The organism is Pararhizobium sp. IMCC21322, assembly GCF_030758295.1.
In the GTDB taxonomy this organism is placed as follows: Bacteria; Pseudomonadota; Alphaproteobacteria; order Rhizobiales.
Window position 1 is genome coordinate 4263779 of sequence record NZ_CP132335.1, and the last position, 230686, is coordinate 4494464.

Annotated in this window: 233 protein-coding genes, 1 tRNA gene and 2 pseudogenes (2 of these 236 cut by a window edge); 112 read left to right on the forward strand and 124 right to left on the reverse strand. The window is 52.8% G+C overall.

The features are described from left to right. A protein-coding gene (locus RAL91_RS20205; protein ID WP_306258053.1) for a GGDEF domain-containing protein crosses the window boundary here: on the forward strand, positions 1-184 show its final stretch. 911 nt of this gene lie to the left of the window's left edge; 184 of the gene's 1095 nt are visible here — the last part of the coding sequence; its start codon lies beyond the left edge, outside the window; the stop codon is at positions 182-184. Positions 185-395: 211 nt separating this feature from the next. On the opposite strand, the gene RAL91_RS20210 is transcribed toward RAL91_RS20205, so the two are convergent. The 3 genes from RAL91_RS20210 to RAL91_RS20220 form a co-directional block, all read right to left on the reverse strand. Further along, the gene (locus tag RAL91_RS20210) at positions 396-719 is read right to left on the reverse strand and encodes a hypothetical protein (RefSeq protein ID WP_306258054.1); all 324 of its coding nucleotides are present in this window, start codon (positions 717-719) and stop codon (positions 396-398) included. Positions 720-833: 114 nt separating this feature from the next. Continuing rightward, on the reverse strand, positions 834-1394 hold the full coding sequence (locus tag RAL91_RS20215) for a hypothetical protein (RefSeq protein WP_306258055.1): 561 nt from the start codon (positions 1392-1394) through the stop codon (positions 834-836). Positions 1395-1628: 234 nt separating this feature from the next. After that, positions 1629-2417, reverse strand: coding sequence for an outer membrane protein (locus RAL91_RS20220; protein WP_306258056.1), 789 nt, complete (start codon positions 2415-2417; stop codon positions 1629-1631). A gap of 206 nt (positions 2418-2623) precedes the next feature. Between RAL91_RS20220 and RAL91_RS20225 the strand changes: the two genes are divergently transcribed. Both RAL91_RS20225 and RAL91_RS20230 read left to right on the forward strand, forming a co-directional pair. Next, complete coding sequence (locus RAL91_RS20225; RefSeq protein ID WP_306258057.1) at positions 2624-3505, forward strand: DMT family transporter; 882 nt, start codon at positions 2624-2626, stop codon at positions 3503-3505. A 91-nt stretch (positions 3506-3596) separates the two neighbouring features. Then, complete coding sequence (locus RAL91_RS20230; RefSeq protein WP_306258058.1) at positions 3597-4568, forward strand: formylglycine-generating enzyme family protein; 972 nt, start codon at positions 3597-3599, stop codon at positions 4566-4568. Here the strand turns inward: RAL91_RS20230 and glmM are convergent. Both glmM and RAL91_RS20240 read right to left on the reverse strand, forming a co-directional pair. Continuing rightward, positions 4565-5911 (reverse strand): phosphoglucosamine mutase, encoded by a 1347-nt coding sequence (glmM, locus tag RAL91_RS20235; protein ID WP_306258059.1) that lies wholly within the window; start codon positions 5909-5911, stop codon positions 4565-4567. The genes RAL91_RS20230 and glmM overlap by 4 nt on opposite strands. Positions 5912-6068: 157 nt before the next feature. Continuing rightward, positions 6069-7013: a nucleoside hydrolase gene (locus RAL91_RS20240; RefSeq protein WP_306258060.1), complete on the reverse strand. Its 945-nt coding sequence runs from the start codon at positions 7011-7013 to the stop codon at positions 6069-6071. Positions 7014-7157: 144 nt separating this feature from the next. Between RAL91_RS20240 and RAL91_RS25145 the strand changes: the two genes are divergently transcribed. Beyond that, a complete protein-coding gene (locus RAL91_RS25145) occupies positions 7158-7430 on the forward strand; it encodes a hypothetical protein (protein WP_371932558.1) in 273 nt (90 codons plus the stop codon). A 151-nt stretch (positions 7431-7581) separates the two neighbouring features. Beyond that, positions 7582-7743: a hypothetical protein gene (locus tag RAL91_RS20245; protein ID WP_306258061.1), complete on the forward strand. Its 162-nt coding sequence runs from the start codon at positions 7582-7584 to the stop codon at positions 7741-7743. 161 nt (positions 7744-7904) lie between these two features. Here the strand turns inward: RAL91_RS20245 and RAL91_RS20250 are convergent, their stop codons facing one another. The 13 genes from RAL91_RS20250 to RAL91_RS20310 all read right to left on the reverse strand — a co-directional run bounded on the left by RAL91_RS20250 (position 7905) and on the right by RAL91_RS20310 (position 20634). Next, complete coding sequence (locus RAL91_RS20250; RefSeq protein WP_306258062.1) at positions 7905-8627, reverse strand: outer membrane protein; 723 nt, start codon at positions 8625-8627, stop codon at positions 7905-7907. A 660-nt stretch (positions 8628-9287) separates the two neighbouring features. Beyond that, positions 9288-11213: an ATP-dependent zinc metalloprotease FtsH gene (gene ftsH, locus RAL91_RS20255; RefSeq protein ID WP_306258063.1), complete on the reverse strand. Its 1926-nt coding sequence runs from the start codon at positions 11211-11213 to the stop codon at positions 9288-9290. 188 nt (positions 11214-11401) lie between these two features. Next, the gene (gene tilS, locus RAL91_RS20260) at positions 11402-12661 is read right to left on the reverse strand and encodes a tRNA lysidine(34) synthetase TilS (protein WP_306258064.1); all 1260 of its coding nucleotides are present in this window, start codon (positions 12659-12661) and stop codon (positions 11402-11404) included. Next, on the reverse strand, positions 12652-13473 hold the full coding sequence (gene ybgF / locus RAL91_RS20265) for a tol-pal system protein YbgF (RefSeq protein ID WP_306258065.1): 822 nt from the start codon (positions 13471-13473) through the stop codon (positions 12652-12654). The genes tilS and ybgF overlap by 10 nt, the downstream gene beginning before the upstream one ends. A 141-nt stretch (positions 13474-13614) precedes the next feature. Continuing rightward, positions 13615-14139 carry a peptidoglycan-associated lipoprotein Pal gene (pal, locus tag RAL91_RS20270; protein ID WP_306258066.1) on the reverse strand — a complete coding sequence of 175 codons (525 nt, stop codon included), beginning with the start codon at positions 14137-14139 and terminating at the stop codon, positions 13615-13617. Between the two features lie 236 nt (positions 14140-14375). Further along, positions 14376-15728, reverse strand: coding sequence for a Tol-Pal system beta propeller repeat protein TolB (tolB, locus tag RAL91_RS20275; RefSeq protein WP_371932444.1), 1353 nt, complete (start codon positions 15726-15728; stop codon positions 14376-14378). A gap of 5 nt (positions 15729-15733) precedes the next feature. Beyond that, positions 15734-16636 carry a cell envelope biogenesis protein TolA gene (locus RAL91_RS20280; protein ID WP_306258067.1) on the reverse strand — a complete coding sequence of 301 codons (903 nt, stop codon included), beginning with the start codon at positions 16634-16636 and terminating at the stop codon, positions 15734-15736. Positions 16637-16654: 18 nt separating this feature from the next. Then, positions 16655-17110, reverse strand: coding sequence for a protein TolR (gene tolR / locus RAL91_RS20285; RefSeq protein ID WP_306258068.1), 456 nt, complete (start codon positions 17108-17110; stop codon positions 16655-16657). A gap of 3 nt (positions 17111-17113) precedes the next feature. Continuing rightward, on the reverse strand, positions 17114-17818 hold the full coding sequence (gene tolQ / locus RAL91_RS20290) for a protein TolQ (RefSeq protein ID WP_306263026.1): 705 nt from the start codon (positions 17816-17818) through the stop codon (positions 17114-17116). 251 nt (positions 17819-18069) lie between these two features. Further along, positions 18070-18513, reverse strand: coding sequence for a YbgC/FadM family acyl-CoA thioesterase (locus RAL91_RS20295; RefSeq protein WP_306258069.1), 444 nt, complete (start codon positions 18511-18513; stop codon positions 18070-18072). Between the two features lie 5 nt (positions 18514-18518). Next, the gene (gene ruvB / locus RAL91_RS20300) at positions 18519-19571 is read right to left on the reverse strand and encodes a Holliday junction branch migration DNA helicase RuvB (protein ID WP_306258070.1); all 1053 of its coding nucleotides are present in this window, start codon (positions 19569-19571) and stop codon (positions 18519-18521) included. 76 nt (positions 19572-19647) lie between these two features. Beyond that, positions 19648-20268 carry a Holliday junction branch migration protein RuvA gene (gene ruvA, locus RAL91_RS20305; RefSeq protein ID WP_306258071.1) on the reverse strand — a complete coding sequence of 207 codons (621 nt, stop codon included), beginning with the start codon at positions 20266-20268 and terminating at the stop codon, positions 19648-19650. A 93-nt stretch (positions 20269-20361) separates the two neighbouring features. Then, positions 20362-20634 carry a DUF1192 domain-containing protein gene (locus RAL91_RS20310; protein WP_306258072.1) on the reverse strand — a complete coding sequence of 91 codons (273 nt, stop codon included), beginning with the start codon at positions 20632-20634 and terminating at the stop codon, positions 20362-20364. On the opposite strand from RAL91_RS20310, the gene RAL91_RS20315 reads away from it, so the two are divergent. The 5 genes from RAL91_RS20315 (at position 20628) to RAL91_RS20335 (ending at position 23765) form a co-directional block, all read left to right on the forward strand. Next, positions 20628-21632: an NAD(P)H-quinone oxidoreductase gene (locus tag RAL91_RS20315; protein ID WP_306258073.1), complete on the forward strand. Its 1005-nt coding sequence runs from the start codon at positions 20628-20630 to the stop codon at positions 21630-21632. The two genes, RAL91_RS20310 and RAL91_RS20315, sit on opposite strands and share 7 nt — an antisense overlap. A 326-nt stretch (positions 21633-21958) precedes the next feature. Continuing rightward, positions 21959-22366 carry a universal stress protein gene (locus tag RAL91_RS20320; protein ID WP_306258074.1) on the forward strand — a complete coding sequence of 136 codons (408 nt, stop codon included), beginning with the start codon at positions 21959-21961 and terminating at the stop codon, positions 22364-22366. Positions 22367-22886: 520 nt separating this feature from the next. Further along, positions 22887-23213 carry a hypothetical protein gene (locus RAL91_RS20325; protein WP_306258075.1) on the forward strand — a complete coding sequence of 109 codons (327 nt, stop codon included), beginning with the start codon at positions 22887-22889 and terminating at the stop codon, positions 23211-23213. A gap of 144 nt (positions 23214-23357) precedes the next feature. Then, positions 23358-23603, forward strand: a complete 246-nt coding sequence (locus tag RAL91_RS20330) for a hypothetical protein (protein ID WP_306258076.1) — start codon at positions 23358-23360, stop codon at positions 23601-23603. Positions 23604-23624: 21 nt separating this feature from the next. Continuing rightward, a complete protein-coding gene (locus RAL91_RS20335; RefSeq protein WP_371932559.1) occupies positions 23625-23765 on the forward strand; it encodes a universal stress protein in 141 nt (46 codons plus the stop codon). Positions 23766-23933: 168 nt separating this feature from the next. Here RAL91_RS20335 and RAL91_RS20340 read toward each other — a convergent pair whose 3' ends face one another. Continuing rightward, positions 23934-24389, reverse strand: coding sequence for an SRPBCC domain-containing protein (locus RAL91_RS20340; RefSeq protein ID WP_306258077.1), 456 nt, complete (start codon positions 24387-24389; stop codon positions 23934-23936). Beyond that, entirely contained in the window at positions 24382-24705 is a 324-nt protein-coding gene (locus RAL91_RS20345) for a metalloregulator ArsR/SmtB family transcription factor (protein WP_306258078.1), read from the reverse strand. The genes RAL91_RS20340 and RAL91_RS20345 overlap by 8 nt, the downstream gene beginning before the upstream one ends. A gap of 438 nt (positions 24706-25143) precedes the next feature. Here RAL91_RS20345 and RAL91_RS20350 point away from each other — a divergent pair, with 438 nt between their 5' ends. Continuing rightward, positions 25144-25893, forward strand: coding sequence for a DUF1013 domain-containing protein (locus tag RAL91_RS20350; RefSeq protein ID WP_306258079.1), 750 nt, complete (start codon positions 25144-25146; stop codon positions 25891-25893). A gap of 64 nt (positions 25894-25957) precedes the next feature. Here the strand turns inward: RAL91_RS20350 and parA are convergent, their stop codons facing one another. The 3 genes from parA to RAL91_RS20365 all read right to left on the reverse strand — a co-directional run bounded on the left by parA (position 25958) and on the right by RAL91_RS20365 (position 29482). Then, the gene (gene parA, locus RAL91_RS20355) at positions 25958-26605 is read right to left on the reverse strand and encodes a ParA family partition ATPase (protein ID WP_306258080.1); all 648 of its coding nucleotides are present in this window, start codon (positions 26603-26605) and stop codon (positions 25958-25960) included. 100 nt (positions 26606-26705) lie between these two features. After that, on the reverse strand, positions 26706-27494 hold the full coding sequence (locus RAL91_RS20360) for an SDR family NAD(P)-dependent oxidoreductase (protein WP_306258081.1): 789 nt from the start codon (positions 27492-27494) through the stop codon (positions 26706-26708). Positions 27495-27586: 92 nt separating this feature from the next. After that, the gene (locus RAL91_RS20365) at positions 27587-29482 is read right to left on the reverse strand and encodes a propionyl-CoA synthetase (protein ID WP_306258082.1); all 1896 of its coding nucleotides are present in this window, start codon (positions 29480-29482) and stop codon (positions 27587-27589) included. A 552-nt stretch (positions 29483-30034) separates the two neighbouring features. Here RAL91_RS20365 and RAL91_RS20370 point away from each other — a divergent pair. From RAL91_RS20370 to RAL91_RS20385, 4 genes are all read left to right on the forward strand, one after another. After that, positions 30035-30790 (forward strand): sulfite exporter TauE/SafE family protein, encoded by a 756-nt coding sequence (locus RAL91_RS20370; RefSeq protein WP_306258083.1) that lies wholly within the window; start codon positions 30035-30037, stop codon positions 30788-30790. A 243-nt stretch (positions 30791-31033) separates the two neighbouring features. Further along, the gene (locus tag RAL91_RS20375) at positions 31034-32977 is read left to right on the forward strand and encodes a flagellin (protein WP_306258084.1); all 1944 of its coding nucleotides are present in this window, start codon (positions 31034-31036) and stop codon (positions 32975-32977) included. A 99-nt stretch (positions 32978-33076) separates the two neighbouring features. Beyond that, positions 33077-33502, forward strand: a complete 426-nt coding sequence (gene flbT / locus RAL91_RS20380) for a flagellar biosynthesis repressor FlbT (protein WP_306258085.1) — start codon at positions 33077-33079, stop codon at positions 33500-33502. A gap of 10 nt (positions 33503-33512) precedes the next feature. Then, complete coding sequence (locus RAL91_RS20385) at positions 33513-33812, forward strand: flagellar biosynthesis regulator FlaF (RefSeq protein WP_306258086.1); 300 nt, start codon at positions 33513-33515, stop codon at positions 33810-33812. Positions 33813-33939: 127 nt separating this feature from the next. Here the strand turns inward: RAL91_RS20385 and RAL91_RS20390 are convergent, their stop codons facing one another. The 4 genes from RAL91_RS20390 to RAL91_RS20405 form a co-directional block, all read right to left on the reverse strand. After that, on the reverse strand, positions 33940-35439 hold the full coding sequence (locus RAL91_RS20390) for a flagellin (RefSeq protein ID WP_306258087.1): 1500 nt from the start codon (positions 35437-35439) through the stop codon (positions 33940-33942). 1 nt (position 35440) lies between these two features. After that, on the reverse strand, positions 35441-37309 hold the full coding sequence (gene flgK / locus RAL91_RS20395) for a flagellar hook-associated protein FlgK (protein WP_306258088.1): 1869 nt from the start codon (positions 37307-37309) through the stop codon (positions 35441-35443). A gap of 54 nt (positions 37310-37363) precedes the next feature. Beyond that, complete coding sequence (locus RAL91_RS20400; RefSeq protein WP_306258089.1) at positions 37364-39364, reverse strand: flagellar hook-basal body complex protein; 2001 nt, start codon at positions 39362-39364, stop codon at positions 37364-37366. A gap of 203 nt (positions 39365-39567) precedes the next feature. Beyond that, a complete protein-coding gene (locus tag RAL91_RS20405; RefSeq protein WP_306258090.1) occupies positions 39568-40848 on the reverse strand; it encodes an FAD-binding oxidoreductase in 1281 nt (426 codons plus the stop codon). Between the two features lie 97 nt (positions 40849-40945). Here RAL91_RS20405 and RAL91_RS20410 point away from each other — a divergent pair, with 97 nt between their 5' ends. From RAL91_RS20410 to RAL91_RS20435, 6 genes are all read left to right on the forward strand, one after another. Beyond that, complete coding sequence (locus RAL91_RS20410) at positions 40946-42268, forward strand: hypothetical protein (RefSeq protein WP_306258091.1); 1323 nt, start codon at positions 40946-40948, stop codon at positions 42266-42268. 3 nt (positions 42269-42271) lie between these two features. Further along, positions 42272-43111: an ATP-dependent Clp protease proteolytic subunit gene (locus RAL91_RS20415; protein WP_306258092.1), complete on the forward strand. Its 840-nt coding sequence runs from the start codon at positions 42272-42274 to the stop codon at positions 43109-43111. Positions 43112-43177: 66 nt separating this feature from the next. Continuing rightward, the gene (locus RAL91_RS20420) at positions 43178-43696 is read left to right on the forward strand and encodes a histidine phosphatase family protein (RefSeq protein WP_306258093.1); all 519 of its coding nucleotides are present in this window, start codon (positions 43178-43180) and stop codon (positions 43694-43696) included. 80 nt (positions 43697-43776) lie between these two features. After that, a complete protein-coding gene (locus RAL91_RS20425; RefSeq protein ID WP_306258094.1) occupies positions 43777-45231 on the forward strand; it encodes a YcjX family protein in 1455 nt (484 codons plus the stop codon). Next, complete coding sequence (locus tag RAL91_RS20430) at positions 45228-46229, forward strand: YcjF family protein (protein WP_306258095.1); 1002 nt, start codon at positions 45228-45230, stop codon at positions 46227-46229. The genes RAL91_RS20425 and RAL91_RS20430 overlap by 4 nt, the downstream gene beginning before the upstream one ends. A gap of 20 nt (positions 46230-46249) precedes the next feature. Then, positions 46250-47095, forward strand: a complete 846-nt coding sequence (locus RAL91_RS20435; RefSeq protein WP_306258096.1) for an acyl-ACP thioesterase — start codon at positions 46250-46252, stop codon at positions 47093-47095. 14 nt (positions 47096-47109) lie between these two features. Here the strand turns inward: RAL91_RS20435 and RAL91_RS20440 are convergent, their stop codons facing one another. Continuing rightward, on the reverse strand, positions 47110-48339 hold the full coding sequence (locus tag RAL91_RS20440; RefSeq protein ID WP_306258097.1) for a multidrug effflux MFS transporter: 1230 nt from the start codon (positions 48337-48339) through the stop codon (positions 47110-47112). A gap of 9 nt (positions 48340-48348) precedes the next feature. Then, the gene (locus tag RAL91_RS20445; protein ID WP_306258098.1) at positions 48349-48891 is read right to left on the reverse strand and encodes a hypothetical protein; all 543 of its coding nucleotides are present in this window, start codon (positions 48889-48891) and stop codon (positions 48349-48351) included. 168 nt (positions 48892-49059) lie between these two features. On the opposite strand from RAL91_RS20445, the gene RAL91_RS20450 reads away from it, so the two are divergent. From RAL91_RS20450 to RAL91_RS20460, 3 genes are read left to right on the forward strand one after another with little or no spacing between them, the layout of a single operon-like run. Next, a complete protein-coding gene (locus RAL91_RS20450; RefSeq protein ID WP_306258099.1) occupies positions 49060-49608 on the forward strand; it encodes a helix-turn-helix domain-containing protein in 549 nt (182 codons plus the stop codon). Between the two features lie 6 nt (positions 49609-49614). Continuing rightward, complete coding sequence (locus tag RAL91_RS20455) at positions 49615-50154, forward strand: GNAT family N-acetyltransferase (RefSeq protein ID WP_306258100.1); 540 nt, start codon at positions 49615-49617, stop codon at positions 50152-50154. A 14-nt stretch (positions 50155-50168) separates the two neighbouring features. Further along, positions 50169-51374, forward strand: coding sequence for a winged helix-turn-helix domain-containing protein (locus RAL91_RS20460; RefSeq protein ID WP_306258101.1), 1206 nt, complete (start codon positions 50169-50171; stop codon positions 51372-51374). A gap of 68 nt (positions 51375-51442) precedes the next feature. On the opposite strand, the gene RAL91_RS20465 is transcribed toward RAL91_RS20460, so the two are convergent. The 5 genes from RAL91_RS20465 to RAL91_RS20485 all read right to left on the reverse strand — a co-directional run bounded on the left by RAL91_RS20465 (position 51443) and on the right by RAL91_RS20485 (position 56691). Further along, entirely contained in the window at positions 51443-52843 is a 1401-nt protein-coding gene (locus tag RAL91_RS20465) for an NAD(P)(+) transhydrogenase (Re/Si-specific) subunit beta (protein ID WP_306258102.1), read from the reverse strand. Positions 52844-52855: 12 nt separating this feature from the next. Then, positions 52856-53320: a proton-translocating transhydrogenase family protein gene (locus tag RAL91_RS20470; protein WP_306258103.1), complete on the reverse strand. Its 465-nt coding sequence runs from the start codon at positions 53318-53320 to the stop codon at positions 52856-52858. Positions 53321-53338: 18 nt separating this feature from the next. Beyond that, positions 53339-54475, reverse strand: coding sequence for a Re/Si-specific NAD(P)(+) transhydrogenase subunit alpha (locus RAL91_RS20475; RefSeq protein ID WP_306258104.1), 1137 nt, complete (start codon positions 54473-54475; stop codon positions 53339-53341). 87 nt (positions 54476-54562) lie between these two features. Then, entirely contained in the window at positions 54563-54697 is a 135-nt protein-coding gene (locus tag RAL91_RS20480; protein WP_306258105.1) for an aa3-type cytochrome c oxidase subunit IV, read from the reverse strand. A 155-nt stretch (positions 54698-54852) separates the two neighbouring features. Continuing rightward, a complete protein-coding gene (locus RAL91_RS20485) occupies positions 54853-56691 on the reverse strand; it encodes a M3 family oligoendopeptidase (protein ID WP_306263027.1) in 1839 nt (612 codons plus the stop codon). 169 nt (positions 56692-56860) lie between these two features. Here RAL91_RS20485 and RAL91_RS20490 point away from each other — a divergent pair, with 169 nt between their 5' ends. The 3 genes from RAL91_RS20490 to RAL91_RS20500 all read left to right on the forward strand — a co-directional run bounded on the left by RAL91_RS20490 (position 56861) and on the right by RAL91_RS20500 (position 62666). Then, positions 56861-58303, forward strand: a complete 1443-nt coding sequence (locus RAL91_RS20490; protein ID WP_306258106.1) for a response regulator — start codon at positions 56861-56863, stop codon at positions 58301-58303. A gap of 155 nt (positions 58304-58458) precedes the next feature. Continuing rightward, on the forward strand, positions 58459-60267 hold the full coding sequence (locus RAL91_RS20495; protein ID WP_306258107.1) for a murein L,D-transpeptidase: 1809 nt from the start codon (positions 58459-58461) through the stop codon (positions 60265-60267). A gap of 353 nt (positions 60268-60620) precedes the next feature. Further along, positions 60621-62666 (forward strand): DUF882 domain-containing protein, encoded by a 2046-nt coding sequence (locus RAL91_RS20500; RefSeq protein ID WP_306258108.1) that lies wholly within the window; start codon positions 60621-60623, stop codon positions 62664-62666. A gap of 84 nt (positions 62667-62750) precedes the next feature. Here RAL91_RS20500 and RAL91_RS20505 read toward each other — a convergent pair whose 3' ends face one another. The 3 genes from RAL91_RS20505 to RAL91_RS20515 all read right to left on the reverse strand — a co-directional run bounded on the left by RAL91_RS20505 (position 62751) and on the right by RAL91_RS20515 (position 64269). Then, positions 62751-63029 (reverse strand): DUF2312 domain-containing protein, encoded by a 279-nt coding sequence (locus RAL91_RS20505; protein WP_306258109.1) that lies wholly within the window; start codon positions 63027-63029, stop codon positions 62751-62753. Positions 63030-63099: 70 nt separating this feature from the next. Next, the gene (locus RAL91_RS20510; protein WP_306258110.1) at positions 63100-63426 is read right to left on the reverse strand and encodes a DUF1244 domain-containing protein; all 327 of its coding nucleotides are present in this window, start codon (positions 63424-63426) and stop codon (positions 63100-63102) included. A gap of 18 nt (positions 63427-63444) precedes the next feature. Then, positions 63445-64269 carry an N-formylglutamate amidohydrolase gene (locus RAL91_RS20515; protein WP_306258111.1) on the reverse strand — a complete coding sequence of 275 codons (825 nt, stop codon included), beginning with the start codon at positions 64267-64269 and terminating at the stop codon, positions 63445-63447. A 561-nt stretch (positions 64270-64830) separates the two neighbouring features. Here RAL91_RS20515 and RAL91_RS20520 point away from each other — a divergent pair. Together RAL91_RS20520 and pyk are read left to right on the forward strand one after the other, a co-directional pair. Further along, on the forward strand, positions 64831-65298 hold the full coding sequence (locus tag RAL91_RS20520; protein ID WP_371932445.1) for a DUF1036 domain-containing protein: 468 nt from the start codon (positions 64831-64833) through the stop codon (positions 65296-65298). Continuing rightward, a complete protein-coding gene (pyk, locus tag RAL91_RS20525; protein WP_306258112.1) occupies positions 65295-66731 on the forward strand; it encodes a pyruvate kinase in 1437 nt (478 codons plus the stop codon). Before RAL91_RS20520 ends, pyk begins: the two co-directional genes overlap by 4 nt. A gap of 15 nt (positions 66732-66746) precedes the next feature. Here pyk and RAL91_RS20530 read toward each other — a convergent pair whose 3' ends face one another. Next, positions 66747-67607 carry an alpha/beta fold hydrolase gene (locus RAL91_RS20530; RefSeq protein WP_306258113.1) on the reverse strand — a complete coding sequence of 287 codons (861 nt, stop codon included), beginning with the start codon at positions 67605-67607 and terminating at the stop codon, positions 66747-66749. Between the two features lie 245 nt (positions 67608-67852). Here RAL91_RS20530 and RAL91_RS20535 point away from each other — a divergent pair, with 245 nt between their 5' ends. Beyond that, on the forward strand, positions 67853-68227 hold the full coding sequence (locus RAL91_RS20535; protein ID WP_306258114.1) for a SnoaL-like domain-containing protein: 375 nt from the start codon (positions 67853-67855) through the stop codon (positions 68225-68227). Positions 68228-68296: 69 nt separating this feature from the next. Here RAL91_RS20535 and RAL91_RS20540 read toward each other — a convergent pair whose 3' ends face one another. From RAL91_RS20540 to cpdR, 4 genes are all read right to left on the reverse strand, one after another. Further along, entirely contained in the window at positions 68297-68851 is a 555-nt protein-coding gene (locus RAL91_RS20540; RefSeq protein ID WP_306258115.1) for a tetratricopeptide repeat protein, read from the reverse strand. A gap of 191 nt (positions 68852-69042) precedes the next feature. After that, the gene (gene ykgO / locus RAL91_RS20545; RefSeq protein WP_306258116.1) at positions 69043-69168 is read right to left on the reverse strand and encodes a type B 50S ribosomal protein L36; all 126 of its coding nucleotides are present in this window, start codon (positions 69166-69168) and stop codon (positions 69043-69045) included. A gap of 66 nt (positions 69169-69234) precedes the next feature. Beyond that, positions 69235-69309 (reverse strand) — tRNA-Val (locus RAL91_RS20550). A gap of 107 nt (positions 69310-69416) precedes the next feature. Beyond that, entirely contained in the window at positions 69417-69776 is a 360-nt protein-coding gene (gene cpdR, locus RAL91_RS20555) for a cell cycle two-component system response regulator CpdR (protein WP_306258117.1), read from the reverse strand. A 344-nt stretch (positions 69777-70120) separates the two neighbouring features. On the opposite strand from cpdR, the gene RAL91_RS20560 reads away from it, so the two are divergent. Together RAL91_RS20560 and hisN are read left to right on the forward strand one after the other, a co-directional pair. Then, positions 70121-71101 carry an N-formylglutamate amidohydrolase gene (locus tag RAL91_RS20560; protein ID WP_306258118.1) on the forward strand — a complete coding sequence of 327 codons (981 nt, stop codon included), beginning with the start codon at positions 70121-70123 and terminating at the stop codon, positions 71099-71101. Between the two features lie 349 nt (positions 71102-71450). Beyond that, positions 71451-72290: a histidinol-phosphatase gene (gene hisN / locus RAL91_RS20565; RefSeq protein ID WP_306258119.1), complete on the forward strand. Its 840-nt coding sequence runs from the start codon at positions 71451-71453 to the stop codon at positions 72288-72290. Positions 72291-72306: 16 nt separating this feature from the next. On the opposite strand, the gene RAL91_RS20570 is transcribed toward hisN, so the two are convergent. Together RAL91_RS20570 and RAL91_RS20575 are read right to left on the reverse strand one after the other, a co-directional pair. Beyond that, entirely contained in the window at positions 72307-73317 is a 1011-nt protein-coding gene (locus RAL91_RS20570; RefSeq protein WP_306258120.1) for an alpha/beta fold hydrolase, read from the reverse strand. A 340-nt stretch (positions 73318-73657) separates the two neighbouring features. Next, a complete protein-coding gene (locus RAL91_RS20575) occupies positions 73658-74008 on the reverse strand; it encodes a hypothetical protein (RefSeq protein WP_306258121.1) in 351 nt (116 codons plus the stop codon). Between the two features lie 349 nt (positions 74009-74357). Between RAL91_RS20575 and RAL91_RS20580 the strand changes: the two genes are divergently transcribed. After that, entirely contained in the window at positions 74358-74822 is a 465-nt protein-coding gene (locus tag RAL91_RS20580; protein ID WP_306258122.1) for an Hsp20 family protein, read from the forward strand. Between the two features lie 58 nt (positions 74823-74880). Here RAL91_RS20580 and RAL91_RS20585 read toward each other — a convergent pair whose 3' ends face one another. The 3 genes from RAL91_RS20585 to RAL91_RS20595 form a co-directional block, all read right to left on the reverse strand. Next, the gene (locus RAL91_RS20585; protein WP_306263030.1) at positions 74881-76125 is read right to left on the reverse strand and encodes an ATP-binding protein; all 1245 of its coding nucleotides are present in this window, start codon (positions 76123-76125) and stop codon (positions 74881-74883) included. Between the two features lie 185 nt (positions 76126-76310). Continuing rightward, positions 76311-77054 (reverse strand): response regulator, encoded by a 744-nt coding sequence (locus tag RAL91_RS20590; RefSeq protein ID WP_371932446.1) that lies wholly within the window; start codon positions 77052-77054, stop codon positions 76311-76313. Positions 77055-77138: 84 nt separating this feature from the next. Then, complete coding sequence (locus tag RAL91_RS20595; protein ID WP_306258123.1) at positions 77139-77657, reverse strand: MarR family winged helix-turn-helix transcriptional regulator; 519 nt, start codon at positions 77655-77657, stop codon at positions 77139-77141. 280 nt (positions 77658-77937) lie between these two features. Here RAL91_RS20595 and RAL91_RS20600 point away from each other — a divergent pair, with 280 nt between their 5' ends. Beyond that, a complete protein-coding gene (locus RAL91_RS20600) occupies positions 77938-78837 on the forward strand; it encodes a branched-chain amino acid aminotransferase (protein WP_306258124.1) in 900 nt (299 codons plus the stop codon). Positions 78838-78924: 87 nt separating this feature from the next. Here RAL91_RS20600 and RAL91_RS20605 read toward each other — a convergent pair whose 3' ends face one another. The 6 genes from RAL91_RS20605 to RAL91_RS20630 form a co-directional block, all read right to left on the reverse strand. Further along, on the reverse strand, positions 78925-79140 hold the full coding sequence (locus RAL91_RS20605) for a cold-shock protein (protein ID WP_306258125.1): 216 nt from the start codon (positions 79138-79140) through the stop codon (positions 78925-78927). Between the two features lie 317 nt (positions 79141-79457). Further along, positions 79458-79937 (reverse strand): DM13 domain-containing protein, encoded by a 480-nt coding sequence (locus tag RAL91_RS20610; RefSeq protein ID WP_306258126.1) that lies wholly within the window; start codon positions 79935-79937, stop codon positions 79458-79460. Between the two features lie 143 nt (positions 79938-80080). Next, positions 80081-80569, reverse strand: coding sequence for a hypothetical protein (locus RAL91_RS20615; protein ID WP_306258127.1), 489 nt, complete (start codon positions 80567-80569; stop codon positions 80081-80083). 306 nt (positions 80570-80875) lie between these two features. Next, positions 80876-81733, reverse strand: a complete 858-nt coding sequence (locus RAL91_RS20620) for a flagellar motor protein MotB (protein ID WP_306258128.1) — start codon at positions 81731-81733, stop codon at positions 80876-80878. Beyond that, complete coding sequence (locus RAL91_RS20625) at positions 81734-82507, reverse strand: motility protein A (protein WP_306258129.1); 774 nt, start codon at positions 82505-82507, stop codon at positions 81734-81736. A 92-nt stretch (positions 82508-82599) separates the two neighbouring features. Further along, positions 82600-83595 carry an SIS domain-containing protein gene (locus tag RAL91_RS20630; protein ID WP_306258130.1) on the reverse strand — a complete coding sequence of 332 codons (996 nt, stop codon included), beginning with the start codon at positions 83593-83595 and terminating at the stop codon, positions 82600-82602. A gap of 150 nt (positions 83596-83745) precedes the next feature. Here RAL91_RS20630 and RAL91_RS20635 point away from each other — a divergent pair, with 150 nt between their 5' ends. Continuing rightward, complete coding sequence (locus tag RAL91_RS20635; RefSeq protein ID WP_306258131.1) at positions 83746-84972, forward strand: outer membrane beta-barrel protein; 1227 nt, start codon at positions 83746-83748, stop codon at positions 84970-84972. 10 nt (positions 84973-84982) lie between these two features. Here the strand turns inward: RAL91_RS20635 and galU are convergent, their stop codons facing one another. Then, positions 84983-85870, reverse strand: a complete 888-nt coding sequence (gene galU / locus RAL91_RS20640; protein ID WP_306258132.1) for a UTP--glucose-1-phosphate uridylyltransferase GalU — start codon at positions 85868-85870, stop codon at positions 84983-84985. A gap of 150 nt (positions 85871-86020) precedes the next feature. On the opposite strand from galU, the gene RAL91_RS20645 reads away from it, so the two are divergent. Then, complete coding sequence (locus tag RAL91_RS20645) at positions 86021-87232, forward strand: lytic murein transglycosylase (RefSeq protein WP_306258133.1); 1212 nt, start codon at positions 86021-86023, stop codon at positions 87230-87232. Between the two features lie 163 nt (positions 87233-87395). Next, positions 87396-88607, forward strand: a complete 1212-nt coding sequence (locus RAL91_RS20650; protein WP_306258134.1) for a DUF459 domain-containing protein — start codon at positions 87396-87398, stop codon at positions 88605-88607. Positions 88608-88646: 39 nt separating this feature from the next. On the opposite strand, the gene RAL91_RS20655 is transcribed toward RAL91_RS20650, so the two are convergent. Then, positions 88647-90077, reverse strand: a complete 1431-nt coding sequence (locus RAL91_RS20655; RefSeq protein ID WP_306258135.1) for a glutamate synthase subunit beta — start codon at positions 90075-90077, stop codon at positions 88647-88649. A gap of 130 nt (positions 90078-90207) precedes the next feature. Next, positions 90208-94950, reverse strand: a complete 4743-nt coding sequence (gene gltB, locus RAL91_RS20660) for a glutamate synthase large subunit (protein ID WP_306258136.1) — start codon at positions 94948-94950, stop codon at positions 90208-90210. 676 nt (positions 94951-95626) lie between these two features. On the opposite strand from gltB, the gene RAL91_RS20665 reads away from it, so the two are divergent. From RAL91_RS20665 to RAL91_RS20685, 5 genes are all read left to right on the forward strand, one after another. Further along, positions 95627-95932: a DUF2282 domain-containing protein gene (locus RAL91_RS20665; protein ID WP_306258137.1), complete on the forward strand. Its 306-nt coding sequence runs from the start codon at positions 95627-95629 to the stop codon at positions 95930-95932. Positions 95933-96019: 87 nt separating this feature from the next. Continuing rightward, complete coding sequence (locus tag RAL91_RS20670) at positions 96020-96916, forward strand: DUF692 domain-containing protein (RefSeq protein WP_306258138.1); 897 nt, start codon at positions 96020-96022, stop codon at positions 96914-96916. Continuing rightward, a complete protein-coding gene (locus RAL91_RS20675; RefSeq protein ID WP_306258139.1) occupies positions 96909-97673 on the forward strand; it encodes a DUF2063 domain-containing protein in 765 nt (254 codons plus the stop codon). Before RAL91_RS20670 ends, RAL91_RS20675 begins: the two co-directional genes overlap by 8 nt. Positions 97674-97686: 13 nt before the next feature. Then, positions 97687-98253: a DoxX family protein gene (locus tag RAL91_RS20680; RefSeq protein ID WP_306258140.1), complete on the forward strand. Its 567-nt coding sequence runs from the start codon at positions 97687-97689 to the stop codon at positions 98251-98253. A 21-nt stretch (positions 98254-98274) separates the two neighbouring features. Then, a complete protein-coding gene (locus RAL91_RS20685; protein ID WP_306258141.1) occupies positions 98275-99351 on the forward strand; it encodes a low specificity L-threonine aldolase in 1077 nt (358 codons plus the stop codon). 5 nt (positions 99352-99356) lie between these two features. Here the strand turns inward: RAL91_RS20685 and RAL91_RS20690 are convergent, their stop codons facing one another. From RAL91_RS20690 to RAL91_RS20705, 4 genes are all read right to left on the reverse strand, one after another. Continuing rightward, a complete protein-coding gene (locus tag RAL91_RS20690; RefSeq protein WP_306258142.1) occupies positions 99357-99704 on the reverse strand; it encodes a tRNA-binding protein in 348 nt (115 codons plus the stop codon). 44 nt (positions 99705-99748) lie between these two features. After that, entirely contained in the window at positions 99749-100597 is an 849-nt protein-coding gene (gene proC, locus RAL91_RS20695; protein WP_306258143.1) for a pyrroline-5-carboxylate reductase, read from the reverse strand. Between the two features lie 6 nt (positions 100598-100603). Continuing rightward, positions 100604-101104 (reverse strand): YbjN domain-containing protein, encoded by a 501-nt coding sequence (locus tag RAL91_RS20700; RefSeq protein ID WP_306258144.1) that lies wholly within the window; start codon positions 101102-101104, stop codon positions 100604-100606. A gap of 168 nt (positions 101105-101272) precedes the next feature. Then, positions 101273-101578 carry an accessory factor UbiK family protein gene (locus RAL91_RS20705; RefSeq protein ID WP_306258145.1) on the reverse strand — a complete coding sequence of 102 codons (306 nt, stop codon included), beginning with the start codon at positions 101576-101578 and terminating at the stop codon, positions 101273-101275. 159 nt (positions 101579-101737) lie between these two features. Between RAL91_RS20705 and lgt the strand changes: the two genes are divergently transcribed. The 10 genes from lgt (at position 101738) to RAL91_RS20755 (ending at position 110672) form a co-directional block, all read left to right on the forward strand. Then, positions 101738-102529, forward strand: a complete 792-nt coding sequence (lgt, locus tag RAL91_RS20710) for a prolipoprotein diacylglyceryl transferase (RefSeq protein ID WP_306263033.1) — start codon at positions 101738-101740, stop codon at positions 102527-102529. Positions 102530-102541: 12 nt separating this feature from the next. After that, positions 102542-103621, forward strand: coding sequence for a class I SAM-dependent methyltransferase (locus RAL91_RS20715; RefSeq protein ID WP_306258146.1), 1080 nt, complete (start codon positions 102542-102544; stop codon positions 103619-103621). Between the two features lie 31 nt (positions 103622-103652). After that, positions 103653-104441: a peptidoglycan editing factor PgeF gene (pgeF, locus tag RAL91_RS20720; protein WP_306258147.1), complete on the forward strand. Its 789-nt coding sequence runs from the start codon at positions 103653-103655 to the stop codon at positions 104439-104441. Positions 104442-104459: 18 nt separating this feature from the next. After that, positions 104460-105617: a Xaa-Pro peptidase family protein gene (locus tag RAL91_RS20725; RefSeq protein ID WP_306258148.1), complete on the forward strand. Its 1158-nt coding sequence runs from the start codon at positions 104460-104462 to the stop codon at positions 105615-105617. A gap of 55 nt (positions 105618-105672) precedes the next feature. Further along, entirely contained in the window at positions 105673-106233 is a 561-nt protein-coding gene (locus RAL91_RS20730; RefSeq protein ID WP_306258149.1) for a hypothetical protein, read from the forward strand. Positions 106234-106423: 190 nt separating this feature from the next. Next, complete coding sequence (locus tag RAL91_RS20735; protein WP_306258150.1) at positions 106424-107356, forward strand: ribose-phosphate pyrophosphokinase; 933 nt, start codon at positions 106424-106426, stop codon at positions 107354-107356. Positions 107357-107533: 177 nt separating this feature from the next. Beyond that, a complete protein-coding gene (locus tag RAL91_RS20740) occupies positions 107534-108187 on the forward strand; it encodes a 50S ribosomal protein L25/general stress protein Ctc (protein WP_306258151.1) in 654 nt (217 codons plus the stop codon). 26 nt (positions 108188-108213) lie between these two features. Continuing rightward, on the forward strand, positions 108214-108924 hold the full coding sequence (gene pth / locus RAL91_RS20745) for an aminoacyl-tRNA hydrolase (RefSeq protein ID WP_306258152.1): 711 nt from the start codon (positions 108214-108216) through the stop codon (positions 108922-108924). A gap of 4 nt (positions 108925-108928) precedes the next feature. After that, positions 108929-110026 (forward strand): redox-regulated ATPase YchF, encoded by a 1098-nt coding sequence (gene ychF / locus RAL91_RS20750; RefSeq protein WP_306258153.1) that lies wholly within the window; start codon positions 108929-108931, stop codon positions 110024-110026. 10 nt (positions 110027-110036) lie between these two features. Next, on the forward strand, positions 110037-110672 hold the full coding sequence (locus RAL91_RS20755) for a 5'-methylthioadenosine/S-adenosylhomocysteine nucleosidase (RefSeq protein WP_306258154.1): 636 nt from the start codon (positions 110037-110039) through the stop codon (positions 110670-110672). 6 nt (positions 110673-110678) lie between these two features. On the opposite strand, the gene RAL91_RS20760 is transcribed toward RAL91_RS20755, so the two are convergent. The 5 genes from RAL91_RS20760 to ggt form a co-directional block, all read right to left on the reverse strand. After that, positions 110679-111230 carry an adenine phosphoribosyltransferase gene (locus tag RAL91_RS20760; RefSeq protein WP_306258155.1) on the reverse strand — a complete coding sequence of 184 codons (552 nt, stop codon included), beginning with the start codon at positions 111228-111230 and terminating at the stop codon, positions 110679-110681. 94 nt (positions 111231-111324) lie between these two features. Continuing rightward, positions 111325-112167 (reverse strand): cytochrome c1, encoded by an 843-nt coding sequence (locus tag RAL91_RS20765; RefSeq protein WP_306258156.1) that lies wholly within the window; start codon positions 112165-112167, stop codon positions 111325-111327. Between the two features lie 34 nt (positions 112168-112201). After that, on the reverse strand, positions 112202-113488 hold the full coding sequence (locus RAL91_RS20770; protein ID WP_306258157.1) for a cytochrome b/b6: 1287 nt from the start codon (positions 113486-113488) through the stop codon (positions 112202-112204). A gap of 39 nt (positions 113489-113527) precedes the next feature. Beyond that, a complete protein-coding gene (gene petA / locus RAL91_RS20775; protein WP_306258158.1) occupies positions 113528-114076 on the reverse strand; it encodes a ubiquinol-cytochrome c reductase iron-sulfur subunit in 549 nt (182 codons plus the stop codon). 292 nt (positions 114077-114368) lie between these two features. Beyond that, positions 114369-115949 (reverse strand): gamma-glutamyltransferase, encoded by a 1581-nt coding sequence (ggt, locus tag RAL91_RS20780; RefSeq protein ID WP_306258159.1) that lies wholly within the window; start codon positions 115947-115949, stop codon positions 114369-114371. A 126-nt stretch (positions 115950-116075) separates the two neighbouring features. Here ggt and RAL91_RS20785 point away from each other — a divergent pair, with 126 nt between their 5' ends. Further along, positions 116076-116507 carry a heme-binding protein gene (locus tag RAL91_RS20785; RefSeq protein ID WP_306258160.1) on the forward strand — a complete coding sequence of 144 codons (432 nt, stop codon included), beginning with the start codon at positions 116076-116078 and terminating at the stop codon, positions 116505-116507. A gap of 85 nt (positions 116508-116592) precedes the next feature. Here RAL91_RS20785 and RAL91_RS20790 read toward each other — a convergent pair whose 3' ends face one another. From RAL91_RS20790 to phaR, 3 genes are all read right to left on the reverse strand, one after another. Continuing rightward, the gene (locus RAL91_RS20790) at positions 116593-116982 is read right to left on the reverse strand and encodes a hypothetical protein (RefSeq protein WP_306263035.1); all 390 of its coding nucleotides are present in this window, start codon (positions 116980-116982) and stop codon (positions 116593-116595) included. Positions 116983-117175: 193 nt separating this feature from the next. Then, entirely contained in the window at positions 117176-117361 is a 186-nt protein-coding gene (gene rpmF, locus RAL91_RS20795) for a 50S ribosomal protein L32 (RefSeq protein WP_306258161.1), read from the reverse strand. A gap of 246 nt (positions 117362-117607) precedes the next feature. Next, the gene (phaR, locus tag RAL91_RS20800; RefSeq protein WP_306258162.1) at positions 117608-118207 is read right to left on the reverse strand and encodes a polyhydroxyalkanoate synthesis repressor PhaR; all 600 of its coding nucleotides are present in this window, start codon (positions 118205-118207) and stop codon (positions 117608-117610) included. A gap of 373 nt (positions 118208-118580) precedes the next feature. Here phaR and RAL91_RS20805 point away from each other — a divergent pair, with 373 nt between their 5' ends. Then, the gene (locus RAL91_RS20805; RefSeq protein ID WP_306258163.1) at positions 118581-119765 is read left to right on the forward strand and encodes an acetyl-CoA C-acetyltransferase; all 1185 of its coding nucleotides are present in this window, start codon (positions 118581-118583) and stop codon (positions 119763-119765) included. Positions 119766-119861: 96 nt separating this feature from the next. Next, positions 119862-120587: a beta-ketoacyl-ACP reductase gene (locus tag RAL91_RS20810; protein ID WP_306258164.1), complete on the forward strand. Its 726-nt coding sequence runs from the start codon at positions 119862-119864 to the stop codon at positions 120585-120587. Between the two features lie 109 nt (positions 120588-120696). Here RAL91_RS20810 and RAL91_RS20815 read toward each other — a convergent pair whose 3' ends face one another. Then, a complete protein-coding gene (locus RAL91_RS20815) occupies positions 120697-122172 on the reverse strand; it encodes a diguanylate cyclase (protein ID WP_306258165.1) in 1476 nt (491 codons plus the stop codon). 136 nt (positions 122173-122308) lie between these two features. Here RAL91_RS20815 and RAL91_RS20820 point away from each other — a divergent pair. Continuing rightward, positions 122309-122455, forward strand: a pseudogene (locus RAL91_RS20820) (SDR family oxidoreductase); the annotation flags it as partial. Between the two features lie 105 nt (positions 122456-122560). Here the strand turns inward: RAL91_RS20820 and RAL91_RS20825 are convergent. The 4 genes from RAL91_RS20825 to RAL91_RS20840 form a co-directional block, all read right to left on the reverse strand. Beyond that, positions 122561-123145, reverse strand: a complete 585-nt coding sequence (locus RAL91_RS20825; protein WP_306258166.1) for a hypothetical protein — start codon at positions 123143-123145, stop codon at positions 122561-122563. Positions 123146-123321: 176 nt separating this feature from the next. After that, positions 123322-124098 carry an ATP-binding cassette domain-containing protein gene (locus RAL91_RS20830; RefSeq protein ID WP_306258167.1) on the reverse strand — a complete coding sequence of 259 codons (777 nt, stop codon included), beginning with the start codon at positions 124096-124098 and terminating at the stop codon, positions 123322-123324. Then, positions 124095-125207 carry an ABC transporter permease gene (locus RAL91_RS20835; RefSeq protein ID WP_306258168.1) on the reverse strand — a complete coding sequence of 371 codons (1113 nt, stop codon included), beginning with the start codon at positions 125205-125207 and terminating at the stop codon, positions 124095-124097. Before RAL91_RS20835 ends, RAL91_RS20830 begins: the two co-directional genes overlap by 4 nt. 68 nt (positions 125208-125275) lie before the next feature. After that, positions 125276-126307 (reverse strand): sugar ABC transporter substrate-binding protein, encoded by a 1032-nt coding sequence (locus tag RAL91_RS20840; protein ID WP_306258169.1) that lies wholly within the window; start codon positions 126305-126307, stop codon positions 125276-125278. Between the two features lie 171 nt (positions 126308-126478). On the opposite strand from RAL91_RS20840, the gene RAL91_RS20845 reads away from it, so the two are divergent. Further along, positions 126479-127678 carry an ROK family transcriptional regulator gene (locus RAL91_RS20845; RefSeq protein WP_306258170.1) on the forward strand — a complete coding sequence of 400 codons (1200 nt, stop codon included), beginning with the start codon at positions 126479-126481 and terminating at the stop codon, positions 127676-127678. A gap of 18 nt (positions 127679-127696) precedes the next feature. Here RAL91_RS20845 and RAL91_RS20850 read toward each other — a convergent pair whose 3' ends face one another. Together RAL91_RS20850 and RAL91_RS20855 are read right to left on the reverse strand one after the other, a co-directional pair. Further along, positions 127697-128272, reverse strand: coding sequence for a hypothetical protein (locus RAL91_RS20850; RefSeq protein WP_306258171.1), 576 nt, complete (start codon positions 128270-128272; stop codon positions 127697-127699). Between the two features lie 270 nt (positions 128273-128542). After that, positions 128543-129772, reverse strand: a complete 1230-nt coding sequence (locus tag RAL91_RS20855) for an OmpA family protein (protein ID WP_306258172.1) — start codon at positions 129770-129772, stop codon at positions 128543-128545. Between the two features lie 568 nt (positions 129773-130340). Between RAL91_RS20855 and RAL91_RS20860 the strand changes: the two genes are divergently transcribed. Further along, positions 130341-131747, forward strand: coding sequence for a DUF3179 domain-containing (seleno)protein (locus RAL91_RS20860; protein ID WP_306258173.1), 1407 nt, complete (start codon positions 130341-130343; stop codon positions 131745-131747). Between the two features lie 314 nt (positions 131748-132061). Here RAL91_RS20860 and RAL91_RS20865 read toward each other — a convergent pair whose 3' ends face one another. Genes RAL91_RS20865 through RAL91_RS20875 form a run of 3 tightly spaced genes read right to left on the reverse strand, consistent with a single transcriptional unit; the run spans position 132062 to position 134845 of the window. Continuing rightward, positions 132062-133060 (reverse strand): LacI family DNA-binding transcriptional regulator, encoded by a 999-nt coding sequence (locus RAL91_RS20865; protein WP_306258174.1) that lies wholly within the window; start codon positions 133058-133060, stop codon positions 132062-132064. Between the two features lie 41 nt (positions 133061-133101). Beyond that, positions 133102-134091, reverse strand: a complete 990-nt coding sequence (locus tag RAL91_RS20870; protein ID WP_306258175.1) for an ABC transporter permease — start codon at positions 134089-134091, stop codon at positions 133102-133104. A 13-nt stretch (positions 134092-134104) separates the two neighbouring features. After that, complete coding sequence (locus tag RAL91_RS20875) at positions 134105-134845, reverse strand: ATP-binding cassette domain-containing protein (protein ID WP_306258176.1); 741 nt, start codon at positions 134843-134845, stop codon at positions 134105-134107. Positions 134846-135017: 172 nt separating this feature from the next. Here RAL91_RS20875 and RAL91_RS20880 point away from each other — a divergent pair, with 172 nt between their 5' ends. From RAL91_RS20880 to RAL91_RS20925, 10 genes are all read left to right on the forward strand, one after another. Continuing rightward, positions 135018-135998 carry an NAD(P)-dependent oxidoreductase gene (locus tag RAL91_RS20880; RefSeq protein WP_306258177.1) on the forward strand — a complete coding sequence of 327 codons (981 nt, stop codon included), beginning with the start codon at positions 135018-135020 and terminating at the stop codon, positions 135996-135998. A gap of 41 nt (positions 135999-136039) precedes the next feature. Continuing rightward, positions 136040-137032: a substrate-binding domain-containing protein gene (locus tag RAL91_RS20885; protein ID WP_306258178.1), complete on the forward strand. Its 993-nt coding sequence runs from the start codon at positions 136040-136042 to the stop codon at positions 137030-137032. 153 nt (positions 137033-137185) lie between these two features. Next, the gene (locus tag RAL91_RS20890) at positions 137186-138133 is read left to right on the forward strand and encodes a sugar-binding protein (RefSeq protein WP_306258179.1); all 948 of its coding nucleotides are present in this window, start codon (positions 137186-137188) and stop codon (positions 138131-138133) included. Between the two features lie 86 nt (positions 138134-138219). Further along, positions 138220-139725, forward strand: coding sequence for a sugar ABC transporter ATP-binding protein (locus tag RAL91_RS20895; protein WP_306258180.1), 1506 nt, complete (start codon positions 138220-138222; stop codon positions 139723-139725). A 12-nt stretch (positions 139726-139737) separates the two neighbouring features. Further along, positions 139738-140739 carry an ABC transporter permease gene (locus RAL91_RS20900; RefSeq protein WP_306258181.1) on the forward strand — a complete coding sequence of 334 codons (1002 nt, stop codon included), beginning with the start codon at positions 139738-139740 and terminating at the stop codon, positions 140737-140739. A gap of 475 nt (positions 140740-141214) precedes the next feature. After that, complete coding sequence (locus RAL91_RS20905; protein ID WP_306258182.1) at positions 141215-141895, forward strand: GntR family transcriptional regulator; 681 nt, start codon at positions 141215-141217, stop codon at positions 141893-141895. Further along, the gene (locus RAL91_RS20910) at positions 141892-143373 is read left to right on the forward strand and encodes a sulfatase-like hydrolase/transferase (protein WP_306258183.1); all 1482 of its coding nucleotides are present in this window, start codon (positions 141892-141894) and stop codon (positions 143371-143373) included. The genes RAL91_RS20905 and RAL91_RS20910 overlap by 4 nt, the downstream gene beginning before the upstream one ends. A 38-nt stretch (positions 143374-143411) precedes the next feature. Then, the gene (locus RAL91_RS20915) at positions 143412-144374 is read left to right on the forward strand and encodes a tripartite tricarboxylate transporter substrate binding protein (protein WP_306258184.1); all 963 of its coding nucleotides are present in this window, start codon (positions 143412-143414) and stop codon (positions 144372-144374) included. 79 nt (positions 144375-144453) lie between these two features. Continuing rightward, positions 144454-145893: a tripartite tricarboxylate transporter permease gene (locus RAL91_RS20920; RefSeq protein WP_306258185.1), complete on the forward strand. Its 1440-nt coding sequence runs from the start codon at positions 144454-144456 to the stop codon at positions 145891-145893. Positions 145894-145903: 10 nt separating this feature from the next. Continuing rightward, positions 145904-146344 (forward strand): tripartite tricarboxylate transporter TctB family protein, encoded by a 441-nt coding sequence (locus RAL91_RS20925; protein WP_306258186.1) that lies wholly within the window; start codon positions 145904-145906, stop codon positions 146342-146344. Positions 146345-146366: 22 nt separating this feature from the next. Here the strand turns inward: RAL91_RS20925 and hemF are convergent, their stop codons facing one another. Both hemF and RAL91_RS20935 read right to left on the reverse strand, forming a co-directional pair. Continuing rightward, positions 146367-147305 carry an oxygen-dependent coproporphyrinogen oxidase gene (gene hemF, locus RAL91_RS20930; protein WP_371932560.1) on the reverse strand — a complete coding sequence of 313 codons (939 nt, stop codon included), beginning with the start codon at positions 147303-147305 and terminating at the stop codon, positions 146367-146369. Positions 147306-147361: 56 nt separating this feature from the next. Further along, positions 147362-147817, reverse strand: coding sequence for a tRNA (cytidine(34)-2'-O)-methyltransferase (locus RAL91_RS20935; protein ID WP_306258188.1), 456 nt, complete (start codon positions 147815-147817; stop codon positions 147362-147364). 77 nt (positions 147818-147894) lie between these two features. On the opposite strand from RAL91_RS20935, the gene RAL91_RS20940 reads away from it, so the two are divergent. Then, entirely contained in the window at positions 147895-149796 is a 1902-nt protein-coding gene (locus RAL91_RS20940) for an ABC transporter ATP-binding protein (protein ID WP_306258189.1), read from the forward strand. Positions 149797-149817: 21 nt separating this feature from the next. Here RAL91_RS20940 and RAL91_RS20945 read toward each other — a convergent pair whose 3' ends face one another. The 3 genes from RAL91_RS20945 to RAL91_RS20955 all read right to left on the reverse strand — a co-directional run bounded on the left by RAL91_RS20945 (position 149818) and on the right by RAL91_RS20955 (position 152303). Beyond that, positions 149818-150315, reverse strand: a complete 498-nt coding sequence (locus tag RAL91_RS20945; RefSeq protein WP_306258190.1) for an SRPBCC domain-containing protein — start codon at positions 150313-150315, stop codon at positions 149818-149820. After that, the gene (locus RAL91_RS20950; RefSeq protein WP_306258191.1) at positions 150308-150679 is read right to left on the reverse strand and encodes a helix-turn-helix transcriptional regulator; all 372 of its coding nucleotides are present in this window, start codon (positions 150677-150679) and stop codon (positions 150308-150310) included. The genes RAL91_RS20945 and RAL91_RS20950 overlap by 8 nt, the downstream gene beginning before the upstream one ends. 79 nt (positions 150680-150758) lie before the next feature. Beyond that, positions 150759-152303: an acetolactate synthase large subunit gene (locus RAL91_RS20955; protein ID WP_306258192.1), complete on the reverse strand. Its 1545-nt coding sequence runs from the start codon at positions 152301-152303 to the stop codon at positions 150759-150761. Between the two features lie 112 nt (positions 152304-152415). On the opposite strand from RAL91_RS20955, the gene RAL91_RS20960 reads away from it, so the two are divergent. From RAL91_RS20960 to RAL91_RS20975, 4 genes are all read left to right on the forward strand, one after another. Further along, positions 152416-153300, forward strand: a complete 885-nt coding sequence (locus RAL91_RS20960) for a 23S rRNA (adenine(2030)-N(6))-methyltransferase RlmJ (protein WP_306258193.1) — start codon at positions 152416-152418, stop codon at positions 153298-153300. A 106-nt stretch (positions 153301-153406) separates the two neighbouring features. Next, positions 153407-153910, forward strand: coding sequence for a hypothetical protein (locus RAL91_RS20965; RefSeq protein WP_306258194.1), 504 nt, complete (start codon positions 153407-153409; stop codon positions 153908-153910). Positions 153911-153921: 11 nt separating this feature from the next. Then, positions 153922-154596, forward strand: coding sequence for a ribonuclease (locus RAL91_RS20970; RefSeq protein WP_306258195.1), 675 nt, complete (start codon positions 153922-153924; stop codon positions 154594-154596). A 76-nt stretch (positions 154597-154672) separates the two neighbouring features. Beyond that, on the forward strand, positions 154673-155452 hold the full coding sequence (locus RAL91_RS20975; RefSeq protein ID WP_306258196.1) for a hypothetical protein: 780 nt from the start codon (positions 154673-154675) through the stop codon (positions 155450-155452). Between the two features lie 556 nt (positions 155453-156008). On the opposite strand, the gene RAL91_RS20980 is transcribed toward RAL91_RS20975, so the two are convergent. Further along, positions 156009-156620, reverse strand: a complete 612-nt coding sequence (locus RAL91_RS20980; RefSeq protein WP_306258197.1) for a hypothetical protein — start codon at positions 156618-156620, stop codon at positions 156009-156011. Positions 156621-156831: 211 nt separating this feature from the next. Here RAL91_RS20980 and RAL91_RS20985 point away from each other — a divergent pair, with 211 nt between their 5' ends. The 3 genes from RAL91_RS20985 (at position 156832) to RAL91_RS20995 (ending at position 161623) form a co-directional block, all read left to right on the forward strand. After that, on the forward strand, positions 156832-157443 hold the full coding sequence (locus RAL91_RS20985) for a glutathione S-transferase family protein (RefSeq protein ID WP_306258198.1): 612 nt from the start codon (positions 156832-156834) through the stop codon (positions 157441-157443). Positions 157444-157967: 524 nt separating this feature from the next. Then, the gene (locus RAL91_RS20990) at positions 157968-159716 is read left to right on the forward strand and encodes an ABC transporter ATP-binding protein (RefSeq protein WP_306263037.1); all 1749 of its coding nucleotides are present in this window, start codon (positions 157968-157970) and stop codon (positions 159714-159716) included. After that, positions 159713-161623, forward strand: coding sequence for an ABC transporter ATP-binding protein (locus tag RAL91_RS20995; protein ID WP_371932447.1), 1911 nt, complete (start codon positions 159713-159715; stop codon positions 161621-161623). The genes RAL91_RS20990 and RAL91_RS20995 overlap by 4 nt, the downstream gene beginning before the upstream one ends. A gap of 91 nt (positions 161624-161714) precedes the next feature. Here RAL91_RS20995 and RAL91_RS21000 read toward each other — a convergent pair whose 3' ends face one another. Together RAL91_RS21000 and RAL91_RS21005 are read right to left on the reverse strand one after the other, a co-directional pair. Continuing rightward, positions 161715-161930 (reverse strand): DUF2805 domain-containing protein, encoded by a 216-nt coding sequence (locus tag RAL91_RS21000; protein WP_306258199.1) that lies wholly within the window; start codon positions 161928-161930, stop codon positions 161715-161717. A 40-nt stretch (positions 161931-161970) separates the two neighbouring features. Then, complete coding sequence (locus tag RAL91_RS21005; protein WP_306258200.1) at positions 161971-162444, reverse strand: CIA30 family protein; 474 nt, start codon at positions 162442-162444, stop codon at positions 161971-161973. Positions 162445-162663: 219 nt separating this feature from the next. Here RAL91_RS21005 and RAL91_RS21010 point away from each other — a divergent pair, with 219 nt between their 5' ends. From RAL91_RS21010 to RAL91_RS21035, 6 genes are all read left to right on the forward strand, one after another. After that, positions 162664-164232: a winged helix-turn-helix domain-containing protein gene (locus RAL91_RS21010; RefSeq protein WP_306263041.1), complete on the forward strand. Its 1569-nt coding sequence runs from the start codon at positions 162664-162666 to the stop codon at positions 164230-164232. Positions 164233-164357: 125 nt separating this feature from the next. Then, positions 164358-164534 (forward strand): hypothetical protein, encoded by a 177-nt coding sequence (locus tag RAL91_RS21015; RefSeq protein WP_306258201.1) that lies wholly within the window; start codon positions 164358-164360, stop codon positions 164532-164534. Positions 164535-164616: 82 nt separating this feature from the next. After that, entirely contained in the window at positions 164617-165375 is a 759-nt protein-coding gene (locus RAL91_RS21020; protein ID WP_306258202.1) for a gamma-glutamylcyclotransferase, read from the forward strand. Next, on the forward strand, positions 165372-166436 hold the full coding sequence (locus tag RAL91_RS21025) for a dipeptidase (protein ID WP_306258203.1): 1065 nt from the start codon (positions 165372-165374) through the stop codon (positions 166434-166436). Before RAL91_RS21020 ends, RAL91_RS21025 begins: the two co-directional genes overlap by 4 nt. After that, positions 166437-166955, forward strand: coding sequence for a GNAT family N-acetyltransferase (locus RAL91_RS21030; RefSeq protein WP_306258204.1), 519 nt, complete (start codon positions 166437-166439; stop codon positions 166953-166955). It abuts the gene before it with no gap. Between the two features lie 83 nt (positions 166956-167038). Beyond that, positions 167039-167653 carry a glutathione S-transferase gene (locus RAL91_RS21035; RefSeq protein WP_306258205.1) on the forward strand — a complete coding sequence of 205 codons (615 nt, stop codon included), beginning with the start codon at positions 167039-167041 and terminating at the stop codon, positions 167651-167653. Between the two features lie 227 nt (positions 167654-167880). On the opposite strand, the gene RAL91_RS21040 is transcribed toward RAL91_RS21035, so the two are convergent. Both RAL91_RS21040 and RAL91_RS21045 read right to left on the reverse strand, forming a co-directional pair. Beyond that, on the reverse strand, positions 167881-168519 hold the full coding sequence (locus RAL91_RS21040) for an outer membrane protein (RefSeq protein WP_306258206.1): 639 nt from the start codon (positions 168517-168519) through the stop codon (positions 167881-167883). A 203-nt stretch (positions 168520-168722) separates the two neighbouring features. Continuing rightward, on the reverse strand, positions 168723-169397 hold the full coding sequence (locus RAL91_RS21045; RefSeq protein ID WP_306258207.1) for an outer membrane protein: 675 nt from the start codon (positions 169395-169397) through the stop codon (positions 168723-168725). A gap of 360 nt (positions 169398-169757) precedes the next feature. Between RAL91_RS21045 and RAL91_RS21050 the strand changes: the two genes are divergently transcribed. Genes RAL91_RS21050 through uvrC form a run of 3 tightly spaced genes read left to right on the forward strand, consistent with a single transcriptional unit; the run spans position 169758 to position 173468 of the window. Then, positions 169758-170717, forward strand: coding sequence for a calcium/sodium antiporter (locus tag RAL91_RS21050; protein WP_306258208.1), 960 nt, complete (start codon positions 169758-169760; stop codon positions 170715-170717). A 28-nt stretch (positions 170718-170745) separates the two neighbouring features. Next, positions 170746-171501: an SDR family oxidoreductase gene (locus RAL91_RS21055; protein WP_306258209.1), complete on the forward strand. Its 756-nt coding sequence runs from the start codon at positions 170746-170748 to the stop codon at positions 171499-171501. Further along, entirely contained in the window at positions 171498-173468 is a 1971-nt protein-coding gene (gene uvrC, locus RAL91_RS21060) for an excinuclease ABC subunit UvrC (RefSeq protein ID WP_306258210.1), read from the forward strand. The genes RAL91_RS21055 and uvrC overlap by 4 nt, the downstream gene beginning before the upstream one ends. Before the next feature lie 16 nt (positions 173469-173484). Here uvrC and RAL91_RS21065 read toward each other — a convergent pair whose 3' ends face one another. Continuing rightward, positions 173485-173817, reverse strand: coding sequence for a hypothetical protein (locus RAL91_RS21065; RefSeq protein ID WP_306258211.1), 333 nt, complete (start codon positions 173815-173817; stop codon positions 173485-173487). Between the two features lie 89 nt (positions 173818-173906). Here RAL91_RS21065 and RAL91_RS21070 point away from each other — a divergent pair. After that, positions 173907-174667 (forward strand): IS5 family transposase gene (locus tag RAL91_RS21070; RefSeq protein WP_306258212.1). Its coding sequence is split into 2 segments (ribosomal slippage): positions 173907-174222 and positions 174222-174667, totalling 762 coding nucleotides; the frame shifts between segments, so codons are not numbered across the junction. Here RAL91_RS21070 and RAL91_RS21075 read toward each other — a convergent pair. The 3 genes from RAL91_RS21075 to RAL91_RS21085 all read right to left on the reverse strand — a co-directional run bounded on the left by RAL91_RS21075 (position 174657) and on the right by RAL91_RS21085 (position 177583). Then, on the reverse strand, positions 174657-175148 hold the full coding sequence (locus tag RAL91_RS21075; RefSeq protein ID WP_306258213.1) for a hypothetical protein: 492 nt from the start codon (positions 175146-175148) through the stop codon (positions 174657-174659). The two genes, RAL91_RS21070 and RAL91_RS21075, sit on opposite strands and share 11 nt — an antisense overlap. Positions 175149-175155: 7 nt before the next feature. After that, a complete protein-coding gene (locus tag RAL91_RS21080) occupies positions 175156-176019 on the reverse strand; it encodes a DUF488 family protein (protein ID WP_306258214.1) in 864 nt (287 codons plus the stop codon). A 184-nt stretch (positions 176020-176203) separates the two neighbouring features. Next, positions 176204-177583 carry an MATE family efflux transporter gene (locus RAL91_RS21085; protein ID WP_306258215.1) on the reverse strand — a complete coding sequence of 460 codons (1380 nt, stop codon included), beginning with the start codon at positions 177581-177583 and terminating at the stop codon, positions 176204-176206. Positions 177584-177789: 206 nt separating this feature from the next. Between RAL91_RS21085 and pgsA the strand changes: the two genes are divergently transcribed. From pgsA to RAL91_RS21100, 3 genes are read left to right on the forward strand one after another with little or no spacing between them, the layout of a single operon-like run. Next, positions 177790-178398, forward strand: coding sequence for a CDP-diacylglycerol--glycerol-3-phosphate 3-phosphatidyltransferase (pgsA, locus tag RAL91_RS21090; RefSeq protein ID WP_306258216.1), 609 nt, complete (start codon positions 177790-177792; stop codon positions 178396-178398). 15 nt (positions 178399-178413) lie between these two features. Continuing rightward, positions 178414-178668: a molybdopterin converting factor subunit 1 gene (gene moaD, locus RAL91_RS21095; RefSeq protein ID WP_306258217.1), complete on the forward strand. Its 255-nt coding sequence runs from the start codon at positions 178414-178416 to the stop codon at positions 178666-178668. A 3-nt stretch (positions 178669-178671) separates the two neighbouring features. Next, positions 178672-179157 carry a molybdenum cofactor biosynthesis protein MoaE gene (locus RAL91_RS21100; RefSeq protein ID WP_306258218.1) on the forward strand — a complete coding sequence of 162 codons (486 nt, stop codon included), beginning with the start codon at positions 178672-178674 and terminating at the stop codon, positions 179155-179157. A gap of 32 nt (positions 179158-179189) precedes the next feature. On the opposite strand, the gene RAL91_RS21105 is transcribed toward RAL91_RS21100, so the two are convergent. The 5 genes from RAL91_RS21105 to RAL91_RS21125 all read right to left on the reverse strand — a co-directional run bounded on the left by RAL91_RS21105 (position 179190) and on the right by RAL91_RS21125 (position 182715). Beyond that, positions 179190-180068 (reverse strand): tetratricopeptide repeat protein, encoded by an 879-nt coding sequence (locus tag RAL91_RS21105; protein WP_306258219.1) that lies wholly within the window; start codon positions 180066-180068, stop codon positions 179190-179192. Between the two features lie 175 nt (positions 180069-180243). Further along, entirely contained in the window at positions 180244-180468 is a 225-nt protein-coding gene (gene rpsU, locus RAL91_RS21110) for a 30S ribosomal protein S21 (protein WP_306258220.1), read from the reverse strand. A gap of 251 nt (positions 180469-180719) precedes the next feature. Then, positions 180720-181805, reverse strand: a complete 1086-nt coding sequence (locus RAL91_RS21115; protein WP_306258221.1) for a 5-(carboxyamino)imidazole ribonucleotide synthase — start codon at positions 181803-181805, stop codon at positions 180720-180722. A gap of 21 nt (positions 181806-181826) precedes the next feature. Continuing rightward, positions 181827-182291, reverse strand: coding sequence for a 5-(carboxyamino)imidazole ribonucleotide mutase (purE, locus tag RAL91_RS21120; RefSeq protein ID WP_306263043.1), 465 nt, complete (start codon positions 182289-182291; stop codon positions 181827-181829). Between the two features lie 196 nt (positions 182292-182487). Next, positions 182488-182715: a YdcH family protein gene (locus RAL91_RS21125; protein WP_306258222.1), complete on the reverse strand. Its 228-nt coding sequence runs from the start codon at positions 182713-182715 to the stop codon at positions 182488-182490. A 195-nt stretch (positions 182716-182910) separates the two neighbouring features. Here RAL91_RS21125 and RAL91_RS21130 point away from each other — a divergent pair, with 195 nt between their 5' ends. Continuing rightward, a complete protein-coding gene (locus RAL91_RS21130) occupies positions 182911-183090 on the forward strand; it encodes a YdcH family protein (RefSeq protein ID WP_306258223.1) in 180 nt (59 codons plus the stop codon). A 143-nt stretch (positions 183091-183233) separates the two neighbouring features. Here RAL91_RS21130 and gloB read toward each other — a convergent pair whose 3' ends face one another. Beyond that, on the reverse strand, positions 183234-184004 hold the full coding sequence (gene gloB / locus RAL91_RS21135; protein ID WP_306258224.1) for a hydroxyacylglutathione hydrolase: 771 nt from the start codon (positions 184002-184004) through the stop codon (positions 183234-183236). Between the two features lie 52 nt (positions 184005-184056). On the opposite strand from gloB, the gene RAL91_RS21140 reads away from it, so the two are divergent. Continuing rightward, positions 184057-184863 (forward strand): class I SAM-dependent methyltransferase, encoded by an 807-nt coding sequence (locus RAL91_RS21140; protein ID WP_306258225.1) that lies wholly within the window; start codon positions 184057-184059, stop codon positions 184861-184863. Here RAL91_RS21140 and RAL91_RS21145 read toward each other — a convergent pair. Further along, a complete protein-coding gene (locus RAL91_RS21145) occupies positions 184814-185293 on the reverse strand; it encodes a pyridoxamine 5'-phosphate oxidase family protein (RefSeq protein ID WP_306258226.1) in 480 nt (159 codons plus the stop codon). The two genes, RAL91_RS21140 and RAL91_RS21145, sit on opposite strands and share 50 nt — an antisense overlap. Positions 185294-185478: 185 nt before the next feature. Between RAL91_RS21145 and RAL91_RS21150 the strand changes: the two genes are divergently transcribed. Both RAL91_RS21150 and RAL91_RS21155 read left to right on the forward strand, forming a co-directional pair. Next, the gene (locus tag RAL91_RS21150) at positions 185479-186714 is read left to right on the forward strand and encodes a putative DNA modification/repair radical SAM protein (protein WP_306258227.1); all 1236 of its coding nucleotides are present in this window, start codon (positions 185479-185481) and stop codon (positions 186712-186714) included. A gap of 35 nt (positions 186715-186749) precedes the next feature. After that, positions 186750-188210, forward strand: coding sequence for a UdgX family uracil-DNA binding protein (locus RAL91_RS21155; RefSeq protein WP_371932561.1), 1461 nt, complete (start codon positions 186750-186752; stop codon positions 188208-188210). 5 nt (positions 188211-188215) lie between these two features. Here the strand turns inward: RAL91_RS21155 and RAL91_RS21160 are convergent, their stop codons facing one another. Beyond that, on the reverse strand, positions 188216-189199 hold the full coding sequence (locus RAL91_RS21160; protein WP_306258229.1) for a phosphatase domain-containing protein: 984 nt from the start codon (positions 189197-189199) through the stop codon (positions 188216-188218). 334 nt (positions 189200-189533) lie between these two features. Continuing rightward, on the reverse strand, positions 189534-189743 hold the full coding sequence (locus RAL91_RS21165; RefSeq protein WP_306258230.1) for a cold-shock protein: 210 nt from the start codon (positions 189741-189743) through the stop codon (positions 189534-189536). A 605-nt stretch (positions 189744-190348) separates the two neighbouring features. On the opposite strand from RAL91_RS21165, the gene RAL91_RS21170 reads away from it, so the two are divergent. After that, the gene (locus tag RAL91_RS21170; protein WP_306258231.1) at positions 190349-191278 is read left to right on the forward strand and encodes a glutaminase; all 930 of its coding nucleotides are present in this window, start codon (positions 190349-190351) and stop codon (positions 191276-191278) included. Positions 191279-191388: 110 nt separating this feature from the next. On the opposite strand, the gene RAL91_RS21175 is transcribed toward RAL91_RS21170, so the two are convergent. Continuing rightward, positions 191389-192462, reverse strand: coding sequence for a putative zinc-binding metallopeptidase (locus RAL91_RS21175; protein WP_306258232.1), 1074 nt, complete (start codon positions 192460-192462; stop codon positions 191389-191391). Between the two features lie 547 nt (positions 192463-193009). Between RAL91_RS21175 and RAL91_RS21180 the strand changes: the two genes are divergently transcribed. From RAL91_RS21180 to RAL91_RS21210, 7 genes are all read left to right on the forward strand, one after another. Further along, positions 193010-193993 carry a sugar phosphate isomerase/epimerase family protein gene (locus RAL91_RS21180; protein WP_306258233.1) on the forward strand — a complete coding sequence of 328 codons (984 nt, stop codon included), beginning with the start codon at positions 193010-193012 and terminating at the stop codon, positions 193991-193993. A 58-nt stretch (positions 193994-194051) separates the two neighbouring features. After that, positions 194052-195098, forward strand: coding sequence for a substrate-binding domain-containing protein (locus RAL91_RS21185; protein ID WP_306258234.1), 1047 nt, complete (start codon positions 194052-194054; stop codon positions 195096-195098). An 86-nt stretch (positions 195099-195184) separates the two neighbouring features. Beyond that, complete coding sequence (locus RAL91_RS21190; RefSeq protein ID WP_306258235.1) at positions 195185-196696, forward strand: sugar ABC transporter ATP-binding protein; 1512 nt, start codon at positions 195185-195187, stop codon at positions 196694-196696. Between the two features lie 31 nt (positions 196697-196727). Further along, positions 196728-197705, forward strand: a complete 978-nt coding sequence (locus RAL91_RS21195) for an ABC transporter permease (protein WP_306258236.1) — start codon at positions 196728-196730, stop codon at positions 197703-197705. A 5-nt stretch (positions 197706-197710) separates the two neighbouring features. Next, entirely contained in the window at positions 197711-198571 is an 861-nt protein-coding gene (locus RAL91_RS21200; protein WP_306258237.1) for a MurR/RpiR family transcriptional regulator, read from the forward strand. Positions 198572-198579: 8 nt separating this feature from the next. Beyond that, complete coding sequence (locus tag RAL91_RS21205; protein ID WP_306258238.1) at positions 198580-199452, forward strand: ribokinase; 873 nt, start codon at positions 198580-198582, stop codon at positions 199450-199452. Positions 199453-199606: 154 nt separating this feature from the next. Then, positions 199607-199927 (forward strand): hypothetical protein, encoded by a 321-nt coding sequence (locus RAL91_RS21210; RefSeq protein WP_306258239.1) that lies wholly within the window; start codon positions 199607-199609, stop codon positions 199925-199927. Here RAL91_RS21210 and RAL91_RS21215 read toward each other — a convergent pair. Both RAL91_RS21215 and RAL91_RS21220 read right to left on the reverse strand, forming a co-directional pair. Further along, entirely contained in the window at positions 199911-200660 is a 750-nt protein-coding gene (locus RAL91_RS21215) for a sulfotransferase family 2 domain-containing protein (RefSeq protein WP_306258240.1), read from the reverse strand. The two genes, RAL91_RS21210 and RAL91_RS21215, sit on opposite strands and share 17 nt — an antisense overlap. Before the next feature lie 77 nt (positions 200661-200737). Beyond that, positions 200738-201694: a glycosyltransferase family 92 protein gene (locus RAL91_RS21220; RefSeq protein WP_306258241.1), complete on the reverse strand. Its 957-nt coding sequence runs from the start codon at positions 201692-201694 to the stop codon at positions 200738-200740. Between the two features lie 195 nt (positions 201695-201889). On the opposite strand from RAL91_RS21220, the gene RAL91_RS21225 reads away from it, so the two are divergent. After that, positions 201890-202645, forward strand: a complete 756-nt coding sequence (locus RAL91_RS21225; RefSeq protein ID WP_306258242.1) for an FkbM family methyltransferase — start codon at positions 201890-201892, stop codon at positions 202643-202645. A 26-nt stretch (positions 202646-202671) separates the two neighbouring features. Here RAL91_RS21225 and metW read toward each other — a convergent pair whose 3' ends face one another. Together metW and RAL91_RS21235 are read right to left on the reverse strand one after the other, a co-directional pair. Continuing rightward, positions 202672-203331 carry a methionine biosynthesis protein MetW gene (gene metW, locus RAL91_RS21230; protein WP_371932448.1) on the reverse strand — a complete coding sequence of 220 codons (660 nt, stop codon included), beginning with the start codon at positions 203329-203331 and terminating at the stop codon, positions 202672-202674. Further along, complete coding sequence (locus RAL91_RS21235) at positions 203328-204515, reverse strand: homoserine O-acetyltransferase (RefSeq protein ID WP_306258243.1); 1188 nt, start codon at positions 204513-204515, stop codon at positions 203328-203330. The genes metW and RAL91_RS21235 overlap by 4 nt, the downstream gene beginning before the upstream one ends. Before the next feature lie 170 nt (positions 204516-204685). On the opposite strand from RAL91_RS21235, the gene hisC reads away from it, so the two are divergent. Together hisC and RAL91_RS21245 are read left to right on the forward strand one after the other, a co-directional pair. Further along, positions 204686-205801 (forward strand): histidinol-phosphate transaminase, encoded by a 1116-nt coding sequence (gene hisC / locus RAL91_RS21240; RefSeq protein ID WP_306258244.1) that lies wholly within the window; start codon positions 204686-204688, stop codon positions 205799-205801. A gap of 12 nt (positions 205802-205813) precedes the next feature. After that, a complete protein-coding gene (locus RAL91_RS21245; RefSeq protein WP_306258245.1) occupies positions 205814-206791 on the forward strand; it encodes a prephenate/arogenate dehydrogenase family protein in 978 nt (325 codons plus the stop codon). On the opposite strand, the gene RAL91_RS21250 is transcribed toward RAL91_RS21245, so the two are convergent. Continuing rightward, positions 206783-207841, reverse strand: coding sequence for a DUF2125 domain-containing protein (locus RAL91_RS21250; RefSeq protein ID WP_306258246.1), 1059 nt, complete (start codon positions 207839-207841; stop codon positions 206783-206785). The two genes, RAL91_RS21245 and RAL91_RS21250, sit on opposite strands and share 9 nt — an antisense overlap. A gap of 141 nt (positions 207842-207982) precedes the next feature. On the opposite strand from RAL91_RS21250, the gene RAL91_RS21255 reads away from it, so the two are divergent. Further along, positions 207983-208513 (forward strand): gamma-glutamylcyclotransferase, encoded by a 531-nt coding sequence (locus RAL91_RS21255; RefSeq protein ID WP_306258247.1) that lies wholly within the window; start codon positions 207983-207985, stop codon positions 208511-208513. A 15-nt stretch (positions 208514-208528) separates the two neighbouring features. Here the strand turns inward: RAL91_RS21255 and RAL91_RS21260 are convergent, their stop codons facing one another. From RAL91_RS21260 to ftsE, 4 genes are all read right to left on the reverse strand, one after another. Continuing rightward, a complete protein-coding gene (locus RAL91_RS21260; protein ID WP_306258248.1) occupies positions 208529-208834 on the reverse strand; it encodes a hypothetical protein in 306 nt (101 codons plus the stop codon). A 138-nt stretch (positions 208835-208972) separates the two neighbouring features. After that, positions 208973-209716 (reverse strand): 1-acyl-sn-glycerol-3-phosphate acyltransferase, encoded by a 744-nt coding sequence (locus RAL91_RS21265; protein WP_306258249.1) that lies wholly within the window; start codon positions 209714-209716, stop codon positions 208973-208975. An 18-nt stretch (positions 209717-209734) separates the two neighbouring features. Next, on the reverse strand, positions 209735-210760 hold the full coding sequence (locus RAL91_RS21270) for an ABC transporter permease (protein WP_306258250.1): 1026 nt from the start codon (positions 210758-210760) through the stop codon (positions 209735-209737). Then, a complete protein-coding gene (gene ftsE / locus RAL91_RS21275; RefSeq protein ID WP_306258251.1) occupies positions 210753-211412 on the reverse strand; it encodes a cell division ATP-binding protein FtsE in 660 nt (219 codons plus the stop codon). Before ftsE ends, RAL91_RS21270 begins: the two co-directional genes overlap by 8 nt. Positions 211413-211624: 212 nt before the next feature. Here ftsE and RAL91_RS25150 point away from each other — a divergent pair. The 4 genes and pseudogenes from RAL91_RS25150 to RAL91_RS21290 form a co-directional block, all read left to right on the forward strand. Next, positions 211625-211723: pseudogene (locus RAL91_RS25150) on the forward strand (zinc-ribbon domain-containing protein); the annotation flags it as partial. A gap of 33 nt (positions 211724-211756) precedes the next feature. Then, positions 211757-212605, forward strand: a complete 849-nt coding sequence (locus RAL91_RS21280; RefSeq protein WP_306258252.1) for a hypothetical protein — start codon at positions 211757-211759, stop codon at positions 212603-212605. 11 nt (positions 212606-212616) lie between these two features. Further along, the gene (hpt, locus tag RAL91_RS21285; RefSeq protein ID WP_306258253.1) at positions 212617-213159 is read left to right on the forward strand and encodes a hypoxanthine phosphoribosyltransferase; all 543 of its coding nucleotides are present in this window, start codon (positions 212617-212619) and stop codon (positions 213157-213159) included. 70 nt (positions 213160-213229) lie between these two features. Beyond that, positions 213230-213607, forward strand: coding sequence for a response regulator (locus RAL91_RS21290; protein WP_306258254.1), 378 nt, complete (start codon positions 213230-213232; stop codon positions 213605-213607). Positions 213608-213642: 35 nt separating this feature from the next. Here RAL91_RS21290 and RAL91_RS21295 read toward each other — a convergent pair whose 3' ends face one another. The 4 genes from RAL91_RS21295 to argH all read right to left on the reverse strand — a co-directional run bounded on the left by RAL91_RS21295 (position 213643) and on the right by argH (position 219509). Then, entirely contained in the window at positions 213643-216234 is a 2592-nt protein-coding gene (locus RAL91_RS21295) for a TIGR02302 family protein (protein ID WP_306258255.1), read from the reverse strand. A gap of 244 nt (positions 216235-216478) precedes the next feature. Next, positions 216479-217747 (reverse strand): diaminopimelate decarboxylase, encoded by a 1269-nt coding sequence (lysA, locus tag RAL91_RS21300; RefSeq protein WP_306258256.1) that lies wholly within the window; start codon positions 217745-217747, stop codon positions 216479-216481. A 51-nt stretch (positions 217748-217798) separates the two neighbouring features. Further along, a complete protein-coding gene (locus RAL91_RS21305) occupies positions 217799-218002 on the reverse strand; it encodes a lipoprotein (RefSeq protein ID WP_306258257.1) in 204 nt (67 codons plus the stop codon). Between the two features lie 136 nt (positions 218003-218138). Beyond that, a complete protein-coding gene (gene argH / locus RAL91_RS21310; protein WP_306263047.1) occupies positions 218139-219509 on the reverse strand; it encodes an argininosuccinate lyase in 1371 nt (456 codons plus the stop codon). Positions 219510-219680: 171 nt separating this feature from the next. On the opposite strand from argH, the gene RAL91_RS21315 reads away from it, so the two are divergent. Next, on the forward strand, positions 219681-220343 hold the full coding sequence (locus RAL91_RS21315; protein WP_306258258.1) for a TlpA disulfide reductase family protein: 663 nt from the start codon (positions 219681-219683) through the stop codon (positions 220341-220343). Positions 220344-220567: 224 nt separating this feature from the next. Next, positions 220568-221452 carry a PAS domain-containing protein gene (locus RAL91_RS21320; RefSeq protein WP_306258259.1) on the forward strand — a complete coding sequence of 295 codons (885 nt, stop codon included), beginning with the start codon at positions 220568-220570 and terminating at the stop codon, positions 221450-221452. A gap of 19 nt (positions 221453-221471) precedes the next feature. Here the strand turns inward: RAL91_RS21320 and RAL91_RS21325 are convergent, their stop codons facing one another. The 3 genes from RAL91_RS21325 to RAL91_RS21335 are packed head-to-tail and all read right to left on the reverse strand — an operon-like array spanning position 221472 to position 224599. Further along, positions 221472-222182: an ATP-binding cassette domain-containing protein gene (locus tag RAL91_RS21325; RefSeq protein ID WP_306258260.1), complete on the reverse strand. Its 711-nt coding sequence runs from the start codon at positions 222180-222182 to the stop codon at positions 221472-221474. A gap of 9 nt (positions 222183-222191) precedes the next feature. Then, positions 222192-223367, reverse strand: coding sequence for an ABC transporter permease DevC (gene devC / locus RAL91_RS21330; protein ID WP_306258261.1), 1176 nt, complete (start codon positions 223365-223367; stop codon positions 222192-222194). Then, positions 223364-224599 carry an efflux RND transporter periplasmic adaptor subunit gene (locus RAL91_RS21335; RefSeq protein ID WP_306258262.1) on the reverse strand — a complete coding sequence of 412 codons (1236 nt, stop codon included), beginning with the start codon at positions 224597-224599 and terminating at the stop codon, positions 223364-223366. Before RAL91_RS21335 ends, devC begins: the two co-directional genes overlap by 4 nt. Before the next feature lie 140 nt (positions 224600-224739). Between RAL91_RS21335 and RAL91_RS21340 the strand changes: the two genes are divergently transcribed. After that, on the forward strand, positions 224740-225366 hold the full coding sequence (locus RAL91_RS21340) for a TetR/AcrR family transcriptional regulator (protein ID WP_306258263.1): 627 nt from the start codon (positions 224740-224742) through the stop codon (positions 225364-225366). Between the two features lie 65 nt (positions 225367-225431). On the opposite strand, the gene RAL91_RS21345 is transcribed toward RAL91_RS21340, so the two are convergent. The 6 genes from RAL91_RS21345 to RAL91_RS21370 form a co-directional block, all read right to left on the reverse strand. After that, entirely contained in the window at positions 225432-225635 is a 204-nt protein-coding gene (locus tag RAL91_RS21345) for a hypothetical protein (protein WP_306258264.1), read from the reverse strand. Between the two features lie 35 nt (positions 225636-225670). Beyond that, on the reverse strand, positions 225671-227215 hold the full coding sequence (locus RAL91_RS21350) for a class I adenylate-forming enzyme family protein (protein WP_306258265.1): 1545 nt from the start codon (positions 227213-227215) through the stop codon (positions 225671-225673). 94 nt (positions 227216-227309) lie between these two features. Continuing rightward, positions 227310-228188, reverse strand: coding sequence for a 3-hydroxybutyryl-CoA dehydrogenase (locus tag RAL91_RS21355; protein WP_306258266.1), 879 nt, complete (start codon positions 228186-228188; stop codon positions 227310-227312). A gap of 159 nt (positions 228189-228347) precedes the next feature. After that, positions 228348-229289, reverse strand: coding sequence for an electron transfer flavoprotein subunit alpha/FixB family protein (locus RAL91_RS21360; RefSeq protein ID WP_306258267.1), 942 nt, complete (start codon positions 229287-229289; stop codon positions 228348-228350). 14 nt (positions 229290-229303) lie between these two features. Next, on the reverse strand, positions 229304-230053 hold the full coding sequence (locus RAL91_RS21365; protein WP_306258268.1) for an electron transfer flavoprotein subunit beta/FixA family protein: 750 nt from the start codon (positions 230051-230053) through the stop codon (positions 229304-229306). A gap of 110 nt (positions 230054-230163) precedes the next feature. After that, a protein-coding gene (locus RAL91_RS21370; protein WP_306258269.1) for a rhomboid family intramembrane serine protease crosses the window boundary here: on the reverse strand, positions 230164-230686 show its 3' portion. It continues 176 nt past the right edge of the window; 523 of the gene's 699 nt are visible here — the last part of the coding sequence; the start codon falls outside the window, past its right edge; the stop codon is at positions 230164-230166.

The window sequence follows — 230686 nt, forward strand, 5'->3', positions numbered from 1 at the left end:
ACAATCAATCGACGTCTCAGGCAGGACAATCTCTTTCACGACAAGTGCAGGTGCAGTCGAGTTTGCTCCGTCCCAGGTTGGGTTCGAAGATGCATTTATAGCGGCTGACAACGCGCTGTACCAAGCAAAGAAGCAGGGTCGAGATCGACTGGTGTTCGATACACTGGCCAAGAAAGTTGCTTAGCAAGCCTTCATTTGGCTGTAATAAAGCTCACAGCCTGCCGACGGCATCAACTCTTTACGTCAGATGCCGACACGCAATGATGAACGGCAATTTCAGTCTGTTTTCCACCGCCACACCCGTGGCAGCGAACTCAAAACGCGATCATGCATAGATCAGAAAAACCGACGAGCCGTTCAAACGGCTCGTCGGAAAATAGACAATAATCCATATATCAATTCGCCGTCTGGCAGCCCTTCAATGAATTGTCGATGGCGAGACAGAAGCAGCCCGCCAAGCGTTCTGTGTACTCGATATGCGAGTTGTCCGGATTGCTCATGCATTCGTCGATTTCATCACCGGACCCACCTGCCTGCGACATGAATTTTTTATCATGCTTCTGAGAGCGCACAATTCGCTGCAGTTTTAGCGGGATTTTTGTCGATTCCATTTTCACGGATTTAGCAAGCAATGGTGCTGGTGATACCGATGTCAGCACGATGGCCAGCACGGCAACCAATGGAACAGTTGCACATATTTTTAATGATGGGGTTTTCATGGTCTCGTTTCCTCTCAATTGTTCTTGAATGTCTGCGTTTTGGTAGAGCGGGCTTCAAATTGGACCACCTCCCCCGTTATACGATTGGGGAAGTGAACCAAATTGGAAGGCGACCTATTTGCAGGCTTTGGCGGTTGCTGTGCAGTTCCAAAGGTCTTTTGCGCCTTTGCTGCAGGAGAATTTGGGGTTTTGGGCTTTGCCCCAATGAGCAAATGACTGGCCGTAGGTAGAGGCGGCCTTCAAACCCCAGCGATAGGTCGCAGATTCCTGAGCTTTGCTCTTCTTGAAGTAGAACATACCCTTGGCGGATAATTTGCCTTCGCAGACTTTTACCTCTTTTGCAGGCTTGGCAGATGCGCGGCAGCGCCAGGCTTCGGCATTTGGTTTTCCGGGTACATCAACCCAGCTACATTTCATTGTTTTCTGTTTGGCTTTGCCCCAATGAGCCCATGAGCTGCCATGCTCTTCAGCAGCGGCCAGTCCCCAGCGATAAACGGCGGAGTCTTTAGCCTTGTCCTTGTTTTTATAATATTTGGAATAGCCATTCACCAATGGCTTGGTCATTGTCTTTGCCTCGGCGCTATCGGCGGTAAAGGTCGACATTGCGGCGACGGTACAGATCGTAAGAACAGCGGCCTGCACAGATGTGGTAAGTGATTTGATTGAAGTGGTCATGGTCTTGGTCCTTTCTGTTGGTTGCAGAAACATCATTAGTTGCGTTTGCTTGAAGAAGTTCTGAACCATTCGTTCAGACTGTATTCATTTTCAGGTTGAGTAAAGCGCACCCAGAGGATGCAGGGCCAATTTCCAAAAAACCGCGTCGAAAAACAAAAAACCCGCAGCAGTGCCAATCAGCACCATTGCGGGTTTGAAGGTTTGCGAAGCACGCGGCTTCGCAATTCGTTTTGTTTAGTTGAAGGTGTAGCGTCCACCCAGGCGGAACTCATGAAAATCTACATCTTCGTAGGTCACTTTTCCAGTCAGGCCTGGTGTATCAGACTCGCCACCTTCCACATCACCTACCCACAGATAGCGGTAGTTGGCGTCAATTGCGAAGTTCTGGGAAACTTCATATGTCACACCAGCCATGGCCGCTGCTGCAAAGTTCCAGGCACCATCAGCTTGGAAGCTCGAGAAAGATGTCCCGCCAACGTTCAGACCATATTGCCGTCCCACATCAATATAGGCAAGGCCAATACCACCGCCGATATACGGCGTGAAGGATGAGCTGTTTTCCCAATCAAAGTAAATATTGGCAAGCAATGTGTACATGGAGCCGGAGCCATATTCGTCGTTCAAATCCACGCCAGCGGCACAAATGGGGGCCGCGCCCTGACATTCCGTATTACCTTCAAAGTCCCACGTAGCACGATAATCCAGCGTCAAATCTGCACGGAAAAAGTGGTTGAATTTGTAACCGACACCTACGCCAATAAGCCACGTATCGCTGAAGTCTTCGTTCAGGAACTCCTGATAGCCTGCCGATCCATTGTAGCTGACCTCGTAATCGCGGGTGGCAACATAACCAATGTCGCCGCGCAAATACCAGGCCCCTGCCTTGTCATAAGTCGGTTCTTCATACACATATGTTGGCAGGTCAGCAGCAAATGCTGGACCTGCAAGAATGGTCGCAAGCGCGGTTACCGCGCCTAAAGCCCTAACAACCCTGTTGCCTGTCATAATCATGTCAATACTCACTTTAGAAATCCAATACGCAGGTTCTATCTTGATTAAAACCTGATGTAATATTGAATTGTTAAGGTTAAAAACTAATTAAATTCATAATTTTATGTGTTAATTTTACGTTTACTTAAGGTTAACAAATAGTAAAAGCGAAAATTGAAATGCAAGAACAATCGGTTACTGCTCTACTAGATAGAACAGCCAGACATTGGTACATTCTGGTGATTCTCGTTACCCTTTGGGGCACCTCGTTTGCTTCCAGTAAGATCGCCGTTGAAACCATTCCACCGGTCTGGGTAACCGCTTTGCGCATTGCCATCGGTGCGGGTCTGATGTTGATTTATCTGATCGTGCGGCGGGAACGTCTCAGCAGACGGCCACATGATTGGCTGTGGTTTCTCTGGCTTGCCTTGTTGGGAACAGTTATCCCATTTCTGTTGATCTCCTGGGGCGTCCAGTACGTCCCGTCCAGCGTTGCTGGAATCCTGATGGCCACCGTGCCATTGGCCGTCATTATATTGGCGCAAACGCTGTTACCAGACGAACCCCTGACACGGCGCAAAATGGCCGGTTTTCTGATCGGCTTTATCGGTGTGGTCTTTCTGGTTGGCATAGGTGGCACCAAATCTTTGCAAAATGGGCCGCTCCAATTATGGGCTCTGTTGGGCATTACCACGGCAGCCTTGTGCTACGCCCTGAATGGAACAACGGCGCGCCTGATGCCGGTTATGAGCAGCGCCTCCAAAACGGCTGGTGTGCTGCTCGCCGGCACATTGGTCGCCGTACCCTTGGCGATGATTGTGTCGCCAGATGGATTGAACCAAGCCAGCATGGCCAGCCTTTGGGCGGTGCTGGCGCTTGGTATCTTCCCCACGGCCCTGGCAACCATATTATTGTTCGTCATACTGCAGGAAGCGGGCGCGTCCTTTGTCGCCCTGTCAAACTACCTTGTGCCAGTCTTTGCAGTTATGGTTGGCGTCGCTCTATTGGATGAAGTTCTGCAATGGAGCGACTGGGTTGGACTGTTCCTGGTGCTTTGTGGAATCTTTATCACGGAACGTTTCAAAAGCAGGAAAGTCAAAGTGGCACCATCCTCCACTTGATTTATGACACTTAAAGAAATTTTACCGGGGTCAGCCATTGGCGTTTCGTTGGGTTTCTCATATTGTCGCCGCATCACAAAACGGATCTCAAATGACCGATTATCAGAAACAGGATCAGCAAAGCTCCAGTTGCTGCACCCCTTCAAACGGAACCTCCACTGAGCCTGAAAAACAATTGGGATCAGCCGTCAGCAGTATCGACCAGTCAGTTGGCGCGATTTCCATTCCAGGTGGCTCCAGCCTTTTAGGGACAAACCGGCCAGAAGTGCAGAATGACGGCGAAGAACCGCTCAGAAAATCAAAACTCACCCCCTTCAGGGTAGCCGTGACAGCGGTCACCAATCAGGATTTTGAAAAATTTGTGTCAGAGACAGGCCATGTCACCGAAGCAGAACAATTCGGCTGGTCGTTTGTTTTCTGGGCACAGGTTCCAGACAGTATCGGCGCAACGCAAGGGGTCGCCGGGGTCGAATGGTGGCGGCGTGTTGACGGCGCAAACTGGCGCGAGGTGAACGGGCCAGGCACCGCTGCAACGGCGTGGCACCCTGACCATCCGGTGGTGCATGTGTCCTGGAATGATGCGCGCGCCTATGCAGCCTGGGCAGGTGGCCGCTTGCCAACGGAAGCTGAGTGGGAGCATGCCGCACGCGGCGGCCTTGGCGATGTGCGCTTCCCCTGGGGCGACAAGGAACCAAATGAGATAGACTATTTCCCTTGCAACGTCTGGCAGGGGAAATTTCCGGATACCAATATGGAACTGGATGGTTACGCCACCACCGCCCCGGCAAAATCCTTCGAGCCGAATGGTTACGGGCTTTACAATATGGTCGGAAATGTCTGGGAATGGACATCCGAGCCGATGAGCATCAAATCGTTGAAAAAACAGGCCCGCATCAAAATGGCGGGCATGAAGGGATATAAATTGTCCAAAGGTGGTTCATTCCTGTGCCACCCCAGCTATTGCTACCGCTACCGGATCGCCGCCCGCTCCGGCACATCGCCCGATAGTACGACAACCCATATCGGTTTCCGGGTGGTTTGGCCGGAAACAAATAGCGATTAAGCAGCAGGCCGCCCGATGAGATCCACAAGATCATCCACAAGCTTGTTGACCTGCACAGGATCGTCGGATTCAGCCATGACACGGATAACCGGCTCTGTGCCTGAAGGCCTGATCAGCAGACGCCCGCTATTACCCAGCATCGCCTCTGCATCCAGAATTGCCCCTTTGACATCTGGTCTGTCCAAAGGGGACTTTCCGGAGAAACGAACATTTTTGAGCAATTGGGGCACAGGCTCAAACCGGTTGCAGACGTCACTAACCGGTTTCCCCTCCTGCTTCACAACAGCCAGAATCTGCAAGGCTGCAATCAGCCCGTCACCGGTCGTCGTGTAGTCAGACAGCACAAGATGGCCTGATTGTTCACCGCCAACATTATAGCCATGAGCACGCATGTGTTCGACCACATAGCGGTCACCAACATTCGTGCGCGCCAATGTCAGATCCTGATCTGCCAAAAATCGCTCGAGGCCAAGATTGGACATGACAGTCGCCACAATACCAGGAGCTGACAGGCGATCCTGCTGCTTCCAGGATTGCGCTACGACAGCCATCAACTGGTCACCGTCAATAATAGTGCCCTTTTCATCCACCATCAGAACGCGGTCAGCATCACCATCAAGGGCAATGCCCACATCAGCGCGGACTTCACGCACCTTGTCGACCAGTTGTTGCGGCGCAGTTGAGCCACAGCCCCGATTGATGTTGAACCCATCGGGCTCCACACCAATGCGCACCACGTCAGCGCCCAACTCCCACAACGCCTCAGGTGCTGCCTTGTAGGCCGCTCCATTCGCGCCATCGACAACAATACGCAGGCCTTCCAGCGTCATGCTGCGTGGCAGGGTTCGCTTTGCGGTTTCAATATAGCGATCCAGAACACCATCCACGCGTTTGGCGCGGCCAAGTGCATCTGGTTTTGCAAGATTTCCGGACAAGTCTGCATCAAGCAGAGCTTCAATTTCCTGCTCTTTTTCATCAGAAAGCTTATAGCCGTCGGGTCCAAACAGCTTGATACCATTGTCATGATAAGGGTTGTGACTGGCAGAAATCATAACCCCGATATCTGCACGCAGGGACCGTGTCAGCAGGGCCACGGCCGGTGTTGGCACCGGACCGGTCAAAAACACATCCATACCAACCGATGTAAAGCCGGCCACCAACGCGGTTTCGATCATGTAACCGGACAATCGCGTATCCTTGCCGATAACAACCCGGTGCCGATGATTGCCTCTCATAAAGGTTAGTCCGGCAGCCATGCCGGTCTTCATGGCGATGTCAGGCGTCATCGGAAATTGATTTGACTTGCCACGAATTCCATCCGTGCCAAAATAACGTCGGCCCATGCTCTTGTTCCCCACATTCATGTCAGGTCTGGTGTTTTAAACCGATTGCCTCAAGAAAGATTAAACAGGCTGTGCCTGATCGACACCAGCTGCCGGACAATACTGGTTTAAAGCGAAAGTTGGGAGACACAATTCATTGCAGATCAATACGCTCGCATCAAAGCAAGGCTATGCGTTCCAGCAATAATTTATAAAACGCGTTTGCATCTACGTCGCGCACATAGGTGACATTCGGTTCATTGCCAGAAACCCGCCACCAGTCCGCAACCGTCATTCCCAAAGTAAGCTGTGACTCTGTCTCCACCTCGACATTGATAAAGCGAGAGCTGTAGATGTCCGGTTGCAGAAGATAGGCAATCACGTTGGGATCATGCAGAGGACCCCCGTCCGTGCCATATTTATCTTCATCAAAACGTTCAAAAAACTCCAACCATCCGGCACAAGCATCACCAACACGACTGCCCAGTGCACGAAACGCTGCAATCCGCGCCTGACTGGTGAGGGCCTGATGCGTGCAATCCAGCGGAAACATGGTGATCGGAATGCCACTTTCAAAAACAATTTTTGCGGCGTCCGGATCAACAAAAATGTTGAACTCCGCTGCTGGCGTAATGTTACCACCCGCAAAAAAACCTCCGCCCATCATAACAATTTCTTGAATGCGAGGGGCAATACGCGGCTCTTTTTGCAACGCCAGCGCCAAATTGGTCAGAGGACCAAGCATACACAAGGTAACGCTGTTCTCAGGTCGGTTCAGCACGGTTTCAATCAGAAAATCCACGCCGTGCTGGCTCTGCAGTTCCATGCTCGGTTCTGGAAGAACAGCCCCATCCAGTCCGGTCGATCCGTGGACATGCTCTGCGGTGACCAAAGCTCTTTTCAATGGCCGGTTGGCACCCGCATATACAGGAACATCTGTCCGGCCAGCCAATTCACAGACGACGCGAATGTTACGGGTGGTCAGATCAAGTGGCACATTCCCGGCAACGCCAATGAAACCCAAAACATCCAGCTCCGGGCTGGCAAGCGCAAGTAAGATGGCCAGAGCATCATCCTGCCCCGGATCAGTATCAACAATGACGGAACGTGCTGGTGATGTCATGATGCCTCTCGTACAATTTCCTGCGCCCAACATGCCGGTTTTTCGGCGACCGAACAGACGCTATGCCAGGGTCGGCCTATCAATAACACTTTGCATGGACATATGAAATCAGGCTGCTGACCCTATGAAACCATTGCTGCCTTCATCTTTCCCGAATTCGAACTTCTGGACCTGTTTGGCCCACTGGAAATTTTTGGCATGCACGAAAAACAATTCCGGATCAAACTCATAGCCGAAACCGCAGGTCCGATTGCCAGCCAACAAGGCCCCCGGTCCGTGGTCGACACGGTCATATCGGACAACCCCCCTTTTGATATCCTACTCATTCCCGGCGAACCGGAACACGGACGCAGGTCAATAACGACCTTCTCCTGCAATGGTTGCGAACAGCTGCCGACAGATCGGAGCTTGTCTTAAGTGTGCACCGGCAGCTTACTTCTTGCACGATCCGGGTGTCTGGACGGCAAGCGTGCAACCAGCAACAAGGCAGCCTCTCAAATGGGTCTAGAGCCAGGGACCCAATGTCCTGTGGCAGAGGCAAGCCAGATGGGTAGAAGATGATCGTTTCATGACCTCATCCGGTGTTTCCGCTTGGATCGATATGAGCCTTGCTGTCATTGAAAAAATACATGGAAAAAAGCGGGCACAAAGAGTGGCCGGGTGGGCTGAATATGACTGGCATCAAAACCCGGAATGGGACCCGTTTGCAGGCCTGAACGGGCTGGTCTGAGCAAACCGCATACCAGAACCTGAACCCAGTTCATGGATGGAACTGACGCGAGGCCTTGGATAAACAAAAACCCGGCACGAAGGCCGGGTTTTTCGGGTTCAGACCCGTATTGCTTAAAAAGACGCTTTCAAGCTCACCAAATCTGGTGATGCAAGATAGTGTCAGCCGCCAAATTTGACCTTCACCGCAGCTTCAATGCTGTGAGTACCGAATGAGTCAATGGAAACAGGATCGGGTGCTTCATCCGCATAATCAGTTGATGCGATATGCAGATAGCGATATCTGGCACCCAGCGACACAGTATCAGTCAAGCTGTAATCAAGCCCCACAAAGGCCTGGCCTGCAAATGCCCAATCATTGTCATGGAGATTATTTGGTAAAGCGGGTATTGTAATGTCCAAATCAACGCGCGCCGCACCTGCGCCAACACCGACATAGGGACGCCAGCGATCATATTGCTGTCCGACGATCACATTGCCCATAAGGGTCAGAACACTTGCATCACCACTTGTAGGAGCTGTTACGCCCCCCGGCGCCGGCCCGGCGACAGAAATTGAGTCAACATCCATTTCAAAATAGCTTACTTCAGCCTCAATGCCTATCATGCTGTTGAAATCATAGCCAAGGGCTCCACCAAAGCGATAACCATCTTCAACATCAACACTAATATTGCGCGTGGAAGGTGCTGCGGGAAACACAATCTCGCCGTCCACATCACCCGGCATCACGTAGCCAGCATGAAGACTGGCGTAAAATCCAGCAGGCGGAAGCGGAGCTGGCTCGATTGGCTCAACATATACTGTCTGAGGTAAATCAGCAGCCAGTGCCAATCCGCCAGACAACAGAAGCGCCGACCCTACAAAACCCATTTTTCTGAAAAACATTATTGCCATTCCTTGTTCAATACTTATTTCCGCGAATTTGCTGTCCTGAGACTGCTAAAACTGAAATTTTGCGCTTTTGATTTTGGCGCATTCGGAGGCATCCGATAACGACATCTTCGATTCATAGTTGCATAATTCAACTACACCATCAAATGCTATAGTGCTCTGAGATTCCAATAAATTTTAAGTGTGTTCATTGTGCAACTGTTCATATTCGGGAAAATAAAACCACCGGATGAGTAACCAGAATTGAGTTGCGTTCCGAAAACCCAGAATCGAAGGAAAGCAGAACAAGAAAAAAGCATGTTTCCCCATAACTACCCAGTATTAAACCCTTGCAAACAAAAGATTTTCCGCCTTGGCAGCGCACTGACGAACATCTGATGTCAACTGAAAGTTTGGCGAATAGCAAGAGGGCTAAAATTCAACCTTTAATTGAATTTGGAAATATGATTTCTTTCAGGATTTAAGAACAATGGCGCTGGAAATCGTCAGGCATTCGAGCCGTTGCGATGACGTGCTATTCAACAATTCCCCCATCCCGCGGGGCTTGTGCTTAGAAAAGGGCGATTCCGGATGCCAATGTATCGCGGCAACACCATGCAAAAAGCCCGGCACAGGGCCGGGCTTTTAGATAATTGCTTGAAATTCAGACAGCCATCAGGATGGCTGTGGCTCCATGCCGGGATCTGGCTCCGACGGTTTGGGTTTGGGAGCACCAGCACTTGGCACTGCCGAGCCACGCGGCGTTGATGGTGTATCATCATCCTCACGCACCGGTGGATTGCCCTTCAGCAACTCGGTGATCTCATCGCCACTGAGTGTTTCATACTCCAGCAATCCCTGAGCAAGAGCTTCCAGATCGTGCTTCTTATCAGTCAGGATTTGCTCAGCTTCCTGAAACCCTTCATCGACAATCCGGCGCACTTCCGCATCGATGATCTGAGCTGTGTCTTCAGAAACATTCTGCGTCCGGGCAACCGAATGGCCCAGGAACACTTCTTCCTGATTGTCGCCATAGGCGACTTTGCCAAGCTTGTCCGAGAAACCCCAGCGGGTCACCATGGCGCGTGCAAGACGCGTAGCCTGCTCAATGTCAGAGGACGCACCAGAGGTAACATTCTCCGCACCAAAGACCTGCTCTTCCGCAACCCGTCCGCCCATCATGATCGCCATACGGCTGGTCATCTGGGTAAGGCTCATGGAAATCTGGTCGCGTTCTGGCAATTGCATCACCATACCCAGCGCACGTCCACGTGGGATGATTGTCGCCTTGTGAACCGGATCTGTTTTAGCAACATTGATCGCCACAATAGCGTGACCAGCTTCATGATAGGCCGTCAGCTTTTTCTCGTCCTCGGTCATGACCAATGTGCGCCGCTCTGCGCCCATCATCACCTTATCCTTGGCATCTTCAAACTCTGACATGGTGACAATCCGTTTGGAGCGCCGGGCCGCCAGCAAGGCAGCCTCATTGACCAAATTCATCAAATCCGCACCGGAGAAGCCGGGCGTACCACGAGCAACCACCTTCAGATTGACATCAGGCGCCAGAGGCACATTGCGTGAGTGAACTTTGAGGATTTTTTCACGACCCGTAACATCGGGATTTGGGACAACCACTTCGCGGTCAAAACGACCCGGGCGCAGCAACGCAGGATCCAGAACATCAGGACGGTTGGTTGCAGCTATGATGATGACACCTTCATTAGGCGCAAAACCATCCATCTCGACCAGCAACTGGTTCAATGTCTGCTCACGTTCATCATTACCACCGCCAAGACCGGCACCACGATGCCGCCCGACCGCGTCAATCTCATCGATGAAGATGATACAGGGCGCGCTTTTCTTGGCCTGCTCGAACATATCACGCACACGGCTTGCACCAACGCCCACGAACATTTCCACAAAGTCAGAACCGGAAATCGTAAAGAACGGGACCGCGGCTTCACCGGCTACAGAACGTGCCAGAAGGGTTTTACCGGTACCTGGAGGTCCAACCAGCAAGACGCCACGTGGAATACGCCCGCCCAAGCGCTGGAATTTCTGTGGGTCGCGCAAAAACTCGACAATCTCTTCCAGATCTTCCTTGGCTTCATCAACACCAGCCACATCGTCAAAAGTCACCCGGCCATGCTCTTCCGTCAGAAGCTTGGCCTTAGACTTGCCAAAGCCCATGGCACCACCGCGACCACCGCCCTGCATCTGGCGCATGAAGAAAATCCATACACCCAGAATAAGGATCATCGGCAGCCAGGAGATCAGCAGTCCGATAAGACTGAAGCCCTCGGAACTTGGTGGCTCGACGGTTACGGCAACACCGCGCTCTGTCAGCTTGTCGACAAAGTCGGTATTATCGGGCGCGCGGGAGACGAAGCGGCCATTGTTGTTGTAAACACCAGTGATATCAGTGCCGGCAATCGTAACGCTACGAACCGTGCCCTGTTCTACTTCACTGATAAACTGCGAATAGGGGATCGAGTCACCGCGACTGGTCTCACCTGGATTCTGAAACAGGTTAAACAGCGCGATCAGCAAAAGGCCGATAATGATCCAAAGCGCAAAATTGCGGAAATTTCCGTTCATTCTATGTCCTTAAAGGTCGCCTCGGCCCAACGACGGACCCCAAAACGCGCGACTGAAATTGTGTATGCCATCAAAATAGGGAGATGGAGGGCATATGCCAAGGCGCATTCCGGCAAGAAATAAGCTTTCTTGCAAAAAGGTGAACGCAAAATCAGGCAAAACGATGCTGTTGCGGCGGATTCAGCGGTTTATCGGACCAGCAGTCCTTCAAAAGATTTAAAGACCGGCTCGTCAAAACTTGCGACCGGACCGTCAAGAACACGCGGTCGGAAGATAATTTTGTGAGGGAACGTCTCCGGCTGGACGATAGGACTGCCTGGAATAGGCCCGCCGATAGCTGGCCTGATCTCGCCCGCACTTGGTGCTTCAATTCCCAGTTGAACGATAAAACGCCCATCCCATGGAACCGACTGTCCAGCCTCCACCGATGTGACCGGCAAGTCCCGCTGAGCCCGTGAGATCGTCCAAATCTCGCTTTTCCCCGGGGACAGGACGCATCGCCCGGTTGAGAAGGCCTTTCTGTCTCCGTCGTCTGCAATAAGTCTTCTGACCGCTTCTTTTGCCTGGGAAAAATCGACCATATAGGCGTCGCCACCGACAAAGCGAACCAGCTCACGCAGTGTTTCAACGGCAATTATGTGCGGGATTGGCCGCAGCACATCTGCATGCAAATGCACATCTGCATCAACGCGTTTGCAACCGGCATCAATGACAGTGGCAATGTGCCGCGCCATAACAGCCCGCCAACGCCCCATCAGTGAAGCATATGCGGCAACTCTTTCCGTCTTGAAGTCACCCAAATCCAAACATTGCAGTTTTTGTCGTGCGCGTGGGCGCTCAAACTGCATATTCTCATTGGTCGGATCATCAATCCATTGAATGCCGGAGCGGCGAAGCACTGTGCGCAATTGATCACGGCGAAGCGATAAAAAGGGGCGCAGCACACGCAAGCCGGGATACCGCGTTTCAGGCGCAATGCCCGCATGCCCCCGCAAGCCACCACGCCGCACACGCATCAAAAGCGTCTCAGCCACATCATCCAATGTGTGTCCAAGCAATAATTGTCGCACGCCGCGTGTCCTGCACGCTGACAGTAGCAAATCGCGGCGCATCACGCGGGCACGTTCAGCAACAGCCGACGAAGGTTTTGCTCCGCTCCAGGTCAATACGGCATGGTGGACATCGTGGCGATTGCAAAAGTCAGCCACAAATACGGCGTCGCCGGCCGAGCCACTGCGCAAACCATGATCCACCGTCAGAACATGCAAAGGGGCTGTCAGCGCATCACGCAGACGCAAGTGCAGAACACTTGCGAGCAACGCCATACTGTCCCCGCCCCCGGACACCGCAATGGCGACCGGCGAACGCCAGTCTACCGATTTCAAATGTGGTAAAAACGGCGAAAATTCAGAGGAGAGCCTGGTGGGAGAATTATCCGTTAAATGCATTTCGCAGATTTGCGTTCATCACGCACACGCTGCTTGACCGGCGACGAAGCGGCCGGATATTTGCGCACAAGTTCGGCATAGGTTGCACAGGCAGCTTCTGTTTCGCCGAGTTCATACAACGACAGGCCAAGCTTCAGCAGACTGTCAGGCGCTTTCGCACTTTGCGGAAACTTGGAATAGGATTCCAGAAACTCATTGGCAGCATCACGATATGCGCCTCTGACGAAAAGGCTTTCTCCAAGCCAGAAACGAGCATCACTCACCAATGGATCAGTTGGATGTTCGCTCAAAAACTGCCGCAAGGACCCTTCAGCCGTCTGATAGTCACCCCGCAGGATATGACCATAGGCCAATTCATATTCAGCGCGTGGAGATGCGCCGGGAACCGACGCTGCAAGAGGCGCAGAGGACGGTGCTATCGGGTCTACGCCCAAACCGCCACTGGCACCAATAAGGGCTGATAAATCCAGTGGCCCGCCTTCGCCATTGACCACCGCTCCGCCGGACAATGTGCCAAGATTTGCCGGTGGAGCGCCAAGGCCGTTATTTGCAGGCACGGGCTGAGCTGCCGATCCCAAAGGTGCTGAGCCAAGCGGTGCAGATGGTTGGCCGCCACCATTATTCTGTCCACCATTATTCTGTAAAGCGAAACTCAGCCGTTCGATTTGACCGGTGAGGTCACGAATCTGCGCCTCCAGACGATCAACCCGCATGGTCAGTTCAGCGGCTTCCCTGGACGACTGCGCATGCGCAGGCAAAGCCAGCAACAGCGTTGCGAGAATGACAATCAGAAAATTCTTGACCAGCAGCATTTTAAAAGTCCCGGTTTCGGCAATTCACAACCATTATTTCGCCTTTTAACTGCGACGAAAATAAGACGATGCAAATCCGAATTGCAGATGCAAAAAAGGCCCGAACCACGGTTCGGACCTTTGTTTCCAGTAAGGCGTCAACTAGCTGCCAGCGCCTTTCAGCGTCGTAACAGCGCGGCGGTTCTGAGACCAGCAGGAGATATCGTTACAAACAGCAACCGGTCGTTCCTTACCGTAGGAGATTGTGCTCATACGGCCAGCATTGATACCGCGTGCAATAAGGTAGGCACGTGCAGCAGACGCACGACGTGCACCAAGAGCAATATTGTACTCACGGGTGCCGCGCTCATCCGCGTGGCCTTCAATGACAAAGTTGTATTTTGGATATCTGGCCAGCCATTGTGCTTGCAAATCAAGAGTTGATTTCGCGCGGGCGGTCAAATCAGTGCTGTCCGTTTCGAAGAAGACACGATCCCCAACATTCACGGCAAAGTCCTGAGCTGAACCAGGTTTTGCGTTGGCCCCACCAGACGCGTTCACATCATACTTGTTGCCGCCGGCACAGCCAGCCACAGTAAGGCCCAGCAGCAGGACTGCAAGGATTTTTACAGCGCCACCGACAGGGAAAATTCTTGCCAATGGACGAAGGACTTGTTGTGCAAACATGTCCGGTAACTCCTAAATTCAAATTCTTATGATGGCTCAAGGCGATTCATCCGCCTGAGCCTCTGATTCCGCCCGCACACTGTCTTCAATCAGATTGCGACTGAATTACGGACAAATTGAACATTTCTATTAAAAGCCAATCTATTCCATCCATGGTTAAATCAGTGTTCGCAAGCATGGTAAACCAACGGTTAATTTAATGACACTGCCCTTTTGTTTTTGCGACGCGCTTTCCATCAGTTCAGCAGCGGAGACCAGGCCGGGTCCGACGCAAAATTCGGTGTTAAGACCTGCCGCTCATTATACCCTGTCAAATCAATAGACCACAATTGCGGACCAGAATTTCCACCCTGGGGTTCCCGGAAAAACATAAGGACGCGGCCGTTAGGTGCCCATGTCGGCCCCTCATTGTGAAAGCCGGATGTCAAAGTGCGCTCACCTGAACCGTCTGTGCTCATGACACCGATCAGAAACTGGCCTTGAGAGCGTTTTGTAAATGCAATCAAATCTCCACGTGGCGACCAGACAGGCGTGGAATAGGATCCTTCGCCAAAGCTGATACGCGTGGCTTCACCGCCATTGCCGCCCATGACATAAAGCTGTTGTGAGCCACCGCGGTCAGATTCAAACACAATGCGCGACCCGTCCGGCGAAAATGAAGGGGATGTGTCAATGGAAGCGGAATTCGTCAGGCGGGTGGTCCGTTTGGACCGTAAATCCATTGTGTAGATGTTTGCATTGCCATCCTGTTGCAGGCTCATCACAACCCGTTGCCCATCAGGCGAGAATCTGGGTGCGAAGGTCATGCCGGGAAAATTACCAACCACTTCGCGCTGCCCGGTATCAATGTTCAACAGGAACACCTGTGGCTTGCCAGTGGCGTAGGACATGTAGGTGATTTCCTGACGGCTTGGGCTGAAACGCGGGGTTAGCACCAGATCACCACCACTGGTCAGATACTGCACGGACGCGCCATCCTGATCCATGATTGCCAGGCGTTTGGTGCGATTGTCCTTGGGACCGGTCTCATCAACAAACACAACGCGCGTGTCAAAATAGCCCTTTTCTCCGGTCAGCCGTTCATAAATTGCATCTGCAATAATATGCGCAACCCGCCGCCAGTTATCTGGTTGGGTGAAGAAACGCTGTCCGGCGATCTGTTTGCCGCCAAACACGTCCCACAAACGGAATTCAGCCCGAATACGACCATCCGCTTCCTGGACAATACGTCCCACCGCCAATGCCTGTGCGCTCAGCACCCGCCAGTCTGGAAAGCGTGGCATGGCATCTGGATTGGCATTTTGATCGATATAGGTTGCAGGATCGATGGCCCGAAACAGGGCAGACCGTTCCAGATCATTGATGATCACCTGCGTCACATCCTGGCTCAGCTGGTCCACCTGCCCGGTGCTGCCAATAAAACTGGGTATAGCAATCGGCAATGCCTGAATGTTTCCCCTGGTAATATCCAACTGCAATTGCGCAGATGCCGAGGTTGGCACAAATCCGGCCAGCACAAATGCCAGCACTAATGTGGCATTACGCAGCATGGACACCCAGTGGCTGGTAGCTCTGTTCAAATGGCGCATACACATCATCCCTGAAACATTTTTGAAGGGTCGAAATTAAACTCGATCACACTCCAAGTGTCGTATTTTTCCTGTGGCATATAAGAATATGGTGCACAGGCCTGCACGGCTCGCAATGCGCGCTCCGAGGCAATCTGAAATGAAACTCCCGCGCCGGAATTCAAGACCCTTGGAGGCCCTGCAATGGTGCCGTCAATATTGAGAACCATTTCGACGCGTACTGCAATACTTTCTGCAGCCTCCATACCCGCTTGCAAGCTCCAGCACTGTTCCAACTGACGACGCAGAAAATCAATTTCATTCTGGCTGAGCTGATTCGAATTGTCACCATTTTGAACGCCCAATTGCTGCTGCTCGGGTTGCGGCGCCGCACCCTGCGGTTTCTGCTGGTTTAAAAGCGCAGCGATTTTGTCGCTGTTGAAATCTTCCTGCGTTGGCGTTTCCGGTCGCGCAGGCAGCGTTGGCCGCGCGCGGGGTGGCGGCGCCTTTGAGAAATCAAGCTTTGGCTCAGGCGCAACCTCCGGCTCCTTCGCCTCTTCAGGCTCAGGGGGTGCAGGCTCGGGTTCAACCGGGTCCGGAATTGGCTCTGGGGGCGGTGGCTCCGGCGCTGGCGGCGGCGGCGTTGCCTCAACAACTTTTGGGGCCGGCTCTTCCCGGGGTTCTTCAACCGGGGTTTCGGTCTCAACGGGTGTCGGCGGTGTTGGTTCAGGCTCGGGCGGCGGCGGGGTATCCGGCTCAGCCTTCAAATCCCCGACCCGCTTTTGCGACAATTCTTCAAATGGAACAATTTCAATCGGCAGCGCATCTATTTCGGGTGCTTCCAGACGTGCAGGCTCTGGCAGAGCAAGCACGCCCCACGTCATGATGGCCATATGGGCAACGCTGGAAAGGATTAAACCGGTCTTCATCAGAGTTTGTAAACAATCCTAATTGTTGGATGACCGGTCAGTTGTGACCAGCCCAAGCCGGGTAAACCCAGCCGCGCTGATGGTTCCCATCAGCTGCATAATTGTTCCGTAATCTGTGTTGCGATCACCACGCACATAAATGCGTTCTTCATACCCATTTTCAGCAATAGCAGTCAGTTTCGGAACCACCTCATCAATGGGGATTTCCGTTTCCTGCAAAAACACAACGCCGTCCGCATTGATGGAAATGCTGATGGGCTCTGTATCACCGCTCAATTGCCGTGCTGAAGTTTCCGGCAGATCAATTGGCACACCAACGGTCAAAAGAGGTGCTGCCACCATGAAGATGATCAGCAGGACCAGCATCACATCGACCATTGGCGTCACATTGATCTCGCTCATGGGTGGCTGATGCCCGCGTCCGCCTCTGCGTCGCCCACCAGATCGTCTGCCACTGCCAACATTCACTGCCATGGATCAGGCCCTTTCATCCATCTGGCGTGAAAGAATGGCTGAAAACTCATCAGCGAACCCTTCAAGCCGTGTGGTCAAACGACCCAACTGACTGCTGAATTTATTATAGGCAATAACAGCTGGAATGGCTGCCAGCAGGCCAAGCGCGGTTGCCAGCAAAGCCTCGGCAATGCCGGGAGCAACAACAGCGAGATTGGTTGTCTGGGCAGCCGCAATAGCCTGGAAACTGGTCATGATGCCCCATACTGTTCCAAACAGGCCGATAAAAGGACCTGCCGAGCCAACAGTCGCCAATATCAAAAGGCGCCGTTCCCAGCGTTCGACCTGCTGAGAAATGGCCACATCCATGACTTTATCAAGGCGCATCTGCAGCCCGCCCACAGACCGTGCGCCACCTTCATAAGTTCGTTTCCACTCACGCATCGCAGTGACAAACAGGGCGGCGGACCCGGTGTTGTTGCGCTGCGACAAACTGCGATACAGCTCTTCCAGCGACTGGCCGGACCAGAACACCTGTTCAAAGCGGTCCATCTGCGCTTTGGCGCGTCGATAAAGAATGGATTTGTCAATCACAATGGCCCAGCACCACACAGATGCCAGCACCAATCCAATCATGACAGTTTTCACAATCAGATGCGCTTGCAGAAACAGGGACCAGAGCGAAATATTTGCTCCCCCATTCAGCGCTGCCTGGCCGAGATCTTCCATAATTATGTATTCCTTCAATGCGTGCTCAAGAAGCCGTTTCAGCCATGCAGACAGATGCAGTTTCTGCATCGGATATGCATAGCCAGCGTGTGTCTTCAAAAACTATGTCAATATAAGGGCGTCAACACCGCCAGAACCCTTGAATTATCCAATTGGAACGCGGCAGAATCCCGCATCCGTTCCAAAGCGATTAAGACTTTATCATGGTTAATTTATCGTAAGTACGCTCAGTTAAACTGAAATGCACCCGATCAGCTGGATTTGGAAATATCTCGGAAGAGGGTCTGCATATCAGCGGGCAGACGCTGTGGCTTGCCATCCTTGATGAGAGCAACGGTGACTGTTGCAATTACAAGAGGTATGCTCTGGCGCTGAACCACCTGCTCAAAAACCAGCCGAACACCGGAGCTTTGGATAAGTTTCGTTCTGACACTCAACAGATCATCAATCCCGGCGCCAGCCAAAAACCGGATATCCATATGTGCTACGCCAAAAGCCATGCCCTTGTCGGAAAGAACCGCATGGCTGAGTTTCAGGCAGCGCAGGAAATCGCTGCGACCCCGTTCCATGAATTTCAGATAGGCCGCGTGATACACCACGCCTGAAAAGTCTGTGTCCTCAAAATAAATCCGCACCGGGCGCTCATGCACTCCGTCTGAAAGCCTGCCATCAATTGGATAATGACCTTCAGCCACGCGCTCTACGAATCCTCTTCAAACAGGCTGGCCTGTTGTTCTCTGAAACTCTTTGGCGCAGCCATGCCCATATGATTGAAGGCCCTGGGTGTCAGCATACGCCCGCGCGGCGTGCGCTGAATATACCCCTGTTGAATAAGATAGGGCTCAATGATCTCCTCAATGGCATCACGCGGCTCTGACAGGGAAGCGGCAATAGTCTCGATACCTACAGGGCCACCGCCAAAGTTCTGCGCGATCGTCCCGATGTAGCGCCGATCCAGCGCATCCATTCCCGCTGCATCCACTTCCAACTGCAGCAATGCTGCATCTGCCACCTGCCGGGTAATCTCGCCACCCGATTGCACGATTGCAAAATCCCGCACCCGGCGCAGCAGACGTCCGGCAATCCGGGGTGTTCCTCGGGAACGACGTGCAATTTCCTCAGCGCCATCTTTTGAAATACCAACCTGCATCAACCTTGCACCGCGCGTGACGATGTATTCCAGCTCTTCATTTGTGTAGAAATTGAGCCGGATCGGAATGCCAAACCGATCACGTAACGGTGTGGTCAACAAACCAATCCGTGTTGTCGCAGCCACCAGTGTAAAGCGCGCCAGATCAATGCGAACCGACCGTGCCGCCGGCCCTTCCCCGATGATCAGATCAAGCTGAAAATCCTCCATTGCCGGATACAGGATTTCCTCAACAGCCGGGCTGAGGCGATGAATTTCGTCAATAAACAAGACATCGCGCTCTTCCAGATTGGTCAAAAGCGCGGCCAGATCACCCGCTTTGGTAATCACCGGGCCAGATGTGGCCCGGAAATTCACCCCCAATTCCTTGGAGACAATCTGCGCAAGAGTTGTTTTGCCCAAACCCGGAGGGCCTACAAACAAAACATGGTCCAATGGCTCGTTGCGGGTTTTTGCAGCTTCAATGAAGACCTGCATGTTCGAGCGCGCTTGCGCCTGCCCCACGAAATCCGTCAGTCTTTGCGGACGCAATGTGGAATCCGCATCGTCAACGCCTTGCGTATCGGGTGCTACTACTCGGTCGGATGAAGTGGAATCGCTCATAATCTGCTTTTAGAGCACATTTTCTCAATGTTGAACCATTTGATGGTCAAGGGTCTGGGTGGTCTGAAATCTGGCCCTAGCCGCCACTGAGTTCCTTCAGTCCAAGACGTATCAGGGTCTGAGCGTCCGGCGCCTCCCCATCACGTGCAATAATGCGTGCCAATGCGCCGCTTGCCTGAGCCTGCGCATAGCCAAGATTGACCAGCGCGGAAACGGCATCAGCCACCGGAGCAGACGCAACGCCAGATCCCAAATCGCCCTGCAGGCTTAATTCTGCAGACACGGCACCGGTCAGCGCCGGCGATTTGTCTTTCAACTCCGTGACAATGCGCTGTGCAACCTTTGGACCCACTCCTGGCGCTCGGGACACCATGGCCTTGTCCTGAAGGGCAATGGCTGAGGCAAGATCGCTGGAACTCAATGTGCTCAAGATTGCCAGAGCAACTTTGGCACCCACGCCCTGCACAGTCATCAACAGCCGGAACCATTCGCGCTCCGCGCCACTGGCAAACCCGAACAACTTGATTTCCGTCTCGCGCACATGGGTCTCAATAGACAACACCGCCGCCTCCCCGACTTGCGGCAGCGCCTGCAAGGTGGTTGTCGAGGCATGAACCTGATAGCCGACACCGTGAACATCGACGATGACCCAGTCATCGCCATAGGAATCAATTGTGCCTTTTAGTTTGCCGATCATAAGACTTCCCGGATTTGGCGTTGTGACGCCTGTTATGAGGCAATCTGTGATTCGGAGCAACGCAGGCACAAGGACCAGCTCAAAAGAGACGTTTCAGGATTTAAAAAATGCTTCTGCGGCAGCGATAGAACCGCTTTTGCCTTCAATGGCCGCTTCCATTCGGGAGATTTCCTCCCTCAACATCAAAATACCCTCTTGCAGTTCTTCAACAGAGAGATCAGACAAATCTGCTCCAATTGCATGGGCGGATGTTTCAATCTTGCGACCTTCTTCATCATAACGCGGCACATCATTCTCCTGCTTGACCAAGCCAGTATCGCTTTGACACTGTACCACAATGTAAAATGCGGAGTTTTCAAATGTCATCCCCCCTTCCCGATTCAATGCAGGTCATCGCCATTCAAGAACCCGGTGGCCCGGACGTTCTGAAACTACAGGAACGCCGGATTGCCGTTCCCTATGAAGGTGAAGTGCTGATCAAGGTCTCGGCTGCCGGGGTCAATCGACCGGATATCCTTCAACGCCAGGGTGCTTACCCACCACCCAAAGGCGCATCTGATCTGCCCGGACTGGAAGTTGCCGGAACCATCGTCAAGCTGGGCCGCAACACCAGCCGCTATAAAATTGGTGACACCGTATGCGCGCTTTGCCCCGGCGGCGGTTATGCGCAATATGCTGCGGTTCCCGAGGGCCATGCCCTGCCAATCCCGGATGGTCTGGATTTCACGCAGGCCGCAGCCCTGCCTGAAACCTTCTTCACTGTGTGGACAAATGTCTTCCAGCGCGGTGCTTTGCAAAGTGGCGAGACGCTGCTCATCCACGGTGGCAGTTCCGGGATCGGGACGACGGCCATTCAAATTGCAAAAGCGCGTGGTGCAATTGTAATCGCAACCGCAGGCTCAGATGAAAAATGTGCAGCCTGTAAATCCCTGGGCGCAGATCACACCATCAACTATCAAACCACTGATTACGTCGATGCTGTCAAAGACATCACCGGCGGCGCAGGAGCCAATGTCATTTTGGACATGGTGGGCGGTGACTATATTGAACGCAATTACAGGGCAGCAGCCATTGAAGGCCGCATCATCCAGATCGCCTTCCTGAACGGAGCTATAGCCGAGGTGGACTTTACGCGGCTGATGATCAAACGCTTGACCCACACCGGCTCAACCCTGCGTCCCCAATCCGTGGCAGCAAAGGCCAAAATTGCACAGGAACTGGAGGCCGAAATCTGGCCGCTCATTGCCAACGGCACAATAGCGCCCAGGATCGATAAGGTTTTCAGGTTTGAAAATGCTGCCGAAGCCCACACCTATATGGAAACGGGCACCCATATCGGCAAAATTGTCCTGACATTAGATTGAGATGTTTAAGCAAAACAATTGCCAGGCCACAAGACTGGGGGCAGGCCCCGTTAAATTGACATGCGCCGAACGGCAGGATTGCGAACAATTTGATCCTATGCCTGCTCTTAAATCCGGCGTAGTCGGTTCAAGATTTGATAAATGGACATTATCGACACGCGAAGTTCGACATTCAGACGAATGCCACATATTGGTTAAATGGAGACCATCCCATTCTCGGACCGGGGTCTACAAGCACGCTATTCTAACTGTGGGTTGGCGGTTTTGATTCAGGTCAACGCGCGTGACAGCGGGAAGATTATTGTGAATCAAAATGGAGATTGAAAATGTATAAAAATATTCTTGTTCCCATCGCCTTGGACCATGAACGTGACACCGAATCTGCACTTGATCTGGCCCACAAACTCTTGGAAAATGGCGGCAAGATCACAGCCTTGCATGTATTGGAGCATGTCGCCGGATATACCCAACAATATCTGCCCAAGGATCAACTCGCAAAACGGCACATCGAAGCTGAAGCCAATTTGGTCAAAGAGATAGAAGGTCAGAAGCAAATTGAGCCAGTCGTGATCACCGGGCATTCAGGCCGCTCGATTGTTGATTATGCAGAAAGTAACGGGGTGGATTGCATCATCATCGCTTCGCATCGGCCAGGCTTGCAGGACTATTTCCTCGGATCGACAGCCGCACGGGTCGTTCGTCACGCCCACTGCGCTGTGCACGTGATCAGATAGGCGGGTTTCGACGCTCAGCTAAGCGCTCGAAGTTGCCGATTGCTGCTGAATAAATTGATGACCGCCATGCGGACGAGCTGCCGTCTTCAATCTGGATAATTGTCTGGCCCGCGACCATCAATCCTTATGAAATCAGAGGAAAGATGAAGCTGTCGCACCTTTTTTACGGCCCGTTGTTTCAGTCGTGCACACCAATAATACGTCTTTGTCGAGATAGGTATCGGCTGATTTCGATGAAAAAGTCCGTCTTGAAGTAGTCGGTATCAGCTGATTCCAGCCCTTCGCCCTCTTAAATAATAAGTATCCGTCCTGCCTCACCTGACGGCGGTTGATATCGGAAACTGGCGAACAGAAGAACAGGGGATGATACAATCTGAACGCTGCGTGAATGTCCCGTTCAGATTTCATCAATCATGTATGAACCAGGGTCTGGACTCAATTGTTATTTTGAGGGTCAATAAACGACATCAGGAGAAGTAACGATCATTCGCAATCCACACCAAGGAAAGGAACTGGGAATATGAAACATTTAGTTCAAGGTATTGCCATAGCGGTCGCCGCACTCATGCTCTCGTCCACTGTTGGCTTCACTCAGTCATCGAAAGTTGAAAAGAGAGACAATATCAGCATCGAAGCCGTTAAGCGGGTGGATGTTCGAGGACCAAAGCAATTCAAAAGAGTGCTTTCAGGCCGGGTAAAAGGTGAAGGCGGCGGTATCGTCGAATGTCAGCCGATCAACAGTAAGTGGTGCAACGTCGGCTTTACGAAATTCTGTGCGGAAAGTAATGGAATTGGCTCGTCCGATCCCGACGGCGGTCTTATCTGCACATATCCGGGTGCTGACTAGAGTCCGAACTCTGAAAGGCTTTTACAAATTGTCCAAAAGGTTTGTTTTCATCACTGGATGCTGAGACTGCAATTAGCGAGTTGTCCTTGCATTCAATTGAGAAGCTGATCCAGCGTGAAATGCGTCTCGAAGTTGGTGAACCCCATGTTGGGAGAAGAAATCAGACTGTCCCGGAAAAGCTCATTGATTGGGGAACAACTTAAAGCCACCGGTGTTGAGCCGACTTTTCGCAAAATTGGTCGAGCCATGAATGTTTCACCGAGTACTGAACTACGATGGTTCGAACCGGAGGAAGTCGAGCGAGAGGTGGATTTTTGGGCCGGGCATTTTGATGAGGACGGGTCGTTCAAAGGTTTGACCGGCAAAGATAATCTGTTGCGGACAAACTAACTTGTGCAACGCCCGGGCAAGATGGTTGAATATGCAGAAAGTAACGGGGTGGATTGCATTATCATCGCTTCGCATCGGCCGGGCTTGCAGGACTATTTCCTCGGATCGACAGCCGCACGGGTCGTTCGTCACGCCCACTGCGCTGTGCACGTGATCAGATAGGCGGGTTCTAGCGCTTCCTCTAACGGCTCGAGGTTGCCGTTAGCTGCTGAATGGACTGATGGCCGCAATGCGGACGAAGTGAGCTTTCGCTGCGTTCTCACCAATGGCCGCAATGAACACATTCCGACTTCACAATTTGTTGGAACGGACTAACGGCAGACCAATCTGTCAGGATTGATCTGAACTGGAAGCAAGTGCGGCGAGGTTATCGAGCGCCGCAGACCAACCATTGCTGTAATCTTTGAAAAGATCCGGCCCAGCGAGGCTGGCGATTTGCAAAGTGACACGCAGAGCGCTGCCTGTTTCATTCTTCGATATTTCGTGGCTGCAAAGCGAGATCGACATGGTCTGCCCCCCGACGACAAGTGTTTCCGTGAAAGACAAGAACTCCGGTGTGACCACGTGGAAAAGACCAACAGTGTTGAACTCAGGTGCTTCTTTCGGACCGCAGCGGGTTTTTTCATGACCTCCGGCGCGGCAATCATACTCGTCAATGATTACTACGCTGTCGTCATTTGGTGCGCTCCACTTCTGTCGTGTGTCACGGTTGGTTATCACGTAGAACAGACGGTCAGGGGAACAGGCGATGTCGCGTTCTAGAATCAGGGTTTCAAAGTCAGCCATCATTACTTTCCTTCTCAAGATGTTCGGCAAGAGCGGATAGGCGATCAAGTCGACCTTTCCAGATATTGCGCTGCCGGTTCAGCCAATCTTCGGCCGCCGCAATCGGAGCGGCTTCTATATGGACCGTGCGGACGCGGCCGATCTTTTTGGAACGGATTATCCCCGCGGATTCTAGCTTGCCCAAATGCTTCAGGAAGGAGGGCATAGCCATGTCATGAGGCGCGTGCAGTTCCGACACCGGGGCAGGGCCAGTGATAAGGCGTTCGATCACAGCGCGCCGGGTCGGGTCGGCAAGGGCGGAAAAGACGTTATTCAAATTGTTATCCATATGGCTAAGTAATCGGCCCCGCCAGGCACGTCAAGAAAAAAAGGTAGCCGATCGGATAAGTATTTTGGAGGTAACACCTCCATACCAACGATTTGTTGGAGGGCAGCTTAGGCAACGGTGAGATTGAGTAACGGCAGCTTTGCACGCTTCTTACTAGTTCAGGCACCGCGCAGCACCCGTCACTGTGGGCTCCAAACAGTTATTCAAAGTTTTGGATTTAATGGGCCGTGAACCTCGGGCCTGACCCTAATACATAAAATCCGGTCGATTGGCAGTCACACATTGCGCCAACAGCGAAAGCGCCGTATATAGGGTCAAATTCCCATCAACACATTTGTTCGGTGCGGCGCTCCAGCTTAAGAAAAATGGCTGGCGGCAGACGGAGGATTTTGTCTGCTGTACCGTACAGGAATGCGAGGATAAGACATGGCCGCTACTCTTTTGATGCCCAAGGCAACTGCCGTCTGGCTGGTTGACAATACTGGACTGTCATTTGACCAGATTTCCGCTTTCTGCAAATTGCATCCGCTGGAAGTCAAATCCATCGCTGATGGCGAGTTCGCGCAAGGCATCAAGGGCCTCGACCCTATTCAGACCGGTCAGCTGACCCGTGAGGAAATTGACAAAGCGCAGAACGATCCCGCCTATCGCCTCACCCTCTCACCGCCAAAAGTGCGGGTTCCGGAAACCAAGCGCCGTGCCCCGCGCTATACACCTGTCTCACGTCGTCAGGATCGGCCAAATGCCATTTTGTGGCTGGTACGCAATCATCCGGAGTTGAAGGATTCCCAGATCATTCGCCTTGTCGGCACCACCAAACCGACCATTGCAGCCATTCGCGAACGCACCCATTGGAATTCGGCTAATCTGACACCGATGGATCCGGTGACACTTGGTCTTGCCAGCCAGATTAATCTGGATATGGAAGTTACCAAATCCGCCAAGGATGCACCTGCCAAACCGGCTGAAGATGAAGGCGTTACCTTACTGTCGCCGGAAGAGACCACATCTTTGGATGCTTTGGAGCGCGCAAGTGCGGCCCTGTTTGGCGGCGCTGAAATGCCAAGCAAATCCGATATGGAAAATGAAGAAGAACTTGACGCGGATGCTGTTTTTGCAAAATTGAAAAATTTGAAAAGCGACGACACCAGCGATGATACGGAAGTTCAGGAATAATCACTTCGCCTCATCAACTGGTCGCTTGCTTTATGCAAAAGGCAAGCGACCAGACTGAAAAAATCTACGCTTTCAAAGCCTTTTGAATTTCCTTGAAAAGAGTTTGCACTTCCTCAATTGCAAGCTTGTTTCCGCCCTGTTCAAGCACCGAACTGCCCTGCCCCATGGCCGAGGCGTAGGCTGTGCGATTTCCCAACGTAGCCTTGGCCACTGTCGGTCCGTATTTCTGCAGGGCTTCCAGAACTTCGCCCGTCAGTTTTGCCCGGGGTGGCACGCGGTTCAGAACCACCAGCGCAGGCACATCCTCTTTTGCCGCCAGATCCAGTGTCAGCTGCGTTGCCCACAAATCAACCGGTGAGGGCTGCATGGGTATCAGCACAAGATTGGCAGCTTCTATGGCCGGTTGCGCCTCCCGATCAGATTTCGGCGGCGTATCTGCAAATACAAAATCATGATCACGGGCCATGGCGCGGGCCTCACGACGTGCCCCCCAACCACTTGCGGTTCGAAAACTGAAGCCGGCGGCTTCTTCACCCAGGAATTCTTCACGGGCTTCAAACCATTCCCCCAAACTGCCCTGGGGGTCCACATCCAGCAAAGCAACGGATGCACCTTTTTTGGACAGCAGGGCCGCAGCAGCCATGTGGGCTGTCAATGTGGTTTTTCCTGACCCACCCTTTTGCTGAGCTATGGTAATAATGGTTCCGGTCATGGCGACAGCCTTTTCAAAAATGAACAGGTATCATGACATATTGCACTGCACAATCGCAAGTGATCTAAACAACGGGCCTCTTCGCGCGCTGCAAAAACCGTCAAGTTTCCCCGACAGGTACCGTATAATTCAACGCGAGACGCCCGCCATCAGCATAAATCGTCTGTCCAGTGATGTAGCTGGCATCATCCGATGCCAGAAATGCGGCAATGGAAGCAATCTCGGACGCTTCGCCAATACGCCCCATCGGCGTACGTGACAGAATTCGATTCTTGGCTTCCGGGTCATTATTTACCGCAGCCAGAATATCTGTGTTGATGGAACCGGGTCCAATCGCGTTAACGCGAATGCCCCGGCTTGCCAGCGAAAGTGCCATAACCTTGGTCAATTGCTGAACACCACCTTTTGAGATGGAGTACGGCACCTGAGTTGGAATTGCGACCTGTGCATTGATGCTGGACATGTTGATGATTGATCCGGGCGCTCGTCCCTCTTCAATCTGATCCACCATTTGCCGTGCAGCGGCCTGGCCACACAGAAATGCGCCCTTCAGATTGACCTGCATGACCCGGTCAAAATCCTCCTCGGAGATATCCAGAAAATCATCACTGTGAATAATACCTGCATTGTTGATCAGAACATCCAGCGAGTTGAAGCTGTCGAGCGTGGCGGCCATCAGGTTGCGAACTGAAAGCCGGTCCCCCACATCGCAATGGACAAAACGCACATCACCCGATTCCTTAAGAGACTTTTCGGCTTTATTGCCCGCTTTCTCATCCACATCAGCAATAATGACTTGCGCTCCCTGTTCCAGAAAGCGACGCGCGCATGCAAGGCCAATACCCTTAGCACCACCCGTTACGACGGCGGTCTTGTCATCCAATGTCATGAAAAATCCATTGCTTGTGTCACTGACCCGACCATGCCGTTTTCAGCCATCAAGTTCAAGCACAAGGAAGACGCAGCCAAAGGTCTTTTGCTTCAGCCAGCTTCCAGCACGGCGGCAATCTCGTCCAGAATGGCAGGATCATCAATTGTTGCTGGCACGGGATAAGGTTCCTTATTGGCAATTTTCTGCATGGTCGCCCGCAAAATCTTGCCGGATCGTGTTTTTGGCAGACGCAAGACAGTCGCGACACGCTTGAATGCGGCAACAGGTCCAATGGTTTCACGCACCAGTTTGATGACTTCCGCCTCGATTGTTGCATCGGCGCGGTCAACACCGGAATTGAGGATCAGAAATCCCATAGGAAGCTGACCTTTCACCGCGTCATTCACGCCCACAACAGCGCATTCGGCAACATCTGGATGATTGGCAATTGCCTCCTCAATGGCGCCGGTGGAAAGGCGGTGGCCAGCTACATTAATGATGTCATCGGTACGGGACATGATGAACAGATAGCCGTCATCATCGATATATCCGGCATCGCCGGTTTTGTAGAAGCCCGGAAACTCTGCAAGATAGGCTTCTTTAAATCGCTCATCATCTTTCCACAATGTGGGCAGGCACGATGGCGGCAATGGCAATTTCACAACAATATTGCCCAATGTTCCCGCTGCCGCAGCATGCCCTTCATCATCAAGCACCTGAACATCATAACCGGGCATGGGGACCGAGGGAGATCCCTTCTTGATGGGCAATGTGCCCAATCCAACCGGATTTCCAGCAATTGCCCAACCGGTTTCGGTCTGCCACCAATGGTCAATCACCGGCACCCCAAGTCGATCCTCGGCCCAGGAAATTGTATCGGGATCAGCACGTTCTCCAGCCAGGAACAGCGTTCGCAGACTGGAAATATCGTAATTTTCCAGATACTTGCCTTTTGGGTCTTCTTTCTTGATAGCGCGAAAGGCTGTGGGCGCTGTGAACAACGCCGCGACCTTATGCTCTTCAATGATCCGCCAGAACGTACCCGGGTCCGGCGTTCCAACGGGTTTGCCTTCAAACAGAAGCGTGGTGCAGCCCCGAAGCAATGGCGCATAGACAATATAGGAGTGGCCAACCACCCAGCCCACATCAGATGCTGCCCAGAAAACATCTCCCGGTTCCATGTCATAGACGGCAGACATCGACCAATTCAAGGCAACCATGTGGCCGCCAACATCACGCACCACACCTTTGGGCTGACCGGTCGTGCCTGATGTGTAGAGAATGTAAAGCGGGTCTGTTGCCTTCAGGGGTACACAGTCACTCGTCCGACCCTGCGCTTTTGCTTCTGAGAGTTCTTTTCCATAGTCGAAATCCCGCCCGTCAATCATCGTGGCAGACGCCTGTTCTCGTTGAACGATAAGGCACGCACCTGGCTTGTGAACGGCAATCTCGATCGCTTCATCCAGCAACGGCTTGTATTCGACAATCCGGTTGGGCTCGATACCGCAGGAAGCGCTGATGATTAGTTTGGGCCGGCAGGCATTGATACGTTTTGCCAGCTCATTGGCGGCAAACCCGCCAAACACAACAGAATGGACAGCGCCGATGCGGGCGCAAGCCAGCATTGCAACCACGGCTTCGGGAACCATCGGCATGTAAATGACCACTCGGTCGCCAGCGCTCACACCGTGGCTGAGCAAAATTGCGCCGAGTGCCGAGACGTCCTGCTTCAATTCAGCAAAGGAAATGCTGCGTTTTGTCCCGGTAACCGCGCTGTCATAGATGATGGCTGCCTGCCCGGGCCGGTCTCGATCAGCATGCCGGTCGACACAATTGTAGCATGTGTTCCCTACGGCATCGGGAAACCAGCGACCATAAACCCCGAGATCGGCATCGAAAGCCCTGCTTGGTGGCGTCGACCAGTCAATCTCTCTGGAAGCCTGCATCCAGAATGATTCAGGATCATTTTTCCAGCTGTCATAAATATCAAAATAACGGCTCGTCACAGGCAACACCCTCCCCGGTATCCGCACGTGATTGTTTTATGAACCCTAAGAGAGCCTATGACATCTGTCTACTGAACCTTGGTGGTAAAGCCAGCGTTTTGGCAGGTCTCCGGAAAGACAAAATGAGCGTTGATCTGCGCATAATTAATGAACACGCATCAACAACGTCGAAAATAACAGATGAACTGAAAAGCTCAGAGCACAAATTTAAAATCAATATTTCATTATAAATTTCAATATGATAAATAAATTAACTTGAATTAAATTAATAATTCAATTTCAAGCCTGATTTAGACATTTAACTTGATTTCCATTAATGATCATTGTCGCCAACACCGAGCAGTCAAATGCCAACCCTCTGCGCAGATATGGCTACACAGAAAACGGCCCGCGTCCAAAACAGCCGACTGAAAACCCTCAATACGGATCACGCCACAAGATTGAGGGCATACAGGTGCTTCTGCTACCATGGCGGGAGAAAAAATCGATATTTTGGCTGCTTTGGAGACAAAAAGACTTGCGCAGCATTGAGTGTAAAGGCATTTAGGGCGCATGATTACAGACCCATACTTCTATCTGGCCGCAATCCCTGCAGTTTTGTTCGTTGGAATTTCAAAAGGCGGTCTTGGGGCGATTGCCCTGTTTGGCGTGCCAATTATGGCCTTGGTTATTTCGCCGGTTCAGGCAGCTGCCATCATGCTTCCTATACTTCTTATAATGGATGTTGTGGCAATCAAATCCTATTGGGGTGTGTTTGACCGGCAGATGTTGAAAGACATGCTTCCGGCCGGAACCGCTGGAATTGCGTTTGGATGGGCGACTGCAGTTTATGTGGATGATGTCATGCTCAGGCTTCTGCTGGGCATCATGACACTGCTGTTTACGTTGAAGCACTTTTTCTGGAGAGACACCGGTCCAGCCAAGCCAAGGAATGCGGTCAAGGCCGCAGCAGCCGGGTTTGGAGCGGGATATACAAGCTTCGTCAGCCACGCCGGGGCGCCGCCATATCAACTCTATTCACTGCCATTGAAAATGGACCGGCGTATATTTGCAGGCACTTCGGTGATTTTCTTTGCCGCCATGAATGCCATCAAGATGATCCCCTATTTTGCACTCGGGCAGTTGGATACAACAAACCTCACGACATCAGCCGTTCTGATGCCGCTGGCCTTTGTCTCAACGCTTATTGGCATCTGGCTGGTCAAAATTGTCAGCCAGACTGCTTTCTACCGCATTATGTACAGTGCCCTCTTTCTGGTATCCCTGAAACTGATCTGGGATGGCCTGGTGGGATATCACCTTGTCTAGAGTCTGAACCCGGTTGGGAGACTGATTTGTGTTTAGACCCCGGGAATTAGACCCCTGGAAAAAGCACCACTTATTGTAACCTTCATGCCTTTTAAACGTTATGGTAGCAAAGCGTTAAACATCCCACCAGAACTGCGACTTAATTAAGGTGCGTTAACCGGTCGTTAGAACCTTTCTTGGCAATTTGCATCAGCGCCCCAGAAGCGGGCTGCGAGTTTTTAGTTCCAAGAAAGGACAACTACCATGGGTTCCGATATTACACTTTCCAAAGCCGTCCGCGGCAATCTGCTTTCCCTGCAGAGCACTTCCGATTTGCTTACGAAGACACAGGAGCGCCTCTCTACCGGCCTCAAAGTGAATTCAGCTTTGGATAATCCAACCAACTTTTTCACAGCTTCTTCATTGAACAGCCGCGCGAGCGATTTGAGCCGCCTGCTGGACTCTGTTGGCAACGCCACACAGACATTGGAAGCTGCCGACAATGGCATCTCCGCCATCACCGACCTTGTTGAAGCCGCTCAGGCGACAGCCCGTCAGGCCCTGCAGACATCTTCAGGCATCACAGGTGGTACAACGACCATCGCATCCGCAACCGGTACAGGCGCAGCAATCGGAGCTGACACAGCCGCAGCGCTCGAAGGATCGGCAACAAACGACCTTGCTGGAACAACTTCCGCCGCTGTTCTGGAAGGTGGCGCACTGACTGGAACCGACGCTGCTTCCACCCTTGGCGCAGCAGCTGACAGCTTCGAGCTTTCGATTGGTGGCGACACATATACATTCGATCTGTTTGACAGTGGCACTGCCGCTTATGCAGGGGCCAATGTCGGCATCGACATTGCAGCCGGTGAGACAATTGCTGATGCGATTACCGCTATCAATGGTGCTCTGGCAGCTGATGGCAATAGCGCTGCCATCAACGGCTCCGGCAATTTTGAAATCACTGCAGGCGATACCGCTGATACAATCACAATTGATCCGAACACCAATTCGACAGCAGGGTTCCTGACTGCGCTGGGTGTTTCATCAGGCGGGACAGCGGCTCCAACAACTGATTTATCAGCTTCACAGATCGCAGCTGATGGTGATTCATTTGAGTTGTCCGTTGGATCCAACACATATTCATTCGATTTCTTTGACAGTGGTACAGCTGCCTATGCCGGCGCCAATATCGGCATCGACATTGCAGCCGGTGAAGAAATCGCCGATGTCATTGCTGCCATTGATTCTGCTCTTTCTGCTGACGGCAACGGCGCTTCCATCAACGGCTCTGGAAACCTGGAAGTCACTGCAGGTGCAACTGGCGAAACCGTCACAATCGATCCGAATGCGACCTCCACAGCTGGCGTGTTGACTTCACTTGGTCTGACGTCCGGTGATACTGCTGATACAACAAATGCTGATCTTGCAGCATTGGCTGGTAGCGACCTGACAGCTGATGTAGGTAGTGCAAGCTTCTCCTACAGCTTCACAGCAGCCAGCACCAAAGCGGATCTGGATGCACAATTGGCAACCTTCGCCACTGACAACGCTGAAGTGGCCGTTGCATCAACAGACGCAAGTGGTAACCTGACAATCACTGCCGCAGAGGAAACAGACAGCGTTACTCTTGGCGGTACGGCTCTGACCAGCTTCGGTACAAACCTCACGACAACAGCAATCGACCCAGTAACAACTGGCGGTACGAACCGTCGTGAAGACCTGGAAACCGATTTCAATGAGCTTCTGGTCCAGATTGACGAATTGAAAAATGATGCTGGTTTCAACGGCAAGAACCTGCTTGATGGTGATGATCTGAAAGTGACCTTCAACGAAGATGGTAGCAGTTCACTGACCATCGGCGGCGTAGACTTTGACAGTGCGGGCCTTGGGTTGAGTTCAGTAACTGCCGGTGACTTTGATACAGATGCAAACATTGAGGCAACTCTTGCTACGCTGGATACGGCAACCTCAACTTTGCGGTCGCAGGCATCAAAATTCGGTTCCAACCTGTCCGTTGTGGAAACTCGTGAGAGCTTCACCAAGGAAACAATCAACACTCTGGAAACAGGTGCTGCCAACCTGACACTTGCTGATCTCAACGAAGAAGGCGCGAACCTGCTGTCGCTCCAGACACGTCAGTCCTTGTCTTCCACAGCACTCTCTCTGGCTTCTCAGGCCGATCAGAACGTGCTGCGGTTGCTCTAAGCTCCGTCAAAAAATTGAATTAAGAAGGCAGGTGCCCTGGCACCTGCCTTTTTTATTAGCTGACGGTTCTGCTATAACCCAATGTGAAAGGATTAATCCATGTCACTGCGCGTTGAACTGAAGCCAAATGAAAAAATGATCGTCGGCCAAACCGTCATTACGAATGGCGATCAACGAACGAAGCTGACAATTGACGGAAACACGCCAATACTTCGCGCAAAGGACATATTGCTGCCCGAGCAGGCCGATACGCCTGCCAAATGCGTCGCACTGGTTGTTCAAACGATGTACCTGTCAGACACTCCGGAACAGCATCACTCTGATTATTTCAAATTAATCAATGAGATAGTCGCAGCTGCCCCCAGCACCATCGTTCATATTGAGGCAATAAATAACCTGATATTAACCAATGAATTGTACAAAGCATTGAGAGCGACAAAGGCTCTGATAGCATATGAAGGGGAGTTGCTAGCACATGCAACAGGCGGCGCAAATTTATCAGAAGACACAACAGACAACAACTAGCCCACGGCAGTTGGAAGCTCGGCTTTTACTGAAGGCCGCTCACCGGCTGGAAGACGTCAACAAAGATGAAGCGCTGGACCGTGACGCAATGCGCGACGCCCTTGCTTACAACAAGAAAATCTGGACGTTGTTTGTAACTGCCGTCACAGAAGAAGACAGTCCCTTGCCGACAAACATTCGCGAAAACATTGCCAATCTCGGCATCTTTGTTTTCAAACAAACCCGCATGGCTGAAGGCCGTATGGACAAGAGCGTTCTGGGCTCCCTGATTTCGATCAATCGCGAAATTGCTGGCGGTCTGCGCGGCTAAGCCCCAAAATGCGTCAGCAGAGTTTTTCTGCTGACGACGACAATCTGAAATGACCAGTATTTCAGCGCATTTGGATCAGACAAACACAGCGTCTGAACCACTGAAAATCACCCCGACAAGACAAATTTTAGATGTAATTCACCAGCGACATGTCGAACAGGATCGACGTAGCGCGATAACTTGCTTCCAGTCGGGTCTGCAAAGTCAGAAGGTTGACTGAAACTTCATTCAGATCGGCACTTTCGATGCCGTCGACCAACGTCTTCAGCGTTCCGGTTTTCACATTATGGCGCGTATTTGCGTTATTGGCGGCACTGCGTGCTGCACTCAACTCGCCGGCAATCTGCTCCAGTTTCTGGACACCTGCAGGATAAGAAATATTCTGCAGTGTTTTATCGGCAAGAAGACCGTAACGTATCTCGTCATTCTGGTTGTCTTCGGTGAACGTACTGCTGGAGAAAACAGCAAGATTTTGCACCAGAACCCGAAAGGCTTCCTCATTTGCACGCGCGCCATAGGAAACGGTCAGATTGTCATCAATTCGGGCCGTGGCCGTACTGCGCGCGGAATCCGTACTGTTATCACCCGTGTACCAGAACACCGTATCGCTCTCGGTGCCATCTCGCAGACCGGTTGCGCTGTCAAAAGGTGGGCCGTCAATCCTCTGTGGCACGCCGCCGCCATCATAGTCAAAAAAATCTGCGCCTGCCGCCATGGCAGATGCTGCGCGCACATCAACGGCAGTCAGTTGCTCAAGCGTATCAGTCAGAGCCGCCGCAAGGTTTGAAGCCGTAGCATCCGGTGTTGCACCAATTTCGAAGGCATTGTCGCTGCCTTGTCCGGCTGCGGCGGCAACCAGTTCAATATTTTGTGTCGTGCCGTCGGGCAATGTGACACTCACTGACAGCGTTTCACCCGCTATCGGTTGCCCGGTAAACTCCACATCAAATGTCGCAGGCGCAGCAGTGGGTCCGGTCAGCACCGTGTTTGTCAAACCGTTGGAAACGCCTTCAATTTTCACGCCGAAGGGGTGCACACCGTCTTCGGCCATTTGAACTTGCGTCGTTGAGGGTTGAGTGACATCAACCCGTCCGGTTCCCGAAGCACCTGTGTCCGCCAACAGCCGTTCATCGCGATGCTGTACAAAGCCGGCGCGGTTGCCTTCACCATCCATGACGGCATTGACTGTCTCGACCGGCTTATTGGAAACATCCTGACCCGCGAACAGATAACGGCCTCCCGCCTCAGAATTCAGCATAGAGAGCGTTTCGCCCAGGAGATTGTGCGATGTGACCTGGCCTTGTGACCTGCCGTCACCAAGCAGTTGGTAGATATTGGGGTCCATACTGCCGCGCGCTTCAGTTGCCACGCCATCCATACGCGTCAGCACCTGATCGGAAATACTCAGCCGCAGTTCAATCAGCGTAATGCTGGACTGATAGGATTCCAGTCGGGACACGTCACTGCGAAAGGCAATTGAAAGGCTGCGTTCACTGCCAATACCCGCATAGGTCTCTGACTTTCGCCCGGTCGCAAGCTGTTGCTCAAGACCCGACATGGACTGGCGCAATTGCACAAGATCGCGAACGATTGAAGTAGAGCGGGAACCGACAAGAGCATCAACCATTCTATATCCTTATGATGGTTTCAAGCAGTTCCTGGACCACCTGCATAACCCGTGCATTGGCGGCATAGGCTGTCTGTAGCTCAACCAGACGGGCCATCTCTCGGTCAATCGAAACCTCGGTGCTCTCTGAAAAGCGATTTTGCAGAATATCGATGACATTGCTTTGGCTGTTCGCGCTGTTTGCCGCCTGCTCTGCCTCTGCACCGCGCACCGATATGATCTGCGATACAAGATCGTCGACAGTGCCGGAGAAAGGTGCTGATACTGTACCAATACCGCTTTCCGACGCGTAGGAGTTAACTGTTCCGGTCAGGGCATCGAACAAAAACAACGGCCGGGCGGAATCGCCATCCAGAGTTTCCGGGCTGGTCTCATAAATCACAAGACGGGAATTATCTTCAATCAGATTGCTGTTCACTGCGATCCGGCTTGAGAAGCCCTGAAGCTGAGAGGTTCCATCCTGAGAGTTGGAAAATGATGTGCCCCCGACATCAACAAAAAACGGCAGCGCCACGCCTTCACCAGTCAGCGAAGTTGAGGTGATCTGCGCATCAAAGCTGACAATTTCAACAGCGTTGACGACACCATCATCCAGAATTCGAATCGTATCACCACCTTCATCAGACACCTGAAAGCTGCCGCCCAGCGCTGATTGAATTTGGGAAATCACCGAACTCGTGCCACCAGAAAAATCGATACCGATAACGGTATCATCTGATCGTCCGGTCACACTGTCAGACAGCGGCAGGGACTCCGGGTCATCAACACGCACAAAACTGATCGTGCTCTCTTGACCGCTCGACACATTTGAAACGGTGAAGCTTATGGGATTGCCAGCCTGCAGACCGGTCAGATTCAGATCAAACCCATCCTGCGTGCCTGAAGTAACCGCAGTTCCTTCTTCGGTTCGGTTGCCAAGCGCTGATGCCATGGCCGCGGCGAACTGATCCAACTGCCCCTGCGCCTCCACCAGAATGTCATCTCTGAGATCGCGTGCAGCCGCAACGGAGCCATTGCGCAGCAAGCCTGGCTGCAGCAGGTCCACCTTCGAACCGCTGGTAGTCACCAGATTGATGGTTCCAACGCTTCTGTCGTCAGACTTGAAATCATAGGCCGTTTCCGTGGTGACCTGACCACGGCTGTCAAATTCAAGAACAGCGGCTGTACCATCGAACAATGAGGCACCGCCGGCGGTGCTGATGCGAACACCTCCCTTGTTATCCTTGGAAATCTGCACGTCCAGATACTGGGCCAGTTGATCAACATAGATATCGCGTTGATCTTCAAGATCAGCAGTCCCGCTGGAACTGCTGGAATTGGCCAGGATCCGGTCATTGAGGCGTTGTATGTTCTGAAGCGCCGCGTTCATTTCTCTGACGCTGTCACGCAGGAACGTTTCGTTTTCCTGCCGCATGGTTTGAACGTCGTCACTCAGGGAGTTCAGCTGACCTGCAAGCACCTGACCGGATGTAATCGCCTCTGAACGGGTGGCATAACTCTCCGGTGTGGTCGCCAAGCCTTCCAGCGCACTTGTAAAACTGCTGAAAAGGACATCCAGCCCATTGGTGCCACCAGGTGTGCCGAACAATTCATCAAGGCGTGACTGATAGGAATCAATCCGTTCAGCATAACGGCCGCTGGCACTTTCGGTGCGGAGTTGCGTTTGAATGGCTTCGTCAAGCGAGCGCTGAATGCGGGTCGAGTCAAGACCAATGACCCGGCCATCTTCCACCAGCGAAGTCTGATCAATCGTTTTTGCTGTGTATCCGGGCGTGTCAGCATTCGCGATATTCGTCGCGGTCAACTGAAGCCCGCGCTGATTTGCGTTCAGTCCGGACAGTGCCATGGATAGCGCGGATGTCAGGCCCATTTCAGTGCCTCCTGAAGCAGATCACAGACAAGGGATCAGAACCCTGCCCCATATTTATCGGACCATGTTGAGTGCTTCTTGCAGCATTTCATCTGCGGTAGAAACAATCCGGGAATTGGCGGAATAGGCTTGCTGCGTCACAATGAGTTTGGAAAACTCGTCCGCAATGTCTGTGTTGGAGTTTTCAATTGATTGTCCGACAATCGCACCGGTGGAATCCAGAATGGCCTGACCGGATTCCGAGGTGGCCTCAAAGGCACCGCCATCAAGTCGCAACAGACCATTGTCCGCATTGAAGGACACCAGCGGGATATCCACGATATTCAGGCTCAGACCATTGGAGTAGTTGGCAACGATGGTTCCACCATCGGCCACCTGAACCCCGACAAGCTCGCCGGATGCCAATCCATCCTGAGAAAAATCATTGACCTGAACATTGCCATTCGGATCATCATATTGGGTCAGGCCACCTGACCCGTGAATGAGATTGATGTCACCAAGGTTTGCGCCGTCCACCACAATTCCGCTAAGCGTAATCTGGCTGACAACCGGATCAAGCGTTCCATCGCTACCAAATGTATAGGTCTGTCCGATGTTACGCCACATGGTGTCGGTCCCGACTGCATCAGGATTTTCCAGATAGAACATATTCCAGGTGTCGGTCCCGCCATTGTCGTCACTGTCAACCTTGGCCCAGCGAAACTGGATATTCACCGGGGACCCGTTTTCATCATACACTGTGATCGCGCCACCGCTGACCGAGCTGCTGATGAAAGCTGTGTTGTCATTGGCAACAACCACACCTGCTGCAGGCAGATAATCACCTGCCGTGATGCCAAAAACATCCTCGTCAACAGTTCCGGCAACAGTCAGACTGGCCGTTGCAGAGGTCGCCTCAATCGAGATGTCGCCTGTGCTTGCATTCACACTCGCTGTCACACCAGCCAGACCAGCAAGAGCGGTGTTCAATTCCGCCAGTGTGGAAATTTCACCGACTCCGGTGCCAAATGTGATGGTCTGAGCACCGCCAGAGGCCACATCAACAGTTAATGTTTCACCCTGAGCAACGGCCCCTTGTGAGATCAGGTTTGTGGCTCCTGTGGTTCCGCTGATGAGACCGAGTTCCGTCAAAAGAGAGGTCGTTGATCCGGAGTCGACATCAATATTCGTATCCGCATCAGCGGATTCCAGTATCAATTCATTGGAGGTGCCAAGGCTGGCGCTTATGCCGGTCGTACCTGTTTCCAGATTGATGGCAGCAAGGGTCGCGGTTGCATCATCCGCTGCATTTATGGTTATGCTGGTCCCGTTCAGTATCAGCGTCCCACCTGCAGAAGACAGACCGGACAGATCCGTCGTTCCGGAATCAGTTGCAATTGCATCCACAGCCAGCGTTGCGCCAGTGCCTGTAATCGTTGCCGAAGCTGTTGACGAGGCTATGGGATTTGCAGAAAAGTTGATCGGATTCAACAATTCGCTGTTTGCTTCATCCGGATCTGCATTGGCTGTCAGAGGATAGCTTGCAAGATTGGCCCGATAATCAATTTCCTGGGTCGCCTGCGCTGGCAGAAAATCATTCGAGAGCTGAATGAGGTCAGGTACGCTGCCAACCGGATTTCCCGTTGTCGGATCCAGTTCCAGCCCTTTCAGGTAATAGCCCGACCCGTTGACCAGATAGCCTTCAGCATCGATCGTAAAGTCGCCACGCCGAGTGTAAACATCGGTGCCGGAGAAGATCGCGCGGTTATCACTGGTGCTGACTTTTTCCTGCACGATAAAATAACCATCCCCGGAAACCGCCATATGGGTGTTGATAGAGGAGGATGAAATATCCCCCTGCACCGTTGCCGTGGAGCGCGAGAACATGGAGACCGAACCGGCGGTTTGATACTGGGCGCTGTTTGAGCCGCCCGTCACCAGATCGGAAAATGTGGTGTCCTGGCGTTTAAACGCCGTTGTCTGCGAATTCGCGATATTCCCCGAAATATTTTCCAGTGCGAATGACTGCGCCCGCAATCCGCTTACCGCAGTATTCAATGCCCCAAAAATACCCATGACAGTTCCTCTACTTTACACCAATCTACGACAGCCAGGCAGGCAGCCGATGCTCAATTCTGTGTTTCAAGTGTCGTGCCAGATTTTTAACTGTTTAATTTCAGATACTTAGATAGAATTAAACAAAACTAGGAAAAAATCACCCTGCAGATTTTGCACGCAGCCCTGCAGTTTTTGCCGCATTTGAGGCTGCTAAATAGCAATTATCGGCCACTTTTTTCCTGCCAGCGATCTTTCAACTGCATACCCCAATACACCAGTTGCGTGCCTGCACGCCCAAAGGCGCCGCCACTCCAACGCGCGCCAAAGGGCTGAAACATTCGCCAGCGATCATCACCCTGTAATAGTGCATCCGCGACAATGTCTGCGCCCATTGCCGTTGTGCTCAACCCATACCCTCCAAAAGCGGTGCAGGACCAAAGGCCGGGTTCCAATTCGCCAATAATTGGCATTTTGTGAACCGCATACCCCATCAGGCCGGACCAGGCATGACGGATGCGAAGATCGTGTAGCTGCGGGTAAATCTCTACAATCTGTCGTTTGAGCAAGTTTGCCAAAAAGCGTGGCTCCGATCTTTGGGTGGTAATGCGGCCGCCCCACAAAAGTTGATCCCCCTCAACCCTGCGATAATAATCACCGGCAAGCCGCGTATCAGCAATCGCGCCGCGAAACCGGATCGCATCGTCAAGCGAAGATCCCAGACCATCCGTGCTGACGACATAAGTTGCAATCGGCAGAACCGCACCTGCGAGCGGACGATAGAGTTGACCAAGATAAGCAGACCCCGTCAGAACAACATTGCGGGCTTTCACCCTGCCCTGCGCTGTTGCTATCTGCCAACTGGCCCCCTGCTTTTGCAAACTGACGGCAGGTGTTCTTTCATACAAACTCACCAATCCAGTTGCCAGAACCTGCTCTTTCAAACCTTGCACATATGCCAGCGGATCAATCGTGAAGGTGTGTGGATCATGGATCGCATGGTGGTAGGTGTTGCTGCTTAACTGTGCAGCCAAAGCGTCCGGCGACAATATTTTCAAGCGTTGATCGTGAACCGCATTCATATGATGAACAATACGCTGAAGCGCGCCGGGAGCATTGTAGCGCAACAGTTTAAGCTGCCCGTCTCCCTGAATCACGCCGCCCATAGCGGTTGCGCGCAGTCGAACAAATTCAGCACCCTTGACCGTTTCTGCAAACAGGGTTTTGGCAGTGTCGACGCCGAGATTCTTTTCAAGCAACTCGACCGACTGCGCAAATCCGGGTGAAACAAAACCACCATTGCGTCCGGACGCGCCAAACCCAACCTGCTCTGCCTCTAAAAGCACACAGCTTCGTCCCTGCTCCGCCAGCCTCAGGGCCAGTGTCAGCCCGGCCAGACCACCACCAACAATACAGATATCTGCATCCACTGCACCTGACAGAAAAGGCTGGGATTCCGGTTTTGGCTGCAGCCGTTCAGAATAGTAAGTTTGCGGATAAGACATGAAATTAGCCAAGATGCACAAAATTTAAGGACAACTCGCCACGATTTAGGCTTAATCTCAAGAGCGAATGATTTTGAACGGGATAAATGAGGCAAAAATGGCGAAAGCTCTGCGCAATGGCGTGTCCGCACTGGAAGCCACGACCAAGGTAACCTTGGCCATTCTGGCGCTGGCCAGTGGCATCTACACCTATCTGGGTGTTCGGGGCTTGTTGGACGGCACCGCCAATCTGGTGTTTTTCGGCGCTGTCATCTATTCCGTCGCCGTCTCCGTGGGGATTTACGCGTTCTGGTCTTATCTGATCCGGTTTGCCCCCCATTTGCGCTCGGCATCCGGCCGCGGTCTTCTGTTCATGGCAATCGGCCTTGGTAGTGTCATGATTATTGCCATGTCGTCCTGGTTGAATGCAGCAGCATTGGCTGGCAGCGCCGCATTGGAGCAGCACCTGGCCGTTACCATTGAAGATTACCAGCAGGATCTCAGCGAAGCCCACAACAATGCACTGGCGGCCCAAAGCCTGCTGCCAGATATTCAACTGGCCGCTGACCGTTTCCAGCGACTGTCCCGCGAAGAGGAAGCATCAGGCGCACTGACAGGCACATCCGGTTCGGGCACCGTGGTTCAGTTACTGCGGCAAATGTCCACCCAATTGGATGGACTGGCGCGAGAAGTGGAAGCCTCCCGCACGCAGGTCAAACAATTGTTTGAAGAGGGCGGCGAACAGCTTAACCGCATGCGGCGACTGGTATCAGCCTCCGGCCCAATTGCGCCGCGCAGCGATGCCTTTTCCGAAGAAGCTGTCACGCTGACAGGCGTTATTTCAGCTCTGCAGGAAACCTCCATCGCGCCTTCTGTAAAACGTGCGGCAGATGATCTGACCCGCAGCTTCATCGCCCCGGTGGCCGACGGCAGCACCCAGGATTTGGCGTCGCGCCAGAACGCCATGGTTGAGCGCGTCCGTGATGCCGTCGGAGGACAAGGCGAGGCATTGTCTGAAGCAGCCAATGAAATCCTCAGCCGCGAAGAGGTTAAGCCGAAACGCTTTGTGCCCATATCCGCGCCTGAAGCTGTGCTGCGCTACGCCAATGATTTTTTGCCCAGCTGGGCCGGTGCAATTTCCATCGATCTTATGCCAGCAGTGCTGATTTTCATTCTTTGTATCGTCCATGCCGCCATCCGCCGCGAAGAAGACCCGGACGCGTTTGAAAACACCATGACAGCCGCAGATATGGTGCAGGCACTTTCACTCTTTGATCGTTTGCAGGACCATCGCCGCGACCGCTACCGCACTGAGTTTGACCGTGGTCGCAGCAAAGACGAACCGGACCGGACAGACCCAGTGCCCGATGAGATGCATCCCGACGACCCAAAAATTGCACAAATAAAGCCCGTCGATGAGCGTGAACCAAGGCGGCGCTGATACATGAGTTCCGTAGAGATTGACCCGCTCGAAGAAGAGCACGTCAAGACACTGTCCGACCACTTTCAGGACGCGATGCTCTGGCTTGTCTTTCTGGCCATGATTTCCATTGCTGGCTACGTGCTGATGCTCGACTACCGTCATCTGCAATATGAAGACCGTCTGGCTGGCATCGAAGATACCGGCGAGCCGGTGCCCATGAGACCGGTCAGCCCGAGCGATCAGATACGGCCCTATGTGCCAAGTTCACGGCCTGTTGGCCCGGGTCGTGGCGCACCTGATCTTACCCCCTTCGACATTGAAACGGACTTGCAGGAAAAAAGCGCCATGGTCTTCAAGACCGATGGAAAAGGCGCTCTGTTGGGCTTTGGCACCATTACACAGGGCACCGCCGAAGTATTTGAACGCGCCCTTTTGGCACGGGAAGAAGATATCACGGAAATCGTCTTGCATTCCCCTGGTGGTTCCGTACAGGACGCCCTGACAATGGCCCAGCTCATTCGCGACAGCGACATGAACACGCGGATTGTTGCCAATGGTTATTGCGCCAGTTCCTGCCCGCTCGTGTTTGCAGGCGGTGTGGAGCGCGAAGTTCACGCATCAGCCTGGGTTGGTGTCCACCAGGTTTACACACCGCCGAGCAGCTTCGGCAGCATACAGCAGGGCATGGACCAGGCCCAACGCATCAGTGCCCAATGCCAGCAGGCACTAGTGGATTACGGCGTCGACCCCGCACTCTGGATCAAAGCCATGGAAACCCCCAAGGACCAGCTTTACGTCCTGACTGTGGAAGAGCTGGAGGAACTTAAACTGGCTACCAAGGTCGAGGTACCGGAAGCGTAATTTCCCGTCCGACACTCTAATACGCCACTTCATGGAACTGTCGTTTGTACCGCGCTATAAGATTATATGACCCGTTTGATTCTCTTGCGCCATGCAAAATCGTCTTGGAGTGATCCGGCATTGCCAGATCATGACCGGCCTTTGAACGCACGTGGCCGACAGGCCGCAAAGCAAATGGCAGACGCGCTGGTCAGTCGAAACTATCTCCCCGACACCATTATTTGTTCGACAGCGTTGCGAGCGCGCAGGACACTTGCGCCCCTGTTGTACCTTTTGGATGGCACCGTGCAATTGACCATCACCCGAGCTTTGTATGACGCTCAGGCTGAGCATTACCCTGAAATCATTGCGGCCGCGGCGCGCAAAGCAGGCACACCCAAAACCATGCTGCTTATCGGGCATAATTTTGCAATTCAGGATGCAGCTTTGGTTTTTGCCAATGGCGACGACACGAAGAGCTTCAAGGCCCTGAAAAACAAGTTTCCCTCCGGCGCCGCAGCTGTTCTGGAATTTGAAACAAATCTGACCGAAGTCAGCGCCAATAGCGCTCGGCTGGTTGATTATCTGCGCCCACGCGATCTTTAGAAAACAACTTTTTGCAACTGCTCCTTTGTGTGCCTACATGCGTTAAGTTGAGGGCTCATGCCCGCACAGGAGAATCAAGCTTGAGCCTTTTGGATATTCTCGACGAAGCTGCCCGCGCAACGCGCGATCAGGCTGAGACGCTGAAGAATGACTACACAACACCCACAGTGCGTGTGGGTGTCACCGGCCTGTCCCGCGCCGGAAAGACAGTCTTCATCACAGCATTACTGCACAATCTGCTGGAGGGCGGGCGGCTGGCATTGTTCGATGCTCAGGCGCGTGGCCGTATTGCCAGCGCCTCATTGCGCCCGCAACCGGATGATGGCGTTCCAACCTTTGACTACCGCGCTCATGTGCGCGATCTGGTCAGCAAACGCCAATGGCCAAGTTCCACCCGTCAGATCAGCGAAATACGGCTCACCCTCAGCTTTGAATCCGAAAGCGTGTGGACCCGCATCTTCAAGGCAAGCCAGATCCATCTTGATATTGTTGATTATCCCGGCGAATGGCTGCTCGATCTGACTTTGATCGACAAGGATTTTGCCACATGGTCTGAATCCGCGCTGCGCCTTGCGCAAAAGCCGGACAGGCAGGATTTGGCGCAAGATTGGTTGGGGTTTCTCAAGACGCTCACAAAGGAGCCGGAAGACGCTGAAATCAGCGCGCAGGCCGGCGCAAAGCATTTCACCAAATATCTGGCTGACTGCCGGTCAGAAGACCGTGCCCTATCCATGCTGCCACCCGGTCGCTTTCTGATGCCGGGCGATATGGCTGGCTCTCCGGCCCTGACATTCTGTCCCTTGCCACCCGAGATACAAATCGATGCACCGCAGCTCTATGCGCTGCTGGAGCGTCGCTATGAGGCTTACAAAAGCCTTGTCGTCAAACCGTTCTTCAAAGAACATTTTGCCAAACTGGATCGCCAGATTGTGCTGGTGGATGTTCTGAATGCGCTCAATGCCGGGCCGGATTCCATTCATGATCTGGAAGAAACCCTGGCAGATGTCCTCAGTGCTTTCCGGCCGGGACGCAATTCATGGCTGGCAGGGATTCTGGGCAAGAAAATCGACAGGGTTCTCTTCGCGGCCACCAAGGCAGACCATCTGCATCACAGCGATCATGACCGCTTGGAAGCCATCCTTGACCATCTGCTACAGGACGCCGCCAAGCGGGTAAAATTCTCCGGTGCGGATACCGAAACCATAGCCATTTCCGCCGTTCGGGCAACACGTGAGGCGCATCTGGAGATCGAAGGCGATCGTGTACCAGCCATACTGGGAACACCCCTTGCCGGAGAAACAGCCCATGGCGAAACCTATGACGGAACTCAGGAAATCGCTCTGTTTCCCGGTGATCTGCCCAACGACCCAAAGATGATCTATGCCGAGCGCACCAGCAAGGATGAAGACCCGCTGCGCTATCTGCGCTTCAAACCGCCCAAACTGGAAGAAACCGCTGAGGGTATAAGCCTCTCCTTGCCCCATATCCGGCTCGACCGGGCGTTGGAATTTCTGCTGGGAGACAAGCTGGCATGACCCAAAACCCAACAAAACCACGCCGGCCAAGTGCCCAATTGCTTAGCGATGCCCGCCTTGTGGACGCCCCGGACCCATTACCCGTCATCACGGAACCTGAAATCCCGCAGCCAACAGCAAAACCGCCGCGGCGCAGATTTTCTTTCGCGCGGCTTTTTTGGGCCAGTTTCACCGGCCTTGCCGGTCTGGCATTCGGGCTGTGGCTGGATAGCCTGATCGTCGATCTGTTTGCCCGATCCGAATGGCTTGGTTACAGCGCTCTGGCCCTGACGCTTTTGCTATGCCTTGCGTTGCTGGCCATGGCTATCCGCGAACTCAGCGCTCTGGCACGCCTGAAATCAGTTCATCTCTTACAGGCACGCGCTTCCAGAGTTTTTGCAGGCAATGATCTGCAATCAGCCCGATCTTTGGTCAAGGATGTCCTGACCCTTTATGAGGGTCGTCCAGAAACCGCACAAGCCCGAACCCAGCTCAATGCCCAGCTTGGCAATGTTATGGATGGGCGAGATTTGCTGGGCCTTGCGGAGCGCGATTTGCTGAGCGGCATGGACGCAAAGGCCAATGCAATCCTTCTCAACTCAGCCAAGCGCACCAGCATCGTCACCGCTATCAGCCCGCGCGCACTAATAGATGTGCTGTTTGTCGTCGTTGAAAATATGCGGTTGATCCGCCGCTTGTCCCAGCTTTATGGGGGACGTCCGGGGTTTTTCAGCTCCTGGCGTTTGACCCGTGAGGTCATCGGACATCTGGCACTCACCGGAGGGATTTCAGCTGGCGACAGTATGATCCAGGATGCATTGGGCCATGGACTTGCAGCCAAAGTATCAGCCCGTCTTGGTGAGGGCGTGATCAATGGCATGCTGACAGCGCGCGTTGGCCGTGCCGCCATGGCGGTCTGCCGTCCTCTGCCGTTCCTCACCAGCAAACCACCCAGCCTGAAAAGCATCGTTGGTGAATTGACAAAAGGCGCGACCGACAAACAAAGTGAAAGCGAATAAATCACCCTGGGAATCGGCTCATGCGCCATGTCACGCTGCTAACATCGGTCAATACCTGGGAGTGCGATGAGAACGCGCATATGAATGTGCAGTTCTATTTCGCAAAATTCGATGATGCCAATCGCATCTTCTGCGCAAAGTTCCCACTATCCTCCCTGACCAGAGACAATCGTCTGACACGACATGTGCGCTATCATCGTGAAGCGGGCGCGGCGGCCATGATAGAAATTTGCTCTGCCCTTGTCATGCATGAAGGGCGGCCTGCTGGCATATGCCACTTCATGAACAACGCTGCAGACAAAGCGCTCATGGCAACCGCACTGGATACCTATCAGCCGGACGCCTTGGAGCAGATTTCAGCAAGTCCGGACATACCGCTCACCAATTGGTCCGAAATCAGCGAAGCTCATCCGCGTGGACTGAATGTATCACCAGCCACCCAATCAGCAACGGGACACCACAAGACACCCACCTATAGCGGCATACTGCATCCACGAGACTTTGCTGCTGATGGCACCCTGCTGGACCGGGCTTACATTTCCTGCTTCACCGATGGCGCGCCTCACAGCTGGTCGGCTGGCGGCATTACCCCAGCCTTTCTCAACAGCAACAATTTTGGCCGGGTTGCTGTGGAACTGAAGCTAACCTATGGCGCAAACGCCCAGCCCGGCGCTATCGTCGACATGACAACTGCATTTCAAAATGTCGGCAAAACCACTTTCACGGTTCGCCATACGCTCACCAGCGATGGCAAAATTATTGCCTATGGTGATTTGGTCAGTCTGATGATGGACCTTGAATTGCGCAAAGCCGTTGCACTTCCGGTGGAGGCTGACCGGATGAGACAATTGGCAACCATACAATAAGCCTTACTCCCGTGTCAGACAGGCTCTGAATGGCCGCTTCTGGCAAGAAGAACGAGAATGATCCCGGCTGTTCCTGCAAGCAGAAAAGCACCTGCCAAAGGATACACTGTCAGATCGTAAAACCGCCCAAAAGTCACAGCAATCACCACAGCAACCAAGCTGGATAGCGATGACACAAGTGAGGTTCCCAGACCGGCAACACGACCAAGAGATTGCATGGCCATAGAGTTGAGGTTGTTGAAAAGCGCCGAAAAGCAGAACAACAGCGCTCCAACGAATATCATGAACCAAACGAAGGGTGGTTGCCCGTCATACAGGAGGCACATAACCAGCAGAGCGGCACCCAGAACACTCATGCCGCTCAGCGCGACAAGCGACAAACGCTCCATGCCAAAACGCATCACCAATTGGCTATTGGAAAACGAGGCGATACCAACGCCAAGAGCCAGCGTCGCGAAATAGAGGGGAAATTTCGTGCCGACCCCATATATGTCCTGAAATATGGATTGCGCAATACTCAGATAAAGCAGTAATCCGCCAAAGGCCAAACCAATGGCGAGGATATATGCCATGACCTTGCGACTGTTGACCACGAGCCATGTGTTGGGCACCAATGTGCCAAAGGACAACGGAATTCGATGTGCAACAACCAGCGTTTCTTCCTGGCGCAGCATCAGCCAGACAGAAACAATCAGACCCATAAGCAGATAGGCAAAGAAGATCGCCCGCCAGCTGGCCACCGAAATGATGAATTGGCCGGCAGCAGGTGCCAACATCGGAACAAGAATGAACGCCATGTAGATATAGGAGATCATGCGCGCCATCGCGTCGCCTGAAAACTTGTCGCGGATAAGCGCCCTTGAGCCGATTTTGGGGCCCGAGACCCCAATTCCCTGAATGACACGTCCCAGCAACATCATTTCAATAGACTGGGCTGTCATGGCCAGAATTGACCCAGCACAGAATATGGCCAAACCCAATAGAATGGCTTTTCGGCGGCCAATCGCGTCTGACAATGGGCCAAACAGAAACTCGCCAAACACCATGCCAAACACAAACAGGGTAATGACCAATTGTGTGTTTCTTGGATCAGCGACATTCAGCTCAACACCAATGACGCCCAATGCGGGCAACATGCCATCGATCGCAGCAGCGGTCAGCGACGTGATTAACGAGAATAGGGCAACGAATTCAACGGTGCTAAGTGGTTTTCGCGAGCCGGCCTGACCAGTACTGACTGTCATCAAAAGCGCCTATTTGTCGTGCAGCGGCGGTGCAAAGCGCTGCACAGCGCGGACAAACTCGTGCCTTTCGCCGAGGGTACGATGCGGCCAGATACGGTAACCCTTCAACTTGCCGAAAGGGGCTGGTTGATTCTTGAACAGCATGGCCCAGGGGTGCACGCCAACCTGTTTTGCGACCTCATCTACCAGCCCGACACCCAGAAACGGCATCGCCGTCTGAGCCTCGATCTTGTACCACAGCATGGCATCCCAGGGTATGATCTGACGCGAGATGCGTCGGTCATAAACACCGTGCTGGTTCACAATCAAAACAGGGTTTTTATCGAAAACATGCAAAGCAAGGACGGCACCAACGGCGACAAAAGCAATCAGCAAAAACCAGTCAATCCCGCTACCAACACCTGATATAAGCGCCAACGCTTCCAGAAGTATGACCAGGCAGGTTGCAGCCAGCCAGATGCCCATGACCTTGCGGTTCAAATAAGCACTAAATTCCCCAGCGGAGGCCGAACCGGCCTCAACACTGTCAGCTTCCGGCCCTTCTGTGTCCATTTGATACGCTCTTTAACTCATCATGTTGCAACAACCGATCTTGTCGCGTCTGGCGCGCAAACAATCAAGCAAAAGATGAAGCTGCACACGAAGCACATCACAAACCGTAGAACTTGCATTGTTTCATATTTGGGATAAATTCTCATAAATGAAAACCAGTGAAACGCCATGAATGCGGGTGAAAACCTTGCCGCGCGGCTGAAAGGACTGCGCCTCAAACAGGGGTGGTCACTGGATCAACTGTCCGAGCAGTGCAAGCTGAGCCGAGCCACCCTGTCTCGCATTGAAAACGGTGACGTCAGTCCAACAGCTCAGGCGCTTGGCAGATTATGCGCAACCTACAGAATTACACTGTCTCGCTTGATGCTGATGGTCGAAACCAACGATACCCCTTTATTGCGCCGGGAAGACCAACCTGTTTGGGAGGATAAGAAAACCGGCTTTGTCCGCCGCTCAATCTCGCCGCCTTCTGACAGTCTGATGTGCGAAGTGCTGGAATGCACCCTCGCCCCCGGTGCAGAAATAACCTATCCGCAACCACCAAAAGCTGGAATGGAACATCACCTCGTGCTGCTGAGCGGTGAGTTGTTACTTGAAGTGGAAGGCACCAGCTATGAATTGGTGCCGGGGGATTGCCTGCGATACCGGCTGTCTGGCTACAGCACATTTAAAGCCCATAAATCCAGGGGCGCCAGATACCACTTCATCATTCTGTAAAGAGCCATGCACAAAACAGACCTCACCACTCGATGCCTGGATCTGCAACAATTCGATCAAGCAGTGCCGATACTGACAGACCTGCTGCACTGCTGTGTCCATCAGGGAGCCAGCATCGGCTTTGTGTTACCCTTCAGCATTCAGGACGGTGAAGCGTTCTGGCAGCAGCGTGTGCGGCCATCCCTTGCAACAAACCGCCGGGTGGTCATCGTCGCGGAAGTAGATGGAAAAATTGCCGGGTCGGTCCAGTTGGATTGCGACCTGATGCCCAACCAGAAGCACAGAGCGGACGTTTCCAAACTGCTGGTCCACCCATCATGCAGGCGTCAGGGAATTGCTCGAACTCTGATGGCGGAATTGGAGCGACAAGCTCTGAAACGCCAGCTCACCCTTCTGGTGCTCGACACAAGAACATGTGATGCCGCGCAAGCTCTCTACGCCTCAATAGGGTTTGAAGTTGCCGGAACTGTACCCGGATTTGCATTAGACCCATTTTCCAGGAAATTCGATGCCACAACCTATATGTTCAAAAAGCTAAGGACCTGATTCTGGAAAGTCAAATGGCATCAAAACCACCACTTCGAATCCACAACCGCGACGCACGCCGCCTTTGGCTGGCAGCGCAGGGGCTGGCGACACCGCCAACAGGGCCATTGGATACGATGGACATCATCCGCAAGCTTGGCTTTGTCCAACTGGACACGATCCGCGTTGTCTCACGCGCGCATCATCATATCATCTGGAACCGCAACCAGCATTATCGCGAACCTATGCTCAACAAACTGATGGCGCAGCACCGTCAATTGTTTGAACATTTCACCCATGACGCCTCCGTTCTGCCCATTGAGTTTTATCCCATGTGGCAGCGCCAGTTCCGCCGCATGAAACAGCGCTACGACCGTGCTGGATATTTCACCTCCATGCCGAATGAAGAGGGTCGCGAAGCCATCAAACGCCGCATTGCCCAGGAAGGCCCGCTCTCCACCCACGCCTTCGACACGAAAGTTAAAGGCCCAAAGGAAATGTGGGCCCGACCTCCGCACAAACTGGCACTGGACTACATGTGGTTCTGCGGCGAGCTGACCACTTCACACCGCGAGAATTTCAAGAAGTTCTACGATCTGGCCCACAATGTCATCCCGGTGGATTTGCACAGTCAGGACCATGGTGACGAAGCACAGATCGACTGGCTCTGCGATGCCGCTCTTCAACGCATCGGCTTTGGCACGCTGGGTGAAATCCAAAGGTTCTGGGGAGCAACCGACGCCAGCGAAGTGAAGGACTGGGCCAACCGAAACAGTGCAAACCTGATTGAGGTGGAACTGCAGGCAGCTGATGGCAGCTGGAGCACGGCAATTGCGCCACCGGATATCGAAACGCGTCTTGCCAATACACCGCCCCCAACCTCACGCTTGCGCATTCTCAATCCGTTTGACCCGGTCATTCGAGATCGAAACCGCCTCAAACGTCTTTTTGGCTTTGACTACCGCATTGAGATTTTCGTTCCCGCTGCCAAGCGACAATGGGGATATTATGTATTTCCGATTTTGGAAGGTGACCGGTTGGTCGGGCGCATTGAGGCCAAAGCTGACCGGGCGAAGGGACATTTGAATGTTCTGAATCTATGGTCAGAACCCAAAGTCAAATGGACCAACGCGCGTGCCGAAAAATTAGCCGCCGAACTGGACCGCTTTGCAAGGTTTGTGTCTTTGCAGGAAATCAACTGGCATTGCGGCACTCAACCAGAATATTGGCAACCGGAATAGATGTGTCAGCGGCGCAGCAATCGAATTTGGAGCCGGGGTGACAGAAACACCACCCCGGCTCCAAAAAATCAATCGAGGGTTTTGACGATGTTCTCAACCATCTTCTTGGCGTCAGACAACAGCATCATCGTGTTGTCCTTGTAGAACAACGTATTGTCGATGCCAGCATAACCGGACCCAAGCGAACGCTTGATGAAGAGGCAGGTGCCAGCCTTATCCACATCAAGGATCGGCATTCCATAAATGGGCGATGTCTTATCATCGCGTGCCGCTGGATTGGTCACATCATTCGCCCCGATCACAAACGCCACATCGGCCTGCGCAAATTCGGAATTGATGTCATCCAGTTCAAACACGTCATCATATGGCACATTGGCTTCAGCCAGCAGCACATTCATGTGCCCCGGCATACGGCCAGCCACCGGATGAATGGCGTATTTCACTTCCACGCCTTCTGCCTTCAGCTTGTCACCCATTTCCCGCAAAGCATGCTGCGCCTGGGCAACAGCCATGCCGTAGCCTGGCACGATAATGACCTTGGAAGCATTTTTCATGATGAAGGCTGCATCCTCGGCAGACCCCTGCTTCACCGTCCGCTCAATCCCATCATCACCGGTGGGAACCGCAGCAGCATCGCCGCCAAAGCCACCAAGGATCACAGAGATAAAGGAGCGGTTCATACCCTTACACATGATGTAGGACAGGATTGCACCGGAAGAACCAACCAAAGCCCCAACAATAATCAAAGCCAGATTGCCAAGGGTAAAGCCGATACCGGCAGCAGCCCAACCTGAGTAGGAGTTCAGCATGGACACCACGACGGGCATATCCGCGCCGCCGATAGGTACGATGATCAGGCCACCCAGTATGAGGGCCAGCAGAACAATCATCCAGAAGACGAAATGGCTTTCAGTGCCAATCAGGATCATCAGAAGGATGACGATACCGGCAGCAAGCGCAATATTGATCGCATGACGCCCAGGCAGAATGATCGGCGTGCCGCTCATGCGGCCATCCAGTTTCAAAAACGCTATAACCGAGCCTGTAAACGTGATCGCACCAATGGCGACACCAATGCTCATTTCAATAAGGGCAGCGGCCGGAATTTCACCAACAGCACCAATGCCAAAGGCAGTCGGTGCATAAAGCGCAGCAGCAGCCACAAACACGGCGGCAAGACCAACCAGTGAGTGAAACGCTGCCACAAGCTGCGGCATGGCCGTCATCGGTATGCGTTTTGCAATGACGGCTCCAATGCCACCACCGATACCAATGCCAAGTACGGTCAGAACAATACTGCCAACCGACGTGCCTGACAGAAACAGTGTGGTGATTATGGCAATTGCCATACCAATCATGCCGAAACGGTTACCCTGTCGGGCTGTTTCAGGGTTGGAAAGACCACGCAGCGCCAGAATAAACAGAACGGCTGCGACGAGATAAAGAAGTGCGGAAAAACTTGCTGACATGTGTTCGGGCCCCTACCGCTGCTTCTTTTTGTACATCGCCAGCATGCGCTGGGTCACAAGAAAGCCGCCAAATATGTTAACGCTGGCCAAAATCAGCCCGATGAATCCGAATGTCCGTGCGACACCGCCACTATCACCGGAGGTGAGATCCACCCCAACGGCCAACAATGCACCAACAACGATCACCGATGAAATCGCATTGGTGACCGACATCAGCGGCGTGTGCAAAGCCGGTGTCACCGACCAGACGACATAATAGCCTACGAAGATCGCAAGCACGAAGACCGCCAGACGAAACACGAAGGGATCAACCGCCCCACCTGTTGCGCTATGGACGGCAGCACCGACCGCGTCACCAGCCTGTTCCAGCGCGGAAAGGGCTGCCTGCGCGGCCCTGTCTGCTTCATTTGCAGCAGACCGTGCAGCTTCTGCTGCTGCCTTAGCCTGTTCTGCCAGTTGTTCAACATTCGTTGCCATATCAGACCTCGCTCAAGCTCAGGCTTTTTCAGAGAAATTTGGATGAACGACAGCGCCATCGCGTGTCAGTAGTGTGGCTGTCACCAGTTCGTCTTCCCAATCGACAGCAAGCTCACCGCTTTCCTTGTCCATCATGGTTTCCAGAAACGACGCCAGATTTTTTGCGTAAAGCTCGGAGGCAGTTGCAGCGATGCGCCCGGGCACGTTTTTGTGGCCGACAATTTTCTTGCCCCCAACATCTACCGTTGCACCGGCTTTGGAACCTTCAACATTACCGCCGCGCTCAACCGCCAAATCAACCAGAACCGAACCGGGCCGCATGGCCGAAATCATCGCTTTGGTAATGAGGCGGGGCGCAGGACGCCCTGGAATAAGGGCCGTTGTAATCACGATATCCTGTTTGGCCATATGTGCTGTCACAAGCTCGGCTTGCTGCTTTTTGTAATCGTCAGACATTTCCTTGGCATAACCGCCAGCAGTTTCAGCCTGCTTGAACTCGTCATTCTCGACCGCAACAAATTTGCCGCCGAGCGATTCAACCTGTTCTTTGGCAGCCGGGCGTACATCCGTTGCCGACACAACAGCCCCAAGCCGCCGCGCCGTCGCAATGGCCTGAAGGCCGGCAACCCCGGCACCCATGACAAACACACGCGCAGCTGGGATGGTTCCTGCCGCCGTCATCATCATGGGCAGGGCCCGATCAAATTCTGAGGCTGCATCAATGACAGCCTGATACCCTGCCAAATTTGCCTGAGATGACAATACATCCATCACCTGCGCCCGTGTGATACGGGGCATCAGCTCCATGGAGAATGCTGAAACACCGGCTTTCGCCATGGCGTCCAGATCCGACTTGTCGCCATAAGGCTCAAGCATCCCAATCAGAAGCGCCCCCTTGGGTACGCTCTTTAGTTGCGTAGCATTGGGGCGGCGTACACACAGCACCACATCGCTGCCTTTCAGCGTCGCAGGCGCAGTCTTGCCGATAGTGGCACCAGCTTCAACGAATAAAGCATCGGGAACACGTGAACCTTCACCTGCTCCTGCTTGCACCATCACACTGGCACCGCGATCAACAAAGCGTTTTATCATGGCAGGAGAGACGGCAACACGGGCTTCATCAGCGCTGGCTTCGCTCAACACGGCAATTTTCATGGATTGTACCCCCTCATCGAAGCGTTTCCACTTCTCGTATCATTCGAAGCGCACTGGCTTCCGGTCCGGCTGGTTGCCACACCTTAATTACAGCAGAAAAATAGCCATCAGGATCAGGATCACGCTAACCGCAATCGTGCCGTATTTGCTCATCGCAAGAAACAGCTCATACGTGCTTTCATGCTCTGGATAGTCCATGGCGTTTTCTGTTTCGTCGGACATTCAAAGCCCCCTGTTATTATTTGTGTGTTCGTCTGAAAGACACCTGACACTTCGGCAATGCAGGCAATTTTGTGACCAGTGTTACAACACGGCTTTCGCCACCGCAATGGCACCTTTCACCTGATTGGTGCTGCTAAGGCGTTTTATGCACTTGTTCAGCTATCAGCTTCAAGGTCTTCCAGTTCAATAATCAATCCTTCAATCACTGACACACCTTTTTGCCAGAAGGCGGGATCGCTGGCGTCCAAACCAAATGGTTTCAACAATTCGCTGTGATGCTTGGTGCCACCGGCACGCAACATATCAAAATACGTTTCCTGGAAACCGTCAGCGCCATTCTGGTAAACCGCGTAAAGCGAATTCACCAGACAATCGCCAAAGGCATAGGCATATACATAAAATGGTGAATGGATGAAATGGGGGATGTAAGTCCAATAGGTTTCATACCCTTCCCCAATCCGGATGGCAGGCCCAAGACTGTCTGCCTGAACACTCATCCAGATGTCGCATAATTGGTCAGATGTCAGTTCGCCATCCTTGCGCGCCAAATGCACTTTGCGCTCAAAGGAGTAAAATGCGATCTGCCGAACCACCGTGTTGAGCATGTCCTCAACTTTGCCGGCCAGCAGAATTTTGCGTTCCGATTTGGTTTCGGTCCGCTCCAGCAAAGACCGGAAAGTCAACATTTCACCAAACACACTGGCTGTTTCCGCCAACGTCAACGGCGTCGGAGCCATCAGCGCCCCCTGCTCTGCCGCAAGCACTTGATGTACGCCGTGACCAAGCTCATGAGCCAATGTCATGACATCGCGGGTTTTACCCTGATAGTTCAACAACACATAAGGATGCGCGCTTGGCACTGTGGGATGTGCAAAGGCACCGGGTGCCTTACCTGGACGGGTCGGCGCGTCAATCCAGTTTTTGTCAAAAAAGTCCTGAGCAATATCAGACATTTTCGGTGAAAACCCTGAATAGGCATCAAGCACAATCTTACGCGCATCCGCCCAGATGATCGGGTCCGCAGTACTGTCCGGCAGAGGTGCATTGCGGTCCCAGTGATCCAGCACATCGGTGCCAAACCATTTGGCTTTCAAAGCGTAATAGCGGTGAGACAGGCGTGGATATGCCGCCTGAACAGTATCGACCAGCGCATCCACAACTTCGCGCTCAACCCTGTTCGCCAGATGCCGACTGTCGGCGACATCTTCAAACCCGCGCCACCGATCAGAAATTTCCTTGTCTTTGGCCAGCGTGTTGGTAATCAGCGTAAAGGTTCGGATGTTTTCCTTGAACGTTGCAGCCAGAGCTTCTGACGCTGCTTTTCGCACCGCGCCATCACGATCCACTAGCTTGTTGAGGGTTGGCTCCAGTGGCAGGGAATCGCCTTCTACATCAAAACGCAGCCCTGCCATTGTCTCATCAAACAGTCGGTTCCAGGCGCCGCGTCCCGTGATGGATTTTTCGTGGAACAACTCTTCCACGCGGTCTTCAAGCTGATAGGGCTTGTCTTTACGCAAATCTTCCAGCCATGGCAGGTAATGAGCCACAGCGGGCGCAGCCAGCAGGGCTGCAAAGTCTGTCTCGTCAATCTTGTTCAGCTCAAGCCCGAAAAACAGCAATTGCGTGCTGGCATTGGTAATTTTTTCCTGGATGTCACCATAAAATTTGGCGCGCTTCGGGTCTGTGGTATCCCCGGCATAGATCAATCCGGCGAACGAGATGATCCGGCCCAACAGGTCTTCAATTTTCTCAAATTCAACAAGACAGGAAGCCAGTGCTTCAGGGTTTGATTTCGCAAGCTCTGCCAGTTTGCTTTTGTAGGTTTCTGAAAAGACCCGGCATATTGAGTCTGCTTTTTCAAGATCGGCCGCAAGGTCATCGCCTTCCATACCACTGTAAAGATCAAGGAGATTCCATTCAGGCAGATCACCGAGTGCCTCACCAGACCCGTGATCATTTTTTGCATCGAATAAAATGTGATGGGTTGGAGCCATAGCTGCGCAAATCCTGATCATTGGAAGTCCTGTCGAAGAGCTGAAAAACTACTGATAGAAGGCTTTCCCATTATCGATCAAGGTCTGTTTCAGAACCACCGCTGGTTTTTATAGCTAACACCTTGTTAACGCCTGCCAACACAAAGTTGCAAAACATGGGGACCGGCGCGTGATTCGCGCACAAATTAGAAAGTTTCAGACCAGCGTGCTTGTTCTAGTTGTCGATAGTGATGCCGATACGCGGACCGGATTATCTCAATCCATTCGCAATCTGGGACATAATTGCCAGGCCGTTGCGTCAGCTGCGTCTGTTCGGTCCCACCTGCAAAGTAGTTTTCCAGACCTCGTGTTGATGGATCTGCTGTTGCCCGACAGCGATGCGCGACAATTGATCCAATTAATCAGACAGGGCGCGCCACACGCCCGGATTGTTGTCATGGTTCGTCCCGGATCAGACGCATCAATTCGCGAAGCCCTCTCCTGGGGTGCCAGTGATTTCCTTGAAAAGCCGGTTCATGAATTGCGCTTGGCCTGCCTTCTCGGTCATCTGCAATCGGGCATGATCCAGACAGCAACCAACGCGCAGAACGCAGCTTGCCTGCCAAATGTGTTTTTCAACGATGACACCGCCGCGTATCAGATCGCCAAAAGCCGCTTCCAAAAAGCATCGGATATGCACATACCGCTCTTGATTGAAGGCGGTCCGGGCACGGGGAAAACCACGCTCGCCCGTCATTTTTCAAGCATCAATGCCCCAGCCCGGACAGTGCTTCAATGGAATGCTGCAACAGACGATTTTGAAGCATTCCGGCAAAGCCTGGCGCTGCAACATGACGCTGGCCCTGGCAGGACACATATTCTTCTGTTCAAGCATGTAGAAGCCGCCAGCTTGATCACTCAAAGAATTGTGGCCGACTATATCAGATCCTCTGCCCATACCATCATCGCAACCACGCGCGGTCGACTTTTGGATCATGCCAAGAACGGATTCGTCGATGCAACATTATATAATGTCCTGAGCCCTCTCCCCATTTGGCTTGCACCCTTGCAGCAACGATCCAGGGCTTATGATGATCTGAGCCGGCAGTCTTTGGCACAGGCAAATGCGTGTTTCGGCTCCAGTATTCAAAAGCTTCAATACACATCGATCCCGGATCACACGGCTCGATTCGCCGATAATATTTCCGGCCTGAAGCGCGCCGTTTTCAAAGCAGTCGCAGACCATACATCACCAATCTCTCCGGCCATCATACAAGCTCCCAATACTGATAATTATGGCATTTCAATCAAACTGGGCAAAGCTGAAACAGTCGACCAACAAGCAGACGGGCAGCAGAACTTTGCCATGGTTCCGCTATTGGACAACAAAGGGAAGTTGCGCACATTGAAAGCTTTGGAACAGGACGCTCTGTTGTTTGCTTACAAACATCAGAATGCGCGCGTTGGAAAAATTGCGAAAGCTTTGAAACTTGGGCGTACGACATTGTATCGAAAGTTACTGGAAATGGGCCTGGTCAATGGAACCGGCGCACAGAATCTGGAAGAAAACAAAATTATTATTCAACCGAATCAACTCCTTGAAGTTGAGAGCGCCGAGAAATATGCGGCATAAAATCGCGCTTAGCGGGATGAAAATGTCACATCGTTCAAAAATGGAACCGTTTGCGGCAAGCATTCGTTGGATATTAACCGTTCCTCTGCTACATCATGAGCATAGAAAATACAGTTAAGTTACGAGTAATGTTGCAAAATCGGAGATCAATCCCCGTGAAATACGCTGAAAAATCAAATTGGTCCGACACCATCCGCAAACGATGCCTGCTGTCGGCAGTCGTGCTGCCTGCGCTGTTGGTGTCGTCTTTTGCCGTCGCACAAACGGCGTCTGAAGATGAAAAAGTCGAGTTGGCTTCCGTCGATGCATCTGTTGTGCCACAGACTGACGAAGCTGCGGCCGCAAGAGAGACTTCAGCACCGACCTTGGACGTGGCACCGCCAGTCATGGATGAGGCGACAAAAGCGCGTGCAGAAGCGGTTACGTCATTTGCGAAATCCTCCAGCGACAAGCTTGATGCAGCAGACCGTGCCGGCATCGCTGCGCTGTATGAAGATCGAGGTTACAAATCAATCTGGATGGTTGACGGTGCTTTGAAACCGACAGCAAAAGCGCTCATCGCCGAAATCAGCCAGGCTGATAAAATCGGTCTTGCTCCGGATGATTACACGCTGCCTGAGGCTGGCATCGGCGTAGATCTGGTACTTCCTGATGCGGATGTCTTCAACGCAGAACTTCAGATGAGCCTAGCCGCAGTGCGCTATGTCCGTCATCTTGCTTCAGGGCGTCTGGAACCACTCTCGGTCAGCGCATCCCTGGATATCAAGCCGGAACGCCCGGACCCCAAATCAGTCCTCGCGGATTTGAGCATTGCCGATGATCCGCTTGCCAAGGCGAACGATTATCATCCTAAGCATCCGGCCTATCGCGCATTGTTGAAAGAATTAGTGGCTTTGGACGGCAAAAAGGTTGAAAAACCAATTTTGATCGACGCTGGCAAGATGCTGCGCCCTGGAACGCAGGACCCGCGCATACCTCAGTTGCGTGCGCGCCTGAAAGTTGATCTGCCGAAAGCAGAGCCTGTTGATACCGACATCGCATCCGTTGAAACGCCTGCAGAAACTCCCGCAGAGATCGATGAGACGCTTTACGACGAAATTCTGGTTGCAGCTGTCAAAGAGTTTCAGAAAAACAACCGGCTGACGCAGGACGGTATTGTCGGACCATCGACGTTGAGGATGCTCAACGGGGATAGCAATATTGATCGCAAGTCCCAGTTGATCGTGAATCTGGAACGCTGGCGCTGGGCACCCAAAAATCTTGGTGACTTCCATATCATCGCTAACATCCCGGAATATCGGGTCTATGTGAAAAAAGATGGCGCAGTCACGCACACCACGCGCGTTGTGGTCGGTAAGTCCAAACACAAAACGGTTGCATTCTCTGATGAGATGGAAACTTTTGTGGTCAACCCGTCCTGGGGCGTTCCACAATCCATCATCAAGAACGAAATGTTACCGTCTGCACGGTCCAATCCGGGGTATTTCTCACGCAAAGGCTATCAGGTCTTCGCGAAAATCCGTGGACGCACCCGCCAGGTTGATCCGAATCGGGTCAATTGGAGGCGTGTAAGTGCTTCGCAAATCTCGGTGCGCCAGCCGCCAGGGGCACAAAATGCACTTGGGCGGATCAAGTTCCTGTTCCCGAACAAGCACGCGATCTACATGCACGACACGCCATCCAAAAGCCTGTTCCAGCGTGATGCACGAGCGTTCAGCCATGGGTGCGTACGCATTCACAATCCAATGGAATTTGCGGACGCTATTCTGGAGCAGCAGAAAGACTGGAATTCAACCCGCATCAAAAAACTGGTCGGCGGTCGTGAAGCAACCGTGAAGTTGGATAAGCATATCCCGGTTCACCTGGTTTACTTCACCTCGATTTTGAAGGAAGACGGCACAATCGGTTATGTATCAGATGTTTATGGCCACGACAGCAAAATGGCTAAAATTCTGAAACTCTGATCCGGTCATTTCTGGGTTTTTTTCGAAGCCGTCCCGCCACAAGCAGCGGGGCGGCTTTTTTGCGACACAATTTGGCGACATCAATCTCCGAACGAAATTTTCAGATGGGATCAGATGAGATTCAAAAAAAATTAACCCATTTTCGCAAGATCATCTTAACCTAGACTAGTTAAACTTTTAATCGTGACTGCTTGATCGCTCGGCCGGACTTCTCTAAAAGAGGTTGGGGTAACGGGCAAAGTGACGGGTACAGTGCGCTGACGCCACAAAGTAAACCTTTTGTATTCAAATCGGGGGATGGCCCAACGCGGCCAGCTAGCTGGATAAGTGCGCGAGTTTTTCGGAAATTGAAAATGAACTTAAATCCGCGCACATTGCCGCGGAAGGTTACAGCAATTCTGACAGCGTTCATGATGCTGCTCTCCATGGCGCTGCCAGCGCAGGCCGCTGAAGAGCGCCGCCTGAAGTTCTACTTTACCCACACCAAAGAGCGCATCGACATTGTCTACAAGCGCAATGGCCGCTACGTTCCGTCAGCACTCAAGAAAATCAATCGTTTCTTGCGCGACTGGCGTCAAAATAAATCAACCAAAATGGATCCGCGCCTTCTGGATCTGTTGTGGTCCGTCTATGTTCAGATGGATACCAGAGAACCCATCCATGTGGTTTCAGCCTACCGGAATCCTAAAACCAACACGATGTTGCGCAGCCGCAGTCGCGGTGTTGCCAAGAATAGCCAGCACACCCTAGGCAAAGCCATGGATTTCTTTATACCCGGTGTGAAGTTGGCCGAACTGCGCGCGGCAGGCCTGCGCATGGAAGTCGGCGGTGTGGGGTACTATCCACGGTCCGGCTCACCTTTTGTGCACATGGATACCGGCAATGTGCGCCATTGGCCGCGCATGACAGATTCACAATTGGCGAAGATTTTTCCGCGTGGTGACACAACGCAAATTCCAAGCAGCGGTAAAAAGCAGAAGCGGCATTCAGAAGCTTTGGCACGTCAAAAACGTATTGCAGCCGCAGAAATCTCTCCACCCAACAATCGTCGTGGCGGCATCTTTGCCCGGGTCTTTAACCGCAATAAGGAACCGGCAACCATCCCCACGACCGGACAGTCTTTGTCCAGCGGCGACAGCTCAACCACAGTTGCAAGCGCCCCTGTCCTCAATGTTGTTCCACGCGTGAAGCCAGGTGGTGTGCCCACTGAACTTTTGCCAGTTGCAGACAGCGCGATCCAACTCGCTCTTGCTGCAGCGCCAGCACCGCGCGCCATGCCATCCGAATTGGTGGCACAGCGTGAACTTGCACAGAAGCAAGCCGAATTCACCGTTGCAGAATTGCGCAATAACACCAGCACACCAGCTGGCAATCAACGTTCTGTCGAGAACGCCTGGGCACAAGTTGGCGACAGTAAATCAACAGACGTATCCCAGATTGTGGCCGCCCGGACAACGAATGAGGCTGCGCAATCTGCTGGCGCGCCGGAAGTTGCGAGCGCAGTCATGGCCGCGCTTAGCACAACGAGGAGGCAGACAGGGCCCGCCCCAAGCGATACCAGTGCATTGGATGGGCCGGAAGGAACATCTGCCGCTGCCAGCATAGCCGCCGCGATTCTGGCGCCGGAAGGCGGTATTCCCGGACGAAACCGGAACGATAGCTTTAATGGTGGTGTGGTAACTGCCTATGCGCCATCTGCACCCACTCCAAATTCAAGGCCGGTCTTCAATGCCGCGCTTGGGTTTGGTAATGATCAGATAAATGATCAGATCGACGAGCGCGTACTGAAGAGACCAACAGTGACAGCGGCAGAAGAGCTTCCACCGGCGCGGGCTTTGCTAAGTCCGGAGAATACTCAGAACGCTCTGAGTTCTGAGCAGGAACGCGCCCAGGCATTCTTGAAAATGACCGAGGAAGAGCAGTCATCTGACGCAACACCGGAACAGGCTCCGATTGAAGACAGAATCGCGGAAGCGCTGAGCATACCGGGTATTCCGCCACGCATTCGGCCGGAGAACGAGCAATTGGCGGCCCTCACAGAGCGCACGACACCTGCAGACACAAACCCGGCCAGATCAGCCAGTACAGCCAGAACAACCGGTCGGGCCTCGCTCAGTGGTCACGTTCCTGCCAGCGCAACCCAGCCATCAAATTCAGGACTTGAATTTCATGGCGGAGAACCAGCAGTTCTTGCCAGCATGACCACGCCGGACACAACAAGATCAGAAACGTTCGTTCGCCTTTCCATGCCAAATCCATATGCCATGCAAGGTGTCTTCCAGATGCCGCTCAGCGTTGTGGATAATGGGTTCTCATCCAGCAACACATCACTGAGAACCGACAAGTTCTCAGGCCGCGCCATCGTGGCTACAAAAGTAGCGCAACTGGCACAACGCTGAGAACTGTCGGGCTGAGACCCGTCAGGGCTGAAAACCCATCAAATAAGTGTAAACTTTCAATCGGATTGAAGACGCAGTCTGAGATCAGTCTGCTGTTGGCTCAATCGCCATACCAAGCGCATGCAGATACAAATCAAGCATGGCTTCCTGCTCGGCACGCTCTTCACGGTCCTGCTTGCGCAACCGCACAACCTGCCGAAGTGTCTTGACATCAAATCCGTTGCCTTTGGCTTCGCCATAGACTTCCTTGATATCGTCGGCAATCGTCTTCTTTTCTTCCTCCAGCCGCTCAATGCGTTCGATAATCGAACGCAACTGATCTCTGGCAATGCTTGTGGTCGCGCTGGAAACGTCGTCGCTCATGAAGTGTCTTCCTAAAGAATGTTGAATGTTGGAGTTTGCAGTCTATTTGCTGCCAGATGCTGTCCGGTGATCAATGATCAGGTTTGGAGGCGTCGAAGCTGGCTTTCTGTTCGGGGGTTGCCTCGGTCTGGTAGCGGGACCGCCACTCCTCATAAGGCATTCCATAAATTATTTCACGGCTTTGTTCCTTTGAAAGGGCAATTTCCTGCTCTTCAGCCGCGTCACGATACCAGTTGGACAGGCAATTGCGGCAAAAGCCGGACAAATTCATCATGTCGATGTTTTGAACATCAGTGCGGTTGCGAAGATGGGAAACCAGCCGACGAAACGCTGCGGCCTCAAGAGCTTCGCGCGTGTCTTCCGGCACCAGTTCATCCGCATTCGGTTTCGAATTCATTCTATCCTCCATAGCTGATCAGCGTTTGTGGGGTGGGAGCACATCGCAAATGCCCTCTTCGGTCAAAAGGCGTTCAAGGATCGGAGCCAACCGGGCCGCCCAGTGTTCAACGCCAGCGGGTTCAGTTACCAGATCCTGCCGCACTTCAAGGAGACCATGGCTGATGCCCCGACTGGTGCCATGACGATGCATTGTGTCTCCGGTCAATCCAACGGTATAGGGTTCATTTTCTCCGACAATCAGATCACTATCTTCTTTGAGCGCTGCAATAAGCGGCTCGGCGACACGGTTGTCACGATCCCAGAGAACACCAGCATGCCATGGTCGCACGAAGCCGCGCCAGACCGGTGTAAAACTGTGTAGCGAGATTAGCATGGGGGACTGCCCGCTTGCCATCATGTGCTCGATCGAAGCTGAAATAGCGTTGTGATAAGGTCGATGATAACGGCTTAAACGGCGTTCCTTTTCCGCATGATCCGCATATCGGTTACCAGGCACGATTGCGCCATCGGACAGTCGCATCAAAACCGTTGGGTCATCTTCTCCCCGATTGGGGTCAATCAGAAGCCGCGAGAAAGTCGACAGAATGGCTGGTACCCCCAGAATGCCAGCCAACTGGCGCGTCAACGCTTCCATGCCAATGTCATAAGCAATATGGCGCGCCAATTCCGAATCAGACAGTCCAAGATTGTCATAATGAGGTGGCACGAAGTTTCTCGCGTGATCACAAAGCAGAAGGAGCCCACCGGTCCAATTGCCCTCGACAATGTCAAACGCCACCTGCTCTCCATCCGGCAAATCAGGAACTCTCTGGAAATTTGTTGCAGCTTCTGAGGGGCTCATGAGTATCTTGGATGTCTCTGTCTGGGGATTTCAGCGAATGAAATGAAACATAGTGCGCTCGTGCCTACGATACCATAGCCATGTAATTGCAATTCGACATTCCCACACTCAGAAGAAAATGCCTTGCGTGGCTGTAACGGATCAATGTCTTACGGATGTCATATGAACTCCTCCAACCAGGAATTGTAGAACGGTACAGCAAATTAACTGATTCGAATTTGAAACGTGCGGTCGCACTTCAAAAACACCCTGTTGATTTCTCTAGAAACACGTTTATAAGCCACTGTAGTTGCGCAAAAATAGTGCTATTTCAGAAGCGTTTGATTGACAAAACGCCCACGATTGCGCAAAACATTTATTAACGATTTTTTTTCGGTTCGCCGATAAACTCGCGTACACTCAGGTTTGATGCGTTCTTTCACCATGGGCAGAAAAAGCAAAACACAGACAATTCGACCTTCTGTCGCATCCACCGGCAGATCGTGTTCTAACGCAAGGCGCATCTTGGGTTTGTCATTTTTAACAAGACCACTTTCGACAATAAGCAGACCACTATGTGCGTTGAGCGCGGCTTCGGCAATTGCCTTGAAAGCTGCAGCCTTCGTTGCCACGACAGTCTCTCTCTATGGCGGCCTCAGCATGGTCAGTGGAGATCAGGCGCTTGCTGATCTGCGCATTTGCAACAAGAGTGAAAGCCGTGTGGGGATTTCCATTGGCTATCGCAGTGACCGCGGTTGGACTACAGAGGGCTGGTGGAATCTGGAACCGACCTCCTGCGAAGTTATTTTGCCTGGTGATCTGAAGTCACAATACTACTATATGTTCGCGGTAGACTACGACGAAGGTGGTGAATGGGCAGGAAGTGCCTATATGTGCACTGCTGATAAAATCTACACTATTCATGGCATTAAAGATTGCTTGGCCCGTGGTTTTCAACGTACGGGCTTTTTTGAAATCGATACAGGCACACAGACCAGTTGGACTGTCCAATTGACTGAGCCGACACAACGAGGAACCGGTGGTAAATGAGGCGTAATCGCAAAGTAAAAATTCTTGCCACCCTAGGTCCAGCCTCCTCCAACTCCGAAATGATCAAAAAGCTCCATACGGCTGGAGCTGATAGTTTTCGTATCAACATGAGCCATGCCCCGCATGATCACATGCGTGATTTGGTGAAGGCGATACGTGGAGTGGAAGCGGACGTCGGGCGACCCATTGCTATTCTGGTTGACCTGCAGGGGCCAAAATTGCGTGTCGGTACCTTTGAAAATGATGCTGTTACATTGACTGAAGGACAGAGCTTTACTCTGGACAGCGATCCGACACCTGGAAATGAAAACCGCGTTCAGCTGCCGCATCCCGAAATTCTGGAAGCCCTTAAGCCCGGCCATGCAATTTTGCTGGATGACGGACGCTTGCGGCTGGAAACCATTTCGGTCGATGGCAAAAGCGCTGTAACCAAGGTCATCTCCGGAACAAAATTGTCGAACAAAAAGGGTGTCAGCCTGCCTGATACGCTGATTGCGTCCAGTGCTTTGACACCGAAAGACAGATTAGATCTGGATGCCGCCCTCAAAGAAGATATTGACTGGATTGCCCTGTCCTTTGTTCAGCGTCCGGAAGATATTGCTGAAGTGCGCAAAATTGCACGCGGCAAGGTTGGCATCATGGCCAAGATTGAAAAGCCGCAGGCACTGGAACACATCGCTGAAATCATTGAATTGTCTGACGCCATCATGGTGGCGCGCGGAGATCTGGGTGTTGAACTCCCAGTTCAGAAAGTGCCGGGCATTCAAAAGCAACTCATCCGTGCCGGTCGCCGCGCTGGCAAGCCAGTAGTCGTCGCAACGCAAATGCTGGAATCCATGATTACAGCGCCCGTTCCGACACGCGCAGAAGTCTCTGATGTAGCAACAGCCGTCTTTGAGGGTGCCGACGCCGTCATGCTGTCCGCAGAATCAGCTGCCGGTGATTATCCGGTCGAAGCTGTTGCCACCATGGACAGTATTGCTGAAGAAGTAGAGCGGGATCCGAACTACGCCAAGATATTATACGCCCAGCGTACCGAGCCGCAGCCAACTGGTTCCGATGCCATTTCCGCCGCAGCGCGCCAGATTGCAGAAACTCTCGATCTCTCAGTCATTGTCTGTTTCACATCATCAGGTGCCACTGGCATCCGGGCATCAAGAGAACGGCCTGAGACACCCATTATAGCCTTGTCACCGATCAAGGAGACTGCGCGCAGGCTGGCGATCGTCTGGGGTCTTCATTGCGTCGTCAGCGATGATGTGAAGGATGAAGACAATATGGTCGACAGGGCCTGTCAGATTGCACATGAAGAAGGTTTTGCCAAGCCGGGTGAACGGCTCATTATTTCCGCGGGCGTTCCTTTTGGAACTCCCGGCGCCACCAATTTATTGCGCATTGCCTTTGTTGGAAGCGATGGCGTGAGCGGCCTCTAAGACGCCTTCTATCTTTCATTCACTTGCCCCAGTTAGTCCGCCCGCAAAGGCCTGTATGGCCGCCACAGTCTCGCTGTTGCGACTGTGGTGCGGCATATGTCCGCAATTCTCAAATTCAATGAGTTTCGCATCCGGCAAATCCCGCATCAGGCCATGCGCATGCAAATGCGGCCACACCACATCATCCTGTGTACCAGTGATAATGAGTGCTGATGCGGCAATGGCCGCATAATCCCTGGACATTGCCTGAACGTGTTGATGCAGGTCGACAATATCGGCAGCATTCGCCAGAAACTGATATGGTCGTAGAGACAATTCCGCCCCCACAGTTTCAGGATAATCCGGCGGCATCCTGTCTGGCGCAAAAACGGCTGCGGCAGCGCAATTTATCCGAGGCGGGCCCACAAAGGTTGCAACACACCATGCAAACACACGGCCAATAATCGGCAAATTCGCAGCTTTGTAATACCAAAGCACTCCGCCGGGCCAAGGATGGGTCGCCGGTGCCAAAAACACCAGCCCTTTTACCATTTCTCCATGCTGCAAACCCATCGCCGCCGCCACGGCACCACCCAATGAGTGCCCAACCACTATGGCATTGTCGACGTGCAGCCTCGACAACAGTTTCGCTATGAGATCCGCCTGTCTGCGCGGATCAGACTGCAGGGCCAAATGACGGGTGCTGTAACCATGTCCGGGACGGTCCACAAAAATCAGACGACGCGTGCCACCTAACGGTTTCTCAAATGCCAGAACCGCGTCTTGCAGATTGCTGCTGGCGCCATGAATGAACACCAATGGTGGTCTGTCTGCAGGAGCAGCGCGCTGCGTAGCTGCCGTGTCATAATAATGCAGCGTGACATCATCGACACCCATGAGATTGCCGATGGGCGGATGTCTCTGGCTGTAGATGTGCGCTTTATAGCGCGCTACTCCAAAGACTAGAACAAGCGCTAAGACACATAAAATCGTCAGCCAGAAAATCATGCTGACAGTATGCTGTCATTAGGAACGGGCATTGTTGCATCCTGGCTGAAGGCCACCTGATCAGAAGCTTAAGGCGCGGCTTCCGATTTTACCATGCTCAATGATGCCACACGGACACACACTGGAGAAAACCTATGTCTCGGGAAAAACTGAAAGAAATTGCGGACCAGCTGGTCGAAAACTGCCGCACCGGAAATGAAAAACAAGGCTTGTCGGACCTCTACGATCCAGATGCAATATCTGTTGAGGCTATTGTCGGCCCTGGCGCTTCAAGCCGCGAAACCGTCGGTGTGGAAGCCATTCAAGGCAAACATGACTGGTGGGCCAATACATTCGAGGTCCATTCCGGCGATGCGGAAGGCCCGTTTTTCCATGGTGATGATCGGTTTTCTGTCATATTCAACTTCGAAGTCACGAACCGGGAAACATCAGAACGCACCGCTATGAAAGAAGTAGCGATTTACACCGTTTCCAACGGCAAAATTATCCGCGAAGAATTTTACTACTAAGCACCTGCAGAACGTCAGAAAAGAAGCCGTGTTTCGGCGATCAGATCTCAAATCTTCGTCGAGGCACGGTTAAATTGGCTGGCCCAGAGCGCTGCGTTCCAGCGATTCAAGTTCCAACCGGACCTCTTCCTGAAATGGGTTCAGTTCCAGAGCGCGTTTCAAAGCCGCATAGGCGCGCTTGTCTTCGCCCAAATCTTCGAGCATCAGACCAAGACCGGTCAAGGCACCAAAATGCCTTGGTTCCAATGTCAGGGTAACGGCGATATCAGCCAAAGACGGCCCGTATTCATTCTTTAGAAAATACACGGTTGCGCGGCGGTTCCAGGCTTCAGCAAAATCCGGCTCCAGCGCGATAAGTTGATCCAGAACATCCAGCGCCAATGGAAAATTTTCATCGGCAATCGCATCATCGGCACGGGTCAACAGCAATCGGGCAGTCTCGCCACGCGCTCCGCGCCACAGATTGTCTATCTGAGCTGCAACACGTTTTGCTTCCATTTCACTTTCGGAAGACTGAAGTTCTGTGAATAACCGATCCAGTCGGTCGGACAGCGGAACTTCTTCTGCAAATGAAGAAGCACTGAATGCTAACAGCAGCGCACCAGACATCAATACAACTAACATTGCAGCCACCATACCGGCAAGCCGAGCGCTACGTAGAATATTTCCAAAACACAACATGAGGAAAGTCTAGCGCTGTAATCCGAAAATGCAAATGACAAAAGAATAATATATCAACACAAAAAGGCCCGTGAATATCTTCACGTGCCTCAATCCGCATTCATAAGTGCCAAGCCGCTGCCAGGCACGTTGAATCAGCCCTGACGAGCCTTAAAGCGGCGTTTAACCTTGTTGATCACATAAACCCGGCCCTTACGGCGCACGAGAACATTGTCGCGGTCGCGGGATTTAAGGGAACGCAGTGAATTCTTGATTTTCATCTGTTTACTCTAAGAGTTCGAAATTAAGTTCTGTTTCGCATCAAAATCCGGTCTACCGTGAAACAATGGTGGGCACGACTGGGATTGAACCAGTGACCCCTACAATGTCAATGTAGTGCTCTACCGCTGAGCTACGCGCCCCGCTGTTTCACAATCGTCACAGATCTGACGTGAGAAGATGAAGCGATATACAAAAGCCAGCCCTCGGGCGCAAGGCCTGATCGCAGGAAAAACGCACCATAAGCAGCTTATGCGGCCAAAAGGCGGTCCACTTCACCCACCAGATCGCGCAGATGAAACGGTTTGGACAAAACCTTGGCATTTTTAGGCGCATTGGAATCAGGATTAAGTGCAACGGCTGCAAAACCGGTAATGAACATGACTTTCAGGTCCGGGTCGAGTTCTGTCGCCTTTCTGGCCAGTTCAATACCGTCCATTTCGGGCATGACAATATCTGTCAGAAGCACGGTAAAGGGCTCCTCACGCATGCGCTCGTAAGCGCTTTTTCCATTGTCAAAATCAACAACGGTATGGCCGGCCGTCTGCAGTGCCTTTGTCAGGAAGCGGCGCATATCATCATCATCTTCAGCCAGCAAAATGTGGGCCATATACTTGTCTTCCTTTTTGCCGGACTGCACCGGTCTTTGCTCATTACCAATCGTGTGACCGATGCTCATCCAATGAAAGCGTGACGATCACCAGACAGCGCTCTGATGCCATATATCAGATGTAGCACAAGCTTACTGGGCCAAAAAACCTAGGATATGGTAAATGTTTGAATCAAAATTTTTCCATCGTCTGAACAGAAAAGTGGCATAAATACGGATTTTTGGAACCCAAAAGCTGCCCCAACTGCCACTGTTTCCACGCAGAGACGTCATGGATCAGGCACTGGCAGCAGCCCAGAGGCTATGATTGGACGAAACAAAAAATTCCTGCCACCATGGTAGCAATGACAGAGCAAGCAGACCCACAAACTGAACCCGGCGAAACAGAAAACGTGACTGTTTTGTCGGCGCACGATTCGTTCAATGATTTTGCGACCACGCCCTCATTCGAGGTTCTGGGTGAAGAAAACCAGACCAAACCGATAATCTTTAACTCCCCCCACAGTGGCGCGATATATCCAAAGCGTTTCCTTAACCTGTCGAGACTGGACCCGCATACCATACGAGCCTCCGAGGACATGGACGTCCACGAGCTTTTCAAGGCCGTGCCGGAGCTGGGTGCTGTCTTGCAGCAGGCAAATTTCCCCCGTGCCTATCTGGATGTCAATCGTGAGCCGTATGAGCTGGATGCGCGCATGTTCTTCGCGCCTTTGCCCCCTTATGCAAATACCGGGTCCATACGCGTCAGCGGCGGCCTGGGAACCATTGCGCGGATCGTTGCTGAGAACCGCGACATCTATATCAGTAAACTGGATCCGGGAGACGCTCTTGCCCGCATCGAGCTGATATACCGACCCTATCATGACAGTCTGCGACATTTGCTGGCGCGCTCCCACGCAAGGTTTGGCCACGCCCTTTTGATCGACTGCCACTCAATGCCCTCGCAACAGAACGGCAAAGTCGACGACGGTGACGCAGACAAGCGCCCTGACATGATTTTAGGGGATCGGTATGGGACAAGTTGTCGAGGCGACCTGATTGATTATGCGGTGGCATTGCTCAGGCAAGCTGGTTTCACTGTTGCCAAGAATCGCCCTTATGCAGGCGGATTTATCACCGAGCATTATGGCCGACCTCAGCGTGGTCTGAATGCGTTCCAGATAGAGATTAACCGCCGACTTTATATGGACGAAGTAACATTGCAGCGCCACACAGGCTTTAGCGATCTGCAAAAAGCCCTTGGCCTGTTTGCACAGACATTGATGGAGCACCCCTGCTTTAAGTCCAGCGATGCCGGGCTTGCCAAACCACTGGCAGCAGAGTAACCGCCAGTTTTTTGCCCCCAACAAAATCACAAAAAAAAGCCGCAGCAAGAAGCTGCGGCCTTAAGTCTAGGGAGGAAACGCCCACGAGGGGCGGAAGCAACACTCGGGAGGAGTGAATGTTGCTATGCAGCGAAGATGTGGTTGCGACGCACAAAAGTCAAGGTTGGAACGCAGATTTTTACATGACACACTCGTGTTTTATCGACAAAAATCATAGTTTGAGACGTTCAAGTGAAAGATCTGAATTTCAATCAGTAAAAATTAATGTTTTTTGTCAACAACTTAAGCGCGATGGCCAACAGCTACACGCACGATTTCACCAAGGATATGCAGGAGACGCATAACAGCCATGCACAATGAGTTTTCCACACAGGATGGCGTTCCCCAAATCATTCGGGAAATGGCAGACGTCGCAGCAGCAGAAACACTGCCGCATTTTCGTCAACCACTAGAAGTCGAAAACAAGTTGGAGAATGCCTCGGAAGGCGATTCAGGCGCTTTTGATCCAGTTACAATTGCAGATAAAAATGCTGAAGCAGCGCTCAGAAGGCTGATCAATCAGCGATTTCCTGACCATGGAATTTTAGGCGAGGAATATGGCGCAGAGAACATTCAGGCGGAATTTGTCTGGGTCCTGGACCCGATTGATGGCACCAGACTATTCGTGTCAGGCCTCCCCCTTTGGGGCACGCTCATAGCTTTGTGCCATAATGGCGAGCCAATCCTTGGTGCCATGATACAACCGGTTTTGGGAGAAATTTTTGTCGGTGCAGGCGGTCATGCCTGGCTTGCAGACATGAAATCGAAAGCCGCGCCGAAAGTATTGGCCACCAGGCAACATAAAACACTGGGCCAAGCGACCTTGTTTACCACAGACCCAGCACTTTTGATCGGCACCGAACGCACTCGTTATGACCAACTGGAACAAAAATGCCAATTATATCGCTATGGAGCCGACTGTTATGGCTATGCGATGGTCGCATCGGGGTTTGCTGATCTCGATGTAGAGGCCGGACTTCAAATCTACGATATTGCAGCTCTCATTCCGATCATTGAAGCTGCAGGCGGCAAGGTCACGACTTGGCAGGGTAATCCTGTTCGGGGGCTGGAAAAACAGGAGCGGCTGCAGGTACTGGCAACGGCGAATGAAGCGTTACACGCCCAAGCACTTGCGATACTCGACAGATAACGAAAAGACGAAGTGTCTAAATCTCAGTTCCGGGAATAAAGGCGTCGAACGCTGCCCAGAACTGATCTCGAAACGAATCCCGTTCCTGCATGATTTCATGGCGCGCACCGGGCACGACAATATGCCAGATCGAACGCATGGAATGCGCCAGTTTCTCAATGGCAGCCAAAGACACGACGTCATCATTTCCCGATGCAATCATCAGCACAGGCGTGCGGTTGTTAAACCCGAATTCAGGGTCCTGAAAGCCGTCCATGGCCTGACACGCTGAATGAACCCATCCAACTGTCGGCTCGCTGATTTTGAGATATGGCGCCTTGCGCAGTGTCCGGGTTGCATTCTGGAGTCGATCCGGATCGCTTGTCAGAATATTCTTGTCCATATTCATGGTTTCAAAGGGAGTTTGTCGGGAGAACGGCATTCGTCTCTCACCCAGCCCAAACCCGTTTAAGAACCGGACAATCTTTGCCAGAGTTTTTTGCCGCGGCCGCTTGCGCGCCAGCCCTATCATGGGCGCTGTCAAAACGATTCGATCAAAAACCAACCGCCCGTTTTCCAGACTGTGCAGCATAACGGCCCCACCCATGGAATGGGCAAGAGCGTAAAATGGAGCTGGACACTCAGGCAGAAGAACCTCGGACATCACCGTTTCAAGATCAGCAACATAATCTGAGAAATGGTCCACATGGCCGCGTTCCTGCTGTTGCAACAGGCGGTCTGAGCCACCCTGCCCGCGAAAATCGAACGTCAGCACAGCAAATCCCCGACTGCGCAAATCAGAGATCACCTCATAATATTTTTCAATGTATTCGCTACGGCCCTGAACCAGGCAAACTGTTCCGCGCACCTGCCGAACAGAGGCAGGCCAACGCACACAGCGCAATTTGACCCCTCCACTATCCAGCCATTGCAGGATGCCACCTTCCGGAGCCGGATTGTCGGCAACAGAAACAAGTCCGGGACGCAAATCTTCTGCCTCGGCTTCTGTACTGGTTTCTGTTCCGTCCAAAACGAGTGCCTGGCTCACACGAATATCCTCATCAAGTTGGCAGAAGATACACTATCCTGAGCCCAGGACCCGTTTTTAAGCGCTCTTCAAGTTTCCATAAAAGCCTTCGCATGGAAGAAATCAACCTTCTTAGCGGCAACAGGTCCTACATTACGGTTGATTTCCACCTTTCAAACTCATTGGGCAAACTCATCGAGTAAAAAACGAAAGCGTATCTGTTCAGCGGTCGCGCACCACAATTAAAAAAACCGGCGACGCTAATGCGTCGCCGGCTTTGCAGGGCTAGGTGTGGAAACTATTAACAGGTACCACAGCCATCGGGGGGTGCCGTTGAACGACCCTGCAAACTTTATGGGCTTCAGCCGACGCGCTTGCGGCGCTCGATACGACCGGTATACGCGTTCACCCGGAGGCGAACCAACTGGCCTCTGCGTGCCTCGGCAACCACAATGTAGTCACCACCGCGACGTCTAATCTTGCGAAAATCGCGGAAGCCACGCTGACGCAAATGCCTGCGTATCTGATTCCGGGTCATGGCGCGATGTACGGTACGTGGCTGCACATAGCGTGGTTTACGGTGATCACTGTGGATACCAAAACCACCACCATTGCCGTAAAATCCAAAATAGAAGCCATCAGCCTTAGCCGGGGCAGTTGCAAGAGTGACCATTGTCAGGGCCGAAGCTGCGATCAGTGTTTTTTTCAACATCTTGTTTCTCCTTAACTGGTGCCCGGACTGAATATCATTTCAGATATAAATCTGGTGGACCGGACTTTGATGAAGCGAAGATGCCAAAATCATGCTGAACGAAACCGGAAAGCTCCGTTCAGTTTCAGTTCATGTTGGAGAATGACAGTTTTAACGCTGGTTTTCTGCCGTTTCAGGCCGATAAAAATTATCTTGAAACGCAAAAAAGCACACCTATTTCTTAGAAGCAGGCGCCAATACAGGGTCTGCACAGCGGAACGAACGCCACAAGATAAACGACGTAAATGTCTGCATCAGGGTTCAATTTGCTGAAACATAAATCGTAACTGTTGCTCAATGGAGAATAGATATGCGTACATTCGACGTAAGCCCACTTTACCGATCCACTGTTGGTTTCGACCGCCTGTTCAAATTGCTGGACGGCATGGCGACCGCTGACACGCCGGGATCATCCTATCCCCCTTATAATATTGAACGCACTGGCGAAAACGCCTATCGAATCAGCATGGCAGTTGCCGGGTTCAGCGATGGAGAACTCAGCATCGAGAGCCGTGAAAACGCTCTCACTGTAAAAGGCGATAAATCCGAAAATGACGATGACAAATCAGACGTTCTGTATCGCGGCATTGCCGGCAGAAGTTTTGAGCGCCGTTTCCAACTGGCTGATTACGTGAACGTTGTCGGTGCCAAGATGGAAAACGGTCTGTTGCACATCGATCTTGTTCGTGAGCTTCCCGAAGCCATGAAGCCCCGCAAAATCGAAATCGCGAACAGCAATGCAGAGTCAAAACAGATCGAAGCAAACGCGGCCTGAAACGGCCAATTCTGACAATTAGATAATATGTCTGGCCACCTTTAAGGTGGCCAGACTATCACAGTGGAATAACCAGCTCTGCCCGTAACCCGCCACGCGGGCTGTCCTGCAGGCTGATGTCTCCGCCATGCGCCAAAGCAATATCCCGCGCTATAGACAGACCAAGGCCAGTTCCGCTTTCATCCTGATTACGCGCTTCATCCAGGCGGAAAAACGGCTTGAACACGTCCTCATGCGCCTCTTCGGGTATGCCCGGTCCATCATCATCCACCGTAATTGACAGCACATCATCTTTTCGAACAGCGCTGATCTCGACAGATGTGCCATATCTGCAGGCATTGCTGACCAGATTGCTCAGACATCGTTTGAAGGCATTTGGCCTGACGTCTATCAGCATCTCACCATCAATGAAGTGGCTGCAAGGCACGTTCTGAAGTTCAGCGTGTTCGCACAATGAACGCAGCATTTCTTCCAGATCCACAACAGCCGTCGGCTCCTGGGCGTTGTCGCTGGCAAAGGCCATATAGTCATTCAACATGCCTTCCATGTCATCGACGTCATCGCGAAGTGCACGGCTGTCCTCTGAAACTTCCATCATGGCCAATTGCAGTCGAAACCGTGTCAAAATCGTACGTAGATCATGGCTGACGCCAGCCAGCATGGTGGTGCGTTGCTCAACTTGCCGCTCAATCCGCTCGCTCATTTCCACCAGCGCGTGGGAAGCTTGCCGCACTTCCCGCGCACCTGAGTGACCAAGTTCAGCGATCGAGTGCCCCCGTCCAAACCGTTCGGCAGCTTCTGCCAAACGTTGAATCGGGCGTATCTGATTGCGTAGAAAAATCACCGCAATGAACAGCAGTACCAAGGACGTGCCCACCATCCAGACCAGAAAGATGTGAGAATTCGTCGCATAGGCCTGGCTGCGCCGCGCAAATATGCGCACCACCTTGTCCTCCAGCAGTATACGCGCCTCAATGACAGTCGTATCGCCGACCGTATCGATCCAGAAAGGTTTGCCAACTGCCGAATTGATTTCACGCGCCAAAGTTCGGTCAAGCAAATTGAAAAACGGCTGGCTGGAGCGGGGAGGCAAAGTCGCTTCCGGCAAAACTGACACACGCAATCCAAGTTGGCTTGATGCAATATCAATAATCGATTGAATTTCGGCATCCTGTGGGTGTGCCTCAAGCAACGCAACAACGGCGGCCATTTCCCGCGCCACTGCCTCTGACATGCGTTGTGTCACCAACTCCCAGTGCCGCTCCAGAAAGACAAAAGCCAAAACAGATTGCAGCAATACCATGGGTGCAACCACAATAATCAGGGAGCGGCCGAACAGACTGGTCGGCAGGAGCCGTTTGATACGGCCAGATACGCGCGAGCGTTTCGACACCCCGACACCGGGGTGCGACACGGTCAGGTCGCGTTTTATGGCTCTATCCGTCAATGCAGTTCAGATCCTGTTCCAGAACAGAAGTTGGTCGCACTCTATTCTGACATGAGCCGATAGCCAACACCACGAACTGTTTGCAGGAACAGGGGATTTGATGGGTCTGTCTCGATCTTGCGCCGCAGCCGGTTGATCTGAACATCAACGGTGCGCTCGCTGGCATCGGCCTCTTCACCAAGAAGTTCATGACGCGGCACTGTCTGGCCGGCACGCTCGGAAAAGCTGCGCAGCATTTCTTTTTCACGATCAGTCAGTCTGATGATCGTATCACCGCGCTTCAATTCCCCCCTTGCCAGGTGAAAAGTATAGGGTCCGAAGCAGACAAACTCGACCAAAGGTACAGCGGGAACAGAACTGCGCCGTAAAATGCTGTTCACGCGCAGAAGCAACTCGGTCGGATCAAACGGCTTTGCCAGATAGTCATCAACACCGGCGCTCAAACCTGAAATTCTATGATCTGTTTCCGCACGGGCCGTGAGCATCAAAATTGCTATATTGTTGTCTTCACGCAGGGATTCTGTCAGCTCAATGCCGCTCTCGCCGGGCATCATGACATCCAGAATCATCAGATCGAAATGAAAGTTCTGGAGGTAGTTTCGTGCCGATTTAGCATTTTCGGCAAGGGTCACCCGAAACCCCTTATCCGTCAGGAAGCGCGACAACAATGACCGTATGCGACTGTCATCATCGACGATTAGAAGGTGAGGCGCATCGTCTTCAAGCATGGCCCCACTGGCTGCGTTGCCTGCCTGGGGTGTTTGAACAGCTTCTGTAACACTCATTGCGCTAATTCCAACCGGCTCCCGGCTGTCCCTTTTGATTTTCGTGGCCTTCAATTCGAAGGCAAATGCATCAAAGCCCTGGCCCTAACGATCAACTGCATTGGATAGGCGCAACGCCATAGAGCGTTCATCCTCGTTAATAAGATAGGATAAAAATCGCTCCGCCCCTGCGCGATCACGGGCATCAAGTCCACTTAATGCATTTTTGATGCGGCGAGACTGTGGCTCTCGCAACTTATCGAACAGCGCCTCGCCCTTCTCGGTCGTAAACAACAGCCTTTGTCGCCGATCCTGCGCACCCTGTTGCTGCTGAACGAAACCCGTTTCCACCAATTGCTTCAACACCCGAGCCAGACTTTGCTTGGTGATCTGGAGTATATCCAGCAATTCAGCCACCGAAATCCCCGGATTGCGCGCCACGAAGTGAACCACACGATGATGGGCACGCCCAAAACCATATTCCTGCAGCAATGCATCAGGATCACTCACAAAGTCGCGATAAGCGAAGAACAGCAATTCGATAAATACAGTTTCATCCGATGCTGAGTCAGCAAGGTCAGCGCCTCGCAATTCGTCAGCATCACTTTTTGAAATTTCACTCATAGATTATGTCAGCCTTGTTGACATATTTCTTTCCATTTGTTACCCAATTCGCGCATCACAGGACCGATTGATGCGTATCATCCCGCGAAAACAAAACGATACTGCGAAATATCAGATCACAAAAGCCGGATCACAAAAGTCTGTGCGGTAGGACGAGCCTTTCGCAAATGCTTTATACGGCCTCTTTCAGGTGTTTCGCAAATGGTGGATCATTTTGTATAGGCGATGCATAGTAACGAGCCGGCAGAAAAAAACAGGCAGACCAAAAGAGGAAAAATCGATGGCTGGAGTTCCGTTTGACCAAATGAAAGGTGATATTTGGTACAATGGCAAATTTGTCCCCTGGGCAGATGCGCAACTGCATGTCCTGACCCACGGTTTGCATTACGCAAGTTCAGTATTTGAGGGAGAGCGCGCCTATTCGGGGAAGATCTTCAAACTGGAAGAACACACCCAACGGCTACATAAATCCGCTGAGATCCTCGGATTTGAGATTCCCTTCAGCGCCGATGCGCTGAACGAAGCAACACTGGAACTACTGAAACGTCAGAACCTCGTAGACGCCTATATTCGCCCCATTGCATGGCGCGGCAGCGAAATGATGGGCGTCTCGGCACAACGCAATACCATTAATGTGGCCATTGCGGCCTGGGCATGGCCATCCTATTTCGACCCGGAAGAGCGTTTGAAGGGGATTCGTCTGGATATGGCGCAGTATCGCCGGCCAGACCCAAGAACAGCCCCCTGCAACTCAAAGGCCGCAGGGCTATACATGATCTGCACCCTGTCCAAACACGCAGCAGAGAAAAACGGCTATGCCGATGCCTTGATGCTGGACTGGCGCGGTCAGGTTGCCGAAGCAACCGGGGCCAACATTTTCTTCATTAAAGATGGTGTCATTCATACGCCAATTCCAGACTGTTTTCTGGACGGCATTACACGCCGCACTGCCATAGATCTGGCAAAACGCCGTGGATTTGAAGTGATTGAAAGAGTTATTCTTCCAGAGGAAATGGCCGAATTCGAGCAATGTTTCCTCACCGGAACCGCAACTGAAGTAACACCAGTATCAGAGATTGGGCCATACAGTTTCTCTGTTGGCGAGATGGTCCGCACTTTGATGCAGGACTATGACAGGCTCGTTAACGGCCAACTCGCTCAAACCGCAGCAGCCGAATAGATCGCACGAGCGACAGAAAGTCGCAGTACACTGGGGATTTCTGGAGGCCCGCCCCATTAGATGAGGCGGGCTGAAATGTTGAAGGGGTTAACCTTCCATTTGCAGGTCAACGGCCTTAGGGCCTTTGCCGCGTTTATCCGGTTCTGTTTCAAAAGACACACGCATATTGTCCTGCAATTCCGGCAGGCCTGACGCCTGCACTGCTGAAATATGGACAAAAACGTCGGTACTGCCATCATCTGGAGTGATGAAGCCGAACCCTTTGGAGCCGTTGAAAAACTTTACCGTGCCACTTTGGCGCATGGGAGAAATCCTTTTCCCTTAGTCTGACTTTGCGGGCACCAGTCAGGCACACGCGTTAACGCTCAATCAGCAGCATGAATACAAAGGGAACTGGATCATCTTATTATTGTTAAACGGCGAATTTACCAGGTTCTGCTCCACCCACAGAGTTCCTGGCACAAGTATAGATACCACGCCGTCCTGTATTATTATCCCGAGGCTATTTGCCTGGTCGTCTCTATTATCCCTCGGGCATAGCTGCCACCCGAGCTTCTTTACTATGGGTCCGGGAATTTCGAATCGCAAGTAAAACTTGGATTACCAATTTGTCAGAAAGCTCAGCTCGACAAATCTGCCGGAGAGAAAAGCACACCAAATTGCTCGCACCAGATCACAACTGAGAGATATTCGGAGATGTCAGTTCCTTCAGGGATAATGTAGGTTTGATCGCCAATGTTACCCTTGAGCTGACCCAATGAGAGCCAATCGCTACCCTTCACATCCGCTGATGACTGTATATCGGAAGCCTTGACCAGCCAAACTTCCAGATCAGGCCCATTCGTCGTTTCAAAATCAGTCAGATGCAAAACATTTGAACCGGTCGCAATCTCAAAAATGGTCGCATTGCCTTTGCCCTTATGCGAGCTGTCAGCGTCGCGGAAGCTGCCCTGTGCCACCTGATTGGTCTGCAGCGCGGCCGGCAGCTCTTCGGAAACAACATTGTCGATCCACAAGGGCGAGGCAAGATACCAGAAGGCATTCCCGGCAACAAAGCCGATGGCGCCAGCAACAAAAGCGGTTAGTAGAATTTTCTTCATGTCATGCATCCGGTTTTTCAACGATGGTTGGAGTATTGCGGCTGGGCGCATGACAAGCAAGAAACCATTGCGTGATGACATTCACATGTCGTGATCACGAATGCGTTAGATAATCCAAAGCCTGCGAAATGCCAGTGTCAGTATCAATCGCTAAGTGAAGCGGCGCTGCGGCTCTTGTTCAGATCCATTGCAATGACAGGAATGGTCCGACCGCGTTCTGAGTCGGTTACAGAAATGATCACCCGCATCAGGTCATTTTTCTGCAGCAGCAAATCCATGCTGCCCTGCGTTGTTCCACGGCTCAGGCGAAGCTTCAGGGCATTGCCCTGACGATCACCATAAATGTCCATACCATTTCCTTTGGCACCACCCATAAAGCGACCGATATATTTCTGAGCGCCAGCAGAATACTTGATGCTCGCCCCCATGCGCGCGGACAGGCGACCAATCGAGCACTTCCCATCCATGGAGATTTTCACACCAGTTCGGCTGGGTTTGCCGTTCAGAGCGCATTTAAAATCCGTGCCTTTATCAGGGCCGGCCAATACGCGCCCGGTGCCGCTCCACTTGCCTTTAAACTGGGCCAGAAAATCAGTTTCCGGATCAGCTGCATGACCCGAAGCAACGCTCATACCAAGCGCCACAATCAAGAATGCAAGACATTTTGTGCCTTTGGCCAAGCCTTCGAAAAGACCGTTAAAAAGACGGGACAGCAATGGAGTAAACACGCTCAACACAACAAATTTCCTTCGTTTTGCTTAACAGCAACAGCGAGATTTTATCACACGGCATCTGGAATAGCCTAATGGTAACCATATGCAAACCAAGAATAGCAAGCAATCGTTAACCAAAACCAAACAGGGTCCAGGTTGGACCACATCTCTGGATACCTCACCCAAATAGTGTGGATGAAGCGGCAACCGGCAGCTGAACGAGCGCTAGGGCTTGAACCCAGGTGGCAAGGGAGGCTTCTCAGCCATCAACAGAATACTGACCCGCCGATTTGCGGCCAGAAACGGGTCATTCGGGAACAAGGGTTCCTGATCAGATTTGCCTGTCACCGAATGAAAACGGTCATTGCGGATGCCGTTTTCACTGAGCAGACCACGCACCGCATTGGCGCGGTCAGCGGAAAGTTCCCAAGTCGTGTAGTAGGATGTCGCCAGGGAACTGGAGGCTGTCGTATGCCCGGTAATGGAGACACGATTTGGCATGTCGCGAATCACGGGGGCCATTGCCTTGATGAGCTTTCGGGCCGTCTCTTCAGGAAACTTCGACCCTTCGGCAAACATCGCCTGACCATCCTGATCGACCAACTGAATGTTCAGCCCTTCTTCGGTTTCTGTCATGATGATGTTTTTTGACAATTCGGCAATCTCTGGCATTTCCTGCCAGGCCTGACGCAGAGATGCCGCTGCAGTGGCAAACTGGCGAGGCACTTCAATTTCAGCTTTTTCAATATCGTGTGTGTTGGCTTCGGGACCCTGATTGCGCTTCTCATCGTGGCGCACATCCGAGTAATCCGTATCTGTATCGCGCTCAACAGCAGCAACGCGCCGTGCATAATCCCGCACGGGCGTACCTTCAATTTCAATCATCCCGGCCTTGCGAGAATCAGAGCGCACACCAAAGGCCTCACGCATGGACCCGGCAACAACCTGCAGCTTTTCCTTATCCTGAATGGAAAATGAGATAATCAGAACGAAGAAACACACAAGCAAAGACATGAGATCGGCAAAGGTCACGAGCCAGTCCGGGGCACCGTTCCCGCCGCCACCGCGGGCCTTGCGAGGCATTTAAGCTGCCTCGCTCGCCTGAATTCCCGTCCTGGCGCTTTCTGGCAGGTATGAAATCAGGGCTTCCTTTACGGCATCCGGGCTTTTATTACCCCGAAGCTGCATCACGCCATCGATAATCAGGCTCTGGTTCAGTTCTTCAGTCTTGAATTTTGATCCCAACTTATCGGCAACCGGCATACAGATCACGTTTGCGATAAGAGCTCCGTAAAGTGTCGTCAGCAACGCGATCGCCATGGATGGGCCAATAGCGGATGGATCATCCATGTTGGCCAGCATCTGCACAAGACCAACCAGGGTCCCGATCATCCCAAAGGCCGGGGCAGAATCACCAAGCGCCTTGAAAACGCGCTGCCCTTCTTCAAGACGTTCCAGAAAAAGGTCCCGCTCCCGCTCCATCGCATCACGGATGAAAGCCGCTTCGTACCCATCGGTAACGTATTGAACGCCCTTTGCCAGGGTTGGGTCGCTTACCACAACTTCCTCAAGGCCCAATGGTCCGCTGCGTCGAACAACGTCCGCCAGCTCTGCAATTTTCTCGATCAGGCTGCGTGCATCTGACTTTTTATGCTTGAACGCCACTCTGCTGCCGGTTGCAAAAGCGCCCATCAGCCCCGACAGGGGAAATCGGATCAGTGTTGCGGCCAGACCGCCGCCGATCACAATAAGCATAGAGGGAACATCCACAAACTGTGAAAGATTGCCGCCCAGAAAAATCGCTACAACGACAACAGAAAAACTGATGACTATGCCAAGAATGGAAGCCAGATCCATATGATTGCCGCCCCGGTCTAATGTTTACACAAACTCAAAGACCTTGATTAGCGGAATGAAGCTAAAAAACTGATAATATATGAGGAAGAGCGTTACGCCGCACCAATGCGCAGCAAATCGTGAAGATGCAGAATGCCGACAGCCTTGTCATCCTTGACGACAAACACCGCTGTGATCTGCGAGGAATGAAGCACCTCCAGTGCTTTTGCTGCCAGCATGTCCTCGGAAATTGATTTGGGATCCCGCGTCATCACGTCATCAACCGAGAGCGCCAACAGATCGCCCTCCAGATGCCGCCGCAAATCGCCATCAGTGATAATACCGATCAAACGCTCTGCGCCATCAACAATGCCAAGTGCGCCAAAGCCTTTCGCCGTCATCAGGACAATAGCTTCCTTCATAGAAGTCTGACTGGAAACCAGCGGCAGAGATTCACCGCGATGCATGATGTCGCGCACATACCGCAACGTCGCGCCGAGTTTACCGCCCGGATGAAACACACCAAAATCATTGGCACTGAAGCCTCTTGCCTCCAGCAGGGCAACCGCCAATGCGTCACCCAAGGCCAGTTGCAACAGTGTCGACGTTGTCGGTGCAAGACCATGTGGGCAGGCTTCCTTGATCTTCGGCAAAGCCAGAACCACGTCTGACGCTCTTGCAAGGGCACTGTCTGCACCACACGTAATTGCGATCAACGGCACATTGTAGCGTCTGGAATATTGGATCAGATTGCTCAATTCCGGTGTCTCGCCAGACCAGGACAAGGCCAGAACCGCATCATGTTCTGTAATCATTCCCAGATCGCCATGGCTGGCTTCAGCGGGATGGACAAAAAATGATGGTGTTCCAGTGGAGGCAAACGTTGCAGCAAGCTTTCCCGCGACATGACCACTTTTACCCATACCAGTCACAATCACCCGCCCCTTGATGCCGAGCATTATATCGATCGCATCAGCAATGGCCTGCGAGAGCGGTCCCTCCAGCGCCGAGAGCACAGCTTCCACGCCCAGAATTCCGGTCTGCAAACTTGTGCGCACGGAAACAGTTGTGTCGGGCAGGTCAGAAGCAACAGAAGTCAGTCGGGTCACGGCAAACTCGTCATAGCAAAGGATGATGAGCCGCTTGTAACATGTTTTCACAACCAGAAAAGTCCCCATTGAATCCACTCAAATGGCAGCTGGTAAGGGCTTATTAACCATAAAAACGCAAAACATATGTATCTGTGTAGGATTTGAAACGTGGCGCGACAGCTGACCCGAGCGATCTTCAATGCAATCATGTTCAGTCTGTGTCTGGTGTCTTTGGCATCTGCGCAGGAGCAAGGGGTATTTGATGCGGACAATCTTGAGTTCAGGGACACAGAAGTGCAGCCGCAAGATACCGAGACCGGGCTGCGGCTGGGAAGCTTTCAGGTCAACTCTCAGGTCGAAGTAGGTCTTTCCCATCAACGAACCGAAACGACACAGGACAGCAACGAGACAACACAAACCTTCAGCGCGGAAACTCAGATCCAGTCCCAGTGGTCCCGACATGAGTTGCGCTTGGAAACCCGTTTGGAGGCTGCAAGCCGTCGCGGCCTCAGGGTTCAGGACTGGACTGTTGGGATCGTTGCAAGTGGCAGACGTGACATCTCCGGCAGACTGTCCGCAAATGCTGAATTACGTCTGTCTCATGATGCCTCGGAAGACGATCAGAACCAAACCAATTACGGCGCAACCGCAGGACTGCGGATTGCCCCGGGTCCGCTTGAGATGAATCTACGTGGTTCTGTCGATTTACGCAGAGTTGGCGATCCGGTTGCAGGCTCCGAAAACGGAAATGATTTCCGGGATCTGGAAGCTGAAGTGCGGGTCGCCTACAATCGTGGTGCCATCCTCGCCCCGTTTGTGGAAACACGCGTAACGCATCGCCGCACTGGAATGATCGACGGATTTGATGGTGACGCGACCCGGTGGGAATTGCGCACCGGTCTTCAGATCGACCGAGGAGAAAAGCTGACAGGTGAGGTGTCCGTCGGGATCGGCCATATCAGACCAAAAGATTCTGGGCGTGACCAGCTCAATGCCCTGCTGTGGGCCGCATCACTGACCTGGTCACCGGTTCGCCTCACCACGGTAACGGCGACAGCATCCACTGGCCTGGAATTCAGTCAAACAACAGATCTGACCGCCAGCACTATGACAAGTGGCATCCGTTCCACCGACATCGCCCTGCGCGTTGAGCGCAGTTTCAACCATCGTCTCAATGGCTTCGCAGCCGCCGACTATAATTACAGCTCCTACAGCGATATCGACCGCAGCGATGAAACCATGCTGTTTTCGACCGGCCTGACATATACGCTCACACCAGACAGCAGTCTGTTTGCCAGCTTCACGCATGAACGCACCCAAAGCAGTGGCAGCGATCAGGCAGAAGACGATGAGATAAACAATGGCTTGGCGGTCAGGCTACAGATTCGGCACTAGAGGCCGCAGCCTAAAGCCCCAGAATAACATCCAATTCAGCCCGGAAGCCACTTTCGATGTCTTCGCGGTCCAGAGCAAACGCAACATTAGCCGCCAAAAATCCGATTTTTGAGCCGCAATCAAATGTCTGCCCATGGAATTCCTGCCCGAAGAAAGACTGATCCGACATCAATTCAACCATCGCATCGGTGATCTGAATCTCATTGCCCGCGCCCGCTTTCTGACGCGACAGGATGTCAAAGATTTCAGGCTGCAAAATGTAGCGTCCATTGATGAACAGATTGGACGGCGCTACGCTTGGATCTGGCTTTTCAACCATCTCTGAAATCTTGAAGGCACTGCCCGCGCCATCCGGCACATCATCGCCGACGCCCACAATACCGTATCGGTGGGTCAATTCCGGCTCACATTGCTCCACCGACAGAATATTGCCGCCAGTGCGCTCGTATAAGCTGCACATATTAGCCAGGCACGGTGTTTCCGCCTTCATGACCATATCCGGCAACAGCAAAGCGAATGGTTCATTTCCAACAAGTTCTCGTGCGCACCACACTGCATGGCCCAGCCCGAGCGGCGCTTGCTGGCGGGTAAAACTGGAAGAGCCCGCTGCAGGCAAATCCCTGCGCAACTCTGCCAAGGCCTCGGTTTTACCACGTTCTTCCAGGGTTGCTTCCAATTCGACCTGAACATCGAAATGGTCTTCAATAACGCCCTTGTTCCGGCCAGTGACAAAAATAAAATGCTCAATACCCGCAGCACGCGCTTCATCCACCGCATATTGAATCACTGGACGGTCCACGACCGTCAGCATTTCTTTTGGCATGGCTTTGGTGGCCGGGAGAAAACGGGTACCCAGGCCCGCCACAGGGAAAACTGCCTTACGTATGCGCTGCGACATTATATTGCCAAACTCCTATAGCACTTGATTCTTTGAGTATAATCGCATGATGATCGAACCTGCGTTAACGATTTATTGGTAACAAAGCATTAACTATATGATTCTGTTGATACAGTTTAATAACAACGGTTTTAGCTTATGAAGAATTTTATGACGAAAGTTCATCTGCGTTTCCTATCGGCGCTCTTCGCTGTCGCATTTCTTTTCCCTGCAAATGCTTATGCAGACGCGTTTGACAATTGGGTTCGCGATTTCTGGCCAACCGCTCGCGCCGCAGGCGTCTCTGCAAACACTTATAATGCGGCTTTCGCCGGTGTTCGCCCTGACGAGACAATTCTGAAAAGTGCCAGCAATCAGGCCGAATTTGTGCGCCCGATCTGGAGTTATCTTGACAGCGCCATTTCGGAAAAGAGACTGTCGAATGGCAAACAGAAACTGATTGAATATCGCTCAACTCTGGATGCCATTGAGGCGCGTTACGGCGTTGACCGACATATTGTTGTTGCCGTGTGGGGCATGGAATCTTCCTATGGGGCCGTGCTGGACAATCCAAAAATTGTCAAAAGCGTAATCCGCTCCCTTGCCACGCTTGCGTATGCAGATCGCAGGCGCAAAAAATTCGGACGCACGCAATTGGTAGCAGCGCTCAAGATTCTTGAACGCGGCGACATCGATCCCGCCGGCATGACCGGGTCCTGGGCAGGCGCCATGGGCCACACTCAGTTCATCCCGACAACGTATCAGGCCTATGCGGTTGATTTCGATGGTGATGGCCGTCGAAACATCTGGACCTCCATTCCCGACGCATTGGGTTCTACGGCTGCCTATCTGAAGAAGATGGGCTGGCGCACTGGTGAAACATGGGGTTACGAAGTCGTCCTTCCCAGCAACTTCAATTATGAACTTGCTGATGAAAAGACGCAGCGAACCCTGGCAGAGTGGAACCGGCTTGGTGTTGGCCGCACCGGCTCCAGAGCATTCCCAAGGCCGACCGACAAAGCCGGGCTTTTCATGCCAAGCGGTGCAAGAGGCCCTGCGTTTCTGCTGCTGAAAAACTTTCGGGTGATCAAGCGCTACAATAACGCCAATTCCTATGCTCTTGCTGTTGGCCATCTGGGAGACCGGTTGCGCGGCGGCGACACATTTGCAAAAAGCTGGCCCAGGGACGCCAAGCCCCTCACCCGTTCAGACAAAAAGGCATTGCAGCAATTGCTGCAGGCCAAAGGTCTCTATAATGGTGCAATCGACGGTAAGATCGGGGTCAGATCTCGCGCAGCCATTCGCCAGTACCAGAATAAAATAGGCCACATTCCGGACGGTTACGCTTCGACCGATATTCTCGGTAAGCTCAAGGGTAGCTAAACGCCCCACCACATAATTGAACATATACGAGCCGGATCTTTAACAAGGTCTGGCTCGTTTTTTTGACACGAGGATAAATCGTGGTCCGGGCCTTTTGGCTTGGGCAGGCAGGTGTTATAAAAACAAAATCAAATCCAGCCCATATATGAATGAGTGCCATATAATGCGTAATCGGACCTGGAACTTCGGATCAAAGCAGCTGTCCCGCGTTGTCCTGATCGGCATCTGCCTGACAATTTTGAGTCTGGTAGCAGAGCCAGCCACCGCAGCGCCCGTGATCAAGCCATCCCTGCCCGCTTCGGCAGGTCTGCCAGTGATTCAGGTGCAGGAAGGTGGATTTCTGAAACGCCTTTTCCGCGGCAGACGCGCCAAGCGTGAGCCGCAAAGAGCGCAGCCAAAAGCGAACAGACCTCGGGTCAAACGTTCCCAGCCACGCCCGCCAGCCCAAGTCATACAAAGTGCGCCTGAGATTAAACAGGTCGACAAAAACCCCGATGCACGCCGGATTCTTGTGCTGGGGGATTTCTTTGGGGCCAGCCTTGCGCTGGGCCTTGCCGAGAGTTTTGCACAGGACAGAACTGTCGCCATTGATTCTTCAACAAACGGCACGTCCGGCTTTGTACGCTACGACACATTCAACTGGGACGCTCATCTGAGAACCGTTCTGAGCGATCCCGACTTGGGCGGCAAGGCTGATTTGATTGTCGTCATGATGGGTGGCAATGACCGCCAGTTCTTCCGCTCTCCGCAGCGCATCAGCCTGGACACGAACGCGTGGCGCGAACAATATGAAGCCAATGTAGATGCCTTCGCTGAAAGACTTGAAGCGACCGAACTCCCCGTTATCTGGGTTGGTATGCCGCCGGTACGAGGGCCCAAAACCTCAGCGCATCTGGCCAATCTGACAACCACTTTCAAATCGGAAGCAGAGGAAATCGGCGCGCGCTATGTCGATATCTGGGATGCCTTTGCCAATGAAGCAGGTGTCTATGATGACAATGGGCCCGACATCAATGGCCAGCAAGCACAGTTGCGGCGCAGCGATGGATTTGGTCTCAGTACAGCCGGACGTGAAAAGCTCACCTTCTTCGTCAAACGTCAGGTGGATCGATATCTCAGCGGCAGTGGTGCTGTTGCTGGCACACCAGGCGGGGTTGTCTTTACCGAAGATGGCCCGGTCATTCCGCTCTCCGGTTTTGCCCTGGAAGATGCCATTTCTTTGAAGGGTGGCGTACCGCTGGTCGGCCCGCCGATGGACCCGGGCAAGCCATGGGAAGAGGTTTCCAACGCGTATAACGTGCTGATCCGGGGCGTCGCTCTGAATGCGCCAACCACCCGCGCAGACAATTTCTCGTGGCCGCCGCAAATAGAATAAGCGGCGAACACGAGCATTGGGTTCAGGCCCTGAATATGACTACCTGGGAAGAACGGTCTGGCCCATCAAATCCTTGTCAATGGAATGTGCAGCCTGTCGGCCTTCGCGAATAGCCCATACCACAAGGGACTGACCACGGCGGATATCACCAGCGGCATACACCTTGTCGATTGATGTTTTGTAGGATTTTTCATCTGCCAGAATGTTGGCGCGCCTGTCACGGTCAAGCGCATCACCAGCTTCAGCCAACAGGCCTTCTTCCTTCGGACCTGAAAATCCAATGGCGATGAAGGCAAGGTCCGCCCTGATGAAAAACTCTTCACCGGGAATCGGCTGACGCGCGTCATCCACCCGCACACATTTCACATGGGTCAGCACACCATCTTCTTCGACAAAGCCCAGTGTTGCCGCCTGAAATTCACGTTCCGCGCCTTCCGCCTGTGAGGAGGAAGTCCGGAACTTGGTCGGCCAGTAAGGCCAGACCAACATCTTGTCTTCTCTGATCGGCGGCACAACGCGAATATCAAGCTGAGTAACCGCAAGGGCTCCTTGCCGGAATGCTGTTCCAACGCAGTCAGACGCTGTATCACCGCCTCCCACGACAACGACATGCTTGCCGCCAGCCCAGATCTCCTCTTCGTCACCGAGGCTCTCACCACCAACACGCCGGTTCTGCTGCACCAGATATGGCATGGCATAGTGCACACCTTCCATATCAAGCCCTTCCAGACCCGGGTCTCTCGGGGTTTCGGCTCCGCCAGTCAACAGAACAGCATCAAATTCGGATTGCAGATCTGCAAATGGCTTGGTGCCACCAATATCGGTGTTGAAATGGAAAATCACACCTTCTGCTTCCATCTGTTCGACACGTCGATCGATGAAATGCTTTTCCATTTTGAAATCAGGAATGCCGTAGCGCAGCAAGCCGCCAGCATGGGCGTAACGTTCAAACAGATGGACATCATGTCCCACACGGGCCAATTGCTGAGCGGCAGCCATTCCAGCCGGGCCGGAGCCGACAACCGCGATTTTCTTGCCGGTTTTCTCTTCGCAGATTTCCGGTGCGATCATACCCAGATCATAGGCCTTGTCGGCAATGGCCTGCTCAATCGTCTTGATGCTGACAGGTGCATCTTCCAGATTGAGCGTACAGGCTTCCTCACAAGGTGCTGGGCAAATGCGTCCGGTAAACTCAGGAAAATTGTTGGTAGAATGCAGATTACGTGCGGCCTCTGCCCAATCGCCACTGTAGACCAGATCATTCCAGTCCGGGATCTGATTGTTGACGGGGCAACCGGTTGGCCCATGACAATAGGGCACACCGCAATCCATGCACCGTGCAGCCTGACGTGCCACTTCCTGATCAGGCAGCGGAATGGTGAATTCCCCGAAATGCCTGATTCTGTCCGACGCAGGCTGAAACTTTGCCTGTTGCCGATCAATTTCCAGAAAGCCTGTTACTTTTCCCATTACGTCACCATTCCTAATTTCCGGCTTGTTATCCGGCTCCGGCGGACCAGTTGACGGTACCGCGCAGACTTATAGTGTTTCTTCACAAGACCGCAAAGCCAAGCAGTAATCTGCTCGCCTCACGCGCCCCCTAAACGGATGTGCGCGAAAGGCCGCTATTGCGTTTCTGTTCCATTTCCTGCAACGCGCGACGGTAATCAACCGGCATCACTTTAACGAATTTCGGCCGGAACTCATCCCACTTTGCCAGTATGTTCTGAGCAAGACTGGAATCCGTATAGTGCACGTGGCTCGATATCAGCGTGTATAGCCGTTCTTCATCGTGGCTTGTCATGTTTGAGGACACATCCACGCGGCCATGATGCTCGATATCACCGCCATGATGATGCAATTGCTCCATCAGATCGTCTTCTTCCGGTACCGGCTCCAGATCAACCATCGACAGATTGCACCGTTCGGCAAATGTACCGTCTTCATCCAGCACATAGGCAACACCGCCCGACATGCCGGCTGCAAAATTGCGCCCGGTTGGACCAAGCACCGCCACGACGCCACCGGTCATGTATTCGCAACCGTGATCGCCAACCCCTTCGACAACGGCAACGGCACCCGAGTTCCGAACGGCAAACCGCTCCCCGGCAACCCCCCGGAAATAGGCTTCCCCCTCGACAGCACCGTAAAGCACAGTGTTGCCAACAATCATCGAGTGTTCCGGCACGATCTTTGTGTCTGCTGGCGGGCGCACAACCAAGCGTCCCCCACACAGGCCCTTGCCAACATAGTCATTGGCATCACCCTGCAGATCGATCGATACACCACGTGTCACAAAGGCGCCGAAAGACTGACCCGCCGTTCCGGTCAACCGAATGGAAATCGTGTCGTCAGGCAAGCCTTTCATGCCATAGCGTTTGGCAACTTCACCACTCAGCATGGCACCGGCGGAGCGATTGCGATTCTGGATTTCCGAAACAATTGTCACCGGTGTTTTGTGTTCCAAAGCCGGCATTGCCTCAGCAATGAACTTGCGGTCCAGAACATCCTGAATCGGATGGTTCTGCAGCTGCGTATGACGGATTTCGTCAGGCCCGGCATCCGGTTTGAAGAACAGGCCAGAAAACTCAAGCCCCTCGCTTTTACCCTGGGCAATGACGCGGTCCTGCTGCAACAGCTGTGACTGGCCGACAAGATCTTCAAACTTCCGGATCCCCATGGTCGCCATGAGCTGACGCACTTCTTCTGCAACATAGAAGAAGTAATTGACAACATGCTCTGGTGTCCCGTGGAAACGCTTGCGCAGAACTGGATCCTGCGTGGCAATTCCGACAGGGCAGGTATTCAGATGGCATTTGCGCATCATCAGGCAGCCCGCCGCAATCAAAGGGGCAGTCGAAAACCCAAACTCGTCTGCGCCAAGCAATGCACCAATCACAACATCACGGCCCGTTTTCAGGCCGCCATCCACTTGCAGGGCAATACGCGAGCGCAAGCCGTTCAGCACAAGTGTCTGATGTGTTTCAGCAAGACCCAGCTCCCAAGGGCTACCCGCATGTTTCAGGGATGTCAGCGGAGAGGCCCCGGTGCCGCCTTCAAAGCCGGAGATGGTAATGTGATCCGCCCGTGCCTTCGCAACACCTGCTGCAACCGTTCCAACACCAACCTCGGACACCAGCTTTACCGATACATCCGCCGTTGGGTTGACGTTCTTCAGATCATAAATGAGCTGAGCCAAATCCTCGATGGAGTAGATATCATGATGCGGTGGCGGAGAAATCAGCCCGACACCCGGTGTGGAATGACGCACTTTAGCAATCACTGCATCCACCTTGTGACCAGGCAGTTGCCCGCCCTCGCCTGGCTTGGCACCCTGCGCCACCTTGATCTGCATCATGTCAGAATTGACCAGATATTCTGTGGTCACGCCAAAGCGACCAGACGCAATCTGTTTGATGGCGGAACGTTTCGGGTTTGGTCGACCATCCGGCAGTGGCTGGAACCGTTCAGGCTGTTCGCCACCTTCCCCTGTATTGGACTTGCCGCCAATACGGTTCATCGCAATCGCCAGGGTCGAATGCGCTTCCATGCTGATGGAGCCAAAAGACATGGCGCCGGTTGAAAAGCGCTTCACAATATCGGTGGCGGATTCCACCTCATCAATCGGGATGGCTTCATCTGCCAACTCAATGTCAAACAGGCCCCGCAGTGTCATCAACACTTCGGACTGATCGTTTATCGTCTCGGCATACTCCTGATAATCCGCCCAGCTTTCACCGCGCACAGCATGCTGCAGTTTGGCAACGGCATCCGGTGTCCAGGCATGGGCTTCGCCGCGCACGCGGTACATGTACTCGCCGCCTACATCCAACGCAGTGCGCAACACAGGATCATCGCCAAAAGCCCCGTCATGCCGGGTCAGCGTTTCTTCCGAAACTTCCTTCAGGCCGATGCCTTCAATTTGTGTCGCCGTTCCGAAAAAGAAGCGTTTTATAAAATCCGATTTCAGACCAACTGCATCAAAAATCTGCGCGCCGCAATAAGATTGATAAGTCGAGATGCCCATTTTGGACATCACTTTCAAGATCCCCTTATCAATGGCTTTGATATAGCGCTGCACCACTTCCTGCGCATCCACAACATCCGGGAAATCGCCCCGCGTATGCATATCAGACAGGGTTTCAAATGCCAGATAAGGGTTTATCGCTTCCGCCCCATAGCCGGCCAGAACACAGAAGTGATGCACTTCACGTGCCTCACCTGTCTCTACCACAAGACCAACGGAGGTTCGAAGACCTTTACGGATCAAATGATGATGAACGGCAGCGGTTGCCAGCAAGGCCGGGATTGCAATTCTTTTCTTGCCGATCAGCCTGTCTGACAGAATGATGATGTTGTAGCCGCTCTGCACGGCGCGTTCTGAACGCTCACAAAGTCGGTCAAGAGCCGCCTCCATGCCAGCGGCACCAGTGTCGGCACTGTAGGTAATATCCAGCGTTTGCGTCTGGAATTGATTGTCACCAATGTCGCTGATCAACCGGATTTTTTCCAGATCATCATTGCTTAGTATCGGTTGACGCACTTCAAGGCGCTTACGTTCTGACTGCCCTTCCAGATCGAACAGATTTGGCCTTGGGCCAATAAACGACACCAGGCTCATCACAATCTCTTCGCGGATCGGATCAATCGGCGGATTCGTGACCTGGGCAAAATTCTGCTTGAAATAGGTATAGAGCAGCTTGGATTTTTGACTCAGCGCCGAAATCGGCGTGTCCGTGCCCATCGAGCCCAGGGCTTCCTGACCCGTTGTCGCCATGGGTGCCATCAAGATTTTCAGATCTTCCTGACTGTAGCCGAAAGCCTGTTGCCGATCGAGCAGACTTGCACGGGAATGCGGCGCTCTTGCCCCAACAGGCGGCAGGTCCTCAAGTACGATCTGAGTTCGGGCCAACCATTCCTTATAGGGGTTCGCATTGGCAATCCGGGCCTTCAATTCATCATCAGCGATGATGCGGCCTTCTTCCAGATCAATCAGCAGCATTTTGCCTGGCTGCAGACGCCATTTTTTCACGATACGGGATTCGTCAATCGGCAACACGCCCACTTCGGATGCCATGATCACGCAGCCATCATCTGTCTGTATATAGCGCGCAGGACGCAGCCCATTACGATCCAGCGTCGCCGCTATCTGGCGGCCATCGGTAAAGGCAATCGCGGCAGGACCGTCCCACGGCTCCATCATCGCCGCGTGATAAGCATAAAAGGCGCGACGATCTTCACCCATCAGCGGGTTTCCTGCCCAGGCTTCCGGCACGAGCATCATGGCTGCATGTGACAGCTCATATCCGCCCATTGTGAGGAATTCCAGAGCGTTGTCGAAGCAGGCTGTGTCTGATTGCCCTTCATAGGAAATTGGCCACAACTTTGGCATCGAATCACCGAACAAGGGAGATTTTACCGACGCCTGGCGCGCTGCCATCCAGTTGACATTGCCGCGAAGTGTATTGATTTCACCATTATGGGCCACCATCCGATAGGGATGAGCCAGTTTCCAGGACGGAAATGTATTGGTTGAAAAACGCTGATGCACAAGTGCCAGAGCAGATTTGAACAGGGGGTTTTTCAAATCTACATAATAAGGTCCGAGCTGATCGGCCAGGAACATGCCTTTATAGACAATTGTGCGCGATGACAGAGACACAACATAAAAGTCTGTGTCTTCAGCGCCATTATTGGCATCATAAATCCGGTTGGAAATCATTTTGCGCAACAGGAACAGCTTGCGTTCAAACGCGTCCTGATCTTCGATCTCCGACCCACGGCCAATAAACACCTGCCGGGAATAAGGCTCGGCTGCCAAAACCAGCTTTGACAGGCCGGCATTGTTGACAGGCACGTCTCGCCAGCCGAGCACAACCTGATTGCAGCTGGTCACAACTTCTTCGACAATACGCTCAAAATCAGCACGCGTGGCCGCATCCTGAGGCATGAACAGAAAACCGACAGCATAATGGCCAGGTTCCGGAAGGTCGAATTCGCAGACATCCTTGAACAGGCCGTGTGGCATTTGGCTCAGCAGGCCAGCGCCATCGCCCATCAACGGGTCAGCACCAACAGCACCGCGATGCTCCAGGTTTTCAAGAATCTGGATACCGTCCTGAATGATCTTGTGGGTCGCACCACTCTTCATATTGGCGATAAAACCAACACCGCAGGCATCATGTTCATTGGCTGGGTTATAAAGACCCTGTGCAGCCGGCGCACCATTATGGTGTTGTGCACCCGGTTGACGCTCGGTGGGTTGGTGTTTGGGTGCAGGATTCCGCACGGTCATATCAGCCGGTCCAACTGTGTTGAGCAGAGAAACTCTCTTTTGCGTCATTTCCAACACTCCAAACGTTTGGGCCACAAACATCTGTGCCCCGTCATTGTCATTCACTCCCGAATTTGGCGACACGCCTTCATTCGGGTCGCGCTTTCCTGAATTTCAGGAACGCGGCTCGGGCGAGCGGGCCGGCAAATGCCGATGCTCATGTTTTGGGTCACACGGCCGTCATAGCCGCTTGTGGCATACGAGACCACCCGAGGGTGCTTTTTGCACCGACAGGCAAGGAATTCGCTACCGAACTCCGCATAGAGCACACGGAAGAACACTTGTGTCATTCCGTGTGCTCTATGCAGAAGTGCAGATGATATCGCTTTATGAAGGATATCACCAGTAATTTAGGACAGCATTGCTGTCCAATTATGCGCTGAAAATGCCAGATATGGCAGCAAAGAGCAAGCCCATAATCACATGCGAGATGCTTCCAAGCCCCGTTTCCCCTTGCGTTCTTGAAAGATAAGATCGTTTTTGCGGCACTTTTTTTATAAATATTCCAGCAATGCGCGGCTAAACGCCTCTCACAGCTCCGTGATGGAAAGGTGAGCCCTCGTCACATCTGTTTGATTTTCAATTGATTTCGAACTCGGTCATTGTTCCTCTTGTCAGACGCAACGGCGAAACAACCTGCGGTCTGGACACAACAATATGAACCGGTCAATACACGGAGAACTCAATGTCCGCTTTCACTAAAACTACTCTTTCAGCCGTACTTGTTGCAGGCGCAATGGCAACAGCACTTTCTTCAGTTTCTATTTCCACAAATGCTGAAGCCGCAGGCGACGAAAAATGCTTCGGCGTTGCTCTCGCTGGCAAGAACGATTGTGCAGCCGGCCCCGGCACAACATGTGCAGGCACCTCCAAAGTTGATTTTCAGGGCAATGCATGGAAACTCGTCCCGGCTGGCTCTTGCGAAACCATGGAATTTGATGGTGATCGCAAAGGCTCATTGGCCGCTCTGGAACGTGACATCCCCGCATAATTTTTCGCATGCAACACTTTCGGCCCGGAACGTGATACAACGTATCGGGCCGAATACCCTTTAGTTCGTCAGACCCTGAGACCTGATATGTTCCAGACCACGCCTCCCGCTTCCTCCGAAAAACGTGTCGATGCGCGTATTCCGGATCGGGCCGGTGTCGGGCTGAAAGCGGAACATTACTCAGACATACTTAATCTGAAACCCGATCTTGGCTGGTTTGAGGTTCACCCCGAAAACTATATGGGCGCTGGTGGCCCGCCACATCATTTTCTTGAAAGCATCCGCGAGCATTATCCGCTTTCCTTGCATGGGGTGGGACTATCCATTGGCGGAGAAGGCGCTTTAAACCAGGAACATCTTGGTCGCCTTAAAGACCTCAACGAACGTTATCAGCCCGGATTGTTTTCCGAGCATCTGGCCTGGTCCAGCCATGAGACCCATTTTCTCAACGATCTGCTGCCTGTTCCTTATACTGAACAGACCCTTGCGCGCGTCATAGATCATATCGACGAAGTACAGCAGTTCATTGGACGGCAAATGCTGCTGGAAAACCCCTCGCTCTATGTGGCTTTCGATCAGTCTTCCATGAGCGAAATAGAATTTCTCACCCGCATCACCGATCAAACCGGCTGTGGGCTGCTGCTGGATGTGAACAACGTCTATGTAAGCGCCACGAATCAGCAATATGATCCACAAAAATACATCGCCCAGTTCCCCTTACATATAGTCGGCGAAATTCATCTGGGCGGCCATGCCCCGGATAAGGATGAAACCGGTGCGCCATTGCTGATCGACGCTCATGACCGAGCCGTTGATGAAGCCGTCTGGGCCTTGTATGAACGAACCATTGTTCTTGGTGGGCCACGCCCGACCTTGATTGAATGGGATAATGATGTGCCTGATTTTGCGACACTTCTGGATCAGGCCAAACAGGCTGAGCTGATAATGGAGCGTAATCCGCTGCTTGGCCGGCGTCATGGCTAGCGAAAGCCTGCGCCCATTTGCTGAAGCGCTTTTACAGCCTGGCAGCCCCGTGCCTGATGGCGTCACAAACCCCGATGGCGTTCCGGCAACAAAGCGGTTTGATGTCTATCGCAATAATGTCATTGTCAGTCTCATTGATGCGCTTGCGAGCCGTTTTCCGGTGGTTCAAACCCTTGTAGGTGAAGAGTTTTTTCAGGCTGCAGCAAGAGAATTCGCAATCAATCACCCGCCAGCATCTCCGGTCATGTTGCATTACGGGACCGGGTTTCCCGACTTTCTGGACGGGTTCCCACCCGCAGCCTCCGTGCCTTATCTGGGCGATGTGGCGCGGCTGGAAAGCGCGCGACGGGCTGCCTACCATGCAGAAAATGCGCAACCGCTGGACCCGGCTCAGCTTGAACAGATCGCACCTGACCAGTTTGAGGTTCTTACATTTCAAACACACCCATCCCTGTCTTTGATTGAGTCTGACTACGCCATTTTATCAATCTGGCAGGCTAACAGTCAGGGCAGCGCGTTGGATGTTCCAATCGCTACACCGCAATCAATTCTGATCTGTCGCCCCATGCTGGAGGTCGAAGTTCGCGGCCTGCCTCAAGGCGCATATGCTTTTCTATCCGCCTTGCAACAAGGCGGTACACTTGGTGCAGCAGCCCAGGCAGGGCTTCTGTCCAATCCTGCCTTCGATCTGGCAAGCACATTAACCGGTGCCCTGTCAGCGGGCGTCTTCACTGATTTTAAAATAACAAAAATATAGTTTGGGGACTTCCATGAACGGCATAATCGATTCACTCACATGGCTGCATGACCGGGTATTTGGCGCGCTGGAAATTGAGACACAGGACTGGTTCCTGGGCCTGGCTGCCAGATTTGTCTTTGCAGCAACTCTGCTGATCTATTTTTGGAAGTCAGCGGCAACGAAACTCGGTGACGGAATTCTTGGTTTCATAACGCCATCCAGCGGAGCCTACATTCAGATTTTCCCCAAAGCCTTTGAAGCTGCCGGGTATGACAGTTCTGCCCTTGCTCTGCATTATCATCTGATTGTCATTCTTGGCACATGGGCCGAATTTATTTTGCCCGCCCTCATTGTCATTGGCTTGTTTACCCGTCTTGCGAGCCTGGCCTTCATTGGCTTTATTGCGGTGATGACCATTGTCGACATTACCGGTCATGGAGCTGATGCAACAACCATTGGTGCATGGTTCGATGGTGATCCGGCATCTCTCATCATGGATCAACGGGCCTTCTGGATTTTTGTGCTTCTGGTGCTGGTCATTAAAGGCGGTGGCAAATTATCGGTGGATTTCCTTCTTGGGCGATCCAGAGGCTACTGATTAACACCTGTCTTGAAATGAATGACGCAAGCCGTTACGGCTTGCGTCATGATGTTTGCAAGTGACAATTGGGCCGGTGCCTGCCCGCAGGTTCAAAAAGCTTTGGCTGATCTCGGGCCGGATGTTGCACCCGCCTATGGTGGTGATGCGTTAAGTGCGTCGGTCAATGCCAGACTTTCCGAAATTTTTGAAGCGCCTGTTGAGAGCCTTATGGTGGCAACCGGCTCCGCCGCCAATGCATTGGCCCTGGCTCATTTTGCCAAACCCGGCGGCATTACCCTTGCCCATAAAAACGCTCATGTGATGGTCGATGAATATAACGGGCCGGAGCGTGTCAGCCCCGGCCTGAAAATTCTCGGCCTTTCAGGACACGCAGGCAAGCTCACCACTGATGGTCTCTGCGATGTGCTGCAACAGTTCCCTGATGGCGTATCACGTCAGGGACGTCTGACCTGCCTGTCGCTCACCCAGGCAACTGAACTCGGCCAGTCTTACACGCCAACGGACATTTCCGCTCTCGCGAATCTGGCAAAGCAAATCGGTCTGGGCGTTCATATGGATGGAGCACGCTTTGCAAATGCCATCGCTCACCTGAATTGTTCGCCCGCTGATCTAACCTGGCGGGCCGGTGTCGATTGCCTGTCACTTGGTTTCACCAAAAACGGGGCCTGGGCCGCAGATTTGCTGATCTTCTTTGACGGGCAGTCAAGCGTCGAAGCCGGTTACATACGAAAACAAATGGGCCAGAACTTTTCCAAGCCCCGTTTCATGGCCGCCCAGATTCTTGCCATGCTGGAAAACGATACCTGGTTGAAAAATGCTGGACACGCCAACCAGCAAGCAACCAATCTAGCCAACGGCCTTGCTGCCAGCGACAAATGTTCCGTGCCCTTGATGCCTCAATCCAATGAAGTCTTTGCCTATTTCGAAGCCCGAGACATTGAGAGATTGCAAACAGCAGGTGCCAGTTTCTATCCCTGGCCGGACGAAGACATCCCTGACGATCTGAAGCAAGCAGACAAAACCCTGATGCGTCTTGTCTGCAGCTTTGCCACCAGTTCAAAAGATGTCGAGGCTTTCCTGACCCAACTTGGCTAGAGCCCTCACATCAAAGGCTGGCCATTGGGAACGTCCTGATCAATGGCGGCCAGAACAACAGCCCCTGCCTCATCTTCAAAGCCCAATGTCAGAACTTCAGACATGAATTTGCCGATCTGGCGCGGCGGGAAATTGACCACCGCCATTACCTTACGCCCGACAAGCATTTCTGGTGTGTAGTGAACTGTAATCTGAGCCGATGATTTCTTGATGCCAATGGCATCACCAAAATCTATCTTCATCTTGATGGAAGGTTTGCGCGCCTCTGGGTAAGGCTCCGCTTCCAGAATAGTGCCGATGCGAATGTCGACTTTCAGGAAATCATCGAAAGTGATCTCATTTTTTCGCTGCATTGTCTGTCGTCCGTTTTCGATGTGCGGTGAACTGAAAATCGGGTTCAGTCGATCACCTTGCCCAACTCAATTGCACGCTTATGCGCGGCCCGAACTGTTTTTTCTATCAATGGAGGCAGACCGTCTGACGCCATCAACACTTCCAGTCCGGCAGCAGTGGTGCCGTTCGGCGACGTCACATTCACACGGAGCGTCTCGGCGGTATCGGGAGACTGATTGAGCAATTCGCCCGCCCCTGAAACAGTTTCGCGAGCCAGTATCATTGCCACATCTTCCGGTAAGCCCAGCGCCACGCCCGCCTGTGCCATGGCTTCCACCAGATGGAACACATAGGCAGGACCACTTCCCGATACGGCTGTCACAGCATTGATGGCTTCTTCGCTGTCGACCCACACGGCCTTGCCAATCGCTGCCAGCAATTCGGCGATGAATTCCTTCTGCGGTGGTGTCATCTCCTGGGATGGAAACAACCCCGTCACGCCACGTCCTACCAAAGCAGGTGTGTTCGGCATGGACCGGATAACCAGAGCCTCATCGCCGAATGTTTTGCTTAAAGTTGCAATCGTAATGCCTGCGACCACCGACAGTACAATCATGCCAGTCGCATCTGAGCGGTCAGAAAAACCTGCCAGGCCCGGCAGCACTTTTTCCATCATCTGGGGTTTGACTGCCAGTATCAGCAGACCCGGCGTCGGCACATCATCTGCACTGTCATGAACGACAACACCCTGAGCCTGCAACTCTGCCCGTTGGCTGTCGTTGAGGCCGGGGTCGATCACATGCACAGCGCCTTCGGCCAATCCCTTGGACAGCCAGCCCTGCAACATCGCACCGCCCATCTTGCCTGCGCCAACAAGCACGAGTGGTCGTTCTTTGTCTATGCCAACGCTCATAGCGGATCAGGCCTCGCCGATGGTTTCAAACAAGGTACCAGCCAAGGCGTCCGGTGCTGATTTTCCGGCCCAGAGAATAAACTGAAACGCTTGGTAGTAACGTTCGCACGCTTCAACGGACCCGGACAAAAGCGCTTCCAGCTGCTGATGTGTTGGCTCCACACCGCCTGACAACAGCAGAGACTGACGAAACATCACCACGCCTTCTTCGGCCCATAAATCAAAATGGCCCATCCAGAGCTGCTCATTCACCAGAGCAAGCAGACGAATAATTTCTCCGCGATGTTTGTCAGTAACCTTGGCATCAAAGGCACAGGCCAGATGCAATGCCTCCACCTCTTCCATCCATGAAAAAGAGACATGATAGTCGCACCAGCTGCCAACCACGGTAATGGTTATTTCGTCTTCACCCGAGCGCTCAAATACCCAATCATTCAGACCAGCTAATTGCTCTATGAAATCGACAGGGTTTGCATCACGCTCAAATTCGACGTCGAGCATACTCATGGGAAACTCCCGCTGCTGCCTCGTTACGTAAGGGTTAGAATCAACCCTTAGCCCACTATATAGTGTGGCAAGTATGTGACGATACTATTTATACGCTGGCAGAGCGTTTCCTGTGGACGAATCGGGATAACACTCCGCCCGTTTTGCGGCTCGGGCAAAGGCCGTTTGTCAGGTTGGTTTTTTGGCCGCAGGTTTACGGCTGGTTGTGCGTTTGGCAGCTTTCAGACTGCCGATTTCGTCGCGCAATGCCTGCAAATCGGCCCGCAATGTATCATTTTCATCGCGTGCCATTGCAGCCATATCCCGTACGGCCTCAAACTCTTCCCGTTGCACCAGATCCATATCCGACAGCAATCGTTCCAACTGACTTTTCACCGCTGTTTCAGCTTCCCGGCGCACGCCCTGGGCAACACCAGCGGCATCAGTTGCCAGTTTTGCGATCTCATCGAGTAGACGACCTGAATTTCGTGCCATAATAAAAATCCCTTGTTGTGCAGCTTATATGCGTCTTTCTGCGTCTAATCTCAAGGTTCAGCGACAAAACACCTGACAGGATGCAAACGTCAGATTAGAAGCAATGACATTCGCAATAGATTTGGTTGATTTGTGTCCACATTCGTTTTGCCCTTCCCGATGATAGATCCGGTGTTGATTGAGTTCGGCCCGCTTGCCATTCGCTGGTATGCCCTTGGCTATATTGCCGGCATCCTTATTGGCTGGTGGTACGCGCGCCGTCTGGTTTCAAACGAACATTTGTGGGCCCCGGCCCAGCCAGCCATGTCCCGCCAAGCCGTTGATGACTTCCTGCTTTGGATGACGCTTGGCGTCATTCTGGGTGGTCGCATCGGCTATGTGCTATTTTATAATTTCGACGTCTATCTCAACAATCCATTGGAGGCGCTGAAACTGTGGCAGGGCGGAATGTCCTTCCATGGCGGCTTCATTGGCTCAATTCTGGCGATCATTCTGTTTGCGCGCAGTCGGGGTGTACGTCTTTGGTCCTTGCTTGATATTTGCGCCATCTGCACGCCATTTGGCCTGTTCTTTGGCCGTCTGGCAAATTTCATCAATGCGGAACTCTGGGGCCGTCCCTCATCTGCACCATGGGCGATGGTGTTCCCCAGTGCCGGCCCAGAACCACGCCACCCCAGCCAATTATATGAAGCCGCGTTGGAGGGGATAATCCTGTTTGCCGTGTTGTGGGGTCTGGCGCATCTGTTTGGTGCCTTCAAGAAGCCGGGTCTGATTGCTGGCACTTTTACGGCTGGCTATGGCCTGTCACGGTTCATCGTAGAGTTTTTTCGCGAGCCGGACGCGCATATCGGCTTTCTCAGCGGATGGCTCACCATGGGCATGCTGCTTTCCCTGCCAATGATCGCGCTCGGGCTTTGGGGCATCATTGGGTCCCGCAAGAGAACCCTTTAAACCGGGGCCATAATGGCTGATCTGAAGACCCGCATCCTGGAAGATATTGCACTGACCGGGCCCATGCCCCTGTCACGTTACATGAATCTGTGTCTGGGGGACCCCGTTTCCGGCTACTACATGACCCGCGATCCGTTCGGTCATGGGGGCGATTTCACCACGGCTCCGGAAGTCAGCCAGATGTTCGGCGAACTCGTTGGTGCCTGGCTTGTCGCCGCTTGGCAAGCTCTGGGCCGCCCATCGCGAACACGTTTGGCAGAGTTGGGGCCTGGGCGCGGCACCTTGATGGCCGATTGTCTGCGCAGCCTGGCTCTGGAACCTGATCTTATGCGTGGTCTGGAAATCGACATGGTGGACATGAGCCCCACACTTATAGCCGCCCAGCAAGAAAAACTGTCAAAGGTCCCCTGCCCGGTTCGTTGGCATGGCACCTTGCCCGACAGCGATCTTCCGACTTTGTTGATTGCCAATGAATTCTTTGACGCTCTGCCAGTTCATATTCTCGTAAAAACGGAAAAGGGCATCGCAGAACGCCACATTACTGCATCGCAGGAGGGCAAGCTTGGTTTCGCTGATCTTCCGACCAAACTGCAAATCAGCCAGGGCCAAATCGATGCAATCCCCACCGGGACCGTGTTTGAACTATCCCCGGAGCGCTGTGATGTTGCCAAGAATATCGCTGCCGGGATCAAAGCAAATGGCGGCGCCGCTCTCCTGATCGATTATGGCTATGTCCAGCCTAAAACCGGCGCAACCTTCCAGGCCCTTACAAATCACCAAATGGTGGACCCGCTGGATCAACCGGGGGAGGCCGACCTGACCGCCCTTGTTGATTTCACATCCTTGGAAAAATGCTTCAAATCAATGGATATCCACGTGTCCGAACCGGTCAGCCAGATGGACTTTTTGCTGAATCTGGGACTTCTGGAAAGGGCCGGGCAATTGGGCTCAGGTCAATCGCAGGAGATGCAAACCGGCCTTCAGCAGGCTGTGACCCGTCTCGTATCCCCGGACGAAATGGGGACCCTCTTCAAGGTTCTGGCAGCGGCAAGTTTCGATGATCCGATGCCCGGCTTCCAGAAATCATCTTGATTTTACCCCATCAATCCGGTCACCTGTGCCAATGATAAAAACCTTTGTCCCTGCCCCGTTCACGACTCACCCAGCCCTTGAAGGCGGTGGAATCCTGCACGGCTTCTTCGGCCGTCAGGGCGGCATCTCAAAAGGAATTTATGACAATCTGAACTGCGGCGTCGGGTCAGATGATCTGCAGGCCCATGTCCTGCACAATCGACAGGTGCTGACACAAACGCTCGTTGGAGCAGACCGACCACTGATTACACCCTACCAGATTCACAGCCCCAAATGTCTGGTTGTCACAGGCCCTTGGCCAAATGGGGAATCAGAACAATGCGACGCCTTGGCAACGACAACGCCCGATATTGTTCTGGCGGTCGGCTCAGCAGATTGCGGTCCGGTCCTGTTTGCCGATGCGGACAACCGTGTCGTGGGAGCGGCTCATTCCGGCTGGAAAGGGGCCATTGGCGGCGTATTGGAAAGTACGATTGCACAAATGGAGGCTCTTGGTGCAAAGCGTGATCGCATCAGTGCGGTTCTCGGGCCTACCATTTCGCAGAAGTCCTATGAGGTTGGCGCAGAATTCCGCGAGACATTCCTTCAGCATGACGCCAGGAATTCAGTCTACTTCGCCGAAGGGGCCAAGGAAGGGCACTTTCAATTTGGTCTGCCGTCCTACATTGTTGACAGATTAAATGCCTGCGGACTTGCCAAGGCGGAATGGACCGGTCAATGTACCTACCTTGAGGAAACGGCGTTTTTCAGCTATCGCCGCACCACACACCGACAAGAGCCAGATTATGGCCGCCAACTAGCTGCAATTTCAATCACCTGATCAAATGCGAGAAAGCTCATGACCCTGCATTTTTCCCGCGAGGAATATGATCATCGACGCGAGCGTTTGCTTGCCGTCATGGAAGAGAATAATTTGGACGCAATGCTGCTGTTTTCTCAGGAAAGCATGTATTGGCTAACCGGATTTGACTCTTTCGGCTTCTGCTTTTTCCAATGCCTGATCGTTCGCTCCAATGGCGACATGTCTTTGCTGACCCGCATGCCGGATCTGCGCCAGGCCCGACACACATCCACCATTGAAGACATCCATGTCTGGATGGATTGGGGTGAAGCCGGGCCGGTCAATCAGCTGCGTGATCTGATGGACAATCTGGATATGCTTGGCGAAAACATCGGTGTGGAATACGACACTGCGGGACTGACCGCCTATTATGGCCGTCAGGTGGACGACAAGCTGAAAAGCTTCGGCAATCTCAAAGATGCATCGACCCTCATTCCAGCCTTGCGTGTGCAGAAAAGCTTCGCCGAAATAGTCTATATCAGGGAAGCTGCGGAAATGGCTGACAATGCCTTTGACGCAGGCCTTGCGATCATCAAGCCCGGCGCCAATGACGCCGATATTCTAGCCGCCATGCAAGGCTCGGTATTAGCAGCCGGCGGCAGTTATCCTGGCAATGGATTTATCGTGGGCTCCGGCAAGGATGCATTGCTGTGCCGGACCAAGTCGGGCCGCCGCACCTTGGAAGAACAGGATCAGGTAACACTTGAATTTGCAGGCGTATCAAAGAATTATCACAGCGCGCTGATGCGAACAGTGGTTGTGGGCGAGCCCACGCCCCGACACGTTGAGCTGTTTGACGCGGCTGTAATCGCCTTGAAGGCCTGTGAAGAACAGATGGTGCCAGGCAAGACCTTTGGCGATGTGTTCGAAGCTCATGCCAGCGTTCTCGACGAACGAGGGCTGCATCCGCATCGCATAAACGCCTGTGGCTATTCACTGGGCGCGCGTTTCGCACCCTCCTGGATAGACACGCCCATGTTCTATCGTAAAAATCCGTTTGTGATCCGCAAGAATATGAGTCTCTTCCTTCATATCATCATTATGGACAGCGAAACTGAGACTGCAATGACACTGGGGCGCACGTATCTGACCACAGACACTGTGCCCGAACCATTGTCACGTTTGCCAATTGAACTTGTAGCGGTGAAGGGCTAGAGCACATTCCATGAATGTATTGTTTGTGTCATGTCGCATCTGCCTGATTTTTATTATGTGCGTTTTCCTCAGCGCATGCCTTGGCACGATTGAGGAAAATCTACAGAAGGCGGAAACAGAGGCACAGGGTGAGGTTTATGCGCCCACTGTCACCTCTGAAGAGATAGCGCCTATTGATGCGGCTCCAAAAATTCGCGCCTCCGGTCCGGCCTCTTTGGCACGGCTTGGTTTTGCGCCAATTGAGGGCATTCCAAATAATGTGGAAAACCGCCTGTCTGAATCACTGCGGCGCTCGGCGTTTCGGCGTAACATGTTTCTGGTACCCAATGGCGATGCCACGCAAAGCCATCTGGTGAGAGGCTATCTGTCTTTGGCTTCAAATTCCCTGGGAACCGTCATCGTCTACATCTGGGATATAAACGCCAACAATGGCTCCTCCCCTCACCGCGTCAGTGGACAGATTCTGGCAACCAATGCCACCGCAAACTGGAACAGCATTGGTTCAGAATCGCTGGATTTGCTGGCTGTGCAGTCAATGGAGGCGATCATCGCATGGCTCAATACAGAGCTGGGCGCGGCCAAAGTGGACAAGCGGGATATTGTTCCCTTCCAATAACAGACCCAATTCTGAGCAAATTGACCCGGGTGAACCGGTAAGATCAAATGAAAGGCCGCTACACAGTGTGTTTTGTTGATCAAATGAATTTGCATGAACAAAACATGCTCTACCAGCTTTACACCAAGCGCCGCAGCTTGTTAGAAGCAGCACCATACGCGATCTTGGCCATGCCTCAGGACTGTTCCCAATGAAACTTATCGCCGGCAATTCAAATCCCGCCCTCGCAAAGTCGGTGGCGGAGTATTTGGACATTCCCCTTGCGCATTGCTCCGTACGACGCTTCGCCGATCAGGAAATATTCGTCGAGATACAGGAAAACATCAGGGGCGAGGACGTCTTCGTTCTGCAATCCACCAGTTATCCGGCTAATGATCATCTGATGGAATTGCTGATTCTGATGGACGCGGCACGCCGATCCTCAGCCAAGCGCATCACTGCGGTCATCCCCTATTTTGGCTACGCCCGGCAGGATCGAAAACATGCCGCTCGCACGCCGATTTCAGCGAAGCTGGTGTCCAATCTCATTACCGAGGCTGGCGCTGACCGGGTGCTGACCTTGGATTTGCATGCAGGCCAGATTCAGGGCTTCTTTGATATTCCGACGGACAATCTGTTTTCAGCCCCCCTGTTTGCACGCGACATCAAATCCCGCATGCCTGACGGCAAAGTCATGGTGGTTTCCCCCGATGTGGGTGGCGTGGTCCGCGCCCGCGCAGTGGCCAAACGTATTGATGCACCCCTGTCCATCGTCGATAAACGTCGTGACAGCCCAGGTGAATCAGAAGTCATGAACATCATTGGTGATGTTGAAGGCTATGACTGCATTCTGGTTGATGACATCGTGGATTCCGGTGGCACATTATGCAATGCCGCTGATGCTTTGCAGGAGCAGGGTGCCACGTCGGTTCGCGCCTACATTACCCATGGGGTCCTGTCCGGCGGGGCCGTTGCCAGAGTAACCGCATCCAAGCTTAAAGAGCTTGTCATCACGGACTCCATACAGCCGACCGGCGCCGTGGAATCTGCCTCAAACATTCGGGCGATTCCCATTTCAACGCTGATCGGTGAAGCGATCTCCAGAACCAGCCTGGAAAAATCCGTATCGAGCCTGTTTGACTGAACCAATCCTGCGATAGTCAACCACGTCAAATTCCCTATAAAACCCTTGCGTTTCGAAAGCCTCTCGCCTAAAAGCCTCTCCACGCGGTCACACCCTTGGAGGGACCGCATAATCTGGGCAGTGGCTTGACGAAAAATCAGGGTTGCTGTCCTCACCAAACAAATCGGAGTGCTTCCTATGAGTGATGAACTCAAAGCGGTGGCGCGGGAACGAGTTGGCAAGGGGGCTGCTCGAGCTACGCGTCGTGAAGGTCTTGTACCTGGCGTCATTTATGGCGACAAAAAACCACCCCTTTCAATTGCCCTGCCTGCCAAAGAAACAGCTATTGCTGCAAACGACAGTAGCTTTATGGCTCGCGTGATCGACCTTGACGTTGATGGTAAAACCCATTCGGTTATTGCCAAAGATGTGCAGCGTGATCCTGTCAAAGACTTTGTGACCCACATAGATTTTCTGCGCGTTGGCAAAGGCAGCACATTGACCGTCAATGTTCCTGTGCACTTTATCAATGAAGAAGCGGCACCTGGTCTTGAACGCGGCGGCGTACTCAACATTGTCCGTCACGAAGTCGAATGCGAAGTGCCTGGCAATGCTGTACCGGAATCCCTTGAAGCGGATCTGACCGGCCTTGATATCGGCGATGGAATACACATTTCTGCTGTTAAGTTGCCGGAAGGCGTCGTTCCGACCATTTCGGATCGTGACTTCACCATTGCAACAATTGCCGCACCTGCCGCTCTCAAGAGTGAGGACGACGATGCGGATGCAGAAGATGCAACTGATGAAGATGCAGAAGCTGAAGCTGAAGACGGCGAAAGCACCGAAGAGTAAACTGAACAAAGCCGAGCGGACGACCCATGAAACTTCTCGTTGGACTGGGAAATCCTGGAGCACAATACTCCGGAAACCGTCACAATATTGGCTTTCATGCAGTGGACGAAATACACACCCGCCACGGTTTCACACCGTGGCGGGATCGTTTTCAGGGCTCGATGGCAACGGGCACAGTCGACGGCGAAAAAGTCACCCTGCTCAAACCACAAACCTTTATGAACCTGTCCGGCCAATCTGTCGGTGAGGCCGTTCGCTACTTCAAGATTCCCGTGGAAGACATCATTGTCTTTTATGATGAACTCGACCTTGTACCGGGTAAAATCCGCGTCAAGACAGGCGGCGGTTCCGGCGGCCACAATGGTATTCGCTCGATGGATGCCCATGTGGGCAAAGACTATCAGCGGGTCCGCATCGGCATCGGCCACCCGGGCCATAAAGACCTTGTAAGCCGTTACGTATTATCTGATTTCGCCAAGGCCGATGGGGAGTGGCTGGAACCGCTGTTAAGCGATATGGCCAAAGCTGTCCCAACCCTGTTAAACGAGGGCGCTGCCAGCTTCATGAACAAATTTGCCCTGTTGCAGAACAGGGCTGGCAACGCACGCGATAACACTAAATCTGAAAAGCCAGCCCCCAGGCGGGACAAGGCTGACACCAAAACACCACAAGAAAAATCAATTGGGCCAATGGCGGCTGCTTTAAAAGCGCTCCTGCCCAAAACCAAAAAGGACTGACCCGATGGGTTTCAAATGCGGCATCGTTGGCCTGCCTAATGTTGGCAAATCCACACTGTTCAATGCGCTGACCAAAACAGCGGCAGCACAGGCTGCCAATTATCCATTTTGTACTATTGAACCGAACACCGGCGACGTCGCAGTTCCCGACCCAAGGCTCGCCAAGCTGGCTGCGGCTGGGAAGTCTGCCAACATAATCGCAACGCGTCTGACATTTGTGGATATTGCCGGTCTTGTGCGCGGCGCGTCCAAGGGTGAAGGCTTGGGCAACCAGTTTCTGGCAAACATTCGCGAAGTGGATGCAATCGCCCATGTTGTGCGTTGCTTCGAGGACGAAGACATCACTCATGTGGATGGACGCATCGACCCGGTCGCAGACGCGGAAACCGTTGAAACCGAGTTGATGCTGGCAGATCTGGAAAGTTTGGAAAAACGCGTGGTCAATCTGCGCAAACGCGCCACTGGCAACGACAAGGAAGCCAAACAATTATTGCCTCTCGTGGACGCAACCATTGCTCTGCTGACCGACGGCAAACCAGCCAGAATTCTGGATGTCGACCATGAGGATGAAAAAGCCTTCAAAGGCCTGCAGCTTCTCACATCAAAGCCGGTTCTCTATGTTTGCAACGTAATGGAAGACGACGCCGACAAGGGCAATGCCTACTCGGATTCTGTCGCTGAAATGGCGCAGCGCGAGGGGGCTCAATCGGTGGTTATATCTGCCAATATCGAAGCAGAAATTGCTCAGTTGGATGCAGAAGAAGCTGCAGAATATCTGGAAAGCATGGGCCTTGAAGAGCCCGGTCTTGATCGCCTCATCCGGGCCGGGTATCAACTGCTCGACCTCATTACCTTTTTCACGGTCGGCCCGAAAGAAACGCGTGCATGGACCATCACCAGAGGTACCAAGGCGCCACAGGCTGCAGGCGTTATCCATACGGATTTTGAGCGCGGCTTCATCCGGGCACAGACCATCGCCTATGATGATTATGTTGGACTTGGTGGGGAAAACCCTGCAAAGGAAGCTGGCAAAGCACGCGATGAAGGCAAGGAATATGTTGCCCATGATGGCGATGTAATGCTCTTCAAATTCAACACCTGAGGCAACTGGAATGACTGGGCATCGGTCAACCGAAGCAGAATTTGGCAAGAAAATTCTGTTTCTGATGGCAGCGCCTGCCGAATATGGTGAGGCCCTGAAAGCCCGCATAGAACCAGTCTTTATCGGTGTTGGTCCTGTGGAAGCTGCCATCAACACCGCACGCGCCCTGGCAGGCCTGAAGGCTGACAAGGCACTGCCGGACCTTGTCATCTCGCTCGGCTCCGCTGGCTCAGCCAGCTTGGAGCAAACAGAAATCTATCAGGTCAGTTCCGTCTCTTACCGGGACATGGATGCGTCCCCACTTGGGTTTAAAAAGGGCGTCACGCCATTCGTCGATCATGAAGTCGACATAGCATTGCACCCACGGATTCAGGGTGTGCCCGAGGCACGCTTGTCGACCGGCGCCAGCGTCATCTCCGGTGCAGCTTATGACCCCATTGATGCAGATATGGTGGATATGGAAACGTTTGCCGTGCTGCGAGCTTGCCAGATGTTTGGCATTCCTCTGCTCGGCCTGCGCGGCATTTCAGACGGGCGCGAAGATCTGCATCACTATGATGACTGGACACGCTATCTGCAGGATGTGGACAGAAAACTGGCCGTTGTTCTCGACACATTGAAAGAGAATTTGGTGATGAATTCCTGAAAGGCTCTAGTGCCCCGGATAGGACACCAGAACCTGAACGGGAACACCGAGGTCCCGAATTTTGTCAGCACCGCCAAGGTCCGGCAAATCGACAATGAAACAGGCAGAAACCACATTGGCCCCTAGTCCCTGCAGCAGCTTGATGGCCCCTTCCGCAGTACCGCCCGTGGCGATCAGATCATCAACAAGGACGACCTTCTCACCGGCCTTTACGGCATCCTTGTGAATTTCCATTTCATCAATGCCGTATTCCAGCGAATAGGCAATGCTGGCCGTGGCATGAGGGAGCTTGCCCTTTTTGCGGATCGGCACGAAGCCGGAGGACAATTGATGCGCAACTGCGCCGCCCAGAATGAAGCCGCGCGCTTCAATACCAGCCACCTGCTCTATTTTTTCCCCGGCAAAGGGCTGTACCAGTTCATCGATGGCCTTCCGGAACGCGCGCGCATTTGACAACAATGTTGTGATGTCGCGAAACAGAATCCCCGGTTTCGGATAATCGGGAATGGTCCGGATAGCGGCCAGCAATTCAGGATGACCCGTTGCAGTATCAGACATGGTAACTAGCGCCCCCAGAGTGCCGGTAAACAGGAACCGGAAATGAAAAGAGCCCCGGGAGGGACTCTTTTATATTGCGTCGTGTAATCAGAGCCTAATGCCTGACGCTGGCGAAAACCTTGCGTTTCGTCAGGTAAAGCAATCCGGCAAAAATCAGCAAGAAAATCAGAACCCGGAAGCCCATCGCTTTTCGATCCATCAAATGCGGCTCCGCCGCCCACATCATGAACGCGGTAACATCACGCGCATACTGGTCCAAAGTCTGTGGCGATCCGTCAGAATACTCATGCTGATCATCACTCAACGGTGCAGCCATCGCAATCTGAACACCTGACAGGAAGTTCGTATTGTAATGCAGGCCGTCCAGCATCTGGACATCATCAGGTACATCTTCACTGTAGCCGGTCAGCAGACCATAGATATAATCCGGCCCGGATTCTTGATACTGCGTGAAGATATCAAACACGAAAGTCGGGAATCCACGTGTCGCTGCACGCGCCTTTGCCAGCAACGAAAAGTCTGGTGGATAAGCACCATTATTGGAGGCCCGCGCTTGTTCTTCATTGGCCCAAGGCGATGGAAAGCGATCCGACAGCCTGCCGGGACGGTCAAACAGTTCACCGTCTCCATCCGGGCCATCCAGTACAGAGACATCCGCCGCAATGGCGCGAACTTCAGCTTCAGAGAAACCTGGCCCACCAGGCTCCATCAGATTGCGAAACGAGACAAGGCTCAGACTGTGGCAAGCTGAACAGTTTTCCGTGTAAATCTGAAATCCACGCTGTAATTGTGCCTGATCAAACTTGCCGAAGGGTCCGGAAAAGCTCCAGTCCTGTTCCTCAACATGCACTTTTTCGGCAGCTATTGCCGCGCCCGAAAATGCCATCCCGAAGATGAGTGTGGCAGTGGCGACGGTTTTAGTAAGGAAAGTCGTCATTGTGTTGTCCTTGAACCTCATTACCTGACCCCAATCAACCCTTGGTCTCGGGAGATGCAGCAGCGCCTGACGGCATGGCAGAGCCACCTTTGCTGTCGCTGTCACCCAGCACAGACTCTGTGATGGAGTTTGGCAGCGGTTTCGTTTTCTCAAAGATGCCCAATAGCGGTAGCAGAATGAGGAAATGTGCAAAGTAGTATGCAGTGAAAATACGTGATGCAATCACATAGCCGCCTTCGGCAGGCTTTGATCCAAGCCAGCCCAAGATAATGGCAACCACCACGAAGACCCAGAAAAACACGCGGTAGGTTGGACGGAACGAAGCCGACCGCACTTTTGATGTGTCCAGCCATGGCAGCACAAACAGCACCGCAATGGAGCCAAACATCAGCACAACGCCGCCCAGCTTATCAGGCACCGCGCGCAGGATGGCGTAGAACGGCAGGAAGTACCATTCAGGCACTATGTGTGCAGGCGTAACCAGCGGATTGGCAGGAATATAATTGTCGGCATGGCCCAGATAGTTCGGCAGATAAAACACGAACCAGGCGTAGACAACGAAAAACACAACCAGCGCAAACGCATCTTTGATGGTCGCATACGGCGTGAAAGGCAGTGTGTCGCTCTTCTGTTTGACTTCAACGCCTGTCGGGTTCGTCTGGCCCGTCACGTGGAGTGCCCAGACGTGGAGAATGACAACGCCGGCAATCATGAAGGGAAGCAGGTAATGCAGCGAGAAGAAGCGGTTCAACGTCGGTTGGTCGACTGAAAAGCCACCCCACAGCCAGGTCACAATGCTCTCACCGAACAATGGAATGGCAGAGAACAGATTGGTGATAACAGTTGCACCCCAGAAGGACATTTGTCCCCATGGCAGCACATAGCCCATAAAGGCTGTGGCCATCATCAACAGGAAAATAACAACGCCGAGAATCCACAGGACCTCACGTGGCTCCTTATAGGAACCATAATAAAGGCCGCGGAAAATATGCACATACACCGCAATGAAGAACATCGAAGCGCCATTTGTGTGAACGTAGCGCAGCAGCCAGCCATAATTCACATCACGCATGATGTGCTCAACCGAGTTGAAGGCAACATCGGCGCTGGCAACGTAATGCATGGCCAGAACAACACCGGTGATAATCTGAATAACCAGCATGATCGACAGCATACCGCCGAATGTGTAGGCGTAGTTCAGATTACGTGGCACCGGATAAGACACGAAGGAATCGTGCATCAGACGCGGAAGCGGCAGACGTTTGTCAAGCCACTTCATCGCACCGTTCTGGGGATCGTAGGAGGAGGAATGTCCACTCATTGCGAGGTCTCCGAGTTTCTCAAAAGCCGATGAAAGCGCTTAGCCAATGCGGAGCTTCGTTTCGGACATGAATTCATAAGGCGGGATAACAAGGTTCAGCGGTGCCGGACCTCTGCGAATGCGGCCAGACGTGTCGTAGTGCGAGCCATGGCAAGGGCAGAACCAACCACCAAAATCACCGGCATCACCAAGCGGAACACAGCCCAGATGCGTGCAGATACCAACCATAATAAGAAGATTCTCACGGCCTTCGACAGCGCGTTCCACATCCTCTTGAGGATCGATCAGCTCATCCATAGGAACGGATTTGGCGGCCTCAACCTCAGCATCTGTACGATTGCGAATGAAAACGGGTTTTCCGCGCCACTTGATTGTGATGCTTTGACCAGATTCAACAGCGCTGATGTCCACTTCCGTGGAGGCCAGCGCCAATGCTGATGCATCCGGGTTCATCTGGTCAACAAGCGGCCAAACTATGCCGGCAACGCCGACAACAGCGAATGCGCCCGTTGTTACATAAAGAAAATCCCGCCGGGTTCCATTTTCCCCGGAAGCCGAAGTTCCATTTTCAAGAGCCGTATCCGACAAGGCTGTATCCTTTTGCAGCAAAGCCGCCCCATTGCGTTTGCCTTGGCATCAGCGGTGGAGCGTCGATTCACATCTTTATAAGCGATTTGCATTTCGTTTGAAACAACAGCACGCAAGAGCACCTATTGAGTGGTTATATCCCGCAGCCGCGCCAAAACGTCAACGCCCGAGACCAGGAGATTCGACTAATTGCGACGATTCACCCACCAAAACTCGTTCATGATGCCACCTTCGGGCCGCAAAGCAACATTTTAACAGAAATCAAAACGCAGAATTTAGTTTTGAAAGAATGCTAGTAACCAATTGCCAGACCATCTTTTCGCGGATCTGAACCGCCGATGAGCAACCCGCGTTCCTGGTCGATGGCAATAATTTGTCCGCCTCCAATTGCCTTCCCGGACCGCACCACATTGTGGCCCTTCTGAAGCAGAATCTCATCAATCTGAGGAGACCAGCCATCTTCCAGTTCCAAATTGCCTGCTTCGTCCCAGAAAGCGCGCGGAAAATCGAGCGCCGCTTGCGGGTCAAAGCCATAGACCAGCATATTCTGTAAAACATGGGCGTGGCCGCAGGCCTGATACTGACCGCCCATGACGCCGAAACTGATGGACGGTTTGCCGTCTTTCAGAACCATGCCCGGAATAATCGTGTGAAGAGGCAGTTTTGACGGGCCAACCGCATTGGGGTGCCCTTCCTCCAACGAGAAGCATCGCCCGCGACTTTGCAGCATGATACCCGTTTTCTCAGTCAGAATACCGGTTCCAAAGCCATCAAACAGGGAATTGATAAACGAACAGGCCATCCCGTCCCTGTCCACAACACTCAGATACACCGTGTCTGCATTGGGCACATGTGGCGCAGGCTTGTCCAAAACGCTGGTCGTGTTGATTCGCTCAGACAATTTTTGGCCATAGGCAGGATCAATCAGATCAGACATGGAAACGGACATCGCAACCGGATCAGAAATAAAAGCATCGCGCACGCCGTAGCCAAGCTTGGCAGCCTCAATCTGCTTATGCAGCCGTTCGGCCGACATGGGGTCAGCAATACGTCGTTGTGCCGTGAGAATATTCAGGATCACCAAAGCAGCAATGCCCTGCCCGTTTGGCGGCAGCTCAAAAATGTCGTGTCCCTGATAGGAGGTTGAAACCGGATCGGTGAAAAAGCCCCGATGAGCCGCCAGATCAGCTTCACCAAGAACGCCGCCAAGCGCTTGAATTGATGCCGAAATATCAGCTGCAATTTCGCCTTCATAAAAGGCGCGCGCACCTTTGGCAGCAATAGCCTCAAGCGTTTCTGCCAAAGCTGGAGACAGAATGCGATCACCCAAAGCATAAGCAGCACCGGACTTCAGATAGACCGCCGCTGCCGCTTCGTTTTGCTGCAATTTACCGGTAAGGGCTGCTATGTCGTGAGCAACACGCGGCGCCACAAAAAACCCGTTACGTGCATAGTTGATCGCCTGAAACAGGGCTGCATCCAGTCCCTTTCGTCCGGACCGTGACAAAAGCTGTTCCCAGGCATCAATGGCTCCAGGAACTGTTATGGCATGGGGAGAGGTTTCCGGGATCTCAGTCCACCCCTGCCCCCGGTATCGGTCCAACTCAGCACCGGCGGCACTGCGCCCAGAACCGTTGAAGCCGTGCAGCGTTCCATCTGGCTCACTAACAATTGCGAAACAGTCGCCGCCAATCCCGGTCATATGCGGTTCGACCACTGCAAGCACGGCAGAGGCACAGACAGCGGCATCAACAGCATTTCCGCCGGATTTCAGCATATCCAGGGCGGCGGCACTGGCCAGTGGATGGGATGTGGCAACCATGCCATTTTCCGCATAGACCGGAGAGCGCCCCGGCTGACTGAAGTTGCGCATAAGTGAGAAACCTTCAGAAAATTTGAGTGGCAAATTTGATGCCCTGTGTTGACAGAACCGGCCCTTTGGCACAAGTCCCGAAACATGAGTTCAGTCGGATGATCCGGAAAACCTACAGGAGACTTTATGACAAAGATCACGATGCAACAGGCCAGCACAATCATCGATGCCGCCTTTGCCAAAGGCGCAGAACTTGGCCTGAAGCCTCTTGGTGTATCTGTTCTGGATGCAGGCGGCCACTTGCGGGCGTATCTGGCACAGGATGGCACGTCGATGCTGCGTCCTCAGATTTCCGCAGGCAAAGCCTATGGCGCGCTGGCGGTAGGAGCCGGATCAAGATGGCTCAACGCACAGGCGGCAGAGCGCCCGCATTTCCTGGAGGGTCTGAATGGCGTGGCAGGCGGACGCATAGTTCCTGTACCCGGCGGCGTTCTGGTGCGCGATGGTGACGGCGATATCATTGGCGCTGTCGGAATTTCCGGCGACACATCAGACAATGATGAAGCATGCGCGATTGCTGGCATTGAAGCTGCCGGTTTTGCAGCTGATCCCGGCTAACTCATACAAATCAGGAAAACTGGCGGCGCTGCGGATTACTGGTGAAAAGCCAAAATACAGCGCTGCCTTTTAAAAAAGCAGAGTTTTAATAGCCGCCAACGGCCACATCCCGCGTTGCTGACCGGATGGAAATGGCAAACCCGGCCACAACATCAATCAAGGCAATCACCATCAGAGTGAAGAATAAGGTCGTTGCGGCCTCGCGCACCAGCAAAAACTCCACCAGAAAAACGATAAACACAACCATCGACAACATGTGATCAACAATGGTCAGATTGCCTATTCGTGTGGCTTTCAGGACTTCGATACACAGCAGAACAAGCGCTGAAAAAACAAATAGATCGGACAGGGAGAAGTTGAAAATTGCGCCTGAAATCATAGTTACACTGAACAGCACAGCATCCCATCTGGCCGTCATGTAAGTTGTCAGAAGATCAAATGCGAAAAGGTTGTACACCACCAAAGGCACCAACATCAGCGGAAAATTCAACACACCAGTTCTCCTCAAACCCATTATGTTTTGGCGAAAACTCGTTGAGATCGAGAGCCAGCCATTGTCCCGAAGCAAACAATCGGTCCAGACTTATAATACGGTTCGGAAATATAAAAAAGGCCGGTCAAAACCGGCCTTCATTCATTCACCTGCAACAAACGCAAAATACGTCTGTTTAAGCGTTGTCTTTTGCTTCCAGAATCTGACGACCACGATACATGCCGGTCTTCAGATCAATATGGTGCGGACGGCGCAATTCGCCAGAATCCTTGTCTTCCACATATGCATTTGCTTTCAAAGCATCCGTAGAACGGCGAAAGCCGCGTTTCATGCGGGATATCTTACTTTTTGGAACAGCCATGGGCCAAACCTTCCATTATTCAGTCAACGCGCCAGCCGGCTGATGCGCGACTGATCATTTGGATCTTTGTTTACAAACACCATGATCGGATCGCCGGGAAACCCCAACCGAGCCGCTGATGTCAGCAAATTCGGGAATTAGAGCGGCCTTATACAGTCAAGCCATCGGTTTGACCAGAGGTTTGCAAGAAAAAAATACCTGCTTGAACCACCGGCCCCTCACCTGGAACGACCAGCACCTGTAAGCTCAGTCCTTCTTCGTGGAAAGGGCTTCCACTTTGCGCTGCATATCGGCAATCTGGTCCTTCAGGGCTGACAGATCATCCGAGCTTGGCGCAGCAGCAGTCGGCGCAACTGAGGAATCAGCAAGATCTGATACATCTGTCGGTGCTTTCGTCGGCACGCCGAACGGGTTGAACATCTTCATAGCCTGCTCAAACATTTCCATATTGCGGCGGGTATGTTCTTCCACGGCGTCAAAGCCGGGCACACCAATAGATGATATCTGCTCGCGGAATTTATCCTGATCGCGCGTCAGAGAGGAAATCGATGCATCCAGAAAGCTGGGAACAACGGCCTGCATCTGGTCTCCATAAAACCGGATCAGCTGGCGCAGGAAAGAAATAGGCAACAAATTGATGCCCTTGTTCTCTTCATCAAAAATAATCTGTGTCAGAACCGAGCGGGTGATATCCTGGCCGGATTTGGCGTCCACCACGACAAAATCGTCTTCCTTCTTCACCATCACAGACAGATCTTCCAGCGTAACGTAAGTCGACGTGCCGGTATTATAGAGGCGTCGATTTGCGTATTTCTTGATGGTTATCGGCTCGTCAGTTTTAGCCATGGCAGACCCGTCCTGTTTTCAGTCCCGAACCGGTCGCTGCAGTGCAACGACCAGCCTTCTGGTTCTTTATTCTGTCACCCTATGGAATTTTGCAGCGCACATCCATCTTTTTTGCACTGCCACGTAACACCACATTGCGCACGAACTGATGGCATTAGGGCAATCAGGGCCATTCTTTGCGGAAATTCTTGTATTTGCAGCACAAAGGACCATGTGCAACTGCGTAAAATCATGCAACTTATTCACCGGACTAAAGTCATAAGCTGCGTATTATCTGCAGTTCTGCAATGCGAAATTTGAATAAGATAACTTTGCAGAAAAGCGCTATTGTGCAAATGACACCGAAGATTTGAAGTTAATAAAGGGAGCCTCCATGTCCAATTCAGAAGATATCGTCATTGTTGCCGCTGGCCGTACACCGGTCGGATCGTTCACCGGTTCATTCGTTAACACGCCAGCCCATGATCTTGGCGCGGCAGTGATACAGGGTCTGCTGTCTCGTGCCGGTGTTGAAGCATCAGACGTTAGCGAAGTTATTCTTGGGCAGGTTCTGACCGCCGCACAAGGTCAGAACCCGGCACGCCAGGCAGCTATTAATGCTGGCCTTCCAACCGACACAACTGCCTGGGGTCTTAATCAGGTTTGTGGTTCCGGCCTGCGCGCAGTCTCGCTTGGCGCACAACAGATCAAATCCGGCGAAGCAAGCGTCGTGATTGCCGGCGGTCAGGAAAATATGTCCCTCTCGCCACACGCACAGCTTTTGCGCAACGGCGTTAAGATGGGCGACTACACAATGATCGACACTATGATCAAGGACGGCCTGTGGGATGCATTCAATGGCTACCACATGGGCACGACAGCTGAAAATGTTGCCGAGAAATGGCAGATCAGCCGCGATCAGCAGGACAATTTTGCAGTTGCCTCCCAGAACAAGGCGGAAGCCGCGCAGAAGGCTGGCAAATTCAAGGATGAAATCATCCCCTTCACTGTCAAAACCCGTAAGGGAGAGACAGTGGTTGAAGATGATGAATACATCCGCCACGGCGCAACGCTGGAAAGTGTCACCAAAGTGCGTCCTGCTTTCCAGAAAGATGGCACGGTCACAGCTGCCAACGCTTCCGGCCTGAATGATGGCGCTGCTGCCGTCATGTTGATGAGCGCAGCCGAAGCTGAAAAACGCGGCCTGACACCATTGGCCCGCATTGCAAGCTCCGCCACTGCCGGTGTTGATCCTGCGATCATGGGCAGCGGCCCAATCCCTGCATCCCGCAAGGCACTGGACCGGGCCGGCTGGTCTGTCGCTGATCTGGACCTTGTAGAAGCCAATGAGGCGTTTGCCGCTCAGGCTTGCGCCGTCAACAAGGAAATGGGCTGGGCTCCCGAGATCGTGAATGTGAATGGTGGCGCAATCGCCATCGGCCACCCGATTGGTGCATCCGGCTGCCGTGTGCTTGTCACACTGCTTCATGAAATGCAGAAGCGTGATGCCAAAAAGGGTCTTGCCACCCTGTGCATCGGCGGCGGCATGGGCGTTGCACTTACAGTCGAGCGTTCATAAGACTGCGCGGGAGCCGGGGGAAATTTCCCCGGTTCCAAAATCAAGAGAAACTGCGCAAAAAGTGCAGTCAAACCAAATTAGATGAGGGAAGAAAGCATGGGTAAAACAGCATTGGTCACCGGAGGAAGCCGAGGCATCGGCGCCGCAATTTCCACAGCCCTGAAAGAGGCAGGCTATACAGTAGCCGCAAGCTACGCAGGCAATGATGAAGCTGCTGGCAAGTTCAAGGAAGAAACCGGCATACCGGTCTACAAATGGGATGTATCGGACTATGATTCCTGCGTCGAAGGCATCGCCAAAGTAGAGGCCGATATCGGGCCAATCGATATTCTGGTCAACAATGCTGGCATCACGCGCGATGGCATGTTCCACAAAATGACCATTGATCAGTGGCAGGCCGTCATCAACACCAATCTCAATGGCCTCTTCAACATGACCCGCCCCATCTGGGAAGGCATGCGTACACGCGGTTTTGGGCGTGTTATCAACATCTCCTCGATCAACGGCCAAAAAGGCCAGATGGGCCAGACCAATTATTCTGCTGCCAAAGCAGGCGATATCGGTTTCACCCGCGCTTTGGCTCAGGAAGGTGCTGCCAAGGGCATCACAGTCAACGCCATCTGCCCCGGCTATATCGGAACAGAAATGGTCCGCGCGATCCCGCAGGAAGTGCTCGACAAACGCATCATCCCGCAGATCCCCGTTGGCCGTCTCGGCGAACCGGAAGAAATCGCAAGATGTGTGGTCTTTCTGGCGAGCGACGATGCCGGATTTATCACCGGCTCAACAATCTCGGCCAATGGTGGGCAGTTCTTCTCGTAAGGGCCCATGACTCCCGAATAGCCGAAGCCCGGAGAGTTGCAAACTGTCCGGGCTTTTCTTTCCTTTGGATGTCCCACCACACCATGTCGAGACCGTTACAAAAGGCGCTCTAGGCTGCATCCGGCTGCTGGTCCAGTCCATGGGTCAATTGCCCTCGTTGCGCCGAGACAACACGGTTTCGCCCGGCATCCTTGGCCGCATAAAGCGCCACGTCAGCATATCTGATAAAATCCTCAGGTGTCATCATGTCCGACAGCTGGCTGGCACAACCAATACTGACAGTCACACCGATGTCCTCATCGATACCACAATCGATATTGGCAGCTTCAATATTGAAGCGCAGTCGCTCTGCCATGGCCATGGCGCTGGCCTCATCCGTATCAGGAAGAATAATCGCAAACTCTTCGCCCCCATAGCGGGCCACGATATCTCCCGGTCTTGTCGCCTCCTCCAATAATTGGGCAACAACCTGCAAAGCCTCGTCACCAGCCTGATGCCCGTGAATGTCATTCACGCGTTTGAAGAAGTCTATATCAACCAGCAAAAGCGCAAGTCCCCGACCCGTTCGTTTGGTATTCTCACATTCAGCGGCCAACCGCTCGTCGAATCCGGCACGGTTCAGAATATCGGTCAGGTTGTCATGGGTCGAACGTCTTTCAAGCTCCCGGTACAATCGTTGCAAAGCCGTGGCCGCTAGGTTGAACGCTTTTCCAAGTTGCCCCAACTCATCACTGGTGTTGCGAAGCATGACTCTATGCGAAAAATCCTTCTTACCCAGTTTACCTGCAGCTCGGTGGAGTTCTGCGATGGGATGGAGTACCGAACGCCCCACAAATACACCCAGAACAATCAAAAGCGCACCCCCGGCAACAATGCCGCCGAACATCGCGAAAAGTGCATTTACGCCGACCCTTTGCGCGGCCTCAAGATGCCGATACACATCCTGAAGTGAAGAGTGATGGAACTCGGAAAACGCATCATTAGCCGAATCAGTCACCGCTTGCACGCGCCGCAGCGCTTCGATAGCTTCCGGTGTCCCAGGCGTGTGCTGAAATACAGATCGGGCAGCGGCTTTTGTGTTTTCCCACGTTGGTGCAAATATCGACAGCGCAATGTTGGAATGGATGTGATGATCCGATGCGCGCCCTGCCTCGGCCTTTGTCGCGTGTTCAATTTGCCCGTCCACCGCCTCGCTGATTTCTTCAAAACGCTCGGGTGCTGATTGATCACCATCGATCGCGTGTAGAAACGCCAGACGGTTCGCGTCTCTCAATGAACCTTGGAAGCGTTCCATAGACATCATCTCAACGCGCATTTCCTGCACGCTGTTTTCATAGGTGGTCAACAGGGTGCGGCTTGAGATGAATGCAATCGCAGCCATCAGAACGAGACCCATTACAGCGATGGCAAACACATAGCGAAATCTGACATGGATTGATTTGTGGAAAGGGGCCACAGTGGCTAACCAGAGCCTGCGAAACCGGTTGGCCAGCTTCCGTCGGCCAGTTGAAGGATGTGGAGCCTTCGGGCGCGGCGCGCCGTCAGAGCCGCTGCCAGAAAGTTCATTGCTAAACGAGTGTTTCAATTGTGTTCCGATGCACTTTATACCTGTTAGAGAGAGACTGGCATGAAATGTTTCGACTTATCACAAACTCAAATTGGCAAATTTGAATAAAATTTTATGTATTTGCCGCTTTGGGTTGCTGACTGAAGTTGAATGGCTTGCCAAACGCATCATCCCGCAGATCCACTTTGGCGCTCCCGGCGACCCGGAAGAAATCGCAAGATGTGTGGTTTTCCTCGCCAGCGACGATGCCGGATTTATCGCCGGCTCAACAATCTCGGCCAATGGCAGGCAGTTCTCGTAACAACGCCTGATCGCTGCATGAAAGAAAGCCCGGTCACATGCCGGGCCTTTTTTAGCGATTGATCCAGGGTCCGAACGCAACAGAAGTCACACTCTGGAAATCGGCTTAACTCTCTTGCTGGTCTTCGATATTTTTTCTCAGCGCCTTCAACCTGTCAGCAGCCCCCTCAGAGCCTGAACGAACAAGTTCGACCTCAGATTCCTGGAAAAAACCCGTTTCGACAGCATTTGCAAAGGCCTGTGCCAAGCCCTCCAGATGCGACCGGTCCCGGACCCTGTAGGCATAATTTCTGTAGTCATTTTCCTGCCTGAGCCGTTTCTTTTCGTCTTCGAGACGCGCATCCAGTTCATTCTCGCCATCGTTAAACAGGAAGTATTGATCCCCCTGCTGACGCAGAACGAGATGATGAAATTCTCCACTCTCCGCCGAGTAGCCTGACAAAACCATAAACTGCGAAGAGAGTTGATTGATGAAGACTGATGAATAACCGTCATCAACGCCAAACATCTCGTAAGAATTGTCCTGATCATTTTTGACGAGCAGAAATCCCTCTTCAGGATCATCCGCATTCAGCGTGAAGAACCCGAACTCATCTCCAAAATCAAGGCCGTCACTGAACAGCTGTTCTTGCGATGCGATGCACCCCGGCAGAGCCAGAATGAGCACCAGGAACACGAGTTTGCGGAGCATCGTCGTCGCCTTTCATGGTGTGCTTCTGGCAACTCTAAGAGCAAGCATCACCCTTTGTACAGATGCACCCCGCCACAACTAACCGTGATTCGCCGGAGAAGAACGACCCCGTCAAACAAAAAGCCCGGAGCAAATCTCCGGGCTTTTTCGTATCAGTATATGTCTCAGTGTTTGTGTCAGGCCGCCATTTGGGTGGGCGGTTCTTTCGCTCCGGTCATAAACGCCACAGCATCAGACATCGTGTAATCCTTGGGATCAATGACGCACAGGCGTTGGCCAAGTCGGTGAATATGGATGCGATCTGCAAGCTCAAAAACATGCGGCATGTTGTGACTGATCAGAATGATTGGCAATCCTTTGGAGCGCACATCCTGAATGAGTTCCAGAACACGGCGACTTTCCTTAACGCCAAGCGCCGCCGTTGGCTCATCCATGATAATCACGCGGCTGCCAAAGGCTGCAGCGCGTGCCACCGCGACACCCTGACGTTGCCCGCCGGACAATGTTTCCACAGCCTGGCCGATATTCTGAATGGTCATCAGGCCAAGCTCGCTTAACTTGTCACGCGCTAATTGCTCCATCTTGGCACGGTCAAGTTTACGGAAGACCGAACCCAGCAAACCGGGCTTTCTGATTTCCCGACCCAGGAACATATTGTCAGCAATTGACAGCGCCGGAGATAAAGCCAGGTTTTGGTACACGGTCTCGATACCCGCTTCCCGCGCCTGCTGTGGTGAGCTGAAACTGATCGGCTTTCCGTCCATCAGAATACTGCCTTCATCAGGACGCACGGCTCCCGACAAGGCTTTGATCAAGGTTGATTTCCCCGCGCCATTATCGCCGATGACAGCCAGGATTTCTCCGGGATAAAGTTCAAAATCGCAATGGTCCAGCGCCGTCACACGGCCATATCGCTTAACCAGGCCCGTTGCCTGCAGGATTGGAGAACTCATGACGCAACCTTTCTGATCCACTGGTCAACTGCAACGGCCCCGATAATAAGGGCGCCAATCAGCAAATAGGTCCATTGCGCATCTGCCCCCAGCAAGCGAAGGCCCAATGTGAAGACCCCCACGATCAAAGCGCCGAACAGCATGCCGGCAATCGAGCCGCGGCCGCCGAACAGCGAAATTCCACCGATCACAACGGCCGTAATACTCTCAATATTTGCCAATTGTCCGGATGTCGGAGAAACCGAGCCGATACGGCCAATCAGCGCCCAGCCGGCGAACGCACAGATAAGGCCTGACAGCATATAAACCGAAATGAGTGTGCGTTTGACCTGCACACCGGACAGTTCAGCCGCCTCCGGATCATCGCCGACGGCATAAACATGGCGGCCCCATGCGGTTTGCTTCAGCACATAAGCCAGCACGCAAATCAGCACGACCATGAAGATCACGCCAATCGTAAAATTGGCGCCGCCGCGCCCGGCCTCGTCCGCACCGACCTTGAATGTCCAGCCGAACAATTGCAGCAACGGGGCTTCAGTGGCGATTTCCTGGCTGCGGATTGTTTCATTCGCCGAATAAAGAAAATTGGTGGCCAATACGATCTGCCACATGCCCAGAGTGACGATAAAGGGCGGCAGCTTCATAACGGCAATGAGCCAACCGTTGATATAGCCGCAAAATGTCCCAACCAGCAGACCACATCCAATTGCCACTTCAACCGGCAGGCCGTATCGGAAGGTGAATTGCCCCATTACCACGGATGAAAGCACCATGATGGCGCCCACCGACAAATCAATTCCAGCGGTCAGAATAACCAGAGACTGGGCTGCGCCGACAATACCAACAATGGCCACTTGCTGAAGAATCAGGGTCAGGGCAAAGGGGGAAAAAAACTTCGAGCCAAGCAGAATGCCGAACACGGCCAGCGAAATCATCAGAACAACAAGGGGTACCAATGCCGGAGTTTGATGGAGTGCGTGTTGTATTCTTTCGAATAGACCGTGCTTTTCCTCAGAAAATTCGGCCACACTTTGAGGGCTGCTCACCGCAGCTGCTTCAAAATCCTGCGTGTTCTGTTTTGACATTTCAGTATCTCCCTCACCCGGCATAGATCACCTAGAAAAATAGGGCGGTTTCCATCACCGCCCTATCATATTTCAAAGATTTACGTCAGAAATTAACCCCAGCAGAGGGCCTTGCCTTCTTCAACACTGATGGACTCAACGCCATCAACCGGGGTGTCTGTTACCAAAGCAACACCGGTATCAAAGAATTCCTTACCAGGAGTAGTCGCAGGCTTCGTGCCGTCTTTGGCCCAGGCTGCAATAGCCTCAATGCCTTTGGATGCCATCAACAGCGGGTATTGCTGAGACGTTGCACCAATAACGCCATCGGCAATGTTCTGAACACCCGGGCAACCGCCATCAACAGATACGATCAGCACATCACGTTCGCGGCCAATTGCTTTCAGCGCTTCATAAGCACCGGCTGCAGCAGGCTCATTGATGGTGTAAACCACATTCACTTCAGGGTCTTTGACCAGAAGGTTTTCCATAGCCTTGCGGCCACCTTCTTCATTACCTGCGGTTATATCGTTGCCAACGATACGGGGATCTGTTTCGTCGCCCCATTTGGTGGGATCGCCAAGCTCAATGCCAAAACCCTGCAGGAAGCCCTGATCGCGCAATACGCCAACGGAAGGCTGGCTGACAGCAAGGTCAAGCATGGCAATCTTTGCATTTGCAGCTTCATCACCCAATTTGGCAGCGGCCCATTTGCCGATCAGTTCACCAGCAAGGAAATTGTCCGTTGCAAATGTCGCATCAGCAGAATCAATTGGCTCCAGCGGTGTATCAAGGGCAATCACGACAAGACCTGCGTCCCGTGCCTGCTGAACAGATGATACGATGGAAGATGTATCGGAAGCTGTCAGCAAAATGCCTTTGGCACCATCAGCGATGCAAGTCTCGATTGCGGCAACCTGAGTTTCATGATCACCGTCGACTTTACCGGCAAATGTCTTCAGATCGATGCCAAGCTCTTCTGCTTTGGCGGCCGCGCCCTCTTTCATCTTTACGAAAAAAGGATTGGTGTCCGTTTTTGTAATCAAGCAAGCCGTAATGCTGTGGCTGGCTGCCAGTGCAGGAGCCACCATTGCTGTCGTGGATACAAGTGCAGCGGCGCACGTTGCGATCAAAATCTTCTTCATATTTCCCTCCGAATGGCAGTCAGGTCTGCCCAAAAAATTAAACGTCACCTCCAGCGACGTTGGCCTAGAAAAATATCATCTGGGCTACTTTGTCAATAAATAAATAAACTTGATTTATTAATTAACCAATGCATCTTTCTATCGATCATTTTTGAGGGTAAAGGTAGCGCGATGAGTGTTCCTAAGATCAGATCGCTGAGCGGAGGGGTGAATCAAAGCGGTCTTCGGGACTACAATGAACGCCTTCTTCTCTCCATGCTTCTCAGAAGCGGCCCGATGCCAGGCAGTGACCTGGCGCGTCATACTGGCCTGTCACCACAGACCGTCTCCGTCATCCTGCGCAAACTTCAACAGGATGGGCTTTTGGAACGCGGCGAACCTCAGCGCGGGCGCGTCGGCAAGCCATCCGTCCCCATGGGCCTGGCACCCGGCGGTGTCCTGTCCTATGGCCTGAAAATCGGGCGGCGCAGCGCTGATCTTGTGCTGATCGGGTTCACCGGCGGCATCAGACATCAGATCAACACCACCTATGACTACCCGATGCCTGACAACATCTTTTCCTTCCTGGAAGACGGCATTGCGACGATTTCCGCAAAACTGACATCGAACGAACAAAGCCGGATCTGCGGTATTGGATTTGCCGCGCCGTTTGAATTGTGGAACTGGTATGATCTGGCCGGCGCACCTGCTGAAGAATTCATATCCTGGAAGAACGTCAATTTTCAGGAACGCGTTGCCCGGTTCAGTGCGCTACCGGCCCGGGTGGTCAATGATGCCACCGCCGCATGCAAGGCAGAGCATGTTTATGGCAGAGGCAAGGAATTTCGCGATTACGCCTATTTCTTCATTTCAGCCTTTGTCGGGGGCGGTGTGGTTCTCAACCATTCCGTATTTGAGGGCCACCAGGGCAACGCAGGCGCGCTTGGCTCGCTGCGAAGTATCGGGCCCAATGGAGAAAGCCGTCAGCTTATCGATATCGCATCCATCAATCTATTGGAACGCCGATTACATCAGGTTGAAATCGACCCGCAAATCCTGTGGCAACAACCGCAGGATTGGAGCGAGATCTCGCGCTATGTTGAACATTGGGTCGGCCAGACCGCGCAGGAGCTTGCAAAAGCTGCCCTGTCAACGTGCTCGGTCATCGACTTTGAAGCCATCATGATCGATGGCTCATTTCCGGAAAATGTGCGCCACGAATTGGTGGAACGAACACAACGCTACCTCATCAATCAGGACACCAGAGGATTGATCCCGCCAAAGATCGAAGCAGGCAGCATTGGCGGCAATGCCAGAGCAATTGGCGCCGCCAGCGGCCCCATTTTCTCTCAATTCCTGCTCAACACAAATGTTGGATTGGCCGCAGTCTGAGCAAGAGATGCTTCAAAGTCAGGCCTTTGGCTTTTTGCGCGACGGATGCTCCTGCCACGCCTCCGCGTCACCAAACTCGGTAAAGTCAGAATAATGCGAATGGGGCTGCGCAATTTGGCTTGCGTGCTTGATCGGGCACCAGAACTGCTCGGTGCGTGCCGCGATTTCCTGTGCGAATGCAAACATGCCATTGGCGTAGCCACAATAAACGCAATTCAGTTTTTCAATGCCATTCAGATAGGCAAGGTGATGCCGGTCAATCACAACGTAATCTCCCCGCCGGACGCGCGCGACCTTCCAAAGCCGAAAACACACCGCCTGATAAATGAACAGGCAGATGTCCAGAAAAGCGATCGGAAAAACCATCCCGTAAACAAACGGAGCCGACAGATGAGCGCCAATTGGCAGATTCAGAATATAGGGAATTGTGGGCGAACGCTGGGCCGTGTGTTGCGCCACAGTGGCATCGTCAAAAAACATCCTGTCGAGATCTTGTTCTGACGTTTGCGGTGCCTCTCCGCTATTCTCCAAAACACGCAACTTATCCTGTAGTTCGGCAATTTCAGTACGCAGGCGCACAATCTTGCTATCCATAAGGCCCTCCCCTTTTCCTTCGCACCTTGCTGACAAATCGACTTGAACACAATACGGAACCCTTGGTTTCATGAGATAGCGGATGGAGGTTTCAGCTTGAAGCACCGGTGTGAGGATGGGCAAAAGTGAGAGCGGGGGTCAACCAGGGCCACCCGAGTCTGAACAATCTGGCCTCAGTGTTAAACCACTCACGTTCCAAAGCAGACATGCGTTCAATTTATTCTTCCGGTCGCTTTGGGAGACCGCGATACAGAACAAAATTGACATCTTTTAGCCGGCACATTGCACTTCGACTCTGCGGTTCAGGGATCGGCCTGCTTCATCGTCATTGCTTGCAATAGGTTCATCTTCACCGTGTCCGGTTGCTGAGATTTGTGTGGGATCGATCCCCAGTGCCACCAGAGCCGACACAACTGATTGGGAGCGGCGTTGCGATAAGTCGCGGTTATAATCTTCCTCACCTTCGCTGGACGAATGTCCGATGATCTGGATACCCTTACCGCCATCCTGCAGCAGCCCGTCGTAAAGGTCCGCTATAATAATCCGGGATGTTGGTCTGATGACATCACTGTCAAAGTCGAACCCGATCCCATGGACAATTGAGCCACAGCCGAGTTTTGGCGGCTCCTGTTCCAGGCAGGCGGGCGCCTTGTCCGATTGGTCTCCATCATACTGTCTAAAGGGCGCGCCATTTGTTGATCGAAGACCCTGGATCGAACCGTTTTCAGCGGCAATCAGGATGAACTGCGAGGGTATGCCCGCCGAATCCGCGCCAAGTGCGCGCAAAACACTGCCTTGAACTGTCCCTGAAAGCGTGGAGTTTCCATCATAGCAACCGGTCACGGTTGCGCCATTCTGTGCCAATTCCAATTTGACACCGCGTCCCTTCCAAACACCGGAATACCTGTCCGAAAACTCCTGATCTCGCTGTGTGCCATTTGCTATGAGTTCTGAAAACTCAAAAAAGCTCTTGTCCTTTTGAACGTCGATACCATCCTGCAAACGCAACCGAACCCAAAGCACCTCCGGCTGATTGTCTGACAGGGTTAACTCCGTGAACTGACCACTGTCTTCATGAACCTCCAATTCACCTTGCCCGAGGAGGACGAATGGGCCGTCGGCTGATACAGCGGACCCCAGCACAGCGATCTTCTTGAAAAATGTCTGGTAGGGGCTAGGGGTTTCCGTGACATTGGGGATGGCAAATCGCTCAAATCGAGTTAACGCCGGCAATGAATAGGTAATTTCCACAATATCTGTGGTCAGCCCCGGTTTGGGCGTTGCAACATAGCCCCGCGCATTGCCGTCGATCGCGGCAATAGCCTGTTCCATGACAATGCGGAGATCAGCATCTCCGCTGGAGATTGAAACAGGTAATGTGCCCAGCGCGAATGACATCAGGTCAATGGTCGGTGGTTCGCTGGCAAGCGTTGGCTGACCGGGGTAAACAGCGCTAAAGAAGCCAAGTGCGATCAAAAGTCTGGACAGAGAATTCTTCAAAACGAATTCCTTTCCTGGTTACGCCGACGGGCGCGATCCGAAACGCGCTTGTCACTGCGGCATGTATGTCGATACTCATACTCTATTTGCAAACCCGGAAATTGCAAACACAGGTTCCGTACTTAAAGAACGAAATTTAACCTTGAATGCGAAAGCTAAGTAATCAAGCACGGGGTTCTTGATCGCCATCCTGTGACAAAGCGGCAGTATGGGCTCATACTTACCAATGTTTGTACTGAATCGTCTTTCAGGAACACCAGAACTGTCTGATCGTTGTCTGATCGTTGTCTGGGCATTCCTACCATTCATTAGCAAGTCCGCCTGTTGCAGCGAACTTTCAGACAACAGCCATTCATCTCAGCACCGCCGTGTTTAGCGCCAAAAAGCGCGCTGCGGGCGGCCAAGGTTCACGGAATGCTGATGCAATCGTGATTTGCGGCCCGCTGAGTTGAGGGCATACCTAATACCCAGAGGCGCGCGCAGTTTCTCGTTCGTGACAAGGTATCTGTATAGCGCTGCGGATTGCACAGGCATAATCTTTGATGGCTTGTGTGAACCAGGATGAAACATGCACGCGAAAGGCCCTTTCATGGCATCGGTAACCAGCCTTCAATCCCGCATCTTCCTCATTACGTCGTTGGTAATGCTCTCCCTGTTTTGGCCCCATACCCTGCGGGCGCAAAATGCAGCGCCCCTGCCAGACTATGTGATTGAGAAATTCGGAAAACCTCCGGCCATACCGCAAGGCCCGCTGTCCCAGGATCTGCAGTCAGCTGTGCAGGTCGCTTTTGTCGATCTTGTCAGTCAAGGAGGTTGGGGGAACGAGCAGACATTGGCTCTGGTCGAAATCGCCGCTTCAAAGGATCCGCGCATTGCCTGGCTCATCAGCGATTTGATGCGTTTCTCCAATGGCCCCCAGATGAACCAGCTTCTTGCAGGAGTTGCGTCTGAATTGCTGGGTAAGAATTTTCAAAGTCAAAATCCGTGGGGTGCTGTTACCGATCATCTCATTGCGTGGAGAGTCCCGGCTCCCCCTGAATATTTGAAGGTGAAGCGTGCCATTTTCACCGGCATTGTGCCTGGCTGGGATAGAATTTTTGTTGAAGGGGATATCGACTGGAGGCTGGTTTCCTGGGGTGGAGTGCTGATCGACGATCGCGCATATGACACCACAGATGAGCCGTGCAACTGCATCCCCGCCGCAGACAATCCCGAAGTGAGCAGTGCAGAAGATGCCACCTGGCTCAAAGACGATGATATTGTCTTTGGCATTGGGGTGGAAGGCGCGTATCGGGCTTATCCGCGACGCATTATGGAAGTTCGCGAGATGGTCAACGATACGCTGGGCGGACGGCATCTTGGAATACCGTACTGTACGTTATGCGGCTCAGCGCAAGCCTATTACACCGATCAACTGCCTGACGGCATCGAGCGGCCGGTCCTGCGCACGTCGGGACTTCTCATTCGCTCAAATAAAGTGATGTACGACATCAATACATATTCGGTGTTTGATACATTTCTGGGCAATGCGGTGACAGGACCTCTTGCGGAAAAGAAGCTGAAACTGAAGCAAGCCAGTGTCGTGACAACTGATTGGGGTACCTGGAAGCAGGCTCACCCCGAGACAACGGTCCTGGTTGAATCCCTGGCGCTTGGCCGTGACCCGGATTTCCGCAACGGCCGGGATGCCGATGGTCCTATTTTTCCAGTTGGTGATGTCGATCCCCGTTTGCCCGTTCATGAGGACGTCATTGGTGTTGTCACAGCGTCCGGCAAGCCGGTGGCGTTTCAGCGGAGCATGGCGGTTTTGGCGCTGAAAGATGGCAATGAGATCGTCTTTGAGAATATTCGCCTGGAATTGAATGCCGGCGGAATTCAAGCTGTAGATGTGGATGGATCTGATCTGGGGAGCCATCAGGCATTCTGGTTTGCCTGGTCCCAATTCCATCCTCAAACCGCACTCTGGCCCGGTTAAGGCGACCTTTGGGGCGCTTTATCAACCAGATCGGTTCTGCATCAATCGCATGTCTGCGCAACGCAAAGGCTTCATGTGGCAGTATGACACTTTTGGATCGCGGTGCGGGCGCAGCAATTTCTGCCGATAGCGGTCGTTCGGTGTTTCGATAACATTACAATTTGATTTCCAACAAGCAGACCAATCGGGCTTTCAATTCAAGTGCTTTTGTAACGACGTGTATCCACCGCTTTCCAAGAAATGGCAGCCCGATGAAACTGCTACCTGGCACCCGAAAATGAGCGCCACCCGCATTTGTCAGAGGTTACTCTGCCCTATACCGACTCGCGCTCTATGATCTGGCACTCGACCTTCAATTGGTCGTGGCTGCTTTTCAATCCACCCGCGATATCATGGATGATTTCCACGGCCATCCCGCCCATCTGAAAGAGCGGCAGATGCAGGGTTGTCAGAGGGGGGCGGATGAACTGTGCTATGTCGCGATTGTCAAACCCGATGACCGATACATCTCCGGGAATGGACAGGTTTCGCTCTTTGAGAGCCTCCACGCAGCCCAACGCCATCAGATCGTTAGCGCAGAAAATGGCATCGGGTGGATCTGCCAGATCCATCAATGCGTGCGTTTCTGAATAGCCGGACGATGGCTCCCAGTTTCCGTAGCGCACCAATTCAGAATCAAACGCAAAGTCATTGCTCGCCAAGGCCTGCTTGTATCCGCGCAATCTGTCGCGTGGATTATCCAGGCCATCCTGACCATTGATCAATCCAATTCTGCGACGTCCCGCACTGATCAGCCGTTCTGTAGCAGTACGACCGCCGACAACATCACCCGGCACAATCGAAGGGAGGCGTCTTTCATGATCATAACAATTGACAAGCACAGAGGGCACAGAAAAAAGCGCGGCTGGCGACTCGATCTTACGGGTCAGGATTGTGCCGAAAATATACCCCAGCAATGGCTGTTGCTGATACAGCGAAAACACATTCTCGTTGGGGTCTTCTGCAGAGCGGAATATGCCAAGGGTAACGATGACCCCCAGTTCCAGCGCTTTTTCGCGCGCACCTTCAAAGGCCAGCGCCATCCACGGGTCTGTCGTCAACTCATCAGTTACAAACGCTATGACCTTCTTGCCCGCCGTGTCGCTGGCTGGTGATCGACCAGGTAGCTGGTAGCCAAGTTCCTTGACTGCATCCATCACCTTCTTGCGCGTCGCCTCACTGAACCGCGCACCTGAACTTCCGTTGAGAATCAGAGAAACTGTTGCCTGTGACACGCCGGCATCCGCCGCCACGTCCATCATAGTAGGTTTCAAGCTGTCTTCCTTCTTGAGAGCCATGACAGCCCAAACTCCGGCTATCTTCCGACGTTTCGGAACCGGTCAAATGCCACAGCAACTATAATAAAGGTACCTATGAACGTTCCCTGCCAGAAAGTCGAGATGCCCAACAAGATCAATGAATTACGAATCACTTCTATTAACAATGCTCCAACAACAGCACCCAAAACATTCCCCTCTCCACCAGCAAGATTGGCACCGCCAATGACGGCAGCGGCAATGACTGTGAGTTCCATGGCCTGTCCAAGGTTTGTTGTAACACTTCCAAGCCAGCCGGCCATCAAGATGCCAGTCAGGCCAGCTGTGAAAGCCGACAGCATGTAGATGCTTACCTTTAACGGTTTCACTGGAATGCCTGTCAGCGTTGCCGCGTTCTCATTACCTCCTATGGCGAAAAGATATTGACCCCACCGGGTCCATCGGAACACGAGAGACATTACTGTTGCCAAGCCAACAAGAGCAAATAGCGGGTGAGGCAGGCCAAATGTCGAACCGCCGCCTACCCAGAGCAGAATATCGTGGTCTGGCCCAAACTCCCAGATCATCTTGTTATCCGAGAGAACCATGGCAAGAGAGCGCGCGCCGGACAGCGTCCCGAGCGTGACGACAAATGCCGGCATGCCGGCATAGGCAATGAGAATTCCATTGAAGAACCCAACCATAAGTGCTGCGCCAAGTGCAAGAATAGCGGATAGCCAGAAGGGCAGCCCACTGGACATTGCGACACTGATGACCATGGCGCTTAGCACGACCGACGAACCGACTGACAGGTCAATGCCACCAGATGCGATTACAGCCGTCATACCAATGGCGATAATGGCGACGAATGTGAAATTGCGTGCCACATTGAATAGATTCCGTTCGCTCGCGAAGGTATCTGTCAACAAGGTAAGAGCCAGACATGCGAGGATGGCAGCGGAGAAAACCCAGAAGACTTGATGTCCCCTCAACTGGGCAAACCAGCTTTTGTACTGCGGTCCATCAATGAATTCGTCTGATGATATCATTGTTATTTCCTTTTTACGCGACGTCGATAGCGCCCGTGATGAGACCGGTAACTTCCTCAGGAGACGATTCCGTCATTGCCTTATGCGCAACAATTCGACCGCGGCGCAGCACGGCAATCCTATCGGATACGGTAAAGACGTCAGGCATTCTGTGGCTGATGAGAATAACGCTGATGCCGCGATCTCTCAGGCGGCGGATCAGATCCAGCACTTCTGCGACTTGGCGGACCGAAATGGCAGCTGTGGGCTCATCCATCATAACGATCTTGGGCTCCGAAAGGAGCGTACGGGCAATTGCGACCGCCTGGCGCTGACCGCCGGACATCCGCCTTACAAGATCGCGCGGGCGGGTTTCTGATTTGAGTAGCTTGAACAGTTCAGCCGAAACCGAGTTCATGCGGGAAAAGTTGATATACTTTATCGGACCAAAGCCACGCCTTGGCTCCCTGCCAAGGAATACATTCGACGCGGCAGACAAATTGTCGCAAAGCGCCAGGTCCTGATAAACCATCTCTATGCCTTCGCGCTGGGCATCGATGGGCTGGTGGAAGATCATCGGCTTCCCGTCAATTCCAATTTCTCCCGCTGAGGGACGAAAATTTCCGGCAATAATTTTGACGAGTGTGGATTTGCCCGCGCCATTGTCTCCCATCAATCCCAGGACCTCTCCCGGCTCGATTGTGAGCGACACATCCGATAGCGCCTGAATCGCTCCGAAATTCTTTGATATTGCCGACAAAACCAGTCGCGTCATGTTTCCCCTCGCTTTGCTTGTCCGTTGATGGATTGCAGTAACAGCTCCCTACCAAGCCGATTCATCCCTCATTTCGGTGGGCGGATGAATTCGTTCTTGACTAATATTACCTATTTAATATTATTAGTAAATAAACATCCTCTGATAATTACGCAATCTGATGGAGAAACGCATGAAGCTGTTGGTGACAGGTGTTACGGGAAAAGTCGGGCAGGTATTCCTTCCCGCATTCCTGTCTGCACGCCGCTTCTCAGAATGGGATGTTGTTGTGCTGTGCAACAATCGGGTCATTGAATCATCAGAGCGCGTTTCCGTAATTTCCGGATCGATGTCTGATGAGGCAGTTGTCGCAGATGCACTTTGTGATGTGACTCATGTTGTCCACATGGCATCCGTCAAGGAATCGCCGGATTTGATCTTTGACGTGGCTCTGAAGGGGCTATTCGTGTTGCTGGAGGAATACCGTAAATCGGATCAGGCAAAGCAGTTTGTCCTGCTCAGTGGCGACTGTGTCGTCGGCCATATATTCCACGAATACGCCGCCCCGATTACCGAGGCATCTGCGCCCAGGGCCTATTCTGGTTGCTACGCGCTGACCAAGGTTCTGGAAGAGGCTATGCTGGAGCAATTCGGCAATCAATATGGCGTGAATTGGTCCACGCTTCGCGCGCCATGGATAATGGACAAAGATGACTTCCGTTACGCGCTTGAGTTTGGTGAGGGGCAGTTCGGAGGACCTCCCTGGACGGATATGGTCGACGCGCAATTGCTCCAGCGCTACAGCAATGGTCAGTTTGTTCCGGTCCTGAGAGACGCAGGCGGTCAACACCTGAAACGAAGTTTCCTGCATGTCGACGATTTGGTCTCCGCTATTCTGGCGACAATCGACAATCCGCAGGCGGATAGACAATTATTCAACATAGCAATGAATGAACCCGTTGATTACGGCGCGATTGGTGAGCTTCTCCACGCAAAAAAAGGGCTTGAGCCCGTGGTGATCGACACCCCATTTCACAGCAATTGGCTCGATAATTCCAAGGCGCGGATGATGCTTGGCTGGAGACCCGAAATAAGTCTTGAACAGCTGATTGACCGTGCCTGGAAATATAAGCGCGAGGAGAATGATCCGCGCGTGGTTTGGTATCCCGGATGAGGCAGGAGGCCGCAGACGGTGTAAATGGAGGAGGAAAAAACATGAATATAAAGAAAGTGGCCATAACGGCATTATGCCTATCATCATTGGTGGCCGGATCGGCTGTCGCCCAGGATAAAAAAACTCTGGCGATTGTCGTCAAAGGACTCGACAATCCGTTTTTCGAACAAATCAATCTTGGCTGTAAAAAGTGGATGTCCGAGAATGCGGACAGCGCGTATGAATGCCTTTACACCGGACCGGCGTCGTCTTCCGATGAGGCTGGCGAAGTGCAGATCGTCGATGACCTTCTGGTTCGGGGCGTTGCCGCTATAGCAATCTCACCATCGAACGCCCCCGCTATGGCGAACCGCATTCGCGCCATCGCGCCAACTATTCCGGTGATGACATTGGATGCGGATTTCCTTGAGCAGGATCGCGATCTGCGAAAAACCTACCTTGGAACCGACAACTACCTGATGGGCGTAAAAATGGCCGAGCAGGCAAGCAAACTCAAGTCGAATGGCGGTACAGTCTGCCTTCAACTCGGCAATGTCGCTGCGGACAACATCAACGCCCGTGCACAAGGCTTCCGCGATACTATTGCCGGCTCAATGAAAGTTGATCGCCTGACCGGTCAGAATGGCTGGACCGAGATCGCGGGCTGTCCGCTTTACACCAATGATCAGGCTGACATTGCGAACCAGCAAATGTCAGACGTGTTCACAGCAAATCAGGATCTGGATGCATTCATCCTGATCGGTGGATGGGCACAATTTGCGCCACAGGCCTATGCGCAAGTGACTGATCAGGTGATGGACAAGCTCAACAGCAAAGAACTGATCATCATTGCTGGTGACACTTTGCCACCTCAAACCAAGGCCTTCCGGGAAGGTCGCAGCCATTCACAGGTTGGACAGCGCCCATTTGAAATGGGTTATCGGGCGCCAGATGTGATGATCCAACTCATCAATGGCGAAAAAGTAGATGACCCTTTGTATACCGGTCTTGATATCTGCACTGCAGAAGATGCCGGATTTTGTGCCGCTAAATAACCAGTCCCCCAAGGGAGAGGGGTTGGCATAAATGCCGCCCCTCAGCCCTGCTTTCAACGCCAATTATTAATAATGATATTAATTAATTGGATAAATCCTGCACATTTGAGTGCAGCGCAGCCTTTGAGGGAAAGGGCTGCAAGGAGGAAAAATATGAAATATCTCAAATCGATTGTTATGGCCGCAAGCGTAGCGCTTGTTGCAAGCCATTCTTTTGCACAGGAAAAACCTGCAATGGCGTTTGTCGTCAACGCCGCATCTGATTTCTGGAAACTTGCTGAGGCTGGCGTTAAAGCGGCCCAGGCAGAGTTGCCGGGCTATGATCTGCAGTTCCGCTACCCCGCTCAGGGCACTGCTGCACTCCAGAATGCTCTCATGGACGATCTTGTTGTTGCCGGGGCTGATGCGATCATGATTTCATCGGCCGATCCGAAAAATTCTATTGATGCCTTCAACCGAATTGCGGCCCAGGTGCCGCTCTTCACGACCGACAGTGATGCACCCGATAGCGAGCGTATTGCGTATCTTGGTTCATCCAACTCAGATGCCGGCGTTCAGGCAGGTGAGATTGCAGTTGAAGCAATGCCACAGGGTGGCAAATGCATGGGCTTTGTCGGGTTTCTGGGCGCCGACAACGCAGTTGAACGTATTGCTGGCTTTCGCAGTGCAGTTGAGGGCTCAGGGATAGAGCTTGTCGACGTACGCGGAGATGATGTGGATTTCGCGCGTGCACGTTCCAATGTTGATGATGTGTTGGCTGCCAATCCGGACATTGATTGCATGGTCGGATTCTATTCCTACAATCCACCAAAAATATATGAAGCTCTGCAAGCTGCTGGCAAGCTGGGACAGGTGACTGTGATCGCTTTTGATGAGGATCCGATCACACTTGGTGCCGTGCGTGAAGGCAGTTTCGCGGGAACCGTGGTACAAGACCCTTATCAATGGGGCTACCAGGGCATGAAGCTCATGGCAGCCTATCTGGAAGGTGACAAGTCGGAAGTCCCGGCAGATGGACTTATAATTGTTCCAACCAAGATTATCACCAAATCCAATGTTGATGCATTTGAAGCAGAGCTGAAAGCGCGCGTAGGCGGATAGCAATATTAGCATAATACAAACCCGGGCTGCACGAACTCTGCTGGTTTGTGCAGCCCGGACATTTTCTCTGACGAGCGGTGTCTTTGATGTCTGAATACAGAAACAAGCCCATATCGCTGGAACTCGTTGGAATCACTAAAGTCTATCCCGGTGCGATTGCGTTGGATAATGTTTCGCTGAACATAAGTGGCGGAGAAGTCGTTGGTCTGATCGGTGAAAACGGCGCAGGAAAGTCGACGTTGATGAAGGTACTCAGTGGCGCCATCGCTCCAGATGAGGGCAAGATCTTTATCGATGCAAAGGAGGCCGGTTCTTTGACGCCTGCTGGTGTCAATAAGTGCGGCATCGCATTTGTACATCAGGAACTGAACCCGTTTTCCAATCTTGACGTTACGGCCAATGTGCTTCTGGGACGCGAAATACGGCACGGATTTTTCGGTTTTGTAGATCGTCCGTCCATGGAGAAAAAGGTTGCTCCAATTCTCAAAATGCTTGGGACGCGTTTTGGTCCCCGTGACGCTGTTTCCGAACTGTCTCTGGCCGACCAGCAATTGCTTGAAATCGCACGCGCGCTGTCAATCGACCTGCGATTGTTGATCCTGGATGAACCAACCTCGAGCCTTACGATATCAGAGACCAATCGGCTGCTCGCTGTCATTCGGCAGTTGAGCGCTGAAGGTGTGGCAGTGCTTTTCATCACCCACCGGCTGGCGGAGATCGAGAAGGTGGCAAGCCGTGTTGTGGCGCTTCGCGATGGCTGTAATGCCGGAGAATTGAAACGCGATGATATCAACAAAGACCAGATGGTTCACATGATGATTGGTCGTGACGTGACCCAGTTTTACGAGAAAACCGATCACGTTCCCGGAAAGCCTGTGCTGAAAGCGACTGCTCTACGCACGAAAGTCAATCCGCACCATTCAATTGACCTTTGTCTGCGCGCTGGTGAAATACATTGCATGACCGGACTGGTCGGTGCCGGACGCAGTGAACTTGCACGAGCGTTATTCTGTATTGACCCGATTGAGGGCGGCTGCATTGAAGTAGAAGGGAAACCTCTTTCGAGGCATTCCGTTCCTGAAGCGATTGCAGCCGGTATTTGCCTGGTACCAGAAGACCGCAAGGCTGAAGGCCTCTTCCTTGATTTCACGATCCTTGAAAATATTGCAATGCCCAGCCACGGAGCGCTTTCAAAATATGGATTTGTCAATTCGACCTTGGAAACGGCGTTGGCAAATGCTTCAAAACAGAAACTTCAGATCAAAATGGCCAGTCTCAGCAATGCTGTTGCAGAGCTTTCGGGCGGGAACCAGCAGAAGGTGGTTCTTGCAAAATGGCTGGCCATGAAACCCAAAGTGATCATCCTTGATGAACCCACTCGTGGAATTGATATCGGTGCCAAGGCTGAAGTCTATCGCCTGATGCAGAGCCTTGCAGCCCAAGGCGTAGCTTTGCTGATCATTTCATCAGACATGGAAGAGGTGATCGGCATCGCTGATAAGGTCACCGTTATGTGCCGTGGCCATATCTCTGGTGTCCTCGCCCGCGATGAATTGACAGAGGAAAATATTCTTCGCCTCGCAGTTGAATAGAAAGAAAACAGCATGCAGAAAAAAGATATTGGATTAGGCGTTCTTGTGATCACCGTTGGTGTGCTCGTCGCTCTCGTCAATCCACGCTTTCTGTCGCCGATAAATCTTGCCAATACGGCCAATCTCATTGGCCTTTTCGGGTTATTCTCGATTGCGGGTGCTTTTGTCATCGTAACGGCTGGCATTGATCTATCTGTGGGGTCGGTGATTGCATTGATGGGTGTCATTTTTATAGACCTCACCGCAAGCGGGAATGTTGCCTGGCCGCTGGCACTGGTAGTCGTCATTTTGCTGTCGATTTGTATTGGGTTTTTGCACGGCTGGCTGATAACCAGGCTGAAACTCCAGCCTTTCGTCGTCACGTTATGCGGATTGTTGATCTATCGCGGTATTGCTCGGTTTTACACCAAAGATGGCACGGCCGGGTTTAGCTTTGGATCGGATTTTCCAATGCTGGAATTCCTGGTGGCAGGACGAAGCGCCGGAGTGCCGCATTCCGCAATTGCATTTGGGGTGGTGGCGATTATGGCATGGTTTCTGCTACACCGAACGGTATTCGGTCGCCATCTTTTCGCGGTCGGCAAGAATGAACAAGCGGCCCGCTATTCGGGTATAAAAACGGAACGGGTCATTATTCTGGCCTATGTGCTTTGTACTTTCCTGACAGGCATCGCCGCAGTTTTCTTTGCTATGTATACCCGCTCGGTTCAGCCGTCCTCCCATGGCAATTTTTACGAACTTTACGGCATCGCAGCGGCGGTCCTTGGTGGCTTTTCACTGCGCGGAGGCGAAGGCTCGATCATCGGCGTGGTGTTGGGCGTGATCCTGTTGCAGGAACTACAAAATCTCGTAAATCTTCTTGGCATTCCCTCTTCACTGAATTTCGCTGTGATGGGAAGCGTCATTCTCGCTGGTGTTATTGCCGATACTCAATTTTCCCGCTACCGCGATGCTCGCCGCCAGTCAATTGCGATGGCAGCGCTGGAGGACAGTGCAAAACGCCAAACGAACTGAATGGAAGCAGCGCACAACATCCGCTCTGGGCGCGACACGACAGATTGAACAATACGCCAACGTCAGGCCGCGCGAGTGGCTTATTTCATGGGCTCAAACCAGCAGTTTGTCATTTACGGTTGTTGGCGTGTCGATGTCTGCTCTGACGAGATCACACGATCCTGAAACCAAGTTGAGCAAGCGTCCGCTTCCCGTCCTCACCTGCCCTACGGACAGCCCTTTCGCAGTGTAACACAGACGTCATTCAGAAACATTCGTTCCCATCTTATAGAGCGCCATTCTGGCTCCGTAACTCTCGAGCCCAAAGCAATCACAACGACGAAATTCACAAAACCAATTCGGCACTGCAAACTACATGGCTGCAGTTCAACAGCCACACGCGCGCTCCCGTCCACCAGCGCGCCATCAAACCTCCATGTCCACTCTTGACTGAGTACTCAGTATGTACTTAATTGCATCTCAACGAGAGACCCGCATGACTGAACCTTTAAGAACCATGGCCTATGCCCGATTCCGGGAAAGCCTTTTTGACCGGCGCCTCAAGCCCGGCCAGTTTGTGTCCCAGCGCGAACTGAGCGAATTGCTTGATGTGCCTATGGGGGCCATTCGTGAAGCGCTTAAGCGCTTGGAAGCGGATGGCCTCATCAGTCTTATTGCGCAGCGTGGCGTTCAGATTGCTGATGTGAATGTGGCTTTTATCAACGACGCCTTCGAATTCAGGATTATGATTGAATCAGAAGCTGTGCGGCGCAGTGCCGAGACGCCAGATGTTGAGCGACTCACCGATCTGAGGTCCAGAACACAGCAAATCATTGAAGAGACCAACGCTACCCCGTCAGATGATCTGATGCAGGCCGGATTACAAATCGATCTGGAGCTTCACGAGTTTCTGGTGTCCGCGTTCACCAACAGTCTGATCCGCCAATCCTATCAGCAATTGGAAGACAAGGTGCGACTGATCCGACTGAACGGGACATATACCGTTGATCGTCTGCGCGCTGCGATGCATGAGCATCTTGAGATCATCGATGCGCTTCTGGCGGGTGATGAGCAGGCTGCTGTGGCCAGTCTCAACGCCCATCTGACGACGTCCTGGCGTCGCTCGTTAGGACTGCCCCCGGATCTGCGCTCAAGACAAAGCAGTGAACCGCAATGACAATCCGCAATGTCCTGTTTCTGTTTTCTGACCAGCACAACCAGAAAGTCGCCGGTTGCTATGGCGATAGCGTGGTGCAAACCCCCAATATCGATAAATTGGCGCAGGATGGCGTGCGGTTTGACAATGCCTACTGTCCCTCCCCCATCTGCGTTCCCAGCCGGATGGCCAGCCTCACAGCGCGCTGGCCGCATCGGCAGGAATGCTGGACGAATGACGATATATTGCGCTCCGATCTGCCAAGCTGGCTGCATGCGGCAGGCGCTGCGGGTTATGCGCCGGTTCTGATCGGGCGGCTCCATGCCATCGGGCCGGATCAGATGCATGGCTATGCGGAACGACAGGGCGGAGATCACAGCCCCAACTGGCAGGGCGCGCCGCGCCAGTCCATGGGCGTGTTGAGTGAAACCAATGATCCAACACCGGCATCGCTGCAAAAATCCGGTCCCGGATACAGCGCCTATCAGCAAAAGGACGCCGATATTACCGAGGCGGCCATTGACTGGTTGACCCATCAGGCCCCGGCCTTGAATGCGGACGGCAAACCCTTCTGCCTGACCGTGGGGCTGATGCTGCCACACCCGCCTTATGTGGTGGATGATGAGGCTTATGATCTTTACGCAGGCAAGGTGCCACCGCCTGAATTGGGGCCGGACGCCGCCGATCATGCCTTTCACCGCTGGTGGCGTGACAATCGTGGTGTCACAGATCTGACATCGGAAGAGGCGGACCGGGCAAGAACAGCCTATTGGGGTCTGGTTCACCGCATGGATGAGATGATCGGCCGGGTTCTTGAGGCGCTTGAAGCTGCCGGGCTGATGGAGAACACGCTGATCATCTACGCCTCAGATCATGGCGAACATCTGGGCGAGCGTGGCCTTTGGTGGAAACACACATTCTATGAGGAATCGGTCAAGGTTCCGCTCATTATGCGCCTGCCGGGTGTACTGCCTGCAGGAGAGGTCCGCGATCAGGTGGTCAACCTTGTCGACCTCAGCCAAACCATGCTTGAGGCGATGGGTGCAGACCAATTGCCCCATGCTGATGGACGCAGTTTCTGGAGCCTGGCACAGAATGCCACGGCAAGCTGGAGCAACGAAACCTTTTCCGAATATTGCACGGACATCGTTCCGGCATGGACCGGAGGACGGGCGGTGCAGCAGCGCATGATCCGCTCCGATCAGTGGAAACTGATCATCTACAATGATGAAGCGCCGCAGCTTTTTGATCTCAACGCCGATCCATCTGAACAGCACAATCTGGCAGATGATCCGGAGTATCGCCAAACCCAGCACGGCTTGATGGCACGCCTCACGCAGAATTGGGACCCGACAGCAATTGCAAAACGGATGCTGGAGCGCCGCGTTGAAAAGGACATCGTGCTGAAATGGGCGCAGCAAACCAACCCAGCCAGCACCCATATCTGGGATTTCTCACCCGATATCAACAAACTGAGCGGCGGTCAGTCAGACGGCTGAGAACGATCAATTTTTCAAACAAAACGAAGGAGGAAAGAATGAAAAACTTTACACGCAGGACCCTTACAATGGCCGCCTTTGGCCTGACCGCTGCATTGGCTTTGCCCATGGCAGGACACGCGCAAGCCTATCCGGAAAAAGCTGTGCAGATCACCGTGCCATTTGGCGCTGGCGGTGGCACCGATACCTTTGTGCGCACCATACAGCCCTTTGTGGAAAAGCAGCTTGGGGCCGATCTTGTGGTGCTGAATGTGCCGGGCGCTGGGTCCGTAACCGGAAGCCGCGGTGTCATCAGCAAAGACCCGGATGGCTATTCAGTTCTGGTCAATCACGCCACGCTGTTGACCAATATGGCAATCGGGAAGGCAGACTTTGATGTCTCGTCTTTTGAGCTTGCAGCTTCCACCACATCCATTCCGCTTGTTGTTGCAGTTCCGGCCTCTTCAGCTGCCAATTCGCTGGACGAATTGAAAGCGCTCTTGTCAGGTGGAGATCCGGTCATTGCGGGCGTCAATATTGGTGCAGTCAATCACTTCGCCATGCTGATGCTGGAAGCTGAGCTTGGCGCTGGCAAATTCCGCTATGTGCAAACCGGTGGTGGTGCCAAGACCATTGCAGCCTTGCTGGGCGAGCAAATCGCGGTTGGCGTATTAAGTGGTGCAGAAGCCAAACCTTTGCTGGAAGCTGGCGAAGTCAAAGTCATTGCAGCCCTGTCTGGTGACCGCATTCCCTATCTGGCTGATGTAGCAACGGCTGCCGAACAGGGTGCCGATGTCGACTTTTCCATCGAGCACAGCTGGTACTTCCCCAAGGGTACACCGGCTGACACCATCGCTGCATTCTCTGCGGCACTGGAAAAAGCCATTGGCGATGCGGAATTGCAGGCCATCCTTGATGAGCGCGGCATTACACCAACCTATTATGGGCCTGATGCAGCGCCCGCCCGTGTCGCAGCCACACTGGCTCAGCTGAAAAGCGCAGCAGACCTGATTGAGAACTAGGTTCGCCAACCACTTTCTGGAAGGCCAGACCCAGCTAGGATATGGCCTCCAGCCCTTACTGTGACCGGGAAAAACCACAATGTTTGAAGTGCTGAGCCTTGGCACAACCCTGTTCATTGGGTTGGGCGTCTTGCTGGGTATTGTCGTCGGTGCAATTCCGGGACTGACAGCAACCATGCTCATTGCATTGTCGCTGCCATTCACCTTTTCCATGGACCCGATCCCAGCCATTTCCATGCTGGTTGGCATGTATGTGGGCGGTGTGTCCGGCTCGCTGATTACGGCCATCATCCTGCGCATGCCCGGAACCCCGGCTTCGGTCATCACCACGCTGGACGGCTATCCAATGGCGCAAAGAGGTGAAGCCGGCAAAGCTTTGGCCCTTGCCATCTGGGCCAGTTTCTTTGGCGGTCTCATATCCTGGGTTTTTCTGGTTCTGCTGTCAGAGCCGCTCAGCCGTATGGCCGTTCGCTTCTCAAAATTCGACTATTTCGCGCTGGTCGCCATGGCACTTTTGCTGATTGTATTTCTCAGCAAGGGCAACATGTTGCGCGGGCTGATTTCCGGGGCATTGGGCATTTTGGCAGCAACTCCCGGTTCCGACCCGATCAGCGGTTCCTTCCGGTTTACATTTGGAATTCAGTGGCTGGAAAACGGTTTCCCATTGCTGGCTGTGCTGATTGGCCTGTTCGCTGGAAATCAAATCCTTCAAGAGGTACAGGGCCTGTCCGGGCAGGCTAAAGAACGCCCAAACACGGATGCAAAAATGTCTCTGAACCCGCGCGCGCTGATACGGCACTGGATCAACATCCTGCGCTCCTCGGTTCTGGGCACATGGATTGGCGTATTGCCGGGCGTCGGTGCCAATGTGGGCTCGGCTTTTGCCTATTCCGTTGCGCGCAGCTTTTCGCGAAAGCCGGATGATTTCGGCAAAGGCAGCGAAGAAGGGTTGGTCGCATCGGAATCCGCCAACAACGCTACGGTTGGCGGCGCCTTGGTGCCGCTTGTGGCGCTTGGAATTCCCGGCAGTGTGGTCGATGCCATTCTGCTCGGCGGCCTTGTCATTCACGGCGTCCAGCCTGGACCGTTTCTGTTCCGCAATGATCCCGGCATGGTCTATGCCATCTTCAATGCGGCCTTTATCGGCAATGTCATAATGCTGTTGGCGATGCTGGTCCTGACCCGGCACATTGCCAAAATTGCCATGATCCCCAAAGAATATCTGCTGCCGCCCCTGGTCATCATGTGTGTCGTGGGAACCTTTGCCATTTCAAACGCATGGTCGACCGTCTTCGTCATGCTGTTGTTTTCTTTTGTGGGCTTTGGGCTGGAGCGCAGCGGTTATGCACTGGCCCCCTTCGTCATCGGCTTTATTCTGGCGCCCATCGCCGAGGAAAACCTGCGCTCGGCAACCATGTTCACAGATGGGGCCATCATGCCTCTCCTGCTCACCCCGGTGCCCATTGCAGTTATCATCATCAGTACAATCATGTTTTTGCTGAACAGACGTTTTTCCTGAAGGACACAATATGAGCCTGCGCATTTTTGATTTTTTGCTGCTGTTTATCGGAGCGGCCTTTACCTATCAGGCCATCCAGACACCACCGGAAAACTACGACGTCATGGGCCCGTCGCTTTGGCCTCTCTCTGTCGCGATATCGCTGTTGGTCTTGCTGGTCCTGTCTTCGGTCTTTTCCAGACGATCAAGCGAAAATCGGCAGGCACCACTCAGCATTCGGTTTTGGCTCATGTGCCTTGCCATGATCGCATTTGTTGGCGTGCAACTCTTGGCGATCATGCCGTTTTTCCTGTCCGCTGCCGCTTTTTGTTTTTGCGCATTCCTGCTGATGACACATCACCGCGATGCCAGAAGCCTCTTGCAGGCTGGTGGGGCTGCACTGTTATTCTGCTTTGTGATCCAATACATCTTTACGCAATTCATAAGTCTGGATCTGAAAACCGCCTTTTAACGCCCAAGACTATCTTCAAGCCTTAGGGCCATTTCACCTCTGGCGGCATGGAAGACAGGATTGAGGCAACATTGCCACCAGTTTTCAGGCCAAAGATCGTACCCCGGTCATAAAGCAGATTGAATTCCACATAGCGCCCGCGGCGGATCAGTTGCTCATCACGAGCGGCAGCATCCCAGTCCTGTTCCATATTGGCGCGCACCAATTGCGGATAAATATCCCGAAAGGCACGGCCCACATCCTGTGTGAAGGCAAAATCTGCATCCCACTCACCGGAATTCAGATAATCGTAGAAAATACCGCCGACGCCGCGTGTTTCCTTGCGGTGCGGTAGATAGAAATAAGTGTCACACCAGTCCTTGTAACGCGGATAATCAGCCACTTCATGGGCTTCGCAGGGCGCGCGCATGGCCGCATGAAAGGCCTGCGTGTCCGCATCATCCTGTGTGCGCCGTGCATCCAGAACCGGCGTCAAATCCGCGCCACCGCCAAACCACTGGCGGGACGTCACAACCATTCTGGTGTTCATGTGAACGGCAGGCACATTGGGATTTTGCGGATGAGCAATCAGCGAAATTCCGCTGGCCCAAAAGGACGGGTCCTCGTTCGCGCCCGGTATCTGACCGCGAAATTCCGGCGCAAACTCGCCATGAACCGCTGAGATGTGAACACCCACTTTTTCAAACACCCGCCCGCGCATAAGCGACATTTCGCCGCCGCCGCCCTTGGCACCACTGTGGTCCGTGCGCTGCCATTTTGTCCGTTCAAACCGACTTGGAGCGCGATCGGACAAAGGCCCGGCCAAGGCATCTTCAAGAACTTCGAAGGAAGCACAAATCTCATCCCGTAATTGACGGAACCAATTGGACGCAATCTGTTTCTTGTCTTCAATCCCCTCGGGCACGGGGCCGGGAACTGGTTTTGACGGCGCATCTTTCTGATCGGTCACGGGCTTATCCATCATATGCTGTTTTGTCTGCCACTTGTCTTTCAGACTTTACGCTTCAAATCCAGACCCTAAAGCGCCATTTGCCTCAACGCTTCGCCCAGGACCATGGCCCCGGAAATCGCCACATTCAGTGAGCGGGCATCGCCATGCATAGGTATCAGAATGCGCGCATCCGCGGCCTCATGTACATGGTCCGGCACACCTGCAGATTCCCGGCCCAGCATCAGCACATCATTTTCCTGATACCGAAAATCTGTATAGATCTCAGCCGCTTTTGTTGAGAGCAGCACAATGCGGCGCTTTTCGTCACGGCAAAAGGCCTGAAATGCAGCCCAGTCAGCGTGTTGCACCAGGACTGCCTTCTCCAGATAATCCATCCCGGCACGGCGGAAATTCCGGTCACTCAGCACAAAGCCCGCAGGCAGAATAATATGCACCGGAACATTCAGGCAGGCCCCGGTGCGCAGCAGCGTTGCTGTATTTTGTGGTATGTCAGGCTGGTAAAGTGCAAGTGAGAGCGCCATTTAGTTGCCATGCTCCAAATTCAGTTTCAAATTCAATTCCAATTTCCAAATGCTCCGGCGTCAGAAAGACCTGCCTCATGTTAAAGCGAATTCTGCGCCCGTTTGAACGCATCATAGATCCGCTGGCCCCCTCTCCAACCAAAGACCTGCCAAGCGACAGCGTGACCGGTTTCATATGGTACTTTGCACGACAGGCCAAATGGCCTTTCATTCTGTTTTTGCTGTCCGGAATTCTGGTTGCAGGCGTCGAGGTGTTGCTGTTCCAGTATATCGGCCAGATCATCGATCTGCTGAACGATCCTGCTGTGCAGGCCAGCCGCGAAACCCTGCTCACCGATTATCTGGGAACGTTCCTGATGATGGCGGCAGTGGTGGTGATTGGCCGCTTTGCCATTCTCATGCTGGCAGCAGTGCTTGAGCAACAGGTCATTGTGCCCAGTTTTTTCAATCTGGTGCGCTGGCAGGCCCACCGCTCGGTCATTCGCCAGTCCCTGACCTATTTCCAGAATGATTTTGCAGGTCGCATCGCCACCAAAGTGCTGCAATCAGGTCAGGCCGTTGGTGATTTCCTCATCAACATCATGCAGGGCATCTGGTTTTTCATCATCATTGGTGTCTCCACCATCGGTGTCTTTTCCGGATTGGACTGGCGGCTGGCCGGCGTCGTTGTTGTCTGGTTTGCCTGCTATTTTGGACTGGCTGCCTTTCTGGTGCCGTCGATCCGTCACGCTGCCAAAAAATCAACCGATATGCGCTCTGTTTTCAATGGCCGTATCGTTGATGCCTATTCGAACATCCATACAATCAAACTGTTTGACACGCGCGGCCAGGAAGACGCCTTTGCTGAAGAGGGTCTGCTATGGATGCTGACCAGCGTCCGCACCTTGACCCGCGCCATCACCCGCGTGCGTTTCAGCCTTGCTTTGCTGAACGGCTTCTTCATGGCCACCACCGGTTACATATGCCTTATCATGTGGCAGGCTGACGGCATTACAGCTGGCGGCATCGCAATTGCCCTGGGTCTGGTGCTTAGGCTTAATACAATGTCGGGCTGGATGATGTTCCAGATTTCAAGCCTGTTTCGAGATTTGGGAACCATTCAGGATTCCATGGAAACCGTATCCCAGGTCCCGGCTCTGCTGGACGCCCCGTCTGCCCCGGCCCTGCCCAAGGTTGATGGCGCCATTGCCTTTGACCATGTTGGCTTTCACTACGGAAAACTGGATAACCCAGGCGTTAAACCTGCCAAGGGTGTGCTGCATGACATTACGCTCGATATTGCACCGGGTGAGAAAATCGGTCTGGTCGGGCGCTCCGGTGCCGGTAAATCCACCTTGGTGAACCTGCTGCTGCGGCTCTATGATGTGGAAAGCGGACGCATCACCATTGATGGCCACAATATCGCAAAAGTCACCCAGAACTCCCTGCGCGGTCAGATTTCCATGGTGACGCAGGATACCTCCCTGCTGCACCGCTCGGTGCGGGAAAACATTCTCTATGGCCGGCCCGATGCCAGTGAAGCTGATATGATTCAGGCCGCTACTCAGGCGGAGGCCATGGAGTTCATTGCTGATCTGGTGGATCCCAAAGGTCGACAGGGCTTTGATGCCCATGTGGGCGAGCGCGGGGTTAAACTCTCCGGCGGTCAGCGCCAGCGCATCGCGATTGCACGGGTTTTGCTGAAGGATGCCCCGATCCTCATTCTGGATGAGGCGACGTCGGCGCTGGATTCAGAAGTTGAGGCTGCCATTCAGGAGCAATTGTTCAATCTGATGAAAGGCAAGACCGTGATTGCCATTGCCCACCGTCTGTCGACCATTGCAACAATAGATCGTCTGGTTGTGATGGATGGCGGACACATTGCAGAAACCGGCACCCATGAGGCGCTGATTGCCAATGACGGGCTTTATGCCAGCCTGTGGCACCGCCAGTCCGGTGGCTTTCTGGGCGACATCAACCAGACTGAGGCCGCCCAATAGTCAAATGGCTATCAGCGGCAATCAGCCGCTTGAAAGTTCTGCCAGAACATCGTCCAGAACCGCGTAACCTTTGCCCCAACCACTGTCCATTCCGGACATGGCCTGAGCGAAACAGGCAATCTCTTCCTCTGTCGATTCAAATGGTATCTGTGTCAAAGTGACTTTTGTCTTTGCTCCAAGGTCTTCGAAAACCACCGTCGTCAGCAAAGTTCTTGGCCAGTCAGGCATCATCGGATTGGAGGCAATATTCCAATCTGAATCGGTGGAAGAATGGTGCCAAATCAGTTTCTCCTGCGGCACAACATCCTGAAATACCATCTTGCTGAGATTGGAATTTTCACCCCATTTCATCTCGTTCCGCCATTGGCCGCCAGGTTTCAGGTCAAACTCATGGATGATGGTTTCAACGCCGGGCCCATACCACCGGGAAAGCAATTCCGGATCAGTCCAGCTGCGCCAGACCATGGCGCGTGGCGCGTTGAAAACCCGTTCCAATCGATATTCCGCGATCTCACTCATAATCAGTTTTCCCTCCATCGGATTGTTTCATCTCTACCAGTAGATCATCCAGCTGATTGAAGCTCTTGCCCCAAAAGGCTTTGAATTCCGCCAGCCAATCAACCGCAGCCGTCATGGTTTCGGCCTTGAGCCTTGCCGGTCGTCTTTGCTCTTCAACATCGCGCTCAATCAATCCCGCGCGCTCGAGCACTTTCAAATGCCGCGAAACCGCTGGTTGGCTAATGTTGAAAGGTTCGGCAATCTCATTCACCGACGCCTGACCATCTGCCAGCCGAGACAGTATGGCGCGCCGTGTCGGGTCTGACAGCGCGGCAAAAATTGCATCGAGATTTGGTGGTGTTTGCGTATAACCAATTTGTTCCATAACAACATAGTTATATAAAAATCAAATGGTGTCAACCATCTGGAAAACACCTTGAGAACTTCAGAAGTAGAGGATGCGTCTAACAGATCACTTCGATGAGATAGGGGTCAGTGGTGGCCAATCCCTTGCGCAAGGCCGCAACAAATTCATCCATATCAGTCACACGCGCTGCGGCAACACCATGCCCTTTGGCCAGAGCAACCCAGTCCAGCGACGGATCTTCCACGTCAAACATGCGAGCGGCATTCCGCCCCGCTTGTTTGACCCCGACATTGGCCAGTTCATTATGTAAAATCTGATAGCCACGATTGGCAAAGACGATGGTCACGACATCCAGATTTTCACGCGCCATTGTCCAGAGGGATTGCAGCGTATACATGGCCGAGCCGTCACCGGTCAGGCAGACGATTTTCTGATCCGGGCAAGCCAGTGCAGCACCAGTTGCACAGGGCAGTCCAAGCCCGATGGCGCCTCCGGTAACATGCAGCCAGTTCTGCCGCCGGGCTGTATTCGTTGCAGCCAGCAACGGCTCGCTGCTGGTAACCGATTCATCGACAACAATTGCATTTTCCGGCAGAAGCGCCGCCAAAGCAGCGCCTGTTTTTTCAAGGGTTAAACTGCCGGTTGGAATCTCGGGCAGATCAAGCGACACAAGGGCCGGTCGGTCTGCCGGTCCAACACCCAGCTCATCCGCAATGGCCTGCAACGTCCAGCCATAATCCATATCAGAAGGGCATAAGTCTGTAATCCGGCAATCCTCAGGCTCGGGAGTGCCGGGCTTGTTCGGATAGGCAAAGAAAGCCACAGGTCGGTTGGAACCACACAGTACCAGATGCTGAACATGCCGCATCAAAGCGACGTTTTCATCAATGGGATATTTCAACCGGGTCAAATCAACAGCACCGGAGCCGCGTTCAATTCTCGGCACCAGAAAATCGGCCATCAATTCACAGCCGGATTTGGCAGCAATTTGGCCGGCCAGTTGTGAAAGGCTGCCGTGAAGAGCGCCCTGCCCCACAAACAGCGCCGCGCCAGGCTCGCATAAGGCACGCGCCGCACTGACAATCTGCGCGTTGGAAGGCCGTTCCAATTGCGTGCCCGCAATTGGTTCAGCAGGACCATTTGCCTCATCCCAAGCCGTATTGGCTGGCAGGATAAGCGTGGCAATCTGACCACCGCCGGACCGCGCCGCTTGCACAGCTGCCGCACCGTCGCTGGCCACAGACGCCGCGTTCTCCGCGCGCCGGGTCCAATGCGAAATAGCGCCGCTAATGCCATCCAGATCGCCTCTCAAGGGGCTGTCATATTTCAAATGATAGTCCGCGTGATCGCCGACGATATTCACGATGCCACTACGCGCCTTGCCAGCATTATGCAGATTGGCGACACCATTCCCCAGCCCCGGCCCCAAATGCAGCAAGGTGGCAGCGACCTCCTGCTTCATCCGGAAATAACCGTCCGCCGCACCTGTCGCACCGCCTTCAAACAGGCACAGAATGCAACGCATTTCCGGGTGCTGGTCCAGGGCTGCAACAAAGTGCATTTCCGACGTGCCGGGGTTTGCAAAACAGACATCCACGCCACTTTTCAACAGGGTCTTAACCAGTGTTTCTGCGCCGTTCATAAGTTCCTCGATTTGGTCCAGCGCGCATGGACATCAGATTTTGCTCCCCTGTCAAGGTGCGCATTGCCCCGCCCGCCTTGCGCATCAGCATCTCACCAAGTAGAGACCTGTCATGAATTATCTCCATGCCTATCACGCCGGAAACTTTGCCGATGTGGTGAAACACCTCACGATGGTGGCCATTATTGGCTATCTGCAGCGCAAGGAAGCCCCCATCCGTGTCATAGACATGCATGCAGGCTCCGGACGTTACACGCTCAAGGGTAAGGAGGCGCGCGCCACTGGCGAAGCCGCCTCTGGCATTGCACGATTGCTTGAAAACGGGGACCCAAAGCAGCTAATCTCTCTGGGTCCCGATGTCGAGCAATTCGCTAAACCCTATATGGATGTGATCAGCCGACTGAACCCTGGCACGGAACTGGAAATCTATCCCGGATCACCGCTGCTGATACGGCATTTGCTGCGCGCCGACGATCGCCTGACAGCGTGCGAACTGCGCGATTTCGAATTTGCAAAGCTACAGAAACTGTTTGCCGGAGACCCGCAGGTCCTAACGCGCAACGTAGATAGCTGGAAAAATCTGAAAGGCTTTCTGCCTCCTGATTTGAAGCGCGCCCTAATCCTCATGGACCCACCTTTTGAAAAGCCCCATGAAATGGAACGCGCACTGGATGCAATCAGCATGGGCGTGCGGCGCTTCCCTATGGGCATTTATATGCTTTGGTATCCCATCAAGGCCCGGTATCAAGCAGAAATCTGGGCCAAATCCCTGGCAAAGCGCAAGCCGGAACTGGGTGTAGAAACCATCCTGCGTGCAGAACTCTATGTCAGAGCACCGGACAATGAAGACCAGTTGAACGGGACCGGCTTGTTCATCATAAACCCGCCCTACACACTACAGAAAATGCTCGAAGACGCGCTGCCTGTGCTTCAAAGACATCTGCAACAAGCGCCACAATCAGATCGTTTTCTCAAAACATGCGTTGAGACTCTGTAAAGTCTGGGTCTGAGTCTGGGTCTGGACTCAGGTCAAAAGCACTTGCCTATGTCCACTTGCTACCCCAAACTGTCGCTGCTTCGTTGAGATTAAGGATTCGCATTCCATGACCAATGGCCGTTCCTGCATTCGCATGGTATTCACGCTTCTGCTGCTGTTGCCATTCATCTCCGGGTTTGGCCCGCTTCAGACAAGCGGGGCCTTTGCTCATGACACCCATTTGAGAATGGGCAGCGACCCGCGCGACAGGATTTTTGGCCGTGGGGCCATTCCCAATTGCAACGATCCACGCGTCCTGCGCCGGATCACATCCAAGTTTTCATGGGCAGATCGCAACACCTGGTCAAAGATTGAGAATCGTAACCAAACGATTGGCATTCAGGACATTCGCCACATCAAGCAGCGCTATCGGTTGGACCAGACCAAATCCATGATTTCCCACCGGCACTGCAATGGCAGGGCCACCCTGTCCAATGGCAAACACCCGAAAGTTTATTACATGATTCAGGAGCGCATGGGCTTTGCCAGCCTGTCGTGGAAAGTACAGTTCTGTGTCTCGGGATATGATCGTTGGCGCGTCTATGGGGCCAATTGTCGGTCCTTGCGCTAAAGCGGGGTCCCATGTCCTTTTCCAAATGGCTTGCAGCCGCCTGCATCAGCATATTGGCCTTCACCTTTGTTTCCGCCTCATTTGCACGGGAAATTCGCGGGGGCCGACCGGGCGAATTTGATTTCTATGTGCTGTCGCTGTCTTGGTCTCCCAGCTTTTGTGAAGATGAAAAAACGGCTTCTGACAATCGTCAGCAATGCGGCACCGGCAAATCATTCGGCTTCATCGTCCACGGCCTGTGGCCTCAATTCAAAGGCGGCGACTGGCCTGCTTTTTGCAACAGCAACGAACCGCAACGTGTTCCCGATGATCTTGCCCGCGATACGCTTGATATCATGCCGGGATACGGCCTCATCGGCCATCAATGGCGCAAACATGGTGTTTGCTCAGGCCTCAACCAGCAGGCTTATTTTGATCTGGCAAGACAGGCACGGAATAAAATCGTCATTCCTCCGGTCCTGCGCAAACTGGACCGCAAGGTGGCTGTGGACCCCCTGGCACTGGAAGCGGCGTTTTCCAAATTCAATCCGGGTCTGGACCCGGAGGAAATGGGTGTATCTTGCGAGAACAACAGATTTCTGGAAATGCGTCTTTGCCTCACCCAATCATTGGAATTTCGCGACTGCCCCAGCGTTGATTTGAAAGGCTGTAAGCGCGGCCGATTGGTGATGCCACCGATACGTTAGACTTGACGTTTGGTAATTTCGACATACTTGCCTGCTCTCGATAGTCCGATGCCGCTGACACAAGCAGATCTGCATTATGTTAAAGACCGTTCTGATTTTGGGCAGCGCCGTGGATGCGGTGCGTGCACGGGCTTTCGACGCCACATCCTTCCACGCAATTGTTGCTATCAACAATGCCTGGCGCATTCGCGATGACTGGACGCATCTGGTCTATGCTGGCGATTTCCCCGACGAGCGCAGGCCCACGCCCACGCCTAGTCAGGTCTGCCTGTCTCATGAAACCTATGTCCCTGCCAACAATGCCTTTGGCGGCATTGTCTATGCCGGCGGCACCATGGCGTTCTCGACAGCCTATTGGGCACTTCATGCCTTACAGCCGGATGTATTGGCTTTTTGCGGTTGCGACATGATTTACGATCAGAAAAACGGCCAATCACATTTTTATGGTGCAGGCACCGCAGACCCCCTGCGGCAGGACCCGACACTGCAATCGCTGGAGGCGAAATCAAACCGGTTGATGATTTTGGCGGCTGAGCAGAATTGTCTCTGCGTCAATACGTCTACGCTGGAAAAGAGCCGTCTCACATTCCCCCGCATGAGCGCTGATAACCTTGCCTTGGCGCACGCTCAGATCCATGCAGACATCCTGTCAGACATACGCCGAAACTCCGACGCCCTGACCATTTCGGACGCCAAAAACCTGGAAGGAGATCACAAGCAATTTGTGCCTTCGGGTGACTATTGGAACCACAAAACGCAGCTCGATCCTGCCCAATTGCGGGGCATCGATCAGCAGTGGCTGACAGCGCATAGGGCCAAAGAACCGGCAATGCCTGTTGCCGCCAAAACCTCTTAACCTCATTCCTCTGTAACAATGGACAGCGCTTTTAGGATGGGCGTTTCCTGCCGAACTGAGTTTCAGCTAAGCTAGGTTCCTTGAGAGATATCTGAAGGTGTGATTGACAAATGCCAAGGGAAACATTTGGTCAGAAACCTGTTCATTGATTTTGTCTACACAACAAAAATCTTGTCATATTGGTTAGTTGTAAAAGCAATTATATAAAAGATGCTTGCGTGGTATGATCAAGAGAGCAACAGCTCATTCGAATTATAAAAATGAAAATTAATTTTATTATTGCTGCCACACTTCTCTTGGCTTCATGCAATCCATGGGAGCAAGATGGGATCTATACCCTCTATCGCGGGTCTGTGATTGGAGACGATCTGCGCATTCACATAGCAACATTCAATTCCATGAATGGCAACGATTACAATCAAGAAAATTGCCGCATTGCTGCTGATCTCTTTCAAAGGCAACCTGGTGTGGCAGTCAGGTATTGGTGTGAAAAAGGCTCTTACCGAAAGTAAGTTTGGCGCGGACAATCGGGACGCGTCCCAGAGATTTCAATGTGTCAGGATCCAGTCGACATCGACCAGATGAAAAACGCTGGAACCAGAAGATAGGATACCAAAGCAAGCCCCACCGCGACACGCACCCATAGCTGCTTGAACCGACGCAACAGGATAATTGAAGCGACAATTCCTATCAGCCCCTCGAACAGGCGAACATATTCCCCAAAATGGCGGCTGTCCCAGTAAGACAGCGGTGAAAAGAACCGCCAATCCGTGATAGGCCAGAAATGCCGGTGTGCATCATCTGCGTGAACCGGAAAATCAAACGCCAGATGCAGCAAGGCAGACAGGCCAAGTCCTGCCAGAAATACGCTGGCAAATTCGACAGCCGGGGTTTTGGCAAATCGTTGCAACACAAGGCCGATAACGAAAATACTCAGAAAAAGCGGAACCGAATTGGAAACGGCGCTGAAAAACTGCCAGGGTTCCTGCCAGTAAATCTCATCCCAGATACGGCGCTGCTCGACCCCCTGAAACCGCATGATGCCAAGCATCACATAGATCGAAGCATCGGGAAGAACAGCCCCCAGAAGGGCCGCACTGTTGCGAAGCGGCGCGCCGGGTTTGGTGAACGCAGCAGCACTCAGCAAAACATGGGTCTGGCTCATCATGCGAGAAAATGTCCTGTTGCGGAAAGTCCAGAGTCTGAGGTCACCAGGATCTTAAGTCAATTGCGCGACTTTAGGACATTATCAGACCAATCAGGATGACAAAACTGTGAGCACAGCTTCATAAACGACGCAGCGTCATTCATCGAAAAATTGAATTGGAAACAAATTGAGTGTCCGGCCTATCGTGCCCTCAAAACAAGGAGACTAAGTCATGATGATTCTGCGCACCTCCCCTTCATCCCCCTTTGGCCGCCAGATTCAGGTGGCAGCAGACATTCTGCAACTGTCTGACCGCATACGCGTTGTAGATGTCGATCTTAACGATCCTCATGACACTGTGCGGCAACAGAACCCGTTGGGGAAAATACCCGTCCTGATAAATGAAGACGGCATGGCCATTTACGACAGCCGTGTCATTCTGGAATATCTGGATTTCATTGCAGGTGGCGCAAAGCTGGTCCCCCAAGGTGAAGCAAAGTTCCCTGCCCTGACCCTCCATGCGCTTGCAAATGGCATCACCGATGCGGCGGTTACAAACGTCTACGAAACACGCTTCAGGCCAGCAGAACAACAATCAGCTGAACGCATGACCTATCAGGCACACAAGATTGCCCGTGGCCTGAAAACCCTGGAAGCTGCACCACCAGTTTTGAATACGGTGGACGACATTCAATTAGGTCATGTCGCACTGGCTTGCGCTTTGAGCTATCTGGATTTGCGGTTTGAAGGCAAGTGGCGCGAACCGCACCCGGCTCTGGTGGCATGGCTCGACAGCTTTGAGGCTCTGGTGCCTGCTTTTGAAGCGACCAAAGTGACGAATTAGAACGCAAATTCAAGGAAATACCCATGGTTCTGGAATGCAGTTTGGGGCGGGAAGCGGATTTTTGCTGCACGCGCCGGTTTGACGGGTGTGTATCCTGAAAGCAGACATGCAACTGGCGGTGAAAACGGGAATAATGCCTGGCGTCACTGGCGCCGACGCGACAACAGGACGACCGACCATCATCGGTCCTTATGCTTTAGCTCAATTTCGCCCGATAGCTTCAGCCAGTGGCTCAAGTATGTCTTCGTCTGAATGTCTTTTCCAAGCCATCCACATGACCTCTCTTGAGATCAGGGTCCAAGTTTTCAGGGAAAGAGATTTCAGTACAATCAAAGATTGCCAGTCTCTTGGACAATAGACTATTAAGTCGACGCATATGGAGGCCACGATGTTGATTCCGTGGCGACAATAAAATGACAAAAAAAGCTCAATCCGGCCGCGAGGCTGGCTCCGACCGGATATTTCGCCGGACAGCCACAGTGGATCCCCAGGCAGGTCTTGGTGCCATCGCCCGCATCACGCGGATGGCGTTTCGCTACCCTGTCAGCGCAGGGTTGGCATTGGCGGCAACCGTGGCCGCAGTTCTCATGCAGCTGTCGATCCCTGTTATCCTCGGACGCGCTGTGGATCAGACCCAGGCAGTGGCTGCAGCAAAGGCAGAACCCGAAACGCTTTACCCGATTGCATTGCTTTTGTTCGCTGCAAGCGTCGCACGTGGGATATTCACCCTTATCCAGAACTACACTGCGGAAGCCGTCGGGCATTCATTGGCGCGCGACATCAGAAATGCCGTCTATGGAAAAATCCAAAGCCTGCCCTTTTCGTTTCATGACCGGACTCATTCGGGTGACCTGATCACGGTCGGCATGCTTGATCTGGAAGGCGTGCGGATGTTTTTCTCGACCGCTCTGGTACGCACCGTTCTTCTGGGCCTGTTGATCGGGCTTGGTGCAACGCTGCTGCTATCAACCAATCTGACTCTCGGCCTTCTGGCACTGTCATTCGTGCCTTTCGCGGGATGGCGCAGCACGGTCATGCGGCTGGCTCTGCGCCGGACCTGGCTCATCTTGCAGGAACGGCTGGGCGTTCTCAGTCAGGTGATGGAGGAAAACCTTGCCGGAATTCGCGTGGTTCGGGCGTTTACCTCGTCAGAATACGAAATGGAAAAATTTGAGGTCGCATCCAAATCAGCGCTGGAACTCAGCCATGAACGGATCGAGACCCGGGTCAGGAACACCTCAGCGATGACGCTGGCATTCTTTGCTTCTATGGGACTGGTCCTCTATTTCGGCGGACGCCAGGTGGCATCAGGAGACATCACGCTGGGCACTCTGGCCACGTTCCTGACCTTCATGACCATTCTGCAGATGCCAGTGCGTCAGTTGGGCATGATGGTGAATGGGTACGCGCGCGCATCAACTTGTGGCGCCCGCCTGTTCGCCCTGATTGATCACGAGGCCGAAATTGAAAACGCGCCGGGCGCGCAGGATCTGAAGATCACCAACGGCACGTTAAAGCTTGAAAATGTCAGCTTTGCATATTCCGGAAACACCGATCGACGGACCGTGTCAGGCATCAGCTTTGAGGCGCATAAGGGCGAGACTGTCGGTATTGTCGGCCCGCCCGGCTCCGGAAAAACAACTTTGATGCACCTGATCCCGCGTTTCTACGATCCCACACATGGATCCATCAGCATCGACGGGCAGGACATTCGCGACGCAACCTTGTCGTCAGTTCGTAAGGCTGTAGCTGTGGTTCAGCAGGATAGTTTCCTGTTCACCACGTCAATCGAGAACAACATCGCCTATGCCGATCCCTTCACTGAAACGCGCGAAATTCGCGGCGTCGCAGAGTCCGCGCAACTGCATGATTATATTCTTGGTTTGCCCGGCAAGTATGGCACCATCGTTGGCGAACGTGGTGTGTCATTGTCCGGTGGTCAGCGCCAGCGCCTATCAATCGCGCGTACGCTTATGATGAAACCGACGGTCTTGATCTTTGACGATTCGACAGCTGCCATTGATGCTGGAACAGAAAACCGTATCCGCACAGCACTGAAGGAATATGCCAAAAATTGCGTGACCCTGATCGTGGCCCATCGATTGGCCAGCCTGATGCACGCCGATAGAATCCTGTTTCTGGAAGAGGGCCGGATCATTGAACAGGGCAGTCATGAAGAATTGCTGAAACTGGGAGGGCGCTACAGCGATTTGCATGAATTGCAGATGCGCCCCAATGCCGAAATGCTGGCCGAGAAGGTGGATATACAATGAGCCAGACAAAACCCGGTGAACCACTTGACCTACACGAGCCGAACGACCCAAACGAGGATGAAAACCCGCGCATGCGCGCTGTTGTCGGATCGGACCGCATTGAAGAAGAGATTTTCGGACGTGTGTTCGACGGCAAGGTCACGCAACGGGTCTGGCAGTTTGTCCGCCCTTACAAGCGCAATGTGGTGATTTCCGTTGCCGCCGTGGTAACATTCACGATCTCTCAGCTGACAATCCCGCTCTTGATCCGCTATGCGATCGACAATGGAATGGCACCTGATGCGCCGCCAACGATATTGCTTGGAATCGTGGCACTATTTGCCATCATCATTGCCATCAATTTTTTTGCCTCGCGTGTGCAGGAACTCGTGACCGGCAGAATGGCCGAGGACGTTCTGTTCGATATTCGGCGCGCCATGTTCAGCCATTTGCAACGCGTGTCCCTCTCCTTCATGGACAAAACCGAGGTAGGCCGGCTGATGTCGCGCTTGCAGGGCGATGTGAACTCCATGCAGGAATTCCTTGAAACCTCGGTGCTCGCCATAGGCGATCTGCTGCTTTTGTTCGGGATCGTAGCGGTTATGCTGTGGCTCGACTGGCAACTGGCATTGATGGTCCTGACAGTTATTCCGATCCTGTTCGGGGTTCGCATCTTGTGGCTGACCCGCGCCCGCGCCGCTTTCATGGCTGCCCATGAGGCCAATTCAATCACCAATGGTGCTTTGGCCGAGGCGATTCACGGCGTCCGTGCCGTTCAGGCCATGGACCGCGCCAACTTGAATGCCGAACTCTATGAGGAACTCGTCGATAACACTTACAAGGCCCAATTGCGGGCCTCAAAACTATCTCAGATCATGATCCCGATTGTCGATACTCTGACAGGCAGCGCGATGGCAGTCGTCGCCGTGGCCGGTGGCCTGATGGTGGTGTCGGGGCGGATCGAGGTTGGCGTCATGGTGGCGTTTCTGTTCTACATCCAGCGGTTCTTTGACCCAATCCGGTCGCTGACAATGCAATATTCGGTGATGCAGCGCGCTATGGCCTCCGGTCACCGGCTGACAGAGGTTCTGGACGTTGATGTCGATGTCAAAGACGCATTGAATGCCACGCCACTTGGGGATAGCGACGATGGTTCGGTCGAATTTCGCAATGTGACCTTCGGCTATGATCCGGAGCATCCGGTGCTTAAAGAAGTCAATTTCCGCGTGAATTCTGGTGAGACGGTGGCGTTAATCGGCCCGACCGGTTCCGGAAAATCAAGCTCGATGGCGCTGATACACCGGTTTTACGACGTGCAGGACGGCGCGGTTTTGGTGGGCGGGCGCGATGTGCGAGACGTCACGCAGAAGAGCCTTGGGCGTCATATCGCGATGGTGCTGCAAGAGCCCTATTTGTTCACTGGTACAGTGCGGGACAACATCCGCTATGCCACGGACTGGGCTGATGACGAGGCTGTGGTTGAAGCCGCAATAGCCGTCGGCGCCCATGAGTTTATCGAGGCCCTGCCACAGGGTTATGACACGATGCTGGCAGAGCGTGGCAGCAATTTGAGCCTTGGGCAACGCCAGCTTTTGAGTTTTGCCCGTGCGCTGGTGACGGACGCAAAAATTCTGATAATGGACGAGGCGACCGCCAACATCGATAGCTACACGGAAATGCAAATTCAGAAAGCGCTACAGCGGTTGCTGGAAGGGCGTACCGGGTTGGTCATTGCGCATCGTCTTGCCACTATCCGCAATGCTGACCGCATCCTTGTGCTGCAGCAGGGTCGGCTGATAGAGGAAGGCGACCACGATACACTCATCGAGCACGGTGGCCTCTACGCGCAACTCTATCAACTCAACTATGCCAGCTTCGATGATCTCCCTGATCAGTTATCCGACGAAGACCGCACACTTGCCACCTGAATCGGTACACATTTCGTAGTCAGACCATTTCCTTATGGGCAAGGGAAACAAAGGGCCGGTTTCTCAGCGGGCATACAGCTGAAACAAAAGTCTATTTGTAGTGGGCGCGCCGGTTCCCGAAGTCGCGCACACGCTTCCGCCAGGTTTTGTAGCTTCCCGTCTTGAGTGTATCACGCATCACGGCTTTTACGTCCTTCTCGCGAATCCCGTATTCGCGTTCGATATCAGCGAAGCTGACATGATCCGACAATGCCATTTGCACAATCTCGCTGAGATGGTCCGGAGGAAGGTTTTTTGCTTTGCTCATAGCGGTGGAAATAGCGGACCACGTCTTCAAGGCAAGACGACTAATCGCGATAGAGGCAAATGCCTGCAACTGCCAGTTCTGCCTGAAACGCGCGGCCTATGGCAAGAACGCCAATCCGCCTGAGCTGTGAGGGATCGAAGATGGCGTCGGTTTTGTGTGAAACAAACGCAGCAAACGGGATCCGCTCTGTCCGCCATTCGGATGCGGCTGTGAAGTCTGTCCGGAAGGATTGCCACGGGCGGCTCAGTTGGTCTGTCCGCAGGCGGATGTCATACAGCTCGTGATTGCCGCAATTGATCAACTCAATGCCATCCCAATCACTTGCATTGAAGCCCGTTCCATCCGGGCGAAGATCAAAGGCAATCTGGACAAAACCACCATTGTTTTCCAGCGAAACCGCGCCGCGCAAAACGGTGGCCATACGGCCCCGATACATCTCTTGCTGCATGCCGCCTTCAGACACGCCACCCATGACAGTATCTGACACATATTCCCACTCTGGCTCGATCTTCATGTTTGCAGTCTCTCCCAATTGCTGCCCGATCATAGGGACGCGCGGAAAAAAAGCACTTCCGATTTGATGTGATGGATGCAGAACATCCAAAAATATTCAATGATCTGCCTCGCTCCCTCTTATTGTGTCAGTCCCCGATTTTAACTAGGCTCCGGTCGGGGCCGACATCAGCAATCTGAGGAGGATTGAACTCGAGCCTCTCATTGGGGTTTTGAATTGATGCTGCCGGACCGCATTTACTTTCTTGAGCATGAAATCAGGCCAGCCATTCGGCAATTGCTGTTCGATGGCAGCCCAATTACTTTAGGCGCGCGCGCCTTCGACCTTCTGTTGTATCTGATCCAGCACCGAGATCGGATTGTGAGCAGAGCTGAACTGATGGAACAGGTCTGGTCCGGCATCACGGTCGGTGACAACAATCTGAACGTTCAGGTTTCGATTTTGCGCAAATTGCTGGGATCCCAGGTGATTGTCACCCTGCCTGGCCGTGGCTTGCGCTTTGGATTGGAAGTGAGCGTGACGCCCCTGATCGAAGGCAAACCAGATCTTCCCCTGCCTGCCAAACCATCCGTTGTGGTATTGCCCTTTACGGATTTGGGTGTGGACCCGAGCTTGAGCTGGCTGCCGGATTCCATTGTTGAAGACATCACCACCGAATTGTCCCGGTTTCGAAATTTGTTCGTGGTCGCGCGCAACTCGGCTTTTACCTACCGCGAACAGCCAATAGATGTGCGTCAGGTCTCCCGGCAATTGGGCGTGCGTTATGTTGTAGAGGGCAGTGTTCGAACAGCCCCCGGTCGCGTCCGTGTCACTGCGCAGTTGATCGATGCTAAAATGGGCGGTCATGTCTGGGCGGAAAAATTTGAGGGACCGCTGGATCATCACTTCGATCTGCAGGCCAGAATTGTCGGAGCTGTTGTGACGGCACTGGCGCCACAAATTGACGCGGCAGAAAACGCGCATAATCGAACCATTCAGCCAGTTGACCTGAACGCTCATGGCTTTGCTCAAAGGGCATGGTCTGCAATTTCTGCAGGCGAGATGAAATATGCCCCGGCTCCAAGGGACGACGCATTGATGCTCGCTGAAAGAGCGCTGGCCATCAATCCCAATTCCAGTCTGGCATGGCGCGCGATCGGCTGGGTTCAATGGTGGCACGCCTATCATGGCACAACCAACTCCAGAGAGGACACCTTGAAGGCGGGCATTGCAGCGGCCAGCCGCGCGATAGCAATTGATGGCAGTGACCATCATGCATGGCGCATAAAAGCACTTCTGGATTTCATGAATGCTAACCCAGATCAAGGACTTGCCGGATTGCGTCAGGCTCAGGAGATCAACCCGAATTGCGCCACCACTTTGGCCTGGCTGGGGATGTATGAGGCAACTCATGGCAACGTGGCCAAAGGCGTGCCTCACGTGCAATCTGCACTGCGGCTCAGCCCGCGCGATCCGTCACGGGCATCTTTTCTGGTAGCGCTTGGGTTCGCGCAATTCGCCAGTCGTGATTATGAGACAGCTGCACAAACCTCAGACGCTGCCCGCCTGGAAGCCCCGGACAGTGCAACCCCAATGTTGCTCGGCACAATTTGCTGGGTCGGCGTTGGCCAGATTGAAAAAGCTCAAACCTTGTTCAAACAATTGGAGGGAATTGCACCCAAATTGGTCGAAGCCCGTTTGGCAGGGCGCTGGCTATCAACAAATCCAGGCTATCTGAAAAGAGCGCAAACATTTCTTCAGATTGCAGCCGGACTGATCAACGAAACAGCCGCACAGACCCTGCGCTAGATCACTGCACGGACCGTCCGCAAACTGCACAAATTTATAACAATTTAGCGCGATCTTTGAGTGTGAGGATCTAGACTGTGTCCCACGCAGTGTTTGCAGTTGGACGCAGTCGGAGACCTTTGAAAATGAAACCCAAAGAAAATGGGTCCGGCCTTGTTCGCAAAGCACCACAAAAACCCAATCCCAATTTGCATTATCCAAGTCATTTCAGTGGCAATTATCTGGCTGAAATTATTGGTTTATCGGATCAAATCACAATCTGGAACGTTGTTGCAAGTCGCAAGAAAAAACAGCAAGACTAGGGGCTGTACTCAATTGGGGTGGGCAATCGTTGGGAAAATTCGAGGGCCATGCGAAAACTTTGAACGAAAGCAAATATAGACAATGAATTCTGGCAACGATCCATTCATCCATCACCCGGAATTGCGCGACAAGATCAAAGATCCGCTGCAATCCTTCTTCCGTGATTTCGACCCCGTTAATCTTCTGAAAAAATGGCCGGAACTCCATTGGGTAATAGAAGAGCTTCATTCGGAATCCTATCGGGAAAAATCGCGACGGGAAACACTTGCGAAACATGACGATGGTGACCTTTGGATATTTGCCTACGGATCATTGATGTGGGACCCCGCTTTTGAATTTACCGAAGTTCGGCGCGCCAGAGTGTCAGACCATGCGCGCCGATTTATCCTGAAAGATATCTGGGGTGGACGCGGAACACTTGAGATGCCCGGCCTGATGGCGGCTCTGGATAAGGGCGACGGCTGCGAAGGTCTGATCTACAGGCTTTCCTGTGACAAAATCGAGGCGGAAACCAGAAATCTGTGGCGGCGAGAAATGATCGGACCTGGTTATGTACCAAGTGTCGTGCGCACGATGGTTGGCGATAACATTATTCCTGCTCTGACCTTCGTTGCCGATTACGAAGCTGAAGGCATCCATCCTGATCTGCCACGCAGCAAACAAGTTGAGTTCATCACCCATGGCTCAGGTGTCCTGGGCACAAGCGTGGAATATCTGGAAAACATCGTCAGCCAGTTCGCGGCACTTGGCATTGTCGATGAAGACTGTTCGAGCTTACTTCAGGATGTGCGAGCCAATGCCAAAACACATCAATCGGGTCTGGCTGGAGCCAACCAGTGACAGAACCCATTTCCTTTTTCGACGGGCACAATGACTTTCTTCTGCGATTGATGTTCACACAGGAAGCACGAGAGGAAACATGGCTCGGCAATACGGGCAAAGGTCATCTTGATCTGCAGCGCATGAAGCAAGCCGGGTTTGCCGGTGGTTTGTTTGCCATATTCGTACCGCCAATTTCCAGCGGCCCACCACCCGATTTCGCGGCCCTGATGGCCAACCCACCCTATGATCTACCGATACCGCCCGAGATGACGCATACGCAGGCGCAGCCAATGGCCATGACCATGGCAGGTCTGCTGCACTGGATGGAACGCTCCGCACCGCAAGACTTCAAAGTATGTCGGTCTGCATCTGAAGTTCGAACTGCGATTTCAAATGATGTCATCGCCGGTGTCATGCATATGGAAGGCGCGGAAGCCATTGGCCCGGACCTTGATGCGCTTTATCTGTTTCACGATATGGGATTGCGTTCCCTCGGCCCGGTCTGGAGCCGTCCGACCATATTCGGCCATGGTGTACCGATGAAGTTTCCCGGCACGCCAGACATCGGGCCGGGTCTGACTGAAAAAGGTAAAGACCTGATCCGCCTTTGCAATGAACTAGGTATCCTGATTGATCTGTCACACATGAACGAAGCGGGCTTTAACGATGTCGCTTCAATCAGCAAGGCCCCCTTGGTGGCAACTCATTCCAACGCATTTGCCCCGTGTGAATCGCCGCGGAATTTGACAGACTGGCAATTGGCGCAAATTCGCGAAACCGGTGGAATGGTTGGCTTCAACTACGCAACATTCTACCTGCGCGAAGATGGCACGGCGGCAGCCGATATGGACTGGGACCCATTGTTGCGGCACATGGATCACCTGTTCACGCATCTGGGCGAAGACCATGTCGGGCTTGGATCGGATTTTGATGGCTGTATTGTCCCCGAACTCATCGGTGATGTAACCGGCGTACAACATCTGTTGGCGGCGCTGGGAAAACATGGTTATGGCGATACACTGATCAACAAGCTGTCACGTGACAACTGGCTTGCCTGCCTTGCGCGCGGTTTGACCTGAATGGCTAAGGCACTGCAAAATTCCAAAATAAGCATCCTTCAGATTGAAACACCGCAACAGATCGATGATGCACGGGCACTTATCCGGGCCTTTTTTGATTACGCACTGTCCATCGACAAGGACGCGTCCGCGGCCGCAACCTTTCAGGGTCTGGACGATGAGCTGAATGCCCTGCCCGGTGACTATGGCCCGCCAGACGGTTGCCTTCTTGTTGCCTATTTGGATGGTTTGCCGGCTGGCTGTGTCGGATTTCGCCGACATGATGATGAGACCGCCGAAGTGAAACGCATGTTCGTCAGTCCAGAATTTCGTGGTCACGGGACCGGCGTGTTGCTTGTCAGTCAGTTGATCGAAACTGCACGCCGTATGAACTACCGTCGGATCATTCTGGGCACCCATCCATCATTGAAAGCAGCGCAAAAGATTTACCGCAGTATCGGTTTTGTAGATGTAAGCACACCAATCAATTGGCCAAAACATCATCCAAAAGAGGTGCTTATGGAGATGTCCCTCACTTAAGAGCGTAGAGGCTTAGGGGCTGAACCCCACTTTGCACCCGACTGTCATCCACCAAACAACCAGACCGGAAACCAGAGGCAAACATGTCAAATCTTAAACTTACCTACTTCGATTTCGCTGGCAGCAGAGGCGAGGAAATACGGCTGGCATTTGCCATCGCCGGTGTGGAATTTGACGATAATCGCCTGTCATTTGAGGCTTTCAGCAAGCTCAAATCAGACCTTCCATTCGGTTCGATGCCGGTTCTGGAAGTGAAAGATCATGGTGTGATCAGCCAGACCAACGCCATATTGCGCCTTGTCGGTCGCCAGCACGGGCTTCACCCCAAAAACCTGTTTGAAGCGGTCCGGCATGATGAACTGATGGAGGCGGTGGAAGAATTGCGGCAACGCATATCAGCAACGATGCGGATTGAAGACGCGGCGGTGAAGAAGGCTGCCAGACAGAAGCTTGCAACAGATTACATTGCGCATTGGGGGGCAGGCGTGGAGCAGCTGATCGGAGCAGGCCCTTTTCTTGCCGGCGAACAGCCAAGCGTTGCTGACATCAAATTATACATGGCCCACAAATGGATCAGCAGTGGTGGCATCGATGATATCCCAACAGACATTTTTGATCCTTTCACCAAGTTCAAAACCCTCGCAGATGGCATGCGAAACCATCCAGCAGTTTTAAAATGGTACTCCTCCGAAACCTGATACGCATGATCAAAATTCAGTGGGAAGTGCCAATGAGTGGTCTGCTGAAACTGACGTAGGAACCGGTAAACCGCCTTCCGCAGTGGCTGAAGAGACTGCCTTGAATGAACCACCGGCTGGCATTTGGCTTTAAGCTTTGCAAAATCAGATTATGTAGCCAGCAACTACAAAAAAAGGCCCCGCACTGAGTGCGAGGCCTTTCATCTCAAATTCAATTCTGCGGTATCTTAGAAATGATACCCCAAACCGGCACGGATGGCGTGGGAATTGGCGTCAGCTTCAAATGCGCCATAATCTTTTTCGCCATAGCCGGAGTAGAGATACTCCGCCCTGGCGCTGAATGAACTGTTGACCATGCTTTCAAAGCCCGCGCCGGCCACAAGACCCACATGGGTGTTCTCGTCACTGGCACCACCAAGGTCCACATCGGCGCTGAGGAACCCAAGGCCTGCCGTGCCATAGATCATGTGGCGGTCCCAAGCGTAGCCCAGACGGCCCCGAATGCTTCCAGTCCAGTCGGCGTCACCATCGGTGCCGCCTTCACTGCCATCCATGCTGGTAATCGCCAAATCCGCTTCACCACCAAAGACCAGAGACCCTGCCTGAAAATTGTACCCGGCAAAACCACCCAGCAGAATACCATCCACATCTACTTCCGCGCCGGAATCGGGATCAATATTGCCCCAGATATAACCAAGCATCGGGCCCATATAAAGGCCGGTCCAATCTGCGGGAGGATTGCCATTGTAGGTCGGCTGCTGATAGCCACCGCCATTGTCGTAAAGATCAGCCGCAAAACCAGCGTTCAACGACAAAATAAGCGCCCCGGCAGAAGCCGTCGCAATAAGAGAGGTACGCAAAATCATAGTTTCCACTCCTGATAAATTAATACATCCGGTTAAATCCGGTCTGTTTTGTTTATCTCTTGGAAACCACAATCAACCTTTAAGAGAGATGGTTAATAAATTGAAATCAATCACTTTTTTCACTTTAATTGCAAAAGCCGGAGCAATGTCACATTGCCCCGGCCTGCAGAAATGTTCGACCTGAAGGTCACGTCACAGGGAGATCAGAACTTGTATCCAAGTCCGGCCCGGATCGTATGCGACGTCAGATCGGCATCAACATCTGTCGTCAGCTCATAGGTCTCTTCACCAAAATCAGTGTAAAGATATTCAACGCGAGCCAGAATGTTATCAGTCATCGCCGCTTCAACGCCGGCGCCCACAACGTAACCGCTGTGCCAGTTATCATCGCTGACTGTGCCATCATCTGCTGTGACGTTGGCAAAGGCGACACCGCCCGTACCGTAGGCAAGAACGCGGTCAAAGGCGTAACCGACACGGCCCCGTACGCTGCCAATCATATCGGTTTCAAGACTTGTTGCGCCGGATGACTCATCAAGTCCAACGGCGGCAAAATCGCCTTCAACACCAAAGACAAGGCTTCCGGACTGGAAGTTGAATCCGGTGTAGGCACCAGCCACATAGCCATTGTCATCAATATCATTCAAGCCTTCTACATTGTATTCCGCCCAGGTATAGCCAAGCATGGCACCCAGATAGACACCCGACCAATCGTAGGATGTGGGCTGAACCGGGAGGGGTTCATACACTTCAACTTGGGGCTCAACTGGAAGGTCTGCAGCCCTTGCCACCATAGTCAGGGCCAATACCGCAACAGCGGCTGCACCGGTTGTCTTCAGAACAGATTTTTGATTTGGCAGATAAGAATTTACGGACATTTTTTTATCCTCAGATTACTCGTTACAGGTTCAAGCGTACCGCAATGCTCAAGCTATCTCTTGTAGGAAGCTGTCACGGCGGTTGAGGGTATAATCATTGCAAAATGCGGCTTCGCATGGGGCAAATTCGGTTGATTCTGTGATGAATTGTGCTCATTTTACGACGAAAATCGGGCCATCCTGCCGCTGTTGCATAGCTGGCTACAGACCATGTCTGAATTCATGATCAACGCTTCAATTCCTGAATTCGGTCCCTATATAGGGACAATGCCTGTGGGGGGTGTTGGCTGATGGAACCCCTGCGCCCGAAGCCTGTGTCACCTTCATTTGTCTGCTGCAAACCAAGGACCTTCCCTCGCAATGATTACCTATCTGGCACTTCTCGCCGGTCTTATTATCTTGGTTTTTGCTGGCGATCTGCTGGTCCGTGGTGCTGTAGGCGTGGCCGAGCGCCTGGGCATTCCTGCACTCATAATCGGCCTTACAATTGTCGCCTTTGGTACTTCAGCGCCAGAGTTGGTGATTTCCATGAAGGCTGCAGCTTCCGGCGCACCGGGTCTGGCCATCGGCAATGTGGTTGGTTCCAACATCGCCAACATTCTGCTGGTTCTGGGCGCGCCTTCATTGATTTTTGCCACAGCGTGCAGCGGGCCCGGTACACGGCGCAATGCGCTGTTCATGGTGACCATCACGCTTGGCTTTGTTGCGCTGGCAAGCGATGGAATGTTGAGCCGACTGGACGCAGTGGTGATGCTGTCCCTGCTGGGCGTCTTTCTCTACGATAATTATCGAAGCGCAAGACGACACCGCAAACAGGCGCAGGATGCCCTGCAAGACGAGTTTGGTGACATTGGTACCAAACCGGCCTGGATGCTGAGCGGGTTCCTGCTGGTCGGCCTTATCGGCCTGCCCATAGGTGCCAGCTTCACAATTTTTGGTGCTACAGAAATTGCACGCAACTGGGGCGTATCGGAAACCTCCATTGGCCTGACAGTTGTTGCGATCGGCACCTCACTGCCAGAACTTGTGGCCGCTGTCATGGCTGCCTTTCATCGGCAAAGCGCCGTTGCCATCGGCAACGTCATCGGCTCCAACATATTTAATCTGCTCGCGATCATGGGCACTACAGCCGCAGTGTTTCCGCTTCCGGTTCCAGGCGATGTATTTGTACCGGACATGTGGATCATGGTGCTGACATCTATGTGTCTGCTGCCCTTTATATTCCTGTCCAAATCCATTACCCGTCCTGTAGGGGTAATCATGGTTCTGCTTTATGTCGCCTATGTGATTTCGGCATTGCACCCCCATGGCTTCTTATAGGTTTGGACCGGCAATATAGCGAGTTGATATGAGCGAACATGCATTGGTAACCGGCGCAGCAAAGCGCATCGGCAAAGCACTGGCCCTGCATCTGGCTGATCAGGGCTATTGTGTCAGCGTACATTACAACACTTCCAGGGCCGACGCGCAGAAGGTTGTATCCGACATTCAGTCTCGCGGCGGCAAGGCGGTGGCCATACAGGCCGATTTGGCGGACATGGGCTCGGTCATCCAACTGGAAGCTCAGGCTGCAGCAGAATTCGGACCTGTGACGCTGCTGGTCAACAATGCCTCCACTTTTGTGTCTGATGAAATCGGTTCAATCACTCCCGAAAGCTGGGACCACCATTTACAGCCCAACCTTCAGGCCCCGGTCTTTCTGGCACAGGCGATGGCAGACCGCTTGCCAAAGGCGGAAAAGGGCTTGATCATCAACATGATTGACCAGCGTGTTTGGGCCCTGACCCCGCGCTACATGTCCTACACATTGTCAAAAGCCGCTCTTTGGAGTGCAACACAGACACTGGCGCAGGCACTTGCACCCAATATCCGCGTCAACGGCATAGGGCCCGGCCCAACACTGTCCAACGCGCGCCAGTCAGATGCTGATTTTCAGGCGCAGATCAACGCAACAATTTTGCAGGTCCAACCGCAATTATCCGAAATCACAGCGGCGATTGATTTCATTCGCAAAGCGCCATCCATGACAGGACAGATGATTGCCCTGGATAGCGGTCAGCATCTGGCATGGGAAACACCGGATGTGGTAGGCTGCTTTGAATGAGCGAGCAATCCACTGAACCCCCAGTACCAGAGGCACCGAGTAAGGCCGATGACGAGCACGCGAGTGAAGGCCAGCCGGATGTAAAAACCGGTCCGCAGATCATTCTGGCCTTCGCTAAAAAACTGCCGAACAACCCCGGCGTCTATCGCATGTATGGCGCTAAGGGCGACGTGCTTTATGTGGGCAAGGCGCGCAGTCTTAAAAAGCGGGTCACCAACTATACCCGCATGATGGGCCAGACCAACCGCATCGCCCGCATGATCAGCCAAACGGCGGGCATGGAGTTTGTCAGCACGCGCACTGAAACCGAAGCGCTGCTGCTGGAAGCCAATCTCATCAAGCGGTTCCGGCCCAAATACAATGTTCTGCTGCGCGATGATAAGAGCTTTCCCTATATCCACATAGCTGAAGACCATGATGCCCCTCAGCTTTTAAAGCATCGTGGCGCGCGCAAGGGTAAGGGCAGTTACTTTGGTCCTTTTGCCTCTGCCGGTTCCGTCAACCGAACCATTACGGCGCTGCAAAAAGCCTTCCTGCTGCGCAATTGCAGCGATTCCTATTACGAAAACCGCACCCGCCCCTGCCTGCAATTTCAGATCAAACGCTGTTCAGGCCCCTGCACCGGTGAAATTTCCAAGGAGAACTACGCCGAACTGGTGGACGAAGCCAAAGGGTTCCTGTCAGGCAAAAGCCAGAAGGTGCAGCAGGAACTGGCAGGAAAAATGGAAGCCGCTTCCGGTGATCTTGATTTTGAGACCGCAGCCATTTACCGAGACCGGCTGGCGGCGCTGTCACACATTCAATCGCAACAGGGCATCAATCCGCACACGGTCAAGGAAGCAGATGTGTTCGCCCTTCATCAACAGGATGGCCAGACCTGCATTCAGGTCTTCTTCTTCCGCACGGGCCAGAATTGGGGCAACCGGGCCTATTTCCCCAAAGCCGACGAAACCCTTGATCCAGGTTTTGTACTGGAAGCTTTCCTGACCCAGTTTTACGATGATAAGCCAACGCCCTCTCACATTCTTGTCTCCCACCTGGGAGAAGAGCATGAATTGCTGTCAGAAGCCCTCACTGAACGCATGGGGCACAAGGTGCACCTGTCCAAACCGTTGCGCGGCGAAAAGCGGGATCTCATCGCTCATGCCATGACCAATGCCCGCGAAGCGCTGGGGCGCAAACAGGCTGAAACCAGCTCGCAACAAAAATTGCTGCGCGGTCTGCAGGAGGTGTTTGAACTGTCAGATATGCCACGGCGCATTGAGGTCTATGACAACAGCCACATTATGGGCACCAATGCGGTCGGTGGCATGATTGTGGCTGGCGTCGATGGCTTTTTGAAAAACCAGTACCGTAAGTTCAATATCAAATCCAAGGACATCACGCCCGGTGATGATTACGGCATGATGCGTGAAGTGCTCACCCGGCGTTTTTCACGTCTCATGAAAGAGACTGATGGCCCCAAGCACGCCACTGAGGAGGACACAATTGATGCAGGCACCTGGCCTGACCTGTTGCTAATCGATGGCGGCATCGGCCAAATCAATGCTGTAAAGGGCGTTCTGAAAGAGTTGGGTGTTACTGACATGCCGATTGCCGGCATCGCCAAGGGCCCGGACCGTGATGCAGGCCGGGAAAAATTCATCGTGCCAGGCCGCGCGCCGTTTATGCTGCCTGAGCGTGACCCTGTTCTCTATTTCATCCAGCGCATGCGCGATGAAGCCCACCGCTTCGCCATCGGTTCCCACCGCGCGCGGCGCAAGCGGGACATTACCAAAAACCCACTGGACGAGATACCGGGCATCGGCCCGACCCGCAAACGCGCCATCCTGCACCATTTCGGCACAGCCAAAGCCACCAGCAAGGCGGGATTGACAGATTTGGAAAAAGTGCCGGGCGTCTCCGCCCAAATGGCGCAAATCATTTTCGATTTTTTCCATGATACAGGAAAAAACGAAACGGATTAACTCACAGTTTTTTTGACTAAAATAACGCTAACTGGTCAACAATAGGCGGGTGGAACGTACCTATAATTACATATGGGTTCGGTGCACTCATGTGCCATCGTCTCGTTGTGCCAAGAAATAAGTACAAGTCTTTTTTGTTGGCAAAATCATCGAGATACTTTTCACGAACCTTTTTTGCTGCTTCCCTAGGTGTCGAACCTTTTAGGCAGTTCCAGTATAACTGTCCAATTTCCCAATCCTCTATCATCATGTTGCTGACTTTACCTGCATCATCAGCAAAGCGATATTTGAACTTAAATGGCAGTTTGGGCATTAAATTGAAGTCGGGATTTTTGCTCTCGTCGAACAATGAACCTTGATCTAGGTTCAGGACCCATTAAAATTTGGGATTCCCATCGGCAGTGATTTGTGATTCCTTCCAATCGAGGAGGATCACAGATGAGCACTTTGTTTTGGCTTTCCGAAGAGCAACTTGAGCGGATGAAACCACATTTTCCACTTTCGCACGGCATCCCGCGTGTCGATGACCGTCGTGTACTGAGTGGCATCATCCACGTTATCAGAAACGGCCTTCGATGGTGCGATGCGCCAGTTGATTATGGGCCGCATAAGACGCTGTACAATCGGTTTGTGCGGTGGAGCGGACTGGGCGTTTTTGATCGTATATTCAGCAGTTTGGTGGCCGAGGAAGGTCCGCCAGATACATTGATCATTGATGCCACACACCTGAAGGCTCATCGCACTGCGGCAAGCCTTCAAAAAAAGGGGTTCTTCCCCGTCGCATCGGTCGCACCAAAGGCGGGTTAAATTCCAAGCTTCACGCTGTCACCGATGGCAAGGGACGGCCCATCATGATGGCCTTGAGCGAAGGGCAAATGTCGGATCATCTGGGTGCCAAGCTGCTGTACCCAGCCATGCCAAGCGCCCAAACGCTGATCGGGGACAAAGGATACGATAGCGACGAGTTCCGCGCAGCATTGAAAGCAAAAGGCATCAAGCCCTGCATTCCGCCAAGATCAGGCAGGAATAATCCGGCCACATATTCAAAGGCATTGTACAAACAGCGCAATCTGATCGAACGCATGTTTGGCAAACTCAAGGACTGGCGCCGTATCGCGACCCGCTACGACCGATGCGCCCATACCTACTTCTCAGCAATCTGCATCGCCGCAACAGTGATCTTCTGGATCAATCAATGAGTCCTGACCCTAAAGCAGCCCTCGCAGCTTCCAATTTTCCAATCTCCCAATCAGATTCTGTTGCCTCCACAATGAAATCCAGGATTCTGGCTGCTTTGAAGATCACCAAAGAGAACTTGTTTGATTTGGCTCCCGCAATGATAGTTTCGAGATTTTCGTAAATTTTATTTGAACTGAAGATAAGTTCCTTTCGGCTTGCCCAACCATGTTCAGTCCCGACTAACTTGCCAAGCGTAATATCATCTATGTTTACGGGACTATAGCTCTCAGGCCGAGGGTCTCTCGCATTCTTTGCAAGTTCGAGTTCAATCCATTGATATTTTCTATAACGTTGGCTGTCGGTCAAAAAGCGAAATGGTGATGGATAAATTCTGATCCAACTTCCATCCTGTTTAAAACCAGCAGTACAGACCAATTCTGCATATTTCTGCGAAAGCGTTGGGTAGGTTTTTACAGCAATTAAGACGCGCTCTTTTGCCATGCAAATCCTAAATATGAGATATTGAGCAGTTCCAGCGAGGACGCTTCATCATTGCGTTTGCAACTCGCCCACGATGACACATACAGTGCTCTGCTTCAAAACAAGTTATAGCAACGCGATGTTTTTCTGTAAAAATGCCTGCCAATTGATCAAGTGCTCGCTCATTTTGCTTCAGCGTTGTAGACTCATATTCATTAAATAAACGATTGTAATCAGCTTGGGAATTCAATTCACGTCGTTTATCCGAAACAATACCCAAGTCAGGTATATGAACGTATTCAATATCTAATTTTTCCAATGTACTGGAAAGTGTTTTTTTAGAAAAACCATATTTTCGACTCAACGGATTTTTTCGAACATCACAAAGCACGCGAACGTTATTTTTAATTAGCCTATTTAGGTAATTCTCAAATGATTTTCCTTCGTATCCAATAGTAAAGAAAGCATCTTCGGATTGAGTTGGGTTTGCCTCATTGATCACTTTGAGCTCCTCTTCGCTCATCAGACTTTCCGCAACTTCCGACCGTGTGGCAAAGTAAGGAAAACGACGATAAACTTCTCTTATCAAATCATCGCCATTGATTGATTTGAACTGTCCAAAGAACAATTCCATTTTCTTTTTGTCCGCATCGTCCAGCATGGACAAATAGTCCATTTGGGTTGACAGCAACTTCCACTGCTCCGAGTCAGCCAAAATATTAAATTCAATCAATTTACGCCGGTCTGCATAAGATTGAAATGAGAAACAACCGAAACGGTATGGAACAAACTCATAGCTCTTTTGCTGTTGGCATGTCTCGGTGAACAAAAAGAGATATTTCTGCATATTGACGCCACCCAAACTTCCGCCAAACTTTTGCAAGAGTGCCAAAAGGACTTTCTGTCGAGAGTACAACGCTGGGAAGGCTAATTGATTCATAGACTCAAGTTACAACACTTTCGATTCTTGAAAAGAGGTTTCTCAGTTTGAGATTTGTAGATTTATTCAGCGCATCTAAATGGCAGAAACCAAAAAAGGAGCGACGCCCACCGGTGGATGAAGCTTCGCTGTACAGCTAGAGTTTGGACGTAGCCAACCCGAGGCCCAACCGATCTCTCATTACGAAGCGCGCCATCAGCAGAATAGCGGCCACTGCCAGACCAAGCGCCAGTCCTGTCCACACACCCACGCCACCAAGACCGAGCGGAAATGCCAGCACATATCCGCTGCCAAGCCCGACAATCCAATAGCTGATGATGGCAATAACCATAGGCATGCGTGTATCCTGCATGCCGCGCAAGGCACCGGCCGCAACTGCCTGTGTCCCGTCAACGAGCTGAAACAAAGCGGCCAGAAACAAATAAGGGATGGCAAGTGCAACAACTGCCTCAGTATCTTCTCGGGCTGCGTTCAGAAATAAGGAAATCAGCGGAGTCGGTATGGCCAGAAAAACCAACGCAGCAGCGCCACTGAAACCAACCGCAAGAATGATTGTTGCATAAGCTGCCCGTTGCAAATCCTCCGCGTTGCGACGTCCATAAGCCAGCGCCACACGTGTCGTCGCGACATTGGACAATCCAAGTGGTACCATGAAGGACAGGCTGGCCAATTGCATGACAATGCCATGCGCTGCAAGCTCCAGCGTCCCGATGCGTCCAACCAAAATGGTGGCGGCAGCGAACAAGCCGACTTCAGCCAACAGGGTCATGCCAATCGGGAAACCAAGACGAATAATCCGGCGCAAAATTTCAGTGTCAACGCGCCAGAACCGCCCATAAATCTCAAAATTCTTCATACGTTTGTCGTACAACGACAACAAAACCATGCCTGCCAGTGTCAAAGTAGCAGTGCCCAGTGTTGCAACAGCGGCCCCCTCAACACCCAATTCCGGAGCGCCCCAATTGCCAAATATGAACATGTAGTTCAGTGCGATATTGGCCACAACACCCAGAATGTTGATGGCAAACATTATGTTTGCGCAATCGAGCACAGTGTAAAATGCCCGCAAATTCATGAACATCAGCATGGGCAACAAAGCCCATTTCGCAATGCCAATATAACCGCTGGCAAAACGGACCGTTTCAGGCGTCTGCCCTGCAAACAGCAAAATTGCTTCCGTATTGAACAGAATCGCAATTGCCAAAATCGTGTACCCGCTGGCCACCCAGAACCCCATGCGAATGGTTCTGCGCAGCATAATCGGGTCTTCAGCCCCCTGCGCCTCTGCTGCCAGTGGCAACACAGCCTGGGTCAGTCCCAGACCGACAATAAACAGCGTGAAGAAAAAGGCAGTCGCCAACGCCAGTGCCGCCAGCTCGGCTGCGCCGAGCCGCCCAACCATCAACGTATCTGTAATCCCGATAGCCGCCTGTGCCAGCTGAATGCCGACCAAAGGCACAGACAGGCTGAGTGTCTGTGCAAAGTGGGTGCGCCAGGATTTAATCGGCAGGGTCACGAATTGTCATTCTTCTTGGGATCGGGATAGCACCCCTATCTCGCCCAAGCGAAACACTCAAATGATCTTTTGTGAAGGCCAGATCAACTCTGATGATGAGGAACGCCGCCAGAGCGATCATCCCATGCTTAACCACCCATCACTTTAGCGCGACAATTCATCGGTTTAGCATTGACGCACACATGGCCCCGTGTTGCATTGCAAAAATGACCATCGAACCAGCCACACATAAAAAAGACGGGCGTAGCATCGTTTTCAGCCTGCCCAATATTCTGACATATGGGCGTATTCTGGCAGTGCCCGCCATTGTCGGCACTGCCTTTGTAGAGGGGGATTTCGGTCGCTGGCTCGGCCTGGGCATTTTTATTGTTGCCAGCATTACAGATTTTTTCGACGGCTATCTGGCGCGTGCCTGGCACCAGCAGTCTGCCTTGGGCCGCATGCTGGACCCGATTGCGGATAAATTGCTGATATCAGCCTGTCTTATTATTCTATGCGCCAATCAGGTTGTGTCAGGCATTTCGCTTTGGGCAGCAGCCATTATTCTGATGCGGGAAATCTCGGTTTCAGGACTGCGCGAATTTCTGGCAGAATTACAGGTCAGCGTACCCGTTACCAAACTGGCAAAATGGAAAACCACATTTCAGATGGTGTCCCTTGGCTTTCTGCTGGCCGCACCCGCAGGCGACAAGGTACTGCCATTTAACACTGAAATTGGAATAGGCCTGTTATGGGTCGCCGCACTCTTGACCCTGTATACCGGTTACGACTATTTTCGTGCCGGCCTCCGCCACCTGATCGACAGTGATCGCTAACGTCACGGATTTGCTATGACGAAGCTGCTCTATTTTTCATGGGTTCGCGAACGTATTGGCGTCGCCAGCGAAGAACGCGACATTCCGGCCGATATTATGTCAGTGGAGCAGTTTCTGAACTGGCTGTCACAACAGGGCGATCAATATGAAAACGCCCTGACTGACGCCGCATCACTGCGCGTTGCCCTTGACCAGACTCACGTCACTGCGGATACCCCATTGGATGGAGCGCGGGAAATTGCAATTTTCCCACCCATGACCGGCGGGTAGACCATGTCAGACCAACCTGTAAAAATTGCCATTCAGCAGGAACAGTTTGATACGCAGGCTGAGACTGAGTTTCTGGTGAAAAACTCCCCCAATGCTGGAGCGCTGGTGTCTTTTTCAGGCATTTGTCGGGCAGATGACACGCTGAGCGCTCTGGAGCTTGAGCATTATCCGGGCATGGCCGAAACGCAAATTCAGAAAATCGTGGAAGAAGCCCTGGGCAAATGGCCCATACAAGGGGCGCTGGTCATTCACCGGGTCGGTAAAATCGCAGTCGGTGAGACAATCGTTCTTGTAGCAGTCACCAGCACGCACCGTCATGCGGCCTTTGACGGCGCAAATTTCATCATGGACTTTCTGAAATCCCGTGCCCCTTTCTGGAAAAAGGAGCATCTGGCTAAAGGCGGTGAAGGCAGCTGGATCGACGCCAAGGAAAGCGACGAAGATGCCTTGTCCCGCTGGGGTCAGGACGCAGATACTCCCGGCGCCTGACAGCAATTACAAGCTTTTTGCAGCCAGCAGGATCAGCTGGTCTGACGTGCCTGATTAAGCGCTTCACGCGCATTCGGCAGTGAAGGATTGAGTGTCAAAGCCTTCTGGAAAGCAGCGGCGGCTTCCTTGTCCCGGTTCAGCCTTTGCAGTGCAACGCCCTGATTATACCAGGCTTGCGCACTGCCGCGGTCACGGCTGACGGCGGCGTTGAAGTCTTCCAATGCTGATTGCGCATCGCCAGTGACCAGATAGCTTTCGCCGCGCGCATTGTAGGGCGGTGCCGCTTGAGGTGACAGACCAATGGCAGTCGTAAAGTCTTCCAGCGCAAAATTATGCAGCTTTTGAGCCTGATAGACGAGCCCGCGATTGTGGAATGCTTCCGGGTCGGTCCGGTCTATCTGGATCGCCCGATTATAATCTTCAAGTGCCAGAGCCAGCTGGTTTTGGCGGCGATAGACGTTGCCGCGCCGGACATAGGCATTGGCATATTGTGGATCGACCTGCAAAGCGCGGTTGTAATCTTCCACCGCTTTGGCATCCTCGCCTTTCAGGCGGTAGACAAGACCACGGTTTGCGTAGGCCTGGGCAAAACGCGGGTTGATCTGAAGGGCGCGGTTAAAATCCGCAATGGCATCGTCATATCGGCCAGCTTTGCCGAGTGCAGCACCACGAATATTGTAAGCGTTGGGATCATTCGGGCTGCGATCCACAACGGCCGACAAACTGTCAAGATTGGCGGCTGATCCGGCCTGCGCATTCTGACCGCTCAAGGATGCGTTCTGCAAGCTCGTGCCCTGGCAAGCTGCCAAAAGCCCGGCAAACACTACAATACCCGTGAATCGAACGATACGAGCGAGCCGAAAAATTCGGGTGCCTGAAGAGATGTTGTAGACAGAATGCGAAAACGTCATGGTGCCACTCAACCCTCTTAGCCCAAAGTCCCTGCCCCTATTATCCAATAAATGAGGCATTTAAAAGAACTGTGGACGCTTGGTAAAACGCAAAAAAAGCGGTTCCGGCAGCAGCCGACCGCTTCTTAAACTCTTAATTCAGAACGCCATCCGATGAAACGGAAGCGCAAAGCACTTAGCGGCGAGCCTTCTTGGGAAGGATGCCTTCGCGCTGTGCACGCTTGCGAGCCAGTTTGCGGGATCTGCGAACAGCCTCAGCTTTTTCACGAGCACGCTTCTCTGAAGGTTTTTCAAAGTGGCTGCGCAGTTTCATTTCACGAAACACGCCTTCGCGCTGCAGCTTTTTCTTCAGCGCTTTAAGCGCCTGATCAACATTATTGTCACGAACGGATACTAGCACGTAGCTCGTCTCTCTTTCTGGTTACAGTGTGGCCCTGGATCAATTTGAGCCGCTTATAGTCTGGTGAACGTCCATCGTAAACCCGCATTTGGTCCAAGCTGCGACCTGACTTTTGGCCGAGCACCCAATGGCAAATTCCGAGACTGTTCAGAATGAACCGGCTCCATAGCAGACCAACCCAATATTGTCCACACTACAGCCACAGGTTTTCGAGTCCAAAACTGCCCGGGTCACAAGTTCCGGCAAGCATCTTAACGCGTTGCAGAAACCGTGTTCACATGCCCCATTTTCCGGCCCGGCCGGGTCTCGCCTTTGCCATATAGATGCACCCGACTGAAAGGATCTGCCGCAAAACCCTGCCAGGCGTTCATATCGTCGCCAATGAGATTGGTCATAACGACATTGCTGTGATGTTTGCCATCGCCCAGCGGCCAGCCTGCAACAGCTCTGATATGCTGCTCGAACTGATCAATGACAGCGCCGTCCTGCGTCCAATGCCCCGAATTATGCACCCTTGGTGCAATCTCATTGACCAGAAGTGCCGGCTGTTCTGAAGTCCCCGATACAAAAAACTCAATCCCCATCACGCCCACATAATCGAGCTGACTGAGAATCGCTTCTGCGGCGGAGGTGGCTTCCGCCAGAATTTGAGGCGGAAGACCGGATGGCAAAGTGGTGGTTTTCAGAATGTGGTTTTCGTGATGGTTAAGCGCCATTTCATAAGAGGCCACCTGACCATCAAGGCCTCTGGCGGCAATTACAGACGTTTCTGCAAAGAATGGCACAAAGGCTTCCAGCACACAGGGCTTGCCGCCCAGGATTTCAAACGCAGTGGAAACGTCCGAAGCGCTCCGAAGGATGACCTGCCCTTTTCCATCATAGCCAAAGCGTCTGGTTTTCAACACGCAAGGCAAACCAAGCTCGTGAACAGCTGCAGCCAGATCATCTGATGAATCCACGGCGCGGAATTGCGCCAAAGGCACACCTACATTTTGCAGAAAACGTTTTTCGATCAGGCGATCCTGCGCTGTTTTCAGCGCAGAAATTCCGGGCCGAATTGGCACAAGCTTTTCAATGTGCAGCAACGGCTCAATCGGAACATTCTCAAATTCATAGCTCAGCACATCAACTGATTCTGCAAAGCGGGCCAGAGCCTCCAGATCCTCATAAGGCTTGCACGTGCTAAGCCCGGTGCGCTGAAACGCCGGACTATTGTTCTCCGGTGCATAAATATGTGGCTGAAAGCCCATTTCACTGGCGGCACCGGCCAGCATTGCGCCAAGTTGCCCTCCGCCCAAAATGCCAATTCGACTGCCAGGTGCTAAGGGGGCCTTCATATCAGTCTCGGATCCTTGAAATCAGACAGTATCGGTGGGTTCGTGCTGTACACTTGCCGTTTGTGCCGTGCGCCAATCGTCAAGACGCGCAGCAAGACTATCGTCCGACAGCGCCAGAATGGCGGCTGCCAGAAGTGCCGCATTTTTTGCACCAGCGTCACCAATGGCAAGGGTACCAACAGGAATGCCTGCTGGCATCTGCACAATGGACAAAAGGCTGTCTTGCCCGGACATGGTAATGGATTTTACAGGAACGCCCAGAACCGGTAGCGGTGTCATGGAAGCACACATCCCAGGCAAATGGGCGGCCCCGCCTGCACCAGCAATAATGACCTTAAATCCGTTCTCACGCGCCGATTTAGAAAAACTGACCAGGCGATCCGGTGTCCGATGGGCAGACACTATCTGGGTCTTGAAGCCAATACCCAGTTTTGACAGGATATCAGCTGCCCCCTTCATGGTTGGCCAGTCCGATTGACTGCCCATAATGACCGCAACTGGACATTCGTCCGGCCCGCGCCCATCCACATCACTATTTTGTGGCTCTTGAGAAGAGACAGCCATTACACATCTTCCATCGATTTGCAGTGGTCAGGGTCGTGCCCCGGAAAGCAAGCTGCCTACGCGGCAAACGTCGAAAATGCAAGGTTCACATCTACGAAACTGTCGAGTTTGACACCAATCAGGCAATTATATCAGGTAGTAATGCATCTTCCAGTTCTGCAATCTTGTCTTTCAGAAGCAGTTTCTTTTTCTTCAGACGCTGGAGTTGAAGCGCATCAGACAGGCCGCTTTGCAACAAGGCGGCAATGGCCGCATCCAGATCCCTGTGCTCCTGTCGAAGAATGGCAAGCCTGCCGCGCTGCTCCAACTGCGGAATTTCTTCAAGATCATGCTGTTCGTCACTCATCGCCCAATAGACCTGTTGTCAGGTAAACAAGCCCTATCTTACCTGATTGAAGGCTGTCGTGGCGAGGTCAAATAGGGCAAAATCAAATGGAAATATCGGATCTTTCCATTTTGCAGTGCACACAAACTCATATTCGACAGATTCATCGGAATATGAGAGAATACACGTGTTGATAGAAAACCAAGGAGATTGACTATGAGCATGGATGTACATTTGTCCAAATTGCAAGAACGTCATGCAACCCTCGAACAACAAATTTCCAAGGCAAACCAGCATCCTTCCATTGATTCTCTTGAGCTTTCAGAGATGAAAAGACGAAAACTTCTCCTGAAAGAAGAGATTGAGCGCCTCCGAACGGAGCCGCTGCTCAATTAGCGAAAGACCAATAAAAACGCCGGGTGTCACCACCCGGCGTCTTTGTTAAGTGATTCGTTTTCCAATCGGACTTTCCAGACAGCGCCAATTAAATCTGCCAATTGAGACCAGACACTGGCCTCCTGACACCGTAATAAAAAAAATCAGGCCTTGTCTTTGGCGTCCCGCAGAAAACCAAAAACACTCTCTGCGCTGGCATCGGGCATACCAATGGCCTGTTTCAAATCCGCTTCATCCGCGCGCAGAAACGGGTTGGTCTGGCGCTCCAGCCCTATGGTGCTGGGTAAGGTTGGCAGATCATCCCTGCGCAACCGCGCAACCTCTTCGGCCCGCGCCTTGAGTTTTGCGTTATCCGGATCAACCGACAACGCAAAGCGCGCGTTTGCCAATGTATACTCATGGCCACAATAGAGCCGCGTTGCATCTGGCAAAGCACCCAGTTTTTCGAGCGATTCCCACATCATGGCGTAGTCGCCCTCAAACACCCGGCCACAGCCAAGGGCAAACAATGTATCTCCGGCGAAGACAATTTTGTCATCGCTGAACCAATAGCTCACATGGTCAAGCGTGTGTCCTGGCGTTTCAAGCACGTTGATGTCCCGCCCGGACCACTCGATCACATTGCCCTGCGAAACCGGCAAATCAATGCCGCTCACTTTTTCCATGGAACGCTTGGGGCCGATCAGGCGCGGCTGAAACCGGTCATGCAGGGCTGGCAGGCCTGCGGTATGATCAGCATGATGATGGGTCAGGAACACATGGCTGAGCTTCCAGCCCTTGCGGTCCAGCGCGTCCAGAATGGGTTGTCCATCCGGCGCATCAATGGCCGCGGTCAGACCGGTATCCGGATCATGCACCAGAACGCCGAAATTGTCGCTTCGGCACATGAATTGTTCAATGACCAGTTCGGACATAATTTTCCTCATTCCTTTTCCCAAGCGGCACAGTGTGGGATATACGTAGCCAATGCAATTGGATGTTGTCGATCTACTGGAATTTTATCGCACCCCGCTGGGCCGGGTTGCAGCTGGCATATTGTCACGAAAACTCACGGAGTTCTGGCCTGATACCAAACAGGATCGTGTCCTGGGGCTTGGATTTCCAACACCCTATCTTGGCGCATTTGTTGAAGGCAGCGAGCGGGTTTTTGCTTTTATGCCCGCAGGGCAAGGCATTTTTGCCTGGCCAAAAGAAGGAAACCGTTCGGCTGTGCTGGTGGATGAAACAGCCCTTCCTTTGCCCGATTCCTCAATTGACCGACTGCTGATGGTCCACACGCTGGAAATGGTCAATGATCCACTGGCTACTCTCCAGGAGGCCTGGCGCGTCATGGCACCTGGTGGACGCATTATCATTATTGTTCCTTCACGTGGTGGCCTGTGGTCGCGGCTGGAAGCATCACCCTTCGGCTTCGGTAGGCCATTCAGCCGAGGCCAATTGCAGAAACTTTTGCGAAATGCCCTGTTCTCACCGGAAAGATGGGATGGTGCGCTGTATCTGCCGCCCTCCACTTCACGCATGATGCTGCGATCAGCCAATGCCATTGAAAAGGCCGGCCAGAAATTCTGGCCCGCTTTGTCAGGTGTCATTGTGGCAGAGGCCACCAAACGTCTGTATCAGGGGCTTCCCGTTGCAAACAAGGCCAAATCATCCAGACAGTTGCGGCCCACACTCGTCCCCGCATCGACCCGGCAGAACCACAATCCTGTCACGCCCGACGATGCTAAAAATTCATTTTTCTGTTGTCACCGACATCGGGCTGTTGGTCAGTGAAGTAACCCTTTGCCATCTCATATGCTGTCCTGATTTTACCGCTGGTGTTATCCCAATATTCCGCCTGCTCCGGCCTTACGGAAATTACGGCAACGTCCGCTGTGTCTGCATCGCCGTCAAACCAGATTTCACAGTAGGGTCCCCACAATTTTTTGATCAATGCGCGGTCTCTGGAGACCACTCCGCGGCCCGAGACTGAAGCGAAGCGATAATCTGACGGATCTGAAAAGTTCAGCGCAAGATCACTGTCGTGATGTAACTCATCCAGTTTCGGAGTGCCGTTTTCCGTCAGAAAATGTATGACGCCCGCTTCACGTTCTACGCGTGGGGCCATGGGGCGAGACCGCAGCTTACCGCCATCATTTGTGGTTACCATGCAGATATTGTGATCTTCAATCAGGTCCCAGAAATTCTCGTGAGTCTCAGTCATACAACGCTCCATAAAAAACATATCTTGTTGTCACATCATCACTCGGTGACGACTTGGGTTAACAACACCACAGGGCTGTTTAGGTTCCATCATCCGGGCCTGAATCTGGGCCAGACCACCCAAAAAATATGCCCACTATGTCAATTGCTAAAGACACATTGCAAAATAGAACATATAGTGAACATATGAAGCAGAAAACCCTGAAACAAAAGCTGGCCATTCTCAGTGATGCGGCAAAATATGATGCATCCTGTGCCTCCAGCGGCACTTCCAGTCGCAATTCCCGCAATGGCAGCGGGCTGGGATCGACCACCGGCTCCGGTATTTGCCATGCCTATGCGCCGGACGGCCGCTGCATATCACTGCTCAAGATATTGATGACCAATTTTTGCATTTTCGATTGCGTCTATTGCATCAACAGGGCCTCCAGCAATGTGGAACGTGCAAGATTCAGTGTGGAGGAGATTGTCTGGCTCACGATGGAATTCTATCGCCGCAATTACATCGAAGGCCTGTTTCTGTCCTCCGGGATTATTCGCTCCAGCGACAATACGATGGAACAGATGGTGCAGGTTGCAAAGACCCTGCGTGACGACCATCAGTTTCGCGGTTACATCCACCTGAAAACCATCCCGGATGCCTCCCCGAAACTTCTGGAAGAGGCAGGACTGTATGCTGATCGTCTGTCGATCAATGTGGAACTGCCAACTGATGCAAGCGTCTCCAGACTGGCACCAGAAAAAAAGCCACACCAAATCCGAAAGACCATGGCGGATGTCCGTCTCCAGATTGAGGAAAACAAGGACGCAACACATACCGGTCGCCGCAAACCCAAATTTGCTCCGGCGGGCCAAAGCACACAGATGATTGTGGGCGCTGACGCCTCCAACGACACTGATATTTTGAACAGCAGCGCAAGACTCTATTCCAGTTACAATCTGAAGCGGGTTTACTATTCCGGCTTCAGCCCCATTCCCGATGCATCCAGCACACTGCCGTTGATAAAACCGCCTTTGTTGCGGGAGCACCGACTGTATCAGGCTGACTGGTTGCTGCGGTTTTATGATTTTCAGGTTTCTGACATCCTGCAACCCGACGCTGGCGGGATGCTGGACCTGGATATCGATCCAAAGCTTGCCTGGGCCCTTGCCAACCGCGCCCTTTTCCCCGTCTGCATCAATACGGCTGACAAACGCAGTCTCATGCGCGTACCCGGGTTCGGGTCAAAAACGGTGGGGCGCATTTTGCAGACACGCCGACACAAGACTTTGCGCTATGATGACATGCTGCGCATGGGTGCAATCATGTCCAAGGCCAAACCCTTTGTGACCCTGCTGGACTGGTCACCTGGCGGATTGACTGACAGTGAAAATCTGCGCGCACGTTTTGCACCGCCACCGGAACAATTGGTGCTGCTTTGATATCTGCAGCAGAGGTAACAGTGACACTGCCCCTGATGGGGTTTGAAAAAGCCTTTCGCGAAAAAGCCCGGTTAGCCGTTCTTGAGCAATTACCGCCCGATCAATTGTTGTGGCGCAGCGACAGTGAAACAGAGGCAGATTTGTTTGGCCATAACCGACGCGACCTGCGGAAATCAAAAGGCAGCGTGCCGGAAGACAGCATCAGCGTTCCCAAAGCCTATATCGAATTGATGAAAGCTGTCCTTTGCCATTCCGATCCGGAGCGATTTCATCTGCTCTATCATGCCTTGTGGCGTTTACAGGCCGAGCGCCATCTTCTGCAGGACCGCTCATCCAGACTGATATCCAGGCTGCAGAACATGGCAAAATCCGTACGCCGCGACTGCCACAAAATGACGGCTTTCGTGCGCTTTCGCGAAATATCCAATGCTCAAACAGGGCCGCGGGCGTTCCATGCATGGTTTGAACCTGATCACTGGATCATCGAACGCGCTGGCCCATTCTTCGCAAACCGCTTCGGAGATATGGATTGGATAATCGAGACGCCCAAGGGCTGTGCCCAATTGCACGATGGCGCTTTGTCATTTTCAAAAGACGTGCCCCAACCGCACGTACCAGAAGACGAAACCGGCGAATTGTGGAACACCTATTATCTGAACATCTTCAACCCAGCGCGCCTCAAAGTGAAGGCCATGCAGTCGGAAATGCCCAAGAAGTACTGGCGCAACATGCCCGAAACCGCTTTGATTCCTGAAATGATCGCCACCGCGCAAAGCCGCTCGGAAGCCATGCAGAGGGAAGCTGCAACACAGCCACCATTTCGCGCAGAACGACTTCGGTCCATGATGCAGCAGCGCGAAGAGCTTGAGAATGCAAAAGCAAATCAGCAGATCGCTGCCGGTGGCCTGGATGACTTGAAGCTTCGGGCATCAGGCTGCACACGCTGTCCGTTACATTGCAATGCGACACAAACAGTCTTTGGTGAAGGACCAGCCGATGCGGAGTTGATGCTGGTTGGAGAACAACCGGGCGACCGGGAGGATTTGGCCGGCCGACCATTCGTCGGTCCTGCAGGTCAGCTTCTGGATAGACTGATGCAAGAAGCCGGAATTGATCGCGAGCGAGCCTATCTCACCAACGCGGTGAAACATTTCAAATTTGAACCAAGAGGCAAGCGGCGCATCCATAAAAACCCCAGCAAAGCGGAAATCACGCACTGCAAATGGTGGCTTGAGGCGGAACGCGCCGTCATTCGCCCAAAAGCAATCGTCGCACTGGGCGGGTCAGCCGCGCTGGCACTGACAGGACGCGGCGATGGAATTTTGAAACGCAGGGGAACAGTGGAAAGACTGCCGGATGGAACACCGGTTTTAATCACGTTTCATCCATCTGCCATTTTGCGCATGACCGGCGCAGCGTCTCAAACCGCACAGCAGGATATGCTTTCAGATTTACGCAGCGCCTTGCGCGTTCTGACCGCGCCAGCTTCTGCCTGAAAGGATCATTGCGTAGTTTCGATAAGCGGGGCAAAGTTCGGCCCTGTGTACAAGGCGACACCCGTGCTGCGGATTTTATCTGCAATATCGGCATCAAGATCATCCATCGGGCCTGCATGGCGCAGGCAGACCTCAGCAATAACCGTCTTGTGACGCTCAATTGCCTCCAGATAAACCTGCCCGTCATGTTGCCCTGTATCTCCGATCAGAACAAATCTGAGGCCGGGATTGGCTGAAATGATCGTGTCAATCGCATCACCCTTGTGGGAGCCATGAGAACTCTTGATGAATTGCGTTTTACTGATGCCAAGATCACGCAGAAATTTAGGGCCAAAGGGCACATCATTTCGTTGAAAAACAGCGCTCAAAAAACTGTGCAGATTCCATGGAGATGAACTGACAAAGAAAACCGGGTTCTTGCTGGCCTGACGCGTCCGTATGAGGGCAACCGTATCAGGGAAAATCTTCCGGCTTTCCACAGAGCCGGTCAGGGTTGTCCAAAGATTGCACGCCAGATTGAAAGCACCGGTCTGCATGATCGTGTCGTCAATATCGGAAATAATCCCAAACTGGGCATCCGGGTCGGGGATGACAATCGGCGCCTGACATTCATAGCCATGGGCGGGAAGCGTGACAGTCAGATACGCTGTCTGTTTATGAGGGACAGGGACACACACCTTGAAGTAGCCTTCCTCTCCACTGCGGGTCTTAATACCTGCAACCTCGACCTCCACATCACCAACTTCCCGTGTCACGAAATGCGACGCCATGGCGCGCATATTCCTCAGCAGACCGGGCTCCTTTGATACCGCTTCTGCCTGCCGGCGGCTGAGGACACGCCCGTGCACAACCACGCCCTCTGGCGTTCCATATCCTATAAAGGGATCAATCGTGAGGTTGTCTCTCGATCTGGCAGGACGAAATCGATCGATGAGGTTTTCAATGCCATAAGCGAGTTTCGCCAGCCTGTTTCTGCCTGATCCTGACAATTTGCTCTTCTCCGCTTTCAACTGAGGTCTGCAATCCTGCATGCAACCAAAAGATTGAAGCATGCATAGCAAAAATCATCACGCAACAGAGAACCGCCCATCTGATGCAGCAAAAAAAAATGCAATATGCAGTAAATTTTGCGTATATTTGGGAAGTTGCAGCAAGATAGTTTGGCGGCGTGCTGGCACGCATGCCCTAGCGAAGAGAGCAATTTCAATTTTCTGGAACCATGCTTGCTGGACGGGTTCCCAATAAAAAACGGCAGAGCCATGCTCTGCCGTTTTTTAACAATTTGATTGACGGTTTTGCGGCTCGGATAGAGCCAAACGCTAATCAGAGAAGTTCAATTTTACCAACTGATACTTTACCACTGCGGGCGTCATCCTGAGTGTCGAATGAAACCTTCTGGCCTTCGGAGAGTCCGCTGATTCCGGCGCTTTCGAGTGCTGTTGCATGAACAAACACGTCTTTTGCACCATCTTCCGGCTCAATGAATCCAAAGCCCTTTTGGCTGTTATAAAATTTTACGGTTCCCGTTTTCATGAGAATTTCCTTTCAATAATAAATGCACAAATGAATGGGTCACAGAAATCTGCGTCCATTCCCTTATCTCGATTTATGTAGAATCGCCTGAAAAGTGCGCAGTCATCAAAGACAGGCATAGAAGACAAGAAGTCCAGTACATATCGATTTACGTGCGCTATACCCCAATTGAGGTAATAGCAAGGCTTGATTTAAGCGAGCTCGAACAAAATTTTGCTTTCAAGCGTGCCATATCTTGAGTACCGGACTGACATGTCTTCGCTCGTTCTTGACACAATGCTCCAATTCATCGTGTTTTCTGAATGTCTGCATTCCACCCCCTGTCCTGGTCACCAGGCGAGAATATCTCTGTGACCTCCAGCCGGGTCTGAACTCAATTGGGGGGTCGAATTGGCGCGGTCTGAATAGAAAAAACAGAGCATCCAACATACGCGATGCTGCATGAAGTGTACCCTGTCGCGATGAACACACAGCCGTTCTTTACTTGACGCATGAGCACAGCGATTCAATTCCGCTTTTCGGAGTATACGAATGGATCACCCATGATAGGATGGCCCAAGTGTAGAACTCAATCACCTGCCAATCCATGTTAGAGAACCCGCCACATGCTCGATTTGCAATCGCTGCTGAATGACATCAGCCAGACGCTTTCGAACCAAACTGATCGCGGCAAAGTGGCCGATTACATTCCAGAACTCGCCAAACAGGACAACCAGCATTTCGGAATGGCCATAGCAACCATTGACGGGCAGTTGTTTTCCACCGGTGATGCATTCGAGCCGTTCTCGATCCAAAGCATATCCAAGGTCTTCACGCTGACGATGGCGCTCGGAAAGATTGGGGACAAATTATGGGAAAGGGTTGGCAGAGAGCCTTCAGGGACAGCGTTCAATTCCATTGTGCAGCTTGAGCAGGAAAGAGGCGTTCCAAGGAATCCGTTCATAAATGCCGGTGCCATTGTCGTCTCTGATGTTGTGCTTGCAGATCACCAACCCAAAGAGACTATCGGCGAGATAGTGCGCTTTATCAGATGCCTGGCAGATGACGATTCCATTATGATCGATGAGGATGTGGCGCAATCGGAAGGTGATACCGGTTTCCGCAATGCGGCGCTGGCCAACTACATGCGGGCTTTTGGCAATCTGCATCATCCGGTTGAGGAAACGCTGGACGTGTATTTTCACCAATGCGCCATAGCCATGACCTGCGTCCAGCTTGCACGCTCCGGTCTTTATCTGGCAAATGGCGGTATGAACCCATTGACCGCTTCGAAAGTGGTTCCCCGACACCGGGTACGACGCATCAATGCCATCATGATGACCTGCGGCCATTATGACGGGTCCGGTGAATTTGCGTTCTGTGTCGGCTTGCCAGGAAAAAGCGGCGTCGGCGGGGGGATTCTCGTAATTGTTCCTGACAAGGCAGCGATTGCGGTTTGGTCACCCGGATTGGATCCGAATGGCAACTCAAAACTCGGGACAATGGCGCTGGAAATGCTTGTGGCAAAGACCGGGTGGAATGTGTTTGGCGCATAGGCAAACTTCTTGTGAGCCAGACGGCATTGAATCAAACCATCATGATCCAAATTTCCAGCCACCCTCACTATGCAGTGCCCGCTAGCCTTACTGTGCAGTGCCCGCTACCCTTACTCTGCGTTAAATGGCGGACCCTTGATGGATTGTTGCTGCGCCTCAATCAGATCATGAACAAATTTCAGCTTTTCCGATATCCGCGGTGACAGGACAAATGGGTAATAATCGCTGATACCCATAGATCTGTTCATTGCATTCATTGCAACAGTCAGCGGAATCCAGTGCTGGATCAGTTGCAGGTGATCAGACACATGGTAAGGGTCCTCCAACTGCGCCAGAACGGGCGCTGCGGGGTGCGAAGGTTGCGGGTTCAGGCCATAGGCGCGCGCTGTCTCTAATCCACCCACGATGTGAAAATAGTGCGCCCATGTTTCAGCAAAATCCTCCCAGGGATGGGCGCTTGCATATCCACTGACATAGGATTGCTGCCAGTCAGAAACCGGGCCATTGATGTAATACGCCTTCAGCGCTTCGGCGTAATTCTGGCGTTCATCCCCGAAACAGGCGCGACAGGCGCTGATGACATCTTTTCCCGCGATCAGTCTGTCCCAATAATAATGCGCCACTTCGTGCCGAAAATGGCCAATCAGCGTTCGATAAGGCTCACCCAGAGTCGTCCGTTTTTTTTCGCGAATGGCGTCATCAGCCTCATCAATGTTGATCGTTATCCGGCCATTGTAGTGGCCCGTCATTACGCGCTTTTCATTGCCGTTCGGATGGGATTCATCGCCCAGCAACTCGAAATGCAGGGCCCCTTCGGACTTGTCGCGTTCTACCGCCAGAGGCAGTCCGAATTTGATCAGTGCATAAAACAACCGCCTTTTGGCACGCTCCAGTCGCCCCCATCGTTGTCGCCGTTCGTCATCAGATGTGTCTGGAATTTTCGTCGTGTGCAGGCAACTCAAACAAAACTTGCTCTGAGCGTCACGCGCGCACAACCAGTTACAACCGATAAGATCGCGGTTTGCACAGGGGCGCGGAGTGCCGCCCGACCCAGCAGATTCAACGTTCAGAACTACCAGTTGATCCTGCAGAGGCATATAGGCAAGACCAGAACCACAGCTGACACATTGGGTGTTCTCGAAATGAATCTGATTGTTGCAATTTGGGCAGAGAAATCGGCGCATATCTATCCTGTTTTCTAAAGTGAGCTACCTCTCTCATGATTGGGGCCGTTCTGAAATACATTTCTGCGCGATGTGATCCAGAATGCACGTGAAATCTGGACCCACGGATACCCACCAGCAAGGCCTTCCCCACTTTGAAACGGACAGCGATGCTCGTGATTTATCAAGGTCATTCCCGTGACTGCCGTATCGAGGTTCGTGAGGAAGATACAGAGCAGGCCGACCTTTCCCTGCACGCAAAAAGCGGTCAATCAGGGACGGTCTTCGAATAGCGACTTAAACCTCAGCGCCCATGAAATGTAGCAGCCATTTTACAATTTCGTTTACAGCGCCCCAATTGGCCGATTTTTCTGACATTCAGCTATACATATCCAGCAATTAGCCACCCCGATTATCCCGTTCACAGGGTCTTTCCGACCCAAATTAACACGCCCCCAAAGTGACTTTTCTTCTCCATTTCAAGCATTTACACATTCTCAAAAAATTCCTAATTGACAAATTCACAAAATTACTTTTATTTGTGAAGTAAGAATTATTGGAGGAAGCGGTGCCACATCAGAGATTTGCGACAAGGCTTAACTCGTTTGCCTCCAGGGCGCACGAATACTGGCCTGATCTGACCGGCAAGCCCTCTCCCATGCAGATGGCCGAGCGCGCCTCAACTGCTGAAGGTCTGACTGATGTCGATCTGAATTTCCCCGATCATGTGGAAAAAGATGTGCTGGCGCAAACCCGGCGGCTGAATGATCTGGGCCTTCAGATCAACGGTCTGGCGATGCGCTATTACACCAATCCCGGCTTCAAACTGGGCGCCTTTACAAACCCGGATGCAGCCACTCGCCGTGAGGCCATTGACCTGACCAAAAGAGGCATTGATGCGGCCCGGGCGACCGGCTCGGACCTGATGACCATCTGGCTTGGACAGGACGGTTTTGATTACAGCTTTCAGGCCGACTACGCGAAGATGTGGCAGGACGAGGTGGATGCCATCCGCGAAGTGGCTGACCACGATAAAGACTGCGCTGTCAGCATTGAATACAAGCCCAACGAGCCCCGCGCCTTTGCCCTGTTGCCAGATATGGCAACCACGCTTCTGGCCATTAAGGAAGCCGGCTCTGACAATCTTGGCGTGACCCTGGATTTTGCCCACGTTCTTTACGCCGATGAAGTTCCTGCCTTTGCAGCGGCCATGATTGCGCGCCATTCAAAGCTGCTCGGCGTTCACTTGAACGACGGCTATGGCAAGCGCGATGACGGGCTGATGGTCGGATCGGTGAACACCAAGGCAACCCTTGAACTGCTGTGGCAGATCAAAAAGGACGGCTACGAAGGTGCCATCTATTTCGACACATTCCCGGATGCCAGCGGACTGGACCCGGTGAAAGAATGTGAAGCCAACATCGCAACAGTCAACGGCTTGATGGCAGCCATCGGCCGCCTGGAAGCCGACAATCGCTTGAGCGATGCCATTGCCAGACAAGATGCTGTCTCATCCCAGACGATTGTCAATCAAGCCATTCTGGGAGCCTGAAACAGCCCAAATCCATCCACTATCCAAAGCAACCAAACATGTTCAACGGGAGGATACCATGAACAACAAATTCTTACTCACACTGGCAGCTGGCGCGCTTGCACTGAATTTCAGCACCGCATCCGCACAGGAGATGACGCCGCTTAACTCCGACAGCGAGCCAGACCGCATGGACTGGTCCGAGCTGGAAGCCAAATTTGGCGCTTTTCCAACTGTTCCAGATGGCACGCGGGTCGGTGGCGTTTCCAAAACCCTGACCAATGAATACTGGCGCACACTTGGCGAAGGCTATGCAAACATCGCCAAAGCCAACGACATTGAGTTTGTCTATCAGGCAGCCGCCAATGAAGGCGACCAGTTGGGCCAGCTGTCCATTGCGGAAACACTGATTACACAGGGCTTCGACGCGCTTCTGTTCTCGCCGCAAACAGATGCCAATTTGATGCCTGCCTATGAAGCTGCGATTGCTGCAAACATTCCAGTTCTCAACGTCAATGACGCTGTCATTCCAACGGTTTCCCACTATGTCGGCAATGTGCAGAAGGACAATGGCGTCCGCGTTGCAAAGTGGTTTGTTGATAACACCAGTGGCGGCAAGGTTGCTGTCATTGAAGGCCAGCCGGGCGTATTTGCTGCCGGTCAGCGAACAGCCGGTTTCACTGAAACCATTGAAGCTGCAGATGGCCTGGATGTGGTCGCCAGCGTGCCCGCAAACTGGAGCCGGGAACTTGCGTTCAATGCAGCTGCAAACATTCTGCAGCAGCACCCGGACCTGATCGGTTTCTATGCCAATAATGATGGCATGGCACTTGGTGTGGTGGAGGCTGTCAAAGCCGCTGGTCTGCAAGAGCAGGTCGCTGTGTTCGGCACTGACGGTGTTTCCGATGCCTATGCCTCAATCCGGTCAGGCGACCTGACGGGTACCGTGGACAGTTTTCCGGCTCTGACCGGCGAAATTGCCATGGAAGTTGTGCTCCGCCTTCTGGATGGCCAGGACCTGCCGCGTGTTGTGGCAACACCACAGGCCCTCATTACCAAAGACAATGTCGAAGATTATGCGACAACAGATATGGCTGCATTGCGCAAAATTCTGATGGCTGAATAAGGGTTCTCCCCCCAGGTCTGGCTCGCGGCTGATTGGCTGCGGGCCAGCTAAACTGAACAAAGCCCCATTTCGGATGAGGAATTTCCGTGTCATCGCCCGAGTACCGCCTCAGTCTCAAAAACGTCACAAAGACCTATCCAGGCATTGTCGCGCTTGATGACATCACCTTCAATGTGAAGGCTGGCGAAGTGCACGGCCTGCTTGGCGAAAATGGTGCCGGTAAATCAACCATGCTGAACATCCTGTCCGGAGTGCGCCCCGGCGATCAGGGTCAGATTGAAATCGACGGCAAGCCCGTCGAAATCCACAATCCGATTGCTGCCCGCGAAGCTGGCATAGCCATGATTCACCAGGAATTGCAGCACGTGCCGGAATTATCTGTTGCACAAAACATGTTTCTGGGACGGCCTCTGACAAGTGCTGGCCGCCTGTTTGTACGCACCCGCGCACAGGAACAGCGCGCCAGAGATGTTCTGGCTGATCTTGACCCTACCATAGACCCCGCTGCCCCGATCAAAACCCTGAAAGTGGCACAGCAACAGATTGTCGAAATCGGGCGCGCCCTGTTGGAGCAAGCCAGCATCATTGCAATGGACGAGCCGACCTCAAGCCTGACACCCAGCGAGTTTGAGCGTCTTGCCGAACTGATCAAAACCCTGTCTGAAAAGGGCGTTTCAATCATCTATGTATCCCACAAGATGGATGAGGTGTTTCAGGTCTGTCAGCGGGCCACCATTTTGCGCGATGGCAAACATGTTGCTGTTGTCGATATTGCGGATGAAACCGAAAATAGCATCGTTTCAAAAATGGTTGGGCGTGAAGTTCTGCATGCTGCCCACACAAGCTATGCAACAGCCGAAGAAATTCTGGCGGTAGACGGGCTTGGCCGTGGCAAAGCTGTGATTGATGCCGATTTCACACTGCATCGCGGCGAGGTTTTGGGCATTTCCGGTCTGGTTGGCTCCGGCCGAACAGAACTGTTACGGCTGATCGCCGGTCTTGACCAACCTTCAAGCGGCAATATCCGCGTCATGGGAAAACCGGTCAGGGCGCATGACCCCCGCGCCGCAATCCGGGCGGGCATAGGGCTGGTGCCGGAAGAGCGCAAACGCGAAGGCATTATCCATGCCCGCTCTGTCGCTTCCAATATGGCATTGCCGTCAATGGGTCAGTTCACCAGATCAGGCTTGTTACGTCATGGCTTGATGCACAAGAAGGCTGAGCAGGTGATGTCTGATCTGAGGCTGCGCCCGCCCAATGTACGACAGGCCATCGGAACATTCAGCGGCGGAAACCAGCAAAAGGCCATTATTGGCCGCTGGTTGGCCGCTTCCACCGAAATTTTCCTGTTTGATGAGCCCACACGCGGCATCGATGTCGGCGCAAAATCAGAGATTTATAATCTGATCGAAGAACTCGCCAAAGCGGGTAAGGCCATCATCGTCGTGTCATCCGAAATGCCAGAAATCATCCGCCTATCCGACCGCGTCCTCGTCATGCAGGAAGGCAGGCTCGTTGCCAATCTGCAAAAAAACGACATCACGGAAGACAGGATCGCCCACTACGCGATTCCCCGAAAAGATCAGGCTGTCGCATGACACAAGATCATTGCCATCCAGAGAAATTGAAATGACACAAACACCCGGTGCTGATGCACCCTCCCAAGGCCTCAATTTTTTCCGACTTAATGTAAGCCTGCGCGATGCTGGCACAATTTTGGGTCTTTTGATAATCGTCGTCGTCTTTTCTCTGCTGACACCTGTGTTTCTGACAGCGCCCAATCTCATCAACATTCTTCAGCAATCATCGCTTAACGCTGTCATTGCCCTTGGCATGACGCTGGTGATCATCAGCGGTGGAATTGACTTGTCCGTAGGGCCCACCGCTGCATTATCTGCCGTTATTGGCGCAACGTTAATGGTCGCTGGTGTTCCCATCTATCTGGCAATTCTGGCAGCTCTTGGCGTTGGAATTCTGTGCGGCCTGTTCAATGGTGTGCTGGTTGCCTATGCAGGTTTGCAGCCCTTCATCGTGACCCTGGGTGGCCTGTCGCTCTATCGTGCGCTTGCCTTGATCTACACCGGGGGCAACCCGGTATTTGGCATTCCGCCAGAGTTTCGGGCGATCACAAACGGCACATTATTGGGCATTCCCAATCCTGTCATCATCGTTGCAGCCATTGCCTTGCTGCTCTGGATTCTCCTCAATAAAACGCCATTGGGCGAATATATTCTGGCCGTTGGCGGCAATGAGGAAGCGGCACGTATTGCGGGCGTGCCAGTGGCCAAAACCAAAGTTGCGACATTTGTCATCTCCGGATCACTTGCATCAATTGCAGCCATGATACTGGTTGGACGCCTTGGCGCTGCAGAGCCAACCATCGGCAACCTTTGGGAACTGGATGCAATTGCGGCAGCTGCCATTGGCGGCGCATCACTGATGGGCGGAAAAGGCAGTATTGTCGGCACTCTGATTGGCGCAATCATACTCGGCGCATTGCGCAATGGCTTGACACTGATGAATGTACAGGCCTTCTACCAATTGCTGGCAACCGGAATAATCATCATTGCTGCCATGCTTATTGATAGAGCAACAAGAGGCAAGTAGCCAAAATGAACATTGAAGATCCTCGGGCGATTGGCGCGCAAATCCGCATGCGACTGCCACAACTGACACCGCTGGAACTTCGGGTCGTGGACGCAATTACGGCGCGCAAGGACCTGACGGAGGCCACGCCACTCAAGGAAATCGCGCAACAATCCTCTGTCTCTGAGGCCATGATTGTCAAAATTGCCAAGAAGCTCGGTTTTACCGGGTTTCGGGAAATGCGGATTGGACTGGTTGAATACAACCAATCGGATGCCGCCAATCTGTACCGCGAGATTTCACCCGATGATTCATCGGCAAGCGTCATCCAGAAAGTGTTTCACACATCCATGCAGGCCTTGGAGGAGACAATTGCCATACTGGATGTTGAAGCCTTCGACCGCGCAGCAGACATTCTGCACCGTGCCACCCATCGGGACTTTTATGGCATTGGCGGATCTGCGCAAATCGCAAGAGATGTTGCGCATAAATTCCTGCGTATTGGGCTGCGGGCTGCCATTTATGACGATTCGCACATGATGCTCATGTCAGCCTCAATTCTAAAACCGGATGACGCAGTCGTGGTCTTCAGTCATTCAGGCACAACGACTGCCGTTCTGGAAGCCACGAAGCTTGCCCGAAAATCCGGCGCGCGGACGATCGCTGTTACAAATTACAGCGATTCTCCCATCGCAGAAGCTGCTGATGTCGTGCTGTGTTCAACCGCCCAGGGCTCTCCATTACTGGGTGAAAATGCAGCGGCCAGGATTGCGCAGCTCAACATTCTGGATGCGCTGTTCGTGGCCATTGCGCAGCGCGATTTTGCAGCTGCGGAACGCAATTTGAACAAGACCATGAAAGCCGTCTCCGCGAAACGCGAAAAATAGGATTGAGAATGACCGAACCGAAAGCCGGCGTGGTTGTTGTGGGCAGCCTGCATTACGACCTGATGGTTGATGCACCCGACAGACCACGCAAAGGTGAAACGGTCACCGGAACCAGATGGTATCCAAAGTTTGGCGGAAAAGGCGGCAATCAGGCAGTGGCCGCCCATCATGCCGGTGCGGATACACGTTTCGTCGGCGCGCTTGGAATTGACAATTTTGCAGACTTCATGCTGGAGGCCCTCAAAGCCCACGGTCTGGACACCCAATGGATCACCACAACCAATGCCTGCGGATCTGGAATGAGTGTCGCGATCATGGATGCCGGGGGCGATTATGGCGCGGTCATTGTAACGGGTGCCAATGCCATTCTTGGGACAGATCATCTGAGCGATGAAAGCATCTGGTCCGGTGCCAGGACATTGATCCTGCAAAACGAAATCCCCGAAAGCGCCAACCTACATGCGGCCCGGGCCGCAAAGAACCATGGCATGCTGGTCGGCCTGAATGCGGCCCCATCCCGCCCCCTGTCAGACGAATTTCTGAATTTGGTCGATGTGCTTGTCGTCAATGCAATTGAGGCGCAGGATTTGTGTGATGTGGCAGTGAACGATCTTGCCTGCGCCCTGTCAGCCGCCAGCGCTCTGGCAAACCGCGTGCCCCATGCCATCGTCACTGCAGGCGGTGACGGTGTGGCCTATGCCTCTAATGATCACGAAGCTTTTTCAATAGAGGCCGATACCGTCGAATTGGTCAGTACCCATGGTGCAGGTGACGTATTTGTTGGCACCTTGTTTGCCGCATTGGCCCGGGGAACAGATATGAAGACAGCAATGACCCAAAGCAATTATGCTGCTGCCCTTCACGTGTCCCGAAAGCCGTAAATTTGCGGTGCAACATATGGCGTTGATCGGACCGGCCTTTTGATTGTCGATGCGCACAGTCTCAAGACTGCGTTATCCAATCCGCGCTTCGCCGCATTTACTGTTGAAACCCCTGCTGCTAGCTTCATGACAGGTAGGTTGGCAGTGTGGGACAATGCAGCAAACGGACATCCCTGAAAAACTGTTGTCTTTAGTCTATGCCACACAGACTGACCCGTCCATGTGGCAGGCTTTTTGCGACGAATTGAACTTCGTCTCCACTGTGCCCGTCATGATGTTCGGCCACAATCTCACATCCAACGAAAGTTTGGGATTGCTGGGAGGCGGTCTGGATCCGGCAGAACTTGAAACCTATCACGCGCATTTTGCCGACAAAAATCCATGGATGCAGATGAACGCAGTCATGCCGACCGGAACGGTGGGCGTTTCAGATCAGGCTTTGGAACGACGCGATTTGTTCAAAACCGATAATTAAAATGATCGATTTCTCGTCCATAAATATCTGATATTATATTTCTAGTCTCTGAATCGTAATAATCCCGATACTGTCGGATTTTCTTTGTGGAATTCAATTTTGACTGCGGCAGCCAACCGTCCCAGTCAATTCCGATCTCTTTGATAACATCGTTCAGTCCATTGTTGAGATCTTCAAATCTAATTATCCTGTCAACACAGATTTTGTCATCAATTGCACACATATCCCAATTCGAATTATGAAGCGGGACTATCTTTACCGATGGGTCGCCGCTCGAGAGCGCTTTCACAAAATCAGAAAAACTTGGTGGGTCCTGCACGCCTTTTGATTTCCAATAATAATCGCTTAACGTTTTGCACCACGGATTTCTGACAACGCAGAATTTGGTAAATTCAGCCCATTCAGCCTCATATGCTTGGCTCACCATTTTAGCTGGTGCATGTTGGGGAACTTCACCTAGAATACCTGAGTAATAACTTTTATTGCTCGACGAAACAAAATTCCAGACCTCCCCCACAATAAGCTTTTTGTAAATTGCCGAGAATTTGGGATGACGGAGTGCTTCCATCAACATCCTCCGCGGCGGGCGAACGCCCTGTCTAATGCAGTCTGTTATCGAACCCAAGACTATATCAGACTGCCCCAGATACCTGGTCAAAGATACAGTTATAGAACTGCCGGCAGTTTTTCTGCAGTGAAGGAATATAAATTTGTTCTTGTAACTTACGATCATGAAGCCATAGCAAATTGATATTTGAACTTAATACTCTTCTTCCGGGTGCGCATCGCAGTTGTAACCTTATGATGGATCTAATGGGTCATGAGCCTGGTGTCTTTTAAACGAGGCAAAAACTGAAGTATTTTTAGGTCTTCACATGTTGAAATTTTATACTGGTTCAGCCGGTTATCTACAAAATCTGAAACCTTTGCTCCCTTACTCGAGACTCGTCCTTTTTGACGTTTTTTCTCAAGCTCTTGCTCCGATCGTGTGAAATAATGATTCAGCTGAAAATGCTCGGATACAGCAAATTTAACATCTTCAAACTGATGCTGCTGCATCGTTTCGCCCCGTTCATTTATCAGCATTGGCCCTACATCAATGAAATGAAAGCAATGGGTTCCGGCAGCCAACACCTTTGTAGGGTCGAGGATTGTTTTATAGCGCAGCAGTGACCTTTGTTCGGGGACAGGAGGGAATGCACCCTTTTCGGTATAGTTTTCTATCACCAGGCCTTCCGGTTTTGACTTATGGCCATTTGGCCCAAAATTTTGCCAGGGTATGGAGACACATATCTGATCGCAAACCTTCTCCAGAGCCTCAGTTAGCGTTTCCGAAGTGGGCGAAAATAGAAATTCATCAACATCAAAAAATGCAACCCATCGGTAGGGCGTACAGAAATTTGCTATTGCATGAGCATTCGCCGCCTTCTGCGGATGCAAAACCTGCGAAAAATTGCACCATGGTATCACGGTCACAACGCCACGCTGTTGATATTTAGCAAGAATATCAAGTGTGTTGTCGGTCGATCCATTATCGTAGATGAAGAAATGGTCAAATCCCATCATCAGATGAAATTCAATCCACTCATCAAGGTAATCTTCTTCGTTTTTCAGAATTGTGACGCACGCCAATCCCTCACTGGATCTAGCCAATGGCTTTGTTCGGGGAATTCGATAGTTGCCTGTTTCCGAGCCCCGGCGGCGCTTCGATTTCAACAGTTTGCGAAACTGTCTGAGGCCGCTTCTTACCCTTGCGTCAATTGCCACCGAATTCTACCGCTCAACATCCAAACGAAAGCTCGCCCGCGAACTTTTCCTTGAGAAAATCAAATAACTTGTCGCCTGGGATTATCCAAACTAAAAACGCAAACGTCTCATATTTTTAGCAGCGATAGATGTATCATCCAACGGTTTTAAGCCATAGATGATGCCCCGCTTGGACGATAAGGCAGCGCCCCAAAAATGAAAGTTTCAAGCATCGACAGTGATATCAAGTCACAATCAGTCTCTTGGCTGGCGGCGCGTTGGCGCCGTTGGTTCGGCGGCGGTCGCGTCAATTTTGATGGGATATATCTGAATGTTGATAATAAGATGCCCCAAGGGTTACGGCGAGCGTTGTGGCGGGCAGATTATGAAAGCGCTGAGAGGGCGATTGTAAAACGCGCTCTGAAGCCAACCGACCGGGTGCTGGAGGGAGGCGGTGGTCTCGGCCTAGTATCCATGGAGATTGCCAGGATTGTAGGCAATGAAAACCTGTTGGTTTATGAGGCTTCTCCCAGCTCTCACGCATTACTGTCAAAACATGTGGCTGCAAACGGCTTTTCGTTTGAGATTCGAAACAAAGCGCTCTCCGACAAAGAAGGAAGCTTACAGTTTTTTGTCCATGACAATGTCCTGTCATCCAGCAGCATTGCACGGAACGAAACAAAGGAAATTAGCATTCCGTGCGATGATATTCGTTCAATCGTAAATTCGTTTCAGCCAAATGTTCTTGTTTTAGATGTGGAAGGCGCTGAAGTAGACACATTGAAACGTGCGCCGTTGAATTCAATCGACAAGATCATTGTAGAAATTCACCCGCATCTGGTCGGCGATGCTGCCCTGACAGGGCTTTACCAGCACCTCTATCAAGAGGGGTTTGTGCTGAATCATGACAATTGTTGGCAAAAGGTCTTGAGTTTCAACAGATCTGCGGCAAATTCGGCTAATGGTAGTTAAGGTCTAAAGCCGCTGAACTGGTCAACTCACCTTCCCGTCCGCGACAGCAGAAAGACCGCTTGCTCGCCCAATATATTCTTGGCCGCCAGCGGCCAGGCGTTTGGTAGCGAATTTCGGCCGCCACTGAGAGCGATGAATTTGTCGATTTTGGCGTCTGCCTTTTCGCACAGATCAAAAAAATCGCGGATCGTGCAAAAATGAATGTTGGGGCTGTCATACCAGGTGTAGGGCAGATCTTCGGTCACCGGCATTTCGCCCTTGAGCAGCAAATGGGCGCGCATGCGCCAGAAGCCAAAATTCGGGAAAGACACAATGGCGTGCCGGCCGATGCGCAGCAATTCCCGCAAAACGGTCTCCGGGCTGCGGGTCGCCTGAATGGTCTGCGACAGAACCACATAGTCAAAACCATTATCCGGATAGTGGAAAAGATCCTTATCCGCGTCACCTTGCACCACCGAAATACCCTTCGAAACCGCCAGACTGACACCCTTCTGGCTGATTTCGATGCCGCGGGCATCGATGTTCTTTTCATGCTTCAAAAGTGCAATCAGCGCGCCATCACCACTGCCGACATCCAGAACTTTTGCGCCGTTGGGAATCATTTCAGAAATGACGCGATAGTCGGCCCGATTCGGGTCCGCCGTCATCGTCAGATCAATGGTTGGGCCGCTGGTGAAATCGCTCATACTGTCTCCGCCAGACCCAACTCATCGGCTGCTGCGCGGACAAAACCGCCGACCGTGTCGAAAAGCTCAGGAATTTCCAGCAGGAAGGCATCGTGGCCCTTATCCGTGTCCACTTCCAAAAACGACACATTCGCGCCAGCCGCATTCAAAGCATGAACAATGGCCCTGTTTTCCGAGGTCGGAAATAACCAGTCGCTGGAAAATGAGACGCAGCAGAAACGGGTGCTGGTCTGATCAAATGCATGAGCAAGCTTTCCGCCAAACTCGCGTGCCAGATCAAAATAATCCATCGCCCGGGTCATGTAGAGATAGCTGTTTGCGTCAAACCGATCCACAAAGCTCATACCCTGATGACGCAGATAGGATTCGATCTGAAAATCGGCTTCGAACCCAAATGTTATGTCATCCCGCTCTTGCAGATTACGGCCAAATTTCCGGTGCAGGGCCCCTTCCGACAGATAGGTGATGTGTGCAGCCATACGCGCCACAGCCAGACCCTTGGTGGGCCGTATGCCGAAACTGTAGTAATCACCGCCATGCCAGTCAGGATCGGCCATCACCGCCTGACGGCCAACTTCGTGAAAGGCGATGTTCTGTGATGTATGGCGCGCGGCTGTTGCGATGGGCACGGCCGCATAAACCCGTTCCGGATAGCTGACAGCCCATTGCAGAACCTGCATGCCACCCATGGACCCGCCTATGACGGCGAACAATCTATCGATGCCAAGATGATCGACAAGTTTGGCCTGCGCATTGACCATATCCTTGATGGTGACAACCGGAAATCCCAATCCATATGGAACCCCATCCGGTGTTTCATTGGCAGGGCCGCTGGACCCCATGCATCCGCCAACAACATTGCTGCAAATAACGAAAAATCGGTTTGTGTCGACAGGCTTGCCCGGCCCCACCATGGATTCCCACCAGCCGGGCTTTCCTGTTATTGGGTTATTCGTGGCCACGTGCTGGTCGCCTGTCAGCGCATGACACACCAGAACGGCGTTGGATTTGTCAGAATTCAGTGTGCCATAGGTCTGATAGCCGATCTGCAAAGGTGCCAGCCTGGCTCCGGCTGCCATATCCAACCCATCATCTGGACCAAACCGCACAACCAGACCGCTGGGTTGACGTGCTTCTTTCAGGGAAGCTGTCAAAGGGTCGTTGGAGATTGTAGATTGCGACATGGGTTGGCTGGTGCTCACATTTTGCTGAAATCGGCGGATAGCTACGGTCAGGGCTTGTTGACTGTCAATGTTTTCTTTGATTTTCCGCTTTACGACGCATATGAAGACGCGACGTTTAAACCTAGATAAAGCCAACAACAACAGCTGTCCGTGCCCAACAGGAAACGACTATGACCGACACATCCCCCAAAGGCCCGGTTCCGCGCGCCTCGGTGCTGAAGATTGCACCATATATTCCAGGCAAAAGTCAGGCCAGCGGTGTTGATCCGAAAAGCGGAAAAGTTTTCAAACTGTCGTCCAATGAAAATCCGCTTGGCACCAGCCCACAGGCCATTGCGGCCCTTCAGGCATCAACCCATCTGGAAGACTACCCGGATGGCAGCTCGTCGCGCCTGCGCCATGCAATTGCCGATGCCCATGGCCTGAACCCCGACCGAATTGTCTGTGGTTCCGGTTCAGATGAAATTCTGTCGCTGCTATCTTATGCCTATCTGGAAGACGGGGATGAGGCTATTTACACCGAGCATGGCTTCCTGGTTTACAAAATTGCCATTCTGGCTGCTGGCGCAGAGCCGATAGTGGTGCCCGAACATCATCACACAGCGAATGTGGACAGCATTCTGGCAGCCATTACCGAACGCACAAAGATGGTCTTTCTGGCCAACCCCAACAACCCGACGGGAACGTATGTTCCGTTTGATGAGGTAAAGCGACTGCATTCGGGTTTACGGCCCGACATCATTCTGGTTCTGGATGGCGCCTATGCGGAATATGTGCGTCGCAACGACTATGAGTCCGGTATCGAACTCGTGGCCAATTCCGCCAATGTTGTCATGACCCGCACGTTCTCCAAAATTTACGGCCTCGCCAATTTGCGCCTGGGCTGGTGTTTTGGCCCCGAGGGTGTGATTGACGCCATCAACCGCATTCGCGGTCCGTTCAACGTCAATGGCGCAGCTCTGGCAGCTGGCGAAGCCGCTCTTGCAGACAGCAACCACATTGCCCGTTCGGTCGATCACAATGAAACCTGGTTGAAGCAGATGAGCGATGGCTGTCAGGCATTGGGTCTGGATGTAACGCCGAGTGTGGGGAATTTCATATTGGTGCATTTTTCCAGTGATGGCGATCATTCAGCAGAACGGGCGGATGCCTTTTTGCAGGACCGTGGTGTTGTGGTACGGCGGGTTACAGCCTATGGACTGCCGGATGCTTTGCGTATCACCATAGGGACCGAAGAAGCCAATCTTGCGGTTCTTGCCGCATTGAAAGCGTTTTTAGGCAGGTAAGTGACAGTTGAGATGACGCAATCCCCCACGCCTCCAGCTTTAGATGAGCCTGTCTTTGGCAAGCTGACCCTGATCGGAATTGGCCTGATCGGATCCTCGATTGCGCGCGTGGCCCGCGCCAGAAACATTGCCGGACATATTGCGGTCTCCTCAAGACGTGCTGAAACACTGACACGGGCCAAAGAACTGCAACTTGGCAACAGCTACACGCAGGACGCAGCAGAGGCGGTCAAGGATGCGGATTGCGTTATTGTGTGTGTGCCCGTGGGCGCAAGCGAGCAAACAGCGAAAGCCATCGCCCCTCACTTGAAGCCCGGTGCAATTGTCTCGGATGTGGGGTCGGTCAAGCGGTCCGTCATTGACCAAATGCAACCGCATCTGCCCTCAAATGTGCATTTTATCCCGGCCCACCCCGTTGCTGGTACGGAAAAGTCCGGCCCTGATGCCGGGTTTGAAACCCTGTTTGACAATCGCTGGTGCATACTGACGCCACTGCCGGACACAGATCAAAACGCGCTTGATCGCCTCAATCGCTTCTGGGCAGCTTGTGGTGCCAATATGGAACAGATGGATGCAGATCACCACGATCTGGTTCTGGCCATTACCAGCCACCTGCCGCATCTGATCGCCTATAATATTGTGGGAACGGCGAATGATCTTGAAACAGTGACTGAGTCGGAAGTCATGAAATACTCCGCTGGTGGTTTCCGTGATTTTACGCGGCTTGCAGCATCTGATCCCACCATGTGGCGCGATGTCTGCCTGCATAACAAGGATGCCCTGCTTGAAATGCTGGCACGGTTTTCAGAGGATTTATCTGCCCTTCAACGCGCTATCCGCTGGAGCAAGGGTGACGAATTGTTTGAGCTGTTCACCCACACGCGCGGCATTCGGCGCGCAATTATTGATGCCGGTCAGGAAGTCGACCTGCCGGATTTCGGGCGTCAGGCAGGCTTGCAGCAAAGCGACGACGACAATTCATCAAAATAGATTTGGTATCCGGCCAATTGGCAGTATTCCTGCGCTGACAATCCCGTTCCGTAATGTCAGAGCAATGATGACCTTTCCATCTGGATTGTTTCCGGCGAGGCCGGAAAAGGTCGCCGCAATCTGTTCCGCGTTCTGGCGAAACCGGGGCGCAATGGCTGCAACAAGATCCGGAAGCTTGTCCATACCGGTGATTTCAAGTTTCACCTGACCGGATACCAGCCCATCTTGTGAAATGGTCACCGGGCCCGACGCATTTGCGGCGAAACCCAAACTGTTGAAACTCAGCTTTTCCAAATCCAGCGCACCGCCACTGTTGAGCCAGTTGGCAAGCAAAAGGTCTGGATCAAATCCCAGGGCTTCTCCTACATTTTTGGCTGTCGCCAGAAGACCCAAATCCATTTCCGGCAATGCCTTGCCAGAGCGGGTGGTCAGAATGTCACTCAGTGTCAGAGCAACGTCAAAGTCCGTCTGCGAATCGGGGTTGGGGCGAACATGCAATTGTGCCCCCTGCACGGTCATCTGCTCAAGGCCGCCAAGGCTACCAAGTCCATCAAGTCCATCAGGGCCATCAAGGTTGGCAGGGCCGGATAGCGCATTGGCAATGACGTCAATTTCCTCGGCAACCAGAGATGCCCGTTTCAAGCCGGACAGGCCTGCAGACACGCTGGAACGCGCGCTCTTCCAGCGCCCGACCAATTCGCCACTCAATCCGGCAGCCGGCGACAGTTTTACCGTCAGCGGACCATCTGCCTCGGCAATCACATGACCGGGCTTGTAGAGCAACGCAACGCTGCGCACGGAATCAATATCGGCTTCTATGCCGCGGTCCTGAGCATCCAGCACTGCTTGCCCACAGGAAACTTCAAGATGAAACGGATAACCGGAGACAGTTCTCTCATTGCAACTGACATCGCGACCCATTCGAACGCTTTGCTGCTCGACCCGGTCAATTACCTTTCCTGTTGCCACGCTTGCGCCATACCAAAGCACGGACCACAGGAGCACCAGACCGACGATGATACTCATCAGCCACTTCACTTTACGAGCCATAGAACCTTCCATTTGGAACACTTGCATCTGGTTGCGTCCATCCTGTACCGTCGGCCCCAAAGATGTTCGCCAGTGTCAGCCGCAATGTCAGTATTGCTTCATCAAGCTGTTGCATCGGGTATCAGGAAACGCGGAGTGCATATGCGTCATTTTTGGGTGTTTGGCTACGGTTCATTGATGTGGCGGCCCGGTTTTTCATATGTACGGCGCGAAACCGCGTTGTTGTATGGCGCCCACCGCAGCCTGTGCGTGTATTCACACGTTCATCGCGGCACGCCGGAAAAACCAGGGCTTGTTTTGGGGCTTGATCGTGGCGGCACTTGCAAAGGCATCGCATTTGCAGTCGAACCAGACGCTTGGCAATCGACACTGGATTATCTGCGCGAACGGGAGCAGGTCACCATGGTGTATAAGGAAGTCACACGGACCATCCGCCTTGCCAGTGGCGAATCAGTTCCTGCGGTAAGCTATATGGTTGACCGCGAGCACCAGCAATATGCCGGTAAACTGGCCTTGGATGACCAATTATCCTTCGTCAAATCCAGCCATGGAAAATCCGGCCCCAATGCCGACTATGTCATCAACACGCAGGCCCATCTTGCCGAAACTGGTGCTGGCGACCCGGCGCTTGCCTGGCTGACCAGACAATTGGAACTGACGCCTGAGAAATGACACCAGAGCCAGCGATCAGGCCGCCCATCGCTCGTCATAAGAACCTGATGCATCGGCAAACCTGCTGACAGTTAAGGCTGGCCGCAAATCCTCGACCGCCTGAGGGTCGGACCCCGACAGAAAGTGCAGAAACCAACGCACTGGCTTTCGAGCCGAACCGTATGGGTGGTCCTGCGAAGCCCGCGCTTGCGGCCCAATGAACTCGGCATCCGGCTGCCAACCCTCGCAGGCAAGCCAGACACCGGCAATCCGCTCCCTTACCACCGCAATGGCTACGCAATCATGATAGGCATTCAAAAGAGACGCTGAAACTTCAGTCACAATATAACTGCGCCCGGACCGGCCACACACTTTTGCAAAACGCGAACTGATGCCGCCGCTTTTGAGACTTACAAATCGAGGTGTTGAATCTTGAATCATCATAAGAACAAAAATAGAACAAAACGCAGATTTGTCAACTCACATGCTGGACTCATTCGCTTTTTGCGATGCTCTGGCCTCTTCCAGCAATTTGTCTGAAGCCGTTTCAATCCGCTCAATCAGCGTTTTGTTGAACACATCATCACTCAATCCAGGCTCAATTGGCGGCAGGATTTCCATCACAATAGTGCCAGGATAACGCAAAAACGTGCGCCGCGGCCAAAACACCCCGGCATTGAGGGCGACAGGCACCACTGGCACCTTCAGGATGCGATAAAGGGCCGTCACACCATATTTATAGGATGGCGAGTCACCGGGTGTCCTGCGCGTGCCTTCGGGAAAGATGACCACATCGCGCCCGTCTTTCACCGCTGCCCTGGCCTGCGGAATCAAGGATTTCAATGCACTGGAGCCACGCGCCCTATTGACGGATATCTGCCGGAACCGGGACAGGTACCAACCAAAAAACGGAATCTTGAACAATTCCCGCTTAGCCAGATAAGCAGGGCGTTCTGCCACAAATAACAGCACGAAAGTTTCCCAGGTTGACTGGTGCTTGGAAGCAATCAGCACACCACCTTCCGGCTTGTTCTCCATGCCTCTTAACTCAAACTTGACACCTGCAAGAACACGAAGCATCCACAGCGACGTGCGCGCCCATGTGGTCGGCATCCACCACACCCATTTCCATGGCAGCAGAAAAATCGGCAGGGCGAATAGCATCAGCAAAAATAGAAATGTGTAGAAGGCCAGATTAAAAATCACAGATCGAATGTAGATCACGGAAAATCCTTCGCAGGTCTACTGCACTGTCGCCAGATAGCGTTCCACAGTCATCCGCGTGGTCGCAGCCGTCAAGGCACTGACAAGGATCAGCACAAACACAAAGCCGGTAAAGACCAAAGGTGTCAGTGAAAATCCGCCGAACAGGGCCTGAAACGGACTTCCACCGGATGGCCCTTCAAGAAACCCCAAAAGACCACCCCCGACAACAAAGAAGGTTGCGGCAGCGATGCAGCCAATCAGCCCGCCTTTCAGGCCGATAAACAGGAACCGCCCCTGAAACTCTCTGGCGATGTAGCGGTTAAGTGCGCCGACAAAATGCAGCACCGAAATGACAACCTGGTTGCCAGCCATAGCACCACGCGTGGCAAACACCACGCTGAGGCAGGTCGCTGCAAGAACCAGCAGAAAGATGCCGATGCCCGTTGCTATGGTGACATTGGCGATGCGCTTCAGCTGATCGATCCAGATACCGTGATCGTCCACGCTGACACCCGTGATGCTGTCAGATAAATTGGCACGCAGACGACCCACATCCAGCGTGGCGGGATTGTCAATATCCACGATGATCAGCCTTGGAACCGGAAGTTCCGAAAGGTCAAGTCCGGCACCAAGCCAAGGCTCCAGCAAGGCTGCCCCGTCTGCTTCTTCCATGGCCCGCACCCGGCCAATGCCCGGCTCACGCTCGGTAATGCGAATGGCGCGCTCAATTTCGAACTCAATATCCACTCCATCAGTGGGGCGTATCTGGACGGTCAGTTCACTGCTGACATCGCTTTCCCATAATTGCGCCTGCTCAAACACCATGGTCACTGCAGCCAATGTCAGACAGGCGAGAAAGCTCATGATAGCAATAACAGCGACCAGCGCAGTCCCGGCGACAGATTGCGGGGGAACAATGGGCGTTTGTCGAACATCGCGATGGCCGGCCAACCAACGGGCTGCATAACGAACTGGTGCAAACGCAACACGCAAGCCGGTGCGCGCGGTGCCTTTTGCCCCACTTTCAGTTCTGAATTGCGGATATGAGTTCTGATCAGTCATAAATCTGCAGCCGCCCATCCTTCAAAACAAAGCGCCTTGTATCAAATTGGTCGATCAGCGCCAGATCATGGGTGGCAATTACCACCGTGGTGCCAAGCTTGTTCAATTCAATAAACAGCCGCAAAAGCCTGCGCGCCAATGGCGGGTCCACATTACCCGTTGGCTCATCAGCCAGCAAAATATCCGGGCGGCCAATGAGTGCCCGGGCAATCGCCGCTCTTTGTTTCTCCCCACCGGAGAGAATCGGCGGAAGCACGTGCATACGCTCGCCAAGCCCCACCCAATCCAGCAATTCAACAACATCAGATCTGTAACGTGTTTCGTCCATCCCCTGAACCCGAAGCGGGAGAGCAACATTTTCATAGGTGGTCATATGATCCAGCAGACGAAAATCCTGAAATACGATGCCAATACGTCGCCGGATTTCCGGCAATTCATCATTGCCGATCTTGACAGCATCCTTGCCGAAAATCGAAATCAGGCCACGCGAAGGGCGCATGGACAGAAACAAAAGCCGCAACAGGGATGTTTTACCGGCACCCGAAGGCCCGGTCAGAAACTGAAACGAACGCGGCGCGATCTGGAAACTGATGTCGCGCAGGACTTCAGGCCCCATTCCATAGCGCAAGCCAACATTTTCAAACCGGATCAATTGAGCGCCTCATCACTTCCCGGGTCTGCCTGTTACGATTTCAGCATCTCAGACCTGGCTTTTTCACTTCATTAACGTTGTTTGCGATTGAGCGCAAAAATTCATTCAAGACGGGCCTGAATCAAGGCCACATTGTCACACCGTTAACATCCTTGGCGCAAAAAGGAATAGATACAACTGAACATATTTGGGTCAGGACCCATTAAGCCAACATGAAAATCGCTTGCCCCAATTGTGATACCAAATATGCGCTCAATGCAGACGCCTTGGGAACCCATGGGCGCAAAATGAAATGTGCAAAATGTGCACATGTCTGGAATGCCCAGCCAGTTGATGCAAGCCAAATGGCTTTAGAAATTTCCAAAAACGAAGCAAATCAGGTTGTCGAAGACACACCAGACCAGGTTACTGGAGACCAGAATACTCGAGACCAGATTAGCGGGTTTCCCGCGCATTCACAGAACTCCTCCGTTGAGGTCGCTGCTGAAACTGCGCCGGACATAGAAACAATCGCCGCCAAAACCGATGATGAAGATCGTTGGCACGAAGACATGAAAGAGGAACGCGCAGCTGAAAAGGCCCGCACGCCCAGACAACCTGCATCAGTCGAAACCCTTCAAACTTTGTCAAACAAAAGCAATTCACACGGACATGGCCGGCTGCGCAGTATCGTGGCTGGCTTGCAATCAGCCGTTACAAACGGTTGGCAACACGTCGTTTACTTCTTCAAATGGGCTCTGGGTCTCAGCCTTGCGCATCAAATCGCTGTCCTGATCGCATTTATAATGCCAGCCATTTTGATCTATGGTCTTTTTGCTGGCCGTCAGGTCATGGTCCAGCAATTTCCTGATCTGGCAAGTTTTTATGCCGCGCTTGGAGTTGATGTAAATCTGTATGGTCTGGAATTTGAGAACGTGCGCACTGTGAGACGTCCTGAAGACGGCATGGCTGTATTGATTGTTGAAGGTAGTGTCCGCAACATCACGAACAGTACCAAAACAATTCCGCGCCTTCATTTCATTCTAAGTGGTCGAAATCGGGAAGTGTATACTTGGCAGGATGATGCATCATCTCACCCATTACCAGCAGGCGAAACCATTCAGTTTCGCACCGTGCTTGCCTCACCACCAGATGTGGCAGATGAATTACACGTTCGCTTCCTGAGCAACGATCCCCGATTGAACCGACTTTAGAGAGATTAACAGTGGCACTGATCCGAGACCGAAATATTGATGTTTTGTTTGACGCGGAAACGCTGGCAGCGCGCAATGACGCATTGGCCATCGACATCGCGAAGAACGGCCACGACAATCTGCTGGTTATTGCAGTGTTGAAGGGAAGCTTTATTTTCGCCGCCGACCTGGTGCGCTCCATGCACAAGGCTGGCATGTCACCGGAAATCGAGTTTATCACCCTGTCCAGCTATGGTGCTGACACGACATCCAGCGGCACTGTGCGTGTTGTGCGCGATATTGAGACAGATGTCGCAGGTCGGAACGTACTGCTCATTGATGACATTCTGGAATCCGGGCGGACCATTTCATTCGCCAAAAACCTGATGTTGGAGCGTGGCGCAGCCAGTGCCGAGATTGCGATTCTGCTGGACAAGACCGGCAAACGCGTCGCCGACATCACTGCTGAATATGTGGGCTTTGAATGCCCTGATTATTTCGTCGTGGGCTATGGCATGGACGTCGCCCACGCCTTTCGTGAATTGCCTTTTGTCGGTGTTGTTGCCGAAGATTGACTGCCCTATGGCCGGGCCTGAGTGCCCGGTGATTTAATGTTTCTTATGTATTGCGTTTGGAGAAGCAACCATGGCCCGAATACTAATCACTGAAGATGACGCAGCCGTGCGCACCTTTGTCAGCCGAGCCCTGCAACTGGACGGCCATGATATTGTGACCGCTGAAGATGGCGAAGAAGCCTTGCTCACTCTGAGGGATGAGGATGGCGGTTTTGACCTGTTGCTGACCGATGTGAAAATGCCAATTATGGACGGCATTGCACTGACCCATCACGCCGCACGTGACTGGCCTGCTCTGCCAATTTTGATCATGACGGGATACGCCGACCAGCGCGAACGGGCCAAGGGTCTTGAGAAAATCGTGCGCAGTGTTGTGACAAAACCATTCTCTCTGGCAGACATCCGTACCGCTGTGAACGGTGCCCTGTCCGATAAGATCGCGGCCTAGAAATGTCTCACCCTTAAGGGGCAGGTCACAACAGCCTATTGCGGCAACAGACGCTCCAGATAATCCAGCTCCAGATCTGGGCGTTCCATGTCCCCCAGCCTTTTGCGAATCGCGTCCAGGATTTCCCGGGCGCGCTGAATGTCGATCTCACCGGGAACTTTGACACTGTTGCCATCATCAGCTCCCTGGCTGCGCTGTGGCCGTCCCAGAGGGTCCATTCCATTCTGCGTGCCGCCGGGGCGTCCCATTTGCTGGCCCTGCTGGCCGGGGCCGAAGGGAGGTCCGCCAGGTTGGCCTGGTTGGCCCTGCTGACCGGGTTGCCCTTGCTGAACCTGTTGGGCGAATTGCTGCATCATCTCCTGTGCGCCATCACGCAAGGCCTGCAAGGCCTGTGACTGAGACCCGAGCGCCTGCCCGCTCTTACCCTGCCCCAGAGACTGTTCAGCGTCTCCCATAGCTCCATCCGCCTCACCCATCTGGCCACCGGGCTGCATACCATTTTGTTGCATCTGGTCCATGAGTTCCTGCAACTGCTCCTGCAAGTCAGCCTGACCCTGCTGCAGCTCTTCCAATGCGCGTTGCCGGTCTGCCTCGGACGGGGCCCCCTGCTGGCCTTCCAACTGTTGTTGGCGCTGCTGTTGCTGCTGCTGCTGGAATGTCTGATCCATGAGGCTTTGCTGCCGCTCGATCATCTCGCCAAGATCGCGCATCATTTGCTGCATCTGCTGTTGTTGCTGCGACATTTGCGGCTGGCCATTTTGCAGGCTTTCCAGCATTTGCTGCATCTGTGACAACATCTCGCGTGCAGCATCGCGCGAGCCGCTGCGTGCCAGATCTTCTATCTGATCAAGCATCTGATCCAGATCCTGCGGCGTTACCATTTGTGTATTCTGATCGAATGGCATTTGCTGCTGGGCGGTCGGGTTGCGCTGCATCTCACGCGCAAGCGCTTGCAGATACTCATTCATTGCCTCACGCAACTCTTCGGTCAGACGAGCAATTTCCTCATCTGAAGCGCCGTTTTCCAGCGCATCACGCAGCGCCTCCTGTGCAGCTCTCAATTCCCGCTCAACATCGGAAAGATCACCATCTTCAATAGCCAGCGCAATTTCCCACAAAAGATCAGCGACACCCCTCAGCGCATCGTGATCCGCCGCAGCCAAAAGACGCCGTCGAGCCGTATTCATGGCCAGATACACCGATACATTGTCGATAAAGGTCTCAGGCGCGAACAACAACGCATCCAGCGCCACGCTGACCTTGTGCGCCTGATTTGCGTCCAATGCCAGATTCTGGCGCTGTTCCACCAGGGCCCGGGACAAGGGCTCGCGGAAGGGACGGATGGGCAAGACCATATCCAAGGACGGGGAAACACCCGTCTGCTCCGCTTCATCAATTGCGGTCAACACCATCGTCACGTCAATTCCGGCCCAGGGATGATCGGTCAAATTCTTGATTGTGCTACCAACGCCTTCGCGCACACGCGATCGCGGCAGTGACAGGTTCATCTCAGGCGCTTCATAAAGAGGCTCCGCATCTGCGGACTGCTCCTTTGCTGGCACGATTTCAGCATTCGCTGAAACAATTCCATAATCATCTTTCAGCGTATAACTCAGTTCCAAAGCGCCGCTGCGCGCCACTTCCGGCTGCCCGTTCAGGGCAATCTCGGGAACCTCATCCGGGATAATTGAAAACTGCCAGCTTCGTGTCTCACCAAATCCACTGGAGACCGAAATCTCGGCGTCAGCATCCAGCGTCGCCTGAAACTGGTTCAGGGCAAGGGCCGAACCACCTATTTCAGCAACTGATTCATCTTCGCCAGCGGTCAATGGCTGTGCGATGCCATTTTGAACCAGCGTAACGTCAAGCGCTTCGGCAGAATCGCTTTGCAGAGAAAACACGCTGCCAGTTGGCACTTTCACCCTATCGGTGATCGCCAATTCGGCCGCGCGTGTCAGGAAAATCGGCGCACGCCGCGTGTAATCCGGTGGTGTGATCCAGGCATCAATCCGGGCCAGAGCCGGGGTGGCCTCTATTGAGGCGTCTGTAAGTGCAGCCAGACGACGGGTTTTGTCAGAACCGGCATAGGCAAAGGCGACGACCAGAAGCAGCGCCACGAGCGCCCGCAATTGAAACGGGTCCAACCGCTCTGTGGCAGGACGCGGCAATCCGGTGCGTAATGATTTCAGTGCAGCAATGTTTCTCGCCTGATGCGTCTGCCACAAACGTTGGCCCTGCGCATCATCTGCGGCCAGCGCCGCCGGCTGATCATCGAAACTTGAAAGAGGGCGGTGGTGGGTTCCAGATACCTGCTCGATCCGCTTCAGAGCCGCGTCTTTACCTGGAAGGGACAGACGTAACAGCGGCCACAACGCAACCAGTGCGGCAAGTACGAACAAAACCATGCCGATTGTGCGCCAGATAGGCGGCACAACAAGCCAGATACCAAACCAGGACAGAATGAGAAAAAGTGAAATGACGCCGAGAAGCGGCAGAACTGCGGGCCAGAAATCTTCCCAGAATAAAACGGCCCGTCCCCGGGTCACCAGAGAGGCAATCTGCCGCGCCAAACCGCCCGACGACAAGTCGGTTGCACTGCTCAGTTTCCGATTCCGCTCGTCCGGCATGTATCCACAACCCTTTCAAGAACGAGCAAGGCGAACATAAGCCTTTGAAAATTCGAATATATTTCCTAAAGTTTGGTGCAGAAACTGACCGAACCATACCTTGCTCATTAAAGTTTAGCACAGCGCACACGGTTGACCAGTGCTGAGGCGATCACACTGCATGACAATTTGGAAAGGTCATTCTGTCGCCTATCAATGCATTAGCCAGCGTTCTGACAACCCATTGAGGCTTCATCCCAGCGTTTCAGTCCAGCCAGTCGGGCACACTGTCCAGCGCCAGCAAAGCGTCGTAGCTGAGCCGTGGCCGAACGACATGAAACTTGTCACCGTGAACCAGGACTTCAGGCACAAGAAGCCTTGAATTATAGGTTCCAGCTTGCACGGCGCCATAGGCACCGGCCGACAAAAGTGCCAGCAAATCCCCCGGTTCCGGCTTCGGCAGTTTTCTGTCCAGGCCCAGATAATCCCCTGTTTCGCAGACCGGCCCAACCACGTCAGCGACAATTTCAACGGCATCATCAGCCATTTTCACCACAGGCCAGATTTCATGATAGGCTTCATAAAGTGTGGGACGGATCAGATCATTCATTGCTGCATCAGCGATAATGAAATTCTTCGCGTCGCCTTCTTTCACATAAATCACTTCGGTGACCAGAATTCCGGCATTGCCTGCAATCAGGCGGCCAGGCTCAAAAATGATCCGACAATCCAGCCCACTGACATGTTTCTTGACCACTTCGGCATAAGCATCCGGTAAAGGTGGTGGGTTGTTATCATTGCGATAGGGAATACCAAGGCCACCACCAAGATCGATATGTTCGATTATGTGACCATCTTCTCGCAAAATAGCAATCAACTCCGAAAGCCGTGCAAACGCCGCATCAAACGGAGCAAGGTCGGTAATCTGGGACCCGATATGCATATCGATACCGGTCGCCTTGATGCCCGGCATTGCACCGGCTCTGCGATAAACTTCCCGCGCGCGCTGCCAGGCGATCCCGAATTTGTTTTCAGCCTTGCCGGTGGAAATCTTGGCGTGCGTACCGGCATCCACATCCGGGTTGATGCGCAGCGAGACAGGCGCAATCATGCCAAGAGACAGTGCAACTTCGTTGAGCCGCTCCAACTCTGGCTCACTTTCCACATTGAAGCATAAAATACCGGCTTCCAGAGCAAAGCGCATTTCGCCAGCCGTCTTGCCGACGCCAGAAAACATGATTTTTTGGGCTGGAATGCCTGCAGCCAAAGCGCGGCGTAGCTCACCCTCCGACACCACATCAGCGCCGGACCCGGCCTTGGCCAAGGTGGTCAGCACGGCCTGATTGGAATTGGCCTTCGTGGCGTAGCACACCAAAGGGTCCAGCGTGCCAAATGCGTCGCTGAACACCTTCAAATGCCGCGTTAAAGTCGCTGTGGAATAAACATAAAAAGGTGTGCCGACGGCAGCAGCAATGTCCGCCACAGACACATCTTCAGCGTGGAGAACGCCGCCCTTATAGGCAAAATGATGCAAGACCGGCTCTCCTCAAGCCTGCATTAAGCGGCAGGCATAGCATTTTGAAGCTTAGATAAGGCGGTCGAGAATGAATTTCCGGTCAGGTTTCTCGGCATCATATCCGATAACCGCATCTTCCAGAGATCCGCTGCCACTACCACGATAGGTGGGATCCGGGTTTTCCAAAGCACCACGACGGCCACATGCACCAAGCGCAAGAGTCAAAGTCAATACGCCAATCAAACTGGCAGCGGTCATCTTTTTACGTGTCACGGAAGGCTCCTTTTTGCGGAAATTACGGTTTTTCAATTTACACAAATACAATTAACAGTCTTTTGTCGTAAATCGACCCGGATTTCAAGAGGCCGAATTCACAAGCCGTATTTCCAAGCTGCTAGTCGGTTGGTTTCTAACGCTCCAGTGCACGAATCCAGCGCTTGGCCTGTTTGCGTACATTGGCAGGTGCTGTGCCGCCATAGCTGACACGGCTCATGACGGATTTGCGCACGCTCAATACACCCAGCACATCCTTTGTGATCTTTGGCTCAATTGCCTGCATGTCGGCCAGCGGCACCCGATGCAGATCGCAGTTCAGTTCCTCGGCAAGGGCAACGATGCGTCCCGTCACATGATGCGCGTCGCGGAACGGCAGGTCGAGCACACGAACCAGCCAGTCAGCCAGATCTGTTGCTGTGGCAAACCCGCTGCCGGCAGCTTTCGCCAGAGTTTTTTCATTGGGTTCCAGATCAGCCACCATTCCAGAGGTCGCCGCAATTACAAGTGAAAAGGCGTTAAACGCATCAAAGGCCTGCTCCTTGTCTTCCTGCATGTCCTTGGAATAGGCCAAGGGCAGGCCTTTCATGACAATCACAAGCGCCTGATAAGCCCCTGCAATGCGTCCAATTTTGGCGCGCACCAGTTCAGCTGCATCCGGATTGCGCTTTTGCGGCATGATGGACGAACCAGTGGTAAATTTGTCCGACAGATGAACAAACCGGAACTGAGCCGAGGACCAGATCACAAGCTCCTCAGCAAAGCGTGACAAATGCATGGCGCTAATCGTTGCAGCGGACAGGGCCTCCAGCACGAAGTCACGATCTGAAACACTGTCCAGCGAATTGGCGGTAGGTCGATCAAAGCCAAGGGCCTTGGCTGTCATATCCCGATCAATGGGAAATGACGTGCCAGCAAGGGCAGCTGCCCCCAATGGGCTTTCATTGAGACGCTTGCGGGCATCGGCAAAGCGGCCCCTGTCCCGGCCCAGCATTTCAACATAGGCCATGAGATGGTGACCAAATGTCACAGGCTGCGCGGATTGCAGATGCGTAAAGCCCGGCATGAATACGGCCGCATGCTCAAGAGCCTTTTCGGCAAGGGTTTTCTGCAGGCCGGCAAGAGCTGCATCCAGCGCATCAATTGTGTCGCGCACCCAGAGTTTGAAATCGGTCGCAACCTGATCATTACGGGACCGTCCGGTGTGCAGACGACCGGCTGCATCACCGATCAGTTCCCGCAGCCGCGCCTCCACATTCATATGGATATCTTCCAGCTGTCTGGAGAACGTAAACTGTCCGGTTTCGATTTCTCGCAAAATCGTGTCTAGACCGTGAACGATTTTTGCCACATCTTCATGAGACAGAATGCCTTGGGCCTCAAGCATCGCAGCGTGGGCCTTGGAACCTGCTATATCCTGGCGAAACATTGCCTTGTCGAAATCGATCGAGGCATTAATTTCTTCCATGATGGCATCAGGTGCCGAGGAGAAACGACCACCCCACATCGTATTGGACGAAGTTGTGTTGGATAAAATGGCGTTTGATGTGCCGTCAATCTGTTCCGATGCGCCTTGCGGCTTATTTGGACCTTTGGACATAAATGACCTTCGTGAATTCTGCGCAAGTCCCAATTCAGGGCTGCACGGGCTTATGCGAACAAACAACAGGATGTTGTCATGAAAGTGCTGCTACTGGCTGCCATTGCAGGCGTGATCGCAGGATCGCTGCTCCTATACGGGAAACTGGGTAGCGATGTCCATGATAGTGCTACAGTTGTGGCAAATACGGGCGCGGCATGTTCTGCAGTACCTGACGTTGCCTCATCGCTTGATCCGTTCATTCAAGGGGAAATGGCAGCGGTACAATTGGCGGATGTGCCAGACTATCTTGGCGATCTCCAGTTCAAATCTCCCGAAGGTGACGACATCACTTTGGCTGACTGGAAAGGCAAGGCAGTTGTTTTCAACCTTTGGGCCACCTGGTGCGCTCCATGTCGCGCAGAAATGCCGGCATTGTCCAATCTGCAAACCGCGTTAAGTGGCGAAGATTTTGAAGTCGTTGCTGTGAATATCGACACCAGCGGCGCTGAACGTCCCCTCGCCTTTCTGGACGAGATTGATGTCTCCAACCTGCCGCTTTACGCAGACCAAACAACCGAAATATTCAACAGTCTGAAGAAAAAAGGCCTTGCGTTCGGCATGCCAACCACGCTGATTGTCGACAAGGATGGCTGCCGGGTTGCGCATTTGTCCGGCCCGGCACATTGGGACAGTGAAGACGCAAAAGCGCTGGTCAGTGCCATCATCGGCAAAAAAATGACTGACGATAAGTCCAGTTAGAACGTGAGTGCCAGGGCAACCAAATAAAATCCGGAGCAGCTTCTAATTGCCAGAATTGATAGATTCTTGCGGTTTTGGCTCATTGTTCTTCTGAAACCCACAACCGTTAGTATACTTAAAGGCGCAGCGGCGCAGATACACCACCGCATTTACACCATCTTAACGCGCTCTGATCACTATGCGTGTTCTGTTTGATAACGCTGGTGTACCATTTGAAAAACCCTGTGAGATATGATCAGTTCGATCCTGAAGACCTTCCATCTGAAACGATGGAAGTAAAACCGGAATTGCTGGTCCAGTTGATGCTTCAGGCTGAGGCATTCGGCTTCTGGCGTATCGATGTCAGCACCGGCAACGCATGGTGGTCGGAAAACGTGTACCGCATTCATGGTATGCAGCCGCGCAAGGGCACGGTCAATGTCAGCAAGGCGGTTGCGCTTTATCATCCCGAAGACGCCAAAACAGTCGAGTTTCTGGTAGGCGACGCCATCACCAATAAAAACGGGTTCGACTTTGTTCTGAGGCTGAAACGGGTAGATGGCAAAATGCGCTTTGTACAGTCCGTGGCGTCCGTCGAGCTGGATACGGATAAAAGCGTCAAAGCGGTTTACGGTATTTTCCGGGATGTCACTCAGAGCATCTCTGACAAGAACATCTCCAAAACCCGCGCGCAATTGGTCAGTTCAATCATTGCTAATTCTCCCTCACCCATCGCTATTCTGGATCGCAAGATGTGTTATTTGCAGATCAGCCCCGCCTGGGCAGAATTTCACGGTTTGCAAGAGCCGCATTCGTATGTGGGCAAATCCCACTACGACGTTCTGCCGGAGGTTCCAAAGGAATGGCGCGCAGAACATCAACGCGTCTTGAAGGGCGAAACTGTCCATCGCTCTCAGGCCCTAGAAAATGGCGAAACGCGGGTGGCATCCTCCGCATCTGGCGCATCCATTTTCCCTTGGCATTCAGCCCTGGGCGAAATCGGCGGCCTTATTATTATGGTGACACCTGCAGGCAATTCTGAAACGAAGCAGAACAAGACCGCGGCTCAAATTGCCCGACTTATGGAGCAGGCTGACCATAGACCACAGCGGTTTGGCGAAATCAGGTAATCAGCTTCATACCTGCCTGTTAACTGACAACGGGTATGTCGTCGACAATCCGCCCTTCTTCCAAAGTGATGATTCGGTCTGCCATTTCCAGTATACGATTATCGTGCGTCACCATCACTGTGGTCGTTCCACGTTGTGTGCCCAATTGCTTGAGCAGGCGCACAACATTGGTGCCGGATTCCTTGTCCAGCGCTGCTGTCGGCTCGTCAGCAAAAACGACACGCGGATTGCCCACAAGAGCACGCGCAATGGCAACACGCTGCTTTTGGCCACCGGACAAGTTTCCGGGCAGGTAATGTAACCTGTCCTCCAGCCCCAGAAGACCAAGCAGATGTGCAGATGCGGCTTCAAACTGGCTTCGCTTGCCAGACAGGGACGCGCCATGCACCTCAAGGCCTACACGCACATTTTGCAGCGCAGTCAGACTTTCATGTAAATTATGGGCTTGAAAAATGAACCCGAGCTTCCTGCGTGCCAAAACCAGATCAGCTTCAAGTGCACCACGCAGTTCCTGCCCCAACAGGTGAACACTGCCATCCTGGACATCACGCAAGCAGCCAATGAGCGTCAGCAATGTGGTTTTCCCAGACCCTGACGGCCCCATCAGGACGGTCAGCTTACCGGCCTCAATCGACAAATTTATATCAAAAATAGCCTGTTTGCGTGCCTCCCCAACCCCGAACCAATGGTTCAGGCCCTTTGTCACAATCGGGAAAGCTTCACCGCTCACAACTGCGCCCTAAAACAAATCTGCAGGATCGGCACTGGCCAGCCTGCGCGTGGCAATCGCACCGGAAATGGAACAGCTTGCAATCGTGCCCAAAAACACGGCAATGGGACGGGCCATATCCATCATCACCGGAAGACCGGTTGCAGAATTCAAAAGCTGATAGAGGATGCTGGAAATGATCAATCCTGGCACAAATCCGAAAATCGCCAATATCAGAGCTTCCTCAAAAATGATCCCCATGAAGAAAGACTGGCCGTAGCCCATTGCCTTGAAGGTCGCGTATTCTTTCAGATGGTCTGCAACATCGGTTGACAGAAGCTGATACACAATGACCAGACCAACAATCACCCCCATCACCACCCCAAACCCGAAAATCAGCCCCGTTGGCCGTTCGGTTGTCTGATAAATCTGGTCAGCTTTTGCTGCATCGGCCAAGGTGCGCACCTTCACCTTGTTGTCCGGCAGCAAAAGACGCAGCTCATCAATAACAGCATCGACGTTAAATCCAGGTTTGGTTTTGAGCAGAATGTGATTCGGCGCACCGGCAATGCGGCTGCTGAAAAGACGCAGAAACGTCTGGTCAGATGTCACCATGTAACCATCTGAGCTAAATCCACCGCCAATACTGATGGTTCCAGGCACCTTCAGCGTGCGACCCCGCGTTTCAAAAATCAACGGATTGTCCGGTGATATCAAAGATAACCGGTCTGTATCCGCGCCTCGTGTCAAACGATCAATCAGGGCTGTATCAATCAAAAGCAGATTGGCAATCTTGTTGCGAATCTCGGGAATGACATAGGCACCCTGGGAAGGATCCAGCGCCAGAACCTGAAGGTTGGTCACGTTGCCATCATCGCGTGTCCAGTCCACATTGCCAATGAACAGCGGTAAAGCACTTGCGACACCTGGCACTGACATGGACTCAAAACCGCGCTGACGCGGGACATTACTGCCATCTGTCAACGTATTTGCATCTGCCGAGGAAATGATGATGTCGGCATCAAACAACGTATATGGCAACAGGATCGTCGTATTCAGCGCAAACATCACCCCCAGCTGGACGAACACAAGAATGTTCGCAAAGGCAATACCGGCCACCGCCGCCGCCAAACGGGTTTTATTGTGCAAAAGCTGCAGCCAGCCAATCGGCATTCGCCCAAGCAGCCGCGCCAAAATTGCCGTCAATTCTCCGACCCCACCACGATGCGGGCTACAATTTCCAGATTGGTGAACCGGGCCGCAATATCCGATGAAGCCGGATCCAGCTGGACAATGATTTCGACGACGCGCGCATCTGTATTGGCTGCCGGGTCATCAGCGGTAACGGTCTGCCGCTCCACTTCAAGTCCGATCTCCGTCACCACACCTGTCAGGCTTTGCTGAAAAGCATCGGCCACAATCTGGACGCTCTGTCCCAACTGAACCAGCCCGATCTGGTTCTGAAATATCTCTACCTCCGCCGTCATGTTTTCAACATCACCAATATCAGCGACACCATCAGCACCGGACTTTTCGCCCGCACGCACATGAACATCCAGAACTGTGCCATTCATTGGCGCAATGACCATTGCCTTTGACAAATCGTTTTTGGAACGGCGTAATTCTGCTTTTGCAGAATCAAGATTACGTGCCGCCACAACCACATCAACCTGTGCGTCCAAACCATCGCTGGTATAGCGCGACAACGTTGCAGAATTGCGCTCGACCTCCCGCTCGGCCTGCACCATCACCGACCGCGCCAGATCCAATGCCGCCTGTGAGGAAACGCCACGATCCGAGAGCGATTTGGTACGCTCAAAATCCTGCCGGGCAACATCCGATGCCGCCTGACTTCTCTGCAGAGATGCTTCCGCTTCGGCAATACTGGCACGCACCGTGTCACGCGTCTGGTCAAGCGTAGCACGATGCACAGCAACATTCGCTTCCGCCGTTTCCACCAGCGCCTCAAGTTGGCCCAGACTATCCAGAACAGCAATCGTATCGCCCTTCCTGACCTTGTCTCCGGCACGCACAAGAACGTCGCTGATCCGCGCATCCCCTGCCCCGAAGGGCAGTGCAACGGTCACCACATCCCCGTTGGGGATCAAGCGACCAAGCCCGGCAACCAATTTTGGTTTTGCGGCTTCAGGATCAGACGTTTGAGCGCTTGGTACCGGCACTGCAATCGGGGTATTGCTGCCACCACCGGGCTGCAAACCAACCAGTTGGAAAAAGGCTTTCAGGCCGGGAGGCTGAAAATAAAGACCCACAATCCCTCCGGCAAATAATGTAACCAGAAAAAGCGGTATGAGTATGAGCCGTGAGGGCAAGCGAAAACGAGAGCGACGCACCGGACCAGATGATGCAACAGGCGACATCTCAGTATGATCCATAACCATCATCGGCAGGTCATCAGAATGATCCGGGGGCTGCTGCAAACCTGCATTCCTGTTAAAAAATCACGGTTTTCTTTGACACCTTGTCCAAAACTGGAAGACAAAGGCAGTCAGGCTGAACCTGTTAAAACAGATAATGACTCAAAAGTCATTAAAATTCCAACCCTGTCAATGACCGTCCTATGACCAAAATTGAAGCTGATTCACAAAAACCAAAACGCAGGAAGGCCGCGCGCCCCGGCGAAATTTTGCAGGCTGGTCTTGAAGAGTTCGCAATCAGCGGATTGGCCGCAACGCGCCTTGAGGATATTGCGCAACGTGCAGGGATCGCGAAAGGCACGATCTACCGTTACTTCGACAGCAAGGAAGACTTGTTCATGGCTGTGGTCCGCTCACGCCTGGTTCTCTCATTGGACCAGTTTGAGGAAATGGTCACAAACTATCCCGGACCAACCGATGCCTTGCTGAGGCTGGTGCTGACCGGCATCTACAGGCAATTCGTTGGCAGCGACATTTCAGGGGTTATCCGAATATTGATTTCCGAAGGGCCACGGTTTCCCGGTCTTGTCGATCTCTACCACAAGGAAGTCATTTCCAAAGGCGTCACCCTGTTAACGCACATCATCACACGCGGCATTGAGCGGGGTGAAATTCGGGATGGGCCAGCTGCAAGGGAGCCAAGGCTGATCATGGCACCCACGATTTTGGCGGTGCTCTGGGATCTGACTTTCAAGGCTCAGGACCCGATCGATATCGAAGAATACCTGAACGCACATATCGACATCATTCTGCATGGCCTGAGCGCCTGAACAAAACGCAACAGCCAAGCATGTCTCAAAATTATTCTAGTTTGGAAGAATGGATATTTACGGAATTAAGCTGAAAAATCCAGATTTGTTCCGACACCGCTTGCCAGATTTGCTGCAATTTTTTCCAGATTTTCGCTGCTTTCCTGCATGGCAGTAATCAGCGTCTGCGCTGCATCCTGGTCCATCTGAATCATGCGTGCAGCCACCGCGCCAGTAATTTTTGCTTGCGTGGAGGCCGTCATCAATGCTGCTGCGACTGTTGGTTCCATGGGATAAACCTAGAATTGAAACCTTTACAATTCGTTTACGGGGCAATTGCCTGTGCCAAAGCAAAACGGGCCAGCTTGCCGCTGGCGGTCTTTGGCAGGCCGTCCACTTCAACCCATTTCTTCGGCCGCTTATAATCAACCAGCAGCGGCGCCAGATTGCGGTTCAACTCGTTCGGGGCAAGCTTCGCGCCGGGTTGCGGCACCACATAAGCCACAAGCCCTGTTCCGCGACCGGGCACCACCCCTTCGGCAACAGCAACTTCCTTGATATCGGGAAGCGACAGAATAATGGTTTCAATTTCCTCAGGATTAGCCCGATATCCCTCGACATTGACGAGGTAATCAAGCCGTCCTTCATACTGGATATAACCATCCTGATCCCGCAGCCCCAGATCCCCGGTCATGAACCACGCCCCGCGAACCGAAGCCTTGGTGGTCTCGGCATCGTTCCAGTACCCAAGCATCAAGGCTGGGTCGGAACGGTGGGTCGCGATGACGCCAATCTGATTGACGCCAACATTTTTCAAGCCCGCATCAGGAGCCAAAATCGACAGTTTGCTGCCAGGGGCAGGCCTGCCAATTTTCCCAGGTTTTACCGGGCAGTCCGGCCCACTGAAAATCGGGCAGGCAATCTCTGCCAGTTCATAGCCATCATAGATCGGATGACCCGTCACAGCCTGCCACTCTTCAGCAACATGGGCTGGCAGAATTGCGCCGGTGGAAATGGCTCTGGTGAGGGTGGGCATTGCCCCTTCCGTGACCGTGCCACTTTTCAGCGCCGTGTTGTATTGCCCTGGCATCGCCACAACAATGGTGGCACCGCTCAGTTCCACCAGAAGCGGCAAAGCTTTGTCAAAAACGCCGCGTAGATCGGGCGGAGACAGCAGAACAATCGCAGCGCCGCAGCACAAGGGATCCATAAGACCATACCCGATACTGCGCGCCCAGTTATCTGCACCCGTATGCAGCATCCGGTCCTTCTGGGTCAGACCGAGCCAGGGCTTATGATGACGCAAGCGGCCCCAAAGCGCGCGATGCGCATGTAACACCCCGCGAGGTGGGCCGGACGTGCCATCAGTGTAAATCAGATAGGCGGGATCATAGGAAAATGTGCGGGCATACAGCCCAAGCGGACTTTGCGACAGAAAGTGCAAATCATCCGGGCCAAAAATCTTTGCATCGGTTTGCTCCGAAGGCAGCGACGTTGCGCCATCATGAGCGATGATCACTGGCTTGCAGTCGTTCGCTATATGATCAAGGTCGCGCTGGCTGATCCGGTCAGAGGTTGCGACAGGAACAAACCCGCCTGCCAGACAGGCAAAATACATGATTGGAAACCAGACACTGTTGCCCATACGCAGCAACACGCGATCTCCCATTTTGATGCCAAGAGACTGCAGCCCGTTTCTGGTGCGCAGAACGGCGTCTTCCAATGAAGCATAGGTCCACACATCAGATGGCTCATGTGTGGTGCCGTCAAACACCATCAGCGCAATATTATCCGGTTTGCTAGCCGCCATACGGCCAAGCGCATAGGCAGCTATGTTCAACCGTTCGGGAGTTTCGTCAGTTGGCTCCAAGAAACGCTCCAAAACACTCAACGGCGCTTCATATGCACCAATGCCGGAACAACAAGCCGGGCCTCGGCATTGATGTCAAGCCGGGACTGAAAACCTAGCGGGTGGGAACCGGCTCGTCTCCGCGATAATCATAAAAGCCGCGATTGGTTTTCCGGCCCAGCCAACCGGCCTCGACATATTTCACCAAGAGCGGACAAGGGCGATATTTACTGTCAGCCAGACCCTCATAGAGCACCTGCATGATTGACAGGCAGGTATCAAGGCCAATGAAATCTGCCAGTTGCAGCGGGCCCATCGGGTGATTCGCGCCAAGTTTCAAAGCCGTATCAATTGCTTCAACCGAACCAACACCTTCATAAAGCGTATAAATCGCCTCATTGATCATTGGCATCAAAATACGGTTGACGATGAAGGCCGGGAAATCCTCTGCCACAGTGATGGTTTTATCCATCTTCTGAACATAGACTTTTGCCGCGTCAAACGTTTCATCTTCCGTGGCAATGCCACGCACCAGCTCCACAAGCTTCATGATAGGAACAGGGTTCATGAAATGGATGCCCATAAACCGTTCCGGGCGGTCTGTGGTCGCTGCCAACCGGGTTATCGAAATGGAAGATGTGTTGGAAGCAATCATGGCTTCGGGCTTCAGAACCGGACACAAGGCTGCAAAAATCTTGCGCTTGACGGTTTCGTCTTCCGTTGCCGCCTCGATTGCAAGATCCACGTCTGCCAGCGCTTCAATGCCATTTGCTGCATGCAGTTTTGACACTGCGGCGTCGCGCTCAGCTTCGGTGATCTGGCCCTTGCTCATCTGCCGACCGAGATTCCCGGTAATCGTGGCAAGGCCCTCTTCTATCCGGTCTTCGGAAATATCGTATAGATATACATCATAGCCGGACAACGCGCTCACATGGGCAATTCCTGAGCCCATCTGGCCTGCGCCGATGACGCCTACGGATTTAATTTCGGTCATTGTTCATTCCGGTCAAAATCTTGAGGGAGTCAGACTGTGTTGCACTGCAACAGAATTTGCAATCTGTTTTTCTATTGTGCGTTAAAAGGATGGTAGCCTAATTTTTCATCAGGCTAAAGTCCCGCACAATAATCTCTACCTCAATTTTTTGACTTCAATTCAGGACGCCTTGTCGAGTTCGGCCTCCAACTGAGGGAGAACCTCGAACAAATCGGCCACAAGACCATAATCAGCAACCTGAAAAATTGGTGCTTCATCATCCTTGTTGATGGCAACTATGACCTTGCTGTCCTTCATGCCCGCCAGATGCTGAATAGCTCCGGAAATGCCGCACGCAATGTAAAGCTCCGGTGCAACCACCTTTCCGGTCTGACCAACCTGCCAGTCATTTGGCGCATATCCGGCATCAACAGCTGCGCGTGAAGCACCAACAGCCGCGCCAAGCTTGTCAGCCACCGGCATAATGACCTCCTGGAATTTTTCCGACGAGCCAAGCGCACGGCCACCTGAAATGATGATCTTGGCCGAAGTCAGTTCAGGGCGTTCAGATTTGGAAACATCCTCACCGACATAGGAGGACAGTGATGGCCCTTCGTCACCGGACACAGTTTCCACAGCAGCGGACCCACCTTCTTCAGCTACGGCAAAGGCTGCTGTCCGGATGGTGATGACCTTGGTGGCATCATTCGACTGAACCGTCTGAATGGCGTTACCGGCATAGATCGGGCGCTCAAACGTGTCAGCGCTGATAATGGCTGTAATATCGGATACCTGCATGACATCCAGCAAAGCTGCCACACGCGGCATGATGTTTTTGCCATTGGTCGTATTGGGTGCCACCAGTGCGGTGTAATCACCGGCAAGTGAGACAATCAGCGCAGCCATCGGCTCTGCAAGAAGATGGTCATAGGCAGCAGCTTCCGCATGCAGAACCTTTTCAACGCCAGCAATCTTTGCGGCGTGGGCGGCCACATCTGCACTGCCGCTTCCTGCGACAAGAACATGGACCGCTGCACCAAGATCGGCTGCAGCGCTGATGGCGCGTAAGGTCGAGTCGTTCAAAGCAAGATTATCGTGATCCGCTATCAATAAAGTCGTCATCGCTTATACCTTCCTTAAAGAACGCCAGCTTCGTTGCGCAGCTTGTCCACCAGTTCAGCAACATTTGCCACTTTGACACCAGCTTCGCGCTTTTCAGGCTCAACGGTTTTCAAAACTGTGAGGCGCGGTGTCATATCAACACCAAAGTCAGCTGGTGTTTTCATCTCAATCGGTTTCTTCTTTGCCTTCATGATGTTGGGAAGCGAGGCATAGCGCGGCTCGTTAAGCCGCAGATCTGTTGTCACGACAGCTGGCAATTTAAGCTTTACAGTCTGCAAACCACCATCCACTTCCCGCGTGACATCCATTTCACCATCGCCCACTGACAACACAGAGGCGAATGTGCCCTGAGACCAGCCCAGCAAAGCGGCAAGCATCTGGCCGGTCTGATTGCAATCATCGTCAATCGCCTGTTTTCCGGCAATCACCAGATCAGGTTTTTCCTCATCAACAATTTTCTGCAGAATTTTGGCGACAGCAAGCGGCTCGACCAACTCATCATGTTGTACCAGAATACCCCGGTCTGCACCCATGGCCAGACCTGTGCGAATGGTTTCCTGAGCCTGTTGCGGCCCAACTGAAACAACAATGACTTCGCTGGCTGTGCCAGCTTCACGCAGGCGCAGAGCTTCCTCAACAGAAATCTCGTCAAACGGGTTCATGGCCATTTTGACATTGGCCAGTTCAACACCCGACCCGTCCGCTCTGACGCGGATTTTCACATTATAGTCCACCACCCGTTTTACGGGCACCAGTATTTTCATGATTGTCTCCAGAATGCGCGCAACATGTGCCGAATTTGTAGCGAACCTATCGGTGCCCCCTTACCCTGTCAACGACACCAAACAACAGATTTTCGTCGTGTGATCAGGCGTCAGGGGATGGTCAGGTCCCGGTCGAATAAAGCCACCCCGCGCCGCTTCAGCAGAAGAACCAAAGCGGCACCGCAGATGAGTCCACCGATATGCGCTATCCAGGCAACTTCACTGTCCGCTGCAGCAAACACATTATAGAATTGCATCAAGACCCATGCCCCCAGAACCCACATGGCAGAAAGCCGAAGCGGTATGCGCCCAAGGGCCAGAATCCAGATCTTTACACGCGGATGGAGTATCAGATAGGCAGCAACGACCCCCGCAACAGCACCTGAAGCGCCGATCAGTGGCGCATCGGAAGTCGGCTGAAAAAGGGCATGTGCGTAGCCCCCGCCAGCTGCGCACAAAAGATAGAAAAACAGATATTTTACATGGCCCAGCGCATCTTCAATATTGTCTCCGAACACCCACAGAAACAGCATATTTCCCAGCAAATGCATCCAACCGCCGTGAAAGAAGGCGTATGAAACCAAAGTCCAGTCCGCAGGTATGAACTTCAGATCGGGTGGCAGCGCCCGGGTT

What these genes read in the sequence shown, in the direction of transcription:
- RAL91_RS20580 (WP_306258122.1), top strand. Translation starts at nt 74,358, where the DNA reads ATGCGTACATTCGACGTAAGCCCACTTTACCGATCCACTGTTGGTTTC.
- RAL91_RS20360 (WP_306258081.1), bottom strand. Translation starts at nt 27,494, where the DNA reads ATGACATTGGATGACAAGACCGCCGTCGTAACGGGTGGTGCTAAGGGT.
- RAL91_RS21125 (WP_306258222.1), bottom strand. Translation starts at nt 182,715, where the DNA reads ATGAGTGACGAACAGCATGATCTTGAAGAAATTCCGCAGTTGGAGCAG.
- RAL91_RS20705 (WP_306258145.1), bottom strand. Translation starts at nt 101,578, where the DNA reads ATGGCACGAAATTCAGGTCGTCTACTCGATGAGATCGCAAAACTGGCA.
- galU (WP_306258132.1), bottom strand. Translation starts at nt 85,870, where the DNA reads ATGTCGCAGCGCATACGTAAGGCAGTTTTCCCTGTGGCGGGCCTGGGT.
- RAL91_RS21205 (WP_306258238.1), top strand. Translation starts at nt 198,580, where the DNA reads ATGACCGAACCGAAAGCCGGCGTGGTTGTTGTGGGCAGCCTGCATTAC.
- RAL91_RS20535 (WP_306258114.1), top strand. Translation starts at nt 67,853, where the DNA reads ATGTCTCGGGAAAAACTGAAAGAAATTGCGGACCAGCTGGTCGAAAAC.
- tolB (WP_371932444.1), bottom strand. Translation starts at nt 15,728, where the DNA reads ATGCGCCATTTGAACAGAGCTACCAGCCACTGGGTGTCCATGCTGCGT.
- RAL91_RS20325 (WP_306258075.1), top strand. Translation starts at nt 22,887, where the DNA reads ATGAAACATTTAGTTCAAGGTATTGCCATAGCGGTCGCCGCACTCATG.
- RAL91_RS20955 (WP_306258192.1), bottom strand. Translation starts at nt 152,303, where the DNA reads ATGAACGGCGCAGAAACACTGGTTAAGACCCTGTTGAAAAGTGGCGTG.
- RAL91_RS21015 (WP_306258201.1), top strand. Translation starts at nt 164,358, where the DNA reads ATGAAACCCAAAGAAAATGGGTCCGGCCTTGTTCGCAAAGCACCACAA.
- hemF (WP_371932560.1), bottom strand. Translation starts at nt 147,305, where the DNA reads ATGGATAAGCCCGTGACCGATCAGAAAGATGCGCCGTCAAAACCAGTT.
- RAL91_RS20600 (WP_306258124.1), top strand. Translation starts at nt 77,938, where the DNA reads ATGGCTGGAGTTCCGTTTGACCAAATGAAAGGTGATATTTGGTACAAT.
- RAL91_RS20925 (WP_306258186.1), top strand. Translation starts at nt 145,904, where the DNA reads ATGAGCCTGCGCATTTTTGATTTTTTGCTGCTGTTTATCGGAGCGGCC.
- pyk (WP_306258112.1), top strand. Translation starts at nt 65,295, where the DNA reads ATGAGGCGTAATCGCAAAGTAAAAATTCTTGCCACCCTAGGTCCAGCC.
- RAL91_RS20770 (WP_306258157.1), bottom strand. Translation starts at nt 113,488, where the DNA reads ATGAGTGGACATTCCTCCTCCTACGATCCCCAGAACGGTGCGATGAAG.
- RAL91_RS21145 (WP_306258226.1), bottom strand. Translation starts at nt 185,293, where the DNA reads ATGACTGAGACTCACGAGAATTTCTGGGACCTGATTGAAGATCACAAT.
- RAL91_RS20530 (WP_306258113.1), bottom strand. Translation starts at nt 67,607, where the DNA reads ATGGGTGTCGATGATGTCACGCTGCATTATTATGACACGGCAGCTACG.
- gltB (WP_306258136.1), bottom strand. Translation starts at nt 94,950, where the DNA reads ATGACGCAAAAGAGAGTTTCTCTGCTCAACACAGTTGGACCGGCTGAT.
- tilS (WP_306258064.1), bottom strand. Translation starts at nt 12,661, where the DNA reads ATGCATTTAACGGATAATTCTCCCACCAGGCTCTCCTCTGAATTTTCG.
- pth (WP_306258152.1), top strand. Translation starts at nt 108,214, where the DNA reads ATGAAACTTCTCGTTGGACTGGGAAATCCTGGAGCACAATACTCCGGA.
- RAL91_RS20405 (WP_306258090.1), bottom strand. Translation starts at nt 40,848, where the DNA reads ATGTCTTATCCGCAAACTTACTATTCTGAACGGCTGCAGCCAAAACCG.
- RAL91_RS20875 (WP_306258176.1), bottom strand. Translation starts at nt 134,845, where the DNA reads ATGACGCGACTGGTTTTGTCGGCAATATCAAAGAATTTCGGAGCGATT.
- RAL91_RS20845 (WP_306258170.1), top strand. Translation starts at nt 126,479, where the DNA reads ATGAGTGTTCCTAAGATCAGATCGCTGAGCGGAGGGGTGAATCAAAGC.
- RAL91_RS20665 (WP_306258137.1), top strand. Translation starts at nt 95,627, where the DNA reads ATGTCCGCTTTCACTAAAACTACTCTTTCAGCCGTACTTGTTGCAGGC.
- RAL91_RS21140 (WP_306258225.1), top strand. Translation starts at nt 184,057, where the DNA reads ATGCAATTGGATGTTGTCGATCTACTGGAATTTTATCGCACCCCGCTG.
- RAL91_RS21130 (WP_306258223.1), top strand. Translation starts at nt 182,911, where the DNA reads ATGAGCATGGATGTACATTTGTCCAAATTGCAAGAACGTCATGCAACC.
- RAL91_RS21235 (WP_306258243.1), bottom strand. Translation starts at nt 204,515, where the DNA reads ATGTCGCAATCTACAATCTCCAACGACCCTTTGACAGCTTCCCTGAAA.
- RAL91_RS20595 (WP_306258123.1), bottom strand. Translation starts at nt 77,657, where the DNA reads ATGAGTGAAATTTCAAAAAGTGATGCTGACGAATTGCGAGGCGCTGAC.
- RAL91_RS20895 (WP_306258180.1), top strand. Translation starts at nt 138,220, where the DNA reads ATGTCTGAATACAGAAACAAGCCCATATCGCTGGAACTCGTTGGAATC.
- RAL91_RS20920 (WP_306258185.1), top strand. Translation starts at nt 144,454, where the DNA reads ATGTTTGAAGTGCTGAGCCTTGGCACAACCCTGTTCATTGGGTTGGGC.
- RAL91_RS20615 (WP_306258127.1), bottom strand. Translation starts at nt 80,569, where the DNA reads ATGAGCGTTGCTTCGGGTCATGCAGCTGATCCGGAAACTGATTTTCTG.
- RAL91_RS20450 (WP_306258099.1), top strand. Translation starts at nt 49,060, where the DNA reads ATGAATGCGGGTGAAAACCTTGCCGCGCGGCTGAAAGGACTGCGCCTC.
- RAL91_RS20455 (WP_306258100.1), top strand. Translation starts at nt 49,615, where the DNA reads ATGCACAAAACAGACCTCACCACTCGATGCCTGGATCTGCAACAATTC.
- RAL91_RS20735 (WP_306258150.1), top strand. Translation starts at nt 106,424, where the DNA reads ATGAAACTTATCGCCGGCAATTCAAATCCCGCCCTCGCAAAGTCGGTG.
- RAL91_RS20540 (WP_306258115.1), bottom strand. Translation starts at nt 68,851, where the DNA reads ATGTTAGTTGTATTGATGTCTGGTGCGCTGCTGTTAGCATTCAGTGCT.
- pgeF (WP_306258147.1), top strand. Translation starts at nt 103,653, where the DNA reads ATGATAAAAACCTTTGTCCCTGCCCCGTTCACGACTCACCCAGCCCTT.
- RAL91_RS20740 (WP_306258151.1), top strand. Translation starts at nt 107,534, where the DNA reads ATGAGTGATGAACTCAAAGCGGTGGCGCGGGAACGAGTTGGCAAGGGG.
- metW (WP_371932448.1), bottom strand. Translation starts at nt 203,331, where the DNA reads ATGAGCGATTTCACCAGCGGCCCAACCATTGATCTGACGATGACGGCG.
- RAL91_RS20575 (WP_306258121.1), bottom strand. Translation starts at nt 74,008, where the DNA reads ATGTTGAAAAAAACACTGATCGCAGCTTCGGCCCTGACAATGGTCACT.
- argH (WP_306263047.1), bottom strand. Translation starts at nt 219,509, where the DNA reads ATGTGGGGTGGTCGTTTCTCCTCGGCACCTGATGCCATCATGGAAGAA.
- RAL91_RS20790 (WP_306263035.1), bottom strand. Translation starts at nt 116,982, where the DNA reads ATGTTGGTGCCTTTGGTGGTGTACAACCTTTTCGCATTTGATCTTCTG.
- RAL91_RS20850 (WP_306258171.1), bottom strand. Translation starts at nt 128,272, where the DNA reads ATGGATAGCAAGATTGTGCGCCTGCGTACTGAAATTGCCGAACTACAG.
- RAL91_RS21290 (WP_306258254.1), top strand. Translation starts at nt 213,230, where the DNA reads ATGGCCCGAATACTAATCACTGAAGATGACGCAGCCGTGCGCACCTTT.
- RAL91_RS20590 (WP_371932446.1), bottom strand. Translation starts at nt 77,054, where the DNA reads ATGAGTGTTACAGAAGCTGTTCAAACACCCCAGGCAGGCAACGCAGCC.
- ychF (WP_306258153.1), top strand. Translation starts at nt 108,929, where the DNA reads ATGGGTTTCAAATGCGGCATCGTTGGCCTGCCTAATGTTGGCAAATCC.
- RAL91_RS20690 (WP_306258142.1), bottom strand. Translation starts at nt 99,704, where the DNA reads ATGCAGCGAAAAAATGAGATCACTTTCGATGATTTCCTGAAAGTCGAC.
- RAL91_RS21155 (WP_371932561.1), top strand. Translation starts at nt 186,750, where the DNA reads ATGGGGTTTGAAAAAGCCTTTCGCGAAAAAGCCCGGTTAGCCGTTCTT.
- hisC (WP_306258244.1), top strand. Translation starts at nt 204,686, where the DNA reads ATGACCGACACATCCCCCAAAGGCCCGGTTCCGCGCGCCTCGGTGCTG.
- proC (WP_306258143.1), bottom strand. Translation starts at nt 100,597, where the DNA reads ATGAGCGTTGGCATAGACAAAGAACGACCACTCGTGCTTGTTGGCGCA.
- RAL91_RS20675 (WP_306258139.1), top strand. Translation starts at nt 96,909, where the DNA reads ATGGCTAGCGAAAGCCTGCGCCCATTTGCTGAAGCGCTTTTACAGCCT.
- RAL91_RS21040 (WP_306258206.1), bottom strand. Translation starts at nt 168,519, where the DNA reads ATGATTTTGCGTACCTCTCTTATTGCGACGGCTTCTGCCGGGGCGCTT.
- RAL91_RS20485 (WP_306263027.1), bottom strand. Translation starts at nt 56,691, where the DNA reads ATGGCTCCAACCCATCACATTTTATTCGATGCAAAAAATGATCACGGG.
- RAL91_RS21175 (WP_306258232.1), bottom strand. Translation starts at nt 192,462, where the DNA reads ATGCGCCGATTTCTCTGCCCAAATTGCAACAATCAGATTCATTTCGAG.
- RAL91_RS21315 (WP_306258258.1), top strand. Translation starts at nt 219,681, where the DNA reads ATGAAAGTGCTGCTACTGGCTGCCATTGCAGGCGTGATCGCAGGATCG.
- tolQ (WP_306263026.1), bottom strand. Translation starts at nt 17,818, where the DNA reads ATGGAAGATCTCGGCCAGGCAGCGCTGAATGGGGGAGCAAATATTTCG.
- pal (WP_306258066.1), bottom strand. Translation starts at nt 14,139, where the DNA reads ATGTTTGCACAACAAGTCCTTCGTCCATTGGCAAGAATTTTCCCTGTC.
- RAL91_RS21295 (WP_306258255.1), bottom strand. Translation starts at nt 216,234, where the DNA reads ATGCCGGACGAGCGGAATCGGAAACTGAGCAGTGCAACCGACTTGTCG.
- RAL91_RS20785 (WP_306258160.1), top strand. Translation starts at nt 116,076, where the DNA reads ATGACAAAGATCACGATGCAACAGGCCAGCACAATCATCGATGCCGCC.
- RAL91_RS20965 (WP_306258194.1), top strand. Translation starts at nt 153,407, where the DNA reads ATGACCAATGGCCGTTCCTGCATTCGCATGGTATTCACGCTTCTGCTG.
- RAL91_RS20330 (WP_306258076.1), top strand. Translation starts at nt 23,358, where the DNA reads ATGTTGGGAGAAGAAATCAGACTGTCCCGGAAAAGCTCATTGATTGGG.
- RAL91_RS20240 (WP_306258060.1), bottom strand. Translation starts at nt 7,013, where the DNA reads ATGACATCACCAGCACGTTCCGTCATTGTTGATACTGATCCGGGGCAG.
- parA (WP_306258080.1), bottom strand. Translation starts at nt 26,605, where the DNA reads ATGACCGGAACCATTATTACCATAGCTCAGCAAAAGGGTGGGTCAGGA.
- RAL91_RS20245 (WP_306258061.1), top strand. Translation starts at nt 7,582, where the DNA reads ATGACCTCATCCGGTGTTTCCGCTTGGATCGATATGAGCCTTGCTGTC.
- rpmF (WP_306258161.1), bottom strand. Translation starts at nt 117,361, where the DNA reads ATGGCTGTTCCAAAAAGTAAGATATCCCGCATGAAACGCGGCTTTCGC.
- RAL91_RS20435 (WP_306258096.1), top strand. Translation starts at nt 46,250, where the DNA reads ATGCGCCATGTCACGCTGCTAACATCGGTCAATACCTGGGAGTGCGAT.
- RAL91_RS20765 (WP_306258156.1), bottom strand. Translation starts at nt 112,167, where the DNA reads ATGACGACTTTCCTTACTAAAACCGTCGCCACTGCCACACTCATCTTC.
- RAL91_RS21020 (WP_306258202.1), top strand. Translation starts at nt 164,617, where the DNA reads ATGAATTCTGGCAACGATCCATTCATCCATCACCCGGAATTGCGCGAC.
- RAL91_RS20390 (WP_306258087.1), bottom strand. Translation starts at nt 35,439, where the DNA reads ATGGTTGATGCTCTTGTCGGTTCCCGCTCTACTTCAATCGTTCGCGAT.
- RAL91_RS20870 (WP_306258175.1), bottom strand. Translation starts at nt 134,091, where the DNA reads ATGATATCATCAGACGAATTCATTGATGGACCGCAGTACAAAAGCTGG.
- RAL91_RS20975 (WP_306258196.1), top strand. Translation starts at nt 154,673, where the DNA reads ATGTTAAAGACCGTTCTGATTTTGGGCAGCGCCGTGGATGCGGTGCGT.
- RAL91_RS20830 (WP_306258167.1), bottom strand. Translation starts at nt 124,098, where the DNA reads ATGAGTTCTCCAATCCTGCAGGCAACGGGCCTGGTTAAGCGATATGGC.
- ggt (WP_306258159.1), bottom strand. Translation starts at nt 115,949, where the DNA reads ATGCGCAACTTCAGTCAGCCGGGGCGCTCTCCGGTCTATGCGGAAAAT.
- RAL91_RS20585 (WP_306263030.1), bottom strand. Translation starts at nt 76,125, where the DNA reads ATGGTATTGCTGCAATCTGTTTTGGCTTTTGTCTTTCTGGAGCGGCAC.
- RAL91_RS21105 (WP_306258219.1), bottom strand. Translation starts at nt 180,068, where the DNA reads ATGACGTTTTCGCATTCTGTCTACAACATCTCTTCAGGCACCCGAATT.
- phaR (WP_306258162.1), bottom strand. Translation starts at nt 118,207, where the DNA reads ATGGCTAAAACTGACGAGCCGATAACCATCAAGAAATACGCAAATCGA.
- RAL91_RS20515 (WP_306258111.1), bottom strand. Translation starts at nt 64,269, where the DNA reads ATGAGCCCCTCAGAAGCTGCAACAAATTTCCAGAGAGTTCCTGATTTG.
- RAL91_RS20915 (WP_306258184.1), top strand. Translation starts at nt 143,412, where the DNA reads ATGAAAAACTTTACACGCAGGACCCTTACAATGGCCGCCTTTGGCCTG.
- RAL91_RS20650 (WP_306258134.1), top strand. Translation starts at nt 87,396, where the DNA reads ATGCGTAATCGGACCTGGAACTTCGGATCAAAGCAGCTGTCCCGCGTT.
- RAL91_RS20460 (WP_306258101.1), top strand. Translation starts at nt 50,169, where the DNA reads ATGGCATCAAAACCACCACTTCGAATCCACAACCGCGACGCACGCCGC.
- RAL91_RS20310 (WP_306258072.1), bottom strand. Translation starts at nt 20,634, where the DNA reads ATGACATTTGAAAACTCCGCATTTTACATTGTGGTACAGTGTCAAAGC.
- moaD (WP_306258217.1), top strand. Translation starts at nt 178,414, where the DNA reads ATGACGAAGCTGCTCTATTTTTCATGGGTTCGCGAACGTATTGGCGTC.
- RAL91_RS21075 (WP_306258213.1), bottom strand. Translation starts at nt 175,148, where the DNA reads ATGGCAAAAGAGCGCGTCTTAATTGCTGTAAAAACCTACCCAACGCTT.
- RAL91_RS20840 (WP_306258169.1), bottom strand. Translation starts at nt 126,307, where the DNA reads ATGAAGAAGATTTTGATCGCAACGTGCGCCGCTGCACTTGTATCCACG.
- RAL91_RS20995 (WP_371932447.1), top strand. Translation starts at nt 159,713, where the DNA reads ATGAGCCAGACAAAACCCGGTGAACCACTTGACCTACACGAGCCGAAC.
- RAL91_RS20215 (WP_306258055.1), bottom strand. Translation starts at nt 1,394, where the DNA reads ATGACCACTTCAATCAAATCACTTACCACATCTGTGCAGGCCGCTGTT.
- RAL91_RS20475 (WP_306258104.1), bottom strand. Translation starts at nt 54,475, where the DNA reads ATGAAAATTGCCGTGTTGAGCGAAGCCAGCGCTGATGAAGCCCGTGTT.
- RAL91_RS20350 (WP_306258079.1), top strand. Translation starts at nt 25,144, where the DNA reads ATGGCCGCTACTCTTTTGATGCCCAAGGCAACTGCCGTCTGGCTGGTT.
- RAL91_RS20880 (WP_306258177.1), top strand. Translation starts at nt 135,018, where the DNA reads ATGAAGCTGTTGGTGACAGGTGTTACGGGAAAAGTCGGGCAGGTATTC.
- RAL91_RS20935 (WP_306258188.1), bottom strand. Translation starts at nt 147,817, where the DNA reads ATGGCGCTCTCACTTGCACTTTACCAGCCTGACATACCACAAAATACA.
- cpdR (WP_306258117.1), bottom strand. Translation starts at nt 69,776, where the DNA reads ATGGCCCACATTTTGCTGGCTGAAGATGATGATGATATGCGCCGCTTC.
- RAL91_RS20340 (WP_306258077.1), bottom strand. Translation starts at nt 24,389, where the DNA reads ATGGCTGACTTTGAAACCCTGATTCTAGAACGCGACATCGCCTGTTCC.
- flbT (WP_306258085.1), top strand. Translation starts at nt 33,077, where the DNA reads ATGTCACTGCGCGTTGAACTGAAGCCAAATGAAAAAATGATCGTCGGC.
- RAL91_RS21340 (WP_306258263.1), top strand. Translation starts at nt 224,740, where the DNA reads ATGACCAAAATTGAAGCTGATTCACAAAAACCAAAACGCAGGAAGGCC.
- RAL91_RS21100 (WP_306258218.1), top strand. Translation starts at nt 178,672, where the DNA reads ATGTCAGACCAACCTGTAAAAATTGCCATTCAGCAGGAACAGTTTGAT.
- RAL91_RS20510 (WP_306258110.1), bottom strand. Translation starts at nt 63,426, where the DNA reads ATGAATTCGAAACCGAATGCGGATGAACTGGTGCCGGAAGACACGCGC.
- RAL91_RS20905 (WP_306258182.1), top strand. Translation starts at nt 141,215, where the DNA reads ATGACTGAACCTTTAAGAACCATGGCCTATGCCCGATTCCGGGAAAGC.
- RAL91_RS20730 (WP_306258149.1), top strand. Translation starts at nt 105,673, where the DNA reads ATGTGCGTTTTCCTCAGCGCATGCCTTGGCACGATTGAGGAAAATCTA.
- RAL91_RS20230 (WP_306258058.1), top strand. Translation starts at nt 3,597, where the DNA reads ATGACCGATTATCAGAAACAGGATCAGCAAAGCTCCAGTTGCTGCACC.
- RAL91_RS20605 (WP_306258125.1), bottom strand. Translation starts at nt 79,140, where the DNA reads ATGCGCCAAAGTGGCACGGTAAAGTTTTTCAACGGCTCCAAAGGGTTC.
- RAL91_RS20480 (WP_306258105.1), bottom strand. Translation starts at nt 54,697, where the DNA reads ATGTCCGACGAAACAGAAAACGCCATGGACTATCCAGAGCATGAAAGC.
- RAL91_RS20970 (WP_306258195.1), top strand. Translation starts at nt 153,922, where the DNA reads ATGTCCTTTTCCAAATGGCTTGCAGCCGCCTGCATCAGCATATTGGCC.
- RAL91_RS20250 (WP_306258062.1), bottom strand. Translation starts at nt 8,627, where the DNA reads ATGTTTTTCAGAAAAATGGGTTTTGTAGGGTCGGCGCTTCTGTTGTCT.
- RAL91_RS20465 (WP_306258102.1), bottom strand. Translation starts at nt 52,843, where the DNA reads ATGTCAGCAAGTTTTTCCGCACTTCTTTATCTCGTCGCAGCCGTTCTG.
- ybgF (WP_306258065.1), bottom strand. Translation starts at nt 13,473, where the DNA reads ATGCTGCTGGTCAAGAATTTTCTGATTGTCATTCTCGCAACGCTGTTG.
- pgsA (WP_306258216.1), top strand. Translation starts at nt 177,790, where the DNA reads ATGACCATCGAACCAGCCACACATAAAAAAGACGGGCGTAGCATCGTT.
- RAL91_RS20335 (WP_371932559.1), top strand. Translation starts at nt 23,625, where the DNA reads ATGGTTGAATATGCAGAAAGTAACGGGGTGGATTGCATTATCATCGCT.
- RAL91_RS20945 (WP_306258190.1), bottom strand. Translation starts at nt 150,315, where the DNA reads ATGAGTGAGATCGCGGAATATCGATTGGAACGGGTTTTCAACGCGCCA.
- purE (WP_306263043.1), bottom strand. Translation starts at nt 182,291, where the DNA reads ATGGGCAGTCAATCGGACTGGCCAACCATGAAGGGGGCAGCTGATATC.
- RAL91_RS21195 (WP_306258236.1), top strand. Translation starts at nt 196,728, where the DNA reads ATGACACAAACACCCGGTGCTGATGCACCCTCCCAAGGCCTCAATTTT.
- RAL91_RS21150 (WP_306258227.1), top strand. Translation starts at nt 185,479, where the DNA reads ATGAAGCAGAAAACCCTGAAACAAAAGCTGGCCATTCTCAGTGATGCG.
- RAL91_RS20950 (WP_306258191.1), bottom strand. Translation starts at nt 150,679, where the DNA reads ATGGAACAAATTGGTTATACGCAAACACCACCAAATCTCGATGCAATT.
- RAL91_RS21215 (WP_306258240.1), bottom strand. Translation starts at nt 200,660, where the DNA reads ATGATCGTAAGTTACAAGAACAAATTTATATTCCTTCACTGCAGAAAA.
- RAL91_RS20685 (WP_306258141.1), top strand. Translation starts at nt 98,275, where the DNA reads ATGACGCAAGCCGTTACGGCTTGCGTCATGATGTTTGCAAGTGACAAT.
- RAL91_RS20645 (WP_306258133.1), top strand. Translation starts at nt 86,021, where the DNA reads ATGACGAAAGTTCATCTGCGTTTCCTATCGGCGCTCTTCGCTGTCGCA.
- RAL91_RS20210 (WP_306258054.1), bottom strand. Translation starts at nt 719, where the DNA reads ATGAAAACCCCATCATTAAAAATATGTGCAACTGTTCCATTGGTTGCC.
- RAL91_RS21115 (WP_306258221.1), bottom strand. Translation starts at nt 181,805, where the DNA reads ATGAAGGCCCCCTTAGCACCTGGCAGTCGAATTGGCATTTTGGGCGGA.
- RAL91_RS20890 (WP_306258179.1), top strand. Translation starts at nt 137,186, where the DNA reads ATGAAATATCTCAAATCGATTGTTATGGCCGCAAGCGTAGCGCTTGTT.
- gloB (WP_306258224.1), bottom strand. Translation starts at nt 184,004, where the DNA reads ATGTCCGAACTGGTCATTGAACAATTCATGTGCCGAAGCGACAATTTC.
- RAL91_RS20315 (WP_306258073.1), top strand. Translation starts at nt 20,628, where the DNA reads ATGTCATCCCCCCTTCCCGATTCAATGCAGGTCATCGCCATTCAAGAA.
- RAL91_RS20560 (WP_306258118.1), top strand. Translation starts at nt 70,121, where the DNA reads ATGACAGAGCAAGCAGACCCACAAACTGAACCCGGCGAAACAGAAAAC.
- RAL91_RS20445 (WP_306258098.1), bottom strand. Translation starts at nt 48,891, where the DNA reads ATGGACACAGAAGGGCCGGAAGCTGACAGTGTTGAGGCCGGTTCGGCC.
- RAL91_RS21225 (WP_306258242.1), top strand. Translation starts at nt 201,890, where the DNA reads ATGAAAGTTTCAAGCATCGACAGTGATATCAAGTCACAATCAGTCTCT.
- RAL91_RS21050 (WP_306258208.1), top strand. Translation starts at nt 169,758, where the DNA reads ATGATTACCTATCTGGCACTTCTCGCCGGTCTTATTATCTTGGTTTTT.
- RAL91_RS20420 (WP_306258093.1), top strand. Translation starts at nt 43,178, where the DNA reads ATGACCCGTTTGATTCTCTTGCGCCATGCAAAATCGTCTTGGAGTGAT.
- RAL91_RS20415 (WP_306258092.1), top strand. Translation starts at nt 42,272, where the DNA reads ATGAGTTCCGTAGAGATTGACCCGCTCGAAGAAGAGCACGTCAAGACA.
- RAL91_RS20825 (WP_306258166.1), bottom strand. Translation starts at nt 123,145, where the DNA reads ATGCTCCGCAAACTCGTGTTCCTGGTGCTCATTCTGGCTCTGCCGGGG.
- ftsH (WP_306258063.1), bottom strand. Translation starts at nt 11,213, where the DNA reads ATGAACGGAAATTTCCGCAATTTTGCGCTTTGGATCATTATCGGCCTT.
- RAL91_RS21355 (WP_306258266.1), bottom strand. Translation starts at nt 228,188, where the DNA reads ATGACCGAAATTAAATCCGTAGGCGTCATCGGCGCAGGCCAGATGGGC.
- RAL91_RS20430 (WP_306258095.1), top strand. Translation starts at nt 45,228, where the DNA reads ATGACCCAAAACCCAACAAAACCACGCCGGCCAAGTGCCCAATTGCTT.
- RAL91_RS21005 (WP_306258200.1), bottom strand. Translation starts at nt 162,444, where the DNA reads ATGAAGATCGAGCCAGAGTGGGAATATGTGTCAGATACTGTCATGGGT.
- RAL91_RS21170 (WP_306258231.1), top strand. Translation starts at nt 190,349, where the DNA reads ATGCTCGATTTGCAATCGCTGCTGAATGACATCAGCCAGACGCTTTCG.
- lgt (WP_306263033.1), top strand. Translation starts at nt 101,738, where the DNA reads ATGATAGATCCGGTGTTGATTGAGTTCGGCCCGCTTGCCATTCGCTGG.
- RAL91_RS21250 (WP_306258246.1), bottom strand. Translation starts at nt 207,841, where the DNA reads ATGGCTCGTAAAGTGAAGTGGCTGATGAGTATCATCGTCGGTCTGGTG.
- RAL91_RS21360 (WP_306258267.1), bottom strand. Translation starts at nt 229,289, where the DNA reads ATGACGACTTTATTGATAGCGGATCACGATAATCTTGCTTTGAACGAC.
- RAL91_RS20725 (WP_306258148.1), top strand. Translation starts at nt 104,460, where the DNA reads ATGACCCTGCATTTTTCCCGCGAGGAATATGATCATCGACGCGAGCGT.
- RAL91_RS20805 (WP_306258163.1), top strand. Translation starts at nt 118,581, where the DNA reads ATGTCCAATTCAGAAGATATCGTCATTGTTGCCGCTGGCCGTACACCG.
- RAL91_RS21280 (WP_306258252.1), top strand. Translation starts at nt 211,757, where the DNA reads ATGGCTTTAGAAATTTCCAAAAACGAAGCAAATCAGGTTGTCGAAGAC.
- RAL91_RS20885 (WP_306258178.1), top strand. Translation starts at nt 136,040, where the DNA reads ATGAATATAAAGAAAGTGGCCATAACGGCATTATGCCTATCATCATTG.
- ykgO (WP_306258116.1), bottom strand. Translation starts at nt 69,168, where the DNA reads ATGAAAATCAAGAATTCACTGCGTTCCCTTAAATCCCGCGACCGCGAC.
- ruvB (WP_306258070.1), bottom strand. Translation starts at nt 19,571, where the DNA reads ATGAGCGATTCCACTTCATCCGACCGAGTAGTAGCACCCGATACGCAA.
- RAL91_RS21255 (WP_306258247.1), top strand. Translation starts at nt 207,983, where the DNA reads ATGCGTCATTTTTGGGTGTTTGGCTACGGTTCATTGATGTGGCGGCCC.
- RAL91_RS20810 (WP_306258164.1), top strand. Translation starts at nt 119,862, where the DNA reads ATGGGTAAAACAGCATTGGTCACCGGAGGAAGCCGAGGCATCGGCGCC.
- tolR (WP_306258068.1), bottom strand. Translation starts at nt 17,110, where the DNA reads ATGGCAGTGAATGTTGGCAGTGGCAGACGATCTGGTGGGCGACGCAGA.
- RAL91_RS21045 (WP_306258207.1), bottom strand. Translation starts at nt 169,397, where the DNA reads ATGTCCGTAAATTCTTATCTGCCAAATCAAAAATCTGTTCTGAAGACA.
- RAL91_RS20370 (WP_306258083.1), top strand. Translation starts at nt 30,035, where the DNA reads ATGATTACAGACCCATACTTCTATCTGGCCGCAATCCCTGCAGTTTTG.
- RAL91_RS20410 (WP_306258091.1), top strand. Translation starts at nt 40,946, where the DNA reads ATGGCGAAAGCTCTGCGCAATGGCGTGTCCGCACTGGAAGCCACGACC.
- RAL91_RS20400 (WP_306258089.1), bottom strand. Translation starts at nt 39,364, where the DNA reads ATGGGTATTTTTGGGGCATTGAATACTGCGGTAAGCGGATTGCGGGCG.
- RAL91_RS21035 (WP_306258205.1), top strand. Translation starts at nt 167,039, where the DNA reads ATGTCAAATCTTAAACTTACCTACTTCGATTTCGCTGGCAGCAGAGGC.
- RAL91_RS20980 (WP_306258197.1), bottom strand. Translation starts at nt 156,620, where the DNA reads ATGATGAGCCAGACCCATGTTTTGCTGAGTGCTGCTGCGTTCACCAAA.
- RAL91_RS20960 (WP_306258193.1), top strand. Translation starts at nt 152,416, where the DNA reads ATGAATTATCTCCATGCCTATCACGCCGGAAACTTTGCCGATGTGGTG.
- RAL91_RS20505 (WP_306258109.1), bottom strand. Translation starts at nt 63,029, where the DNA reads ATGAGCGACGACGTTTCCAGCGCGACCACAAGCATTGCCAGAGATCAG.
- glmM (WP_306258059.1), bottom strand. Translation starts at nt 5,911, where the DNA reads ATGGGCCGACGTTATTTTGGCACGGATGGAATTCGTGGCAAGTCAAAT.
- flgK (WP_306258088.1), bottom strand. Translation starts at nt 37,309, where the DNA reads ATGGGCCTGACATCCGCGCTATCCATGGCACTGTCCGGACTGAACGCA.
- RAL91_RS20755 (WP_306258154.1), top strand. Translation starts at nt 110,037, where the DNA reads ATGACTGGGCATCGGTCAACCGAAGCAGAATTTGGCAAGAAAATTCTG.
- RAL91_RS21010 (WP_306263041.1), top strand. Translation starts at nt 162,664, where the DNA reads ATGCTGCCGGACCGCATTTACTTTCTTGAGCATGAAATCAGGCCAGCC.
- RAL91_RS20610 (WP_306258126.1), bottom strand. Translation starts at nt 79,937, where the DNA reads ATGAAGAAAATTCTACTAACCGCTTTTGTTGCTGGCGCCATCGGCTTT.
- RAL91_RS21200 (WP_306258237.1), top strand. Translation starts at nt 197,711, where the DNA reads ATGAACATTGAAGATCCTCGGGCGATTGGCGCGCAAATCCGCATGCGA.
- RAL91_RS20655 (WP_306258135.1), bottom strand. Translation starts at nt 90,077, where the DNA reads ATGGGAAAAGTAACAGGCTTTCTGGAAATTGATCGGCAACAGGCAAAG.
- RAL91_RS20715 (WP_306258146.1), top strand. Translation starts at nt 102,542, where the DNA reads ATGGCTGATCTGAAGACCCGCATCCTGGAAGATATTGCACTGACCGGG.
- RAL91_RS20700 (WP_306258144.1), bottom strand. Translation starts at nt 101,104, where the DNA reads ATGAGTATGCTCGACGTCGAATTTGAGCGTGATGCAAACCCTGTCGAT.
- hisN (WP_306258119.1), top strand. Translation starts at nt 71,451, where the DNA reads ATGCACAATGAGTTTTCCACACAGGATGGCGTTCCCCAAATCATTCGG.
- RAL91_RS20620 (WP_306258128.1), bottom strand. Translation starts at nt 81,733, where the DNA reads ATGCCTCGCAAGGCCCGCGGTGGCGGCGGGAACGGTGCCCCGGACTGG.
- RAL91_RS21365 (WP_306258268.1), bottom strand. Translation starts at nt 230,053, where the DNA reads ATGAAAATACTGGTGCCCGTAAAACGGGTGGTGGACTATAATGTGAAA.
- RAL91_RS20375 (WP_306258084.1), top strand. Translation starts at nt 31,034, where the DNA reads ATGGGTTCCGATATTACACTTTCCAAAGCCGTCCGCGGCAATCTGCTT.
- RAL91_RS20860 (WP_306258173.1), top strand. Translation starts at nt 130,341, where the DNA reads ATGCACGCGAAAGGCCCTTTCATGGCATCGGTAACCAGCCTTCAATCC.
- RAL91_RS21185 (WP_306258234.1), top strand. Translation starts at nt 194,052, where the DNA reads ATGAACAACAAATTCTTACTCACACTGGCAGCTGGCGCGCTTGCACTG.
- RAL91_RS20440 (WP_306258097.1), bottom strand. Translation starts at nt 48,339, where the DNA reads ATGACAGTCAGTACTGGTCAGGCCGGCTCGCGAAAACCACTTAGCACC.
- RAL91_RS20280 (WP_306258067.1), bottom strand. Translation starts at nt 16,636, where the DNA reads ATGAAGACCGGTTTAATCCTTTCCAGCGTTGCCCATATGGCCATCATG.
- RAL91_RS20760 (WP_306258155.1), bottom strand. Translation starts at nt 111,230, where the DNA reads ATGTCTGATACTGCAACGGGTCATCCTGAATTGCTGGCCGCTATCCGG.
- RAL91_RS20835 (WP_306258168.1), bottom strand. Translation starts at nt 125,207, where the DNA reads ATGCCGGGTGAGGGAGATACTGAAATGTCAAAACAGAACACGCAGGAT.
- RAL91_RS21245 (WP_306258245.1), top strand. Translation starts at nt 205,814, where the DNA reads ATGACGCAATCCCCCACGCCTCCAGCTTTAGATGAGCCTGTCTTTGGC.
- RAL91_RS20900 (WP_306258181.1), top strand. Translation starts at nt 139,738, where the DNA reads ATGCAGAAAAAAGATATTGGATTAGGCGTTCTTGTGATCACCGTTGGT.
- RAL91_RS21030 (WP_306258204.1), top strand. Translation starts at nt 166,437, where the DNA reads ATGGCTAAGGCACTGCAAAATTCCAAAATAAGCATCCTTCAGATTGAA.
- RAL91_RS21210 (WP_306258239.1), top strand. Translation starts at nt 199,607, where the DNA reads ATGCAGCAAACGGACATCCCTGAAAAACTGTTGTCTTTAGTCTATGCC.
- RAL91_RS20990 (WP_306263037.1), top strand. Translation starts at nt 157,968, where the DNA reads ATGGCGTTTCGCTACCCTGTCAGCGCAGGGTTGGCATTGGCGGCAACC.
- RAL91_RS21055 (WP_306258209.1), top strand. Translation starts at nt 170,746, where the DNA reads ATGAGCGAACATGCATTGGTAACCGGCGCAGCAAAGCGCATCGGCAAA.
- RAL91_RS21000 (WP_306258199.1), bottom strand. Translation starts at nt 161,930, where the DNA reads ATGAGCAAAGCAAAAAACCTTCCTCCGGACCATCTCAGCGAGATTGTG.
- RAL91_RS21270 (WP_306258250.1), bottom strand. Translation starts at nt 210,760, where the DNA reads ATGACTGATCAGAACTCATATCCGCAATTCAGAACTGAAAGTGGGGCA.
- RAL91_RS20985 (WP_306258198.1), top strand. Translation starts at nt 156,832, where the DNA reads ATGATGATTCTGCGCACCTCCCCTTCATCCCCCTTTGGCCGCCAGATT.
- RAL91_RS20625 (WP_306258129.1), bottom strand. Translation starts at nt 82,507, where the DNA reads ATGGATCTGGCTTCCATTCTTGGCATAGTCATCAGTTTTTCTGTTGTC.
- RAL91_RS20680 (WP_306258140.1), top strand. Translation starts at nt 97,687, where the DNA reads ATGAACGGCATAATCGATTCACTCACATGGCTGCATGACCGGGTATTT.
- RAL91_RS21165 (WP_306258230.1), bottom strand. Translation starts at nt 189,743, where the DNA reads ATGAAAACGGGAACCGTAAAATTTTATAACAGCCAAAAGGGCTTTGGA.
- RAL91_RS20670 (WP_306258138.1), top strand. Translation starts at nt 96,020, where the DNA reads ATGTTCCAGACCACGCCTCCCGCTTCCTCCGAAAAACGTGTCGATGCG.
- uvrC (WP_306258210.1), top strand. Translation starts at nt 171,498, where the DNA reads ATGAGCGAGCAATCCACTGAACCCCCAGTACCAGAGGCACCGAGTAAG.
- RAL91_RS21345 (WP_306258264.1), bottom strand. Translation starts at nt 225,635, where the DNA reads ATGGAACCAACAGTCGCAGCAGCATTGATGACGGCCTCCACGCAAGCA.
- ruvA (WP_306258071.1), bottom strand. Translation starts at nt 20,268, where the DNA reads ATGATCGGCAAACTAAAAGGCACAATTGATTCCTATGGCGATGACTGG.
- RAL91_RS20500 (WP_306258108.1), top strand. Translation starts at nt 60,621, where the DNA reads ATGAACTTAAATCCGCGCACATTGCCGCGGAAGGTTACAGCAATTCTG.
- RAL91_RS20910 (WP_306258183.1), top strand. Translation starts at nt 141,892, where the DNA reads ATGACAATCCGCAATGTCCTGTTTCTGTTTTCTGACCAGCACAACCAG.
- RAL91_RS20470 (WP_306258103.1), bottom strand. Translation starts at nt 53,320, where the DNA reads ATGGCAACGAATGTTGAACAACTGGCAGAACAGGCTAAGGCAGCAGCA.
- RAL91_RS20320 (WP_306258074.1), top strand. Translation starts at nt 21,959, where the DNA reads ATGTATAAAAATATTCTTGTTCCCATCGCCTTGGACCATGAACGTGAC.
- RAL91_RS20940 (WP_306258189.1), top strand. Translation starts at nt 147,895, where the DNA reads ATGTTAAAGCGAATTCTGCGCCCGTTTGAACGCATCATAGATCCGCTG.